Annotated in this window: 190 protein-coding genes, 1 pseudogene and 2 riboswitches (2 of these 193 cut by a window edge); of the genes and pseudogenes, 82 read left to right on the top strand and 109 right to left on the bottom strand. The window is 62.1% G+C overall.

All coding sequences use genetic code 11. From position 1 onward, the window contains the following. Positions 1-1,193, bottom strand: partial view of a methionine synthase gene (metH, locus tag CWC48_RS28095; RefSeq protein WP_099492623.1) — the beginning only. It extends 2,518 nt beyond the left edge of the window; 1,193 of the gene's 3,711 nt are visible here — the first part of the coding sequence; it begins with the start codon at positions 1,191-1,193; its stop codon lies beyond the left edge, outside the window. Between the two features lie 166 nt (positions 1,194-1,359). Between metH and CWC48_RS28090 the strand changes: the two genes are divergently transcribed. From CWC48_RS28090 to nfuA, 3 genes are all read left to right on the top strand, one after another. Then, positions 1,360-3,651 carry a fatty acid cis/trans isomerase gene (locus CWC48_RS28090; protein WP_099492624.1) on the top strand — a complete coding sequence of 764 codons (2,292 nt, stop codon included), beginning with the start codon at positions 1,360-1,362 and terminating at the stop codon, positions 3,649-3,651. 87 nt (positions 3,652-3,738) lie between these two features. After that, positions 3,739-4,761, top strand: coding sequence for an acyltransferase (locus CWC48_RS28085; protein ID WP_100490934.1), 1,023 nt, complete (start codon positions 3,739-3,741; stop codon positions 4,759-4,761). A 59-nt stretch (positions 4,762-4,820) separates the two neighbouring features. Then, positions 4,821-5,405, top strand: a complete 585-nt coding sequence (gene nfuA, locus CWC48_RS28080; RefSeq protein WP_003173594.1) for a Fe-S biogenesis protein NfuA — start codon at positions 4,821-4,823, stop codon at positions 5,403-5,405. 247 nt (positions 5,406-5,652) lie between these two features. Here the strand turns inward: nfuA and cobM are convergent, their stop codons facing one another. From cobM to CWC48_RS28060, 4 genes are all read right to left on the bottom strand, one after another. Further along, on the bottom strand, positions 5,653-6,399 hold the full coding sequence (cobM, locus tag CWC48_RS28075; protein ID WP_100490933.1) for a precorrin-4 C(11)-methyltransferase: 747 nt from the start codon (positions 6,397-6,399) through the stop codon (positions 5,653-5,655). A gap of 69 nt (positions 6,400-6,468) precedes the next feature. Beyond that, positions 6,469-6,861 (bottom strand): cobalamin biosynthesis protein, encoded by a 393-nt coding sequence (locus CWC48_RS28070; protein WP_100490932.1) that lies wholly within the window; start codon positions 6,859-6,861, stop codon positions 6,469-6,471. Next, a complete protein-coding gene (locus tag CWC48_RS28065; protein WP_100490931.1) occupies positions 6,858-7,562 on the bottom strand; it encodes a CbtA family protein in 705 nt (234 codons plus the stop codon). The genes CWC48_RS28070 and CWC48_RS28065 overlap by 4 nt, the downstream gene beginning before the upstream one ends. Positions 7,563-7,573: 11 nt before the next feature. Beyond that, a complete protein-coding gene (locus CWC48_RS28060; protein WP_027606475.1) occupies positions 7,574-7,762 on the bottom strand; it encodes a CbtB-domain containing protein in 189 nt (62 codons plus the stop codon). Positions 7,763-7,857: 95 nt separating this feature from the next. Continuing rightward, positions 7,858-8,063, bottom strand: a riboswitch (cobalamin riboswitch). Between the two features lie 827 nt (positions 8,064-8,890). Then, positions 8,891-9,091: riboswitch (cobalamin riboswitch) on the top strand. Between the two features lie 92 nt (positions 9,092-9,183). Between CWC48_RS28060 and cobW the strand changes: the two genes are divergently transcribed. The 4 genes from cobW (at position 9,184) to CWC48_RS28035 (ending at position 15,848) form a co-directional block, all read left to right on the top strand. Further along, positions 9,184-10,245, top strand: coding sequence for a cobalamin biosynthesis protein CobW (gene cobW, locus CWC48_RS28050; RefSeq protein WP_078048105.1), 1,062 nt, complete (start codon positions 9,184-9,186; stop codon positions 10,243-10,245). A 3-nt stretch (positions 10,246-10,248) separates the two neighbouring features. Then, positions 10,249-14,010, top strand: a complete 3,762-nt coding sequence (cobN, locus tag CWC48_RS28045; RefSeq protein ID WP_100490930.1) for a cobaltochelatase subunit CobN — start codon at positions 10,249-10,251, stop codon at positions 14,008-14,010. A 186-nt stretch (positions 14,011-14,196) separates the two neighbouring features. Beyond that, complete coding sequence (locus CWC48_RS28040; protein ID WP_100490929.1) at positions 14,197-15,195, top strand: ATP-binding protein; 999 nt, start codon at positions 14,197-14,199, stop codon at positions 15,193-15,195. A 53-nt stretch (positions 15,196-15,248) separates the two neighbouring features. After that, positions 15,249-15,848 (top strand): VWA domain-containing protein, encoded by a 600-nt coding sequence (locus CWC48_RS28035; RefSeq protein WP_100492477.1) that lies wholly within the window; start codon positions 15,249-15,251, stop codon positions 15,846-15,848. Here the strand turns inward: CWC48_RS28035 and CWC48_RS28030 are convergent. Beyond that, entirely contained in the window at positions 15,845-16,792 is a 948-nt protein-coding gene (locus CWC48_RS28030) for a DUF1853 family protein (RefSeq protein WP_100490928.1), read from the bottom strand. The two genes, CWC48_RS28035 and CWC48_RS28030, sit on opposite strands and share 4 nt — an antisense overlap. Before the next feature lie 145 nt (positions 16,793-16,937). Here CWC48_RS28030 and CWC48_RS28025 point away from each other — a divergent pair, with 145 nt between their 5' ends. From CWC48_RS28025 to pepN, 6 genes are read left to right on the top strand one after another with little or no spacing between them, the layout of a single operon-like run. Next, positions 16,938-17,828: an NAD(+) kinase gene (locus CWC48_RS28025; RefSeq protein ID WP_003217892.1), complete on the top strand. Its 891-nt coding sequence runs from the start codon at positions 16,938-16,940 to the stop codon at positions 17,826-17,828. Further along, complete coding sequence (locus tag CWC48_RS28020; protein WP_177409511.1) at positions 17,825-18,799, top strand: metallophosphoesterase; 975 nt, start codon at positions 17,825-17,827, stop codon at positions 18,797-18,799. Before CWC48_RS28025 ends, CWC48_RS28020 begins: the two co-directional genes overlap by 4 nt. Beyond that, on the top strand, positions 18,796-19,665 hold the full coding sequence (locus CWC48_RS28015) for a rhomboid family intramembrane serine protease (RefSeq protein WP_100490926.1): 870 nt from the start codon (positions 18,796-18,798) through the stop codon (positions 19,663-19,665). Before CWC48_RS28020 ends, CWC48_RS28015 begins: the two co-directional genes overlap by 4 nt. 14 nt (positions 19,666-19,679) lie before the next feature. Beyond that, positions 19,680-19,940 (top strand): YeaC family protein, encoded by a 261-nt coding sequence (locus CWC48_RS28010; RefSeq protein ID WP_016972751.1) that lies wholly within the window; start codon positions 19,680-19,682, stop codon positions 19,938-19,940. After that, the gene (locus CWC48_RS28005) at positions 19,937-20,767 is read left to right on the top strand and encodes a DUF2797 domain-containing protein (RefSeq protein ID WP_078048111.1); all 831 of its coding nucleotides are present in this window, start codon (positions 19,937-19,939) and stop codon (positions 20,765-20,767) included. Before CWC48_RS28010 ends, CWC48_RS28005 begins: the two co-directional genes overlap by 4 nt. 13 nt (positions 20,768-20,780) lie before the next feature. Next, positions 20,781-23,438 carry an aminopeptidase N gene (gene pepN / locus CWC48_RS28000; RefSeq protein ID WP_100490925.1) on the top strand — a complete coding sequence of 886 codons (2,658 nt, stop codon included), beginning with the start codon at positions 20,781-20,783 and terminating at the stop codon, positions 23,436-23,438. A 53-nt stretch (positions 23,439-23,491) separates the two neighbouring features. Here pepN and CWC48_RS27995 read toward each other — a convergent pair whose 3' ends face one another. Continuing rightward, on the bottom strand, positions 23,492-24,538 hold the full coding sequence (locus tag CWC48_RS27995; protein ID WP_078048113.1) for an aldo/keto reductase: 1,047 nt from the start codon (positions 24,536-24,538) through the stop codon (positions 23,492-23,494). Between the two features lie 160 nt (positions 24,539-24,698). Here CWC48_RS27995 and CWC48_RS27990 point away from each other — a divergent pair, with 160 nt between their 5' ends. From CWC48_RS27990 to CWC48_RS27975, 4 genes are all read left to right on the top strand, one after another. Next, a complete protein-coding gene (locus CWC48_RS27990) occupies positions 24,699-25,415 on the top strand; it encodes a YafY family protein (RefSeq protein ID WP_100490924.1) in 717 nt (238 codons plus the stop codon). 52 nt (positions 25,416-25,467) lie between these two features. Then, positions 25,468-25,803 (top strand): nuclear transport factor 2 family protein, encoded by a 336-nt coding sequence (locus CWC48_RS27985; protein ID WP_078048115.1) that lies wholly within the window; start codon positions 25,468-25,470, stop codon positions 25,801-25,803. A 15-nt stretch (positions 25,804-25,818) separates the two neighbouring features. Further along, entirely contained in the window at positions 25,819-26,922 is a 1,104-nt protein-coding gene (gene zapE / locus CWC48_RS27980) for a cell division protein ZapE (protein ID WP_100490923.1), read from the top strand. 172 nt (positions 26,923-27,094) lie between these two features. Continuing rightward, complete coding sequence (locus CWC48_RS27975; protein WP_078048117.1) at positions 27,095-27,586, top strand: GNAT family N-acetyltransferase; 492 nt, start codon at positions 27,095-27,097, stop codon at positions 27,584-27,586. A 109-nt stretch (positions 27,587-27,695) separates the two neighbouring features. Here CWC48_RS27975 and CWC48_RS27970 read toward each other — a convergent pair whose 3' ends face one another. The 4 genes from CWC48_RS27970 to CWC48_RS30300 all read right to left on the bottom strand — a co-directional run bounded on the left by CWC48_RS27970 (position 27,696) and on the right by CWC48_RS30300 (position 32,501). Continuing rightward, a complete protein-coding gene (locus CWC48_RS27970; protein WP_078048118.1) occupies positions 27,696-27,917 on the bottom strand; it encodes a hypothetical protein in 222 nt (73 codons plus the stop codon). A gap of 144 nt (positions 27,918-28,061) precedes the next feature. Continuing rightward, positions 28,062-30,290 (bottom strand): TonB-dependent siderophore receptor, encoded by a 2,229-nt coding sequence (locus tag CWC48_RS27965; RefSeq protein WP_100490922.1) that lies wholly within the window; start codon positions 30,288-30,290, stop codon positions 28,062-28,064. Positions 30,291-30,404: 114 nt separating this feature from the next. Continuing rightward, on the bottom strand, positions 30,405-32,162 hold the full coding sequence (locus CWC48_RS27960) for a phosphoethanolamine transferase CptA (protein WP_099492638.1): 1,758 nt from the start codon (positions 32,160-32,162) through the stop codon (positions 30,405-30,407). 159 nt (positions 32,163-32,321) lie between these two features. After that, complete coding sequence (locus CWC48_RS30300) at positions 32,322-32,501, bottom strand: DUF6026 family protein (protein ID WP_157806788.1); 180 nt, start codon at positions 32,499-32,501, stop codon at positions 32,322-32,324. A gap of 270 nt (positions 32,502-32,771) precedes the next feature. On the opposite strand from CWC48_RS30300, the gene gnd reads away from it, so the two are divergent. The 3 genes from gnd to CWC48_RS27945 are packed head-to-tail and all read left to right on the top strand — an operon-like array spanning position 32,772 to position 36,096. Further along, complete coding sequence (gene gnd, locus CWC48_RS27955) at positions 32,772-33,755, top strand: phosphogluconate dehydrogenase (NAD(+)-dependent, decarboxylating) (protein WP_034104618.1); 984 nt, start codon at positions 32,772-32,774, stop codon at positions 33,753-33,755. Further along, the gene (zwf, locus tag CWC48_RS27950; RefSeq protein WP_078048121.1) at positions 33,752-35,275 is read left to right on the top strand and encodes a glucose-6-phosphate dehydrogenase; all 1,524 of its coding nucleotides are present in this window, start codon (positions 33,752-33,754) and stop codon (positions 35,273-35,275) included. Before gnd ends, zwf begins: the two co-directional genes overlap by 4 nt. Beyond that, complete coding sequence (locus tag CWC48_RS27945; RefSeq protein WP_100490921.1) at positions 35,272-36,096, top strand: HAD family hydrolase; 825 nt, start codon at positions 35,272-35,274, stop codon at positions 36,094-36,096. Before zwf ends, CWC48_RS27945 begins: the two co-directional genes overlap by 4 nt. A 66-nt stretch (positions 36,097-36,162) precedes the next feature. Here the strand turns inward: CWC48_RS27945 and CWC48_RS27940 are convergent, their stop codons facing one another. After that, complete coding sequence (locus CWC48_RS27940) at positions 36,163-36,423, bottom strand: hypothetical protein (RefSeq protein ID WP_078048123.1); 261 nt, start codon at positions 36,421-36,423, stop codon at positions 36,163-36,165. 342 nt (positions 36,424-36,765) lie between these two features. Between CWC48_RS27940 and CWC48_RS27935 the strand changes: the two genes are divergently transcribed. Further along, positions 36,766-38,091: a sigma-54 dependent transcriptional regulator gene (locus CWC48_RS27935; RefSeq protein ID WP_078048124.1), complete on the top strand. Its 1,326-nt coding sequence runs from the start codon at positions 36,766-36,768 to the stop codon at positions 38,089-38,091. A gap of 100 nt (positions 38,092-38,191) precedes the next feature. Here the strand turns inward: CWC48_RS27935 and CWC48_RS27930 are convergent, their stop codons facing one another. From CWC48_RS27930 to CWC48_RS27900, 7 genes are all read right to left on the bottom strand, one after another. Beyond that, positions 38,192-39,496, bottom strand: coding sequence for a hypothetical protein (locus CWC48_RS27930; protein ID WP_078048125.1), 1,305 nt, complete (start codon positions 39,494-39,496; stop codon positions 38,192-38,194). Positions 39,497-39,545: 49 nt separating this feature from the next. After that, positions 39,546-40,289 (bottom strand): hypothetical protein, encoded by a 744-nt coding sequence (locus CWC48_RS27925; RefSeq protein ID WP_078048126.1) that lies wholly within the window; start codon positions 40,287-40,289, stop codon positions 39,546-39,548. Positions 40,290-40,327: 38 nt separating this feature from the next. Continuing rightward, positions 40,328-41,008: a C39 family peptidase gene (locus CWC48_RS27920; RefSeq protein ID WP_078048127.1), complete on the bottom strand. Its 681-nt coding sequence runs from the start codon at positions 41,006-41,008 to the stop codon at positions 40,328-40,330. Between the two features lie 61 nt (positions 41,009-41,069). Then, on the bottom strand, positions 41,070-41,813 hold the full coding sequence (locus tag CWC48_RS27915; RefSeq protein ID WP_100490920.1) for a hypothetical protein: 744 nt from the start codon (positions 41,811-41,813) through the stop codon (positions 41,070-41,072). A gap of 66 nt (positions 41,814-41,879) precedes the next feature. After that, positions 41,880-42,431: an adhesin gene (locus CWC48_RS27910; protein WP_099492648.1), complete on the bottom strand. Its 552-nt coding sequence runs from the start codon at positions 42,429-42,431 to the stop codon at positions 41,880-41,882. After that, positions 42,431-42,880 (bottom strand): hypothetical protein, encoded by a 450-nt coding sequence (locus CWC48_RS27905; protein WP_078048130.1) that lies wholly within the window; start codon positions 42,878-42,880, stop codon positions 42,431-42,433. The genes CWC48_RS27910 and CWC48_RS27905 overlap by 1 nt, the downstream gene beginning before the upstream one ends. 329 nt (positions 42,881-43,209) lie before the next feature. Further along, positions 43,210-44,208 carry a FecR family protein gene (locus CWC48_RS27900; RefSeq protein WP_100490919.1) on the bottom strand — a complete coding sequence of 333 codons (999 nt, stop codon included), beginning with the start codon at positions 44,206-44,208 and terminating at the stop codon, positions 43,210-43,212. 151 nt (positions 44,209-44,359) lie between these two features. On the opposite strand from CWC48_RS27900, the gene CWC48_RS27895 reads away from it, so the two are divergent. Next, positions 44,360-44,629, top strand: coding sequence for a PepSY domain-containing protein (locus tag CWC48_RS27895; RefSeq protein WP_099492653.1), 270 nt, complete (start codon positions 44,360-44,362; stop codon positions 44,627-44,629). A 458-nt stretch (positions 44,630-45,087) separates the two neighbouring features. Then, positions 45,088-46,125 (top strand): Ldh family oxidoreductase, encoded by a 1,038-nt coding sequence (locus CWC48_RS27890; RefSeq protein WP_100490918.1) that lies wholly within the window; start codon positions 45,088-45,090, stop codon positions 46,123-46,125. Positions 46,126-46,161: 36 nt separating this feature from the next. Here CWC48_RS27890 and CWC48_RS27885 read toward each other — a convergent pair whose 3' ends face one another. After that, positions 46,162-46,482, bottom strand: coding sequence for a YqjD family protein (locus CWC48_RS27885; protein ID WP_016979401.1), 321 nt, complete (start codon positions 46,480-46,482; stop codon positions 46,162-46,164). 163 nt (positions 46,483-46,645) lie between these two features. Between CWC48_RS27885 and CWC48_RS27880 the strand changes: the two genes are divergently transcribed. Continuing rightward, complete coding sequence (locus CWC48_RS27880) at positions 46,646-46,900, top strand: hypothetical protein (protein ID WP_003190904.1); 255 nt, start codon at positions 46,646-46,648, stop codon at positions 46,898-46,900. On the opposite strand, the gene CWC48_RS27875 is transcribed toward CWC48_RS27880, so the two are convergent. Further along, positions 46,893-47,786 carry a LysR family transcriptional regulator gene (locus tag CWC48_RS27875; RefSeq protein ID WP_078048134.1) on the bottom strand — a complete coding sequence of 298 codons (894 nt, stop codon included), beginning with the start codon at positions 47,784-47,786 and terminating at the stop codon, positions 46,893-46,895. The two genes, CWC48_RS27880 and CWC48_RS27875, sit on opposite strands and share 8 nt — an antisense overlap. Positions 47,787-47,868: 82 nt before the next feature. Between CWC48_RS27875 and CWC48_RS27870 the strand changes: the two genes are divergently transcribed. Continuing rightward, positions 47,869-48,795, top strand: a complete 927-nt coding sequence (locus tag CWC48_RS27870; protein ID WP_078048135.1) for a carbon-nitrogen hydrolase family protein — start codon at positions 47,869-47,871, stop codon at positions 48,793-48,795. 46 nt (positions 48,796-48,841) lie between these two features. Here CWC48_RS27870 and CWC48_RS27865 read toward each other — a convergent pair whose 3' ends face one another. Then, on the bottom strand, positions 48,842-49,303 hold the full coding sequence (locus CWC48_RS27865; protein WP_033900377.1) for an LEA type 2 family protein: 462 nt from the start codon (positions 49,301-49,303) through the stop codon (positions 48,842-48,844). A 13-nt stretch (positions 49,304-49,316) separates the two neighbouring features. Then, positions 49,317-50,744: a nucleobase:cation symporter-2 family protein gene (locus tag CWC48_RS27860; RefSeq protein ID WP_100490917.1), complete on the bottom strand. Its 1,428-nt coding sequence runs from the start codon at positions 50,742-50,744 to the stop codon at positions 49,317-49,319. Positions 50,745-50,824: 80 nt separating this feature from the next. Between CWC48_RS27860 and CWC48_RS27855 the strand changes: the two genes are divergently transcribed. Next, a complete protein-coding gene (locus CWC48_RS27855; protein WP_371857055.1) occupies positions 50,825-52,606 on the top strand; it encodes a methyl-accepting chemotaxis protein in 1,782 nt (593 codons plus the stop codon). Between the two features lie 130 nt (positions 52,607-52,736). Here CWC48_RS27855 and CWC48_RS27845 read toward each other — a convergent pair whose 3' ends face one another. From CWC48_RS27845 to CWC48_RS27790, 11 genes are all read right to left on the bottom strand, one after another. Continuing rightward, the gene (locus tag CWC48_RS27845; protein WP_100490916.1) at positions 52,737-53,714 is read right to left on the bottom strand and encodes an NAD(P)-dependent oxidoreductase; all 978 of its coding nucleotides are present in this window, start codon (positions 53,712-53,714) and stop codon (positions 52,737-52,739) included. Continuing rightward, positions 53,711-55,003 carry an MFS transporter gene (locus CWC48_RS27840; protein ID WP_078048139.1) on the bottom strand — a complete coding sequence of 431 codons (1,293 nt, stop codon included), beginning with the start codon at positions 55,001-55,003 and terminating at the stop codon, positions 53,711-53,713. Before CWC48_RS27840 ends, CWC48_RS27845 begins: the two co-directional genes overlap by 4 nt. Before the next feature lie 45 nt (positions 55,004-55,048). Then, a complete protein-coding gene (locus tag CWC48_RS27835) occupies positions 55,049-55,990 on the bottom strand; it encodes a sugar kinase (RefSeq protein ID WP_099492665.1) in 942 nt (313 codons plus the stop codon). Further along, a complete protein-coding gene (locus CWC48_RS27830) occupies positions 55,983-56,765 on the bottom strand; it encodes a sugar phosphate isomerase/epimerase (RefSeq protein WP_100490915.1) in 783 nt (260 codons plus the stop codon). The genes CWC48_RS27835 and CWC48_RS27830 overlap by 8 nt, the downstream gene beginning before the upstream one ends. A gap of 128 nt (positions 56,766-56,893) precedes the next feature. Further along, positions 56,894-57,907: a LacI family DNA-binding transcriptional regulator gene (locus CWC48_RS27820; RefSeq protein ID WP_100492476.1), complete on the bottom strand. Its 1,014-nt coding sequence runs from the start codon at positions 57,905-57,907 to the stop codon at positions 56,894-56,896. A gap of 108 nt (positions 57,908-58,015) precedes the next feature. Continuing rightward, positions 58,016-58,603, bottom strand: a complete 588-nt coding sequence (locus CWC48_RS27815) for a LysE family translocator (RefSeq protein ID WP_100490914.1) — start codon at positions 58,601-58,603, stop codon at positions 58,016-58,018. 54 nt (positions 58,604-58,657) lie between these two features. Beyond that, positions 58,658-59,497, bottom strand: coding sequence for an AraC family transcriptional regulator (locus CWC48_RS27810; RefSeq protein ID WP_078048144.1), 840 nt, complete (start codon positions 59,495-59,497; stop codon positions 58,658-58,660). A gap of 73 nt (positions 59,498-59,570) precedes the next feature. Continuing rightward, on the bottom strand, positions 59,571-60,212 hold the full coding sequence (locus CWC48_RS27805) for a DUF1345 domain-containing protein (RefSeq protein WP_078048145.1): 642 nt from the start codon (positions 60,210-60,212) through the stop codon (positions 59,571-59,573). Positions 60,213-60,339: 127 nt separating this feature from the next. Continuing rightward, entirely contained in the window at positions 60,340-60,735 is a 396-nt protein-coding gene (locus CWC48_RS27800; protein WP_100490913.1) for a hypothetical protein, read from the bottom strand. Positions 60,736-60,865: 130 nt separating this feature from the next. Further along, a complete protein-coding gene (locus tag CWC48_RS27795; protein WP_078048147.1) occupies positions 60,866-63,958 on the bottom strand; it encodes an efflux RND transporter permease subunit in 3,093 nt (1,030 codons plus the stop codon). Positions 63,959-63,976: 18 nt separating this feature from the next. After that, the gene (locus CWC48_RS27790; protein ID WP_078048148.1) at positions 63,977-65,134 is read right to left on the bottom strand and encodes an efflux RND transporter periplasmic adaptor subunit; all 1,158 of its coding nucleotides are present in this window, start codon (positions 65,132-65,134) and stop codon (positions 63,977-63,979) included. Between the two features lie 316 nt (positions 65,135-65,450). Between CWC48_RS27790 and CWC48_RS27780 the strand changes: the two genes are divergently transcribed. Both CWC48_RS27780 and CWC48_RS27775 read left to right on the top strand, forming a co-directional pair. Then, positions 65,451-66,152, top strand: coding sequence for a response regulator transcription factor (locus CWC48_RS27780; RefSeq protein WP_078048149.1), 702 nt, complete (start codon positions 65,451-65,453; stop codon positions 66,150-66,152). A gap of 3 nt (positions 66,153-66,155) precedes the next feature. Further along, entirely contained in the window at positions 66,156-67,457 is a 1,302-nt protein-coding gene (locus CWC48_RS27775) for an ATP-binding protein (RefSeq protein ID WP_078048150.1), read from the top strand. Here the strand turns inward: CWC48_RS27775 and CWC48_RS27770 are convergent, their stop codons facing one another. From CWC48_RS27770 to CWC48_RS27760, 3 genes are read right to left on the bottom strand one after another with little or no spacing between them, the layout of a single operon-like run. After that, positions 67,458-68,126, bottom strand: coding sequence for an anti-sigma factor domain-containing protein (locus tag CWC48_RS27770; protein WP_078048151.1), 669 nt, complete (start codon positions 68,124-68,126; stop codon positions 67,458-67,460). Continuing rightward, positions 68,123-68,638, bottom strand: coding sequence for a sigma-70 family RNA polymerase sigma factor (locus CWC48_RS27765; RefSeq protein WP_078048152.1), 516 nt, complete (start codon positions 68,636-68,638; stop codon positions 68,123-68,125). The genes CWC48_RS27770 and CWC48_RS27765 overlap by 4 nt, the downstream gene beginning before the upstream one ends. Before the next feature lie 51 nt (positions 68,639-68,689). Continuing rightward, positions 68,690-69,211: a DUF3455 domain-containing protein gene (locus CWC48_RS27760; protein WP_078048153.1), complete on the bottom strand. Its 522-nt coding sequence runs from the start codon at positions 69,209-69,211 to the stop codon at positions 68,690-68,692. Between the two features lie 140 nt (positions 69,212-69,351). Here CWC48_RS27760 and CWC48_RS27755 point away from each other — a divergent pair, with 140 nt between their 5' ends. After that, on the top strand, positions 69,352-70,122 hold the full coding sequence (locus CWC48_RS27755; protein ID WP_100490911.1) for a class I SAM-dependent methyltransferase: 771 nt from the start codon (positions 69,352-69,354) through the stop codon (positions 70,120-70,122). A gap of 91 nt (positions 70,123-70,213) precedes the next feature. Then, positions 70,214-70,999 carry a sulfite exporter TauE/SafE family protein gene (locus CWC48_RS27750; RefSeq protein WP_100490910.1) on the top strand — a complete coding sequence of 262 codons (786 nt, stop codon included), beginning with the start codon at positions 70,214-70,216 and terminating at the stop codon, positions 70,997-70,999. A gap of 769 nt (positions 71,000-71,768) precedes the next feature. Here CWC48_RS27750 and CWC48_RS27745 read toward each other — a convergent pair. After that, the gene (locus CWC48_RS27745; RefSeq protein WP_100490909.1) at positions 71,769-73,001 is read right to left on the bottom strand and encodes an acyl-CoA dehydrogenase family protein; all 1,233 of its coding nucleotides are present in this window, start codon (positions 72,999-73,001) and stop codon (positions 71,769-71,771) included. A 254-nt stretch (positions 73,002-73,255) separates the two neighbouring features. Between CWC48_RS27745 and sfnG the strand changes: the two genes are divergently transcribed. Then, a complete protein-coding gene (sfnG, locus tag CWC48_RS27740; protein WP_078048157.1) occupies positions 73,256-74,341 on the top strand; it encodes a dimethylsulfone monooxygenase SfnG in 1,086 nt (361 codons plus the stop codon). Here the strand turns inward: sfnG and CWC48_RS27735 are convergent. Next, positions 74,325-75,425, bottom strand: coding sequence for a GNAT family N-acetyltransferase/peptidase C39 family protein (locus CWC48_RS27735; RefSeq protein WP_099492693.1), 1,101 nt, complete (start codon positions 75,423-75,425; stop codon positions 74,325-74,327). The two genes, sfnG and CWC48_RS27735, sit on opposite strands and share 17 nt — an antisense overlap. Positions 75,426-75,519: 94 nt before the next feature. On the opposite strand from CWC48_RS27735, the gene CWC48_RS27730 reads away from it, so the two are divergent. Continuing rightward, positions 75,520-77,106: a RimK family protein gene (locus CWC48_RS27730; protein ID WP_100490908.1), complete on the top strand. Its 1,587-nt coding sequence runs from the start codon at positions 75,520-75,522 to the stop codon at positions 77,104-77,106. A 7-nt stretch (positions 77,107-77,113) separates the two neighbouring features. Next, positions 77,114-78,052: a magnesium transporter CorA family protein gene (locus CWC48_RS27725; RefSeq protein ID WP_078048160.1), complete on the top strand. Its 939-nt coding sequence runs from the start codon at positions 77,114-77,116 to the stop codon at positions 78,050-78,052. A 52-nt stretch (positions 78,053-78,104) separates the two neighbouring features. Here CWC48_RS27725 and map read toward each other — a convergent pair whose 3' ends face one another. Continuing rightward, positions 78,105-78,860, bottom strand: a complete 756-nt coding sequence (gene map, locus CWC48_RS27720; RefSeq protein ID WP_078048161.1) for a type I methionyl aminopeptidase — start codon at positions 78,858-78,860, stop codon at positions 78,105-78,107. Continuing rightward, positions 78,860-79,060 (bottom strand): ParD-like family protein, encoded by a 201-nt coding sequence (locus CWC48_RS27715; protein WP_100490907.1) that lies wholly within the window; start codon positions 79,058-79,060, stop codon positions 78,860-78,862. The genes map and CWC48_RS27715 overlap by 1 nt, the downstream gene beginning before the upstream one ends. 273 nt (positions 79,061-79,333) lie before the next feature. Between CWC48_RS27715 and ilvA the strand changes: the two genes are divergently transcribed. Continuing rightward, positions 79,334-80,356, top strand: a complete 1,023-nt coding sequence (gene ilvA / locus CWC48_RS27710) for a threonine ammonia-lyase, biosynthetic (RefSeq protein ID WP_078048162.1) — start codon at positions 79,334-79,336, stop codon at positions 80,354-80,356. A gap of 234 nt (positions 80,357-80,590) precedes the next feature. After that, positions 80,591-80,860, top strand: coding sequence for a DUF1652 domain-containing protein (locus CWC48_RS27705; protein WP_100490906.1), 270 nt, complete (start codon positions 80,591-80,593; stop codon positions 80,858-80,860). Here CWC48_RS27705 and CWC48_RS27700 read toward each other — a convergent pair. From CWC48_RS27700 to CWC48_RS27650, 11 genes are all read right to left on the bottom strand, one after another. Then, positions 80,857-81,255: a hypothetical protein gene (locus tag CWC48_RS27700; protein ID WP_078048164.1), complete on the bottom strand. Its 399-nt coding sequence runs from the start codon at positions 81,253-81,255 to the stop codon at positions 80,857-80,859. The two genes, CWC48_RS27705 and CWC48_RS27700, sit on opposite strands and share 4 nt — an antisense overlap. 78 nt (positions 81,256-81,333) lie before the next feature. After that, positions 81,334-81,603, bottom strand: coding sequence for a DUF2790 domain-containing protein (locus tag CWC48_RS27695; protein WP_092249050.1), 270 nt, complete (start codon positions 81,601-81,603; stop codon positions 81,334-81,336). Positions 81,604-81,690: 87 nt separating this feature from the next. After that, on the bottom strand, positions 81,691-82,629 hold the full coding sequence (locus CWC48_RS27690; protein WP_099492699.1) for a carbohydrate kinase: 939 nt from the start codon (positions 82,627-82,629) through the stop codon (positions 81,691-81,693). A gap of 13 nt (positions 82,630-82,642) precedes the next feature. Continuing rightward, complete coding sequence (gene xylB / locus CWC48_RS27685; RefSeq protein ID WP_100490905.1) at positions 82,643-84,124, bottom strand: xylulokinase; 1,482 nt, start codon at positions 84,122-84,124, stop codon at positions 82,643-82,645. A gap of 141 nt (positions 84,125-84,265) precedes the next feature. Continuing rightward, on the bottom strand, positions 84,266-85,747 hold the full coding sequence (locus CWC48_RS27680; protein ID WP_100490904.1) for a mannitol dehydrogenase family protein: 1,482 nt from the start codon (positions 85,745-85,747) through the stop codon (positions 84,266-84,268). Positions 85,748-85,763: 16 nt separating this feature from the next. Continuing rightward, positions 85,764-86,867, bottom strand: a complete 1,104-nt coding sequence (locus tag CWC48_RS27675) for an ABC transporter ATP-binding protein (RefSeq protein WP_078048169.1) — start codon at positions 86,865-86,867, stop codon at positions 85,764-85,766. A 38-nt stretch (positions 86,868-86,905) separates the two neighbouring features. Beyond that, positions 86,906-87,736, bottom strand: coding sequence for a carbohydrate ABC transporter permease (locus CWC48_RS27670; protein WP_003173672.1), 831 nt, complete (start codon positions 87,734-87,736; stop codon positions 86,906-86,908). Between the two features lie 10 nt (positions 87,737-87,746). After that, on the bottom strand, positions 87,747-88,673 hold the full coding sequence (locus CWC48_RS27665; protein ID WP_078048170.1) for a carbohydrate ABC transporter permease: 927 nt from the start codon (positions 88,671-88,673) through the stop codon (positions 87,747-87,749). A gap of 160 nt (positions 88,674-88,833) precedes the next feature. Further along, the gene (locus CWC48_RS27660; protein ID WP_371857080.1) at positions 88,834-90,117 is read right to left on the bottom strand and encodes a sugar ABC transporter substrate-binding protein; all 1,284 of its coding nucleotides are present in this window, start codon (positions 90,115-90,117) and stop codon (positions 88,834-88,836) included. A 355-nt stretch (positions 90,118-90,472) separates the two neighbouring features. Then, a complete protein-coding gene (locus CWC48_RS27655; RefSeq protein ID WP_078048172.1) occupies positions 90,473-91,378 on the bottom strand; it encodes an AraC family transcriptional regulator in 906 nt (301 codons plus the stop codon). A 72-nt stretch (positions 91,379-91,450) separates the two neighbouring features. Beyond that, positions 91,451-92,740, bottom strand: a complete 1,290-nt coding sequence (locus tag CWC48_RS27650; protein ID WP_100490903.1) for a glycosyltransferase — start codon at positions 92,738-92,740, stop codon at positions 91,451-91,453. Between the two features lie 158 nt (positions 92,741-92,898). Here CWC48_RS27650 and tpx point away from each other — a divergent pair, with 158 nt between their 5' ends. The 7 genes from tpx to CWC48_RS27615 all read left to right on the top strand — a co-directional run bounded on the left by tpx (position 92,899) and on the right by CWC48_RS27615 (position 105,887). Next, the gene (tpx, locus tag CWC48_RS27645; RefSeq protein ID WP_078048174.1) at positions 92,899-93,399 is read left to right on the top strand and encodes a thiol peroxidase; all 501 of its coding nucleotides are present in this window, start codon (positions 92,899-92,901) and stop codon (positions 93,397-93,399) included. A 231-nt stretch (positions 93,400-93,630) separates the two neighbouring features. Beyond that, positions 93,631-94,935: an MdtA/MuxA family multidrug efflux RND transporter periplasmic adaptor subunit gene (locus CWC48_RS27640; RefSeq protein WP_078048175.1), complete on the top strand. Its 1,305-nt coding sequence runs from the start codon at positions 93,631-93,633 to the stop codon at positions 94,933-94,935. Then, positions 94,932-98,033 (top strand): MdtB/MuxB family multidrug efflux RND transporter permease subunit, encoded by a 3,102-nt coding sequence (locus CWC48_RS27635; RefSeq protein ID WP_100490902.1) that lies wholly within the window; start codon positions 94,932-94,934, stop codon positions 98,031-98,033. Before CWC48_RS27640 ends, CWC48_RS27635 begins: the two co-directional genes overlap by 4 nt. Continuing rightward, a complete protein-coding gene (locus CWC48_RS27630; RefSeq protein ID WP_100490901.1) occupies positions 98,030-101,137 on the top strand; it encodes an efflux RND transporter permease subunit in 3,108 nt (1,035 codons plus the stop codon). Before CWC48_RS27635 ends, CWC48_RS27630 begins: the two co-directional genes overlap by 4 nt. Further along, a complete protein-coding gene (locus CWC48_RS27625; RefSeq protein ID WP_157806787.1) occupies positions 101,134-102,714 on the top strand; it encodes an efflux transporter outer membrane subunit in 1,581 nt (526 codons plus the stop codon). The genes CWC48_RS27630 and CWC48_RS27625 overlap by 4 nt, the downstream gene beginning before the upstream one ends. Before the next feature lie 275 nt (positions 102,715-102,989). Next, the gene (locus CWC48_RS27620; RefSeq protein WP_100490899.1) at positions 102,990-105,086 is read left to right on the top strand and encodes a bifunctional diguanylate cyclase/phosphodiesterase; all 2,097 of its coding nucleotides are present in this window, start codon (positions 102,990-102,992) and stop codon (positions 105,084-105,086) included. Between the two features lie 54 nt (positions 105,087-105,140). Next, positions 105,141-105,887: an SDR family oxidoreductase gene (locus tag CWC48_RS27615; RefSeq protein ID WP_100490898.1), complete on the top strand. Its 747-nt coding sequence runs from the start codon at positions 105,141-105,143 to the stop codon at positions 105,885-105,887. Positions 105,888-105,988: 101 nt separating this feature from the next. On the opposite strand, the gene mapR is transcribed toward CWC48_RS27615, so the two are convergent. The 3 genes from mapR to CWC48_RS27600 form a co-directional block, all read right to left on the bottom strand. After that, the gene (gene mapR, locus CWC48_RS27610; RefSeq protein WP_078048180.1) at positions 105,989-107,398 is read right to left on the bottom strand and encodes a GntR family transcriptional regulator MpaR; all 1,410 of its coding nucleotides are present in this window, start codon (positions 107,396-107,398) and stop codon (positions 105,989-105,991) included. A gap of 158 nt (positions 107,399-107,556) precedes the next feature. Beyond that, on the bottom strand, positions 107,557-108,966 hold the full coding sequence (gene ccoG / locus CWC48_RS27605; protein WP_100490897.1) for a cytochrome c oxidase accessory protein CcoG: 1,410 nt from the start codon (positions 108,964-108,966) through the stop codon (positions 107,557-107,559). Between the two features lie 184 nt (positions 108,967-109,150). After that, positions 109,151-109,390 (bottom strand): DUF3203 family protein, encoded by a 240-nt coding sequence (locus tag CWC48_RS27600; RefSeq protein WP_078048182.1) that lies wholly within the window; start codon positions 109,388-109,390, stop codon positions 109,151-109,153. Between the two features lie 121 nt (positions 109,391-109,511). Here CWC48_RS27600 and CWC48_RS27595 point away from each other — a divergent pair, with 121 nt between their 5' ends. Next, entirely contained in the window at positions 109,512-110,012 is a 501-nt protein-coding gene (locus tag CWC48_RS27595; protein WP_078048183.1) for an MgtC/SapB family protein, read from the top strand. A gap of 4 nt (positions 110,013-110,016) precedes the next feature. On the opposite strand, the gene CWC48_RS27590 is transcribed toward CWC48_RS27595, so the two are convergent. From CWC48_RS27590 to CWC48_RS30430, 3 genes are all read right to left on the bottom strand, one after another. After that, the gene (locus CWC48_RS27590) at positions 110,017-110,262 is read right to left on the bottom strand and encodes a hypothetical protein (RefSeq protein ID WP_100490896.1); all 246 of its coding nucleotides are present in this window, start codon (positions 110,260-110,262) and stop codon (positions 110,017-110,019) included. Between the two features lie 211 nt (positions 110,263-110,473). After that, on the bottom strand, positions 110,474-110,863 hold the full coding sequence (locus tag CWC48_RS30295; protein WP_157806786.1) for a hypothetical protein: 390 nt from the start codon (positions 110,861-110,863) through the stop codon (positions 110,474-110,476). 171 nt (positions 110,864-111,034) lie between these two features. Further along, complete coding sequence (locus tag CWC48_RS30430; protein ID WP_177409457.1) at positions 111,035-111,202, bottom strand: hypothetical protein; 168 nt, start codon at positions 111,200-111,202, stop codon at positions 111,035-111,037. Between the two features lie 205 nt (positions 111,203-111,407). Here CWC48_RS30430 and CWC48_RS27585 point away from each other — a divergent pair, with 205 nt between their 5' ends. From CWC48_RS27585 to CWC48_RS27570, 4 genes are all read left to right on the top strand, one after another. Beyond that, positions 111,408-113,396 (top strand): alpha-1,4-glucan--maltose-1-phosphate maltosyltransferase, encoded by a 1,989-nt coding sequence (locus tag CWC48_RS27585; RefSeq protein WP_099492719.1) that lies wholly within the window; start codon positions 111,408-111,410, stop codon positions 113,394-113,396. A gap of 134 nt (positions 113,397-113,530) precedes the next feature. Continuing rightward, a complete protein-coding gene (treS, locus tag CWC48_RS27580) occupies positions 113,531-116,878 on the top strand; it encodes a maltose alpha-D-glucosyltransferase (RefSeq protein WP_100490895.1) in 3,348 nt (1,115 codons plus the stop codon). After that, entirely contained in the window at positions 116,875-119,112 is a 2,238-nt protein-coding gene (glgB, locus tag CWC48_RS27575; RefSeq protein WP_078048187.1) for a 1,4-alpha-glucan branching protein GlgB, read from the top strand. Before treS ends, glgB begins: the two co-directional genes overlap by 4 nt. 51 nt (positions 119,113-119,163) lie before the next feature. After that, a complete protein-coding gene (locus CWC48_RS27570) occupies positions 119,164-120,330 on the top strand; it encodes a diguanylate cyclase (RefSeq protein WP_100490894.1) in 1,167 nt (388 codons plus the stop codon). 1 nt (position 120,331) lies between these two features. Here CWC48_RS27570 and CWC48_RS27565 read toward each other — a convergent pair whose 3' ends face one another. From CWC48_RS27565 to CWC48_RS27555, 3 genes are all read right to left on the bottom strand, one after another. Further along, positions 120,332-122,512 carry an ATP-binding protein gene (locus tag CWC48_RS27565; protein ID WP_100490893.1) on the bottom strand — a complete coding sequence of 727 codons (2,181 nt, stop codon included), beginning with the start codon at positions 122,510-122,512 and terminating at the stop codon, positions 120,332-120,334. A gap of 152 nt (positions 122,513-122,664) precedes the next feature. Then, positions 122,665-123,516, bottom strand: coding sequence for a CAP domain-containing protein (locus CWC48_RS27560; RefSeq protein ID WP_078048190.1), 852 nt, complete (start codon positions 123,514-123,516; stop codon positions 122,665-122,667). Between the two features lie 93 nt (positions 123,517-123,609). Further along, positions 123,610-124,812, bottom strand: a complete 1,203-nt coding sequence (locus CWC48_RS27555; protein WP_100490892.1) for an MFS transporter — start codon at positions 124,810-124,812, stop codon at positions 123,610-123,612. Positions 124,813-124,924: 112 nt separating this feature from the next. Here CWC48_RS27555 and CWC48_RS27550 point away from each other — a divergent pair, with 112 nt between their 5' ends. Further along, positions 124,925-125,830: a LysR family transcriptional regulator gene (locus CWC48_RS27550; protein WP_100490891.1), complete on the top strand. Its 906-nt coding sequence runs from the start codon at positions 124,925-124,927 to the stop codon at positions 125,828-125,830. Positions 125,831-125,851: 21 nt separating this feature from the next. Further along, the gene (locus CWC48_RS27545) at positions 125,852-126,517 is read left to right on the top strand and encodes a GNAT family N-acetyltransferase (protein WP_078048193.1); all 666 of its coding nucleotides are present in this window, start codon (positions 125,852-125,854) and stop codon (positions 126,515-126,517) included. Between the two features lie 108 nt (positions 126,518-126,625). Here CWC48_RS27545 and CWC48_RS27540 read toward each other — a convergent pair whose 3' ends face one another. After that, on the bottom strand, positions 126,626-127,222 hold the full coding sequence (locus tag CWC48_RS27540; protein WP_100490890.1) for a TetR/AcrR family transcriptional regulator: 597 nt from the start codon (positions 127,220-127,222) through the stop codon (positions 126,626-126,628). Between the two features lie 69 nt (positions 127,223-127,291). On the opposite strand from CWC48_RS27540, the gene CWC48_RS27535 reads away from it, so the two are divergent. Next, positions 127,292-127,891, top strand: coding sequence for an NAD(P)H-dependent oxidoreductase (locus CWC48_RS27535; RefSeq protein WP_099492732.1), 600 nt, complete (start codon positions 127,292-127,294; stop codon positions 127,889-127,891). Between the two features lies 1 nt (position 127,892). Here CWC48_RS27535 and CWC48_RS27530 read toward each other — a convergent pair whose 3' ends face one another. From CWC48_RS27530 to CWC48_RS27515, 4 genes are all read right to left on the bottom strand, one after another. Continuing rightward, complete coding sequence (locus tag CWC48_RS27530) at positions 127,893-128,282, bottom strand: hypothetical protein (RefSeq protein ID WP_010210708.1); 390 nt, start codon at positions 128,280-128,282, stop codon at positions 127,893-127,895. Positions 128,283-128,314: 32 nt separating this feature from the next. Beyond that, the gene (gene aroA / locus CWC48_RS27525; RefSeq protein WP_100490889.1) at positions 128,315-129,571 is read right to left on the bottom strand and encodes a 3-phosphoshikimate 1-carboxyvinyltransferase; all 1,257 of its coding nucleotides are present in this window, start codon (positions 129,569-129,571) and stop codon (positions 128,315-128,317) included. Positions 129,572-129,865: 294 nt separating this feature from the next. After that, entirely contained in the window at positions 129,866-130,420 is a 555-nt protein-coding gene (locus CWC48_RS27520; RefSeq protein ID WP_100490888.1) for a UPF0149 family protein, read from the bottom strand. Positions 130,421-130,494: 74 nt separating this feature from the next. Further along, positions 130,495-131,751 (bottom strand): chloride channel protein, encoded by a 1,257-nt coding sequence (locus tag CWC48_RS27515; protein WP_100490887.1) that lies wholly within the window; start codon positions 131,749-131,751, stop codon positions 130,495-130,497. Positions 131,752-131,943: 192 nt separating this feature from the next. On the opposite strand from CWC48_RS27515, the gene CWC48_RS27510 reads away from it, so the two are divergent. After that, the gene (locus tag CWC48_RS27510; protein ID WP_100490886.1) at positions 131,944-132,756 is read left to right on the top strand and encodes a crotonase/enoyl-CoA hydratase family protein; all 813 of its coding nucleotides are present in this window, start codon (positions 131,944-131,946) and stop codon (positions 132,754-132,756) included. A 5-nt stretch (positions 132,757-132,761) separates the two neighbouring features. Continuing rightward, a complete protein-coding gene (gene nudC, locus CWC48_RS27505) occupies positions 132,762-133,595 on the top strand; it encodes an NAD(+) diphosphatase (protein ID WP_078048201.1) in 834 nt (277 codons plus the stop codon). On the opposite strand, the gene CWC48_RS27500 is transcribed toward nudC, so the two are convergent. From CWC48_RS27500 to CWC48_RS27490, 3 genes are all read right to left on the bottom strand, one after another. Continuing rightward, positions 133,563-134,342: a TSUP family transporter gene (locus CWC48_RS27500; protein ID WP_099492739.1), complete on the bottom strand. Its 780-nt coding sequence runs from the start codon at positions 134,340-134,342 to the stop codon at positions 133,563-133,565. The genes nudC and CWC48_RS27500 overlap by 33 nt on opposite strands. A 183-nt stretch (positions 134,343-134,525) precedes the next feature. After that, the gene (gene pcsA / locus CWC48_RS27495) at positions 134,526-135,242 is read right to left on the bottom strand and encodes a phosphatidylcholine synthase (protein WP_078048203.1); all 717 of its coding nucleotides are present in this window, start codon (positions 135,240-135,242) and stop codon (positions 134,526-134,528) included. A gap of 149 nt (positions 135,243-135,391) precedes the next feature. Then, a complete protein-coding gene (locus CWC48_RS27490) occupies positions 135,392-136,306 on the bottom strand; it encodes a class I SAM-dependent methyltransferase (protein ID WP_100490885.1) in 915 nt (304 codons plus the stop codon). 191 nt (positions 136,307-136,497) lie between these two features. On the opposite strand from CWC48_RS27490, the gene mdeB reads away from it, so the two are divergent. Next, positions 136,498-139,164 (top strand): alpha-ketoglutarate dehydrogenase, encoded by a 2,667-nt coding sequence (mdeB, locus tag CWC48_RS27485; protein ID WP_100490884.1) that lies wholly within the window; start codon positions 136,498-136,500, stop codon positions 139,162-139,164. Positions 139,165-139,287: 123 nt separating this feature from the next. On the opposite strand, the gene CWC48_RS27480 is transcribed toward mdeB, so the two are convergent. Together CWC48_RS27480 and CWC48_RS27475 are read right to left on the bottom strand one after the other, a co-directional pair. Next, the gene (locus CWC48_RS27480; RefSeq protein ID WP_078048206.1) at positions 139,288-139,776 is read right to left on the bottom strand and encodes a DUF1289 domain-containing protein; all 489 of its coding nucleotides are present in this window, start codon (positions 139,774-139,776) and stop codon (positions 139,288-139,290) included. A gap of 150 nt (positions 139,777-139,926) precedes the next feature. Next, positions 139,927-141,177 (bottom strand): ribonucleotide-diphosphate reductase subunit beta, encoded by a 1,251-nt coding sequence (locus tag CWC48_RS27475; RefSeq protein ID WP_005788524.1) that lies wholly within the window; start codon positions 141,175-141,177, stop codon positions 139,927-139,929. A gap of 321 nt (positions 141,178-141,498) precedes the next feature. On the opposite strand from CWC48_RS27475, the gene fae reads away from it, so the two are divergent. The 4 genes from fae to CWC48_RS27455 all read left to right on the top strand — a co-directional run bounded on the left by fae (position 141,499) and on the right by CWC48_RS27455 (position 146,078). Further along, positions 141,499-142,011, top strand: coding sequence for a formaldehyde-activating enzyme (fae, locus tag CWC48_RS27470; RefSeq protein ID WP_078048207.1), 513 nt, complete (start codon positions 141,499-141,501; stop codon positions 142,009-142,011). 10 nt (positions 142,012-142,021) lie between these two features. Then, complete coding sequence (locus CWC48_RS27465) at positions 142,022-143,056, top strand: aldo/keto reductase (RefSeq protein WP_078048208.1); 1,035 nt, start codon at positions 142,022-142,024, stop codon at positions 143,054-143,056. Further along, on the top strand, positions 143,053-144,486 hold the full coding sequence (locus CWC48_RS27460) for an NAD-dependent succinate-semialdehyde dehydrogenase (RefSeq protein ID WP_100490883.1): 1,434 nt from the start codon (positions 143,053-143,055) through the stop codon (positions 144,484-144,486). Before CWC48_RS27465 ends, CWC48_RS27460 begins: the two co-directional genes overlap by 4 nt. A gap of 215 nt (positions 144,487-144,701) precedes the next feature. Continuing rightward, the gene (locus tag CWC48_RS27455) at positions 144,702-146,078 is read left to right on the top strand and encodes an MFS transporter (protein WP_100490882.1); all 1,377 of its coding nucleotides are present in this window, start codon (positions 144,702-144,704) and stop codon (positions 146,076-146,078) included. Here CWC48_RS27455 and CWC48_RS27450 read toward each other — a convergent pair. From CWC48_RS27450 to CWC48_RS27425, 6 genes are all read right to left on the bottom strand, one after another. Then, on the bottom strand, positions 146,025-146,900 hold the full coding sequence (locus CWC48_RS27450; RefSeq protein ID WP_099493380.1) for a LysR substrate-binding domain-containing protein: 876 nt from the start codon (positions 146,898-146,900) through the stop codon (positions 146,025-146,027). The genes CWC48_RS27455 and CWC48_RS27450 overlap by 54 nt on opposite strands. 133 nt (positions 146,901-147,033) lie before the next feature. Next, positions 147,034-148,203, bottom strand: a complete 1,170-nt coding sequence (locus CWC48_RS27445; RefSeq protein WP_078048212.1) for a hypothetical protein — start codon at positions 148,201-148,203, stop codon at positions 147,034-147,036. An 86-nt stretch (positions 148,204-148,289) separates the two neighbouring features. After that, positions 148,290-149,930: an ABC transporter ATP-binding protein gene (locus tag CWC48_RS27440; protein ID WP_100490881.1), complete on the bottom strand. Its 1,641-nt coding sequence runs from the start codon at positions 149,928-149,930 to the stop codon at positions 148,290-148,292. A gap of 2 nt (positions 149,931-149,932) precedes the next feature. Then, positions 149,933-150,769 carry an ABC transporter permease gene (locus CWC48_RS27435; RefSeq protein WP_078048214.1) on the bottom strand — a complete coding sequence of 279 codons (837 nt, stop codon included), beginning with the start codon at positions 150,767-150,769 and terminating at the stop codon, positions 149,933-149,935. After that, positions 150,766-151,719 carry an ABC transporter permease gene (locus CWC48_RS27430; protein WP_100492475.1) on the bottom strand — a complete coding sequence of 318 codons (954 nt, stop codon included), beginning with the start codon at positions 151,717-151,719 and terminating at the stop codon, positions 150,766-150,768. The genes CWC48_RS27435 and CWC48_RS27430 overlap by 4 nt, the downstream gene beginning before the upstream one ends. Positions 151,720-151,762: 43 nt before the next feature. After that, positions 151,763-153,406, bottom strand: coding sequence for an ABC transporter substrate-binding protein (locus tag CWC48_RS27425; protein ID WP_100490880.1), 1,644 nt, complete (start codon positions 153,404-153,406; stop codon positions 151,763-151,765). Positions 153,407-153,641: 235 nt separating this feature from the next. Here CWC48_RS27425 and CWC48_RS27420 point away from each other — a divergent pair, with 235 nt between their 5' ends. Continuing rightward, a complete protein-coding gene (locus tag CWC48_RS27420; RefSeq protein WP_078048216.1) occupies positions 153,642-154,571 on the top strand; it encodes a LysR substrate-binding domain-containing protein in 930 nt (309 codons plus the stop codon). A 399-nt stretch (positions 154,572-154,970) separates the two neighbouring features. Here CWC48_RS27420 and CWC48_RS27415 read toward each other — a convergent pair whose 3' ends face one another. Further along, the gene (locus CWC48_RS27415; RefSeq protein ID WP_100490879.1) at positions 154,971-156,275 is read right to left on the bottom strand and encodes an ATP-binding protein; all 1,305 of its coding nucleotides are present in this window, start codon (positions 156,273-156,275) and stop codon (positions 154,971-154,973) included. Beyond that, positions 156,272-157,012, bottom strand: coding sequence for a response regulator (locus tag CWC48_RS27410; RefSeq protein ID WP_100490878.1), 741 nt, complete (start codon positions 157,010-157,012; stop codon positions 156,272-156,274). The genes CWC48_RS27415 and CWC48_RS27410 overlap by 4 nt, the downstream gene beginning before the upstream one ends. Before the next feature lie 249 nt (positions 157,013-157,261). Between CWC48_RS27410 and CWC48_RS30720 the strand changes: the two are divergent. Further along, a pseudogene (locus CWC48_RS30720) lies at positions 157,262-157,596 on the top strand (sigma 54-interacting transcriptional regulator); the annotation flags it as partial. A 58-nt stretch (positions 157,597-157,654) separates the two neighbouring features. On the opposite strand, the gene CWC48_RS27400 reads toward CWC48_RS30720, so the two are convergent. Next, positions 157,655-159,067, bottom strand: coding sequence for a PLP-dependent aminotransferase family protein (locus tag CWC48_RS27400; RefSeq protein ID WP_100490877.1), 1,413 nt, complete (start codon positions 159,065-159,067; stop codon positions 157,655-157,657). 123 nt (positions 159,068-159,190) lie between these two features. Here CWC48_RS27400 and CWC48_RS27395 point away from each other — a divergent pair, with 123 nt between their 5' ends. The 3 genes from CWC48_RS27395 to CWC48_RS27385 all read left to right on the top strand — a co-directional run bounded on the left by CWC48_RS27395 (position 159,191) and on the right by CWC48_RS27385 (position 162,241). Next, complete coding sequence (locus CWC48_RS27395; RefSeq protein ID WP_078048220.1) at positions 159,191-159,823, top strand: LysE family translocator; 633 nt, start codon at positions 159,191-159,193, stop codon at positions 159,821-159,823. Between the two features lie 82 nt (positions 159,824-159,905). Further along, a complete protein-coding gene (locus tag CWC48_RS27390; RefSeq protein WP_100490876.1) occupies positions 159,906-160,964 on the top strand; it encodes a diguanylate cyclase in 1,059 nt (352 codons plus the stop codon). 47 nt (positions 160,965-161,011) lie between these two features. Continuing rightward, on the top strand, positions 161,012-162,241 hold the full coding sequence (locus tag CWC48_RS27385; RefSeq protein WP_100490875.1) for a M20/M25/M40 family metallo-hydrolase: 1,230 nt from the start codon (positions 161,012-161,014) through the stop codon (positions 162,239-162,241). A gap of 213 nt (positions 162,242-162,454) precedes the next feature. Here CWC48_RS27385 and CWC48_RS27380 read toward each other — a convergent pair whose 3' ends face one another. From CWC48_RS27380 to CWC48_RS27365, 4 genes are all read right to left on the bottom strand, one after another. Next, complete coding sequence (locus tag CWC48_RS27380) at positions 162,455-162,817, bottom strand: hypothetical protein (RefSeq protein WP_100490874.1); 363 nt, start codon at positions 162,815-162,817, stop codon at positions 162,455-162,457. Beyond that, a complete protein-coding gene (locus tag CWC48_RS27375) occupies positions 162,814-167,616 on the bottom strand; it encodes an RHS repeat-associated core domain-containing protein (protein ID WP_100492474.1) in 4,803 nt (1,600 codons plus the stop codon). Before CWC48_RS27375 ends, CWC48_RS27380 begins: the two co-directional genes overlap by 4 nt. Before the next feature lie 131 nt (positions 167,617-167,747). Then, positions 167,748-170,831, bottom strand: coding sequence for an efflux RND transporter permease subunit (locus CWC48_RS27370; protein ID WP_100490873.1), 3,084 nt, complete (start codon positions 170,829-170,831; stop codon positions 167,748-167,750). Positions 170,832-170,833: 2 nt separating this feature from the next. Then, positions 170,834-171,940 carry an efflux RND transporter periplasmic adaptor subunit gene (locus tag CWC48_RS27365; protein WP_100490872.1) on the bottom strand — a complete coding sequence of 369 codons (1,107 nt, stop codon included), beginning with the start codon at positions 171,938-171,940 and terminating at the stop codon, positions 170,834-170,836. Between the two features lie 103 nt (positions 171,941-172,043). Between CWC48_RS27365 and CWC48_RS27360 the strand changes: the two genes are divergently transcribed. From CWC48_RS27360 to CWC48_RS27325, 7 genes are all read left to right on the top strand, one after another. Then, positions 172,044-173,249 (top strand): multidrug effflux MFS transporter, encoded by a 1,206-nt coding sequence (locus CWC48_RS27360; protein WP_100490871.1) that lies wholly within the window; start codon positions 172,044-172,046, stop codon positions 173,247-173,249. 76 nt (positions 173,250-173,325) lie between these two features. Further along, on the top strand, positions 173,326-174,192 hold the full coding sequence (locus CWC48_RS27355) for a pirin family protein (protein WP_099491270.1): 867 nt from the start codon (positions 173,326-173,328) through the stop codon (positions 174,190-174,192). A 166-nt stretch (positions 174,193-174,358) separates the two neighbouring features. Beyond that, positions 174,359-175,804, top strand: coding sequence for a mechanosensitive ion channel domain-containing protein (locus CWC48_RS27345; RefSeq protein ID WP_078048230.1), 1,446 nt, complete (start codon positions 174,359-174,361; stop codon positions 175,802-175,804). 122 nt (positions 175,805-175,926) lie between these two features. Beyond that, on the top strand, positions 175,927-177,351 hold the full coding sequence (gene aldA, locus CWC48_RS27340) for an aldehyde dehydrogenase (RefSeq protein WP_100490870.1): 1,425 nt from the start codon (positions 175,927-175,929) through the stop codon (positions 177,349-177,351). A gap of 76 nt (positions 177,352-177,427) precedes the next feature. Continuing rightward, complete coding sequence (locus CWC48_RS27335) at positions 177,428-178,738, top strand: nitrate/nitrite transporter (RefSeq protein ID WP_100492473.1); 1,311 nt, start codon at positions 177,428-177,430, stop codon at positions 178,736-178,738. Position 178,739: 1 nt separating this feature from the next. After that, positions 178,740-179,957: a mandelate racemase/muconate lactonizing enzyme family protein gene (locus CWC48_RS27330; RefSeq protein ID WP_100490869.1), complete on the top strand. Its 1,218-nt coding sequence runs from the start codon at positions 178,740-178,742 to the stop codon at positions 179,955-179,957. A gap of 27 nt (positions 179,958-179,984) precedes the next feature. Then, on the top strand, positions 179,985-181,598 hold the full coding sequence (locus CWC48_RS27325; protein ID WP_078048233.1) for a GMC family oxidoreductase: 1,614 nt from the start codon (positions 179,985-179,987) through the stop codon (positions 181,596-181,598). 210 nt (positions 181,599-181,808) lie between these two features. Here the strand turns inward: CWC48_RS27325 and CWC48_RS27320 are convergent, their stop codons facing one another. Next, positions 181,809-182,906, bottom strand: coding sequence for a DSD1 family PLP-dependent enzyme (locus tag CWC48_RS27320; RefSeq protein WP_100490868.1), 1,098 nt, complete (start codon positions 182,904-182,906; stop codon positions 181,809-181,811). Positions 182,907-182,976: 70 nt separating this feature from the next. Here CWC48_RS27320 and CWC48_RS27315 point away from each other — a divergent pair, with 70 nt between their 5' ends. Continuing rightward, entirely contained in the window at positions 182,977-183,603 is a 627-nt protein-coding gene (locus CWC48_RS27315; protein ID WP_099491264.1) for a transcriptional regulator, read from the top strand. Here CWC48_RS27315 and CWC48_RS27310 read toward each other — a convergent pair. The 13 genes from CWC48_RS27310 to CWC48_RS27245 form a co-directional block, all read right to left on the bottom strand. Continuing rightward, positions 183,591-183,971 (bottom strand): RidA family protein, encoded by a 381-nt coding sequence (locus tag CWC48_RS27310; protein WP_100490867.1) that lies wholly within the window; start codon positions 183,969-183,971, stop codon positions 183,591-183,593. The genes CWC48_RS27315 and CWC48_RS27310 overlap by 13 nt on opposite strands. After that, positions 183,968-184,933 (bottom strand): threo-3-hydroxy-L-aspartate ammonia-lyase, encoded by a 966-nt coding sequence (locus tag CWC48_RS27305; RefSeq protein ID WP_100490866.1) that lies wholly within the window; start codon positions 184,931-184,933, stop codon positions 183,968-183,970. The genes CWC48_RS27310 and CWC48_RS27305 overlap by 4 nt, the downstream gene beginning before the upstream one ends. Before the next feature lie 70 nt (positions 184,934-185,003). Beyond that, positions 185,004-185,783, bottom strand: coding sequence for an ABC transporter ATP-binding protein (locus CWC48_RS27300; RefSeq protein ID WP_100490865.1), 780 nt, complete (start codon positions 185,781-185,783; stop codon positions 185,004-185,006). Between the two features lie 11 nt (positions 185,784-185,794). After that, positions 185,795-186,556: an ABC transporter permease gene (locus CWC48_RS27295; protein ID WP_078048239.1), complete on the bottom strand. Its 762-nt coding sequence runs from the start codon at positions 186,554-186,556 to the stop codon at positions 185,795-185,797. Between the two features lie 10 nt (positions 186,557-186,566). Then, a complete protein-coding gene (locus CWC48_RS27290; RefSeq protein WP_078048240.1) occupies positions 186,567-187,319 on the bottom strand; it encodes an ABC transporter permease in 753 nt (250 codons plus the stop codon). A gap of 204 nt (positions 187,320-187,523) precedes the next feature. Further along, entirely contained in the window at positions 187,524-189,989 is a 2,466-nt protein-coding gene (locus CWC48_RS27285) for a TonB-dependent siderophore receptor (RefSeq protein ID WP_078048241.1), read from the bottom strand. Positions 189,990-190,122: 133 nt separating this feature from the next. Next, a complete protein-coding gene (locus CWC48_RS27280) occupies positions 190,123-192,363 on the bottom strand; it encodes a TonB-dependent receptor (RefSeq protein WP_078048242.1) in 2,241 nt (746 codons plus the stop codon). Between the two features lie 322 nt (positions 192,364-192,685). Next, a complete protein-coding gene (locus CWC48_RS27275; RefSeq protein ID WP_078048243.1) occupies positions 192,686-193,744 on the bottom strand; it encodes an ABC transporter substrate-binding protein in 1,059 nt (352 codons plus the stop codon). 107 nt (positions 193,745-193,851) lie between these two features. Next, on the bottom strand, positions 193,852-194,901 hold the full coding sequence (locus CWC48_RS27270) for an ABC transporter substrate-binding protein (RefSeq protein ID WP_100490864.1): 1,050 nt from the start codon (positions 194,899-194,901) through the stop codon (positions 193,852-193,854). Positions 194,902-194,920: 19 nt separating this feature from the next. Beyond that, positions 194,921-196,072, bottom strand: a complete 1,152-nt coding sequence (locus CWC48_RS27265) for an LLM class flavin-dependent oxidoreductase (protein WP_100490863.1) — start codon at positions 196,070-196,072, stop codon at positions 194,921-194,923. Positions 196,073-196,575: 503 nt separating this feature from the next. Next, positions 196,576-198,420, bottom strand: a complete 1,845-nt coding sequence (locus CWC48_RS27255; protein ID WP_078048247.1) for an ABC transporter ATP-binding protein — start codon at positions 198,418-198,420, stop codon at positions 196,576-196,578. Beyond that, positions 198,413-200,179 carry an ABC transporter ATP-binding protein gene (locus tag CWC48_RS27250; protein ID WP_100490862.1) on the bottom strand — a complete coding sequence of 589 codons (1,767 nt, stop codon included), beginning with the start codon at positions 200,177-200,179 and terminating at the stop codon, positions 198,413-198,415. The genes CWC48_RS27255 and CWC48_RS27250 overlap by 8 nt, the downstream gene beginning before the upstream one ends. 76 nt (positions 200,180-200,255) lie before the next feature. Beyond that, entirely contained in the window at positions 200,256-201,488 is a 1,233-nt protein-coding gene (locus CWC48_RS27245) for an acyl-CoA dehydrogenase family protein (protein WP_100490861.1), read from the bottom strand. Positions 201,489-201,848: 360 nt separating this feature from the next. Between CWC48_RS27245 and CWC48_RS27240 the strand changes: the two genes are divergently transcribed. From CWC48_RS27240 to CWC48_RS27210, 7 genes are all read left to right on the top strand, one after another. Next, on the top strand, positions 201,849-202,892 hold the full coding sequence (locus CWC48_RS27240; RefSeq protein ID WP_078048250.1) for an ABC transporter substrate-binding protein: 1,044 nt from the start codon (positions 201,849-201,851) through the stop codon (positions 202,890-202,892). A gap of 15 nt (positions 202,893-202,907) precedes the next feature. After that, the gene (locus CWC48_RS27235) at positions 202,908-203,639 is read left to right on the top strand and encodes a class II aldolase/adducin family protein (RefSeq protein WP_078048251.1); all 732 of its coding nucleotides are present in this window, start codon (positions 202,908-202,910) and stop codon (positions 203,637-203,639) included. A 137-nt stretch (positions 203,640-203,776) separates the two neighbouring features. Further along, complete coding sequence (locus CWC48_RS27230; RefSeq protein WP_100490860.1) at positions 203,777-204,964, top strand: LLM class flavin-dependent oxidoreductase; 1,188 nt, start codon at positions 203,777-203,779, stop codon at positions 204,962-204,964. 3 nt (positions 204,965-204,967) lie between these two features. Then, on the top strand, positions 204,968-206,524 hold the full coding sequence (locus tag CWC48_RS27225) for an ABC transporter substrate-binding protein (protein WP_078048253.1): 1,557 nt from the start codon (positions 204,968-204,970) through the stop codon (positions 206,522-206,524). Beyond that, complete coding sequence (locus tag CWC48_RS27220; protein ID WP_078048254.1) at positions 206,517-207,575, top strand: ABC transporter permease; 1,059 nt, start codon at positions 206,517-206,519, stop codon at positions 207,573-207,575. The genes CWC48_RS27225 and CWC48_RS27220 overlap by 8 nt, the downstream gene beginning before the upstream one ends. Continuing rightward, positions 207,572-208,381 (top strand): ABC transporter permease, encoded by an 810-nt coding sequence (locus tag CWC48_RS27215; protein WP_078048255.1) that lies wholly within the window; start codon positions 207,572-207,574, stop codon positions 208,379-208,381. Before CWC48_RS27220 ends, CWC48_RS27215 begins: the two co-directional genes overlap by 4 nt. After that, a complete protein-coding gene (locus CWC48_RS27210; protein ID WP_100490859.1) occupies positions 208,378-210,156 on the top strand; it encodes an ABC transporter ATP-binding protein in 1,779 nt (592 codons plus the stop codon). Before CWC48_RS27215 ends, CWC48_RS27210 begins: the two co-directional genes overlap by 4 nt. 407 nt (positions 210,157-210,563) lie before the next feature. On the opposite strand, the gene CWC48_RS27200 is transcribed toward CWC48_RS27210, so the two are convergent. The 6 genes from CWC48_RS27200 to CWC48_RS27175 all read right to left on the bottom strand — a co-directional run bounded on the left by CWC48_RS27200 (position 210,564) and on the right by CWC48_RS27175 (position 219,471). After that, positions 210,564-211,649, bottom strand: coding sequence for an LLM class flavin-dependent oxidoreductase (locus tag CWC48_RS27200; RefSeq protein WP_100490858.1), 1,086 nt, complete (start codon positions 211,647-211,649; stop codon positions 210,564-210,566). A 19-nt stretch (positions 211,650-211,668) separates the two neighbouring features. Further along, positions 211,669-214,230: a TonB-dependent receptor plug domain-containing protein gene (locus tag CWC48_RS27195; protein ID WP_100490857.1), complete on the bottom strand. Its 2,562-nt coding sequence runs from the start codon at positions 214,228-214,230 to the stop codon at positions 211,669-211,671. 153 nt (positions 214,231-214,383) lie between these two features. Further along, positions 214,384-215,940: an ABC transporter substrate-binding protein gene (locus tag CWC48_RS27190; protein WP_100490856.1), complete on the bottom strand. Its 1,557-nt coding sequence runs from the start codon at positions 215,938-215,940 to the stop codon at positions 214,384-214,386. Between the two features lie 4 nt (positions 215,941-215,944). Further along, the gene (locus CWC48_RS27185) at positions 215,945-217,150 is read right to left on the bottom strand and encodes an LLM class flavin-dependent oxidoreductase (protein WP_100490855.1); all 1,206 of its coding nucleotides are present in this window, start codon (positions 217,148-217,150) and stop codon (positions 215,945-215,947) included. Between the two features lie 12 nt (positions 217,151-217,162). After that, complete coding sequence (locus CWC48_RS27180) at positions 217,163-218,389, bottom strand: S9 family peptidase (RefSeq protein ID WP_100490854.1); 1,227 nt, start codon at positions 218,387-218,389, stop codon at positions 217,163-217,165. A gap of 14 nt (positions 218,390-218,403) precedes the next feature. Beyond that, entirely contained in the window at positions 218,404-219,471 is a 1,068-nt protein-coding gene (locus CWC48_RS27175) for an ABC transporter substrate-binding protein (protein ID WP_078048262.1), read from the bottom strand. A gap of 403 nt (positions 219,472-219,874) precedes the next feature. Here CWC48_RS27175 and CWC48_RS27165 point away from each other — a divergent pair, with 403 nt between their 5' ends. From CWC48_RS27165 to CWC48_RS27150, 4 genes are all read left to right on the top strand, one after another. Next, entirely contained in the window at positions 219,875-220,951 is a 1,077-nt protein-coding gene (locus CWC48_RS27165) for a sigma-54-dependent Fis family transcriptional regulator (RefSeq protein ID WP_078048263.1), read from the top strand. 42 nt (positions 220,952-220,993) lie between these two features. Next, positions 220,994-221,611 carry an LpxA family transferase gene (locus CWC48_RS27160; RefSeq protein WP_100490853.1) on the top strand — a complete coding sequence of 206 codons (618 nt, stop codon included), beginning with the start codon at positions 220,994-220,996 and terminating at the stop codon, positions 221,609-221,611. 92 nt (positions 221,612-221,703) lie between these two features. Continuing rightward, a complete protein-coding gene (locus CWC48_RS27155) occupies positions 221,704-222,222 on the top strand; it encodes a sigma-70 family RNA polymerase sigma factor (RefSeq protein ID WP_078048265.1) in 519 nt (172 codons plus the stop codon). After that, entirely contained in the window at positions 222,219-223,145 is a 927-nt protein-coding gene (locus CWC48_RS27150; RefSeq protein ID WP_078048266.1) for a FecR domain-containing protein, read from the top strand. The genes CWC48_RS27155 and CWC48_RS27150 overlap by 4 nt, the downstream gene beginning before the upstream one ends. A gap of 83 nt (positions 223,146-223,228) precedes the next feature. On the opposite strand, the gene CWC48_RS27145 is transcribed toward CWC48_RS27150, so the two are convergent. The 3 genes from CWC48_RS27145 to CWC48_RS27135 are packed head-to-tail and all read right to left on the bottom strand — an operon-like array spanning position 223,229 to position 225,730. Next, positions 223,229-223,945 carry an ABC transporter ATP-binding protein gene (locus CWC48_RS27145; protein WP_078048267.1) on the bottom strand — a complete coding sequence of 239 codons (717 nt, stop codon included), beginning with the start codon at positions 223,943-223,945 and terminating at the stop codon, positions 223,229-223,231. Further along, entirely contained in the window at positions 223,942-224,763 is an 822-nt protein-coding gene (locus tag CWC48_RS27140) for an ABC transporter permease (RefSeq protein WP_078048268.1), read from the bottom strand. The genes CWC48_RS27145 and CWC48_RS27140 overlap by 4 nt, the downstream gene beginning before the upstream one ends. Before the next feature lie 10 nt (positions 224,764-224,773). Next, positions 224,774-225,730, bottom strand: coding sequence for an aliphatic sulfonate ABC transporter substrate-binding protein (locus CWC48_RS27135; RefSeq protein ID WP_078048269.1), 957 nt, complete (start codon positions 225,728-225,730; stop codon positions 224,774-224,776). Positions 225,731-226,048: 318 nt separating this feature from the next. Here CWC48_RS27135 and CWC48_RS27130 point away from each other — a divergent pair, with 318 nt between their 5' ends. Beyond that, complete coding sequence (locus CWC48_RS27130; protein WP_003173733.1) at positions 226,049-226,264, top strand: molybdopterin-binding protein; 216 nt, start codon at positions 226,049-226,051, stop codon at positions 226,262-226,264. 118 nt (positions 226,265-226,382) lie between these two features. On the opposite strand, the gene CWC48_RS27125 is transcribed toward CWC48_RS27130, so the two are convergent. Next, a complete protein-coding gene (locus CWC48_RS27125) occupies positions 226,383-229,733 on the bottom strand; it encodes a hypothetical protein (RefSeq protein WP_100490852.1) in 3,351 nt (1,116 codons plus the stop codon). Positions 229,734-229,820: 87 nt separating this feature from the next. Then, on the bottom strand, positions 229,821-230,686 hold the 3' portion of the coding sequence (locus CWC48_RS27120; protein ID WP_100490851.1) for a MalY/PatB family protein. The gene runs 286 nt beyond the window's last position; only the last 866 of its 1,152 coding nucleotides appear in the window; the start codon falls outside the window, past its right edge; the stop codon is at positions 229,821-229,823.

Genomic DNA, 230,686 nt, shown 5'->3' with positions numbered 1-230,686 from the left:
GCGCCGGCTTCCACCTGCTGCAAGGCGACTTCCAGGGCTTCGGTGTAGTTGTCCTCGCGGATCAGGCGGGCGAACTTGGCCGAGCCGGTGATGTTGGTGCGCTCACCGACGTTGACGAACAACGAGCTGCGATCGATGGTGAAGGGTTCCAGGCCCGACAGGCGGCAAGCCTTCGGGATATCCGGGATCTGGCGCGGCGCGTAACCGGCCACGGCCTTGGCGATGGCCTCGATGTGGCCCGGCGTGGTACCGCAGCAACCACCGACAATGTTGAGAAAGCCGCTCTGGGCAAACTCTTCGATGACCTTGGCGGTTTGTGACGGCAGCTCATCGTATTCACCGAATTCGTTGGGCAGGCCGGCGTTCGGGTGCGCAGAAACGTGGGTGTTGGCCTTGTTCGACAACTCTTCCAGGTACGGCCGCAGCTCGCTGGCGCCCAGGGCGCAGTTGAGGCCCACGGAAATCGGCTTGGCGTGGGCCACGGAGTTCCAGAACGCTTCGGTGGTCTGGCCCGACAACGTGCGGCCGGAGGCGTCGGTGATGGTGCCGGAGATCATGATCGGCAGTTCGATGTTCAGCGCTTCGAACACCCCTTGCACGGCGAAGATCGCGGCCTTGGCGTTGAGGGTGTCGAAGATGGTCTCGATCAGGATCAGGTCCGCGCCGCCCTCGATCAAACCTTTGGTGGCTTCGGTGTAGTTTTCCACCAGCTCATCGAAGGTCACGTTGCGGTAGCCGGGGTTGTTCACGTCTGGCGACAGCGAGCAGGTGCGGCTGGTCGGGCCGAGCACGCCGGCGACGAAGCGCGGCTTGGCCGGGTTTTCGGCGGTCTTGGCGTCGGCGATCTTGCGCGCCAGGCGCGCGCCTTCTACGTTTAGTTCATAGGCCAGTTCTTCCATGCCGTAATCGGCCATGGAGATGCGCGTGGCGTTGAAGGTGTTGGTTTCGAGGATGTCGGCGCCAGCATCCAGGTAGGCTTTTTCGATGCCGCCGATCACGTCGGGCCGGGTGAGCACCAGCAGGTCGTTGTTACCCTTGACGTCGCTTGGCCAGTCGGCGAAGCGTTTGCCACGGTAGTCCTGCTCTTCCAGTTTATAGCTCTGGATCATCGTGCCCATACCGCCGTCGAGGATCAGGATACGTTCCTTGAGGGCTTGATGAAGGGCTTGCAGACGAACGCTACGATCGGACATGGGACTACTCTGGTCAGGCATTACGGAGGGCGTGGATCATAGCAAACCTGTGCCGATTTAGAGCATGCGCAGGTTTTGCATGAATATCGTTCATGTTGTTGTGGGGGATGGCCCGGTAGAATCACCGGCAATTTTTCAGCGCACGCATTGAATCGGGACCGGATACATGTCACTTCGCCTCATCACCAGCGCCGTCCTGGCACTGGTCGCCTGCCTCGCACAGGCTGACGGACCCGCCCCGGCGATTTCGTATACCCGCGACATTCAACCGATCTTCACCGAAAAATGCGTGGCCTGCCACGCCTGCTACGACTCCGCCTGCCAGCTCAACCTGGGCAGTGCCGAGGGCGCGGCGCGCGGTGCCAGTAAAATGCCGGTGTACGACGGCGAACGCAGCCAGGCCACGCCGACCACCCGCTTGTTTTATGACGCCTTTGGCAAGCAAGCCTGGCAGCAGAAAGGCTTCTATTCGGTACTGGACGCCCAAGGCAGCCAGGCCGCCCTGATGGCGCGCATGCTGGAACTGGGCCACAACGCACCGCTGCAACCCAATGCCAAGTTGCCCGACGACATTGTGCTGGGCCTGAACCGCGAAAACATGTGCGCCATGCCCGGCGAGTTCAATGCCTACGCGGGTGCCCATCCCAAGGAAGGCATGCCGCTGGCGGTAACGGGACTGACCGACCAGCAGTACCAGACCCTGCAACGCTGGCTCGCGTCGGGTGCGCCAATAGATGAACAAGGCCTGGCCCCCAGCGCCCGGGAAGCCCTGCAAGTGCAGCAGTGGGAGAACCTGTTCAACCAGCCCGGCGCCCGCGAAAGCCTGGTGGCGCGCTGGTTGTTCGAGCATTTGTTCCTTGCCCACATTTACTTCGAGAATGGCGAGCCGGGGCATTTCTTCCAGTGGGTGCGTTCGCGTACGCCGAGCGGTCAACCCATCGACCTGATCGCCACGCGCCGTCCCAATGATGATCCGGGCACCCAGGTGTACTACCGCCTATGGCCGGTGCAGGGCGTGATTGTGCATAAGACCCACATTACGTACCCATTCAGTGCCGACAAGATGGCGCGCATCAAAGCGCTGTTCTACGCCGGTAACTGGCAGGTCAACGCCTTGCCGGGCTACGGCCCTGGCCGGCGCGCCAACCCCTTCGAAACCTTCGAGGCCATCCCGGCCAAGGCGCGTTACCAGTTCATGTTGGATAACGCCGAGTACTTTGTGCGCACCTTTATTCGCGGGCCGGTGTGCCGTGGGCAGATCGCCACGGACGTGATCCGCGATAACTTCTGGACCCTGTTCCAAGACCCGGACCACGACCTGTACATCACCGACGCGCGCTATCGCGGCCAGGCCACGCCCTTGCTGGCCATGCCGGGGCAGAACGATGACGTGGGCAGTGTGCTCAGCCTGTGGCTGGCCTACCGCGACAAACGCAATGAATACGAGGCCCTGCGCCGTGACAGTTACGCCGACCTGCCGCCACCGAGTTGGTCGAGCCTGTGGGCGGGCAATGACAATGCCTTGCTGAGCATTTTCCGCCACTTCGACAGCGCCTCGGTGACCAAAGGGCTGATTGGCGAGGTGCCGCAGACGATGTGGCTGTTTGACTACCCGTTGCTGGAGCGCACGTATTACCAGTTGGCGGTGAATTTTGATGTGTTTGGCAACGTGTCGCACCAGGCCCAGACCCGGTTGTACTTCGACTTGATCCGCAATGGCGCCGAGCAGAACTTTCTACGCTTGATGCCGGCCGATTCGCGCGAAGGTTTTATGGATGACTGGTACCAGAACAGTGGCAAGCTCAAGCTGTGGCTGGATTACGAGGCTATCGATGACGACAAACCTACTGGGCTGCACCTGGACGAAAACGATCCGAAGCGCGATTTTGCCAATCAGCTGCTCAGCCGTTACGGCGATTTGAACGCCAGTCCGGATCCGATCAATCGCTGTAGCGGTGCTTATTGCTCGCGTGACGGTGTTGATCCGGCCTTGCAGGATGCGGAGCAGGCGCTAAGTCGCTTGACCTCACGGCCGGCTGCTGGGCTCAAGGTGATCGATCAATTACCTGAAGCGACCATGCTGCGGGTTGAAACCGCCAACGGCAAACGCGTGGTCTACAGCATGTTGCGCAACCGCGCCCACAGTAATGTGGCGTTTCTCTTGGGTGAGGCTTACCGCTACCAGCCAGGGCTGGATACGGTGACGATTTATCCGGGTGTGCTGAGTAGCTACCCGAACTTCATGTTCAATATTCCGGCCCAGGAAGTGCCTGAGTTCGTGGCTGAAATGGAACAGGCCAAGGATGCCAAGCGTTTCGAGAAGATTGTGGATCGCTGGGGAGTGCGACGCAGTCATCCGTTGTTCTGGCAGTACTTTCACGATTTATCGCAATACATTCGCGAAACCCTGCCGGTGGAAGAAGGGGTATTGGACATGAACCGCTATGAAAACCTATAACTAAGGGCAGTGATCCAGTCATCTCTCTGAGCGGGTGCTGAAGCGGTCGGATATCTATCTTGCGGGAGTGGAACAGGTATTCCGATCATGTTGATTTCAGTACAGGCGCTACGGGCGCTGGCGGCGTGGGTGGTGGTGGGGCATCACTTCATGGGGACGTTTTTCGATTATGAGGCACATAACCCTCTGGAGTTCGTGTTCGCCGATAAGGGCGGTATAGGGGTCGACGTATTCTTTGTCATCAGCGGCCTTGTGATTTTCCTGGCGACCGCTGACAAGTCACTGACGCCCAGGCAATTCATACTGATGCGAGTGGCCAGGATAGTTCCAGCGTACTGGTTCTATACCCTGGTCACGGCTGTAGTCATCGCGGTCGTCCCCTCGATGTTTCCAGATGATCATCTCGAACTGGGTCATGCGCTCATGTCGCTGTTGTTTCTCTGCGCTGAAAACCCAGGGGGCTATGGGGTCTACCCGCTGCTGAATGTCGGCTGGACCCTGAACTTCGAGATGCTGTTCTATGCCCTGTTTGCCATCGCCTTAATGGTTCCCCCGTCATATCGGTTGTGGGTGGTGGCGGTGCTACTGTTTCTCGTGTGCTACATCGGTCCTGGGCTCGACTTGACCAGCGACTTTTATCGTCAGGACATGGTTTTTGAATTCCTGATGGGCGTTGTGATCGGCATGCTGTACCGCCGCGGCCTGTTTCGGCCCAGGGCATGGCTGCCGTTGTTGGGAATCGTGGTGGCTTGTGCGGCGATTTACCAGGGGGCCGATATACCGCGCGTGCTGGAGTGGGGGGTGCCCAGCGCGATGTTGGTGATGAGTTTTGTGATGCTGGAGCCTTTCTTTCAAGGCTCTCGCTTTATTAAGATTCTCGGTGATTGTTCCTATTCGGTGTATTTGCTCCACGACCTGGTGCTGTGTGCTGGACGATGGGTTGTCGGACACACTGGAATAAGCCCCTACTTGATATTGCCTGTTTGCATCGTACTGACGGCATCTGGCGCCTTTTACAGCTATCACTGGCTGGAAAAGGGTACATACCTCAGGCTCAAGCGTTGGTTTGGCGTGGAGGTTCCGATTGTCCTTTCCCGACAAAAATACTAGGACTTTGTACCAACGTAATATTTTGGCGTAAACTGCCGGCAAGCCTGTGAGGAGTTTCCATGACTGCCATAACCATTACCGACGCCGCCCACGATTACCTGGCTGACCTGCTGTCCAAGCAGAACACCCCAGGTATCGGCATCCGCGTCTTTATCACCCAGCCCGGCACCCAATACGCTGAAACGTGCATTGCCTACTGCAAGCCAGGGGAAGAGAAGCCTGAAGACACCGCCCTGGGGCTCAAAAGCTTCACCGCGTACATCGATGCCTTCAGCGAAGCCTTCCTTGACGACGCTGTGGTCGACTACGCCACCGACCGCATGGGCGGCCAGTTGACCATCAAGGCGCCAAACGCCAAGGTGCCGAACGTCAACGCTGACAGCCCGGTCAACGAGCGCATCAACTATTACCTGCAAACCGAGATCAACCCTGGGCTCGCCAGCCACGGTGGTCAGGTCAGTCTGATCGACGTGGTCGAAGACGGCATTGCCGTGCTCAAGTTCGGCGGCGGCTGCCAGGGCTGTGGCCAGGCGGACGTGACTTTGCGTGAAGGCATCGAGCGCACCTTGCTTGAGCGCATTCCGGAGCTCAAGGGTGTACGTGACGTGACCGACCACACGCAGAAAGAAAACGCCTACTACTGAGTAAGGTGTTCACTGCAAACAGAAAAACGGCGCCCCGTGAGCGCCGTTTTTTATGCTTTAAATTCAGCGTCTTACGCCGTCTATCTAACGCTGAAGATTAACTGTAGGAGCCGGCTTGCCGGCGATAGCGGCGTGTCAGTCAACAGAGTCGGCAGCAGATACGCCGCGATCTCTGGCTAGCCAGCTCCTACATTATCAAAATATTCACATATATCAGTGAGTTGCGGCTATTTTATGAGGTTGTTTGTCATGGTCGATAAAGGTGTGCATGCCCGGCCCGATACAACGAAGACTCACTGAAACTATCATTGGCCAGCACCCGACCCACCACAATCAATGCCGTACGTCGAAACCCTTTTGCCGCCACTTTCTCGGCAATGTCATCGAGGGTGCCGACTGCCCAATCCTGATCCGGCCAGGTCGCGCGATGCACCACGGCAATCGGACAATCCGCGCCATAGTGCGGCAGCAGTTCGGCGACGATTTTATCCAGGTGGTTGACCCCCAGGTGGATCGCCATGGTTGTGGCATGCCGGGCCAGGCTGTCGAAGTCTTCACCGGCCGGCATGCTGGTTTTATCCGCGTAGCGGGTCAGGATCACGCTCTGGGCGATGTCGGGCAGGGTCAATTCCGTTTCCAGCAGCGCCGCACAGGCTGCCACGGCAGTGACCCCTGGGATGATCTGGAACGGAATGCCTAGTTCGCGCAAGTGTCGGATCTGTTCACCAATTGCCCCATACAGGCTCGGGTCACCGGAGTGCACGCGGGCCACATCCTGCCCTTTTGCGTGGGCGGCCTTGATCAGGTCGATGATCTGTTCCAGATGCAATTCGGCGCTATTGACCAGGATTTCGGCCTGATGACCTTCCAGCACCGCCGCTGGCACCAGTGAACCGGCGTAGATGATCACCGGGCAACTGCGGATCAGCCGCTGGCCTTTGACGGTGATCAATTCCGGGTCGCCGGGGCCTGCGCCGATGAAGTAGACGGTCATGGTAATTCCTGTCGAAAAACGGGCGAGCATGAATGTTATTCATGATCGGGGCGGGCGATTATCGGGATTTTAGCCGGCGCACGCCAATGCAAAGGTCGCTTGGGAGGTTTTTCTGCGGGTGATCAGCAGGCGGGCAGGGGCGTGACCGAGGTGTTCAGCCAGGGCCAAAGCGGCGCTTTCAGCGATGCCGTAACAGCCGGTATGGGCAAAAACCACCTCGGATTTGTGGCTCAGGCGGTTTTCGAAAACCGCCAGTTGCTCGGCGCTGAAACACTGCAACGGCAGGTCCAGTGCTTTGGCCAGCGCCAGCAGGCCTGGTTCATCCTGTTTGCGATCGATACTGGCCAGCGCGGTGATGCGCTGGCGCTCGATATCGCCCTCGGCGAGGGCCGCATCAAACAGGGCCTGCAAGGCGTGGACATCACAACCGCGCTGGCAGCCCAGGCCGACCACCAGGATCATGCCGCGTATTGATCGTCACGGTTGCGGCGGAACAGCCACGCACTGATCAGGCCAAGGGCCAGCCAGAATGCGACGTTGGTCAACTGCGAAGCGATCTTGAACTGGGCTTCCAGGGCTTCCGGGGCCAGCATCGAGTGTACTTCTGGCTGTGGAGCACCGATCACGTGCGGCACCACCAGGATCGCCACGCCCAGCGCTTTGAGCAGCCAGTTGCGACCGAACACAATCAGCGCGATACCGGCGGCGGTCGACGCGGCAGTGCCGATCCACCAGATCTGCCGTTGCGCCAGGTCAGCCGCGGCGGTGCCTGGCAGCTCTGGCGGCAGGCCCAAGGTTGGCGCCAGCACAAAGGTTGCGTAACCCGCCAGGCCCCAGAGCAGGCCTTGCGCCGTACGGGTCGGCGCACGCAGGGTGTACAGGCCGGCCAGCATCAACGCAAAACCGACCGCGACTACCAAGTTGCCGCCGGTGGTGGACAGCACGCGTTGCCAGCCATCTTCGGGTTCCCAGGCTTCGGCGTCGTGGGTGTGGGCGGCGGCGCCCTCGGTGTGTGCATGGGCCACTTCGGTGGCGGCCGGGGCGTTTTCGTAGGTTTCCGCCTGCAGAATCAGCGGGGCGACCCAGAAGCTTTGCAACAGGGTCAGCAGCAGGGCAGCCAGAAGACCGGTGAAACCTGCGGTTTGCGCGATACGCTTGATCATGTCGGCAGGTCTCAGTGGCACGGGAACGCGGCGCTGTGGCGGGTATCGTGGGCGGCGTTGTGCACGGCCTCGATGTGCGAGAAACCGGCGAAGTACACCAGGCACGCGCCGAGGATCGACGCGCCGATGGCGGCGGTCAGGCGTTGGCTCAGGGTGGCGGAGCTGCTGGCGGTGTGCGAGGTGCTGCTGATGATCGACATGGCGCGTCCCTTCTGGGTGTCAGGGTGAAACGAGCGCATGAAAACCCCGCGAGCCGGGCACGCAGGGTTTAAACAGCGCCCGCCCACCGCGGGTTTGTTATCTGATTTTTTCGGGCCGGTCTCCGGGCTTGCGAGGGGCATTGCGCCTATTAAGCGTCGCCTTCCCATGCCTTGGAGGCACAGTGGATCTGACACTTCGCTCGCTTACCGTTGCGGGGGCAGCACCGGACTGGTCATATCGCTATGACGCACCGGTTTCCCGTTTCACCCTGTGAGGGGCACCCGAAACAAGATGTGTAGGAGAGCATGGGGGTGGGAGGGGAGTCAATTGGGTTGTTGGGGGCATATCCGTTGTTTAGGTAACGGCGGCTTATGGTTCCGCTCTTACAGCGGGTCACTTTTGGAAAGGCCCAAAAGTAACCAAAAGGCCTTCGCCCCAACACTCGGCACCTCGCCTAGGCTCGGTGTGCCCTCACTCCGGCTTGAATCCGTGGGCCGCCGCGATGGGCCATCCTTGGCCCAGCGCGGCTAACCCGGCGTCCTGCCGGGTTACCCACGGATTCAACCCTGCGTTCGGCCAGCGTGTTTGACGGGGCGCCTCAGATCAAGAGCGACTCGCTTCGCATCGTAGATACGCTTTTCGTTTTCTGTAGGAGCCGGCTTGCCGGCGAAAAACGTGAGACCGCCGCGTTTTGTCTGATTCCCCGCGTCATCGTTGAAGACCATCGCCGGCAAGCCGGCTCCTACAAGACCGCGTTTGATTTTGCCTTTGCTTTACACCACTCAAGCCGGCTGTCAGGCCGCTGTGCTTTTGATTTTGATCTTAGGCGCCCCGTCAAACACGCTGGCCGGAATTCGGCAGGGATTTGGGGGGTAAACCGGCAGGGATGCCGGTTTAGCCGCCCCGCGCCATGGATGGCGCGTGGCGGCGGCCCCCCAAATCACTGTCGGATTACGGGCATACCGAGCCTAGGCGAGGTACCGAGTGTTGGGGCAAGAGCGCTTTGGTTACTTTGCCGCTTTTGCAAAGTGACCCGCCGTAAGGGCGGAACCATAAGCGGCCATTACCGCAGCAACGGATATGTACCCCAACCCAAACCCCATCATTGACCATCCCCCAAGCACTGCGTAGCCTTGCACCCTCGAGGTTCTTCAGCCCAGGCCGAAGCTAAGAAGGGAACGCGGTCCAAGCCGCGGCTGCCCCCGCAACTGTAAAGGGTTCATCTGACTGCCACGCCACTGCCATTACAGCGGGAAGGCGCAGCCAGCGCCGGTCGCAAGACCCGCAAGCCCCAAGCCAGGAGACCTGCCTCGCAACCGATTTTCCAATTCAACCGGGCGGGGTGATCCGGTGACGAAATCCGCTGCTGCGCGCCGTCGCAGGGCCTATCGTCCCGTATGCCCGCCCCCAAGGGCATCCGATGAAAACACTGGCCAAACTCCCCGTCACCATCGTTACCGGCTTCCTCGGCTCGGGCAAGACCACCTTGCTGCGCCATATGCTCGACAACGCCCAGGGCCGCCGTATCGCGGTGATCGTCAATGAATTCGGCGAGTTGGGCATCGACGGTGAAATCCTCAAGCAGTGCTCCATCGGTTGCACCGAAGAAGAAGCCAACGGCCGCGTCTATGAGCTGGCCAACGGCTGCCTGTGCTGCACCGTGCAGGAAGAATTCTTCCCGGTGATGCGCGAACTGGTCGCCCGTCGTGGTGACCTCGACCATATCCTCATTGAAACCTCCGGCCTGGCCCTGCCAAAACCGTTGGTACAAGCCTTCCAGTGGCCGGAAATCCGCAGCGCCTGCACCGTTGACGCGGTGATCACCGTGGTCGACAGCCCGGCAGTGGCCGCAGGCACCTTCGCGGCGTTCCCGGACCAGGTTGATGCCCAGCGCAAACTTGACCCGAACCTGGACCACGAATCACCCCTGCACGAGCTGTTCGCCGACCAGTTGGCCAGCGCCGACCTGGTGATCCTCAACAAGAGCGACTTGATCAGCCCCGAAGACCTGGCTCGCGTGCGCCTGGAAGTCGCCGAAGAACTGCCACCCGCGGTGAAGATCATTGAAGCCAGCAGCGGTCGCCTGCCGCTGGACGTGTTGATCGGCCTGGGTGCAGGCTCCGAAGAACACATCGACGGACGCCACAGCCATCACGATCATCATCACGAAGGTGAAGACGATCACGATCACGACGCCTTCGATTCCATCTCCATCGACCTGCCGCAAGCCGACGAAGCGCTGCTGCTCGACGCCCTGACGCAACTGGTGGTGCAGCACGGCATCTTGCGCGTCAAAGGCTTCGCCGCCATCCCGAACAAGCCGATGCGCCTGCTGATCCAGGGCGTGGGCACGCGTTTCGACAAGCACTTCGACCGTGCCTGGAGCGCTGACGAGCCGCGCATCACGCGCCTGGTGCTGATCGGTCAGGACCTCGACGCGGCCGGCCTTGAAGCGCAACTGCGCGCCGCCCTCAGCGTTTAACCCATGCACCTGCTCAGGACCCAGCCCGGTGGTTTCGTCTCGGACGACAATATTGCCGACCTTGGCCAGACCCCCGCTGAACTGGTGATCCTGTGCAGCGGTGATTCCAGCCTGGCGCTGCTGGCCGAAGCGGCCCAGCAGTTACCCGACGACTACCCCAGCTTTCGCTTGGCCAACCCGATGCAGGTGCAGAACCATGCCTCGGTCGACCTGTATGTCGATGAGGTGCTGCGCCATGCCAAGGTCATCCTGATTTCGCTGCATGGTGGCATCGGTTATTGGCGCTACGGCATCGAGCGCCTGGTGGAGTTGGCCGAGCGTGGCGTGCAGCTGATTCTGGTGCCGGGGGATGATCGCCCGGACCCGGAACTCAGCGGGTTGAGCACCGTCGGCGCCGAAGCGCGTGATCGCCTCTGGCACTTCCTGCGCCAGGGCGGCCTAGGCAATGCGCTGGATTTTTATCGCTGCCTGGCCAGTGCCTACCTGGGCCGTGACTACGCCTGGGCGGAGCCGCAGACCCTGCCGCGCACGGCGATTTATCATCCGCGCCACGCTAACGCCCGCCTGAATGATTGGCAGGCCGACTGGAATGCCGACTGGCCGGTGGCGGCGGTGCTGTTCTATCGCTCCCATTTGCAAGCGGCCAATACCGGTTTTATCGACGTGTTCTGCCAGCGCTTGCAGGCCGCGGGGCTTAACCCGTTGCCGATGGCGGTGGCCAGTTTGAAAGAGCCCGGCTGTCTGGCGGTGGTCGAGGACTGGCTGGATGAGGTGGGTGCGGCGGTGATCCTGAACACCACCGGCTTCGCCCAGTCCAGCCCCGAAGCGCCGCACTTGCGGCCGTTTCGCCGCAATATCCCGGTGATCCAGGCCATTTGCGCCCAGGACAACCAACCTGGTTGGGAAGCCAGCGAGCAAGGCCTCGGCCCGCGTGACTTGGCCATGCACATCGCCCTGCCGGAGCTGGATGGACGGATCATCAGCCGGCCAATCAGCTTCAAGGACCTGGCCTGGCGCAGCGAGCGCAGCCAGTCGGATGTGGTGTGCTACCGCGCCGCGCCCGAGCGCATGGATTTTGTCGCGGAACTGGCGCGACGCTGGGTCGAGTTGGCGCGAGTGCCGAATGCGCACAAGCGCATCGCGCTGATCCTTGCCAACTACCCGACCCGCGACGGTCGGATTGGCAATGGCGTGGGCCTCGATACCCCAGCGGCCGCACTGAATATTTTGCGTGCCCTGCAGGCTGAAGGCTATCCGCTGCCGGAGACCTTGCCCGACAGTGGCACGGCGCTGATCCACGAGTTGCTCGGCGGCGTCACCAACGACCTCGACAGCCTCGACCTGCGCCCGTGCCATCAAAGCCTGGGCCTGGACGACTACGCGGCGATGTTCGCTCGCCTGCCCGAAGCCAATCGGCAGGCCGTACTGGAACGCTGGGGCACGCCACAAAACGATCCGATGTTCCGTGATGGCCGCATGATGATCGCTGGCCTGCGCCTGGGCCTGACCTTTGTCGGTATCCAGCCGGCCCGGGGTTATCAAGTGGACGCCAGCGCGGTGTACCACGACCCGGACCTGGTGCCGCCCCACGCGTACCTGGCGTTCTACTTTTGGCTGCGCCACACCTACGGCGCCCATGGCGTGATCCATGTGGGCAAGCACGGCAACCTCGAATGGCTGCCCGGCAAAGGCGTGGGGCTGTCGGAAAACTGCTGGCCCGACGCGCTGCTGGGGCCGCTGCCGAATATCTATCCCTTTATCGTCAACGACCCGGGCGAGGGCGCCCAGGCCAAGCGACGCACCCAGGCGGTGATCATCGACCACCTGATGCCGCCGCTGACCCGTGCCGAGACCTATGGCCCGCTGCGTGACCTGGAGCTGTTGGCGGACGAGTATTACGACGCCCAGTTGCTGGATCCGCGCCGCGCCCTGGAATTGCAGAAAGACATCCTCAAGTTGGTGCGCGAAACCCGTATCGACCAGGAACTGGAGCTGGAAAGCGACGCCGATGCCGCCGTGTGGCTGCCGCGCCTGGACACTTACCTGTGCGACTTGAAGGAGTCGCAAATCCGCGACGGCCTGCATATCTTTGGCGAGTCGCCCGAGGGGCGTTTGCGTATCGACACCTTGCTGGCATTGCTGCGCATCCCGCGGGGCGATGGCCGTGGCCCGCAGTCGAGCTTGCTGCGGGTGCTGGCCAAGGCCTTCGACCTGGGCTTTGACCCCCTCGATTGCGCCCTGGCCGAGCCGTGGACAGGACGGCGCCCGTTGGTGCTGCAGAAGATCGACGGGCAGTTGTGGCGCACCGCCGGCGATACCCGCGAACGCCTGGAGCTGTACGCCGCGCGCTTGATCGAGCAGGCGCTGGAAGGGCCACTTGAACAGTTGGAAGAGCCCGGCTGGGAGGATGTGAAAGCCGTGATCGAAAGCCTGCGTATCGTCGTGGCGCCACGCCTGGACGCGTGTGGTCCGGCGGAAATGCGTGGGCTGCTCGATGCCTTGAGCGGCCGTTTTGTGCCCGCTGGCCCTAGCGGTGCGCCGAGTCGCGGGCGTCTGGATGTGCTGCCGACCGGGCGCAACTTTTTCAGCGTCGACGTGCGCAACCTGCCCACCACCACCGCGTGGCGCATCGGTTTCCAGTCGGCCAACCTGATTCTTGAGCGACACCTGCAAGACCATGGCGACCACCTGCGCCAACTTGGCCTGTCGGTATGGGGCACCGCCACCATGCGCACCGGCGGCGATGATATCGCCCAGGCCATGGCGCTGATGGGCGTGCGCCCGGTGTGGGCGACGGGCAGCCAGCGGGTGGATGACTTTGAAATCCTGCCGATCAGCCTGCTCGACCGGCCGCGCGTAGACGTGACGCTGCGGGTGTCGGGCTTTTTCCGGGATGCCTTCGCCAACCTGATCCGCCTGTTCGATGCCGCCGTGCAAGCGGTGGCCGCGCTCGACGAGCCGGACGACATGAACCCGCTGGCGGCCAAGGTGCGCAGTGAGCGCGAGGCGTTGCTCAAGTCCGGCCTGGACGACGAGGCCGCTGCGAAACAGGCCGGTTGGCGCATCTTCGGCGCCAAGCCCGGTGCCTATGGCGCGGGCGTGCAGGGCGCGGTCGACGGTCGCCTGTGGCAAAGCCGCGAAGACTTGGCCGAGGTCTACCTGAACTGGGGCGGCTACGCCTATGGCGGTTCCGACGAAGGCACCGCCGCCCGCGAGCAATTCGCCCAGCGTCTGAGCCAGGTGCAGGCTGTGTTGCAGAACCAGGACAACCGCGAGCACGACCTGCTCGATTCCAATGATTACTACCAATTCCAGGGCGGCATGCTTGCTGCCGTGGAAACCCTGAGCGGCGATAAGGCTGCCAGCTATCATGGCGACCACAGCCAGCCCGACCTGCCGAAGATCCGCACCTTGAAGGAAGAGCTGAACCGGGTGATCCGTTCCCGCGCCGCCAACCCCAAGTGGATCGAAGGCGTGAAGCGCCATGGTTATAAAGGTGCGTTCGAGATGGCGGCGACCGTGGACAACCTGTTCGCCTTCGACGCCACCACCGCGCTGATAGACGACCACCAATATGCGCTGTTGGCCGACGCCTATCTGCTCGACCCCGATACCCGGGCCTTTGTGCAACAGCACAACCCCGACGCGCTGCGCGACATGACCGAGCGCATGCTCGAAGCCCAGCAGCGTGGCATGTGGCAGGAACCGGGGGCGTACCGCGAGGCGTTGGAAAACTTGTTGCTGGATATCGAAGAGGATGGCTGAAGGCAAGCTTGTTGTGGTGAGCGGGCTTGCCCCGCGCTGGGCTGCGAAGCGGCCCCAAAACCGGACACCGCATTTAGCCAGGAAGAATCCGTTTAGCTTTATTGGGGCTGCTACGCAGCCCAGCGCGGGGCAAGCCCGCTCACGACAGTGTGGTTGCTTGTGTCGCAGAATTTGAAGAGGGATCGTATGACTGATATTCCCCATTTTCCGCTGTCCGCCGTAGTCGGCGCCGATGACCTGAAACTGGCGCTGTGCCTGACCGCCATCGACCCGAAGATCGGCGGTGTGCTGATCGAAGGCCCGCGCGGCATGGCCAAGTCGACTTTGGCGCGTGGTTTGGCGGACCTGCTGGCCAGTGGTCAATTCGTGACTTTGCCCCTGGGCGCGACTGAAGAGCGCCTTGTCGGCACGCTGGACCTGGATGCTGCATTGGGCGAGGGCCGGGCGCAGTTTTCGCCCGGCGTATTGGCCAAGGCGGATGGCGGCGTGCTGTACGTCGATGAGGTCAACCTGCTGCCCGATCATTTGGTGGATTTGCTGCTGGACGTGGCCGCCAGCGGCACCAATCTGATCGAGCGTGACGGGATTTCCCATCGCCATTCGGCGCGGTTCGTGCTGATCGGCACCATGAACCCGGAGGAGGGCGAGTTGCGTCCGCAACTGCTCGACCGTTTCGGTTTCAACGTGGCGTTGAGCGGGCAGACCTTGCCGGCCGAGCGTGGGCAGATTATTCGTCGGCGCTTGGATTTCGACAGCGACCCGGCGGCGTTCTGCGCGCAATGGGAAATGTCACAGGCGGCGTTGCGCGAACGCTGCACTCAAGCGCGGGCACAACTGGACACTATCGCGCTGGACGACGAGGCGCTGGCAAGGATCACCGAACGGTGCTTCGCGGCGGGCGTCGACGGTTTGCGTGCGGACTTGGTCTGGTTGCGCGGCGCTCGGGCCCATGCCGCCTGGCGTGGCGCCAGTGCGATCGCCGAGGAAGATATCGAAGCGGTGGCCGAGTTTGCCCTGCGCCATCGTCGCCAGGAACAAGCCCCATCGTCCAACCCGCCCAGTGAAGGGCAGTCGCCCAAATCTTCCGACGCTTCGCCAGGCCAAGGCCAGTGGGGCGACATGCCCGCTCCGGCCCTGCCCACGGGGGCGCGCCGGGAAGTCCCCACCTGGCCAAAAAAGCCCTAGGCATTCGCCCCCGGCCTGACACGGGGACGGATGCCCGCCCCAAGGCAGGGCGACTGGACAGCGGCAGGCACGGTAAGGCGCGCAGCGCGAAGCAGGGGACGATCAATTGGCCCGGCACCTTGCTCGGTGGCCGGCCGCAAGCCCGTGAGGATCTGCTTTATCACCTGCGCAGTCGTTCGGCCCATGAGCTCTGGTTGGTGATTGTCGATGCGTCGGCATCCACCCGGCGGCATCGTGCGCTCACCGATGCCAAGGGTTTGTTGGCGCAATTGTTCGATGACGCTTACCGCCAGCGGGCGCGGATGGCGTTGTTGACGGCCAGCGGGCACTCGCCCAAATGGCAGGTACAGGGGTTGAAGGCGGCGAAGGGCTTGGCGGACTGGCTGGATCAATTGGGCGCGGGCGGTGGTACGCCGTTGCTCGCGGCGTTGACCGAGGCCGGGGCGTGGTTGACGCTGCGCCGCAAGCGGTATCCGGCTGAACAACAGCGGCTGCTGGTGATCACTGACGGGCGACTCAAGGACATCGCCGGGTTGCCGTTGCTGGAGTGTCCGGGGCTGTTGGTGGATATCGAGCGCGGGCCCATCAGGTTGGGTCGGGCTCGGGAGTTGGCGGTGGGGTTGCAGCTGGACCATCGGCATATTGACGATTAGCTATTGCCCGGCACGTTGGGCCAAAGGTCCGCCACCAGGAACAGCCGCTCGGCTTCCTCCCAATCCTGATCGACTTGAACCATCCGCACCAACAACTGCGCCGGCGCCATGGGATCCAGCTGCGCCAGCCAGCCCCTCATCTGTTCTTCACTCCAGACTTCATCCGTCGGGTAATGCGCCGGCGCCAACCACGCATGCCTGGGCAGGGGCTGCCAGCGGCCGGGCGGACTTTGGCTGACAAACGCTGGCCAATCACGCTGATGCAACCAGCGCCCACGTAAATGCTGTGGATGGGCACCCATGGGGGCTTGGGCCTCGCCAGGCCAGGGGTACAACAGATAGCCGCCCAGCCACAAATGCGCATCGAAATGCTGGATATCCAGTGCCGCCAGGGCCTCCTGGCTTTCCGCCCGCGCCGATATCGGCAACTGATGCTGGGCCAGGTGCGCCAGCTTGCGGTCCAGTCGGTCATGACAACCCGGCCCCAGCCATTGCGCGGTGTCCTCACCGTTACCGTCCTGCGGGCCGAGGTACAGTTTGATTGCCAGCTCCAGATGATGCACGCCGTCACGGTCGCGCAGCAGCATGTCCAGCTCGCCGAGGGTATGCCCGGCGCGGCGGATCGGCAGGTTGGCCGCCAACAGTTCCACGCCCGGCGCATGCTGTACGGCGAACTGCCACAGGCGCTCGTAATACAGGCCCAGGCGCCGGGTGCGTGACTGGTTCAGCCACTGCTGCAAGGCGCTGCTGTCCTGATCGAGCTGGCGCAGCCAGCGCTCCAGCAGGTGCGGCGCCTGCACCCAGTCACTGCCGGCCAGCGGGTGGCGCTGCGGCCACGGTGTTTGCGCGAGCATCGGCGGGGCGAGCATTACCCACGCCAGGTCGCGCACTTCGGGGTGGCGCAGCTGGCGGGGCAGGTTGTGCAGATCCGGGAACACAGTCATGGTCCGAGCATAGCCTTTTCAGTGTCGTGCGGGTGGATGAGAACCCTTGTCATCAAGGCTTCACGGCGACAAAGGATTTTGCCTGGGACGGCCTTTCGCCCATAATCGTTCTTTTTTGCCACACCCCACATCCCGCAGGAGCCCCATGGAGCAATTTCGCAATATCGGCATTATCGGTCGCCTGGGCAGTACCCAGGTGTTGGACACCGTCCGCCGGCTGAAAAAGTTCCTGCTGGAACGCCACCTGCATGTGATCCTCGAAGACACCATCGCTGAAATCCTGCCGGGCCACGGCTTGCAAACCTCGTCGCGCAAGATGCTAGGCGAAGTCTGCGACATGGTCATCGTGGTCGGCGGCGACGGCAGCCTGCTCGGCGCCGCCCGTGCCCTGGCGCGGCACAACGTACCGGTGCTGGGGATCAACCGGGGTAGCCTGGGTTTCCTCACCGATATCCGTCCCGATGAGTTGGAAGTCGAAGTCGCCAAGGTACTCGACGGCCATTACTTGGTGGAAAACCGCTTCCTGCTGCAAGCCGAAGTGCGCCGCCACGGCGAAGCCATCGGCCAGGGCGATGCCTTGAATGATGTGGTGCTGCACCCCGGCAAGTCGACGCGGATGATCGAGTTCGAACTCTATATAGACGGCCAATTCGTGTGCAGCCAGAAGGCCGACGGCCTGATCGTCGCCACGCCCACCGGCTCCACGGCCTACGCGCTGTCGGCAGGTGGGCCGATCATGCATCCCAAGCTGGATGCCATTGTGATCGTGCCGATGTATCCCCATATGTTGTCGAGCAGGCCCATCGTGGTCGACGGCAACAGTGAGCTGAAAATCGTGGTCTCCAAAGACATGCAGATCTACCCGCAGGTGTCCTGCGACGGTCAGAACCATTTCACCTGCGCCCCCGGTGACACCATCACCGTGAGCAAGAAGGCACAGAAGTTGCGGTTGATCCACCCGCTGGACCACAACTACTACGAAGTGTGCCGCACCAAGCTGGGCTGGGGCAGCCGCTTGGGGGGTGGAGGCGACTGATGCTCGATCCCGCGCGTAGCTACGACCTGATTGGTGACGTGCACGGTTGCGCCCACACCCTTGAGCACTTGCTCGACCTGCTGGGCTACCACAAGCAGGGCGGCACCTGGCGTCATCCGTCGCGCATGGCGGTGTTCCTCGGCGATATCATTGACCGCGGCCCACGCATCCGCGAGGCGCTGCATATCGTCCACGACATGACCGAGGCTGGCCAGGCGCTGTGCATCATGGGCAACCACGAGTTCAACGCCCTGGGTTGGACCACACCGGCGCCGCCGGGCAGTGGCAAGCAGTTCGTGCGCGAGCACAACCCACGGCATGCACGGTTGATCCAGGAGACCCTGACCCAGTTCGAACACCACCCGGCGGACTGGCATGACTTCCTCGGCTGGTTCTATGACATGCCGCTGTTCGTCGACGCTGGGCGCTTCCGCGTGGTGCATGCGTGCTGGGACGACGGCTTTATCCAGCCGCTGCGCGCGACCTTCCCGGACGGTTGCATCGACCAGCACTTCCTGCAGGCCGCCGCCGTGCCGGGCAGTTTTGCCTGCAACGCCTTCGACCGCCTGCTGCGCGGTACCGACATGCGCCTGCCGCACGGCCTTACGCTGACCGGTGGCGATGGCCTGACGCGCTCGTTCTTTCGCACCAAGTTCTGGGAAGACGACCCCAAGACCTACGGCGATATCGTGTTCCAGCCCGACGCCTTGCCGGAGCCAGTGGCGCGTACGCCGTTGTCGTCCACCGAAAAGAATTCCCTGCTGCGCTACGGCGTCGACGAACCGTTGTTGTTCGTCGGCCATTACTGGCGCAGCGGCAAACCGGCGCCGATCCGCGAGAACCTGGCGTGCCTGGACTACAGCGCCGTGCTGTACGGCAAGCTGGTGGCTTATCGCCTGGATCAGGAAACCCGCCTGGATCCGAATAAATTCGTATGGGTCGACGTAGAGCGACCCGAGGTTATCAAATGAGTGCTGTGGCGGTATTACGCCTGCCCTTGAGCGTCGACCTGGGCGGCTTTGTCCAGTTGCTGCAACGCATGCAAGTGCCCCATCGTGTCAGCGAAGAGGCGGGTGAGCAGGTGTTGTGGGTGCCCGAGAACATCAGCGACGACGTGCGCGTGCTTTACCAACGCTTTCCTGCGGGTGACCCGGACCAGCAACTGGACATTCCCGAGCAGGCGCCGATCAAGCGCCCTGGGTTTCTCCAGCAACTGCGGCACAGCCCGTTAACCGCGTTGGTGCTGCTGGCAAGCATCATCGTCGGCGCCGTGACCTTGCTCGGTGAAAACCTGCAAGCCATGAGTTGGCTGACGTTCCTGCAGTTCCGCATCGTCGGCGAGTACATCCAGTTCACACCGCTGGCCGACAGCCTGGCGGCGGGGCAGTGGTGGCGGCTGGTCACGCCGATGCTGATCCACTTTGGCATCCTGCACCTCGCCATGAATGGCATGTGGTACTGGGAACTGGGCCGGCGCATCGAAGCGCGCCAGGGCAGCATCAACTTGCTGGGCCTGACGCTGTTGTTCAGCCTGGTGTCCAACTACGCTCAATATGTTTATGGCGGCCCCGGCCTGTTCGGTGGGTTGTCCGGCGTGCTGTATGGCCTGCTCGGGCATTGCTGGATTTTTCAACTGCTGTCGCCTAATCCGGCCTATCGCCTGCCCCGTGCGGTGCTGGTGATGATGCTGGTGTGGTTGCTGCTCTGCCTGTCGGGGCTGGTCTCGATGATCGGTTTCGGCGAAATCGCCAATGCTGCCCATGTCGGCGGCCTGGTTATCGGTTGCCTGACGGGTTTGCTGGGTGGGCTGTACAGCCGCCGCAAAGCCTCTCTTTGATAAGGAAGAGCCTTATGTCCTCTTTTGCTGAAATGATTGAAAACATCACCCCGGACATCTACGAGAGCCTCAAGCTCGCCGTGGAAATCGGCAAGTGGTCCGATGGCCGCAAGCTCACTGCCGAACAGCGCGAGCTGTCCCTGCAAGCGGTGATCGCCTGGGAAATCCAGAACCTGCCGGAAGACCAGCGCACCGGCTACATGGGCCCGCAGGAATGCGCATCCAAGTCCGCGCCAGTACCGAATATCCTGTTCAAGTCGGATGCGATCCATTGATTGAAATTGGTCGTGGTGCAGTCAGCAAAATGTCGGCGCAACTCGGTGAGCCGACCGTTCAATACGCGTTTCGCCTGGGCGATGCCGAGGTGCCGGTCAACCCGTTGATCGGCACTCACGTGCGCCTGGAATACCTCGGTGCCATCCATTGCAGCCATTGCGGCCGCAAGACCAAGACCAGCTTCAGCCAGGGTTACTGCTACCCGTGCATGACCAAGCTGGCCCAGTGTGACCTGTGCATCATGAGCCCCGAGCGTTGCCATTACGACGCCGGCACCTGCCGCGATCCGGGCTGGGGCGAACAATTCTGCATGACCGACCATGTGGTGTACCTGGCGAATTCGTCGGGGATCAAGGTCGGCATCACCCGCGCCACCCAGTTGCCGACGCGCTGGCTCGACCAGGGCGCGAGCCAGGCGCTGCCGATCATGCGCGTGGCGACCCGCCAGCAATCCGGCTTCGTCGAGGACCTGTTCCGCAGCCAGGTGGCCGACAAGACCAACTGGCGCGCGCTGCTCAAGGGCGACGCCCAGTCCGTCGACCTCAAGCAGGTGCGTGACGAGCTGTTCGCCTCCTGCGCCGAAGGCCTGGTGAGTCTGCAGGAACGCTTTGGCCTGCAGGCCATCCAAACGATTGCCGACATTGAGCCGATCGAAATCCGCTATCCGGTCGAGCAGTATCCGACCAAGATCGTCAGCTTCAACCTGGACAAGAACCCGATTGCCGAAGGCACGCTGCTGGGGATCAAGGGCCAATACCTGATCTTCGACACCGGCGTTATCAACATTCGTAAGTACACGGCCTACCAGCTCGCCGTGCATCAGTAGAAGGATGCCACCCATGCGCACCGAACAACCGAAGATGATCTACCTGAAGGACTATCAGGCGCCGGACTACCTGATCGAAGAGACGCACCTGACCTTCGAGTTGTTCGAGGACCATAGCCTGGTTCACGCGCAGCTGGTGATGCGCCGCAACCCTGAGCGCGGCGCCGGTTTGCCGCCGCTGGTGCTGGACGGCCAGCAGTTGGAGCTGTTGAGTGTGAACCTGGCCGATCAGGAACTGACGGCCGATGATTATCAACTGACCGACAGTCACCTGACGGTGCATCCGAAGAGCGAGACTTTTACCCTGGATACCACGGTAAAAATCCACCCGGAAACCAACACCGCCCTGGAAGGCCTGTACAAGTCCGGCACCATGTTCTGCACCCAGTGCGAGGCCGAAGGCTTCCGCAAGATCACCTATTACCTCGACCGCCCGGACGTGATGAGCACCTTCACCACCACGGTGATCGCCGAGCAACACCGCTACCCGATCCTGTTGTCCAACGGCAACCCGATCGCCAGCGGCCCCGGCGAAGATGGCCGTCATTGGGCAACCTGGGAAGACCCGTTCAAAAAGCCGGCGTACCTGTTTGCGCTGGTTGCAGGTGATTTGTGGTGTGTCGAAGACACCTTCACCACCATGACCAACCGCGAGGTCGCGCTGCGCATCTACGTCGAGCCGGAAAACATCGACAAGTGCCAGCACGCCATGACCAGCCTGCAAAAATCCATGCGCTGGGACGAAGAAACCTACGGTCGCGAGTACGACCTCGACATCTTCATGATCGTGGCGGTGAATGATTTCAACATGGGCGCCATGGAAAACAAGGGCCTGAACATCTTCAACTCCAGTGCCGTGCTGGCCCGCGCCGAAACCGCGACAGACGCCGCGCACCAGCGGGTCGAGGCGATTGTTGCCCACGAATACTTCCACAACTGGTCGGGCAACCGCGTGACCTGCCGCGACTGGTTCCAGCTGTCGCTAAAGGAAGGCTTCACCGTATTCCGTGACTCGGGTTTCTCGGCCGACATGAACTCGGCCACGGTCAAGCGCATCCAGGACGTGGCGTACCTGCGTACCCACCAGTTCGCCGAAGACGCCGGCCCGATGGCCCACGCGGTGCGCCCGGACAGCTTTATCGAGATCTCCAACTTCTACACCCTGACGGTGTACGAAAAGGGCTCGGAAGTGGTCGGCATGATCCACACCTTGCTCGGCGCCGAGGGCTTCCGCAAAGGCAGCGACCTGTACTTCGAACGCCACGACGGCCAGGCCGTGACCTGCGACGATTTCATCAAGGCCATGGAAGACGCCAACGGCGCCGACCTGACCCAGTTCAAACGCTGGTACAGCCAGGCCGGCACGCCGCGTCTGGCGGTGAGCGAGTCCTACGATGCCGCGGCCAGGACCTACAGCCTGACCTTCCGTCAAAGCTGCCCGGAAACCCCGGACAAGGTGGAAAAACTGCCGTTCGTGATCCCGGTGGAACTGGGCTTGCTGGACGCCAAGGGCGCTGGTATTGCCTTGCGCCTGGCCGGTGAAGCGGCCGCAGGCGCCACGTCGCGCGTAATCTCGGTGACCGAGGCCGAGCAGACCTTTACCTTCGTTGATATCGCCGAGCAGCCGTTGCCTTCGCTGCTGCGCGGGTTCTCGGCGCCGGTCAAGCTGAGCTTCCCGTACACCCGCGACCAACTGATGTTCCTCATGCAGCATGACAGCGACGGCTTCAACCGCTGGGATGCCGGCCAGCAGTTGTCGGTGCAGGTGTTGCAGGAGTTGATCGCCCAGCATCAACAGGGCCAGGCCTTGCACATGGATCAGCGCTTGATCACTGCGCTGCGCAGTGTGTTGAGCGACGAAAGCCTGGACCAGGCGATGGTGGCAGAAATGCTGTCGTTGCCGGGTGAGGCCTACCTGACCGAAATCAGCGACGTGGCGGATGTGGATGCCATCCATGCCGCCCGTGAATTCGCACGCAAGCAACTGGCGGACAACCTGCATGAAGCCCTGTGGCTGCGCTACCAGGCCAATCGCGAACTGTCCAAGCAAACGCCGTACGTGGCGGCCGCCGAGCACTTTGCCCGTCGCGCGTTGCAGAACATTGCGCTGTCGTACCTGATGCTCAGCGGCAAGCCGCAAGTGTTGGCGGCGACCATCGAACAGTTCGACACCAGCGACAACATGACCGAGCGCCTGACCGCGCTGGCGGTGCTGGTGAATTCGCCATTCGAAGCAGAGAAGGCCAAGGCGCTGGCGGTGTTTGCGGAAAACTTCAAGGACAACCCGCTGGTGATGGACCAGTGGTTCAGCGTGCAGGCTGGCAGCACGTTGCCGGGCGGGTTGGCGCGGGTCAAGGCGTTGATGGAGCACCCAGCGTTCACACTGAAGAACCCGAACAAGGTGCGTGCCTTGATCGGCGCCTTTGCCGGGCAGAACCTGATCAACTTCCATGCGGCGGACGGCTCGGGTTATCGCTTCCTGGCGGACTTGGTGATTCAGCTCAATGGCTTCAACCCACAGATCGCTTCGCGCCAACTGGCGCCGCTGACCCGCTGGCGCAAATACGACAACGCGCGTCAGGCGCTGATGAAGGCGGAGCTGGAGCGCATCCTGGCGTCCGGTGAGTTGTCGAGTGACGTGTTTGAGGTGGTCAGCAAGAGCCTGGCTTAAGCTGCCACGTTGAATAAAAAAACGGCCTGTCTAACAGGCCGTTTTTTTTCGCCTCAGATAACGGGCGGGCGAGGGGTGTCGAGGCCGTTATCAAGGGGGAAACGCTCGGCGATGATCCCGTGCGGCACACCCAGCGGTATGGCGCTGGCGGTGTCGAGGCGGGTGACCTGCTCGGCCGACAGTTGCACCTGGAGGGCGCCGAGGGTGCTGTCCAGTTGCGCGCGTGTGCGCGAACCGAGAATCGGGATCAGCGCCGTGGTCGAGCGCCGTGCCTTTTCCCGCAACCAGGCGATGGCAACGTGGGTGGGGGTGGCGTCGACTTCACCAGCGACCGCCAGCAGCGCGTCGAGCACCGCGGTTTCGCGGGCGCTGTGCTCGGCATGCACCAGGATCCCGAGTTTGTTGGCGCGGTTGTCGTCTTGGGTGTTGCGGTACTTGCCGGTCAGGAAGCCGCCGCCCAGGGGCGACCACAGCGTGGCGGCCAGGCCCAGGGCTTCGGCCATCGGCAGCAGCTCGCGGTCGGCAGTGCGCTCGACCAGGCTGTATTCCACCTGGATGCCGATGATGGGCGCAAAGCTGCGCACTTCGGCCAACAGGTCGGCGCGGGCAATGCGCCAGGCGGGGAAATTGGACAGGCCGGCATAGTGGATCTTGCCGGCGCGGACCAAGTCATCGAGGCCGCGCAGGATCTCTTCCATCGGCGTGACGTTGTCGCTCATGTGCGCCCAGAGCAGGTCGATGCGGTCGGTGTTCAGGCGCTTGAGGCTTTCTTCCACCGAGCGGACCAGGTTCTTGCGGTTGTTGCCGAGCCTGATCGTGCCTTCATCGGACGGTTGGGTGCGCAGGGTGTACTTGGTGGCCACGACCAGGTTGTCGCGCTCGGAGGCGATAAATTCGCCCAGCAGCTTTTCCGCCTGGCCGAACTGATAGCCGTTGGCGGTATCGAGGAAGTTGCCACCGGCCTCAAGGTAGCCGTCGAAGATCTGTTTGGCTTCATCGCGCTCGGCGCCATGGCCCCAGCCCGTACCGAAATTACCGGTGCCCAAGGCCAGTTCAGATACCTGCAGACCGCTGCGGCGGCCAAAGACTTTATTGCGCATACAAGGACTCCTGAGGCAGTGATTTTCTTACATGTTTAATAACATGTATTTAATATGATATCGGTAATGTATTCGGTCAAGGGGCTTTTTTACTGCTGACGTTTTCTGACAGGGGGCTCTGCTAAGCTGCGTCACTTTTTCCTTCTCGGCGGGCATTCTTGTGTCGCGTACCACTCGTCTACTGACTTTGCTGCAGGCCCTACGGGGCAAGAAACGACCGGTGACCGCTGCCGTGCTGGCGGCGCAGTTGGAGGTGTCCGAGCGTACGCTGTACCGCGATATCGCCGAATTGACCGCCCTGGGTGCGCCTATCTTTGGCGAGGCGGGGGTAGGGTATGTGCTGCGCAGTGGCTTGTTTTTGCCGCCCTTGATGCTGAACGCCGAGGAAACCGAAGCCATCGTGCTCGGCTTGCGCTACGTGGACCAGCGCAGCGATGAGGTGCTCAGCCGCGCCGCCGCCAATGCCCTGGCGAAGATCGCCGACGTACTCGACCCGGCCGCCCAGGAAGCCTTGCGCAACCCTACGCTGTTGCCCGGCCCGCCTGGGTTCGGTTACCCGGAAAACCGCGTCCCCCTCAACGTGTTTCGCGAGGCTATTCGCAGCCAGGCCAAGCTGCATATCGACTATGCGGACGCCAGCCAGACCCAGAGCCAGCGCCTGATCTGGCCCCTGGCCCTGGGTTTCTTGAATGAGGTGCGGGTAGTCGTGGCCTGGTGTGAGCTGCGCGGCGCCTACCGCACTTTCCGCACCGACCGCGTGGCGAGTGCCCAAGCGCTCGGCGAGCGTTATCCGGGGCGCCGCAGTGACTGGCTGCGGGCCTGGCGCAAGCTGCTGGAGCAAAATGAATCCGGGCCTTTTACTCCTGACAAAAACTGACACAACACTGGCTTAGCATGGCCTCACAAATCACCAAGAAAGGAGCTGTGCCATGTCTATTCCTGAGTTGGCACCGGCCATCGCGGCCTATATCGCGGCGGCCAACACCCTCGACACCTCGGCTGTGGCCCAGTGCTTTGCCGAGGATGCCAACGTGTTCGATGAGGGCCAGCACCAGGTCGGCACTGCCGCGATTGCGCGCTGGATGGAAGACACCGGGCGTCGTTATCAGCCGCGGGTCGAAGTGCTCAAGGTGCAACACCGTACCGGCAAGGTGCTGGTCAGCAACAGCGTGTCCGGCAATTTCCCGGGCAGCCCCTTGGAGCTGCGCTACACCTTTCGGTTGAACGAACAGGGCAAGATTTCACGGCTGGATATTTCCCTGTAGGTCATAATCGCGGGCATGACTTTCGACTCGCCCCTCGCTGCCTATCAACACGCCATCGCTCAACAGGGTTTCGTCGCCGATGACGCCCAGCGCCGCGCCGTGGACGCCTTGCAAGACTGCCACCAAGCCCTGCATCACGGCCATGCGCCGATCACCGGCGTTTACCTGTGGGGCCCCGTGGGGCGTGGCAAGACTTGGCTGATGGACCAGTTCTACCAGAGCCTGCGGGTGCCTGCGCGGCGCCAGCACTTTCATCACTTTATGGGTTGGGTGCACCAGCGCCTGTTCCAGCTGACGGGCATCCAGGACCCCTTGCAGGCCCTGGCGCGGGAGCTGAGCCAGGAAGTGCGCGTGCTGTGCTTCGATGAGTTGTTCGTCAATGACATCGGCGACGCGATCATCCTTGGGCGCCTGTTCCAGGTGATGTTCGAGGAAGGTGTGGTGATGGTCTGCACGTCCAACCAGCCGCCTGACCAACTGTACGCCGAGGGCTTCAACCGCGAGCGCTTTTTACCGGGGATAGCGGCGATAAAGCAGCATATGCACGTGGTCGCGGTGAATGGCGCAGAGGACCACCGGTTGCACCCGGGGGTAGGCATTCAGCGTTACTGGGTCAACCAGCCCGAGGCACTGGCCGGCGTGTTCGCGCAATTAGCTGAAAGCCAGCCAACCTGCAGCGGGCCGGTGGTGGTGGGGCATCGTTCCATCATCGCCGTGCAGGCCAGCGACACGGTGCTCTGGTGCCGCTACGCCGACTTGTGCGAGCCACCCCTGGCGGCGATGGACTTCATGCTGCTGTGTGATCGCTTCAAGGCGATCCTACTGGGTGAAGTGCCCAACCTCAGCGCGCAAAAACGCCCTGGCCGGATTGCCCGTGGCACCGAAGACGGCGCACAGCGCGTGGTGGCCGGTGATCGTGAATTGCCGCAGTTGTCGGTGCACGATGACAGCGTGCGCCGGTTTATCGCCTTGGTGGACGAATGCTACGACCGAAGAGTGCCGCTGTTCATCGAGGCCAAGGTGGCGCTGGAGTGTCTCTATACTGAAGGCTACCTGGAATTTCCCTTCCGCAGGACGCTGAGCCGGCTGCAGGAAATGCAGTTGCAGCGTTTCGGCTGAGTCTGTGCGAAAAAATCCAGGAATCGCCTGATTGCGCTTTTACACCCGCTGAACCTTCGCGTTTTCAGGCGCATTTTTGTAGTTAATCTCCTTCATCTGACACCTGCTCCATGCTTACAATCGTGCCCCTCACAGGGAGCCGATTCCCTTTTAGTTGTGATCGAGGATGGACATGGACACCCCAGATATCCTGGTGCTGCAAGCCAGCTACACCAACCCCGTGCATGCCGAAGCGATTGGCCGTGTGCTCAACCACTATGCTGAAGACCCTATGGGCGGTGGCCACAGTCTGCCCGCTGACCTGCTGGAGCAACTGCCGGGCGAGCTGGCCAAGCGTCCCCATGCGTTCAGCGTGCTGGCGTTTGTCGGCGGTGAACCGGCGGGCTTGGTGAATTGCTTTGAAGGGTTCTCCACATTTGCCTGTCGTCCGCTGGTCAACGTCCACGATGTGGTGGTGATGGACGCGTTTCGTGGTTTGGGGCTGAGCCAGAAAATGCTGCAGAAGGTCGAGGAAATCGCCCGTCAGCGCGGCTGCTGCAAGATCACCCTGGAGGTGCTGGAGGGAAATGCCGTGGCGCAATCGGCGTATCGCAAGTTTGGGTTTGATGACTCGGTATTTGATCCCGCCCACGGACGCATGTTGTTCTGGAATAAACCGCTTTAATAAATAACAGGCAAAAAAAGGCGCCATGTATTAAATGGCGCCAAGTAGACCCTAGCCAAAGGAGCGGGATGGAAAGGGGTAGTGCGGTTAAATCAGGTATGCCGTTGAATCAAGTATTCGGTTGTTGCTCAGCGGTGGATTGATCGGCCGCCTCTTTTTTGACGTTCTTGCCATCTGCCTGAGCTGTTTGTTCAGCCGTGCCGTGAGTCTTTTGCTGCATGAACGTGAAGTTGTTGTAGAACTCCTTCGAACGCTCGGAACCGCCTTCGGCAAAGGCGGCGGCAGACGTCAGGGTCATCAGGCTGGCAAGCATCAAGGTCGAGAGTTTCATGGCAGTGTTCCCATTAAGAGTGATCGGTATCCGCTCTGTCCTTGATCAGATTCATGGGGCGAGTGTGGGGTGGGTTTATTAAGTAGGAATTAACGCTAAAAAATCCCGAAGTTAACAATTTCGTTAACTTCGGGTTATAAATTCTTACATCTTCCAGTCGAGTGCCAAGGTGATCGAGCGCGGGTCGCCCCAATACACGCCATTATAAAAACCGACGCGTTCGTAATATTTTTTATCAAATAGATTGTTGACGTTGACCGACGCCGAGACATGTTCGTCGAACTGGTAGCGCGACATCAGGTTGACGACGGTATAGGCCTGTTGGGTGATCTTGGTCGGTGTCGTGATGAGGCCGCCGTCTTGATCGCGGCCACCCGTTGGACGCCCGGCAAATGCGTAGAAGTCGCTCTGCCAATTGACAGCACCACCCACCGTCAACCCGCGCCATTCACCGGGCAGGCGATAGGCTGTCGACATCTTCAGCAAGTTCATCGGCTGATCGGTGTTGTTGCGTTGCTTATCGCCGTTGAGCGAGTGGGTATAGGTGTAGCCAGCGGTGAGGTTCCAGTCGGGCATCACTTCGCCTGACACCTCGACTTCAAAGCCCTGCACCTTGTTGCCTTTGCCACCGGATTTGTAGAACTGCTCGCGGGTGACCGGGTCTGGTGGGGCGGCGTTGTCGAGTTCAGCCACGTTATCCTGGGTGCTCCAGAAAAACGCAGTGGCCAGGTTCAACCGCTCGTTCAGCAGGCTGCCCTTGAGGCCGATTTCATAGTTGCTGCCCACCACCGGCTCCAAGTACTTCTTGCTGGCGTCGCGTTCGTCCTGCGGGTTGAAGATATCGGTGTAGCTGGCATACACCGTGTATTCGGGCGTCAGGTCGTAGAGCAGCCCGGCGTAGGGCGTCCACATGTCGTTGTGGGTCTGGCGGGTTTTGGGTTCGGGGACGCGTTGATTATTGGCGTCGTATTCAGCCGGGGTACTTTCGATTTCCCAACTGCCATAGCGGCTGCCCAGTACCGCGTGCAGCCTGTCGGTCAGGCTCAGTCGAGTGGCCAGGTAACCGGCCTTCTGTTGTTTGCGTGAGTGTGGGCCCTTGAGCCCGGTAGTGCGGTCGGGGAACTTGACGATCCCGCCCATGTGTTGCCAATCAGGGATGGTTTCGTAGCCTTCGGGTGTGCTGTAACGCTGGTAGGGTGAAGAATCCCTTTGCTGCGACTCCCCATACCCCACCATCAATTCATGCTCGCGTCCCAGCAGTGAGTAGGCGCCGGCGAGGTTGAAGTCCACGGCATCCATCTTCGAGGTCCCGACCATTTGGTTGGTCCAGGCGGTCATGCCGCTGCCGTCCGGATTCGGGAAACCCGCGCCGCCGTAATACACCTTGCCGTCGGTATCGCTCTGCCGGTGGGTATAGGCGGCTTTCAGGCGCCAGTTCTCGGACAGTTTGTGGTCAAGGGAGGCAAAGGTGGTCTTGTCCTTGAGCGGCCAGGAACTCCAGTCGGTGGCCATATTGGCGGAGCGCGACAGGCGAGCCTTACTGCCATCGCTGTTCCAATAGGGCAGTGTGCCCCATGAGGTGCCCTGCACATGTTTGTTCTGATAATCGAAGCCTACGGCTACCACGGTGTCGTCCGTCAGATCGGCCTCGAGAATGCCGTAGCCGACTTCCCTTTGCAGGGCGTAATTATCGCGAAAGGATTGGCTGTCGCGGTAAGCCATCACGGTACGTCCGCGCAGGCGCCCATCAAAGGCCAGTGGGCCGCCCACATCCAGGTAGCTGTAGTAGTTGTCATGGCTGGCGCCGCTGACGCCCGCTTTGGCTTGCCACTGCGAAGTCGGGCGTTTGCGGATCATGTTGACCGTGGCCGAGGGGTCGCCCGCACCGGTGGTCAGGCCGGTCGCGCCGCGTACCACCTCGATACGGTCGTAGATGATGGTGTCGGAGTCGGACTTCATGCGCCCAAAGGTATTGAGCATGCCATCCACTTGGAAATTGTTGATGGAGTAGCCCCGCGATGAGTAGCCGGCACGGTCCGAATCCAAGTGCTGGACTGTCACCCCAGTGGTCTGGCGCAGCGCATCGGTCAATGTGTTGAGATTGAAATCATCCATCTGCTGGCGAGTGATCACCGAGATCGATTGCGGGGTTTCCTTGACCGACAGGTTCAGGCGGGTGGCGGTGCTCATGGAACCGGTGGTGTAGGCCCCGGTGTGCTCGGTGGTAGCACCCAGGCCTTCGGCGGTGATGCTGGTGGCGCCGAGTTCGAGGGTTTTATTTTCGGGGACGGTTTCAGCCAGCAGCTCCGGGCTGGCGACCACGCTTAACAGGCCGAGGCTGAGGGTCATGGAACGGGTGAAGGGCGCGAACATCGCGGAAGACTCCTTGTCGTCTTTGCGGCCTTCTCAGTAAGAAAAGGCCATGGCTCAAAGACGAAAGGAGAAGGGGAACTTTAGGCTTAAACGAGAATGATTGTTATCTTTCTGTTACAGAGCGGGCGGTTCCTGAAGCACCACATCGGTCGGGTTGACCTTCTTGGGCTTGATCAGGCTGAAGTCGATCAGCGGCTTCTGCTGGCGTAGGTAGGGGTTGCCGATCATCTGCGGGCGCGGCCTGAAGTTGTCGCTTACCAGGCTTTTTGTACGGTCCAGCTCGTTGAAGCTCAAGCCGGCGAGGTCCGCCCAGGTGTGGATCAACTGCGAGCTGCTGTAAGGCCGCTGCAAGTCGCCCGCAAAGCTCCAGTCGTGGGTTTCACGCCATTTCGGCGAGGCGTAGGCCATGAACGGGATGGTGTACATCGGCGCCGTCGGGTTGGCTTCATTGCGACCCAACGTGCTGTGGCCCGCCGAGTCGAACACGTCTTCGCCATGGTCTGACAGGTACAGCAGGAAGCCATTCGGGTCGGTCTTGGCGTAGTCCTTGATCAGGCTCGACACCACGAAGTCGTTGTACAGCACGGCGTTGTCGTAGCTGTTGTAGGTAGGCAGTTGATCGTCGCTCACACCCGCCGGGACGCCCTGACGGTCGGTGAATTTGTCGAAGGTCGGCGGGTAGCGGTACTGGTAGCTCATGTGGGTGCCCAACAGGTGCACCACAATGAATTTGCGTTCCGCCGGGTCGGCCAGGGCCTTGGAAAACGGTGCCAGCACATCACCGTCGTATTGGCGGGCGTTCTGGTTGCGGTTGTTATTCAGGTACACCTGCTCGTCGGCCTGTTCGGAAAAGGTCGTGAGCATGGTGTTGCGCTTGGTCATGGTCTGCTGGTTGGTGATCCAGTAGGTCTTGTAGCCCGCCTGTTTCATCACGCTGACAATCGAAGGGGTCTTGAGGTACAGGTCCGGGTTTTCTTCGTCGGCGAAGGTCAGTACCTGTTGCAGTGCTTCGATGGTGTAGGGGCGCGGGGTGATGACGTTGTCGAACACCGCCAATTGGTCGCGCAGCTTGTCCAGCTCTGGCGTGGTGTTGCGCGGGTAGCCGTAGAGGCTCATGCGCTGGCGGTTGGTGGACTCGCCGATCACCAGCACCAGGGTCGACGGTTGGCCGGCCATGGTGTCCTTGAGGTTGGTCAATGGCGGAATCTGGCTGGCGCTGTCGAGCATGCCTTGCATGTTGTCCAGTTGCTCGGTGTAGCGGCGGTAGGCGACGATCATCTGCCACGGCACGGCGGGCTCGATGCGCGATTCGAAGCGATCCAGGGCATCGTCGAGGGTATCGCTGCGGGCGATCTGCTTGACCAACGGGTAGCCAATGATGCCCACCAGGATCGCGGTCGCCGCCAGCAGTGCCTGGCCACGCGGCAGGTAAACGGGGCGTACGCGGGTCCAGAGGAAAATGGCGACGGCGGTGTGGGCAATGAACGCCAGCACAATCCACCAGGCGAAGTATTGTGTGGCGTACTCACCTGCCTCGGAGATGTTCGACTCGAACATGATGAAGATGACGCTTTGGGAAAATTCCTGCTGGTAGATAAAGAAATATCCCAGGCTGGCCATGGAGCAGGCCCACAAGACCACACCGAGCAAGGCGGCGATCAAACGTGTACGACGGGGAAATATCAGCAGCGGCGCCAGCCAGATCGCGCTCATGAAGAACGCTTGGCGAAAACCACTGAAACCGGCCGTGCCGCTGAGCTGGATCAGCAGTTGGGTAATACCCGAGAAATACCAGAAAAACAGGAATAGCCAGCCAAGGCCAGCCCAATCAAAGCCTTTCGCAGACTTGGTGCTGCGTTCGAACATCGCCATCCAGCGCTCCAACCCGGTAATTTTCAGTCGACACGCAGGGCTGCGCGCAACAGAGGCCACCCTTGCATGGGGTGGCCCTTCGGGCGGGAGTATCGGGAGGGGCGTGTGAAAACTTTGTGAGATTTGTGTAGACGTTATCTTACAAAGTGATGACCAGGCTTAGCAGAGTGCAGGCTGGGCGCCGGTAGGCTGGTCCAGATGGGCTTGGATGATGTGCGAGCGCAGGCGCATGACTTCCTGCTGCAACTGTTCGCGTTCGTCTTTCAACTGGCGCAGCTCGTCACGGCGGATAGTGACGTAGAGGGTCTGTGGCGGACGGTTCATCTGTGCAGTGCTCATTGCTTACCTCGCAAATAGCCGGTGTATCGCGGTGTGCCAGAACGCTTGAGTCGAGGTTCTCGGCAGCAGTCGGAGGTAATTCTGAATTCTTTTTGCGGGCAAGGGAACTTTTTTATTTTTGATGGTCCTGTGACTTTCTGTGCCGTGATGGTGAAACGATGGCAACTTTTTTCCATGAAACTACACGTAACCGCGCTGGACTAACCCTCATTAGCCTCATTGCGCTATAAACTATGTCACACATTTTTTAGTAGTTAGGAGCATCAGCACATGCAACTGGGGATTATCGGACTAGGCCGCATGGGCGGGAATATTGCACGGCGCCTGATGCTCAATGGGCATACCACCGTTGTCTACGACCGTAACGAAGCATTTGTAAAAGGCCTGAGCGAAGAGGGCGCCACCGGCGTCGCCGACCTCAAGGCCCTGGTTGCCGGGCTGCAAAAGCCGCGCACCGTGTGGGTCATGTTGCCAGCGGGCGCGCCCACCGAAGACACCATCAACGAATTGAGCACGCTGCTGGAAGACGGTGATGCAATCATCGACGGCGGCAACACCAACTATAAGGACGACGTTCGCCGGGCCAAGGCCCTGGCTGAAAAAGGCCTGCACTATGTCGACGTCGGCACCTCCGGCGGCGTCTGGGGCCTGGAACGTGGCTACTGCATGATGATCGGTGGCGACGCCGAGACCGTGCAGCGCCTTGATCCGATCTTCAAGAGCCTGGCCCCTGGCCTGGGCAGCATCCCGCGCACCAAGGACCGCTCCGCCAGCGCCGACCCGCGTGCCGAGCAGGGCTACATCCACGCCGGCCCTGCGGGTTCCGGGCACTTCGTCAAGATGATCCATAACGGCATCGAGTACGGCATGATGCAGGCGTTCGCCGAAGGTTTTGACATCCTCAAGACCAAGAACTCGGAAAACCTGCCGGAAGACCAGCGCTTCGACCTCAACGTGGCTGACATCGCCGAAGTCTGGCGCCGTGGTAGCGTGGTCTCGTCCTGGTTGCTGGACCTGACTGCCGACGCCCTGGCCACCGACCCGAAACTCGACGGTTACTCCGGCTCGGTCGCCGACAGTGGCGAAGGCCGCTGGACCATCGAAGCCGCCATGGAACAAGCCGTGCCGGTACCGGTGCTGTCCACTTCGCTGTTCGCCCGCTTCCGCTCGCGCCAGCAAAGCACCTACGGTGACAAAATGCTCTCTGCCATGCGCTTCGGCTTTGGTGGTCACGTGGAGACTTCCAAAAAATGACCGCCAACGGCAAGAAACCCAAGGCCGAACCCGCTCCACCCACCACCCTGTTTCTGTTTGGTGCCCATGGTGATCTTGTAAAGCGCCTGCTCATGCCGGCGCTGTACAACCTCAGCCGTGACGGCTTGCTGGGCGACGGTTTGCGCATTGTCGGCGTTGACCACAACGCCATCAGCGATGCCGACTTCGCCAAGAAGCTCGAGGACTTCATTCGCACCGAGGCCGCGAGCAAGGTCAAGGGCAACGCCGATAATGCCCTGGACCCTGAGCTGTGGGCGCAATTGGCCAAGGGTATCAGCTACGTCGAGGGCGATTTTCTCGACGACAGCACCTATGCCGACATCGGCAAGAAGATCGCCGACAGTGGCACCGGCAACGCGGTGTTCTACCTGGCCACCGCACCGCGCTTCTTCAGCGAAGTGGTGCAGCGCCTGGGCAGTGCCGGCCTGCTGACGGAAACCGACGACAGCTTCCGTCGCGTGGTCATCGAGAAGCCCTTCGGCTCCGACCTGGCCACCGCCGAGGCGCTGAACGCCAGCCTGCTCAAGGTGATGAGCGAGAAGCAGATCTATCGCATCGACCATTACCTGGGCAAGGAAACGGTGCAGAACATCCTGATCAGCCGTTTCTCCAACGTGCTGTTCGAAGCGTTCTGGAACAACCATTACATCGACCACGTGCAAATCACCGCCGCCGAAACCGTCGGCGTTGAAACCCGGGGCAATTTCTTCGAAAAAACCGGCACCCTGCGCGACATGGTGCCCAACCACCTGTTCCAGTTGCTGGCGATGGTGGCCATGGAGCCGCCCGCGGCCTTTGGTGCCGACGCTGTGCGCGGTGAAAAAGCCAAGGTGATTGGTGCGGTACGCCCCTGGTCGCTGGAAGATGCGCGGGCCAACTCGGTGCGCGGGCAGTACACCGCCGGAGAAATCGGCGGCAAGCAACTGCCGGGCTATCGCGAAGAAGCCAATGTGGCGCCTGACAGCAGCACCGAGACCTTTGTCGCCCTCAAGGTGATGATCGACAACTGGCGCTGGGTCGGCGTGCCGTTCTACCTGCGCACCGGCAAACGCATGAGCGTGCGCGACACCGAGATCGTCATCTGCTTCAAGCCGGCGCCCTATGCGCAGTTTCGCGACACCGAGGTGGACGAGCTCAAGCCCACCTACCTGAAAATCCAGATCCAGCCCAACGAGGGCATGTGGTTCGACCTGCTGGCGAAAAAGCCCGGGCCGACCCTGGACATGGCGAATATCCAACTCGGCTTTGCCTACAAGGACTTCTTCGAGATGCAGCCATCGACCGGGTACGAAACCCTGATCTACGACTGCATGACCGGCGACCAGACCTTGTTCCAGCGCGCCGACAACATCGAAAACGGCTGGCGTGCGGTGCAGCCGTTCCTCGATGCCTGGAAGGAAGATGACGGCATCCAGGCCTATAAGGCGGGTGAAGATGGTCCGGCAGCCGCCGATGCCTTGCTGGCCCGTGATGGCCGTACCTGGCATAGCCTCGGATGAGTGACGCAGCGATTCATCCCATCCGATTTATCCTCAGTGACGTGGATGGCACCTTGCTGCATCCGGATCACAGCCTCAGCCAACGCACTGCCGACGCGGTGCGTGCGCTGCGCGACAGCGGGGTGTTTTTCAGCTTGGCCAGCGGGCGACCGCCCAAGGCTATGTTGCAACTGATCGAAGCCTTCGGTATCGATGTGCCAGTGGCGGGCTTTAACGGTGGCACCCTGATCAACCCGGATGGCAGCATCCTGGTTGCCCATCATCTGCCGGCGGAAGCGGCACTGGTGACGCTGGCGTTGTTCTCGGGCGAGCCGGACGTGGAAGTGTGGGTGTTTGCCGATGGCGACTGGCTGCGCCGTGATCCGCCGGGGCCCATGGTGCAGCGCGAGGCTGATGGCCTGGGTTACGGACCGGTCGTGGTGGAGAGTTTCGAACCTTACCTGGACCGGGTCGACAAAATCGTCGCCGCCAGTAACAACACGCAGTTGCTGGTGGAACTGGAGGCGCAATTGCAGCCCAAGGTGCAGGGGCTGGCCCATGTGTCGCGCTCACAGCCAGTGTATCTGGACGTGACGGCGATGCTGGCCAACAAGGGCGAGGCCTTGAAGACCTTGGCCGCGCACCTGGGTGTGCCTATTGAGCAGACGGCAGCGATCGGTGATGGCGGCAATGACCCGGCGATGTTTCACGAGGCGGGGTTTTCGATTGCGATGGGGCAGGCGGAAGAAGCCGTCAAGCGCCAGGCCAGTGTGGTGACCGGCAGCAACATCGAGGATGGCGCGGCGCAAGCCATTGAACGGTTTATCCTCGCCGCCCAATAAGCAACTGACGCTCTAACACTGAACTTGCGCGCCATTAATCCACGGCGCGCAAGTTACAGTGCCGACTTACTTCGGCATTGCCCAGGATTGCAACTGGTGGCCATCTTTGTCGAGTTCGGCGCGGGCTTGCAACAGCAAGTTTTCCAACTGCGCCGGGTCGCTGTAGGTGCTCGACGACAATTGTTTGCTGCCGATACGGGTATTGGTGCGGTCGATGACGCTCAGGCTGAGGGCGCCATTGCCATCGTGCCAGGCCACGCACTGAAAGGGCTGGAAGGCACGGTCTGCGATCAAAAGAGCTTCGTTGATGCGGAGCGGGGCGTTCATGTGGGTTCTCTCTCATTGCCCATTCAAGTGAGTGCCGGCGGTTGGGCTGACCGTGCGGCGGGTTACTTGTACTGATGCACGATGGCGGGGTACGGGTCACATGTTAGAGCAACTATTTTCGATGTTTAGTGATTAACGTCATGTAAGCGGCTGTTTTGAAAGCTGATTGAAAGTTTCGGCAACCCTAAACTTTTTTGCGCTAAGCGTGGCGAGGTGGCTTTTTGCCCAGACTTATCGCGAAACGGTACAAGGGCCGCGTCAAGATCTTGCTAGTGTTACCGCCAGGCGTCACAAACCGTTGTTTCTAAATAACTTTAACAATTTTGACGCCAAGGAATAGTCATGGTTGTTACACCTGTGCAGCGTCGCTTGCTCGTGGTCGACCCCTGTGACGACTGCCACGGGCTATTGCCCGGTTTGCGCACCGCCGGGTGGGAGGTGGACAGCTGTGCCCTGGAGGCGGTGGGCGAGCGCTCCTGCGACGTGGGGTTGCTGCGCTTGCAGCCTTACCATCTGGAGCGCCCCGAGGCGGTCAAGGAACTGATCGGCCGTAGCGGTACCGAGTGGATCGCCGTCCTCAGCCAGGATGTGTTACGCCTGCAAAATGTGGGCGACTTCGTCTGTGAGTGGTTTTTCGACTTCCATACCTTGCCGTTCGATGTGGCCCGCGTGCAGGTCACCCTGGGCCGCGCCTTCGGCATGGCGCGCCTGCGGGGCAAGGGCCACACCCCCGTGGATGAGCCCGAGCATGAGTTGCTGGGAGACAGCCGGCCAATCCGCGAATTACGCAAATTGCTGGCCAAACTGGCGCCCACCGAGTCCCCGGTATTGATCCGCGGTGACAGCGGCACCGGTAAAGAATTGGTCGCCAAGACCCTGCATCGCCAATCCCAACGCCACGCCAAGCCGTTTGTGGCGATCAATTGCGGGGCGATTCCGGAGCATTTGATCCAATCCGAACTGTTCGGCCATGAAAAGGGCGCGTTTACTGGCGCCCATCAGCGCAAGGTCGGGCGTATTGAAGCGGCCAACGGCGGCACGCTGTTTCTCGACGAGATCGGCGATTTGCCGATGGAACTGCAAGCCAACCTGCTGCGGTTCCTGCAGGAGAAACAGATCGAGCGCGTGGGTGGCAGCCAGCCGATTCCGGTGGATGTACGGGTGTTGGCGGCGACTCACGTGGACCTGGAGGCCGCAGTCGAGAAGGGCACCTTTCGCGAAGACTTGTACTACCGCCTCAACGTCTTGCAAGTGGTCACCGCGCCGCTGCGTGAGCGCCATGGCGACGTGGCGATGCTGGCCAACCACTTTTCACGTTTCTACAGCCAGGAAACCGGCCGGCGCCCGCGCAGCTTCAGTGACGAGGCGCTGGTCGCGATGGGCAAACACGCCTGGCCGGGCAATGTCCGCGAGCTGGCCAACCGTGTGCGCCGGGGCCTGGTACTGGCCGAAGGGCGCCAGATAGAAGCCGTTGATCTGGGATTGCCTGGGCAACAGGCAATTTCGCCGCCGATGGCTACACTGGAAGACTATAAACACCGCGCCGAACGCCAGGCGCTGTGCGACGTGCTCAACCGGCACAGCGACAACCTGAGTGTCGCGGCCCGCGTGCTGGGGGTTTCCCGGCCCACGTTCTACCGGTTGCTGCACAAACACCAGATCCGCTAGGGCGGGTAAACCGAAAAGCCCCGCAACGACCCTTATCGTTGCGGGGCTTTTCCTTTTGGCTGTCGGCAATGGTGGTCTTGAGGGGCCCTCAAACACACCACTAGAAGTAGTACGGAAATTTCAGACTAAACGTGAAGTCTGGCGCATCATCCGTCATGCCGATCGCCAGGTTCGGCACGATCGTCAGGTTATCCGACGCGGCAATGGTCATCCCCACGTTGAAGTAGCCGGCGTTCGCATCGCTGGACACCACCGATTGCCAGTCCCCACCGCTGGGCTTGAGCTTGCTCTTGCGCTGCACAAGGTCTGAGACCGAGAACGACATACTCATTTTTTCGTTCAGCGCGAAGGCTACGCCGACGCCAAACTGAAAGCTGTCACCCAGGCTGACTTTGCCGCCGACTTTCTGGTTGACGTCACTGCTGATGTCGTCAAACGACTCTTCGAAGTTGTGGGTGTAGGAGAACGAGCCAAACAACACGGCCGGGTCGAAGGTCTTGACCAGCGAGATGCCCGGAGTGATAGACCAGACGCCGTTACCCGTCGGCAGGTTTTCCGGCACATACAGGTTGTCGTTGGCAGTGGAGCGCACCAGTTTGATGCCAAACGGTTCTTTGCCCGTAGGCGCTTTTACGCGCAACGACACCACGGCATCGGGCAGGGTAGGGGTTTCGTCCAGGAACTTGTAGGCCAAGCCGAAGTTGACATCACCAATGGTGGGGTCGCGGGTTACCGACTCCTCAGACGTGGCGTTGCCATTGTTGCCAGCACCACCGGACTGGTAGGTTGATTCGCGGTACACCACCGGCACGTTCACGTCGAACTGCCAGCGGTTGTCGAGGTTATAGCGGCCGGTCAGGTCCAGGGTCCAGTTATCCGATTTGATTCGGTCCAGGTTGATATTGCCGAGGAAGATCGAGTCGAGCGCCAGGAAGCCGTTGAGCGTGAGTTGGCGCGCGTCATAGCGCGCGTAGGTGATGCCGGTTTCAAAGCTGAACTTGCCGTTGCCAAAAAAGCCACTGGCTTCGTTATAGAGGTTGCTCACGCTTTGCGCAGGCGCCGAATCGTCCTTGAGGGACTGGCCATAGGAACTGCCCCCGCCGCCCGCTCCACCGGATGCGGCCGCAGCGCCAGTGCCTGCCACGGTGGCACCGCTGGCCTTCTGGAAGTCTGCAGGGGACTTCGCCAGGCGCTTGGGCGCTGGTGTCGACGGCGTATCTTCGACCTGGCGCACACGTTGTTCCAACACCGCCAAGGCTTTTTGCTGCACTTCGTACCGCTGCTTGAGTTCCAGAAGTTCTCGTTTGAGGGTTTCGATATCGGCATCTGGCGCGGCATACAACATGGATCCGGGCAAGAGCGTACTTAAACAGACCACCGCACGTAGCGATAACGATCGATGCATGAAATAAGCCGTCCTTTTCTAATGCGTAAGTGTCGAGGGTCAGCGTAGTTCAATAACCGAGAGTGCGTAGGCCTTTGAGTTGATCAAGATTGCAATTGAGTGCCGGGTTGTTCAAACCGTTGTTCATCACCACATTGAGCTGGGTCATGTTGCTGACGAAGTTTCTATCACCCGTCAATACAGTGCCTTGCAGCACTTGGCCGCCGCCAATCTGCTGGAGACTATTGCCTTGGTTATGGTTGCCCTGGATCGCCATCTGCAAGCCGCCATTGTTGGCCGACACACTCACGCGGCCTGCCGCGCTATCGCCGGTCACGGTGCCGCCGGCCACCAGCACATGCCCGGATTGCACGACGTTGGAAGGGGCAAAGCCGTTCTCGGTGACGTTGATGCCGACATTGTTATAGGCGGTGTTGCCGTCGCCGGCGGTGCGCACGCTTTGGGTCACGCCCGAACCGGTGCCCAGGCCGGCCCCTCCGCTGACATTACCCGTGCCCGTGTTGGGGTTTGTTCCGTTACCTGTCGAGCCGGTGGTCTGTACGTAGAACTGCGGGGTGATGGTGGACGAGTCGACTTGCATGCTGGCCTTGCCGGTGATGGTGTCGCCCACGGCATTGGTCCACGTACTGCTCATGACAATACCGAAGCTGATGATTCGCCCCGGCATCACATAGCGGCCGCGCAGTTCGGCCATTTCCGAGTCCTTGAGTTCGATCGGTTTGAACCCCGACGAAGCATAAGCGGGCATTGAGGCTGCCAGACACAAGACCGTCAGCCAACGGGGAGTGTTCATCTTCTGCTCCTGGAGCGTCCTGCCCCTTATTGCGCTTCTTAGAAGAAGTCGCTCTGGATGAAACCGAAATCCATCAGCTCGGCATCGCCAACCGGCCTGAACTCATTCAACTGGTTCTTGGCGGTCAGGGGCAGGGGCGGGTCGAGCAAGGCGTTGGCCTTGTCGTAACCTTCACCCAGCACGGCGAAGACGATGCCATTCCAGCCATTGACGAAGTCATCGTGTGAGTAGCGCTTGTGGCCGAGCACCGGGTCGCCAATGTAGACCCAGTCCTTGTCCGCGCGCTGCAAGACCACGAAGTGCTTGTAGCCACGAATCTCCAGCAGCACCACCACGGGGATTTTCACCGTCGCCAGGGTTTCCGGCCCGATCTTGTAGCCCCGGGCACGCATGCCGATGCTTTCGAGGTAGCGCTTCATGTCCAGCATGGAAAAACCCTGGGTGCGTACCAGGTCTTGGTCTGCATTGACCAGCATGCCTTTGATCACATGGTCTTCGTCGACGTCGAGCCAATAGCCCTGGCGCAGAATGGTGGCGAGTGCCGCAGCACCGCAGCTGAAGTCGGTTTTCTGTTCCACCAGGTTGGCGAACCGGCGTTCACGGATACTCTCGACCTTCTTGTAGATGACTGCACCGCCAGGCATGGCAGAGATCGCCATGGTGCCTGCCCAGGTAGGGCCGGTGAGCAACATCAGGAGGGTGAGGGTCGCGAGGCGCATGATCGTCTGACCTGCTGGACACTGGAATAAAAAAGGGCCTTGTTGCCAAGGCCCCGTTGGATCAGAAGCGCACGCCGCTGGCGCAGACGCTGCAACCCTGGCCGATCGACAGGCTGTTGCTGCCTTGGTTACCGGCACCGGATTGCAGGTTCACACCTACGTTGCCGGAGTTGCGGTTAACCGAGTTGTCGAGGCTGGAGTTGTTCGATACATACTGAGGTTTGCTGCCATAACCATAACCGTGGCTGGTAGTAGCGGTGTTGAGGTAGTTGTTGGCGAGCGAGTTTTGCTCGGTGTTGGCGGCGGCTGCGATGTTTTTGCCATCAGCCGTGGTGATTGCCAGGTTGTTTTTGCCTTGGTTGCCTTGACCAGCCTGGCCGTTGTAGCCCAGGTTGCCGGAGTTACCGTTAGCCGAGTTGTCCAGGGAGGCGTTGTTTTGCGTGCCTTTGTTGACGAAGTTGTTCAGCCCGCTGTTTTGATTTACATCGACCACGGCAAACACGGTTGCGAAGTCGCCTTTGGCGCTGGAGATGGCACCGGAGTTGTCGGCTTGGTTGCCACTGCCGGCTTGAACGTTCACACCGGTGTTACCGCTGTTGCCAGTCACCGAGCCATCGGCAGAGGCATTGTTTTCGGTTTTGGTGTCATCGAACTTGTTGCCCGCGCTGTTTTGAACATCAGTCACTACGGAGGCAACCACGCCGGTAACTTGAGGCGCTGGGTGCCAGCCACCTGCTTGAGCAGCAGCAGCCATGAGTGCGGCGAGAGCGAAAACCATTGGTTTCAGGGCCATTTGAGGTTTCATGGTGTTTCTCCTTGCTTCTAATTAGTTGGTTAAGTGTTGGTACGGTCTACGCGTGCTACCAAGCGGTTACTTGATAGTGATGCCCAGGGTGTTAGCCACTCGGTTCCCCACCCCAGCACTCTGGTTCACCTGAATCACTCCTCGGCTGCCGGTGAAGGCCTGGTCGCTTGTCACGACCTGGCGGCTGCCAGTGGTGGGGGTGAGCCCTGAGTCGGTTGCCAGCGTCGTCGTGTTCTGTTGCAACAGGACGCTGTCGTCGATGCTTTGCGGGCCAGGATTGACGCTGATCCGCACCGCATTGACTGATTGGTTATTGGCCCCGGCCGATTGGTTGATGCCCAACATGCCGTTGCCATTGGTAAAAGAAGTACCTTCGATCGCCGCCTTGGCGTTCAGGGAGGGGTCGACCTTGCCGTCCATCCGCTGGATATTGCTGGTCGTCGCCTGGCCACCGAGCGCAACGGCGCGGTTATTGGCGGTCTGCTGCTGGTTGCCGGCTGCTTGGTTGATCATCAAGTTGCCGTTGTAGGCTTGGCCGCTGTTGTTCATCACGGCGGTGTTGTCAGCCATGACCGAGGCGCTGCCCAGCAGGGCGAGAAGGAGCAGGGAAGGTTTCATTATTTGCCCCCCATCATGCTGCCGATACCGTTCAAGGGCGCCATGCCACGCTGGATCGAGTCACTGATCTGCCCGCCCATGGCGGCACCGGCACCATGGCCGACGGCTGTGCCGGAACCGAGTGTCGACACACTGCCCTGGGTGTTGTTCAGCCCAGGAATAGTGCCGTTTGGAAGGACAGAGCGAGTGATACTCGAGCCACTGCTGATGCCACGGATGTCCATGTCACTGAGTTCTCCCGTGGAACTCAGGATCTCGCGACTCGGATTGGCGTTAGCAGTGGTGGGGTAGGGGTCTTTACCGAATGCAGGTCGACCGTACATGTGACCCTGTACGTCGCGGCCTGTCACGATCACGCCGTCACCCGCCAGGGTCGGAAAACTGATGCTGGCGCTGAGTACACAGCTGGCCAGCAGTACGTTCATCGAACCTTGAGTGAGTGTGATCACGGCGGCATTCCTTATTCTTCACGCTGACCCTAAACAGCGTTGTCAAGGAGAGAGCAGAAGCCGTGCCGCTTTTGATTTTTCGTTGCTATTCAATGGGTTGGAGTTAACACACGGCAAAGTGATGGCAGCCCTGTATCAGCAGTGAGACAACACGCCCTCAAGCCACGCCTGCTGCGCCATTGCACAACCGCTTCACCTCGCTGTATCAACGTTGAAACACCGCGGATGACAAAACGATGAACGCGCTCACCATGGGCGGTACAGGGCAGGCAGGTGTAAAAAATTCGGACACTTCGGGCATGCAAAAGCCCGTGCCTGCTGGCGAGGGCTCAGCCTTTTGGGGTTTTACGCGGAATGGCGTTGAGTACGGGGTTGCCGTCTTGGTTCTGGGTCAGGTAGACCGGCAGGACCTTGGGCAGGGAGGGCACGAGGTTGCTGACCTCGTTGATGTTGTAGATACCGCCGATGCGAATCGTGCCGGTGTTGGCGTCGGCCAGCATCACCGGTTTGCTCAGGTAGCGGTTGATCAGCGGCAGTGCGTCGGCCAGGGCCAGGTTGTCGAGAATCAGCTTGCCCTGGCGCCAGGCAAGCGCGGTGTCGTTGGGGTTGATCGCCTGGACGCGTGGCGTGGCGTCACCCTGTTGGTAGCTGGCTTGCATGCCGGGGGTGAGCGGCACACTGCCATGCACCCTGTCGCTGGCGATCTGCACCGACCCTTCGAGCAGTATCACGCGCACCTGGTCTTCATACTTCCACACGTTGAACTGGGTGCCCGTGACCCGCACCTGACCTTCGCCGGCGTGCACGATAAACGGGTGGGTCGCGTCATGGCTGACTTTGAAGAACGCTTCGCCTTTCTTCAGGGTCACGCGACGCTGGTCTTTGTAATGGCTGTAGACCAACTCAGTGCCCAGGTTGAGTTCCACCTGGCTGCCATCGCCAAGCGTAACCTGGCGCAAACCGCTGGCAGCCTCGAAGCGCTCATAAGAACTGGGCAGCCAGCCCGCTTCCCAGCCAGTGAACGCGGCGATGGGCAGGGCGGCCAGGCAGATCGCTGCCGCGACCGCGTAGGTGCGCAGGCGACTGCGTGGCTTCTTGAAGGGCGCTACCACCGGCATGGGTTGATGGCGCGGCAGGTGGTCGGCGACGTCCCAGATCTCCAGCATCGCGGCGTATTCAAACGCGTGCAGCGGGTGGGAATCATGCCATTGCGCAAAAGCCTGACGTTCACCGGCCGTGCAATCGCCCGCGTGCAGGCGCATGCACCAATGCGCGGCGGCGTCGGTGATGGCGTCATATTCGGCTTCTGAGAGGGACTTTTCGCTCATTAACTCATCCTGATTTCCCACATTCTAACCTCCCAGGGCAGGCGGCGAGAACAGCCATCATGGCGATTGCACATCAATTGGAACTTATTCTCGTTTGGGGCGACCTAAAAAATTCAGGACATATGTCAGTCAATCCCAATGGAGTACGAAAATGCTGAAGAAAACATTAATCGCCCTGTGTGCAACCTCTGCGTTGATGAGTGCGGGCGCCGCCCTGGCCGATAAACCGGGCGCGGGCTGGATCACCATCGAAAAGGCGATTGAGGTGGCCAAGACCAAGGCCGGTTATGTCGAGGTTTACGCCGCCGAGGCGGATGACAACGGTTACTGGGAAGTCAAAGGCCGCAAGTCCGATGGCACCGTTTATGAGGCGCGTATCGATGGCGCATCGGGCAATATCCTGCGTGACCAGAAAGACTGATCACTCGGGTTCCGAGGGCGCCGTTCAGGCGCCCTCATCCAGTTCTCGTCGCAATTGCGTGATCAGGTAGGTCACGGAGTCTGCGTTCGCCAAGATGATGTCCATGCGTTTGTCTTCGTGGCTCATGAAGATCTGCCGTGCATCGTCCAGCGTCTTGGCCCTGACTTTGCCGTTGGGCGGCCAGTATCGTCTTCCAGGGCGCGTCGCGTGGCGATGGCTCGTTCTTGCGCACCGGCAACAAAAACTCATCAAAAAAATACGGTGGTGTAGCCCGAGCCATGGTGTGCGTCCTTAACGTCGAGAAAGGACCCACAGGCTAAGTGCGACAGGCTCGATCCAGGGGGTACATAGCTGATACGCGGCAATCACCGATTGACAGTGGCAGCAGGCTGCGTTGTTTAATCAGCGGGCTGGATTCACGCTGTTTGCCCCTTCCAATCATAAAATCGGAGCTTCAGATGCCTGCCCAGTCTTTTTCTGGTGAAAGCCCTGTCACTGCAATCGGCTTTGCTGAATTGGTGGCGTTGCTGCACTCGATATTTGTCAGTCACGGCACGTCGGCGACGGTTGCCCAGATCCTGTCGCACAACTGCGCCAGCGCTGAGCGCGATGGTGCCCACAGCCATGGCATTTTCCGCATTCCGGGTTACCTCAGCACGCTGGCCAGCGGCTGGGTCGATGGCAAGGCCGAGCCCAGGGTCAGCGATGTGGCGTCGGGTTTCGTGCGGGTGGATGCCGCCAATGGCTTCGCCCAGCCTGCGCTTGAAGCGGCGCGGCCATTGCTGGTGCAGAAGGCGCGCAGTGCCGGCATTGCGTTGCTGGCGATTCATAACTCCCACCACTTCGCGGCCCTGTGGCCGGACGTCGAGCCCTTCGCCGAAGAAGGCTTGGTGGCCCTGAGTGTCGTTAACAGCATGACCTGCGTGGTGCCCCACGGCGCCGACCGCCCGCTGTTCGGCACTAACCCCATCGCCTTCGCGGCACCCCGCGCCGACGGCATGCCCATCGTGTTCGACCTGGCCACCAGCGCCATTGCCCATGGCGACGTGCAAATCGCCGCACGCAAAGGTGAATTGCTGCCGCCGGGCATGGGCGTCGACAGTCTGGGGCAGCCGACCCGCGACCCCAAGGCCATTCTGGAAGGTGGCGCGTTGCTGCCGTTTGGCGGGCACAAAGGTTCGGCGTTGTCGATGATGGTTGAGCTGCTGGCGGCGGCATTGACCGGTGGCAACTTCTCCTTTGAATTCAACTGGGCAGACCACCCCGGCGCGCGCACGCCATGGACCGGCCAGCTGTTGATCGTGATCGACCCGAGCAAAACCGCCGGGCAAAGCTTTGCAGAGCGCAGCCAGGAACTGGTGCGGCAGATGCATGCGGCGGGGTTGCGACGGTTACCGGGGGATCGACGTCATCGCACGCGGGTGCGTTCGGACGAGCAGGGCATCCAAGTGGATGCGCAGGAACTGGCAGGGCTGCGTAAGTTGGTCGAGCAATAAGACAGGCTGCGCCAGTGCTGGCGCAGCCCGGTTCGATCAGTTACGGCGACCCAGCAGCAGGCCAACGACCAGGCCGAAACCTGCGGAGATCGCGACGGTCTGCCATGGGTGGCCACCGATGTAGGTCTCGGTGGCGTCTACCACCGGCTTGCTGCGTTCACGAACGTTGGACACGGAATCCAGCGCTTGCTTGAGTTTGATGGCGACCTGCTCGCGCAGGGTTTCACCTTCTTCGCCGACCAGGGAGGCGCTGCTTTTGAGCAGTTTGTCCGATTCTTCGATCAGCGCGGTGAGTTCGCTGAAGGCTTGGTCCTTGATCTGGTCTTCGACGGCTTGGGCAGCGGTTTTGCGGGCCATTGTGTGACTCCTTGCGAGTGAATGTGACAGTGAACAATGGAGTGTCGGCGTGTGGCAAAAGTTGCAGTTTTTTTGCCGTCGCCGCGCCTGGAGCAAAATCCGAATCAGGAAATTTCGACCTACAGTGTAAGATGTCGTCTATTTGTGCAGCAGGTAATTCAACATGAGCTTCAATCTGGCCAACAAGACCCTCGCCGAACGCGCCGAGCTGGAAGATGAAAAGTCCCGTCTTTATGACCTGTGGCAAACCAACCTCGGCAAGGCCAAGGGCGAAGCGGCACGCTTGTTCGGTGAGCGCGCCAAGCGCAAGGGCAAGTGGGCCGAGTGGGTGCGCGCGGAACTCGACGGCATGTCGCCCCCGGAGTTCTCCAACATGGTGCGCAGTGAAGTCAACAAGTTGATGGCAGCGGCTAAATAAAGCTCGCCACAATCGCCTCACGGACTTTCAGCAACATCGGATCAAGCTGCGCCTGGGTCCTCCAGCCCAGCTCCACCGGGTAGCGTGGCAGGGGCAGCGGGCAAGGCAGTACACGCAGGCCGGTCATGTCAGCGATGGCCTGCGCTGCGTGCCCAGGAATGGTCGCCACCGCCTGGCTGCCCTTGAGCAAAAAGGGCAGTGCGGCGAAGTGGCTGGTCGACGCGCACACGTGGCGGCTCAGCCCTTGCGCGGCCAAGCCTTCGTCGGTAATCCCGATAAACCCGCCTGAAGACACCAAGACATGGTCGCGTGCGACGAACTCATCGAGACTGATGCGTGCCTGGTCTGAATCCACCAAGCAACGATAATCACCTTCCCCCAGCACTTGGCGGCTCAACCGACTGTGTGCGAACCCGCCAGCGGTGATCGCCAGGTCCAGCGTGCGCTCAAGCAAGGCGCCGGCGACAATCTGGCTGTGGGTCTGACGGAAGATCACCCGCAACTTCGGCGCTCGCCGGGCGATTTCAACGATCAGCCGGCGACCATAGGCAATCTCGAAATCATCGGATAAACCCAGCACCACCGACCGACCCTGGTACTGCTGGTTATCCGGGTTGACCAACGCCAGGCTTTGCCGGCAGCGGTCCAGCGCCTCACTGATCACCGGCTTCAACTGATTGGCCCGCAATGTCGGCGCCAGGCCGCGCCCGGTGCGCACGAACAACTGATCGCCATACACCTCGCGCAAGCGCCGCAGACCGGCGCTGATCGCCGATTGCGTCACGCCCAGGCGTAACGCCGCGCGGCTGGCGCTGGACTCATCATGCAGGGCTTCAAAGGTTTTCAGCAGGTTGAGATCGACCTGGGCGATATTCATTTGACTCATATCATTCAGCACTGAAGTGGGCTTTATTCATGATCGAGGCTGGCGGGAGAATGGGCAACCCCCCTTATCTGGAGTGATCGTGATGCCTATTTCTACTGTGGCAGCTCTGCAAATCGGCTCCTTGCCCGGCGGCAAGGGTGAAACCCTGGCGCAAATCCTCAGTTATGAGGACGAGATCCTGCGCAGCGGCGCGCAATTGGTGGTAATGCCCGAAGCGTTGCTGGGTGGCTATCCCAAAGGTGAGGCCTTCGGCACGCAGTTGGGGTATCGCCTGCCGGAAGGCCGCGAAGCCTTCGCCCGTTATTTTGCCAATGCCATCGATGTACCGGGCGCGGAAACCGAGATGTTGGCCGGCCTGTCCGCACGCACCGGTGCCAGCCTGGTGCTCGGTGTGATCGAGCGCAGTGGCAGCACCCTGTACTGCACCGTGCTGTATTTCGAACCAGCGGGCGGTCTGGTGGCCAAGCACCGCAAGCTGATGCCCACCGGTACCGAACGGCTGATCTGGGGCAAGGGCGACGGCTCGACCCTACCGGTGATCGACACCGCGGTGGGCCGTGTCGGCGGCGCAGTGTGCTGGGAAAACATGATGCCGCTGCTGCGCACCGCGATGTATGCCAAGGGTGTGGAGGTGTGGTGCGCGCCGACGGTGGATGAGCGCGAGATGTGGCAGGTGAGCATGCGTCATGTGGCTCACGAAGGGCGTTGCTTTGTGGTGAGTGCCTGCCAGGTGCAGGCCTCGCCTGAGGCGTTGGGCATCGAAGTAGCCAACTGGCCTTCAGATCGCCCGTTGATCGCGGGCGGCAGTGTGATTGTCGGGCCGATGGGCGACATTCTTGCCGGGCCGCTGCTGGGAGATACCGGCTTGCTGACGGCGCAAATCAATACGGATGACTTGGTACGCGCGCGGTATGACTATGACGTGGTGGGGCACTATGCCCGGCCAGATGTGTTCGAGTTGACGGTGGACGAACGGGCCAAGCCCGGCGTGCGCTACCTGACGGATTGAGCACAATCCTGTGGCGAGCGGGCTTGCCACACGTGAGCCGCGTCAATTACCAGGTGGCGGTATTCGGCAAGTCCAGCGTGCCACGGTCCACAAAGCGCATGGTGCCGAACAGCCCGCCCGCCAGTTTGCCCCGCAGCACGTAAGGCAGGTTGTTCAGGCTCTGGGTCTGGCTCAGGCCCAAGGTCTGACGCAACACAGAAAATGCCGAAACACTCACCGGCACCATCAGCACGGTCTCGGAAAAACGGGGGATGGATCCGCTTTGATCACTCACCCCAGAGGCCAACGGCCGGCCATTGACCTCCAGGTCCAGGGCCACGCCGTTGTAGTCGATCGCCGTTTCATTGGGGTTCTGCACCCGCAGCTTCACGGCGAAGCGCACTTCCAGGTCCTGGCTTTGCAAGGGCTCGATGCCCACCACGTTGATGTTCACCGGGTCGCGGTTGGGAAACAGGGCGCAGGCGCTCAAGGTCAGCAGCAACAGCGATAGAACCATGAGCTTGCGCATGTAAACAGTGCTCCTATTGGGTGACGTCCGGGTCCTGCATCACTTTGAGGGTAGAGGACTCCGGATCAAATTCATCTTCTTCCAGTTCTATGAACTCTTCCGGCAGGAAAATGTTCAGCAGGATTGCACAGAACGCGCCCACGGTGATCGGCGATTCAAAGATGTTATGCAGCGCCTTTGGCAGGTCGCGCAGTACTTCCGGCACGGCGGCAACGCCCAGGCCCATGCCGAGGGAGATCGCCACGATCAGCACATTGCGTCGGTGCAGCCCGGCTTCGGCGAGGATCTTGATCCCGGCCACGGCCACAGTGCCGAACATGATCAAGGTCGCGCCGCCCAGTACCGGCTTGGGCATCAGTTGCAGCACCGCGCCGATCATCGGGAACAGCCCCAGCAGCACCAGCAGCCCGGCGATAAAGTACGCCACGTAGCGGCTGGCCACGCCGGTCAACTGGATCACACCGTTGTTCTGGGCGAAGGTCACCATCGGCAGGCTGTTGAACGTCGCGGCCATTGCCGAGTTGAGGCCGTCGGCCAGCAGGCCGGACTTGATGCGCTTGATATACAGCGGGCCCTTGACCGGCTGCTGGGAAATCATCGAGTTGGCCGTCAGGTCACCGGCCGCTTCCAGGGGCGAAATCAGGAAGATCACCGCCACCGGGATAAACCCCACCCAATCGAACGAGAAACCGTACTTGAACGGCACCGGCACGCTGATCAAGGGCACTTGGGGCAACGCCGCCATGTCGACACGGCCCATCAGCCAGGCCACCACGAAGCCCAGGGTCAGGCCGATCACAATCGAGCCCAGGCGCAGGAACGGGTTGTTGAAGCGGTTAAGTACCACGATGGTCAGCAGCACCAGCGCAGCCAGGCCCATATTGCTGGCGGCGCCAAGGTCGCTGGCACCAAAGCCGCCGGCCATGTCGGTGACGGCCACCTTGATCAATGACAAGCCCATCAACGTGATGATGGTGCCGGTGACCACCGGGGTGATCAGCTTGCGCAGCTTGCCGATGAACTGACTGAGCACCACTTCGATAAACGCCGCGAAAAAGCAGATGCCAAAGATCGTCGAGAGGATCTCATCGGTGCCGCCGCCCCGGGCCTTGACCATGAACCCCGCGCTGAGAATCACGCTGATAAAGGAAAAACTGGTGCCCTGCAGGCACAACAGCCCCGAACCGATCGGGCCGAATGTGCGCGCCTGCACAAAGGTGCCGAGCCCCGACACAAACAGCGCCATGCTCACCAGGTACGGCACTTCGCTTTCCAGGCCCAGCACACCGCCGACAATCAACGTGGGGGTGATGATGCCGACGAAACTCGCCAACACGTGCTGCAACGCGGCAAAAATCGCCGCGGTGAAGTGCGGGCGATCTTCCAGGCCGTAGATCAGGTCGGATTTATAGCGCGGGCGGGGGGCTTGAGCGTCAGACAAAATACGGGCTCGGGTCAGAAAATGGAGGCGCAGGATGCCAGAAACGGCCGATCGTCAGAAGTGTAAAAAAATATTTATGAATGCCCTGTGGGAAACCTTTGACCCTGCCGATACCGAGGATAGGCCCACAAATCAATGACAACAGTGGTGGCCAAGGTCCGAGCAGCGCGTTGACGCTGACAGATCGTTTCGCAGCAGGGACGCTCGCAAACACTATTTCTGAGAGCACCCCCCTTATGTCCCTCCGCCAATTGAATATTGCTCCTCGAGCGTTTCTCGGTTTTGCGTTCATTGCGTTATTAGTGGTTGTACTGGGGGTGTTTGCAGTCAATCGCATGACGCAGATCCGCCAGTCTTCGGTGGAGATGAGCCTGACCCAACTGCCCAGCGTGACGTCACTGGCCGTTATCACAGAAAACGTGCTGCGCCTGCGCATCTTGTCTTTCCGGGTGCTGGTCAACCGCGAACCCGCCAGCCTGCAGGAAGCCGAAACCCGCATCGGCGTGCTCGCCGACAAGGTCAAGAGTGCCCAGGCCAGCTACGCGGCGCTGCCTGCGGGCCCAGAGGAAGCGGCGTTGTACAAGACCTTCGTGACCACCCTGGATAACTACTTCAAGGCCCAGGCCGACATGCTGGCGCTGTCCAAACAGGGCAAGGTCGATGAAATGCGTGCCCTGATCAACAGCCGCATCAAGGACGGTACCGACCAGATGGGTGAGCAGTTGAACAAACTGATCGCCATCAACGCGGCCGACGCCAAGCAAGCCGACAATGAAGCCGGGCAAAGCTACCAGGGCGCTATCACCGGTGTGATCGGCGTGTCGGTCGCCGCCGCATTGCTCACCGTATTGCTGGCCTGGCTGCTCACCCGCAGTATCGTCACGCCGCTGCGCAAGGCCGTGGAAGTCGCTGAAACCATTGCCGGTGGCAACCTCAGCAAACTGATCGAAGACGATGGCAAGGACGAACCTGCGCGTTTGCTCAGCGCCTTGTCGACCATGCAGGCTAATCTGCGCCAGACCATCCAGCACATTGCCGGCTCGGCGACGCAGCTTGCCTCAGCAGCGGAAGAGTTGAGCGCGGTGACCGAAGAAGCCTCCAAAGGCTTGCAACAACAGAACAATGAAATCGACCAGGCGGCGACAGCGGTCAATGAAATGACGGCGGCGGTAGAAGAGGTGGCGCGTAACGCGGTGTCGACCTCCGAAGCGTCCGGGCAGTCCAACCAAGCCGCGCGCGAAGGCCGCGACCGCGTGATGGAAACCGTCGGTGCGATCCAGACCATGACCCAGGACGTGCAAAACACCGCCGCAATGATCGAAGGCCTGGCCACGCAGGGGCGCGACATTGGCAAGGTACTGGACGTGATCCGCGCGATTGCCGAACAAACCAACCTGCTGGCGCTCAACGCCGCCATCGAAGCCGCGCGTGCCGGTGAAGCCGGCCGTGGCTTTGCGGTGGTGGCCGACGAAGTGCGAGCGCTGGCCCATCGCACCGCGCAGTCGACTCAGGAAATCGAGAAAATGGTCGCCGGCATCCAGAACGGCACCGGTGAAGCTGTGCAATCGATGCAGCAGAGCAACCAACGCACCCAGACCACCCTGGAAATGGCCCGCGCCGCCGGCGTGGCGCTGGAGCAGATCACGCAGTCCATCGGCCTGATCAATGAACGCAACCTGGTGATTGCCAGCGCTTCGGAAGAACAGGCCCAGGTGTCCCGCGAAGTGGACCGCAACCTGGTCAACATCCGCGACCTGGCGACCCAGTCGGCGGCGGGTGCCAACCAGACCAGCGCAGCCAGCCATGAACTGTCGCGCTTGGCGGTGGACTTGAATGGGATGGTGGCGCGTTTCGTTATCTGACCTGAAATGAGGTCAACATGTGGGAGCGGGCTTGCTCGCGAATGCGGTGTGTCAGTCGATAGACTTCTTGACTGATCCACTGCATTCGCGAGCAAGCCCGCTCCCACATTGGTTTATGGTGTGTCAGGAATCAGCGGTTCCAGGCGTCGGCGTTGACCAGGTTCTTCGGTCGTTCACCGGCCAACGCCTGCAACAGATTGTCCACCGCACACTGGGCCATCGCTTCCCGCGTCTCATGGGTCGCCGAGCCGATATGCGGCGTGGCCACCACGTTGTTCAGGCGCAACAACGGTGAGTGGTGATCCAGCGGCTCCTTCTCGAACACATCCAACCCCGCCGCCCGGATGGTGCGCTGTTGCAGCGCCTCCACCAGCGCAGCTTCGTCCACCACCTTGCCCCGCGAAATATTGATGAAGATCGTTTCCGGGCCCATCCGTGCGAATTGTTCGGCGCCGATCAGCTTCTCGGTTTCGGCGGTGAGTGGCAGGGTCAGGCAGACAAAATCGGCTTGTTGCAGCAAGTCATTCAAGCTGCGGTACTGCGCGCCGAAACGTGCCTCCACCGCCGGCTTGGGCGAATGGCTGTGGTAGATCACCGGCATGCCAAAACCAAAGTGCCCGCGCTGGGCCAGGGCTTCACCGATACGGCCCATGCCGATAATGCCCAGGGTCTTGCCATGCACGTCGGTGCCAAAGTGCGCGGGGCCAATGTTCTTGCTCCATTGACCGGCGCGCACCATGTCGGCCAGCTCGACCACACGCCGGGCGGTGGCGAGGATCAGCGCAAAACCGGTGTCGGCGGTGGTTTCGGTGAGCACGTCGGGGGTGTTGCTGAGCAGGATACCGCGCCCAGTCAGGTAGTCGATGTCGTAGTTGTCGACCCCCACGGACACGCTGGCCACGGCCTCCAGTTTGGGCGCAAGGTCCAGCAATTTGGCGTCCAGGCGCAGGCTGGCACCTAGCAGACCCTGGGCCGTGGGCAGGGCGTCGCGCAGCTTGGCCAGGCCGGTGTCGTCCAGGGCTTCGATCAGCGTGACCTCGGCCTGTTCATGCAGGCGGGCCATCAGCGGCGCGGAGAGTTTCTTGTACAACACGACAGACTTTTTCATGCGGCTTTTACCTTCAATTCTAGATTGGGCGCCGGCGTGCGGTCACTGGCGCCGGGCTTGAGGAAAATCGTCAGTACCACCGACAGCAGCAACGCGCCGCTCATCAGCAGGTACGAAGCGCCGGGCGAACCGGTGCTGCTATTGAGATAGCCCACCAGGTACGATCCGCCGAATGAACCCAGAGCTCCCATGCTGTTGATCAGCGCCATGGCGCCCCCGGCGACATTGGCCGGCAGGATCTCCGGGACAATCGCGAAAAACGGGCCGTAGGGCGCGTACATGCAGGCCCCGGCAATCACCAGCAAGGTGTAGGACCACCAGAAGTGTTCGGCGCCGAGCACGTAGGACGCGTAGAAAGCAATCGAGGCAATCAGCAGCGGCGGCCATACGAAACGCTTGCGCTTTTGCAGCTTGTCCGAGCCCCACGACACCACCAGCATGCCAATCACCGCTGCCAGGTAAGGCAGCGCCGACAACCAGCCGGCCTCGACCATGTCCATCTGCAAGCCTTGCTTGAGGATCGACGGCAGCCACAGCACAAAGCCGTACACGCCAATGCTCCAGCAGAAAAATTGCAGGGCCAGGATGATCACTTTGGGCGAACGGAACGCCTCGGCGTAGTTCTTCACCGCCTTGATCCCGACTTGCTCGGCGGCCAGCGCGGTTTCCAAGTCCTGTTTCTCAGAGTCGCTCAGCCACTTGGCATCCTTTGGACGCTCATCGGCCAGCTTCCACCAGATAAACGCCCACAGCACGGCCGGCAGGCCTTCGATGATAAACATCCAGCGCCAGCTGAAATGCTGCACCAGATAGCCCGACACCACCGACATCCACAGCATGGTCACCGGGTTGCCGAGGATCAGGAAGGTATTGGCGCGCGAGCGTTCGGCACGCGTGAACCAGTGGCACAGGTACACCAGCATCGCCGGCATCACCGCCGCTTCGACCACGCCGAGCATGAAGCGAATCACGATCAGCATGTAGGCGTTGGACACCACGCCGGTGAGGGTGGCGAGGCCGCCCCACAGGATCAGGCTGACGAAGATCAGCTTCTTGACACTGCGTTTCTGCGCGTAGATCGCCCCCGGCACCTGAAAGAAAAAGTAACCAAGGAAAAACAGCGCCCCCAGCAATGACGACATGCCGGGGGTGATCATCAGGTCTTCGGCCATCCCGGAGGCAGCGGCGAAGCCGTAGTTGGCGCGGTCCAGATACGCCAGGCTGTAGGTGATAAAAACGATGGGCATGATGTACCACCAACGGCGGGTGGCGAGTTTCACGGTGTCCATGGGGTTGCTCCTGAGCTTGTTGTAGTTGTGGCAACAGGTAATGGGTTAGGCAACGGATCGACTGGGTAACTCTGAACGGGTGGGCAGGCCTTCCATGTCGCCACGGCTCTGCACGGCGCGGCTGCCGATCCAGTTGCCGCGCTGTACCGCCTCGCGGAAGCTGAGGTTCTCCAGCAGGGCGCTGATCATGCCCACGGCAAAACCGTCACCGGCGCCGACCGTGTCCACCACGTTGTCCACGCGCACCGCGGCGACAAAGCCTTGGTCCATGTGGGTGCGGTAGTAAGCGCCGTCGGGGCCAAGCTTGATCGCCACGGCTTCGGCGCCCTGGTCGAGGTAAAACGCGGCGATGTCGGCCGGGTCATCGAAGCCGGTGAGCAAGCGACCTTCGCCCAGGCCCGGCAGGACCCAATCGGCCAGGCCGGCGAGGGCGTTGATTTCGCGGATCATCGTCTGTGGGTTGGCCCACAGCGAGGGGCGCAGGTTGGGATCGAACGACACGCTGCGCCCGGCCTTGCGCATCTGCGTCATCAGCTCGACGGACAACTCGCGCGTCGCCTCGGACAATGCGGGCGGAATGCCGGTGGCATGCAGATGGCGAGCTTGCAGCAGGGCAGGGCTGATGGCGGCGATAGACAACTGACTGGCCGCCGAACCCTTGCGGAAGTACTCGACCTGGGGATCATCGCCCGCTTCTTCACGAGACTTGAATTGAAAACCGGTGGGGTGTGCCGGATCGACCGCCACATGCCGGCAATCCAGGCCCTCCTGGGTCAAGGTGTCGACCACAAAGCGCCCGAGCGAATCATTGCCCACTCGGCTCAGCCAGGCGACGTTGAAACCCAGGCGCGACAGGCCGATGGCGACATTGCTGTCGGCACCCGCAATCCGTTTATGGAACTGAGCCACCTGGGCCAAGTCGCCGGTCTGTTCGGCGACAAACATCGCCATGGTTTCACCAAACGAGAGGATATCGATCTCAGACATGCGCATGCTCCGCACGAGGTTGGCCCAGCAGGGCGAGGGTGGCGACCTGCTGCGCGGTGACCGCGACCAGGTCATCGCCTTGCAGCGGGAATTCCACGGCCCGGCTAATACCTGGAGTCATGTGCTTGAGCAGTTGTTCCCACAGATGCAGGTCGGTGGCGCCAGGCGGCAGGGCGACCAGCTTGCCGTCGGCACGCCGCGCGACCGCCTTGCAGTGCAGGTAATCCACATGCCGGCCCAGCAGGCGTGCGGCGGTTAGAGCGGATTGGTCTTGCCATTGCCAGTTGCCGATGTCGAAGGTCATCTTCACCGGCAGGCCCAGGCGGTCCACTTCGGTGAAGAAGCGCTGCATGGGTTCGATACGGCCGCCTTGCAGGGTCTGGTCGTTTTCCACCAGCAAGCGGACCGGGTGGCGGTTGAGCAGGGCGTGCAGGCTTTCCAGGTCGTTGGTATCGGTGAAGTAACCGAGGGACACCTTGAGCCAGCGTGCGCCAAACGCCTGCGCCCGATCCAGGGTGGCCGCGAGTTCGGTATTCGCTTGGGCGCGGCCGGCGACCCACAGTTCCAGGGGCGATGAGAACACCGACTCCAGGCCATGCTCGACAGCAGCCTGGGCCAGTTCGTGGGGTTGCTCGGTGGTCAGCAATTCTTCACGCCATTCGATACGTTGGGCGCCGGCGGCCGTCAGCAGCGCGACAAAACTCAACTGGCCCTGTTGGCGGACAAGGTCGGCGCCGTAACTGGAAAGGCTGATGGAGACGGGGTACTTATGCATTGTCGTTTACCTCTGAAACCGGTTTCATTTTTATACGTAAACCAAAACCTGTAGGAGCCGGCTTGCCGGCGATGGCGTCCTTGAAATGGACGCTTGCCTCAAGGGCCTCATCGCCGGCAAGCCGGTTTCTACAAGGGGTTTGTGGAGCCTCGGATGATCAGTTGGGGCAGGAAGTCCAGGGTGCGTGTCGGCTCGGTATCGCCGCGCAGGCGCTTGAGCAGGCAGTCGAATGCGCTGGCGCCGATGGCTTCGGTGGGCTGGGCGAGGGCGGTGATGCCCGTGCCTACCAGCGGATACCACTCCAGGTCATCCAGGGCAATCAGGCCGATGTCATCAAACAGGTGGCAGCCCAGGTTTTTCAGTGCGCGGGTGCAGGCCAATGCCGCGACACCGTTGGCGCAGAACAGCGCCTTGGGGCCAGGTTTTGCGAGAAAGGCTTTCAGGTGTTTTTGCAGCGTTTCATCCAACTCCAACACAGCGCCGGTCAATGCCGGGCGGCTAGCGATTTCAGTCTTGAAACTGCTCAGGCGCTCCAAGCGCGAACTGGTGCCATCGGTGGCTTCGCTTACCAGCAACACATCGCGATAACCCTGCTGTTGCAGATGTTCCACCGCCATACGCACCGCCGCCGGGTTGTCCAGGCCGACCAGGTCGCTGTGCAACGGCTCGACGTTGCGGTCCACCAGCACCAGGGGCATTTCCCGCTGCAGTTCCAGCAGTTGGTCGAGGTGATGGCCGAGGGTGTTCACGATCAACCCTTCGATGTTGTACGAACGCAACGCCGCCAAGTGCTGGCGTTCTTGCTCGTCGTCACGGTCGGTGTTGCATACCACCAGGCTGTAGCCGTGTTGACGGCAAGCGGTTTCGACACCGTGCATCACGGCAATGGAATAGGGGTTGCGGATATCGGCCACCAGCATGCCGATCAGGCGCGTGCGCCCACGTTTCAGGCCACGGGCCATCTGGTTGGGGCGGTAGCCGAGGTGCTCGATGGCTTGCTCGATACGCAGGGCGATGGCATCGGAGAGCAGGGCACGGTCGTCGCCGATAAAGCGCGAGACGCTGGCTTTGGAGACGCCGGCGTGTTGAGCCACGTCGAGCATGGTCACGCGGCTGCGCTGGGCGGCGGAAAAAGTGTTCACGGTCATCGACCTTCTGTTTTTATTGGAATGACTGAAACCGGTTTCAGGAAACCATCAAATGAGGAAAGTCGTCAAGCTGTTGTCGGACAAAGTCGGATGGCCGGTGCGTCAAATCACCACACTCAGCCAAGTCGCCACCAGCAGCAACAGCGCCATGCCCCGGTTGAAACGTTGCATCGCCCTGGCCGAACGAAACAGCCGTGCCGACCCCACGCCCAGCAACGCCCAAGTGCCCAGGCACGGCAGCGATATCAGGAAAAATACTAGGGACAGGTACACCACTTGGCTCTGGCGCTCAGCACCGTTGTCAGCGAATACGCTGACCACCGCCAGGGCCATCATCCAGGTTTTCGGGTTGATCAACTGCAGGCTGGCGGCGCCGATCAGGCCAAGGGGCTTTTCGCTGGCTTGCACGTGGATGGCTTGGGCGGGCGCGCTGAAGATCTGCCAGGCCAGGTAACTCAACCAGGCGATGCCGATCCATTGCATGGCCATTTGCACCTTGGGCACATGCACCAACGACTGGCCAAACCCGCTGCCCACCACCAACACCAGGCCCGCAGCACCTGCGCAGGCACCCAGAATGATCGGCAAGGCCGCCTTGAAGCCATGACGTGCGCTGTTACTCAGCACCAGGATGTTGGTGGGGCCGGGGGTGATCGACGCCACAAAGGCGAACAACATAAACGGCAACATGACGGCAGACTCCAATAAACCAATCGATGGAGTCGATCTTCACAAGCCCGCTTGCTACCTGTCTGGAAGATTTGAGCAGCGCTTGCGGTAGGCCGCAGGTGTGAGGCCGTAGGCGCGTACAAACCAACGCCCCAAGTGGCTCTGGTCGGCAAAGCCCAGGGCAATCGCGACGTCCGCCGGTTGTTCGCCCCTGGTCAGAAAATGACGGGCGCGGGCCAGACGCAGTTGCACCAGATAGGCGTGAGGGGGCAGGCCAAATGCGCTCTTGAACGCACGGGTCAGGCGGAAACGGTCGACGCCACAGGCCAGGGCCAGTTCGTCCATGCCCACATCAATATGCAGATGGGCGTGCAGGTATTCCCGTGCCTTGTGGGCCACCAGAGGCAGACGCGGGTCTTCGCGGTAGCGGGTGCGCCAATAGAGTTGGCCGGTGAGGCGCTCCAGCAATTGGTCCATGGCCCGCTGACGTACGATGCGCAGTTCGCCGCTGTGCAGGGTCTGGAAAGCTTGAGTGGTGGCGATGGCCAGGCGCGGGTCGCTGGTCAAGGTATTGGCGAAACTCAGTTGGCTATCGAGTGGTGCCTCTTCAAACACCGCGCTCACCTCCCGCGCCAACCACTGCGGGTCGAGATAGAGCATGTGGTAAGTGAAGCCGTCGGCAGTGGGCGCATCGCCATCATGCAGTTCCCCGGGCTCCACCAGGAACACCTGGCCGGGCACACTGTGGTGGCGAGTGCGGCGGCAGTTGAATTGCTGCACGCCTTGCTCGGTGACGCCGATCAGGTAGCTGTCGTGCCAATGCGGGTCGTACGCATGGCCTTCGAAATGCGCGCGCAGGGTCTCGATGCCGGTGTCGGCGTCCTGGGACAGGTCGATCCAATTGTGCGCGGCCATAAAACACCGAGGCGGAATAGGTGAGGTAATTAGCGCCCAGCCGCGCATAAGCGTCTAGAAGGTTTGTGCAGCCTCAACCGAACAAGCCAGCGGCGATATTGATCGAGAACCCCAGGATCGCCGTGTTGAACAGAAAACCGATCAATGATTGACCCAGCACTACCTTGCGCATGCCTCGGGTGGCAACCCCGACATCAGAGGTCTGCACCGCCACGCCGATGGTGAAGGAAAAGTACAGGAAGTCCCAATAGTTGGGGGTCTGCAAACCTTCGGCAAAGCGCAGCGCCGGCTCCTTGCCGTCCCAGGTGTAATAAAGGCGCGCGTAATGCACGCTGAAGATCACCCCGATCAGCAACCACGAACCGATCACTGTCAGTCCGGTGAAACCGTAGTGCAGCAGGCGTTCCGAGGTGGCCAGGTCTTTGCTGCCCACCAGTTCGAAGGTGATGGTTGCCAGGCTGGCGAGAGCGGCGATGCACACCGTGAACAGCACCAGCCCGGCATTTTCATCTTCGATTTCGGCGATGCGCTTCACATCCTCGGCCTTGGCCCGCCGGGTCAGCCATAGCATCAGTACCAGGTAGGTCCAGACCCCGGCATTCCAGCCGATGAGGATTTTGCTGACGACGGTGTCTGCCGGCGCCAGGATGCCCACGGCAATACCCAGCACGGCGGCGGCGGAGAGGCGAGGGTGGGTGCGGGCGAGGAACGGCATGGCGGCTCACAATGAAATGTCTCTGCGAGCACCATAGCGCATTCTTTAGTCCCTGACTGACTGCGTCGAACACTCCTTTTTGTCAGTTGCACGTCCTGGCCATCAAACATGGCGGTTACAGCCGTGCTTATTCAAAGTAACGGATAGCGCCGTCCGTGAGTTTGACTGCGGGGTACTGCGCGACAGGAACCAAGACGGCTTCAAACGTCGCATCAAGCGTTTTACGTGTAGGGTCCCACACGAAGGTTATGCTTCCGCTACCGGCATGGCGGGTAGGATAGCCGTACCGTTCGTAGGTGAGCTGCGAAGGGTTGCCAGGACCAACCGGTATGGCTGTTCCACCATTCCCCGGGTTATTGACCGTGATGATGAATTTTCCGGCTGAGTTTCCAGTGCCCGGCGCCTCAATACGCAGCAATTGGCTCGTATGGATTACTGTTAAGTCTTCGCTGACAAAAAAACTGTTTCCAATGCCTACCGCCAGGTACCCGTTGGAAAGCAGTAAGCCTGAGTGTTCGCTCATGGGAAGCTTCTCTTTACTGATCGTTCGGATTGAACAAAGGCACACTAAAACGAAAAAGAACCCTGCGAAACTGTCAACATTGACAGTTTGTAAGGGCTCTTTTCAGTGGGCTTGCGTCGGTTGACGTCGATCAGTCGCGGCGCTTTTTAACCAACTTCATCACCACCACAAAAAACACCGGCACAAACACCACCGCCAGTGTCGCGGTGATCATCCCGCCGATCACGCCGGTACCAATTGCCTGTTGGCTTGCCGAGCTGGCCCCGGTGGCAATCGCCAACGGCACCACGCCGAGGATAAACGCCAGGGACGTCATGATGATCGGCCGCAGGCGCAACCGCGCGGCCTTCAAGGTGGCGGTGATCAGGTCTTCGCCCTGGTCGTACAGGTCCTTGGCGAACTCGATGATCAGGATCGCGTTCTTCGCCGAGAGGCCGATGATGGTGATCAAACCGACCTTGAAGAACACATCGTTGGGCATGCCGCGCAAAGACACAGCCAGTACCGCACCGAGTACGCCCAGCGGCACCACCAGCAGCACCGAGGTCGGGATCGACCAGCTTTCATACAACGCCGCCAGGCACAGGAACACGATCAACAACGACAAGCCCAGCAACAACGGTGCCTGCGAACCGGACAGGCGTTCCTGCAACGACAGGCCGGTCCATTCCTGGCCCAGACCGGCGGGCAATTGGCTGACCAGGCGCTGGATCTCGTCCATGGCCTCGCCGGTACTGTGGCCCGGTGCCGCTTCGCCGGAAATCGCGATGGCCGGGTAGCCGTTATAGCGCGTCAGCTGGGTCGGGCCCTGGGTCCATTTGGCTTCGACAAAGGCCGACAGTGGCACCATCTTGCCGGCGTTGTTGCGCACATTGATCTTCATCAAGTCCGCCACTTGGCTGCGTTGGTCGCCTTCGGCCTGCACCACCACGCGCTGCATGCGTCCCTGGTTGGGGAAGTCGTTGATGTAGGCCGAACCGATGGCCGAGGAGAGCACATTGCCCACATCGGCAAATGACACGCCTAGCGCATTGGCCTGCTTGCGATCGACTTCCAACTGCACTTGCGGCGCTTCGGCCAGCGCGCTTTCACGCACGTTGGCGAGGATCGGGCTTTTCTCGGCGGCAGCCAGCAACTCGGTACGGGCTGCCATCAACGCGGCATGGCCGACGCCACCACGGTCCTGCAGGCGGAACTCGAAGCCGCTGGACGTGCCCAGGCCATCCACGGGCGGTGGCAGGATCGCATAGGCAATCGCGTCCTTGAGTTCGCTGAACGCCATGTTGGCGCGGTCGGCAATCGAGGCGGCGGAATCATCGCTGCCGCGTTCCGACCAATCCTTGAGTGTGGTGAATGCCAGAGCCGCGTTTTGCCCCGAACCGGAGAAACTGAAGCCCATGATCATGGTGGTATCACCCACCCCAGGCTCTTCGGCGTTATGCGCTTCGATCTGCTCGGCCACCTGCACCGTGCGGTTCTTGCTCGCGCCGGGTGGCAGCTGGATATCGGTGATGGTGTAGCCCTGGTCCTCCACCGGCAGGAACGAGGAGGGCAGGCGACTGAACATCCAGCCCAGGCCCACCAGCAGCACCAGGTAAATCAACAGGTAGCGGCCGCTGCGCTTGAGGGCATACGCCACCCAGCCTTCATAACGGTCGGTGAGGCTTTCAAAGCGCTGGTTGAACCAGCCAAAGAAACCGCCCTTGGCATGGTGTTCGCCTTTGGCGATCGGCTTGAGCAGGGTGGCGCACAGGGCCGGGGTCAAGGTCAGGGCGAGGAACGCCGAGAACAGGATCGAGGTGGCCATCGACAACGAAAACTGCTGATAGATAACCCCCACGGAACCGGCCATGAACGCCATCGGCAGGAACACCGCCACCAGCACCAGCGTGATGCCGATGATGGCCCCGGTGATCTGGCCCATGGCTTTTTTCGTCGCTTCCTTGGGCGACAGACCCTCAGTGGCCATGATCCGCTCGACGTTCTCTACCACCACGATTGCATCGTCCACCAGGATGCCGATCGCCAGCACCATGCCGAACATGGTCAACACGTTGATGGAGAATCCCAGCAACAACATGGTGGCGAAAGTGCCCATCAACGCAATCGGCACCACCAGGGTCGGGATCAGGGTGTAGCGCACGTTCTGCAGGAACAGGAACATCACCGCAAACACCAGTGCCATCGCTTCGAGCAGGGTGTAGACCACCTTGGTGATCGAGACTTTGACGAACGGCGAGGTGTCGTACGGAATCTTGTATTCCACATTGGCCGGGAAGTAGCGCGACAGCTCGTCCATCTTTGCCCGCACCAGGGTGGCGGTACTCAGCGCATTGGCGCCGGGCGACAACTGCACGCTGACGGCGGTGGACGGCTTGCCGTTCAGGCGCGTAGAGAACTGGTATTCCTGGCTGCCGACTTCCACCCGCGCCACATCGCCGATGCGCACGGTCGAGCCGTCGGGGTTGGCCTTGAGCACGATGTCGGCAAATTCGGCTGGCGTTGAAAGCTGGCCCTTGACCAGGATCGCGGCGGTGATTTCCTGGGTGTTAGTGCCCGGCAAATCACCGATGCTGCCCGCCGAGACCTGGGCGTTCTGCGCGCTGATCGCGGCGTTCACGTCGGCCGGCGTCAGGTTGAAGCCGATCAATTTCTGCGGGTCGATCCAGATGCGCATGGCGCGCTCGGCACCGTACAGCTGAGCTTTGCCCACACCGTCGAGGCGCTTGAGTTCGTTCATCACGTTGCGCGCCAGGTAATCACTCAGCGCCACGTCATCGAGTTTGCCGTCGTTGGAAGTGAGGGTGACCAGCAGCAGGAAACCGGCGGACACTTTTTCCACCTGCAAGCCTTGTTGGGTCACCGCTTGCGGCAGGCGCGGCTCGACCGCTTTGAGGCGGTTCTGCACGTCCACCTGGGCCATCTCCGGGTTGGTGCCCGGCTGGAAGGTGGCGGTGATGGTGGCAGAACCCAGGCTGCTCTGGGACTCGAAATACAGCAGGTGGTCGGCGCCGTTGAGCTCCTGCTCGATCAGGCTGACCACGCTTTCGTCCAACGTCTGCGCCGAAGCGCCGGGGTAGACGGCATAGATTTCGACTTTCGGCGGCGCGACGTTGGGGTACTGGGCCACCGGCAACTGCGGGATGGCGAGGGCGCCCGCCAGCAGGATAAACAGGGCCACCACCCAGGCGAAGATCGGGCGGTCGATAAAGAACTGCGGCATGGTGTTTGATTCCTTTCCTTAGCGGACAGAGGCCTGGGCATTCGGCGCGGGGCTATCGTCCACTTCGACTTTTTCACCGGGGCGCGCGTGTTGCAGGCCCTCGACGACAATACGGTCGCCGGGCTTGAGGCCACTGCTGACGATCCAGCGGTCTTCGATCACTGCACCCAGTTCCACCGGCTGCTGGCTCACGGTCTGCTCGGCGTCCAGCAACAACACCATCGGGATACCGGCGCTGTCACGGGTGATGGCGCGTTGCGGCACGCTGATGCCTTGCTTGTCGACGGCTTGTTCCAGGCGCACCCGCACAAAACTGCCGGGCAGCAAGTCGAGGTCGGGGTTGGGGAACTCGCTGCGCAGGATGATCTGGCCGGTGCCGGGGTCGACGCTGATCTCGGCGAAGAGCAATTTGCCCGGCAGCGGGTAGAGGCTGCCGTCGTCCTCGATCAACGTGGCCTTGGCCTGGTCCTGGCCGACCTGCTTCAAGCTGCCGGCGCGGAAGGCGCGGCGCAGGTCATTCAGCTCACGGGTGGACTGGGTCAGGTCGGCGTGGATCGGGTCCAGTTGCTGGATGATCGCCAGCGGCGTGGCTTCGTTCTGGCCGACCAGCGCGCCTTCGGTCACCAGCGCACGGCCAATACGCCCGGAAATCGGTGCGGTGACGGTGGCGTAGCCCAGGTTCAGTTTCGCGCGCTCGACGGCGGCCTTGTTGGCGGCGACTTCGGCGTTGGTCTGGCGCACGGCGGCGCGGGCGTTGTCGTAGTCCTGGCCGCTGATGGCATTGCCTTCCACTAATTGGCTGTAGCGCTGTTCTTGCAGGCGCGCCTGGAAGGCATTGGCCTCGGCCTTGCTCAGGTTGGCCTGGGCGCTGTCGAGGTCGGCCTTGAACGGCGCGGGGTCGATGCGAAACAGCACGTCGCCCTGTTTCACGTCGTGGCCTTCCTTGAACACCCGTTGCATGACGACGCCGGCGACCCGTGCACGCACCTCGGCAATGCGCGGCGCGGCGATGCGCCCGCTCAGTTCGCTGGTGATGGACAGGGGTTTGGCGGCCAGGGTTTCGATGCGGACTTTGGCCAGCGGCATTTCCGGTGCCTCGGCGGCGGACTTGTCGCACGCGCTCAGGGCAAGGGTGAGGGCCAGCAGGCAAAACGGCGCAAACAGATTCTTCGACATGCTCTTATCCCAATATTGACTGGCGCATCCTAAAGTCACCTGCGCCGGGGTGCTGTGAAGCTGTGTAGCTTGTCTGTGAAGAAATGTAAGGTGCGACCCATAGTCGGCAGAGGGCGTATATCCTTGCACAATCCTGCAAGCGCCAACGATTCAACATGTGGCAACCGGCTTGTGTGGGAGCTGGCTTGCCTGCGATAGCATCACCTCGGTCTACCTGATAGACCGCAGTGTCTGTATCGCAGGCAAGCCAGCTCCCACACAAGCAGCGCCCACATTGGATTTGTGTACCGCCCATCACTGCTTATTTGGAAACACCATGCCCAACATCCTCCTGGTGGAAGACGACGCCGCACTCTCCGAGCTGATTGCCAGCTACCTGGAGCGCAATGGCTACCACGTCAGCGTGCTCAGCCGTGGCGACCACGTCCGTGAACGCGCGCGTCTGAACCCGCCGGACCTGGTGATCCTCGACCTGATGCTGCCAGGCCTTGACGGCCTGCAAGTCTGCCGCCTGCTGCGTGCCGACTCGGCAGGGCTGCCGATCCTGATGCTCACCGCCCGCGACGACAGTCACGACCAGGTACTGGGCCTAGAGATGGGCGCCGACGACTACGTGACCAAACCCTGCGAGCCGCGCGTGCTGCTCGCCCGTGTGCGTACGCTGTTGCGCCGCAGCAGCCTGTCCGAGCCCCAGGTGGCGAACGACCAGATCATCATGGGCAACCTGTGCATCGACTTGTCGGAACGCACCGTGGCCTGGCGCGAGCAGGCGGTGGAGCTGTCCAGCGGCGAATACAACCTGCTGGTGGTGCTGGCCCGGCATGCTGGCGAAGTGCTCAGCCGCGACCAGATCCTGCAACGCCTGCGGGGTATCGAGTTCAATGGCACCGACCGTTCGGTGGACGTGGCCATCTCCAAGCTGCGCCGCAAGTTCGACGACAACGCCGGTGAAGCGCGCAAGATCAAGACCGTGTGGGGCAAGGGCTACTTGTTTAGCCGTTCCGAGTGGGAATGCTGACCCATGTTTCGTGTCTTGCTGCGCCTCTACCTGATCACCATCGTCACCTACAGTGCGGCGATCTACCTGATCCCCTCGTTGGTGATCCAGCTGTTCGAACACCGCTACATGGACTACAACATCGAGCAGACACGCGGCCAGCAGAAGCTGATCGTCAAGCAATACCTGCGCGCGCCGGTGGAACGCTGGTCACAGGTGACCGAGCAACTGGGCCGTGACTTCGCACCGCTGAAAGTGCAATTGCTGCTGCGCCAGGACGCCAGCTACACCCCCATGGAAGAACAGCTGCTGGAGCAGGGCAAGCCGGTGGTGCGCCTGGGAGAGTGGGGCTGGATGGAGGAAATCAGTTCGCCGATCAACGAGCAATTCGTGGTCAAGCTGACGGTGCCGCCCGATCCGATGGACATGAACGTGCTGTACTGGGCGATCAACGTGCTGATCGTCGCCGCGCTGCTGGCCTGCCTGCTGGTGTGGCTGCGCCCGCACTGGCGTGACCTGGAACGCCTGAAAAGCACCGCCGGGCAACTGGGCCAGGGCAACCTGGCCGAGCGCACACGCATTCCGGCCAGCTCCAGCATCGGCAGCCTGGCCTCGGTGTTCGACACCATGGCCGACGACATCGAACACCTGCTCAATCAGCAGCGCGACCTGCTCAATGCCGTCTCCCACGAACTGCGCACGCCGCTCACTCGCCTGGATTTTGGCCTGGCCCTGGCGCTCTCCGAAGACTTGCCCGAAGCCAGCCGCGAGCGCCTGCAAAGCCTGGTGGCGCATATTCGTGAGCTGGATGAGCTGGTGCTGGAGTTGCTGTCCTATAGCCGCCTGCAAAACCCGGCGCAATTGCCCGAGCGGGTCGAGGTGATGCTCGACGAGTTTATCGACAGCGTGCTCGGCAGTGTCGATGACGAATTGGAAAACCCCGAGATCGTCATCGACGTAGCGCTCGATTGCGCCGTGGAGCGCTTCAGCCTCGACCCGCGCCTCACCGCCCGTGCCTTGCAGAACCTGCTGCGCAATGCCACGCGCTACTGCGACAAGCGCATCCAGGTCGGCGTGAAGGTGTGTGCCAAGGGCTGTGAAATCTGGGTGGACGATGACGGCATTGGCATTCCGCTGGACCAGCGCGAACGTATCTTCGAGCCGTTCTACCGCCTGGACCGCAGCCGCGACCGCGCCACCGGCGGTTTCGGCCTGGGGCTGGCCATCAGCCGGCGCGCCCTGGAAGCCCAGGGCGGCACCTTGACGGCGTTGGCCTCGCCCTTGGGCGGCGCGCGGTTCCGCGTGTGGTTGCCCAGCGTCGCCTGATCAAAGCACCTTGACGGCGCGGCCGATGGCCTGGATCGGCCCGGTGGGCTTGCCGGTCGGCGAGCCACGTGGGTCTTCCAGGGTCAGCTCGAACAGTTGGTTTTGTGTCAGCGGCGGTAGCTTGTCCAGCGGCACCGACAGCGTCTGGCCCGGCTTGACCAGGCCCAGGGACACCGGGCCTTGCCAGCCGTCGCCCTTGGTCCAGAACTGCAGGGTCTTGTCGGATGGCACTTCCATCACGCCCAACGGGATCAGCTGAATCTGCTGATCATTACTGGCCTGGATCACCCAGCCCGGTGCCTGGCTTTGCGGCGCGACCAGCACGACCACGAAGCTTGGGGCGGCAGTGGGCGGGCGGGTCAGTAGCAACCCGGCCAGTACCAGCGTGGTCAAAAGCCCCGCACCTGCCAGGCCGCGCCACACGGCCAGCAGGTCCCACCAGTGCGTGCGAGCACTGGCGATGTTACGTTCGATACGCCGCCACAGCTCAGAGGAGGGCGGTACGGGTTCCGCCAAGGCGGTCAGCGGCAACAGGCGTTGCTCCCAGGCGTCCACCGCAGCGCGTAGTTCGGCATCGTGCTTGAGGCGTTGTTCGACGTCGGCGCGTTGTTCGCCGGGCAAGGTGCCCAGCACGTATTCGCTGGCCAGTTCGTCCAGTGGGTCGTTCATGCCATGCACTCCCGCAGCGCGGCGAGGCTACGTTTGATCCAGGCCTTGACGGTCCCCAACGGGGTGTCGAGTTTCTGGGCGATTTCACTGTGGGAATAACCGTCGACATAGGCATGCAGGATGCACGTGCGACGGGTCGGGTCGAGTTGCTCCAGGCAGGTGTGGACCTGTCCCGAGCGCGCGCTGAATTCAAAGGTTTCGGTTGCGGCGACTTGCTCGTGTTCGTCGCCCAAAGGCACTTCGCGGTAATGGTTACGCACCACGTTGAGCGCCAGGTGGCGGGCCACGCTGAACACCCAGCCACGGGCCGAGCCGCGACTGGGGTCAAAACTGCCGGCGCCTCGCCAGATCTTGATAAACGCATCATGCACGATGTCTTCGGCCAGGGATTTGTCCCTGGCGATGCGCAACACCACGCCGAGCAGATGGCTGCTTTCCTGCTCATACAACTGGCGCAAGGCGCGTTGATCGCCACGGGCGCAAGCCTGCAGACAGGCTTCGTAATCAAACACGGATGGCTACCCCCCAATGATCGGCATGGGGGGCAGCGTAGACGACTTTACTCAGTTGGCCGCCCAGAAAATGTAATCCGCCTGGTACTTCACCACTTCCTGCTTGCCTTTGTTGGCTGCGGTGCACTCGCTGCTCGGCGCCACGCCGCCCTTGAGGGCCACGCGCTGGATGTAACTCACGCCGCTCATCGCGCCGTTGCCTTCAGCGGGGTTGGCCTTGACCAATTGATACGGCAAGTTGCCCGCGCCCGAGGGGGCCACGGCCAACTGGGTGCCGGTGATTTTTGAACCGTCCTTGGCCTGCCACGTAGCCGGTGGGCCGAAGTAGGTGCCCACTTGCTTGCCGCTGCGGTCATTCAATACCGCCTTGGGTCCGACAAAGGTCCACTCGGTCTGGCCGGCGGCGTTGGCCTTGTCACGGCACTCATAGGTGATTTCGCCGACGCCGGTGGTTTCCAGCGCGACCTTGTGGCCGTCCGGCACCTTGATGCTGTCGGGCAAGCCGGTCTGGGCAAAGGCGGCCGGTGCCGCAGCGAGCAGGGCGGTGAGGCAGAACAGTGCTTTAGCGTTCATGGGTACTTCTCCATTTCAGTAAAACAGCGGGGTGACTGAAAGGACTACCCACGGCACGCACGATTGGATGCAGCGATTAGAAAAAAAAGTCGGGAGGGCGCACACTGTGCCCCCCCGCTTTACCCGAGGAGAGATTGGCAATGACTGGTGTACACACGTCTGCTCAACAAGGTTTCTCTACCCAGGCCGTCACCTACGCCCAAGGCCGGCCGGACTATCCTAGGCAACTCACAGGCTGGCTGGCCGAGACATTGCGCATCGATGCCCAGTCAAGCGTGATCGACCTGGGCGCCGGCACCGGCAAGTTCACCCGTTTGCTCAGCACCCTGGCACCGACTTTGACTGCCGTCGAGCCCGTGGCGGCCATGGGCGCGCAGTTGACCAAACTGCTGCCCGATGTGCGCCTGGTCAATGGCACTGCTGAGTCCATCCCATTGCCCTCCGCCAGCGCAGACGCGGTGGTGTGCGCCCAGGCATTCCATTGGTTTTCCACCGAGGCGGCCCTGGCGGAGATCCACCGCGTGCTCAAGCCCCAAGGCCGCCTTGGCCTGGTGTGGAACGTGCGGGATGAATCGGTGGATTGGGTCGCGGCCATCACCGACATCATCACCCCCTACGAGGGCGATACCCCGCGTTTTCATACCGGGCGTTGGCGTGAAGCCTTCACCGGCGAGTACTTTTCCGAGCCCGAAGTGACCTGTTTTCCCTACAGCCATGTGGGCAGCCCTCAGGAGGTGATCATGGATCGCTTTCTCTCCGTGAGCTTTATTGCCGCGCTGCCGGAGGCGTCCAAGTCTGTGGTGACCGCGCAATTGCAGGCGCTGATCGACACGCATCCTTCACTGAAGGGGCGCGACACCGTGGCCTTTCCGTATCAAACCCAAGCGTACGTCTGTCATCGACTGAGCTAAAAGGCATAAAGTCAGATCATATTGATATAAGTCGTTATAAGAAAAATCGCTATCCTGCGGCCAGAAATTTATAAGGCCGCAGGTAGCTGTAATGGATGTGGGTAATGTTGGGTTTGTGGTTGCTGGCCTGATCGTCGGTTTTATCGTGGGCATGACCGGTGTGGGTGGGGGCTCGTTGATGACCCCGATCCTGCTGTGGTTCGGCATCAACCCTGCCACGGCGGTGGGCACCGACTTGTTGTACGCGGCCATCACCAAGTCCGGTGGTGTGCTGGTGCACAGCAAGAACAAGAATATCGACTGGACCATCACTGGCTGGTTGACCTTGGGCAGCGTGCCGGCGGTGTTGCTGACCCTTTGGTTCCTGGCCAGCTTGCATACCGACCCCAGTGCCATGAACGCGGTGATCAAGCAGGCGCTCGGTGTGGTGTTGCTGCTGACGGCCTTGGCGATTCTGTTCAAGAAAAGCCTGTTGGCGTTTGCCCAGCGGCATGCGGGTGATGACTATCACATGAGCCCGCGCAATCTGAATGCGCTGACGGTGGTGACAGGGGCGATCCTCGGAACCATGGTGGCCCTGACGTCCATTGGCGCGGGGGCGTTGGGGACGGTGGCGTTGTTTATTTTGTATCCGTTCCTGGCTACGCGGCGGTTGGTGGGGACTGAGATTGCGCATGCTGTGCCTCTGACCCTGGTGGCGGGGCTGGGGCATGCCAGCATGGGGAACATGGACTGGCATTTGTTGGGGTTTTTGTTGATGGGGTCGTTGCCGGGGATCTACCTTGGCAGTCATATGACTGGCAAGCTGCCAGATGGGGTGTTGCGGCCTTGTTTGGCGGTTATGTTGATGGCCATTGGTTATAAGCTGGCGTTTTGATTTGGGGGCATATCCGTTGTTTGGGTGATGGCTGGTATTGGTTCCGCCCTTACGGCGGGTCACTTTTGAAAAGAGCCCAAAAGTAACCAAAAGGCTCTTGCCCCAACACTCGGCACCTCGCTTAGGCTCGGTGTGCCCTCACTCCGGCTTTGGAGCGTGGGCCGCCGCCATGGGCCATCCTTGGCCCAGCGCGGCTAACCCGGCGTCCTGCCGGGTTACCCACGCTCCAAAGCCTGCGTTCGGCCAGCGTGTTTGACGGGGCGCCTCAGATCAAGATCAAGAGCGACTCGCTTCGCATCGTGGATACGCGGTCTTGTAGGAGCCGGCTTGCCGGCGAAGAACGTGAGACCGCCGCGTTTTGTCTGGTTCCCCCGCGTCATCGTTGAAGGCCATCGCCGGCAAGCCGGCTCCTACAGTGGTCTGCGTTTGCCTTTGCTCTACACCACTCAAGCCGGCTGTCAGGCCGCTGTGCTTTTGCTTTTGATTTTGATCTTAGGCGCCCCGTCAAACACGCTGGCCGGAATTCGGCAGGGATTTGGGGGGTAAACCGGCAGGGATGCCGGTTTAGCCGCCCCGCGCCATGGATGGCGCGTGGCGGCGGCCCCCCAAATACCTGTCGGATTACGGGCACACCGAGCCTAGGCGAGGTGCCGAGTGTTGGGGCAAGAGCCCTTTGGTTACTTTGGGGCTTTTCCAAAGTGACCCGCCGTAAGGGCGGAACCCATAGCAGCCGTTACCGCAGCAACGGATATACCCTCAAAACCCAGGCTCAACCCCGCCCATTCCCAATCTGCCAAACAAACGGTGGCTCCACCCCATTCACCACCCAATCCCCCACAATCCGCGCCTTGTAAATCACCGGATTATGTGACGACACCGTCCGTGCATTACGCCAATGCCGATCCAGCGCCTTACCCTGACGCACATCCGAAGCCCCCAATGCATTAAACAACTCACTGGTCGCACGCTGGATCAACTCCGACACCACCACCTGCGCCTTAGCCGACTCAATCTCAGCCGCCACGTTGGCCTCACGCTCCACCTCCTCATCCCCACCAAACCGCGCCACATAGGCCCGTTGCGCCGGCAGTGTCGCTTTCAGTGCGCTGGCCTCGGCGGCGTACACCAGGGCAGCCACTTCGCCCACCACCTGTTGAATCTGCGAATCCTGGCTGACATGGGCCGCATTGCCATGGCTGTAGATACGCTTGCGGCTGCGCACCTGATGCGCCACGTCACGCAGCGCCGCGCGGCCGATACCGGCCAGGCTGGCCAGCAGCACCAACTGGTAAAACGCGGTCTGGTATTTGAACCGGGTAGAAAAGTCGATGACGTTGTCCGCCTCTACCACCGCATCGGTAAAGCGCGACGTGCCGCTGCCCGTAGTGCGCTGACCAAAGCCGTCCCAGTCGTCGCTGTGCACCACCCCAGGCTGGCGGGCGCGGGTGGCGGCGATCACGTCCGCGCCGGTGTCGCTGCGTTGGGCGTACACGTCGATCCAGTCGGCGAATATACTGCCGGTGCTGTAGAACTTTTCGCCGTTGAGCTTCCAGCGGTCGCCGTCGGGGCTGACCTGGGTGACCACGTCGCCGATGGCCACATTGCCGATTTCGGTCCAGGCGCAGCCGACGATATCGCCGGCCACGAAACGCTTGAACCACAGGTCGCGGCCGGCGCTGGGCGGTGCATTCAGGCGGTCTTCGGCAAAGGCAAAGTGCCCACGCAGGGCCTGGGGCACGTTGGAGTCGGCTTCGGCCAGTTCGATCAGCAGCTCGAACAACTGCGGCAGGGAGGCGCCGCCACCGCCGTATTCCACCGGTACGCGCACCGCGCCAAAGCCAGCCTCTTTCAGCCACTGGATCGGTGCGTCGGGCAGGGTGCGGGTGTGTTCACGCTCTACGGCGCCTTCTGCGATGCGCTGGAAAATCGGCCGGAAGCGTGCGGCCAGGGTCGGGTAGTCGACGCCGGTGGACAGCGGGTTGATAACGTGGTGTTCGGTCATGGGCAAGGTTCCTGGGCAGTGATCAATACAGGGTAGATTGCACAGTCCGTGCCGGGTGTCGGCGCCCGTATTTGCGGGGCAAAGTCGCCAGCTACTGTTGCCCTGGCAACAGCTGATCGACAAACCAGCACAGTCTGCGACATCGGCGTCGGCACCCGGCCTTCCTTCCTGCGCCCCTGGCACGGGCGTTTCTCGGGCCTGGCACGCTTGCTGCTCATGCGCTAGGTACATCCCTTTGTGCGAGGTACTGTTCGATGAGTCAGCAAGCCGTGAAATTTGCCTATTGGGTGCCCAACGTCAGCGGTGGGCTGGTGGTCAGCAAGATCGAGCAACGCACCCACTGGGGCATCGACTACAACCGCAAACTGGCGCAACTGGCCGAAGCCGCGGGCTTTGAATACGGCCTCACCCAGATCCGCTTCACCGCCGGCTACGGCGCCGAAAACCAGCATGAGTCCGTGGCGTTCAGCCATGCGCTGCTGGCGGCGACCACTACCCTCAAGGTGATCGCTGCGATACTGCCTGGCCCGTGGCAACCGGCGCTCGCAGCCAAGCAACTGGCGACCATCGACCAGCTCACCAACGGCCGTATCGCGGTGAACATCGTCAGCGGCTGGTTCAAGGGCGAATTCCAGGCCATCGGCGAACATTGGCTGGAGCATGACGAGCGCTATCGCCGTTCCGAAGAATTCATCCGCGCCCTCAAAGGCATCTGGACCCAGGACGACTTCACCTTCAAGGGCGATTTCTACCGTTTCAACCATTACACCCTCAAGCCCAAGCCTCTGGGCCAGCCGGAAGTGTTCCAGGGCGGCAGTTCACGGGCGGCACGGGACATGGCCGCACGGGTGTCGGACTGGTACTTCACCAACGGCAACACCCCGGAAGGCATCAAGGCCCAGGTCGATGATATTCGCGCCAAGGCGGCGGCCAATAACCATTCGGTCAAGGTCGGCGTCAACGCTTTCGTGATCGCCCGCGACACCGAGGAAGAAGCCCGCGCCGTGTTGGCAGAGATCATCGACAAGGCCGACCCGGAAGCCGTGAATGCCTTTGGTGATGCGGCCAAGCAGGCCGGCAAGGCCTCACCGGAAGGCGAGGGCAACTGGGCCAAGTCCAGCTTTGAAGACCTGGTGCAGTACAACGATGGCTTCAAGACCAACTTGATCGGCACACCGCAGCAGATCGCCGAGCGCATTGTCGCGCTGAAGGCGGTGGGGGTGGACCTGGTGCTCGCGGGTTTCCTGCACTTCCAGGAAGAAGTCGAATACTTCGGCAAACGCGTGTTGCCGCTGGTGCGCGAACTGGAAGCCAAGGCCGCGATCAAGCAGGTGGCTTGAAGACCACCACCGCCGCGCGCAGTTTGTTGTTGCCAAACCGGCACATGCGCTCGAACTCCCCATGGCTGACCGGCAAATGCTGGCAGTCCAGGGGTTGGCGGTGCTGGCTATGGTCCACGTCCGGGTCGTGAAGGTAGACGAAGTCTTCGTCGCAATCGGTGACCATCACCCAGTGCGGTGACTTGGAGCGTGTGAGGCGGTAGCTGCTGATCAATACCAGCGGCTGGCCGCCGTCGCGCAGTACCTGAGGCAAGTCCAACGCGCCGCCGAACACTTGCTCGACACCACTGCCGGCCAATTCCTCTTCGAACGCCTCGTGTACCAGGCGCATGACGTCCTTTTTATGTGCATCACGCACACCGTCCAGAAACAGCGGCCCGCGCACATTCACCTGCATGCGCACCGCGAAGCCCCGGCGCCAGGCCGCGAGCGCCAGCCCTTGGGGGCTGCAGCCGCCATGGCCGGCCGTCATGAACACGGTGGTCGCTTCGCGCCAGATCTGCAGCTCTTCACGCCGTTGCGCCACGCGCGCAGGCACCAGCGCGCCCATGGCCATCAGCAGGCAGGCGGCGCCACAGGTGAAGTCGGTGGTCTGTTGGTAATACGGCACGCTTTGCGGGCGCGCATCCTGATGCTGGACGATGCGTTTCTCCAGGCGCAGGGCGGCGGTGTGGTCTTCGTAGTAGTCGTTGATGAGGGCGAAGCGCCGGTAGCCATTGCGCTCATACAAGGCAAGGGCGCCGGGGTTATCGGTGCGCACTTCCAGGCGCAGGTAGGCGCAGTCGTGGTCCACGGCAATGGCTTCGATGCGGGCGAGCAACTGTTTGCCCAGCCCCAGGCCGCGTGCGTGCGCGGCGATGGCGATGGAGTACAGGCGCGCCAGCGAGGTGCCCCGGTGGAACAGCACCAGTGCGTAGCCAAGCAACTGCCCGTCATTTTCCGCCACCAGCAAGTGGCCGTGGGCGCGGCTGATCATCCACTGGAAACTGCGCGTAGACAGCCGGTCGGTGGTGAAACAGTGTTGTTCCAGTGCCACCAATTCGGGCACATCGCAGGGGGTTGCAACGCGAAAGCAAAGAGCCATATGACCGCCGTAAAAGTTGCGTAACGAAACGGGACTTCTCTAAAAGATCGTGCTTAATAGAAAAGGTCGAGTTCTCTAAAGCGGATCAAATATTATGTCGGCGGTACAAGGTCATTGGCGTGAAGTATCCGAGCAAACACTCGCGGCGACAATAACTAATAAAGGTTATTTTCCCGCCCCCCTCAAAGGAGCCAGTCAAGTAGTGATCATTGTCGAGCGCAAGGAAGATTGGGCCTCCTACTTCCCCAGCGAAGACATCGTCACCGCCCAGGAGTACCTGGAACAGACCCGGGAAAACGAGACCGGCAAGCGTGTCCAGGTGATCAACCTGTGCCGCAGCTACAAGTACCTGGGGCACGGTTATTACTGCTCGCTGCTCGCCGAAGCCCGTGGGCACAAGGTGATTCCGTCGGTGCGCACCATCAGCGAACTGACCAGGAAGTCGCTGTACGGCCTCGCGTTGGACGACCTGGACAAGACCCTTGATAAAGCTCTGAGTCATCATCTGTACAGCAATACCGAAGGCTTTACCCTGACACTTTACTTTGGCCGGACCAATATAGAACCATTGCAGGATCTGGCCCGTCAATTGTTTGAGGCGTTCCCGTGCCCCATCCTGTTAGTTGATTTTAAAAAGAATAACGGCTGGCATATCGAAGGGGTCAAGTCGGGTGTGTTGCACAAGTTGCGCGATGACCAGGAAGATCAATTCGCCCACGCCCTCGACAACTTCAGCCGCAAGATCTGGCGCCAGCCACGTTCACGGCGCCTGGCCCGTTACGACCTGGCCATCCTGCACGATCCCCAGGAACAATTGCCGCCGTCGAATGCCAAGGCGTTGGAGAACTTCATCCGCGTGGGCAAAGGCCTGGGCATCGATGTGGAGTTGATCGAGCGCAAGGACTATTCGCGCCTGGCCGAATACGACGCCTTGCTGATCCGCGAGACCACCAGCGTCGACAACCACACTTATCGCTTCGCCAAGAAAGCCGAAAGCGAAGGCCTGGTGGTGATGGACGACCCGGCGTCGATCCTGCGCTGTACCAATAAGGTGTACCTCACCGACCTGCTCAACAGCCATCAACTGGGCATGCCCGCCACCGAGATCCTGTACAAGGAGCGACCGGAAGACTTCGAGCGGGTCGGCGAGCGCCTGGGGTTCCCGCTGGTGCTGAAGATCCCCGACGGTTGCTTTTCCCGTGGGGTGATCAAGGTGGAAAGCCAGGAAGCCTTGCTCAAGGCGACTGCCGAGTTGTTCGAGCATTCGGTGTTGCTGCTGGCGCAGGAATTCTTCTACACCGAGTACGACTGGCGTATCGGCGTACTCAACCGCAAGCCGATCTTTGCTTGCCAGTACTTTATGTCCAAGGGCCATTGGCAGATCTACAACCACAAGGCCATCGGCCAGGACATCAACGGCGAGTGCCGCACCCTTGCGGTCCACGAAGCACCCAAGGCCGTGGTAGAGCTGGCCGTGAAGACCGCCAACCTGATCGGTGATGGCCTCTACGGCGTCGACCTCAAGCAGTCCGGCGACAAGGTGGTGGTCATCGAGGTCAACGACAACCCCAACCTGGACGCGGGCATCGAGGACGCCTATTTGCAGGACGACCTCTACGGCTTGGTGCTGGAAGAGTTCGTGCGGCGCCTGGAGTTGAAGCGCCAGGGCCAGGTCTGGTGAGCCGGCGATGATCCAGCGCTTTGAACTGGCCGATGGCAAGCTGCGCAGCGGGGAACATGACGAGGCCCCGATCCTGTTGTTCAACAACCCTGACCTGGCCGAGCGCGAGTGGCTGCGTGACCACCACAAGCTGGACGAACACGCCCTGGCTTCGGCGCTGGACCCTGATGAAGTTTCGCGTATCGAGTTTCACCCCGACAATCTGTTCCTGATCTGGAAACGCCCGGAGAACTACTCCGGAGGCGGCAACCTGGTGTTCGAGGTGTCGTCCTGCGGCCTGCTGTTTTCGCCCAGCCGCCTGCTGGTGATCGCCACCGACGAAACCCCGCTGACCGGCCTGGGTCAGCGCCGCCCGCTGCACACGCCGCTGGACGTACTGCTCGACCTGCTGCTCAACAACATCCATCACTACCTGGGCCACCTCAAAGTGATCAAGCTGGTCGCGCGGGAGTTGCAGCAACAGTTCAATGCGTCCATGAGCAACCACCACCTGATGCAGATGTTCAGCCTCAGCGAAAGCCTGATCTATTACATCAACGCGCTGCACAGCAACGGCGCGGTGCTGTCGCGGTTGCGCAACCATGCCGAGAAGGAGCATTTCAGCGCAGAGACGCTTGGCCTGATCGATGACCTGATCATCGAGAACCACCAGTGCTACAAGCAGGCGGAGATCTATTCCAACGTGTTTTCCGGGTTGATCGATGCGCGTGGCAACCTGATGAACAACAGCATGAACAACCTGTTGCGCAAGCTGACGTTGATCAACGTGGTGTTCCTGCCGCTGAACTTGATTGCGAGCATTGGTGGCATGTCGGAGTTCAGCATGATGACGGCGGGGACGCCGTGGTGGGTGTCGTATCCGTTGTTCCTGCTGGCGATGGGGCTTGGGGCGGGGTTGATGGTGGTGGGGCTCAAGCGAATAGCGGGCGGCGCCAATGTGGTGTGAACACCGGTCCTTGTAGCAGCCGGCAAGCCGGCTCCTACAGGGGTTGTGTCGTTCAGGCGCCGGGTTGCAAGGTCAAGACCTCGAACCCATCCGCCGTCACCGCCACGGTATGTTCCCACTGCGCCGACAGGCTGTTGTCCTTGGTCACCACCGTCCAGCCATCCTTGAGGCTGCGTACTTTCGAGCTGCCTTGGTTGAGCATCGGCTCCACGGTAAACACCATGCCTTCACGCAGTTCCAACCCGGTGCCGGGACGGCCAAAGTGCAAGACCTGTGGCTCTTCATGCATCTGTCGGCCAATGCCGTGGCCGCAATACTCGCGCACCACGCTGTAGCCGTTGGCTTGCGCATGGCTCTGGATAGCGTGGCCGATATCACCCAGGCGCGCACCCGGCTTGACCTGGCGGATGCCGGCCCACATCGCTTCGAAAGTCATCTCCACCAGGCGCCGGGCCTTGGGGGCGACGGTGCCGATCATGTACATCTTGCTGGAATCGGCGATGTAGCCGCCTTTTTCCAAGGTGATGTCGATGTTGATGATGTCGCCGTCCTTGAGGATGTCCTTGGCGCTGGGCATGCCGTGGCACACCACCTCGTTGATCGAGGTGTTGATGGAGAAGGGGTAGTCGTATTGGCCCAGGCTGGCGGGGCGGGCCTTGAGGTCGTTGCGGATGAAGGCTTCGACGGCGGCGTCCAGCTCGAGGGTGGAGCGGCCGGCGGCGACAAAACCGTCGAGCAGGGTGAAAACCTGGGCCAGCAGGCGTCCGGATTCACGCATCACCGCCAGTTGTGCGGCAGTCTTGATCATCAACTGCGCCCCCGGATCAGGTCGGGCTTGTCCAGCAACATTTTGTTGATCAGCTCGTTGTAGGGCAGGTGCGGATTGAGTTCGGCGAGCAGCCCGATCTTGATCCAGAATTCGGCCTGGGCGTTGATGGAACGGTCCATCGCGGCGCTGGCCAGGCGCAGTTGTTCGTGCAGTTGGTCGGTGATCTTGACGATGCCCATGGTGTTCACTGTGTGGTAGCAATATACAAAGCGTATATGTTTCGTATATCGATAGTAAACCCCTGGCCGCCAAATGGCGCTTGGCCATTGACTTGCCCGCAGGCCGCCGGTTAGTTTCGTCACATGACGTTTCAAGCCTTTCGCAGCCAGCCAAGCATTATTACCGCCATTCCTCATTTGGCGGGATAGCGCACGGCTGTACCCAAACCCGCCCTAGAGGCGGGTTTCGTTTTTCCGTCTCCAGGGTTTTTGACAAAAAGCCAGGAGACACCCATGAGCACCTGCACCGCGCCTCACACCGCCGACCCGGGACTGCTTGAACATTACGTGAAGAAGATTCTTGCCGCCCCGGTATACGACCTGGCGGTGCGCACGCCGTTGCAGGCGGCCCCGGCCCTGTCGGCACTGCTGGGCAACCAGGTGTTGCTCAAGCGCGAAGACCTGCAACCGACCTTTTCCTTCAAGATTCGCGGCGCCTACAACAAGCTGGTGCAGCTTACGGCTGAGCAAAAAGCCCGTGGCGTGGTGACCGCGTCGGCGGGTAACCACGCCCAGGGTGTGGCCCTGGCGGCACGGGAACTGGGGATCGAGGCGCGCATTGTAATGCCCGCCAGCACCCCGGAACTCAAGGTGCTGGGCGTGCGTTCACGCGGCGCGCACGCGGTGCTGCACGGCGCGAGCTTCCCGTTTGCCCTGGCCCACGCGCTGCAGTTGGCCGAGTCGTCCGGGTGCACCTTCGTTTCGCCCTTTGATGACCCGGACGTGATTGCCGGCCAAGGCACCGTCGCCATGGAGATCCTGCGCCAGCAGCAAGGGCCGCTGGACGCGATCTTCGTGCCGGTGGGCGGTGGTGGCCTGATCGCCGGCGTCGCCGCCTACGTCAAATACCTGCGGCCCGAGGTGCGCATCATTGGCGTCGAGCCCGAAGGTTCCAGCTGCCTGTTGGCGGCACTGCGGGCCGGTGAACGGGTGGTGCTGCCCAGCGTCGATGGGTTTGCCGACGGCACGGCGGTGGCGCAGGTCGGCGCGTATGGCTTCGAGATCTGCCGCGACTGGGTGGATGAAGTCATCACCGTCAGCAACGACGAACTCTGCAGCGCCATCAAGTTGATCTACGACGACACGCGTTCCATCACCGAGCCTTCCGGTGCGTTGGCGGTAGCGGGCATCCGCCACTACGTGGCCCGTCATCAATTCCGCGGGCATACCCTGGTGGCGATCAACTCCGGGGCAAACATCAACTTCGATAGTTTGCGACATGTTGCTGAAAGGGTGGCTGCACAGGGCGCCGTTTAACTTGAAGCCCAGGGTTAAACGATTAATCGCAGCGGTTCGACGATGATTACATCGACACTGTTCAATCTCTATAACAACGCACAGTGCTTATGAGGAAAGGTTACAACGAGGGCCATTTTTGCCGAGTAGGCTTGGGAGTTACAAGCGTCTGCCAGGGTCGGCGAGACGTGGCGGGCACGCGCCTGCCAGGTTCATAACACTCTGTTGGCAGTCTCAGAAAAGGAGAGGTTGACCATGCTTTCGGAACTAGAGCTTCGCAGCATCATTGAAGGAAGTTTCCTGCCTAAACGGTGCGAATGCACCAAAGCCGAAGATGCCTCGCTGACGATCAAGGTCTATGACGACCGCGACCGTGACCGGGTGGATTTGGAAGTCAAAGGTATCAACGCGGACAAACTCGACAGCAGTCGAGCGATTTGCAACCTGATCGCCGCGTTGCGCGAAGACCTCAAGCACACCCATACACCCGCCCTGCAACGAGCGGGAGGGCGCAGCCTCTATTAGCTTGACGCTTGAGTGTGAGGGACAGAAGACCTGTGGGCCTGGATAAACGCCAGGCCCAATACGGTTTCTGTTGCCACCGCCAGCAGGATGCCTGGCCCCGCATTGCCATTGATCCACTCACCAAACCCCAATACCGCCAGCACCAGGCACCCGGTGATAAACCCGGTGGTCAGGGCGCGGCGCGTGTCCGAAGGGGGCGCGTGACGGGCGCGGTAGAACATGATGCCGATACCCAGGAAGAGCGCGGCGTTGCGGCGCGACACCATCCCGGTGGCGTTGGAATACTCCACGCTCCACAACCACAGCAGCAGGTCGGGACGCAGGCCCCAGACCAGTGCGAGGGCGAAGCACAGCAGGGCGGTGAAGGTGGCGAGGGTACGGAAATTCAAGAGCATGGCGAATCCTTTCAGCCTTATGACAAGCCCGCAAGCGTACGCCTATTTGTGCGGGCCTGGCTCTATTGTTTCAACGCCTCAGTTCTGGAAGTCGCAGGCTTCGGACATTTTCCGGTAGCTCACGTCTTCCACCTTGCCTGCTTTATCCAGGAACTTGATATCCGCCTTGATGACCTTGCACTCATCGGTCGGGGTTTCGTTCATGGCCAGCACCTTGTCGATATTCATCGGCAGGCCGTAGTGGTAAGGCACGGGTTTGACGGCGGCTGTTTGATCGTCGGCCTGGGCCAGGCCAGACGCAGCCGCCAGTGCAAGGGTGGCACCGAGCATCAACGTGCGCAGTTTCATGGTGTTTCTCCGCAACAAGTGGGTACAACTTCACTCTCGGCTTGCGGGATTAACCATCGATTAATGTTTGCCTGGCTGACAAAAGCTTCATCCAAGCTGGTGGCGATGCGGCAGGTCCGGCCCGGTCTTGCCGCAGGTCAACGCTGCGGCGCGAATGGCAAAGCCCAGCATGGCGTCGATCTGTGCCCGCGTGAGCTGTTGCAGGCCCTCTACCGAGTCAAGCTGCTGCTCGGTCAGCCAGGCAATCAGCGCGGCCTGGAAGGTGTCGCCGGCCCCCACCGTGTCGGCCATCACCACCTTGACTGCCGGTTGCGACCAGTTGCCGTGCTGACGGCTGAACACACTGGCACCGTCGCCGCCACGGGTCAGGAATACCAGTTGGCAACGGTGTTGCAGCCAGCCCTGCAGCACGCTTTCCGGCGACTGGTCAGGGTAGAGCAGGTGCAGGTCTTCGTCGCTGACCTTGATCAGGTCGGCATGCTTGACCAGTTCCGCCACGCGGTCGCGCCACAGCTGGATATCCGGCTGCGGGTTGAGGCGCACGTTGGGGTCGAGGCTGATCAGGCGTTTGCCGCTTTCGCGCTTCACCAGGTTCAGCAGGGTGTCGCCAATCGGCTGCACCACCAGGGAAAACGAGCCGATATGCAGGCCGCGAATGTCAGCCCCCAGCGCGGGCAGGTGGGCGACTTCCAGCAGGCGGTCGGCGCAGCCTTCGCCTCGGAAGTTGTACTGCGGTGAGCCATCGGCACCCACGGCGACCATCGACAGGGTGGTCGGTGCGGCGAACTCCACCAGGAACTGCTCGCTCACGCCTTCATCCTTGAGCACCTGCAACAAGCGACGGCCAAGGAAGTCGGTGGACACCCCGCCGAACAATCCGGCCTCGATGCCCAGGCGGCGCAAGCCTACGGCGACGTTGAACGGCGAGCCGCCGGCAATCGCCTTGTAATTGACCTTGGACGCCTGCCCGCTGGCATCCTCCTCGCTGAAAAAATCAAACAGCGCTTCACCACACACCAGATACATAGTCGTTCGCTCTTTAAAGGGTTGCCACGTGCTGTTGATAGCGCTCGTAAGCCTGTTGATAGGCGCTGACGCTGGACGCCACCGGCAGCGTACGGCTGGCCGGGTCGACGCTCACGCATTTGTCGCACAGGCTGGCCAGGGGTTCGCCGGACTGGCTCCAGGCCGCCTGGATCGCCGCGCCCAGGGCTGCGGCTTCGCTTTGTTCGGTGCAAATCACTTCGGTGTTCATGATATCGGCCACCATCTGCCGCCAGACCGGGCTTTTCGAACCGCCGCCGATCAGGCGGATGCTTTGGCTTCGCAGGCCGGTCTGGCGCAGCAGGTCGAGGCCGTAGCGCAGGCCAAAGGTGGTGCCTTCGACGACCGCGCGGCACAGGTTGGCGCGAGTCAGGTTGGTCATGGTCAGGCCGTGCAGGCTGCCGGTGGCGTGGGGCAGGGCGGGCACGCGCTCGCCGTTGAGGAACGGCAGCATGCTCACGCCGTCGGCGCCGATGGGCGCTTGCTCGACCAGGGCGTTGAACGCGGCCAGGTCCAGGTCGAACAGCTCGCGGATCACCCCAGTGGCGTTGGTCAGGTTCATGGTGCAGATCAAAGGCAGCCAGCCGCCGCTGGATGAACAGAAGGTGGCCACCGAGGCCTGCGGGCTGACGTTGGGTTGGTCGGCAAACGCATACACGGTGCCCGACGAGCCCAGGCTCATGGTGATCACACCGGGGGCAATATTGCCGGTGCCGATGGCGCCCATCATGTTGTCGCCGCCGCCGCTGGAGACGATGGCGTTGGGGTTGATGCCCAGGCGTTCAGCGATGGCGGGCAGGATCGTGCCGACTGCCTGATCGGCCTCGATCAATGACGGCAAGGCCCGTTCCAGGCGACCGCTCGGGTCGATGTGCTGGAGCAGCGCCACATCCCACTCACGGCTGCGCACGTTGAAGTAGCCGGTGCCCGACGCATCGCCATACTCGGCGACGGCGCGACCGGTGAGCCAATAGTTGAGGTAATCGTGGGGCAGCAGGATATGCGCGATGCGCGCGAAGATGTCCGGGTGCTGCTCGCGGGTCCACAGCAGTTTCGACACGGTGTAGCCCGGTGCAATGGCGACGCCCAGGCGCTCCAGCGAGCCACTCTCGCCGCCCAGGTACGCCAGCAGGCGGTCGTTCTCGGGGGCTGTTTCGGTGTCGCACCACAGTTTGGCCGGACGCAGCACCTGGCCCTGGTCATCGAGCAGCACCAGGCCGTGTTGTTGACCGGACACGCCAATACCGAGGATATCCTGGCCGTCCACGCCGGCCTGTTGCAGGGCGCGGTGGGTGGCTTCGGTAAAGGCGTCCAGCCACTCTTGGGTGTGCTGCTCGCGCCGCCCATTGGCGCCGCTGATCAAGGTGTGCGCAGCCGCGCCGAGGCCAAGTACCTTGCCGCTGGAGGCGTCGAGGACGATAGCCTTGGTACCTTGGGTGCCGCAGTCGATGCCGAGAAACAGGTTTTGCTGGGTCATGATGGGGTGCTCAGCAGTCTTATTTTTTGGAGTGTTAACCCGATCAAAAAGTGGGAGCGGGCTTGCTCGCGAATGCGGTGTTTCAGTCGATACATTTGTCTCTGACAGACCGCATTCGCGAGCAAGCCCGCTCCCACAGTGTTAATTCGGTTTCTTCAGGAGGTTCTGCAGGGTTGCGGTGACTCCATTGTCACGCAGGCTTGCATAGCACCGCTCGAACGCTGCCACAAACTCAGGCGAATTGGGAGTAGCCGTCCCAAAAATCTCTTCCACCCCCAGCAGCCGTTTGCTGATCAACGCCTCATCACTCACCAGCCCCTGGCAAAACTCTGCACGCGGATCGGGAATCTTGTAGCTCACGCCATTCTCGTCCACACCCTTGAGGTACAACGCCCACGCCGCGACTACCAACGCCGCACGCTCGGTCTCGCGGCCATCGGCAATCAGGCGATTGATGGTCGGCACGGTGAACTTGGGAAACTTCGACGAGCCATCCGAGCACACGCGCTCCAACTGATCGGCAATCGCCTGGTTGGAGAAGCGGTCCACCAGGGTCTGCTTGTACTCGGTCAAATCGATGCCCGGCACCGGCGCCAGGTTTGGCGTGACGTCCAGGTCCATGTAGGTGCGCATGTAGGCCACGAACACCGGGTCATTCATGGTTTCGTGCACAAACCGATAACCCTTGAGAAAGCCCAGGTAGGTCAGCGCCAGGTGGCTGCCGTTGAGCAGGCCGATCTTCATTTCTTCATAGGGCGTGACGTCATCGGTGAACTGCACGCCGACCTTTTCCCAGGCTGGGCGACCGTTGACGAACTTGTCTTCCAGCACCCATTGCACAAAGGGTTCACAGACCACCGGCCAGGCGTCGTCGATGCCGTGATCGTCGTGCAGTTGCAGGCGGTGGGCGGTGCTGGTCATCGGTGTGATGCGGTCGACCATGGCATTCGGGAAGCTGACGTTGGCCTTGATCCAGTCATGCAGCTCGGCATTGTGCAGGGCGGCGAAGGCCAGCAGGGCCTTGCGCGTCACGGCGCCGTTATGCGGCAGGTTATCGCAGGACATCACGGTAAATGCCGGGGTGCCGGCAGCACGGCGTTTGGTCAGCGCGGCGCAGATAAAACCGAACACGGTTTTCGGTGCGCTCGGATGCGCCAAGTCGTGCTGGATCTGCGGCAGGTGGGCCATGAACTCGCCGTTGCTGTCATCGATGCAGTAGCCGCCTTCGGTGATGGTCAGCGAGACGATACGGATCGCCGGGTTGGCGAGTTTATCGATCAGCGCCTGTGCGCCGTCTTCGGCCAGCAGCATGTCACTGATCGAGCCGATCACGCGCACTTCGGTGTCGTCGGTATCGCCCAGTTCATACAGGGTGAACAGGTAGTCCTGGCCGGCCAGGTCGTCACGGGCCTTGCGGTCCTCGGCCCGCAGGCCGACGCCGCAGATGCTCCAGTCCAGGCCTTCGCCGGTATTCATCAACGCATCGGTGTAATACGCCTGGTGCGCGCGATGGAAACCGCCGACACCAATATGGGCGATGCCCTGGGTGGTGTTGGCAATGGCGTAGGCCGGCAGTTTCACGTGCGGTGCCAACTGGGTGAGGTTCTGCTTATTCAGTTTCATCACGACTCTCGCGAAATCAAGCGGCGGCGCGCAGTGGGCGGGCCACGGCTACACCGTCGGTGTCGAACAGGTGGCAGTGCGCCGGGTCCAGGTGCAGGTGCAGCGTCTCGCCATACTGGCTGGCCATGTCGCCGCGAATCCGCATGGTCAACGGCTCGCCGTTGGCGGTGATGACGTGGCAGAAAGTGTCGCTGCCCAGGCGCTCGCCGACGTCGGCGGTGACGGTCAGGGTGGTTTGGCCCGGGGAAGCAATTTCCAGATGTTCCGGACGAATGCCCAGGGTCACTGCACTGCCCACGCTCAAGGTGGCGCCACTCAGCGGCAGGTTGATCAACGTGCCAGCGTCCAACTGCACTTCGCAGCCTTGGCTTTCAACACGGGTGACCTTGCCCTTGAGGAAACCCATCTTCGGCGTGCCCAGGAAACCCGCCACAAACAGGTTGGCCGGCTGGTGATACAGCTCCAGCGGCGAGCCGACCTGCTCGATACGGCCACTGTTGAGCACCACGACCTTGTCGGCCAGGGTCATGGCTTCAACCTGGTCGTGGGTTACGTAGATCATGGTCGCTTGCAGCTCTTTATGCAGGCGCGCCAGCTCCAGGCGCATTTGCACGCGCAGGGCGGCGTCGAGGTTGGACAGTGGTTCGTCGAACAGGAAGATCTTCGGGTTGCGCACAATCGCACGGCCGATGGCCACACGCTGACGCTGGCCGCCAGACAGTTGCTTGGGCTTGCGCTCCAGCAGCGGGCCCAGCTCGAGGATGCGCGCCGCTTCGCTGACCTTGCTTTCCACCAGCTTTTTATCGACACCGGCCAGGTCCAGGGCAAACGACATGTTCTTGCGCACGCTCATGTGCGGGTACAGCGCGTAGGTCTGGAACACCATTGCCAGGTCACGCTTGGCCGGGGTCACTTCGGTGATGTCGCGACCGTCCAGTTCGATGGTGCCTTCGGTGACTTCTTCCAGGCCGGCGATCAGGCGTAGCAGCGTGGATTTACCGCAGCCCGACGGCCCGACGAACACCACGAATTCCTTGTCGTTCACTTCCAGGTCGATGCCCTTGATGATCGAGAAGCCTTCGAAGCCTTTTTGCAGATTCTTGATTTTCAGGTTGGCCATGGGATGGGCCTCCGCGTTGAATTTTTATTAAAAGGCCGTTATTTCACGGCGCCGAAGGACAAACCGCGCACCAGCTGTTTCTGGCTGATCCAGCCAAAGATCAGGATCGGCGCGCAGGCCAGGGTCGAGACGGCAGACAATTTGGCCCAGAACAACCCTTCGGGGCTGGAGTAGGAGGCGATCAGCGCCGTCAATGGCGCGGCGGCGGACGAGGTGAGGTTCAGCGACCAGAACGCCTCGTTCCAGCACAGGATCAGCGACAGCAACACGGTAGAGGCCAGGCCACCCTTGGCGATCGGCAGCAGCACGCGGACCATTTCCTGCCACAGCGTGGCACCGTCCAGGCGCGCGGCTTCGAGGATGTCCTTGGGGATGTCCTTGAAGTAGGTGTACACCATCCAGACCACAATCGGCAGGTTGATCAGGGTGTAGATGATGATCAGCGCAATGCGCGTATCCAGCAGGCCAAAGCTCTTGGCCAACAGGTAGATCGGCATCAACACGCCCACCGGCGGCAGCATCTTGGTGGACAGCATCCACAGCAGCGTGCCCTTGGTGCGCTGGGTTTCGTAGAACGCCATGGAGTAGGCGGCTGGCACCGAGATCAGCAGGCACAGGGCGGTGGCGCTGAAGGAGATCAGCACCGAGTTCCACGCATAACTGAAGTAGTTGCTGCGCTCGTTGATGTGCAGGTAGTTCTCCAGCGTCGGCGTGAAGATGAACTGCGGCGGCGTGGCGAACGCGTCGATTTCGGTCTTGAAGCTGGTCAGCACCATCCAGAAGATCGGGAAGAAGATCAGGATCGCGATGGCCCAGGCCAGGGTGCCGAGCAACAGGCTTTGCAGGCGGCGGGATTGTTGAAGCGTCATGGCGCGGCCCTCAAGGCTTGTCAGTCAGGTTTTTGCCGATCATCCGCACCAGGATGATCGCCGCGATATTGGCGATGACCACGGCAATCAAGCCGCCAGCCGAAGCCATGCCCACGTCGAACTGCACCAGCGCCTGGTTGTAGATCAGGTAGGCGAGGTTGGTGGACGCGTAACCGGGGCCACCGTTGGTGGTGGTGAAGATTTCGGCAAACACCGAGAGCAGGAAGATCGTCTCGATCATCACCACCACGGCAATCGGGCGGGCCAGGTGGGGCAGGGTCAGGTGCCAGAAGATCGCGATGGCACCGGCGCCGTCCAGGCGCGCGGCTTCCTTTTGTTCCTGGTCGAGGGACTGCATGGCGGTCATCAGCAGCAGGATCGCGAAGGGCAGCCACTGCCACGACACAATGATGATGATCGACAGCAACGGATAGTGCGCCAGCCAGTCCACCGGCTCGGCGCCGAACAGCTTCCACACCGCGGCGAGGATCCCCGACACCGGGTGGAAAATCAGGTTCTTCCAGATCAGCGCACCGACGGTGGGCATGATGAAGAACGGCGAGATCAACAACACCCGCACCAGCCCGCGACCGAAGAACTCGCTGGCTTCAAGCAGGGCGCTGATCAACACGCCGAACACCACGCTGATCAGCAGCACGCTGCCCACCAGCAACAGGGTATTGGTGGCGCCGGGCAAGAAGCCCGAGTCGGTCACGAAATACGTGAAGTTCTCCAGCCCCACGAACTGGTTTTCACCGGGGTAGAGCAGGTTGTAGCGGATCAGCGAAAAGTACAGGGTCATGCCCAGCGGCACGATCATCCACAGCAGCAGCAAGGCGACCGAGGGGCTGACAAGGAACCAGCCGGGGTTGGCCAGGCGGTTTTTGCCTGGTTTGGCCGACACGGCGGTTTGCACTTGGGCAGTGTTGGTATTCATAGGATCAGAACCAGTCAGGTACATGCAGAACTAGAGTCGAAGCGCGGTCAGTGTGGGAGCGGGCTTGCTCGCGAATGCGGTGCGTCAGTCACGGATACATCAACTGCAAGACTGCATTCGCGAGCAAGCCCGCTCCCACCTTTACAGTGGTGTACCCACTTTATTTGGGATAACCCGCCCGCTTCATTTCACGCTCGGTGGTGGTCTGCGCGGCGGTCAATGCAGCATCCACCGTCTGCTGACCGGTCAGCGCGCCGGAGAAGAACTTGCCGACCTGGGTGCCGATCGCCTGGAATTCAGGGATGGTCACCAACTGGATACCGATATACGGCACCGGTTTGAGCGTCGGTTTGGTCGGGTCCGCGACTTTCAGCGATTCGAGGGTCACCTTGGCAAACGGCGCGGCCTTCATGTACTCGTCGCTGTAGGTCGACTTGCGCGTGCCTGGCGGTACGTTGGCAACGCCGTCGGTCTTGGCAACCAGGGCGCCATATTCCTTGGAAGTGGCCCAACTGGTGAAGACCTTGGCGGCGTCCTTGGCCTTGGAACTGGTCGGGATCGCCAGGCTCCAGGAGTACAGCCACGACGTCCCTTTGTCGGTCTTTTCGTGAGGGGCAAAGGTGAAGCCGACGTGGTCAGCCACTTTGCTCTGGGTCTTGTCGGTGACGAACGAGCCGGCCACGCTGGCATCGACCCAGATGGCGCACTTGCCGCTGTTGAACAGCGCCAGGTTTTCGTTGAAACCGTTGCTGGAAGCACCCGGCGGGCCGGACTTCTTCATGTTGTCGACGTAGAAGTTCAGCGCGTCCTTCCATTCAGGGCCGTTGAATTCAGGTTGCCACTTCTCGTCGAACCAACGCGCACCGTAGCCGTTGGCCAGGGTGGTGATCAGCGCCATGTTCTCGCCCCAGCCGGCCTTGCCGCGCAGGCACAGGCCGTACTGCTCTTTGCTCTTGTCGGTGAGTTTGCTGGCGAACTCGCCGATCTGTGTCCAGGTCGGGTGCTCGGGCATGGTCAGCCCGGCGTCCTTGAACAGGTCGGTGCGGTAATAGGTGATCGAGCTTTCGGCGTAGAACGGCAGGGCGTACAGCGAACCCTTGACGGACAAACCGTCACGCACCGAAGGGAATACATCGTCAAGGTCGTAGGACGCCGGCAGGTCCTTCATCGGCTCCAGCCAACCCTTTGCACCCCAGAGTGCAGCTTCGTACATGCCGATGGTCAACACATCGAACTGCCCGCCCTGTGTGGCGATGTCAGTGGTGAGGCGCTGGCGCAGCACGTTTTCTTCGAGCACCACCCAGTTCAGCTTGATCTCCGGATGCTCGGCCTCGAAGGTTTTCGAGAGCTTTTGCATGCGGATCATGTCGCTGTTGTTGACGGTGGCAATGGTCAGGGTTTGCGCGCCAAAGCTGACGGCGCTGAGGGTCATGCAGGTGGTCATGCAGGTCGAAACAAGCAGTGCTTTTGCTGTGAACTTCATCGCGCACTCCATTTCCGCGCCCAGGGGGCTACAGAAGGACAGTTATTGTTGTTGTGTCTTCCTACAGGTCGTCAGGAAGAGTGTGCGTTGATTACAGCCTTGAAATGGGGTTGTGACAAATCCTTGGGCGCACTGGGACTGATACTTTTTTGCACTCGTGCTGGCGATGGCTGAAACGATTCGCCCGGTGTGCCCCCTGCAGGAGCCGGCTTGCGCGATGGTGGTCAACGATAACGCGCAAAACCGGGATAAGCGCGGCGTCTACAGGGGGGGCGCCGGCAAGCCGGCTCCTACAGTAAAGCGTCGGGCATTGAGTTCAAGCCAGGTTCTGTTCGGTAAGCCGCTGCACCGCCAGGCGCCGGTAGTGGGAAGGGGTCATGCCCTTGAGTTGCTGAAAACGCCGGTTGAAGTTGGAAATATTGTTGAAGCCCGACTCGAAGCACACATCCGTCACGGCTTTATCCCCATCGGCCAACAATTCGCAGGATTTGCTGATACGCAGCCGATTGACGAACTCGATGAAGGTGCGCCCGGTGGCCTGTTTGAACACGCGAGAGAAGTAAGTGGGCTTCATGCCCAAGTATTCTGCCACTTCTTCGAGCGGCAACTCCCGCGCATAGTGGGCAAAGATGTAATCCACCGCGCGGTTGGTACGGTCGATGCTGTGTTCATCGGCCAGTTGCGGTGTGGTCACACCGGACAGCAGTTGGTAGTCCTCACAGGCGCTCAACACGTCCAGCAGGATAAAGAAGTGCCCCAGGCGCGCCATGCCCTGGGCGTCCTCTATGCGTTGCATCAAGGTCATGGCCTGGGCGATGGTTTTTTTGCAGCGGAACTCGATGCCGTACTGCGCGCGCTCCAGCAACGGCGCCAGGCTCCTGAGTTCAGCGAAGATGTGGCTGCCTTGCTCGAACAGTTCATCGGTGAAGTTCACCAGCATGTCGCGTTTGGGCACCACCTCGTCTTCCTCCACCTGGCTGATCCAGTTGTGGGGCAAGTTGGGGCCGGTGAGGAACAGGCTTTCCGGGTAGAAGTTGCCGATATAATCGCCGATGAACACCTTGCCGGAACTGGCGACGATCAGGTGCAACTCGTATTCCTTGTGAAAGTGCCAGCGCACCAGCGGGCAGGGGAAACCGTGCTGGCGATAGATGATGGACAAGCCGTTATGGTCGTCCATCAGTTCGTAGGAAGGGTCGGTGATACGCGTTGCTCGGGTCATGCTGCCGTCGCTTTATTGTGGTTGCTGCGTAGGATAATGCCCCCTCGCGCGCAACCTCGCCAGCGCCGCTGTCTAGACGTTGCGGTTTTTCGCCTCGATCCACTGCGACATGTACTGGGTACTTTTATGCGCGTGGTGGCGCAGCATGCTGCCGGTGAAGTTGTCCCGGCGATGGGCCGTGAGGTGGCTGCGGCACTGCTCCAGGCACGCCACCAACGCCGGGCCGTGGACCTTCTGGTCATAACGCCGGGCCAATAGTTGGCGACCGTCTTCCTGGGCCTGGGTCCAGCGTTCACGGTCCTGATACAAGGCTACCGCCGCCGCCGCGAGGGCAGGGGCGCTGTGTTCTACCACGCCAGGCCATGGCTGCTCGTCACCCATGGCTTCGGCGCCCATCGGCGTGGTGACGTTTGGCGTACCGCAGAGCATTGCATCGGCCAGCTTGCCCTTGATGCCGGCACCCAATCGCAGGGGCGCCAGGCAGATACGCGCGGCGGTCATCACCTGCAAGGCGTCTTCGGCCCAGTTCATCACATGAAAACCCTGCGCCGGGTTATGCAAGGCGGTGGCTTTGGGCGGCGTGTAGGCGCCATAGATGTGCAACTGCGCTCCCGGCAATTGCTGGCGGATCAGCGGCCACAGGCTGTTTTTCATCCAGAGCACCGCGTCCCAGTTGGGCGCGTGGCGAAAGTTGCCGATGCTGAGAAAGTGCGCGCGGTCTTCAAAGGGTGCGAAGGGCTCGTTCGGCGGCTCCAGCATCAGCGGGCACCAGTGGAGCAGGGCGGCTGGCACCTTGAAGTGCTCGGTGAGCAGGCGGATTTCCACGTCGGAAATCATCAGGCTGATATCACAGCGGTAAATCGCCGCGATTTCGCGCTTGGCCAGGTCGGTCTCGGCCATCAGTCGGAACTCTTCCTGCAACGTCGGTGAAAACAGGGCGCTGAAGTCGTCGCTGTCGGGGTGCGCCTTCAGGTGATCCTTTAGACGCTGGTGACGCGCGTCGCGCAGGCTCTGCAGGTCGGAGGTTTCCAGCACGCGCAGGGCGTCGGGGCAGCATTTTTCGACGCGCCAGCCAAACTGTTCCTCCATCATGAAGCGGTCGAACAGCACGATATCCGGGGCGAGTTCGCGAATAAAATCATCGAAACTGCTGTTATTCAGCTCGATGGCGCATTCGGCGATACCCAGCGCAGGCAAATCGGCCTTGTGTTCGCCAATGGTCGCTGGGCTGCTGAAGGTGATGTCCCAACCTTGTGTAAGAAAACTCTCAAGGATTTGCATCATATGCCCGCCTGCGGCCGAGGAACGGGGTTCCGGCCAGACGTATCCAATGACCAGGACTTTGGTGGCAGGGGCATTCATCGACATCGTTTTCCTTGAGGGGCAGGGCGCAAAGCGCGCAATTAAACCATAACCCGCGACATGACAATTTATGTTTGGCGGTAGGTAGCGAACGCACTTTGTGGTTAACTTCGGCCTCTCGAATTCGTTAAACCCAAATCAGCATAAGGATTCCGTTCATGGCTCAAGTCACCCTTCGTGGTAACCCTGTCCAGGTTGAAGGCGAATTGCCGAAAACCGGCACCCAAGCCCCTGATTTCACCCTGACTGCCGGCGATCTGTCGGACGCGACCCTGGCGACCTTCGCAGGCAAGCGCAAAGTGCTGAACATCTTCCCAAGCGTCGACACCCCGACCTGCGCGACCTCTGTCCGCAAGTTCAATGCCCAGGCCAACGAGCTGAACAACGCTGTCGTACTGTGCATCTCCACCGACCTGCCATTCGCCCAAGCCCGTTTCTGTGGCTCCGAAGGTCTGGAAAACGTGAAGAACCTGTCCGACTTCCGTGATTCGGATTTCGCGGTGGACTACGGTGTTTCGATTGCTGATGGCCCACTCAAAGGCCTGACCGCACGCGCCGTTGTCGTGCTGGACGAAAATGACAATGTGCTGCACAGCGAACTGGTTAGCGAGATCGGCCAAGAGCCGAACTACGAAGCAGCCCTGGCTGTTTTGAAGTAACTGTTTCGGTACGTTACTGTCGTTTTGCAGTAACACGCTTGATGCATGATTGCGGCCTGGCCTAGTCCAGGCCGTTTTTATTTGTCGGTCAGCGGCTTAGCGAAATAGCCGATGAACTAAGGTCAGAAGTTAAAAGTTGTAAGCCCAAGGTAAATAGCCGGTAAAGGCGCTTTTCTTAATGCGCCCCAGTGCTTATCTTTCAGCCTCCCAAAGAAGAAGCTCTCGCGCCCAATGGTTGATCAATCCATGCAATCCTCCCCCCGTAAGTCCCGCCGCTGGCTGTTCGGCCTGCTTGTGCTGCTGGTTATCGCCGGCCTGTGCTGGAAATTCTGGCCCGGCAGCCACAAGGATGGCACTGAGCAGAAGCCCGCCGGGCATGCTGGCAAGTCGGGGATGATGCGCCCGGGCTTTGGTGGCTCCACGGGCCCGGTGCCAGTGCGCGTGGCCCCGGCGGTACTGGGGGAATTCCCGGTGTACTACAAGGCGCTGGGGACAGTGACAGCGCTCAACACCATCAATGTGCGCAGCCGGGTGGGCGGTGAGCTGGTAAAGATCGCCTTTGAAGAAGGCCAGATGGTCAAGGCCGGCGACCTGCTCGCCGAGATCGACCCGCGCAGCTACCAGAACGCCTTGCTCCAGGCCCAGGGCACGCTGATGCAGAACCAGGCCCAGCTGAAGAACGCCCAGGTCGATGTCCAGCGTTATCGCGACCTGTATGCCCAGGACAGTATCGCCAAGCAGACCCTGGACACCGCCGAAGCACTGGTCTTGCAGTACCAGGGCACGGTCAAGACCAATCAGGGCGCGGTGGATGACGCCAAGCTCAACCTCGAATTCACCAAGATCCGCGCGCCGATCAGTGGCCGCGTCGGCCTGCGCCAGGTAGACGTGGGCAACCTGGTGGCAGCCAACGACACCACGTTCCTCGCCGTGATCACCCAGACCCAGCCAATCAGCGTGGCCTTCACCTTGCCGGAGAACACCCTGGAAACCGTGCTCGCCCGCTACCACGCCGGCAACAAGCTGCCCGTGGAAGCCTGGGACCGTGGCGACGTGAAGCAACAGGCCGTCGGCGTGCTGCAGAGCCTGGACAACCAGATCGACGTGACCACCGGTACCCTGAAATTCAAGGCGCGTTTTGATAACAAGGACCAGGCGCTGTTCCCCAACCAGTTCGTCAATGTGCACCTGCTGGCCGACACCCTGCACAACGTGGTGCTGGCGCCGTCGGCGGCGATCCAGTTCGGCAACACCGGCACCTTTGTCTACGTGCTGGACGGCGACAAGAAGGTCAAGGTGCAGCCCCTCGTGGTGGGTGACACCGATGGCGACAACACCGTGATCAAAGAAGGCCTCAAGGCCGGCGACCGCGTGGTGCTGGAAGGCACCGACCGCCTCAAGGACGGCAGCGAGATCGAAGTGGTCAACGACAGCAGCGAAGTACCGACCACCCCGACCGAACACCTGCAAGGCAAGCCTGCGGCTAAAGGGGAGACCGGCACCACCGCCGGCAAGGCGCAAAAGGTCGGTTCATGAACCTGTCGCGGCTGTTTATCCTTCGCCCGGTCGCCACCACGCTGAGCATGCTGGCCATTGTGCTGGCCGGCATCATCGCGTACCGCTTGTTGCCGGTGTCGGCCTTGCCCCAGGTGGATTACCCGACCATCCGGGTAATGACGCTGTACCCCGGCGCCAGCCCGGACGTGATGACCAGTGCGGTCACCGCGCCGCTGGAACGCCAGTTCGGGCAAATGCCCGGCCTCACGCAAATGGCGTCCACCAGCTCCGGCGGTGCGTCGGTGCTGACCCTGCGATTCAACCTCGACATCAATATGGATGTCGCCGAGCAACAGGTGCAGGCCGCGATCAACGCCGCCACCAACCTGTTGCCCAAGGATTTGCCGGCACCGCCGGTGTACAACAAGGTCAACCCGGCCGATACCCCGGTGCTGACCCTGGCGATCACCTCCAAGACTATGCTGCTGCCCAAGCTCAACGACCTGGTCGACACGCGCATGGCGCAGAAAATCGCGCAAATCAGCGGCGTCGGCATGGTCAGCATCGCCGGCGGCCAGCGCCAGGCCGTGCGCATCAAGGTCAACCCCGAGGCCCTGGCGGCCAACGGCCTGAACCTGTCGGACGTGCGCACCCTGATCGCCGCCTCCAACGTCAACCAGCCCAAGGGCAACTTCGACGGCCCCACCCGCGTGTCGATGCTCGACGCCAACGACCAGTTAGTGTCGCCCCAGCAATACGCCGAGTTGATCCTGGCCTACAACAATGGCGCGCCGCTGCGCCTCAAGGACGTGGCACAGATCGTCGACGGCGCCGAAAACGAACGCCTTGCCGCCTGGGCCAATGAAAACCAGGCCGTGCTGCTGAACATCCAGCGCCAGCCGGGGGCCAACGTGATCGAGGTGGTGGACCGCATCAAGGCGCTGCTGCCGAGCATCACCGATAACCTGCCGGCCGGCCTCGACGTGACGGTGCTCACCGACCGCACCCAGACTATCCGCGCCTCGGTGAAAGACGTTCAGCACGAATTGCTCATCGCCATTGCCCTGGTGGTGATGGTGACGTTCCTGTTCCTGCGCCGGGTCAACGCCACGATTATCCCGTCCATCGCCGTGCCGCTGTCGCTGGTGGGCACCTTTGGCGTGATGTACCTGGCCGGTTTCTCCATCAACAACCTGACGCTGATGGCCCTGACCATCGCCACTGGCTTCGTAGTGGACGACGCCATCGTAATGCTGGAGAACATCTCCCGTTATATCGAGGAAGGCGAAACCCCGCTGGCCGCCGCGCTCAAGGGCGCCAAGCAGATCGGCTTCACCCTGATTTCCCTGACCTTGTCGCTGATCGCGGTACTGATTCCGCTGCTGTTCATGGCTGACGTGGTCGGGCGCCTGTTCCGCGAATTCGCCATCACCCTGGCGGTGGCGATCCTGATTTCCCTGGTGGTATCCCTGACCCTCACGCCGATGATGTGCGCGCGCTTGCTCAAGCGTGAACCCAAGGAGCAAGAGCAGAGCCGCTTCTACAAGGCCAGTGGCGCCTGGATCGATTGGTTGATCGCACGTTACGGCAGCATGCTGCAGTGGGTGCTCAAGCACCAGCCGCTGACCCTGTTGGTGGCCATCGCTACCCTGGGCCTGACCGTATTCCTCTACCTGGTGGTGCCCAAGGGCTTCTTCCCGGTGCAGGACACCGGCGTGATCCAGGGCATTTCCGAAGCGCCGCAGTCGATTTCCTTCGCGGCCATGAGTCAGCGCCAGCAACAGTTGGCCAAGATCATCCTGGGCGATCCTGCCGTGGAAAGCCTGTCGTCCTATATTGGTGTGGACGGCGACAACGCCACCCTCAACAGCGGCCGCCTGCTGATCAACCTCAAGGCCCACGGCCAGCGCGACCTGAGTGCCGCCCAGGTGATCACCCGCCTGCAACCGGAAATCGACAAGCTGGTGGGCATTCGCCTGTTCATGCAGCCGGTGCAGGACCTGACCATCGAAGACCGCGTCAGCCGCACCCAGTACCAGTTCAGCATGTCGTCGCCGGACGCCGAGCTGTTGGCGCTGTGGAGCGAAAAACTGGTCCACGCGCTGAGCCAGTTGCCCGAACTTACCGACGTCGCCAGCGACCTGCAGGACAAAGGCCTGCAGGTGTACCTGGTGATCGACCGCGATGCCGCCTCGCGCCTGGGTGTCAGCGTATCGACCATCACCGACGCGCTGTATGACGCCTTCGGCCAGCGGCAGATTTCCACCATCTATACCCAGGCCAGCCAGTACCGCGTGGTGTTGCAGGCTCAGTCCGGCGAAACCCTTGGCCCGGAGGCACTGAACCAGATCCACGTGAAGACCACCGACGGCGGCCAGGTGCGCCTGTCCAGCCTGGCCCATGTTGAGCAGCGCCAGGCCCAGTTGGCGATTGCGCATATCGGCCAGTTCCCGGCGGTGATGATGTCGTTCAACCTGGCGCCCGGCGTCGCGCTGGGCAAAGGCGTGGAACTGATCAACCAGACCCAGAAAGACATCGGCATGCCGGTGGGCGTGCAGACCCAGTTCCAGGGCGCGGCCCAGGCGTTCGAAGCGTCGCTGTCGAGCACCTTGCTGCTGATCCTGGCGGCGGTGGTCACCATGTACATCGTGCTCGGCGTGCTCTACGAGAGCTATATCCACCCGATCACCATTCTCTCGACCTTGCCGTCGGCAGCGGTGGGAGCCTTGCTGGCCTTGCTGCTCAGTGGCAATGACCTGGGCATGATCGCGATCATCGGCATCATTCTGCTGATCGGTATCGTCAAGAAGAACGCGATCATGATGATCGACTTCGCCCTCGACGCCGAGCGCAACCAGGGCCTCGACCCGCAGACCGCCATCTACCAGGCGGCGCTGTTGCGGTTCCGGCCGATCCTGATGACCACCCTGGCGGCGTTGTTCGGCGCGGTGCCGTTGATGCTGGCCACCGGTTCCGGCGCGGAATTGCGTCAGCCGCTGGGCCTGGTGATGGTCGGCGGCCTGCTGGTGAGCCAGGTGTTGACGCTGTTCACCACACCGGTGATCTACCTGTATTTCGATCGCCTTGGTCGCCGCTGGCGCAAAGAGCCGCAAAGCCTGGAGCCGGTTGAGTCATGAACCTGTCCGGACCTTTCATTCGCCGGCCGGTCGCGACCATGCTGCTGAGCCTGGCGATCCTCTTGCTGGGCGGTGTCAGCTTCAACCTGCTGCCGGTGTCGCCGCTGCCGCAGATCGACTTCCCGGTGATCGTGGTGTCGGCCAGCTTGCCCGGCGCCAGCCCCGAGGTGATGGCGTCTACCGTGGCCACGCCGCTGGAGCGCTCGTTTGGCGCGATTGCCGGCATCACCACCATGAGCAGTTCGTCGAGCCAGGGCTCGACCCGAGTGATCCTCGCGTTCGATTCCGACCGCGATATCAACGGCGCGGCGCGGGAAGTGCAGGCGGCGATCAATGCCTCGCGCAACCTGCTGCCCAGCGGTATGCGCAGCATGCCCACCTACAAGAAGATCAACCCGTCCCAGGCGCCGATCATGGTGCTGTCGCTGACCTCGGACGTGTTGCAAAAGGGCCAACTGTACGACCTGGCCTCGACCATTCTGTCGCAGAGCCTGTCCCAGGTGCCTGGCGTTGGGGAAGTGCAGATCGGCGGCAGTTCCTTGCCAGCGGTGCGCATCGAGCTCGAACCCAAGGCCCTCGACCAGTACGGCGTGGCCCTCGACGATGTGCGCAACACCATCGCCAACGCCAACCAGCGCCGGCCCAAGGGTTCCCTGGAAGACAACCAGCGCAACTGGCAGATCCAGGCCAATGACCAGTTGGAAAAGGCCAAGGACTACGAGCCGCTACTGATCCGCTACCAGAACGGCGCGGCCCTGCGCCTGGGCGACGTGGCCAAGATCAGTGACGGCGTGGAAGACCGCTACAACAGCGGTTTCTTCAACAACGAACCGGCGGTGCTGCTGGTGATCAACCGCCAGTCCGGCGCCAACATCATCGAGACCGTCCGGCAGATCAAGGCGCAGTTGCCGGCGTTGCAGGCGGTGCTGCCGTCCAGCGTCAAGCTGAGCCTGGCCATGGACCGCTCGCCGGTGATCACCGCCACCTTGCACGAAGCCGAGATGACCCTGCTGATCGCCGTGGGCCTGGTGATCCTGGTGGTGTACCTGTTCCTCGGTAACTTCCGCGCCTCGCTGATCCCGACCCTGGCGGTGCCGGTGTCGCTGGTCGGCACCTTTGCGGTGATGTACCTGTACGGGTTCTCGCTGAACAACTTTTCGCTGATGGCCTTGATCCTGGCCACCGGCCTGGTGGTGGATGATGCCATCGTGGTGCTGGAAAACATCTCCCGGCACATCGACGAAGGCGTGCCCCCGATGAAGGCCGCGTACCTGGGCGCCCAGGAAGTCGGCTTTACCTTGCTGTCGATGAACGTGTCGCTGGTGGCGGTGTTCCTGTCCATCCTGTTCATGGGCGGGATTGTCACCAACCTGTTCCGCGAGTTTTCCATCACCCTGTCGGCCGCGATCATTGTGTCGCTGATTGTCTCGCTGACCCTCACCCCGATGCTCTGCGCGCGTTGGCTCAAGCCCCATGTCAAAACCCAGATGACCGGTCTGCAGCGCTGGAGCCAGAAGATCAACGACCGCATGGTCGCCGGCTACGCCACCAGCCTGGACTGGGTGTTGCGCCATCGTCGGCTGACCCTGCTCAGCCTGTTGCTGACCATCGGCATGAATGTGGCGCTGTACGTGGTGGTGCCAAAGACCTTCATGCCGCAGCAGGACACCGGCCAGTTGATCGGTTTTGTACGCGGTGACGACGGCCTGTCGTTCAGTGTGATGCAGCCGAAAATGGAAACCTTCCGCAAGGCGGTGCTCAAGGACCCGGCGGTGCTCAGCGTGGCCGGTTTTATCGGCGGCAACAACGGCACCAACAACGCGGTGATGCTGGTACGCCTCAAGCCCATCAGTGAGCGCAAGATTTCTGCCCAGGCGGTGATCGAGCGCCTGCGCAAGGACGTGCCGCTCGTACCGGGCGGTCGGCTGTTCCTGATGGCCGACCAGGACCTGCAATTTGGCGGCAGCCGCGACCAGACCAGCGCGCAGTATTCCTACATCCTGCAAAGCGGCGATCTGGCGGCACTGCGCCTGTGGTACCCCAAAGTCGTGGCGGCCTTGCGTGAACTGCCGGAGCTGACCGCCATCGACGCCCGCGAGGGCCGGGGCGCGGCGCAAGTCACGCTGGTGGTCGACCGCGACCAGGCCAAGCGTCTGGGCATCGACATGGACATGGTCACGGCGGTGCTCAACAACGCCTACAGCCAGCGGCAGATTTCGACCATCTACGACAGCCTCAACCAGTACCAGGTGGTGATGGAGGTCAATCCCAAGTACGCCCAGGACCCGATTACCCTCAACCAGATGCAGGTGATCACTGCCGAGGGTGCGCGGGTGCCGTTGTCGACCATCGCTCATTATGAGAACAGCCTGGCCGACGACCGCGTGAGCCACGAAGGCCAGTTCGCTTCGGAAAACATCGCCTTCGACATGGCGCCCGGTGTGACGGTGGAGCAGGGCACGGCCGCCATCGAGCGGGCGATTGCCAAGGTTGGCTTGCCGGAGGACGTGATCGCCAAGATGGCCGGCACCGCCGATGCCTTCGCGGCCACGCAGAAGGGCCAGCCGTTCATGATCCTGGGCGCGCTGGTGGCGGTGTACTTGGTGCTCGGCATCTTGTATGAAAGCTACATTCACCCGCTGACGATCCTCTCGACCCTGCCTTCGGCGGGGGTCGGCGCCATGCTCGCCATCTACCTGACGGGGGGCGAGTTCAGCCTGATCTCCTTGCTGGGCCTGTTCCTGTTGATCGGGGTGGTGAAGAAGAACGCGATTCTGATGATCGACCTGGCGTTGCAGTTGGAGCGCAACGACGGCCTGGGCCCGCTGGAATCGATCCGCAGCGCCTGCCTGTTGCGCTTGCGCCCGATCCTGATGACCACCCTGGCGGCGATCCTCGGCGCCTTGCCGTTGCTGCTGGGCGCGGGCGACGGCGCGGAAATGCGCCGCCCCCTGGGCCTGACGATTATCGGCGGCCTGGTGTTCAGCCAGATCCTGACCCTCTACACCACCCCGGTGGTCTACCTCTATCTCGACCGCGCGCGCCATCGCTTCAACAAATGGCGCGGCGTGCGTACCGATGCTGCCCTGGACACTGCGCTATGACCGATTCAACTCACGCCAATGCACCACGTCCGCGCGATTCAACGACGCCCGGCGTACCGCATTCTCCTGTAGGAGCCGGCTTGCCGGCGATAAACGCCCAGGCACCGCGTACCTCCCGGTTGGGCGCGTTATCGTTGACGGTTTTCGCGAGCAAGCTCGCACCTACAGTGGGGTTGGCGTTGTTGCTCAGCGCCTGCGCCGTTGGCCCGGACTACCACCGGCCAGAAGTCATCGAGCCGGCGCAATTCAAGGAAGCCCAGGGCTGGCGCCAGGCCACCCCCAGCGACTCCCTGGCCCGTGGCGCCTGGTGGGAATTGTACGGCGACCGCCAACTCAACGACCTGGTAACGCGCCTGAACACCTCCAACCAGACCGTGGCCCAGGCCGAAGCGCGTTTTCGCCAGGCCCAGGCCTTGGTGCGCAGTTCACGCGGGGCGTTTTACCCCACCGTCGACCTGAGCGTCGGGAAAACCCGCGCCAGCCAGGGCACCGGCAGCAGTAACGCCAGCCTCAGCAGTTCCAGCAGCGGTATCCGCGACACCCTCAATGCGCAGTTGGGCGTGAGCTGGGAAGCCGACATCTGGGGCAAGTTGCGCCGAGGCCTCGAAGCCAATGAGGCCAGCGCCGAAGCCAGCTCGGCGGACCTGGCGGCGATGCGCCTGAGCCAACAGTCGGAGTTGGTGCAAAGCTACCTGCAACTGCGCGTCATGGACGAACAGACGCGCTTGCTGCAAGCCACGCTGGAGACCTACCAGCGTTCCCTGCAAATGACCGAAAACCAATACCGTGCCGGGGTTTCCGGCAAGGACGCGGTGGCCCAGGCGCAAACCCAGCTGAAGACCACCCAGGCCAGCCTGATCGACCTGATCTGGCAGCGCGCCCAACTGGAAAACGCGATTGCGGTGTTGATCGGCGAGGCACCGGCCAACTTCAACCTGGCGGTGAGCAAGGACATCCCCGCGTTGCCGCAGATCCCGGTGAGCCTGCCCTCGCAGCTGCTGGAGCGCCGTCCGGACATCGCCTCGGCGGAACGCTCGGTGATCGCTGCCAACGCCAATATCGGCGTGGCGAAGGCTGCCTACTACCCGGACCTGAGCCTGAGCCTGGCCGGGGGTTATTCCAGCAGCACCTACGCCGACTGGATCAGCCTGCCGAACCGCTTCTGGTCGGTGGGGCCGAAGCTGGCCATGACCCTGTTCGATGGCGGCCAGCGCTCGGCGGAAGTCGACCGTACCGTGGCCTCCTATGACGAGACGGTGGCCAAGTACCGCCAGACCGTGCTGGACGGTTTCCGTGAAGTGGAAAACTACATGGTGCAGCTCAAGGTGCTGGAGGACGAGGCGGTGGTCAGCAACGAAGCGCTGGAGGCCGCGCGTGAGTCGCTGCGCCTGACCCAGAACCAGTACAAGGCCGGCCTGATTGCCTACCTGGACGTGGTCACCGTGCAAGCCACGGCGCTGAGCAACGAACGCACCGTATTGACCTTGCTGCAGACGCGCCTAGTGGCGAGCGTGCAACTGATCGCCGCATTGGGCGGCGGCTGGGACGGGCAGACCCCAATCGCCGAAAAGGACTGATGCCCAACGGCCAGGCGCCTGGAGCCGGCTTGCCGGCGATGGCGTCAATTCGGTCGTTCTGAGTACCGAGGCGCCTGTATCGCCGGCAAGCCACGCCTACAGAAAAACCGGAATAGCCGCGCAATCCGCGGCGTTCTTTAGTCGGTAGATTGGCGTCAAAATGCCACTAATGGCGCTCTGATAATTAATCAACTGCGCAAGAATTATTCTCGCTACAATCGCCCGCTTTGCCACCTGGCACGGGCGTCTCAGGCCCGTTGCGCACGAGAAGTCCCATGCTCATCGGTAGTTATTCACCCTCACTGGTCGTGATCTCGCTGTTCGTCGCGATCCTGGCTTCCTACACCGCGCTGGACCTGTCCGGCCGCATCGCCACTGCCAAGGGCCGCGCTGTCTATTTATGGATAACCGGCGGCGCCATGGCGATGGGCGTAGGGGTGTGGTCCATGCACTTCATCGGCATGCTGGCGTTGCGCTTGCCGTTTGCCCTGGGGTTCGACCTGGGTATCACCGCGCTGTCGCTGTTGATCGCAGTGCTGTCCAGCGGCTTTGCCTTGTGGCTGGTGAGCCAGCCACGCTTGCCCGCCTGGCAACTGGCCTTGGGCGCGCTGATCATGGGCACTGGCATTGCGTGCATGCACTACACCGGCATGGCCGCGATGCGCATGACACCCGGTATCGACTACGACCCGACCTTGTTTGGCGCGTCATTGCTGATCGCGGTGGGGGCGTGCGGCGCGGCGCTGTGGATCGCTTTCAACCTGCGTCGCAATACCCCGTACGTGCGTCTGGCACGCGGCGGCGCTGCGGTAGTGATGGGCTTTGCCATCGTCGGCATGCACTACACCGGCATGGCGGCAGCGCGTTTTGCCGATGAAAGTTTCTGCGGTGCGGCGTTGAACGGGCTGAGCGGCAAGGGCCTGGATAACCTGGTGCTGGTGACCACCCTCGCCGTGTTGGCCATCGCTCTGCTGACCTCGCTGCTTGATGCGCGCCTGGAAGCGCGCACGGCGGTGCTCGCCGATTCCCTGACCCAAGCCAACCAGGAACTCACCCACCTGGCGCTGCACGACATGCTGACCGGTCTGCCCAATCGCACGCTGCTCGCTGACCGTATTCAGCAAGCCATGCAAGCGGTGAAAGAGCAGGGCGGCTGTTTCGCACTGATGTTTATCGACCTGGACGGTTTCAAGCCCGTCAACGATGCGTTTGGCCACCATATGGGTGACCAGTTGCTGCGCGAAGTCGGCCAGCGCCTGCGCGAAGATTTGCGCAGTCACGACACCCTGGCGCGCATTGGCGGTGATGAGTTTGTATTGCTGGTGCAACTGACCCAGCCGGATGACGCCCTTGGCCTTGCCGAGCGCCAGGTGGTGCTGATCAACCGCGCGTTCCAGGTGGCCGAACATGAGCTGAAGATCTCCGCCAGTGTCGGTATCGCCATGTTCCCGGGCAATGGCAACAACCCCCAGGAACTGCTGATGAACGCCGACGCCGCGATGTACCACGCCAAGGGCGTGGGCAAGAACGGCTACAGCTTTTTCGATGCGTCGATGAACACCAATGCGCGCAAGCAATTGCAACTGTTGCAAGACCTGCGCAACGCGGTAGAGCAGGAGCAATTCCGCCTGTACTACCAGCCCAAGTTTGACGCGGTCAGCGGGATCCCGGTGGGTGCCGAAGCCCTGCTGCGTTGGGAGCACCCACAACAGGGCGTGCTGCTGCCGGGGATGTTTATCGAGTTGGCGGAAAAGACCGGTCTGATCATTCCCATCGGCGAATGGGTCCTCAACGAAGCATGCCGACAGATGAGCCTGTGGTACGCCCAGGGCTACGAAGACTGGCGCATCGCCGTGAACCTGTCCGCGCTGCAGTTCTGCCACGCCGGGCTGGTCAAGAGTGTGGCTGCAGCGCTGGAGCGTCACCAGTTGCCGGCCAACAGCCTGACCCTGGAGATCACCGAAACCACCGCCATGAGCGATGCCGACGCAAGCATGACGGTATTGCAGCAACTGTCGGACATGGGCGTCGACTTGTCCATCGATGACTTCGGCACCGGGTATTCCAGCCTGATGTACCTCAAGCGCTTGCCGGCCAACGAGCTGAAGATCGACCGAGGCTTCGTGCGCGACCTGGAACACGACAGCGACGACGCGGCCATCGTTTCCGCGATCGTCGCCCTCGGCCAGGCCCTGGGGCTGCGCATTGTCGCCGAAGGTGTGGAAACCGATGTGCAGCAGAGTTTCCTCACGCGGCTGGGGTGTAACTCCTTGCAGGGTTATCTGCTCGGCCATCCGCTGCCGGCGGATGGGTTCATGGCGGATATCCAGCGCGCCGAAGACGCGGTAGCGCCTGACAAAAGCCGTGCGTGACGGTTATTCTTGGATCCAACCCTAAACATCAGGTTGAATCAGGAGACCGCGCGCATGGACAAAGTCCTCATCATCACCGGGGGCAGTCGTGGGATTGGCGCCGAGACGGCATTGCTGGCCGCTCGCCAGGGCTATCGCATCTGCATCAACTACCAGTCCGACGAAGAGGCGGCCCATCGCGTACTGGAACAGGTGCGCGCGCTGGGCGCCCAGGCCATTGCCGTGCGTGCGGACGTGAGCATCGAAGATGAAGTGATCACGCTGTTCAACCGTGTGGACGCCGAGTTGGGCCGTGTCACGGCACTGGTCAACAATGCGGGCACGGTAGGGCAAAAGTCCCGCGTTGATGAGATGTCCGAGTTCCGCATCCTTAAAGTCATGAAGACCAATGTGCTCGGGCCGATCCTATGCGCCAAGCACGCGGTGCTGCGCATGTCGCCCAAGCATGGCGGGCAGGGCGGCAGCATCGTCAATGTGTCTTCGGTGGCCGCGCGCCTGGGGTCGCCGGGCGAGTACGTCGACTATGCCGCGTCCAAGGGGGCGCTCGATACGTTCACCCTGGGTTTGTCCAAAGAAGTCGCCGGTGAAGGCATTCGCGTCAATGCGGTGCGGCCTGGCTACATCTTCACCGACTTCCATGCCCTGAGCGGCGACCCGGACCGGGTCAGCAAGCTCGAGTCCGGCATCCCCATGGCCAGGGGCGGGCGTCCGGATGAAGTGGCGGAAGCGATTATCTGGTTGCTCTCGGATAAGGCGTCGTATACCACCGGGACGTTTCTGGACTTGGGGGGCGGTCGTTGACCGATTGACGGCATCGCGGGCAAGCCCGGCTCCCACATGGAATGCGTACCCTGTGGGAGCCGGGCTTGCCTGCGATGGCGCCAGTGCAGGCGACCCTTGGCTCAAAACGAACGCACAATCCGCCCCAACGTCTCCATGGCCTTTTCCGACGCCTCGGTCCACGGGCTGCCGTAGTTCAAGCGAATGCAGTTGCGAAAGCGCTGGGTTGCCGAGAAGATCGGCCCCGGCGCAATGCTGATGCCTTGTGCCAAGGCCATCTGAAACAGCTTCAATGAATCCGTCTGCTCCGGCAGTTCCAGCCACAGGAAGTACCCGCCGGCCGGTTGGCTCACCCGCGTCTGTGCCGGGAAGTAGCGCGCGATGGCGGCCAGCATGGCGCTTTGCTGTTCTTCCAGGGCATAGCGCAATTTGCGCAGGTGCCGGTCATAGCCGCCGTGCTGCAGGTAATCGGCGATCGCTGCCTGGGCCGGCATGGACGGGCACAGCGAGGTCATCAATTTCAGGCGTTCGACCTTCTGCGCAAAACGCCCGGCCGCGACCCAGCCCACGCGGTAGCCGGGAGCGAGGCTCTTGGCGAAGGAGCCGCAATGCATCACCAGACCCTCGGTGTCGAAGGCCTTGGCCGGCTTGGGTGCCTGTTGGCCGTAGTACAGCTCGGCGTACACGTCGTCTTCGATCAGTGGCACCTGATGGCCACGTAGCAGTTCTACCAGCGCCTGTTTCTTGGCTTCCGGCAGGGTCGCGCCCATCGGGTTCTGGAAGCTGGTCATGGTCCAGCAGGCTTTGATCGGGTAGCGCTCCAGGGTTTGCGCCAGGGCATTGAGGTCGATGCCGTCGCGCGGGTGCACGGGGATTTCCACCGCCTTGAGCTTCAGGCGTTCCAGTACTTGCAGGCAGGCATAGAACGCCGGCGCCTCGATGGCCACCAGGTCACCCGGCTCGGTGACGGCTTGCAAGCACAGGTTCAAGGCCTCCAGGGCGCCATTGGTGATTAGCAACTCCTCCATGGGCAACATCAGCCCGCCGACCATGTAGCGCAGGGCGATTTGCCGACGCAGTTGCGGGTTGCCCGGCGACATGTCGGTGACCACCAGGCGCGGGTCCATCTCACGGCTGGCGCTGGCCAGGGAGCGCGCCAGGCGCGGCAGCGGGAACAACATGGGGCTGGGGAATGCCGAACCGAAGGGCACGGTGTTGGGGTCCTTGATCGAGTCGAGCACCGAGAACACCAGTTCGCTGACATCCACCTCGGTGGACTCATGCACCTGTTCGCTCACCACCGGCTCGGAAAACGGGCTGGGCGCATGGGTGTTGACGAAGTAGCCGGAGCGCGGCCGCGCACGGATCAGGCCACGGCGCTCCAGCAGGTAGTAGGCCTGGAATACCGTGGACGGGCTGACGCCGTAAGTCTGGCTGGCATAGCGCACCGAGGGCACCCGCTGGCCGGGGCCGAGGACGCCGGTGCGGATCAGTTCTGCGATGTCATCGGCGAATTTTTCGTAGCGTTTCATGGGGGCCTTAACAGTTTTTCAGACTTGGCAGCGATTAAAATGTGGGAGCGGGCTTGCTCGCGAATGCGGTGTATCAGTCACATAATTTATTAGCTGACCCACCGCATTCGCGAGCAAGCCCGCTCCCACATTTGGATCTCCACATATTCAGACAGATTTCAGCGGTTCAGCGGCGCCACGAAGCGGCTATCGGCGGCGCTGTAGATCCATGGCTCGCGCACACCCGAGACCTTGAAGCGTAGGGTCTGCGAAGTGCTCACCGGTTTATCCGCCAGCAGCGCCACCGACACCGGCACGTCGCTGATTTCTCCCGGCGCCAGGCTGATCTCGGTCTTGCCTTGCAACTGGAAGCCATCGGCGTCGACCAGCTCCAGGCGATAGTCCTGGCGTTGCTGGGTCTTGTTGATCACCTTGAGGCTGTAGATGTTTTCGATCTGGCCCTGGGCGTTCTCGCGGAACATGCCACGGTCCTTGGTCACGTCCAGCGACACCATTGGCCGTTCCACCAAGGCCACCACCAGGGCCGCGATCATCACCAACAGCACTGCACTGTAGCCGATCAGACGCGGCCGTAGCAGGTGAGTCTTGCCGCCTTGCAGTTGATGTTCGCTGGTGTAGCTCACCAACCCACGCGGGTAGCCCATTTTGTCCATGATCGAATCGCAAGCGTCGATGCACGCCGCGCAGCCGATGCACTCCATTTGCAGGCCGTCGCGGATGTCGATACCGGTGGGGCACACCTGTACGCACAACTGGCAGTCAATGCAATCGCCCAGGCCGACGTCGGCGGGGTTGACCTCACGTTTGCGCGGGCCACGGTGTTCGCCGCGAGCCACGTCGTAGGAAATGGTCAGGGTGTCCTTGTCGAACATCACGCTCTGGAACCGCGCATAGGGGCACATGTGCATGCACACCGCTTCGCGCAACCAGCCGGCATTGATGTAGGTGGCGCCGGTGAAGAACAGCATCCAGAACAGGCTGACGCCGCCCATTTGCCAGGTCAGCAACTCGGCGGCCAGGGGGCGGATCGGCGTGAAGTAGCCGACAAAGGTCAGCCCGGTCAGCACGCTGATACCCAACCACAGCGTGTGCTTGGCCGAGCGCCGCGCCACTTTGTTCAGGCTCCAGGGCGCCGCTTGCAGTTTGATGCGCTGGTTGCGCTCGCCCTCGGTGACCTTCTCGCACCACATGAACAGCCAGGTAAACGAGCTTTGCGGGCAGGTGTAGCCGCACCACACGCGACCGGCAAACACCGTGATTGCAAACAGGCCGAACGCGCAAATGATCAGCAGCGCTGACAGCAGGATGAAGTCCTGGGGCCAAAACGTGGCACCAAAGATGTGGAATTTGCTTTCAGCCAGGTCCCACAGCACTGCTTGCCGACCGCCCCAGTTCAGCCACACGGTGCCGAAAAACGCCAGGAACAGAAAGCCTGCACCGCCCACGCGCAAGGTGCGGAACAGGCCGGTGAAACTGCGGGTATGAATCAGGTTGTCGCTGGATTTGGCCTTCACCTTCTTTGGGTGTATGGGCTCAAAGGTGTCCACGGTTGGGATTCTTTCGCTCATGGTCGTTCGCTCATCAGCCTCCATCAGGCGCATGAACTATGCGCGTGGGGCTGTTTGCATAACAGACTCAGGTATGGCGATAAAAAGCGGATCAGATGGCGTGCGGGCGGGGCGCTGCGACAATGTGCTGCACCCCGTGGCTATTGAGGCGCAGCGTTATTCCGGGCGTGCTGATACAGATCAATCAAATCAGCGAACCAGGTTCTTCGGCCTTTACATGCTGGCGCCCATCATGGGCCCCGGCAACGGTCAGGGCGTCGGCCTCGGTTTCAGTGATATAGATGCGCTCGGCCGCCAATTCCACATACGACATGGATTTGTCGGTGTCGGTCACGATATTGACCCGGGTCGCTGGCACGCTCTGTTCCTGCCCGTTGTCGTCGAGCATGAAGTAGCACAGCTGGTTTTCGATACGAATGGGCATGCCGTTCTCCTTATCTGTGAGCTATGTAAGGTTAGGGCGTACCGATGTGTAGGGGTTCCAGGCAACTGACTGGCGGTCGCCGCTGTCAATCCTTTACCAACAATGATAAAGGACGGCATCCATGGACGCCTGGTGGCATGAAGTGTTGCAAACCCTGCAGGCTGAGTTTGCCGATATCGGCGACGCCAGGCAGCTCACCCAGATCACGGTGCGCTTGCTCATCGCCGCGATCCTGGGCGGCATCCTCGGGTTTGAACGCGAGAGCAAGGGCAAGGCAGCAGGGGTGCGCACTCATATGCTGGTGGCGTTGGGCGCCGCGCTGTTTGTGATGGTGCCGCAGATGTCTGGTAACCAGGCGGACGCCATGAGCCGGGTGGTGCAAGGCGTGATTGCCGGGATCGGTTTCCTGGGCGCCGGCACCATCATCAAAGGCAAGGACGACGAAGAAGGCCATGTCAAAGGCCTGACCACCGCCGCCGGCTTGTGGATGACCGCTGCGATTGGGGTCTCGGCCGGGTTGGGCCGGGAATCGACAGCGGTACTGAGTACGTTGCTGGCCTTGGCGGTGTTCAGTGTCATGCCGAGAATTGTGCGACGACTGGACCGCGACGAGACGTCGTGATGTATTAATTGTGTGGCTGCAAACGTTGCAACATAGGAATAGTGGTCTGGTCTTCGTTGTGGTAGGAGAAGATCTGTTGGTCGTTAGCGAGCAAGTCCAGCCTCACTACGGGCAACAAAGAATGTGTGTGTTTGTAATAGTCGTTTTGAAGCTTTATGACTTGATCACGGCCATTACTGTTAGCGACGTTATAGAACAATGCCTGGAATGGCATCTGTTTGATTGCTGTATCCGGCCAGGCAGTGGTCACAACCTCGTTCCATCGTTCGCGTGTGCTAGTGTTTAAGAGTTCTCGCGCTTTTACGCTTACTGCGAATTGCTCAGGCGACGCATCGAAGGAGCAGGTATAGAAATAGGCCGGCTGTACCTTGTTCCAATGGTCTAGCCATGCTTCTGCAGTGTGTATATTTTGGCTAGCGCAGGGACGGCTCCACTCGAACTCGTAACCAGGCAAAGGGTCGTCAGTGACACCGCAGGCGTCGGGGCGTCGATCCGTTGGTGACGTAGGAGCAGCGTGCCGTCAGTGCCGGCAATGCTTCAGGCAGCGCGTTCACGATGACGCCAGATGCTGTTGAAAACAGCCTCTTGATGCCTGTATCTGCGCGAAGATATGAAAATGACGCTGCGTTGCGTTCCCTTTCACGGAGCGAGGTGGTAACGGTATCTGTTACCCGAATGAGGACGCCATTGCAATGATAGGCGGCTGCGCCGTTTTCACAGTGTACTGAAGTGTCGTGGTACCGGCTGTTGAGTTTCTCAGCAACATGGATGTCGAGGGGTTGATCAGTGCCTGCCGCGTTTGCGGTCAAGGACACTATAAATAGCGGTAGCAAGGCGACTGTCTTTTTCATTCTATCGCTCCGAGATAACGTTAGTGATGAGGTCTGCACTGCACGCTCTCACTTTCGCTGTCGCACGCGAACTGTCATTTATGACAGTTTTATAGAACGATTTCTAACTATCCTATCGATAATGGTAATAAGCAGGAGCGGCTATGCAAGCCGCTTCTACGATGGCTGTGATCAGACCTGCTGAACAATCACCGGCGGCATAGTTGTCGGCGGCTCCTCCACGGGAGGCGGCTGGTGTTCCGGCGGTTCCTTTTCCGGAATCGGCTCCGGTTCGGTGGGCGGCAGGGTGGGGTTGTCGATATTCGGGTCCGGTGTTTCAGCCGGGATCGGGATATTCATCAGTGTGGCCTCCTTTGTGCTTTGCTCTATCGGTGGACAGTCGCGCGGGCAAATTGATTCCCCGCCCAATGGCGGCATATCCACCTGAACTTTTGTCGACGGCACAGGCTCGGACCTATTACGGCCATGCTCAGGAAGAATGCGGCTGCCTGAAGAATCCGGATCAAGCAAAGAGCGTCCACAGGGCGTAAGGGGAAGATGCTCGATGACTGCTGAAACACAGGTTCCAGACACCTCCATATTGCCGCTGTCCCAGGCGCTGTTGCTGCCCAGGATCGCGATCGAAAGCACCACCCCCGTGATCGACGGCGGCGAATTCGCCGTCAAGGCCGTGGTTGGCCAACGGGTGAATGTCACCAGCAAAGTGTTCGCCGACGGCCATGACAAGCTCGCCGTGCTGATCCGCTGGCGCCCGCTGCAGGACGAAAGCTGGCACAGCGTGGTGATGACCGATGTGGGCAACAATGGCTGGGAGGGTGCGTTTACCGTTACCCAGCAAGGCCCCCACGAATACTGCATCGAAGCCTGGATCGATACCTTTGCCAGCTTCTGCTACGAACTGCGCAAAAAACATGAGGCCGGCGTGCCGGTCAGCCTGGAACTGCAGGAAGGCCGCAGCCTGGTGCTGCAGGCCGCCGAGCGCAGTGACAATGAACTGCGCGATCGCCTGATGCTGCTGCACCACGAACTGTCCGGCCTGCTGGAAACCGAGCAGGTCGCGCTGTTCATGCACGAAGACAGTGCACACTTGATGACCCAGGCCGATCATCGCGCTTATCTAAGCATCAGCACGGTGTACCCCATCGATGTGGAGCGCGAAGCGGCGCTGTTTGCCAGTTGGTACGAGCTGTTCCCGCGCTCGATCACCGACGATCCCGCGCGCCACGGCACCTTTAATGACGTGCACTCGCGCCTGTCGATGATCCATGACATGGGCTTTGACGTGCTGTACTTCCCACCGATCCATCCGATCGGCCGCAGCCACCGCAAAGGCAAGAACAACTCGCTGACCGCCGGGCCCGATGATCCAGGCAGCCCCTACGCGATTGGCAGCGAAGAGGGCGGGCATGAGGCCATCCACCCGCAGTTGGGCAGCCGCGATGACTTTCGGCGCCTGGTGCAGGCCGCCGCCGAGCATGGCTTGGAAATCGCCCTGGATTTTGCCATCCAGTGTTCCCAAGACCACCCGTGGCTCAAGGAGCATCCGGGCTGGTTCAACTGGCGTCCGGACGGCACGATCAAATACGCGGAAAACCCGCCGAAGAAGTATCAGGACATCGTTAACGTCGACTTTTACGCGGCGGACGCCATTCCGGGCCTGTGGACCGAGCTGCGCGATATCGTGGTGGGCTGGGTGGAAGAGGGCGTGAAAACCTTTCGTGTCGACAACCCCCACACCAAGCCGCTGCCGTTCTGGCAATGGCTGATCAGCGATGTGCGCGCCAAGTACCCCGACGTGATATTCCTCGCCGAGGCATTCACCACGCCGGCGATGATGGCGCGCTTGGGCAAGGTCGGCTATTCCCAGAGCTACACCTATTTCACTTGGCGCAATACCAAGGCCGAGCTGAGCGAATACCTGACGCAACTGAACCAATCGCCGTGGCGCGAATGCTACCGGCCGAACTTTTTCGTCAATACGCCGGATATCAATCCGCCGTTTTTGCATGAATCCGGCCGTCCGGGCTTTCTGATCCGCGCCGCGCTGGCGACCATGGGCTCAGGCCTGTGGGGCATGTATTCAGGGTTCGAGTTGTGCGAAGCGGCGCCGGTGCCGGGCAAAGAGGAATACCTGGACTCGGAGAAGTACGAGATCCGCCCTCGGGACTTCACCGCGCCGGGCAATATCATTGCCGAGATCGCCCAGCTCAACCGCATTCGTCGGCAAAACCCGGCGTTGCAGACGCACCTGGGGCTCACCCTCTATAACGCCTGGAACGACAACATCCTGTATTTCGGCAAGCGCAGCGAGGATGGCAGCAACTTCATCCTGGTTGCAGTGAACCTTGATCCCTTCAATGCCCAAGAAGCCCATTTCGAGCTGCCACTGTGGGAGTTGGGCCTGCCGGACGACGCCGAGACCCAGGGCGAAGACTTGATGAACGGCCATCGCTGGACCTGGTATGGCAAAAGCCAGTGGACGCGGCTGGAGCCGCAGATGCCGTTTGGGATCTGGCGTATCACCACTTCTTGAAACCGGACCTGTAGGAGCCGGCTTGCCGGCGATAAGGCCCCTGGCATCGCTGCATGGCTCAAGTACGCCATTGCCGGCAAGCCAGCTCCTACAGTGACCGCGTTTCTCCCGTTCGAATTTTCCCGGAGTTTCCAATGGCGAAGAAACCCAACGCTGCCACGTTCATCAAAGACCCGCTCTGGTACAAGGACGCGGTGATCTATCAAGTCCACGTCAAATCCTATTTCGACTCCAACAACGACGGCATCGGTGACTTCCCTGGCCTGATCGCCAAGCTCGACTACATCGCCGACCTGGGCGTGAACACCATCTGGCTGCTGCCGTTCTACCCCTCGCCACGTCGCGACGATGGCTATGACATTGCCGAATACCGTGGCGTGCACAGCGACTACGGGACCATGGCCGACGCCAAGCGCTTCATCGCCGAGGCGCACAAGCGCGGGCTGCGGGTGATCACCGAATTGGTGATCAACCACACATCCGACCAGCACCCCTGGTTCCAACGGGCGCGCAAGGCCAAGCCCGGCTCGGCGGCGCGGGACTTCTACGTGTGGTCGGATGACGACCAGAAATACGACGGCACCCGCATCATCTTCCTCGACACCGAGAAGTCCAACTGGACCTGGGACCCGGTCGCCGGCCAATATTTCTGGCACCGTTTCTACGCTCACCAGCCCGATCTCAATTTCGACAACCCGCAGGTGATGAAAGCCGTGCTGTCGGTGATGCGTTACTGGCTGGACATGGGCATCGACGGCCTGCGCCTGGACGCCATCCCGTATCTGATCGAGCGTGATGGCACCAACAACGAAAACCTGCCTGAGACCCACGACGTGCTTAAGCAGATCCGTGCCGAGATCGACGCCCATTACCCCGACCGCATGCTGCTGGCCGAAGCCAACCAGTGGCCGGAAGACACCCAGTTATATTTCGGTGACAAAAAGGGCGACGACGGCGATGAATGCCACATGGCCTTCCACTTTCCGCTGATGCCGCGCATGTACATGGCCCTGGCCCAGGAAGATCGCTTCCCGATCACCGACATCCTGCGCCAGACCCCGGAGATTCCCGCCAATTGCCAATGGGCGATTTTCCTGCGCAACCACGATGAACTGACCCTGGAAATGGTCACCGACAAAGAACGCGACTACCTGTGGAACTACTACGCCGCCGACCGGCGCGCGCGCATCAATCTCGGCATTCGCCGCCGTCTGGCGCCGCTGATGGAGCGTGATCGCCGGCGTGTCGAGTTGCTCAACAGCCTGCTCTTGTCGATGCCTGGCACGCCGACCCTGTATTACGGTGATGAAATCGGCATGGGCGATAACATCTACCTCGGTGACCGCGACGGCGTGCGTACGCCGATGCAGTGGTCCATCGACCGCAACGGCGGCTTCTCCCGCGCCGACCCGGCCAGCCTGGTGTTGCCGCCGATCATGGACCCGCAATACGGCTACCAGTCGGTGAATGTCGAGACCCAGGCCCAGGACCCGCATTCGTTGCTGAACTGGACCCGGCGCATGCTCGCAGTGCGCAAGCAATCCAAGGCGTTTGGGCGCGGCAGCCTGAAAATGCTCTCGCCGAGCAACCGCCGCATCCTGGCCTACACCCGTGAGTTCACCGGTGAAGACGGGCGCAACGAGATCATCCTCTGCGTCGCCAACGTGTCGCGCAGCGCCCAGGCTGCCGAGCTGGACCTGTCGGCGTTTGCCGGCATGGTGCCGGTGGAGATGCTCGGCGGGAATGCCTTCCCGCCCATCGGCCAGCTGAATTTCCTGCTGACCCTTGCGCCTTACGGTTTTTATTGGTTCGTGCTCGCCCCGGAAAACCAGATGCCCAGCTGGCATGTGGAACCGGCCCAGAGCATGCCGGACTTCACCACCCTGGTATTGAAAAAGCGCATGGAAGAATTGCTCGAAGAACCTTGCCGCGCCTCCCTGGAACAGACCGCACTCCCGGCCTGGCTGCCCAAGCGCCGCTGGTTCGCGGGCAAGGACACGGCCATCGACAGTGTGCGCATCGCCTACGGTGTGCGCTTTGGCGACCCGCAGCACCCGGTCTTGCTCAGCGAACTGGAAGTGACAGCCGGTGGCCAGATCAGCCGTTATCAGTTGCCGTTTGGCTTCCTCGGGGAAGACCAGTTCACCAGCGCCTTGCCGCAGCAATTGGCCCTGGCCCGTGTACGCCGAGTGCGTCAGGTGGGGTTGGTAACCGATGCCTTCAGCCTCGAACACTTTATCCGCGCCGTCATCCAGGGTTTGCAGGCGGGTACCGTGCTCAACACCAACGAAGGCGAACTGCGCTTTGCCGCCACGCCGCACCTGGCCAAGCTGCAACTGACGGATGAGTCCGAAGTGCGCTACCTGTCGGCCGAGCAGTCCAACAGCTCGGTGGTGGTGGGCGAGAGCCTGGTGCTCAAGCTGATCCGCAAAGTCGCCTCCGGCGTACACCCGGAACTGGAAATGAGCGCCTACCTGACCGAAGCCGGCTACCCGAATATCTCGCCGTTGCTGGGCTCGATGATTCGCCACGACGCCGGAGGCCAGGACAACCTGCTGATGATTGCCCAAGGCTATTTGAGCAACCAGGGCGACGCTTGGGGCTGGACCCAAAACAACCTGGAACGCGCGATTCGCGACGAACTGGCCGAAGCCATGTCCGAACAGGAGCAGCACTACAACGCCTTGGGCGAGCTGGCAGATTTTGCCGGGTTGCTCGGCCAACGCCTGGGTGAAATGCACCTGGTACTCGGCGCGAAAACCACCAACAAGGACTTCAAGCCCGAAGCCACCACGGCCAAGGACACCCAGGCCTGGGCCAAGGATGTCGGCGCGCAGCTGGACCGCGCGTTGCAACTGCTCAAACTTCATCAAAGCCAGTTGAACCCCTCGGATCAAGCGCTGGTCAGTGAATTGCTGGCGCAGAAAAAAGCCATCGCCAGCCATGTGCAGGCCTTGGCGAAAGCCACGGCCGGCGGGTTGCGTATTCGGGTCCACGGTGATTTGCACCTGGGCCAGGTGCTGGTGGTGAAGGGCGATGCCTACTTGATCGACTTTGAAGGTGAGCCGGCGCGCCCACTGCACGAACGACGCGGCAAGCACAGCCCGTATAAAGATGTGAGCGGCGTGTTGCGCTCCTTCGACTACGCGGCAGCCATGGCTTTGAATGTACAAGGGGTGGACCATTCGCCCGAAGCGGACCAGGCGCGCAAACGCGTGACTGACCGTTACCTCAAAGAAGCACGCCAGGCCTTTATCCAGGCTTATCAGTCCGCTACGTCTACACTGGCGCATGACTGGCAGGATGCCAAAGGCCAGGACGCAGCGCTGACGTTGTTCAGCCTGGAGAAGGCCGCGTATGAAGTGGCCTACGAAGCGGAAAACCGCCCGACCTGGTTGCCGGTGCCCCTGCAAGGGTTGCACGGACTGTTGAGCGGGCTTGCACCTATATCGAAAACTGCACGCGGTGGGGAGACGTCATGAGCTTTACAAATAAAGAACCGCTGCAACCGAAGTTGACTGCATTGCCGGCGTCCAAGGACGTCGAAGCGCTGGTACGCGCCGAGCACCACGACCCGTTCTCGATTCTCGGGCCGCACGATGATGATCACGGCGGCCAGTTTATCCGCGCGTTCCTGCCGGAGGCCTTGAGCGTCCAGGTGCTGGCGCGCGACAGCGGCGAGCCGATCGGCAGCCTGGACGCGAGCCAGGTCCCGGGGTTGTTTGTCGGGCAGTTCAAGACCCGGCAGCCGTACCTGTTGAAAATCCAGTGGGCCGGCGGTGAACAGATCACCGAAGACCCTTACAGCTTCCAGCAACTGTTGCTGGGGGAAATGGACCTGTACCTGTTCGCCGAAGGCAATCACCGCGACCTCAGCAGTTGCCTGGGGGCCCAGGTGACCCGTGTCGATGGCATCGAGGGTGTGCGTTTCGCCGTGTGGGCACCGAATGCGCGGCGCGTGTCGGTGGTGGGCGACTTCAATATCTGGGACGGCCGCCGTCACCCGATGCGCCTGCGCCATCCTTCCGGCGTGTGGGAGATCTTTATCCCACGTCTGCAGCCGGGTGCGGCCTACAAGTACGAGATTCTCGGCGCCAACGGGATCCTGCCGCTCAAGGCCGACCCGATGGCCCTGGCCACCCAGCTGCCGCCAGACACCGCGTCCAAGGTTGCCCAGCCATTGCAGGTGGACTGGCAAGACCAGGCGTGGATGCAATCGCGGGTCGACAAGCAAAAGACCACGGCGCCGCTGTCGATCTACGAGCTGCACGTGGGCTCCTGGCAATGCGAGTTGGACGAGGCGGGCGAGGTGGCCCGCCAGTACAACTGGCGTGAACTGGCCGAGCGCCTGATTCCCTATGTGCAGCAACTGGGTTTCACCCACATCGAGCTGATGCCCATCATGGAACACCCGTTCGGCGGCTCCTGGGGCTATCAGGCACTGTCGCAATTCGCGCCGACCGCGCGGTTTGGTTCGCCGGAAGATTTCGCCTATTTCGTCAATGCCCTGCACCAGGCGGATATCGGCGTGATCCTCGACTGGGTACCGGCGCATTTCCCCACTGATACCCACGGCCTGGCGCAATTCGACGGCACTGCGCTGTACGAATACGCCAACCCGCTGGAAGGGTTCCATCAGGATTGGGACACGCTGATCTACAACCTGGGCCGCACCGAAGTGCACGGCTTCATGCTCGCCTCGGCGCTGCATTGGCTTAAACACTTCCACATCGACGGCCTGCGCGTGGATGCCGTGGCCTCGATGCTCTATCGCGATTATTCGCGCAAGGCCGGCGAATGGGTGCCCAACCGCCATGGCGGCCGCGAGAACCTGGAGGCCATCGACTTTCTGCGCCATTTGAACGACGTGGTGGCTCTGGAGGCCCCCGGCGCGCTGGTGATCGCCGAAGAATCCACGGCCTGGCCAGGCGTGAGCCAGCCGACCCAACAGGGCGGCCTGGGCTTCAACTACAAATGGAACATGGGCTGGATGCACGACTCCCTGCATTACATCCAGCAGGACCCGGTGTACCGCGCGCACCATCACAACGAACTGAGCTTTGGCCTGGTGTATGCCTGGTCCGAACGTTTCATCCTGCCCATCTCCCACGACGAAGTGGTGCACGGCAAGCACTCGCTGATCGACAAGATGCCCGGCGACCGCTGGCAGAAGTTTGCCAACTTACGCGCCTACCTGGCGTTCATGTGGATGCACCCTGGCAAGAAACTGCTGTTCATGGGCTGCGAATTTGGCCAATGGCGCGAGTGGAACCACGACCAGCAACTGGACTGGTACCTGCTGCAGTACGCCGAACACAAAGGCGTGCAGAAGTTGGTGGGCGACTTGAACCGCTTGTACCGCGAAGAGCCGGCCCTGCACGAGCAGGACGATGCGCCCCAGGGCTTCCAGTGGCTGATCGGCGACGATGCGATCAACAGCGTCTATGCCTGGCTGCGCTGGAGCAAGGATGGCAAGCCGGTGCTGGTGGTGGCCAACTTCACCCCGGTGCCGCGTGAGGGTTACGCCGTCGGCGTGCCGTTTGGTGGGCGTTGGAGTGAAGTGATCAACAGCGACGCGGATATGTACGCAGGATCCAATTACGGCAATGGGGGCGAGGTGTTTACCCAGGATGAACCCAAGCATGGACAGCCGGTGTCACTGTCGTTGAATCTGCCGCCACTGGGCGTGCTGATTCTGCGGCCGGAATCGCTTTAAAGGCTCTACCGTGCTGGATTCTGTTGTCCACGCTGGTGGCAGGGTGCCACAATGGCGCCTTTGTCGTGGCAGTCGAATCAGGCGGATTTCATGAATGGCCTTGGGCGTGGGCAGGACCAGGATTGCTTTATAGAAGAGCAGGTGCGCACTGATCGTTTGCACCAGCTGTTCAGGCAATCATTTGCCGCGATTTTCGGCAGTTACCTGGCGGCCTTGATGCTCTGCTGGCTGTGCTGGGACCGGTTTGACCATCAGGTCATCCTGGTCTGGCTGGTGGTGCTGGCGGTGTCGTCGCTGCTGCGCGTCCAGATGTTCATGGAGTGGTTTCGCTGCCCCAACGCCGAGCGCACGCCCGATCGTTGGGAGCGCCGCTACTGGCTCACGCTGGTGCTGTCGGCCGGGATCTGGGGCGCTGGCGCCCTGGCGGTGATGCCTACCGATGATCGCCTTTCCCAAGTACTGGTGATGTTGTTTACCGTGGGCATGTCGGTCAGCGCAGTGTCGTGTTATTCGGCTTACCGCTACATGACCCTGGCCTCCATGGCGTTGGTGCTGCTGCCGTGTACGCTGTGGCTGCTGTTCCAGCCTTCTTCCCTGCAAGTGGGCGTCGCCATTGCGGTGCTGGTGTTTTCCACCTTTGTGGTCAGCGCTACACGCAAACTGTCGGATGCCTTGGAAAAGGCCTTTCGCCTGACCCGGCAAATGGAACGGGCCCACACTATTTCAACCCGCGCCGCACAGACCGACGAACTCACCGGCCTGATGAACCGCCGTGCGTTTTTCGAACGTGCCCAGGTGCTCTACGAACAATGCCGTCACAACCGTCAGCCGCTGTGCGCATTGATGATGGACATGGACCACTTCAAGCAAATCAACGACACCTACGGCCACCAGGCCGGCGATCAGGTGTTGCGCCAGATAGGCGGGGTGATCAGCGCCTCGTTCCGCCAGGCCGATGTCTACGGGCGCCTGGGTGGCGAAGAGTTTGCGGTGTTGCTGCCCAACACCTCACTGGACACGGCACGGGCGATCGCCGAACAGTTGGTCAAGGCGATCTCGGGGCTGGCATCGGAGCCGGTGCAGGGGTTGTCGGCCAGCCTGGGTGTGGCATCCACCCATACCCAGGATCAAGACCTGCATGGCCTGATGAATACCGCCGACAAAGCGCTGTACCGCGCCAAGGCCCAGGGGCGCAATCAGGTGGCGGTGGCGGAGTAACTCAGGCCATCGCCCTGGCCAACGCCCGTGCAACCTGATCGGCGGAGTAGGGCTTGGGCAGGAACTCAAACCCTTCATAACCACTGTCGGCCAATTCTTCGCTGTAGCCCGAGGTGAGCACCACCGGCAAGTCCGGGCGCCGTTGGCGCAGCAACTTGGCCATGGTGACGCCGGTCATGCCGGGCATTACGACGTCCGAGAAAATCCCATCGAACGCCAAGGCGTCCGCGCCGGCCAGGGCGAGTGCCTGTTCGGCGTCGGTGGCCCAAGTGGTCTGGTAGCCCAGGTCCTGGAGGATCTGAGTGGCGAAGCGGCCTACCTCAAGGTTGTCTTCGACGATCAGGATATGACGTTGCGCGGCATCGTGTGTGGGCAGAGCGTCGTCCTGCGGTTGCTCGGAGGGCATCGCCTGGGGGGCCGCTTCTGGCAGATACAGTGTAAATACGGAGCCTTGCCCTGGGTTGCTGGCCACATCTACGTTGCCGCCGGACTGCTTGGCAAAGCCGAATACCTGGGACAGCCCCAGCCCGGTGCCTTTGCCTACGGCCTTGGTGGTAAAGAATGGCTCGAAAATGCGCTCCACAGCATCCCCAGGGATACCGCTGCCGGTATCGGCCAGGGAAATGCTCACAAAAGGCTGGCGGGCCTCACCATCACCCCGGATCCGTGGCATGGCGTCCACCTTGACCACGCGCAGGGTCAGGGTGCCTTGCCCCTCCATTGCATCCCGGGCATTCAGGGCGATATTGATCAGCGCGGTTTCAAACTGGCTGGCATCCACCCGCACATGGCAAGGGTGTTCGGGCAATTGCACCTGCACGTGGATGCGTGCGCCGGTGACGCTTTCGAGCATTTCGCCGATGTTCTTGACCCGCTCGCCCACATCGAAGACTTCCGGGTTGAGCGGTTGGCGCCGGGCGAAGGCGAGCAGTTGGCTGGTGAGTTTGCTGGCGCGCTCGACCGTGTCGGATACAGCGCCCATGTAGCGTTGGCGCCGCTCTTCGGAAAGCCCGGGTTGGCGCAGAAAGTCCACCGAGGAGCGAATGATGGTCAGCAGGTTGTTGAAGTCATGGGCGACGCCGCCGGTCAGTTGGCCGATGGCTTCGAGTTTCTGTGACTGGTGCAGCGCGGCCTCGGCCTGGGTGAGGGCGGTGGTGCGCTCCAGCACGCGCTGTTCGAGGGTGGCGTTCAGCTCGGTGAACGCGGCCAGGCCTTCGCGCACGGCGGCGTCGGCGCGTACCCGCTCGATATGGGCCCAGGAGCGTTCGGTGACTTCGCCCACCAGCGCCAGGTCGTAGGGTGACCAGACGCGCGCGGTCTTGTGATGCACCGCCATCAAGGCGGTCAGGCGGCCGTCCTTGATCAATGGGAAACACACCGTCGCCAGGGCGCCCAGGGCCTGATAGCTGGCGGCATCCTCCGGCGCGAATTCCACCCGGTTGTCCTCCACCACCAGCGGCTCACCGGCGCGCAACTGGCGCACGGCCCGTGCGCCGAACGAGGCGAGGCTGTAGCGCCCCACGATGCTGGGCGAGCCCGGTGCGGCCCAATTGCCGCGAATGGTGAAGCCGTCTTCGTCGGCGTCCATGTCCGCATAGGCGCAATTGGACACCTGCAAATGCTCAGCCAGCAAGCGGGTGGTGGTGGACATGATGGTTTCGGCGTCGGTGGCGTTGGCCACCGCACTGCCGACGGCATCCAGCACGGCCAGGCGGCGGGCGAGGAACACGGTGGCGGTGGTTTCGGTGACGGTGTCGAGCATGCCCACGACCTTGCCGAGAGGGTCGCGGATCGGGCTGTAGCAAAAGGTGAAGTACGCCTGTTCGGGACCGTTGCCGCGCTCGATCAGTAGGGGGAAGTTCTCGATATAGGTGGCATGCCCCTCGTACGCCGCCTTGGCGATGGGGCTGACGTCTGCCCAGACCTCTTGCCACACCTCGCTGAATGGGCGGCCCAGCGCATAGGGCTTGTCGCCCAGGATCGGGATAAAGGCGTCGTTGTACAGCATGGTCAACTGCGGCCCCCACACGATGGCTTGCGGGAAGCTTGAGGCAAAGCACAGCGCCACGGTGGTCTTGAGCACATCCGGCCACTGCTCCAGCGGCCCCAGGGGCGTGCTCGCCCAATCATGCTGGCGAACCCGCTCAGCCATGTCGCTGCTGCTTTGCAGCCAATTCATCATTGCGAGAACACCTTGTTTGCCACGGTCTGTCGAACGCCTGAAAGGGTCAGGTTAACAATCAACAGACCGGAATGACCGCTGCCAAGTTCAGCGGCATTATCCATGAGATGGCGATTTGATGCTGCAACCGTTTGATGAGCCTGCACATTGACTTACTGCGCGCCGAAAACCCCCGTCCAATAGATCCCTGCATCACTCTTCGGGTCCATGGCATACGCTGCACCCAGCTCGCGAAATTGCGGGTTCATCAGGTTGGCGCAATGGCCGGGGCTGGCCAGCCAGCCATCCACGACTTTGCGCGGGGTATCCAAGCCGGCAGCGATGTTTTCGCCGATGTTCTTCGCGATGTACCCGGCCAGTTCGGCACGGTCCCCAGGGGTACGGCCATCATGGTCGAGGTGGTCGAAGAAATTACCGTTGGCCATGTTGCGCGTGTGGCTGTTCGCGGCGCCGGCCAGGTCTTCGTTCCAGGACAAGGGTGTGGTCGCGGTAAAGGCCTGGGTGCCGCATTGGCGCGGTTGCGAGCGCGCGGTGTTGATCAGGTTCAGCACCTGCTTGCCTTCGGTCTGCCAGTCGCCCAGGCCGCTGGTGAGCAGTGGGCGGGCGAGCACGATGCGCCAGTCCTGGCCGCTGTTGCTGACGCCGATATCGACGAATTGCGGGTCCAGCACCACCCGACAGAAGCTTTCGCGCACTGCTTTCATGGCTGCCTGGGCATCCTTGGGCCCGGACAGGCTGATGGCCTGCACGTTGACCATCGGGTACGCGGCACGCGCCAGCGCTTGCTGCAGGTCGCCCACATTGTTGGCCGGCAGCACCAGCCGCGTATCACTGGCCAGCGGCGGCAGTTCCTGGGAACCCTGATCGCCGCAGCGTTGCACCTGGCTGCGGTATTGGTTGATCTGTTGTACCAACTGACTTTCTTCATTCGCCATCGCGCTGGCGCAGAACACCGTAGTGGCGGCCAGCGTCGTAAGACCCATCATCAATGACAGAACGCGCATGGACGTTACCCTTGAGCTTGAAAGTGCCCATGATGCGCGATGTAACCCGGTCTGGCGCAACGCCTTTTTTGTTTTTTTGCCTCAATGGGTGTTCTAAAGCTTGTTACAAGCGCCAAAGCGGCGCCATGCCATCACACTGGCCAGCAGGATCAACCCCAGCGCCACGCTGAAGGTTACATGCAGGCCAAAGGCCACGGATTGCGGCAGGGCGCGGGTCACATCCGGGCTGGCCCAGGCAAAGACCGCACCCAGCACAGACGCGCCGAAGATCAGCCCGAGGTTGCGCGACAGGTTCAGCAACCCCGAGACGGTGCCTCGAAGAGAGCCGTCCACATCGCTCATGACCGCCGTGTTGTTCGCGGCCTGGAACAGGCTGTAGCCCGTCGTCAAGATGACCAGCGAGGTCAGGTAGGCGACCAACCCTGACGCCAGCGACAACAGCAGCGCACCGCAGGCCAGCAGCGCCAGCCCGGCGAGGGTCATGCGCTGGCTGCCGAAGCGGTCGGTGAGGCGACCGGCCGGTACGCCAGCGCACGCCGCGACACAGGGGCCGAGCGCCATCGCCAGGCCCATCCACTCGGGGTCGAGGCCCAGGCCGCGGGACAGATAGAACGTCCCGACCACAAAGGTGGCCATGATCACCGCGGCCACCAAGGCACTCATGGCCAGGCCCGCGCGCAATGCTGGCACCTGCAAGGATGACCAGAAACCCGGCCCTGTGGACGCTGGCGCGCGGGGGCGATCAACCGGCAAATAATGGTAGGCGAGGGCGACGGCCACCGAGCCGAGCGGTACTCCGACCAGGAAAATCGCGCGCCAGCCCCACAGGCTCAGCAACACGCCCCCCAGGCTCGGCCCCATCGCGATGCCTACCGCCGACATCGTACCCAGCAAGCCCATGACCCGGCCGGTACGTTCCTTGGCAACCGTATCACCGACCATACCCAACGCCATGGCCATCATGACGGCCGCGCCCAGGCCTTGCAGGATGCGCGCTGCAATCAGCCATTCAAGCGCCGGCGACACGCCGCACAATCCGCACGCTACGGTGAACAGCAGCAAGCCCGCCAACAGCAACCGTCGGCGGCCCAGGTGGTCGCCCAGGCTTCCGGCACTCACAATCACCGCAGTGATTGCCAGCAAATAGGCCAATACCACCCACTGCACGGCGTGAAACGAGGCCTCGAACGCCTGCGCCAGGCTGGGCAGGCCGACATTGGCGATGCTGGTGCCCAGGGAGGCGAGCAACATGGACAGGGACAGGCCGACAAGGCTGCCGCGTGAGGGAGTGAGCATGGGAAATCCTTGGATGAAGGCAACTGTCACAACTCTACGGCGTCGCCTACTATGGCGGTAGGCGCATGAGTTGCAGTGAATACATGCGTGTAACGCCTGATAAGGAATGCCGATGCCCGATCTCAACTTGCTGACCACCCTGGATGTTTTACTCGCCGAAGGCAGCGTGGCGGGCGCGGCCAAACGCCTGCGCCTGAGCCCTTCGGCGATGAGCCGTGCTTTGGCGCGTTTGCGTGAAACCACCGGCGACCCGCTGCTGGTACGCGCCGGCCGTGGCCTGGTGCCCACGCCCAGGGCAGTGGCGTTGCGTGAACAGGTCAGCCGGCTGGTGCAGGACGCCAACGCCGTGTTGCGGCCGATGCAGTCGCTGGACATGGCCCGGGTCGAGCGCACCTTTACCCTGCGTACCAGCGAAGAATTCGTCGAGCATTTCGCCCCGGCACTGTTGGCGCGGATTGCCCGGGAAGCGCCGGGCGTGCGCCTGCGCTTCATCAACAAGACCGACAAGCACAGCACCCTGCTGCGCGAAGGCAGCGTCGACTTGGAAACCGGCGTCGTCGATCCCACTGCCAGCCCGGAAGTGCTGACCCAGGCGCTGTTTCGTGACCGCTTGGTGGGCGTGGTACGCAGCGGCCATCCCTTGATCCAGGGCGACGTCGACGCGCGACGCTATGCCCAAGGCCAGCATGTTTACGTGTCGCGCCGTGGCCAGGACCGTGGCCAGATCGACGATGTCCTCGAAAAGCAGGGCCTCACGCGACAAATCAGCACCATCGTCGCGGGTTTCGCCACGGCGATCGCCCTGGCGCGCACCACCGACCTGATCGCCAGCGTGCCCGAGCGCTACATCGCCCATGCGCGTGATGGCCTGCACTGCTTTGCGCTGCCGCTGACATTGCCGACCTTTACCGTGGCGATGCTGTGGCACCCGCGGCTGGATGCCGACCTGGCCCATCGTTGGTTGCGCGCGTGTTTGCGCGAGGTGTGCGTCGAGCAGGTACAATCGGCGCTGCCTTGACGCTGAACCCCAGGAATTTGCATGTACAGCCTTACCCGCTACACCACACCGTGCCCGGAGCCTATCAACGGCCAGATCCTGCAACTGGTGGTGGACAACCTCACCGACATCAGCAGTGTGGCGCTGCCGCCGAGCAACCTGCTGTACAACATCTACCAGTACGCCACTGGCTTTGAGGTGCACCTGTACCTGGAAGCGCTGGACGGTTCCAAGGGCATTGCTGTCGAGTTGGTCGTGGCGATGGAAGAGGAAAAACTCATCGGCTTTTGCCTCTACCTGCCCGTGAAGGATGATCCAGAAGCCTGCGGCGTTGCGTTCATGGCCGTGCAAGTCGGCTACCGGCGCCAGGGTGTGGCGCGCGCAATGATGCGCGACGTGCTGGGCCGTTATCCCCATGCGGAATTGGCGTGCTCGGTGGAGAAGGTGCCGGCATTTGAAGGCATGGGCTTCCAGGTGCGCGGCGGGCGGGGCACGCAGGTGTTGATGAATACGCGGGACTACGGCACTGACGGCCTGATGGGCGTGTTGGATGTGGCGTCGATCTACCGCTCACTGGAAGTGCAGCAGATTCATACCTACCTGCTGCAAAAGCACGGCAAGCGCGCCATGATTGATGCAGAGAAACAACGCGATCGACACCTCGATCAACTGACCCGCAAGGTGCAGCTTTTTGTAGCCGGGCGTTAGGCGGCGTTCTTTCTTTAGGGGGGAGTGGGCTCTTGTGGTGAGCGGGCCCATTGCTTGCCGTACTCTGGTAAACCCGGTCGCGCCGGTTTACTCCTCACCTGCCAGTGATTATTTGAACGCGCCGCGGTTGACCATCGCCAGGATGGTCGCGAGCAGCTCCTGCTGCGCCTCCTCACGGCTGATCTCTCCGCTGGCTGCGGCCTGGGACAAGGCTTCCGCCGCCCCCAGCATCGCCCTTAAACCGGCCTGGGTAATGTGGCCAAAAGGCGACAGCGCGTCGCGGCACTTGTCGAGGAAGATCGCCTCGTACTGGCGCTTGAGCGCTTCCAGTTCCGGCGAACTGCTGAGCGCCGCAATCACCCCCGGGATTTCCCGACCCTGCAATAACACGCAATCCACATAGGACTCGGCGATCACCCAGGCACGCTCGTCCAGGGTGTCGCCACTGGCTGCGATGGCGTTGGCGAAGACCTGATCCTGGCGGGCATCGAAGTCCTCATACAACGCTGCCAGCAAACCGGCTCGCGTGACGAAATGGTCGTACACCACCGGCTTGGTCACGCCCGCCAACTCTGCCAGGCGGCCAAGGGTCAGGGCTTCGGTGCCTTCATCACGCACCAGTTGCCAGGCCACCTCCAAGAGTTGGCGCAGGCGATCTTCACGGGACAGGCGACGACGGGGGGCAGGGGATTCGGTGCTTGACATGCTTATATACCAAAAGTAACTTACTAATCGTAACTTAAGCCTAGGCTAACCCCAAAGGGAGTCAATGTCATGCACGCACTTATCGTTGTTGCTCACCACGACCCACAATCCCTCACCCACAGTGTGGCAGCGCAGGTGGCCGCCGGCCTCACTGCATCGGGCCACACCTACGAAATCGCCGACATTGCCGCCGAAGGTTTCGACCCGCGCTACACCGCCGCCGACCACTTGGTGCATCGCACCCGCGCCACGCCACCGGTCGACGTGTTGGCCGAACAGGCCCGCATCGACCGCGCCGATGCGCTGGTGCTGGCGTTCCCGATTTACTGGTGGTCGTTGCCGGGCCTGCTCAAGGGCTGGATCGACCGCGTCTTCGTCAACGGCTGGGCCATCGACTACGGCCCCGACACTCCAGTGGTGAAAAAGCTGCGGCACCTGCAGGTGCATCTGCTGGCCCTGGGCGCAGCGGACGACGATGCGTTTGATCGACACGGCTACGCCAAGGCAATGCGCACGCAAATTGACTACGGGATCTTCGATTACTGTGGCGCGCAGGTAGTGACGTCGGCGTTGTTGCTGGAGTCGGAAAGCGGCGGGGTGCAGGCGCATCTGGACAAGGCCAGGGCCGTGGGCGAGGGGGTGTTCGACACCGAGACCGTCGCCGGTTGATTCAACCTTCGCGAAACAGGTCGTGGGCGTCCAGCAGGCGGTAGGCAATTTCCGGACGTTTCTCCATACCCCGGCGGATGGCGGCCGGGATGGATTGGCGGGTTTTGCGGCACATGCCTGGCAGCTCGTCGATCACGATCTGGATGCCGCGCATGCTCTTGACCTCGGTGTGGCCGGGGGCGACATGCACGCGGATGCCCAGGAGCTCGTACATCCGCTGCTGCATGTGTTCCAGGTCTTGCAGGCTCTTGAGGTCTTCAAGCCGGTCGAGCAGTTTTTTCTCTTCCTGGCGCGTGAGGTTGAGGATACGCAGGTCGGCGCCGGGTGCTTGCAGCAGTTGCTCGCGGTCACAGACACAGGCGCCGGGTGGGCAGGGTTGGCGAATTGTCATGTGCGTTGCCTCCCCATTCCGACGCCGAGCCCTTAGTAGCTCAAGTGAACCCCGAGACTGCCCAGGGCCTTCCAGTACTCAGGATAGGTCTTGGCCACGCAGTCCGGGTCTTGAATGCGGATGCCCGCGACTTTCAGCCCCGCCAGCGCAAAGCACATGGCGATGCGGTGGTCGGCATGGGTGTCGATCAGCGCGTTGCACGACGTACCCGCCAGGGCCGGATCGCTGGCCACCAGCAGGTCGTCGCCTTCGATGGTCGCCAGGCCTGGGCGGATTTCGTTCAGGCCGTCATGCAGGGCCTGTACACGGTCACATTCCTTGACCCGCAGGTTGGCCAACTCGGTGAAGCGCACCGGGGTGTTGTTGAACGCGGCGAGCACTGCCAGGGTCGGGATGGCGTCCTGCATCTGTGAGCCGATGACCGTGGCTTGCATGTTCGGGAACTGCGCGATCACGGCCTGGGCCTTGGCGTCGGGCTGGGTGAAGTCTTGCGCAGCCACGCCGATGTCGATGCGCCCACCGGTCAGCACTTCGGCAGCCCACAGGTAGGTGGCGGCGGAGGCGTCGGGCTCGATCAGGTAATCGTGGGCAGTGTAGCCGGTCGGGGCCACGCGCCAGGTGGTGTCGTTGACGGCTTCCACCTGGGCACCGAAGGCGCGCATGCAGTCCAGGGTCAGGTCCACGTAGCCACGGGCGCCGATGTCCTTGCCGGTCAGCGCCACTTCAATTGGCGCTTCGCCGCAGGCCGCGAGCATCAGCAGGGCCGATACGTATTGGCTGGAAAGGCCTCCGTCGATCTCGAAGCGCTTGGCCTTGATCTTGCCCACGCCGTGCACGGTGACGGGGGGGCAGCCGGTCGGGCTGTCGACCTGGATGCCGTTTTGGCCGAGGGTTGCCAGCAGTGGGCCGATCGGGCGTTTTTGCATGTAGTCGTCGCCGTCGAGCACCACGGTGCCTTCGACGGTGGCCACGGCGGCGGTGAGGAAGCGCATGGCAGTGCCGGCATTGCCGAGGAACAGTGGCTGCGGTGGCAGTTGCAGTTTGCCTTGGCCGGTGACGACGAAGGTGGTGTCGTCGGGTTCGTCGATGGTGACGCCCATTTGGCGCAGGGCCACTGACATGTGGCGGGTGTCATCGCTCTTCAGGGCGCCGCTGAGGCGGCTGGTGCCCTTGGCCAGGGCTGCCAGCAGCAGGGCGCGGTTGGTGATGGATTTGGAGCCTGGGGGTGCGACCTTGCCGTTGAGGGGGGCGTTGGGCGGTGTCACGGTCACGGTTTTCTGCGAACTCAAGGTACAAGGCTCCTGATTCAAGGCAAGGTGGTATGGAGTGGCCGACGGGCGGACTCGAATGATCGGGTATAGATGTGGTGCTTGTCGAGCTTGGGGCCATGGGCGCTGATATTTACTGGGTGTATATCGTTCCAACTGTGGGAGCTGGCTTGCCTGCGATGGCGGTCTTCGGGTCGCTGTCAAATTCCGGCCAGCGTGTTTGTTTGATGGGGCGCCTCAGATCAAGATCTACAGCACTCAGGTCTGACAGCCGGCCTGAGTGGTTCGGGCAAAAGCCGGTACGTCCCGCAGCCTTTATCGCTTTGCCAACCAATAATCATGCAGCGCCCGCGCTGCCGGTTCGAGTTCGCTGACGCGCTGCTGGTGTGCTTGCACGTCCAGGTCGGCGGGCAGTTCGAAGTTGTCCTGTTCGGCGCACCAGGAGATTTTTTCCAGCAGTGCGGCCTGTTCAGGCGGCAGTTCCGGCCAGTTGCCAATGGCGGCGCCGCGGATGTAGCCGAAGCACCATTCTTCGGCGAGGGTCACGGTGTGGCCTTGGTGTTCGGTTTCGTCGAAGCGGGCGTTGAAGCCGGCGGCGTCGGTCGCCAGTTGTGCGGCCAGGGTGTTGAGGTGGCGCACGCACAGTTCGAGGAAACCCTGGGCTTCGTCCATGTTGTCCCACTCGGGGTTCTGGCCGCCCCAGATGGCCGGGAACCACTCTGCCACGTCCACCTGGACCGGGCTGGACACCAGCGCGGTGAAGTAGCCGTCGAGTTCGGCCAGGTTCAGCACCGAATGGTCGTCGCCGTACTTGAGCAGGGTGTTTTCGATAACTTCGAATTCGGCGGGGGTGAGGGGGTGGGCGTGCATGGGCATATCCTTTAAACGTCGAGCGCCGCAGAGGGGGCGGCTTAAAGCGCGAAGGATGGCGCGTGTGCGGGGTTTTATCCAGCGTTTTCCCAGCGCTGGCACAGCTTGCTCATACAGACGGCACCGACCACTGCGAGGATGATCGGCACCAGGAAGTCATGGTCAATGCGGGTGAACTCCGCCACCAGCACAATCGCGGTCAGCGGCATGCTCATGCTGGCGGCAAGGAAGGCCGCCGCGCCGATGATCGCAAAGGCGCCCAGCGGCACGCCGGGCCAGGCCAGGCTCCAGGCGCCGCCGAGGATGATTGCCAGCAGCGCGCCATTGGCCAGGCCGGGGGTGAGTAGCCCGCCTTCGGCGCCGGCGCGCAGGCTGCTGGTGGTGATCAGCACCTTGACCACCAACAGCAGCGCCGCCAGGCCGATGCTCAGTTCGTTGTCGAACCCCAGTTGCGCCGGGCCTTTGCCATTGCCGAGGATCTGCGGCAACAGCATCGCCAGGCCGCCGATCACGCTGAAGTTGATCAACGCCAGCACCGGCAGGCGCCACCCGCGTGCGGCATTGGCCCGCGCGGCGCCGGTCAGGCGGGTAAAACCATAGGCGGCCAACCCAAATACTGGGCCGCACACCACCGCCCAGGTGATCAACGCCGGGCTCAGCACAAAATGCGGCACAACGTATTGCGATTCCGCCCCCAGGCCGATCCACGCCACCGACGCGCCAATCGCCGAGGTGGCCAGTGCAATCAGCGCCGCTGGCCAACTGAACGCGCCCACCAGCACTTCCAGCACAAACACTGCGCCGCCCAACGGCACGTTGTACACCGCCGCGAGGCCCGCGCCGGCACCGCAGGCGACGATCAAGCGGTGCTGTTCCGGAGTCAATCGGGCGCGCCGGGACAGCCAACTGCCCGCCAATGCGCCGACCTCCCGTGGCGCCACTTCGCGGCCCAGGGGCGAGCCAAGGGCCACGGTGATGATCTGCAGCAAGGCGTGGGCGAGGGTGGTCTTGGGCGTCATGATCGGCATCTTTTCCGACACGGCTTGCTTGATGCTTACCAGCGGGCGGCCATAACGGTACACCGCCCACCAGCCCAGGCCGGCCACCAGGCCGCACGCTACCAGCACCGCCAAGCGTCGTTCGGGCGCGGCGGCGGTCACGCCCCACAGGAAGGTTTCATGGCTGACCAGGCTGTCGAGGCTATAGCCGTAGGCCAAGTGCTGGATGCCGTGCAGCAGCAGCGCCAGCAGCATTGCGCCGAGGCCGGCGCCAATGCCGGTGAACACGACCACCAGGGCCAGCATCAAGGATGAACGGAACGTGGACGGCATAAGCGGCTCCAGGCTGTGGCCCAGAGTGTATAACCGATCATCCGTGGCTTCTGGATGAAATGTATCGGCCTACCCTGAACCCCGCGCCTACAACATTTCATTACGTTTGCCCGTCCCGTTTTTGGCTGATGTGCCGTCGCGCACCCTTGTTATAGTCTGGCCTTTATCACTCGCCAGTCAGGGATCACTGCCATGTCCGAATACCAAGCTTTCGTCGTCGAACTCACCGGCAACGTTGCCCATGTGCAGATCAACCGCCCGGAAAAGATCAACGCAATGAACGCGGCGTTCTGGACCGAGATCATCGACATCTTCCAATGGATCGAAGACACCGACGCCGTACGCGCCGTGGTGCTCAGCGGTGCGGGCAAACATTTTTCCTCCGGCATCGACCTGATGATGCTGGCCTCGGTCGCCAATGAGTTCGGCAAGGATGTGGGCCGCAATGCGCGTCTGTTGCGCCGTAAAATCCTCGAGCTGCAAGCCTCGTTCAATGCCGTCGACAACTGCCGCAAGCCGGTGCTGGCGGCAATCCAGGGCTATTGCATCGGCGGCGCCATCGACCTGATCAGCGCCTGTGACATGCGCTACGCCGCCGAGGGCGCGCAATTCTCGATCAAGGAAATCGACATCGGCATGGCGGCCGACGTCGGCACCCTGCAGCGCCTGCCGCGCATCATCGGCGACGGCATGCTGCGCGAGCTGGCCTATACCGGCCGCCAGTTCGGCGCCGAGGAAGCGCGCAGCATCGGCCTGGTCAATCGCGTCTATCCCGATCAGGACAGCCTGTTGGCTGGCGTCATGGAAATCGCCCGTGAAATCGCCGCCAAGTCGCCGATTGCGGTCACCGGCACCAAGGCCATGATCAGCTACATGCGTGACCATACGATCAATGACGGCTTGGAATACGTTGCCACCTGGAACTCGGCTATGTTGCAATCCAACGACCTGCGCGTGGCCATCGCGGCCCATATGAGTAAGCAGAAACCCGAATTCGTGGATTGACTGACATGACCCCAGGCTGGATTACCACAACGCTGCTGGACAACGACACCCCCGGTGGCTGGGCCGTTGCCCGCAGCCGCGACGGCTTTTTGCATGACACCAACGGCCCCTTGTTCCCTCGGGAATGGCTCAAGCGCCAGGACCTGTCGGTGTTTGCCGAACACGGCATCGGCCACCTCGACGGCGAGCCGGTGTACCTGCTGGAACTCGATAGCGCCGGGGACGTGCCAGGCTGCAGTTGGCAGGGCCTGCGGGGCTTCATGCTGCAAGGCGACCACACCCTGTACAAAGTGCTGGGTTATGCCGCGCAGATCGGCACCTGGGCGCGGGAACACAGGTTTTGTGGCAGTTGCGGCCAGGCCATGGTCCAGGTGCCGCGCGAACGCGCGATGCATTGCCAGGCCTGCGACTTGCGCAGCTACCCGCGGATTTCACCGAGCATGATCGTGCTGGTGACCCGCGGCGACGAGATCCTGCTGGCGCGTTCGCCACGCTTTGTCACGGGGGTGTACAGCACGCTGGCGGGGTTTGCCGAGCCGGGAGAGTCGGCCGAGGACTGCCTGATCCGCGAGGTTCGCGAGGAAGTGCAGGTGGAGGTCAAGAATATCCAGTACATGGGCAGCCAGTGCTGGCCATTCCCCCATTCGATGATGCTCGGCTTCCATGCCGAGTACGCCGGTGGCGACATCGTGCCCCAGGCCGATGAGATCGAGGACGCGCAGTGGTTCAACATCCACGACTTGCCGCCGCTGCCGGCGTCACGCTCGATTGCGCGTTACCTGATCGACCTCTACCTGGCCCGTCGCCTAGGCCACGCTGAACCAGTGCTGCCAGGCTAGGCGCACCGTCAGGCCGAGGACCACGGTGATAAACACCGGGCGAATGAATTTGGCGCCGCCGCTGATCGCGCTGCGTGCGCCAAAGAACGCGCCACACATCACCGACACGCCCATGGCCAGGCCGACGATCCAGTCCACCGAACCGTTGAAGATAAACACCGACAGCGCCGCCGCGTTGCTGACGAAGTTCATGCTGCGCGCCACACCGCTGGCCTTCACCAGGTCGATGGGGTGCAACAGCATCGTGCTGACCGTCCAGAACGCCCCGGTGCCCGGGCCCGCCACGCCATCGTAAAAGCCCAGGCCGAAGCCCTGGGTGGACTGCCACTTCTTCTTGATCGGCGCGTCGGCGTCCAGCGGCGCCTTGGGCGTGCCGCCGAACAAGAGGTAAAGGCCGCAGCCGAACACGATCACCGGCAGCATCTTGTTCAGGGTTTCAGCCGGCAGGTAGTGGGCGACCACCGCCCCCGTGAGGGCGCCAATCAGCGTGCCGACGATGGCGTGCACCCACTGGCGTGGGTGGAACAGCTTGCGGCGATAGAAGGTAAAGCTGGCGGTCGCCGAGCCGAACGTGGAACTGAGCTTGTTGGTGCCCAGCACCAGGTGCGGTGGCATGCCGGCGGTGAGCAGGGCAGGCGTGGTGAGCAGGCCACCGCCGCCGGCAATGGCGTCGATAAAACCGGCGATAAAGGCAACAACCGCCAGGATGGCGAGGGTGGTGAGGTCTACGCTGAGTTCGAAGGGCATGGGTTGGGCTTATTATTGGCGGGGCGCTAAGCGAAAGGCCGCCATCTTACTCGCGGGGAGTCTGCAAATCCAAATGTGGGAGGGGGCTTGCCCCCGATGGCAGTGCCCCAGCTGACTCATCTTTAGCTGACCCACCGCTATCGGGGGCAAGCCCCCTCCCACATTTGAAGAGTGTTCACCGAGTCATTTGTGTGTTCCCAGCCACTCCAGCGCCGTGCGCCAGATACAAATCCCCAGGAAGTACGCCGACATCAACGACCACAACCCAAAGGTCCACGGGTTGGTGTTCGGGTAATCAACCACCATCAAGAAGCTGCACAGCAACCAGATAGTGGTCACGGCGATATTGATCGGCATAAAGCGCTTCACCCGGAACGGGTGCAGGAACTTCATCGGCGTCACGGTCAGCAGCGCCAGGCCAATCACGGTGAGCAGGGTTACCCAGGCTTCCGGCTGGATGATGTAGACGCACAGCGCAACCACGTTCCACGCGGCGGGGAAGCCGACGAAGTAGTTGTCCTTGCTCTTCATGTTCACATTGCAGAAGCAGAACAGCGACGACACCAGGATCACCGACACGGTGAACAGGTGGGTGAAGTCCGGCAGGTCGATGTAGCGATAGATGAACAGTGCGGGAATGAACACGTAGGTGAGGTAATCGATCACCAGGTCCAGCACCGAGCCGTCAAAGCTTGGCAATACCGTGCTGACATTCACTCGTCGCGCCAGTGAGCCGTCGACACCGTCCACCACCAGCGCCAGGCCCAGCCACAGCAGGCAGGCCTTGGGTGAGTTTTCCAGCAGCGCCAGGGTGGCCAGGAAGGCCAATACCACACCGGTGGCGGTAAAGCCGTGGGCGCCCCAGGCTTTGAGTCTGGCTACATGCAGGGTCGATATCACGGGCGGTTCTCCAAAAGGTGAAACAGGGCAGCCGACAACGTGACGCCGTCGAGTCTGGCCGGGGAATGCAGGTATCGACCGGGAAGCGGGTAAGAAGGTTCACCACCCCGGTGTATCACTTAGCGTAGCAAGCGTAGGACGTTTCGGCATCAGCCCTGGCGGAACACCAGTGCCTTCAAGCCACTTTGTGGGTCGATATCCGGGAATTCCGGCGGATTTTGCAGGCGCTCCACGAAGCGCAGGCCGGGTGCCTCGCGGGTCACGCCGTCGATCAGGAAGTCTTCGCCGAAGGCTGGGTCGTTCATGCACGCCAGCACGGTGCCCTGTGGCGTGAGCAAGTCCGGGAGGCGGCGCAGCACACGCTGGTAGTCCTTGGTCAGCAGGAAGCTGCCTTTCTGGAACGAGGGCGGGTCGATGATTACCAGGTCATAGGGGCCGCTGTTGGTCACCTTGGCCCAGGACTTGAACAGGTCGTGGCCCAGGAAGCTGACCCTGCCCAGGTCATGACCGTTGAGCCGATGGTTGTCGCGGCCACGGCTCAGGGCACCACGGGCCATGTCCAGGTTCACCACATGCTCGGCGCCGCCTTCGATAGCGGCCACGGAAAAACCGCAGGTGTAGGCAAACAAATTGAGCACGCGCTGGCCCTTGGCCTGCTCGCGCACCCAGTTGCGGCCGTAGCGCATGTCGAGGAACAGCCCGCTATTCTGTTTTTTGCCCAAATCGATCAGGTAGCGCAGGCCGCCTTCGGTGATCGTCAGTTCGTCGACAGGACTGCCCGCCAACCACTCGGTGGTGCTTTGTGGCAGGTAGCGGTGCTGCAGTGCGACGGTATAACCGCCGAAGTGTGTCTGCAGCAGCTGTTTCAAGGCCTCCAGCGCTGCAGCGTCCGGCTCCTTGAACAACGACACCAGCAACACGCCTTGCAACCAGTCCACCGTGAGTTGCTCCAGGCCCGGCCAGCAACGGCCACGGCCGTGGAACAGGCGCCGGGTTTCCGTCGGCGGGGTCGCCAGGGCGGTGAGCAAGTGGGCGTGCAGGGTGGCGAGTGCGTCTGGGGTCATCGTTAAACGTCAGTCATTGAGCGGGCGGCATTTTAAACACAATTGCGAGAGGAACGGGTGCTTGAGCACAACGTGCTGGGAAAAGGCCGAATGGCAGTGATTCATGCTCAAAATTCAGCTTGTGGCGCCGGATAACAGGCAAAAAATCCTCAGGCACCGACATAAACTGGAAAAAAAGCCCGGAGGTGCCCATGAACGGTTTCACACGTGCAGTGACTGATCAGCAAGAACTGGATGAATGGCGCGACGCCCTGGCATCGCTGGTCGCCAATGCCGGCCCGGCGCGGGCGCGACAGATCCTCGACCTGCTGGCCGAAGACGCCAGCGCTGCGCACATCGACTGGAAACCGCGCCACGGCACGCCGTACATCAATAGCATCAGCGTGGAGCAGCAACCGGCGTTCCCCGGCGACCTCGCCACCGAAGAGCGCCTGGCCTCGCTGGTCCGCTGGAATGCGCTGGCCATGGTGGTGCGCGCCAACCAGGCCTACGGTGAACTCGGTGGGCATATCGCCAGTTATGCCAGCGCGGCGGATTTGTTCGAAGTGGGCTTCAACCACTTTTTTCGTGCCCGGCACGATGGGTTTGGCGGCGACCTGGTGTTCTACCAGCCGCATTCCGCCCCCGGCATTTATGCCCGTGCGTTCCTTGAGGGGCGCTTGAGCGAAAACGACCTGGCCCACTACCGCCAGGAGATCGGTGGGCCGGCCGTCGGCGCACGTGGCCTGTCGAGCTACCCGCACCCATGGCTGATGCCGGACTTCTGGCAGTTCCCCACCGGGTCCATGGGCATTGGTCCGATCAGTTCGATTTTCCAGGCGCGCTTCATGCGCTACCTGCAGCATCGCGGCTTGCAGGACACCACCGACCGCCACGTCTGGGGCGTATTCGGCGACGGCGAGATGGACGAACCGGAAAGCATGTCAGCCCTGACCCTGGCCGCCCGCGAAGGCCTGGACAACCTCACTTGGGTGGTCAACTGCAACCTGCAACGCCTTGACGGCCCGGTGCGTGGCAACGGGCGTATCATCGATGAACTGGAAGCCTTGTTTGCCGGCGCGGGCTGGAACGTGATCAAGCTGGTCTGGGGCTCGGACTGGGACGCCTTGCTGGCCAAGGACACGGACGGCGTGCTGGCCGAGACGTTGTCCAACACCGTCGACGGCCAATTCCAGACCTTCGCCGCCAAGGACGGCGCCTACAACCGCCAGCACTTCTTCGGCCAGAGTGAATCGCTGGCCCGGCTGGTCGAGGGCATGAGCGATGAGCAGATCGACCGCCTCAAGCGTGGCGGCCACGACATGGTCAAGATCCACGCGGCCTATAACGCGGCGCGTCGGGTCAAGGGCAAGCCCACGGTGATCCTGGCCCAGACCAAAAAGGGTTTCGGCATGGGCGAAGCCGGGCAGGGCAAGATGACCACCCACCAGCAGAAGAAACTCGACCGCGACGCGTTGATCGCCTTCCGCAATCGCTTCCAGTTGCCGCTGAGCGATGAACAGACCGAATCCCTGAGCTTCTTCAAACCCGCGCCGGACAGCCTGGAATTACGCTACCTGCACCAGCGGCGCCAGGCGTTGGGCGGCTATGTACCCAGCCGCAGCCCGGTCGCCGCGCCCGTGAGTGTGCCGGCGGTGTCGGGCTACGCCGGTTTTGCCACCGCCGCCGACGGCAAGGAAATGTCCACCACCATGGCCTTTGTGCGCATGCTCACCAACTTGCTCAAGGACAAAGCCCTGGGCCCGCGCATCGTGCCCATCGTCGCCGATGAAGCGCGCACCTTTGGCATGGCCAACCTGTTCAAGCAGATCGGCATTTATTCCAGCGTCGGCCAGCGTTACGAGCCGGAAGACATCGGCTCGATCCTCAGCTACCGCGAAGCCACCGACGGGCAGATCCTGGAGGAGGGTATCAGCGAAGCCAACGCCATCAGCTCCTGGGTTGCGGCGGCCACCAGTTACTCGGTGCATGGCCTGCGCATGTTGCCGTTCTACATCTATTACTCGATGTTCGGCTTCCAGCGCGTGGGCGACCTGATCTGGGCCGCCGCCGACCAGCGCGCCCGTGGCTTCCTGCTCGGCGCCACCGCCGGGCGCACCACCCTGGGCGGCGAAGGCTTGCAGCATCAGGACGGCAGCAGCCATCTCACCGCCGCCACCGTGCCCAATTGCCGCGCCTACGACCCGGCGTTCGCCGGGGAATTCGCGGTGATCCTCGACCACGGCATGCGCCAGATGCTGGAGCATGATGTGGACGAGTTTTACTACGTGACGCTGATGAACGAAAACTACCCGCAGCCCAGCCTGCCAGACGGGGTTGAAGCAGCGATCATCAAAGGCATGTACCGCCTGCAAGGCACCGCCGACGCCCAGGTGCGCCTGCTGGGTTCCGGCACGCTGGTGCGTGAGGCCCAGGCAGCTGCGCAGTTGCTGGCGGAGGACTGGCAGGTGGCGAGCGAGGTGTTCAGTGTCACCAGTTTCAGCGAACTGGCACGGGACGCACGGGAGGTGGAGCGGTGGAATCGCTTGCATCCGCAGGCGGTCGCACGGGTTAGTCATGTGAATGAGTGCCTGCCCAGCGGCGCGCCGGTGGTGGCGGTGTCCGACTATGTGCGGGCAGTGCCGCAGATGATCGGCTCGTATCTGGATTCGCGCTACACGGTACTGGGCACCGATGGTTTTGGCCGCAGTGATACGCGGGCGGCGTTGCGGGATTTCTTCGAGGTGGATCGCCATCACCTGGTGCTGGCGGCGCTGACGGCGCTGGTGGAGCAGGGCAGCCTGCCGCCGCAGGTGTGCCAACAGGCGATCGAACGCTATGGCCTGCAAGCAGAACGCGAAGCCTCCTGGACGCGCTGACTGGCGCACATCCAAGTGTGGGAGCGGGCTTGCTCGCGAATGCAGTGGCTCAGGCAACAGATGTATTGACGGGCTCACTGATTTCGCGAGCAAGCCCGCTCCCACATGGAGCTTGTGGTGTTTTTAGACAGTGGCGATCAGGGCGGGCCCGAACGCTTCCTTCAGGAAGCCGGGGGCGATGTACCGTTCGTAATGCGCTTCGGACAAGAGGAAGAACTCCCGGTCAATCGCATCACGCAAATCCGCCAGGCTGCGCTCACGAAACTCCGGCAGCAATGCCAGCCCATACGCATCCAGCTTGGAGATCACCCGCGCGCCCCGTGCGATTAACTGGTAGGCCCAGCAATACGGGGACTGGTGCGGCATAAAGCGGATCTTGCGATTTTCCAGTTGCTGGCGCAGCAGGTGCGCGTCAAACACCTCCAGCTTGCTGGCCATCACCTGCACCAGCAAGTGCTCCAGGCGCAGCCACACTGCCTGTTTTTCCTCGGCGTTGTAGCCGTTCCACTGGATCACTTCGTGGTGGTAACGCTTGCAACCCCGACAGACCAGGTCCCCGTAAACGGTGGAGCACAGGCCGACGCAGGGGGTTTTGATGGTTTGATTGGGCATAAGTGGCAATTTGCAAAGTCTGTAAAACACCGCAGACCCAATGTGGGAGCGGGCTTGCTCGCGAATGCAGAGTGTCAGTTGATAAATCTGGTAACTGATACACCGCTTTCGCGAGCAAGCCCGCTCCCACAGTCAGGTCTGTGTCGTTGATTAATCCCAGCTCAGCGCGCCGCCAGTCTGGTATTCGATTACACGGGTTTCGAAGAAGTTTTTCTCTTTCTTCAAGTCCATGATCTCGCTCATCCACGGGAACGGGTTAGTCGTCCCCGGATACTCTTCCTTCAAGCCAATCTGCGACAGACGACGGTTGGCGATGAACTTGAGGTAATCCTCCATCATCGCCGCGTTCATCCCCAGCACGCCGCGCGGCATGGTGTCGCGCGCGTATTCGATCTCCAGTTGAGTCCCTTGCAGGATCATCTGGGTCGCTTCTTCCTTCATCTCGGCATCCCACAGGTGTGGGTTTTCGATTTTGATCTGGTTGATCACGTCGATACCGAAGTTCAAGTGCATCGACTCGTCACGCAGGATGTACTGGAACTGCTCGGCCACGCCGGTCATTTTGTTGCGACGGCCCATGGACAGGATCTGGGTGAAGCCGCAGTAGAAGAAGATGCCTTCCAGCACGCAGTAGTAGGCGACCAGGTTGCGCAGCAGCTCTTTGTCGGTCTCGACGGTGCCGGTTTCGAACTTCGGATCGGAGATCGAACGGGTGTACTTGAGGCCCCAGGCGGCCTTTTTGGCGACCGATGGAATCTCGTGGTACATGTTGAAGATCTCGCCTTCATCCATGGCCAGGGATTCGATGCAGTACTGGTAGGCGTGGGTGTGGATCGCTTCTTCGAAGGCCTGGCGCAGGATGTACTGGCGGCACTCCGGGTTGGTGATCAACCGGTACACGGCCAGCACCAAGTTGTTTGCAACCAGGGAGTCGGCGGTGGAGAAGAAGCCGAGGTTGCGCATGACGATGCGACGCTCGTCGTCGGTCAGGCCTTCGGGGTTTTTCCACAGCGCGATGTCGGCGGTCATGTTGACCTCTTGCGGCATCCAGTGGTTGGCGCAGCCGTCGAGGTACTTCTGCCAGGCCCAGTCGTACTTGAAGGGTACGAGCTGGTTGAGGTCGGCGCGGCAGTTGATCATGCGCTTTTCGTCAACGGCGACACGGGCGGCGGAACCTTCCAGCTCGGCGAGGCCTTCGGCGACGTCGAGTTTGTCGAGGGCGGCCTTGGCGCGGATGATCGCGGCGGAGTCGTTGGCGGTCACGTTACGGGCTTCCAGCGCAGCGGCGGCGCCGGCACCGTCGAGACGGTCCATGTTGGCTTCACTGGCGTGGCCGGCGTTGGCGCCCTTGATCACCGCTGCACCGGTGTCTTCGTTGTCGACTTCATCCCAACTCAGCATTGAAATACTCCTTCCTGGTCTGTTCTGACGGCGTGTGAACCCGTCCAAAAATATGCAATTTGCAGGCTACTAGGCATTGAAATACTGCGCGTAGTGTGGTCGGTAAATATCGATTCTGCACACTATGTAGTGGTCTGTTCTGTTTGTGGGCACACTATATGGTGTGTAACCACGATGGTCAACGCACAAGACCGCCGCCGATGTCGCAGGGGTATGAGCAAAACTCACAGCCCCATGACTTTTAATGGTTACGCCCGCCCCCAGCGCCAGTGCTAAAAATTTGCCAACCAGCTCCCCATAACAACAAAGAGCGTTTGCGCAATGAAAACACTGGATCTCTACATCGGCGAAGGTTTCGAAGGCCCGGGCGTCAACGCGGCCCATATCAACATCCTGATCGGTCCACGCAACGGCCCGGCCGGCCAGGCGTTCGCCAACAGCCTCGCTTCCCCCAGCCAGGGACATTGCCCGTTCATGGTGATTGCCCAGCCGAATATCCCGGTCAAGCCCATGACCCTGTACGTCAACAAGGCCGCAATCAGCAGCGACCTGCACGGCAACGCCACCTGGGGCGCGTCCCAGGCCGGCATCGCCAAGGCGGTGCTTGAAGCCTTGCTCGACGGCACCTTGCCGGCCGAGGCCGAAGACGAGTGGGCCATTGTCACCGCCAACTGGGTCAACCCCGCCTGCGATGACCTCGACGCCGTCTACCAGAACAACTACAACGCCTGCCGCACCGCGATCCGTGCCGCTCTGACCGGCACGCCGTTCACCGCGCAACTGGCGGATGTGGTCAACCACATCAGCAACCCTTTCTACACGCCCAAGGCCTGAGGAGATTCCCATGCAATACGTTCGTTTGGGCAATTCCGGCCTGCAAGTCTCGCGCCTGTGCCTGGGCACCATGAACATGGGCACCCCGGACTGGAAACCGTGGATCTTCGACGAAAAGCAAAGTGAGCCCATCGTCGCCCACGCGCTGGACAACGGTGTCAACTTCATCGACCTGGCCGACTTCTATTCCGCCGGCGTCGGCGAGGAAGTGGTAGGGCGCATCCTCAAGCGCGTGGCGCGGCGTGACGACATCGTGGTCACCACCAAGGTCGGCTACGGCACCCGCAGCGGTATCAACGCCAGCGGGCATTCGCGCAAGCACATCATGGACAGCATCGACGCGTCCCTGAGCCGCCTGGGCATGGATTACGTCGACGTGTTCATGTTGCATTACTTCGACGTGAACACCCCCGTGGAAGAAACCATGAGCGCATTGAACGACATCGTGCGTTCCGGCAAGGCGCGCTACATCGGCGTGTCGACCATGCTCACCGGCCAGTTGGCGAAAATCCTCATGGCCTGCGAGCGCAATGGCTGGGTCAAGCCGATCAATATGCAGCTGCAACTGAACTGCGCCTACCGCGAAGAAGAACGCGAGATGATCCCGTTCTGCCGCGACCAGGGCCTGGGCGTCTCGGTGTTCAGCCCGCTGGCCCGTGGCTTGCTCACCGGCGAGGTGCAATCGACCCGCAACCAGACCGACTTCTTCACCCAGCAGATGTACAGCGACCAGGCCTCGTTCGACATCGCCCACTCGGTGCAACGCGTGGCCCGCGCCCGTGGCGTCTCCAACGCACAGATCGCCCAGGCCTGGGTCGCCAACCACCCAGGCGTCGATGTGATGCTGGTCGGCGCCGACACCACCGAACAATTCGACAGCGCCCTGGCAGCTCTCGACACCCAACTGGATGCCGAGGAGCTGCACGAACTGGAACGCAACTACACCCCGTGCGATGTGATCAACGACTACACCGCCGGCAAGCGCATCCTGCGTGCGGCCCGCCCGGGCCTGGACCGTTTCAACCTGATCGAGGCCGTGGCATGAACCCGCTGATCCGCAATGGCAACTACATCGATGGCCAATGGTCGAGCGGTGGGCCGACCTACCCGGTGCTTAACCCGGCCAATGGCGCGCTGATTGCTGAGGTACAGCGCGCCACCGCCGAAGAAACCAACCTGGCTATCGACGCCGCCAACCGCGCGTTGCCGGCCTGGCGCAAGCTCACCGCCAAGGAACGCAGCCAGCGCCTCAAGCGCTGGAGCGAGCTGATGCTGCGCAACCAGAAGGACCTGGCGCACCTGCTCAGCCTGGAACAGGGCAAGCCGCTGGCCGAGGCCATGGGCGAAGTGGTCTACGCCGCGAGCTTCCTGGAGTGGTTCGGCGAAGAAGCCAAGCGCGCCTATGGTGACGTGATCCCGAGCCACAAGGCGGATGCACGCATCATCGTGGTCAAGGAAGCCATCGGTGTGGTCGCCGCGATCACACCGTGGAACTTTCCCCTGGCCATGGTCACCCGCAAGGTCGGCCCGGCGCTGGCGGCGGGGTGCACCATGATTCTCAAGCCATCGGAAGAGACGCCCTTGTCGGCGTTTGCCCTGGCGGTGCTGGCCGAACAGGCGGGAATTCCGGCCGGCGTCTTCAACATCGTCTCCGGCGACGCCGTGGCAATTGGCGGTGCGCTGCAAGCCTCCAGCGTGGTGCGCAAGCTGTCGTTCACCGGTTCCACCCGCACCGGCAAGCTGCTGATGCGCCAGGCGGCCGACACGCTGAAAAAAGTCTCCCTGGAGCTGGGCGGCAACGCGCCGTTTATCGTGTTTGACGACGCCGACCTCGACGCCGCCGTCAAAGGCGCCATGGCCTCCAAATTCCGCAATACCGGGCAGACTTGTGTGTGCGTCAACCGTTTCTTTATCCAGGACGACGTGTACGAGGCCTTCACCCGCAAACTGGCAGAGGCAGTGGGCGCCATGCGGGTCGGCAGCGCCCTGGACGGCGACACCGAGCAAGGCCCTCTGATCAACTCCGCCGCCCTGGCCAAGGTCGAAGCCCATGTCGGTGATGCCCTGGAGAAGGGCGCGAAGCTGCTGTGCGGCGGCCGTCGCCATGCCTTGGGCGGCACCTTCTTCGAACCGACCATCCTCACCGAGGCCCACGGCGACATGCTCATCGCCCAGGAAGAAACCTTTGGCCCGGTGGCCGCGTGCTTCCGGTTCAAGGATGAAGCCGACGTGTTGCAACGCGCCAATGACACGCCGTTCGGTTTGTCCGCCTACTTCTACAGCCGCGACATCGGCCGCGTGTGGCGCATGGCCGAAGGCCTGGAAGCCGGCATGGTCGGTATCAACGAAGGGATCATCTCCACCGAAGTCGCGCCGTTTGGCGGCATCAAGGAATCCGGCCTGGGCCGTGAGGGTTCCAAGTACGGGTTGGATGACTACCTGGAGATCAAGTACCTGCTGATGGGCGGCCTCTAATCCGCTGTGATTTTGCTGTGGTGAGCGGGCTTGCCCCGCGCTGGGGCGCGAAGCGGCCCTCATTCAGACAACTCAGTCATCCAGCCAGGCTTCATTGGCAGGTTTTGGGGCTGCTGCGCGGCCCAGCGCGGGGCAAGGCCGCTCACCACAACATCCCGCTCGCTACAAAAGTTCGCTTTTCGTTACTCCGTCAAGAACAACAATAGGAGAACACCATGACTGCTCAATCGATCAAAATCGACGACCTGCCGATCGGCCGTTTTCACCTGAAAATCGCTGGCCTGACCTTCGGCGCGCATTTCACCGACGGCTATATCCTCGGCCTGATCGGTATCGCCTTCACCCTGCTGAGCCCACAGATGCAACTCGATGCCTTCTGGCAAGGCCTGATCGGCGCCTCGGCCCTGATCGGCCTGTTCCTGGGCAGTCTGTTTTTTGGCTGGATCTCCGACACCCTCGGTCGGCAAAAAATCTTCCTGGTCAGCTTTGTGCTGATCACCGTGGCCTCGGTCATGCAGTTCTACGCCGAAACGGCCATGGGCCTGCTGCTGTGCCGCATCCTCATCGGCATTGGCCTGGGTGGCGACTTCAGCGTCGGCCACGCCATGCTGGCCGAGTTTTCACCGAAGAAACACCGCGGCGTGCTGCTCGGTTCGTTCAGCGTGATCTGGACCTTCGGCTATGTGGCCGCGACCTTTGTCGGCACCGCCATGCTCAGCCTGGGCGACGATGCCTGGCGCTGGATGCTGGCGTCGTCGGCAATACCCGCCGGCTTGATCCTGATCGCGCGCATCGGCACCCCGGAATCGCCGCGCTGGCTGGTCAACCGTGGGCGCATCGCCGAGGCCCGCGCCATCGTCAAGAAACACCTTGGCGAGCACGTGGTGCTGGATGAAGAACCGTCGACCCAGGCCCGTTCTGGCTACGGCGTGCTGTTCAGCCGTGAATACCGCAAGCGTACCGCGTTCAATTGTTTGTTCTTCGTGTGCATCGTCATGCCGTATTTCGCGATCTATACCTTCCTGCCGTCGATCCTGCAGAAGATGGGGCTGTCCCAGGGCTTTGGCACCGAGTTGCTGCTTAACCTGCTGCTGATTGTCGGTGCGCTGATTGGTATCTGGTGCACGGTGAAGTTCTCGCGCCGGGGCTTCTTGATCAACGCGTTCATCATCCTTGCGGCGGCATTGTTTCTGTTGGCGGTGTTGCCGGGGAGCCTGGCGTGGTTGATGGTGCTGAGCTTCGGCATCTTTACCTTGGTGCTGTCGGCGGTGAGCAATCTGGTGGGGGTATTCCCGGCAGAAAGCTTCCCAACCGAAGTGCGCGCCAGTGGCATCGGCCTGGCCACGGCGGTCAGTCGCCTGGGCTCGGCGATCAGCACCTTCCTGTTGCCGGTGAGTGTGGCCGGGATCGGCTTGAGCCCGACCATGGGCATTCTCGCGGCGATCCTGGTATTTGGCGCGATCATTTCCTGGGCCTGGGCGCCGGAAACCAAGGCGTTGACCTTGAGCCAGGCGTGCAAGGCCGAGGCGCCCCCGGTGTCAGGGGTTGCTGACCTGGCCCAGCCACTGCGTAAACAACCGCACCTTGGATAAACCCTGTTTGTCCGTCGCCACATCCAGCCAATAGCCATAGGGGCCGATCACCTCCACGGGGGTGATCGGCAACAGGCTGCCGTTGGCCAATTCCCGTTCGATCATCTGCCGGTCGATCACCGCCAAGCCTCCGCCTGCCAGGGCGGTATGGATCACTTGGTCAAGGGTGCTGAATTCCAGGCCCTGGTCGGCATCGACATCCTCCCGGCCCATGGCCGCCAACCAGTTCTCCCAGACCTTCAAGCGTTTGCCGTCGTGCAGGATGTGCAGCAACGGGGAGCGCCGCAGGTCCGGCGGCTGGCCGTCGGTGAACAACTCCGGGCTGGCCACGGCGATGTGGCGTTCCATCACCAGCAGTTCGCTGCGGCACTGGGCCGCCGGTGCCAGGCCGAAGCGGATCTGGCAGTCGATTTCCGCGAGGCTGTCGTGGGCCGCCTGGTGGGTGACGCTGAGGTTGATGTCTGGGTAACGCTCGCAGAAACGCCGCAAGTGCGCGGATAACCAGCGCGTGGCCCAGGTCGGCGGCGCGACCACGCGCAGGCGCTGGCGCAGGTTGGGCACGCGCACGGCTTGCAGGGCGCGCTCGATGTGGTCGAAGGCGTCGCTCAAGTGCGGGGAGAGGGCGAAGCCGGCTTCGGTGAGGGACAGCCCTTGAGGGGTGCGGATGAAGAGCGCAACGCCGAGGTAGTCTTCCAGTTGCTTGATCTGCCGGCTGACCGCACCCTGGGTCACGTTGAGGCCCACGGCAGCCTGGCTGAAGCTGCGGTGGCGGGCGACCTCTTCGAAGACGCGCAGCATGGTGAGGGCAGGGAGGTGGCGCATGGTTTGGGTTCCACACTGTATTTTTAGGGGGTTGGTGCTGGCTTCTTCGCGGGCAAGCCCGCTCCCACAGGGGAATGCATCCAAACTGTGGGAGCGGGCTTGCCCGCGAAAGCGTCAGAACTAAAGACGCCTGTTAGAAGTAATACCCAATGTTCATGTACAGCTGATTCTCCCACTGGTTGCTACCCCCAGCCCCCAGGCTCTGGGTATAGCTGCTGCCACCAATGTACGGGTCGTTCTTGCCGATCAACCACTCGGTGGCGATCCACAACTTGCTGAACGAGAACGACGTGCCGAGGATCACCCGCTGCGACGTCTTGAACTCATCGGCAGATTTATCAAAGGCGCTGTAGTTGGCATACAGCTTCACACCGCTGACCTGATCCCACAGGTATTTGCCGCCCACGTCGTAGCTCAAGTCGGCCACATAGAGGTTGCCGCGACTGGCGACGTTGAAGGTGCCGTCATAGCCGCCCAGGGTCACCACTTCGTCAGTGCCGGCATTGCGCGGCGACATCTGTTGGCGTGCCGCCTGCAATTGCAGGCCCCACGGACCGTTTTTGCCCAGGTAGTGGATGGCCACAGCGTTGCGGCGGCCGTCGTTGCCGGTGTCTTTGTTTTCCAGGGTCGAGGTCAGGCCCGACAGGCCCACTTCGGACTTCCAGTCGCCCAGGTCCAGGGCCTTGGCCACGCGCAGCACCACCGTGTTGCGTTCCTGGTTGTCGCTGCCGTCGGCCACGTAGCTGTCGGCGCCGGAGACCACGCTGGAATAGGTCACGCCCTTGCTGGTGCCCTTGCCTTGCCAGGCCGGGCGCAGGTAATAGCCGGCCTGGATATTCCAGTCGCCGGTCTGCTGCACGTACTTGGCGCCGACCTGCTGCACGTCTTCCAGGCCGATCACGTTGCCCAGGGTTTCGTAGAAGGTGCTGCCGAAGTAGGGCTGCAAGCCGAATGGCACTGTGTTCAAACCCACCTGCACTTGCTGCTCGGGGTTGAACTTGTAGCCGACCCAGGCGAACTTGGCGAACTGGATATCGCCGTAGTTCTTGGTGTACTGGTAAGGGTACGAACGCCCGTAGAAACGGTACTGCGCCTCGCCGATCCAGCTGTCGGAGTTGTACTTGGCGCTGAGGAATACGGTGTCCAGGCCGAACTTCTGGATATCGCGGTCCGGGTCGTAGTCCCAGCGCGCACGGATGGCGCCGCCGAGGTCGAGGTTGTCGGTGACCTGCACGGCCATGGCCGGGCTCGCCAGGGCGCCGAGCACGGGGATGAGGGTGAAGTAGCGCATCGTTGGTCGCATGGTTTTACTCTCGTTTTTAGTTTTTTTTGGGGCAACAGCAGCCCGTTGCCGCAGCGAACGCTGCGACGCGGGGAAAAGGGTTGGGCTCAGTGCGCGGCGGGGCGGATCAGCCGCAAGGGCGGCCCGGCAGCGGGCAGGTCGGACGCACCCGGCGCCGCCGCCAGCAGTGCCTGGGTGTAGGCATTGTGCGGACGCAGCAGTACCTGCTCGGCGGTGCCGTACTCCACCACTTCGCCTTGGCGCATGACCGCGATGTGGTCGCTGATCTGCGCGGCCACCCGCAGGTCATGGGTGATGAACAGGATGCTCAGGTTCAGTTGCTGCTGCAGCTCGGCGAGCAATTCCAGTACCTGTTTTTGCACTGACACATCCAGCGCCGAGACGCTCTCATCGGCAATCAGCACTTGCGGGCGCATCGCCAGGGCGCGGGCAATACCGATGCGTTGGCGCTGGCCACCGGAAAACTGCCGGGGCTTGCGCTGCAGAGCGTCGCGCTTGAGCCCGACTTGTTCGAGCAAGTCGCCGGCCTCAGCCCAGGCGTCCTTGGCCGACAACCCACGCAATTGCGCCGCGCGGGCAATGATGTCGCCGACGCGGTGGCGTGGATTCAACGAGCCATACGGGTCTTGGAAAATCATCTGGATCCGCCGCCGATTGGCCGCCAGCGCGGCGCCGCTGAGGGCCAGGAAGTCGGTATCGCCAACCCACACATGGCCGCTGTCGCTGTCCACCAGGCGGATCGCCGCCTTGACCAGCGTGCTCTTGCCCGAGCCGGACTCACCGACAATTGCCAGGGTCTTGCCCCGTGGCAGGTTCAGCGACACATTGCGCAGCGCCGCCACCGAGCGGCCGCCGACGGTGTAGGTCTTGGTCAGGTGCTCGATGCGCAAGGCCATTTCGCCATCGACGCTCGGCACATGCAGTTCGGGGTGCAGCGCCGGCACTGCTGCAATGAGTTTGCGGGTGTAGGCATGGCCCGGCGCGTTCAGCACCTGGTCACGCTCGCCGATTTCCACCAGGCGGCCGCCTTCCATCACCGCGATACGGTCGGCAATCTGCGCCACCACGCCAAAGTCATGGGTGATAAACAGAATGCCGTGCTGGCCGCGTCCACGCAGGTCACGCACCAGTTTCAGCACCTGGGCCTGGGTGGTGACGTCGAGGGCCGTGGTGGGCTCGTCGGCGATCAGCAAGTCCGGGTTCATCGCCAACGCCATGGCGATCACCACCCGCTGGCATTGGCCGCCGGACAACTGATGGGGAAAGCTGTTGGCAATGCGTGGCGGGTCCGGCAGCTGGGTGGATTCCAGCAGCGCGAGCATGCGTTCACGGCGCTCGGCGGCGGGCATCTGCGGGGCATGGATGTCGAAGATTTCTTCGACCTGCTTGCCAATGCGAATCGCCGGGTTCAGCGCCGCCATGGGTTCCTGGAAGATCATCGCGATGCGGTTGCCACGCAGGGCGTGCAGGCGGGCGTCGTCCAGGGTGCAGATATCCTCGCCGAGAAAGTCGATCACGCCCCCGGCATGCCGCAGGCCTTTGGCGTAATCGCCCATGATCGCCGCCGACAGCACGGATTTGCCCGAGCCGGACTCGCCGATCACACACAGGATTTCACCCTTGCGCACCTCCAGGCTGATGCCCTGCACGGCGTGGCTGCGGTCGGCGCCGATTGGCAGTTCGACCGAGAGGTTATCGACCCGCAACACGGTTTGATGGCGGCTCATGTTCAACTCCTTGCGCCTTGCTGCGCGTGTTCATCCAGCCCGTCGGCGAGCAGGCTCAGGCCGAGCATCAGGGTGGAGATGGCGATGCACGGGAAGATCACCAAATGCGGAAAGGAAATGGCCATGGCGCGGCCGTCGTTGATCATGCCGCCCCAGTCCGGGGTGGGCGGCGGCAGGCCGAGGCCGAGGAAACCCAGGGCGCCGATCATGATCGCGGTGTAGCCGATACGCAGGCAGAAATCGACGATCAGCGGGCCGCCACAGTTGGGCAGGATCTCCACCAGCATGATGCGCAGCGAGCCTTCACCCTGGGTGATGGCGCTGAGCACGTAGTCGCGCGAGCGTAGGTCGATGGTCAATGCACGCATGATGCGGAAGATCGCCGGGGCGCTGGTGAAGGTCACCGCAATCAGGATATTCAGCGCCGACGCACCGAGGGCGATGATAATCACGATGTACAGCACCAGCACCGGGAACGACAGCACGGTGTCGGCCACGTAGGACAGCACTGCGTCGACCCAGCCATTGAAGTAACCGGCGCACAGGCCCATGGCGATGCCGACGGCAAAGGCGGTGAGGGTGGCGAGGATCGACCAGAACAGCACCGTGCGCGTGCCCCAGATCAGGCGCGAGAGGATATCGCGGCCGATCATGTCGGTGCCGAGCAGGAAGCGGGCGCCGTCTTCCCCCGCGGTCATCGGCGAGAGCAGCGGGGTGAAGCTTTCCAGTGGGTCATGGGGCGCCAGCCATGGCGCGCAGAGGGCGACCAGCACCCAACCGCCGACCAGCAGCAAGCCGAGCAGGGCCAGGGGATGCTTAAAAGCGTTGAGCAGGTTCATTGGCGGCCTCCGCCGAGACTGCGCAGGGTGATGCGCGGGTTGAGCCAGGTGTAGGCCAGGTCCGAGAAGATCTTGCTGATACCGACCACCACGCCACTGATCATCGCGCAGGCTTCGATCAGGTAGACATCGTGGTTCAGCGACGCGGTGTAGAGCAGCGAGCCGAAGCCCTTGTAGGCGAAAAACACCTCCACCACGATCACGTTCGACAACAACCACGGGATGTACAGCATGATCACCGTGACCGGCGCGATCAGCACGTTGCGCAGCGCATGGCGCAACACGATGCGCGGGGTGGACGCGCCCTTGAGTCGCGCGGTACGGATGTACGGCGCCTGCATCACCTCGACCATCGAGGCGCGAGTGATACGCGCCAGATAGCCGATGCCGAACAGGCACAGCACCATCAGCGGCAGCACCAGTTCCACCGCGCTGAAACCGTCGCTCATGCTGCTGACACCGGGCAGCCAGTTGAGCCAGAACACAAAGATCGCCGAGACGAACACCGCGATGGCGAAGTCCGGGATCGAGGTGGTGACAATCGACAGGAACGACACCAGCCGGTCGACCGGCGAGCCCTGGCGAATCCCCGCGAGGACGCCCAGGGTCAGCGCTACCGGAACCATCACCAGCAGGGCCAGGCCGGCCAGGGTCAAGGTTTGCCACAGGTTGGGCAGCAACAGCTTGAGCACCGGTTCACGGAAGTACACCGAGGTGCCCCAGTCGCCGCTCACGAAGGCCTTGAGCCACACCAGGTAGCGCCACACGAAAGGTTGGTTGTAGCCGTGTTCCAGCAGCCACGCCGCGCGTTGGTCGGCGGCGGAGTAGGGGCCGAGGACGTTGATTGCTACGTCCTCGATATTCAGCTCCAGCGCCAGGAACACAATCAGCGACACCGACAGCAGGGTCGCCAGCAGCATCAGCAGTTTGCGCAATAGAAAATGAGCCATCAGGTGCATGCTCCGACAGGGAAGGGGTTACAGCGCTTATGAATCAGGCGCTCAGCCAGACATTGCCCATGGGATAGAAGTCGGAAGGGTGCACCTGGAAGCCCTGCACCTTTTTGCTCACGGCGGTGAACTTGTCGCCCCAGAACGGCTGCACGATCACGCACGCGTCCTGCAGGATCTGCTCGACGCTTTGCATGGCCTGCGCACGTTGTTTCGGGTCGATGATGCCCATGGCCTTGTCCAGGGCCGCGTCGAAGGCCGGGTCGCTGTAATGGCTTTCGTTCCAGGCACCGCCGCCGCGATAGGCCAGTTCGAGGGACATCACCCCGAGCGGGCGATGGGCCCAGTAGGTGAGGCTGAACGCGGCCTTGTCCCAGATTGGCCAGTACTGCGCGGCGGGAACGACCTTGAGGTTGATGCGGATGCCGGCTTCCAGGCAGTTCTGTTGCAGGATCTGCGCGCAGTCCTGCTCATAACGGCCCTGGGTGTTGCCGACGATCAGGTCGAAGTCCAGGCCATTGGCAAAGCCGGCCTCGACCAGCAGTTTTTTCGCCGCCGCCACATCGCGCTCGCGCTTGGGCAGGGGGAAGTATTCGGGGTGGGACGGCGCCACGTGATGGTCTTCACCCAGGGTGCCCATGCCGCGATAGGCGACCTTGAGCATCTGGGCGTTGTCGGCGCACAGCACCACGGCTTTGCGCACCCGCACATCGGTAAACGGCTTTTGGTCGCAGGCCATGCGCATCACCACGGTCTGCGCCGATTTACAGCTCAGCAGTTGCGCGCCGGGCAGGCGCTTGGCCAGGTCGAGTTCGGCCACGGTCACGCGGTACAGCACGTCGACCTGCCCGGCTTGCAGGGCGGCGAGGTGAGTGGACACGTCGGTGCCCATGTCGATGTAGCGCAGTTCGTCGAGGTTGGCGGGCTTGCCCCAGTAATCGGCGCGCTTGGCGAAGGTGGCCTGCTTGTTCACCGCAAACGACACCAGCGTGAACGGCCCGGTGGCCAGCGGGTTCTTGGCCCAGTCATCGCCGGCCTTGAAGCTGCGGTGCACGAGGGCGCAGGTGAAGGCGTTGAGCATCTCCGGGATCGCCAGGATCGGCCGCTTGAGGTGCAGGCGGAACTGGTAGTCGCTGACTTTCTCGAAGGCCTTGATGTCCTGGAACGCGGTGCGGTTGACCGACTTGGAATCGGCGGCGATCCAGCGTTGGATATTGTGCTGCACGTCGTCGACGTTGAAGCTGTCGCCGTTGCTCCACTTCACGTCCTGGCGCAGGTTGAAGGTCCAGGTGGTGAGGTCCTCGGAAGGGCTCCAGCTTTCGGCGAGGTAAGGGTGGGTGATGTTATCGGCATCGACCCAGGTCAGGTACTCCAGCGAGTTGCGCAGCAGGTTCGAGGCTTCAATCCAGGTGATCAGCATCGGGTCCTGGATTTCCTGGATGGCGCAGGCAAACCGCAGGCTGCCACCTTGTCGGGCCGGCGTGCCATCGGCAGCCTGGGCGTCGTTGCCCAGCAGGGCCGAGCCGATGAAGCTGGAGGCACTGGCCACGGTGATGCCGAGCAGGGCGGCGGTGCGCAGGAATTGGCGACGGTTGATCTCGCCGCGTTGCACCTGGGTGCACAAGGCGTCGACGGCGGGGTGCGGCGCGTTACCGTCCAGGGTCGCAAGAACGTTGGAGTCGGACATGGGGCTGCTCTCATGTTGTTTTTATTAGAGATGGCCGCAGTTTTGTCATCCGCGCAAAGATCGACAAACGATAAATTCAGGGGTTAAACGTTCGTTAAACGCATGTTAGTCCGCGCCATGGGTGCAAGGCGTCGAGATAGACGCGCCGGTTGATACAAAAAATCATGTTGGCTAGGAAATTCCCTCTGGCTCATGGGATGCTTGGCACCTCGTCAGCCGTCTTCGAGTGCCCTTCATGAAACGCAAAATGCCCGGTCTCAATGCCCTCAAGGCCTTCGAAGTGGCCGGCAGTACCGGCAGTTTTACCCGGGCTGCCGAGCTGTTGAACGTGACCCAGAGTGCGGTCAGCCGCCAAGTGCGGCAGCTGGAAGAACAGCTGGGCGAGCACCTGCTGGAGCGGCGCCACCACCACCTGGAACTGACCAGCGCCGGTCGCGTATTGCTGCGCGCACTGCACCAATCGTTCGACAAGATCGAGCTGACGGTGCGCAGTATCCAGCAGAAAACCCACTCCAACCGCCTGCACATCAACGCACCACCGACCTTCACCAGCCGCTGGTTGATGCCGCGCCTGGGGCGTCTGCGCGAGGCTCATCCCGAGCTGGAGTTGAGCATCACCACGTGCCTGCAGGACAGCTTGGCGCAGACCAGCACCCTCGATTGCGCGATTCGTTTTGGCAATGGTGAGTGGGATGGGTTGGACAGTTCGCTGTTGATTCAGGAGCGGCACATTGCGGTGTGTGCGCCGTCGCTGTATGCCCGTGAGTGCAGTGATGGGGTGGACCTCAATCGCATGACGTTGCTGCATGTGTTGGCCAGTGAGGACCAGCGGTACCTCACTTGGAAGCACTGGCTGGACGCGGCGCGTATTCAGGGCGTGGACACGCAGGGGGGGTATGAATTCGATTTGTTGGACCTGGCGATACGCGCGGCTACCGATGGGTTGGGGATTACGATTGCCGACTGGCATATGGTGGCGGCGGAGTTGGCGGCTGGGCAGTTGACTCAGGTGCTGAATGTGCATGTGGAGGGGCATCAGTCGTATTGGTTGGTGACCCGGCCGGAGCAGACGGATATGCCGCAGTTGCAGGTGTTTGGGCAGTGGTTGCAGGAGGAGATTTGGTTGGCGCAGCGGCAGTTGGAGCCTTCTACGGCGGTTAGCTGATGGGGGTTGGGGGGGTGGGGTGTTGGTAGTGATTGAGTACATATCCGTTATTTGGGTAACGGCTGCTTATGGTTCCGCCCTTACGGCGGCTCACTTTGGAAAAGCCCCAAAGTAAGCAAAGGGCTCTTGCCCCAACACTCGGCACCTCGCTTAGGCTCGGTGTGCCCGTAATCCGACAGTGATTTGGGGGGCCGCCGCCACGCGCCATCCATGGCGCGGGGCGGCTAAACCGGCATCCCTGCCGGTTTACCCCCCAAATCCCTGTCGAATTCCGGCCAGCGTGTTTGACGGGGCGCCTAAGATCAAAAGCCAGATCAAGATCAAGATCAAGATCAAGAGCGGCTCGCTTCGCATCGTGGGTACGCGGCTCCTACATGCGGAGTTTTAACCGGTGCAACGTCACAACTTGATTTTGATCTGTGCGCACAATCCGCCTTCTGCGCGGTTGCTCAAGGTTAGGGAGCCTCCGATGGCCACGGCCAGTTGTTGCGCAATTGCCAGGCCCAGGCCGGTGCCGCCGGTGCCGCGATTACGTGAGCTTTCCACGCGGTAGAACGGTTGCATGACCTGCACCAGTTCGTCCTCGGCAATGCCGGGGCCGTTGTCCAGGACCTTGATTGACAGTTCGCCCTCGGCCGTCGAGCCGACTTCCAATTGTGCGGCACCGGCGAATTTGAGGGCGTTGTCCACCAGGTTGACCAGCACCCGCCGCAGGGCGTGGGGGCGGGTGTCGATTACCACGGCGCTTTTGCCGCTGAGGCTGACCTGTTTGTGCATGTCCTGGTAGTCGAATACCAGGCTGTCGAGGAAGGCGTCGAGGTTGAGGCGGTGGCTGGCTTCGGTGGCGCCGTGGACGCTGCGCGCGTAGGCCACGCCTTCGCGCACCAGGTGTTCCATCTCGCCCAGGTCGCTCCAGAGTTTGTCGCGTTCGGCGCAGTCGTCCATGAGTTCGGCGCGCAGTTTCATGCGGGTGATCGGGGTTTGCAGGTCATGGGAAATCGCCGCCAGGATCTGCATGCGTTCCTTGAGGTATTCGGCGATGCGCTGTTGCATGGCGTTGAACGCGACGGCGGCGTGGGCCACTTCGGTGGGGCCTTTTTCGTCCAGCGGCGTGGGGTGGGCATTTGGGTCGAGGGTTTCCACGGCGCGGGCCAGGCGGGTCAGTGGGCGGATGGCCAGGCGCACGGCGAACCAGGTGCAGCCCAGCAGCAGCGCCAGTTGCAGCACCAGCACCACCGGCAGCCAGTACGCGACGGGCAGGGCGGCGGGACGTACGTCGAGGGTGACCGGGCTGCCATCGGCCAGGGTCAGGTGTGCCTGGAAGTGCTTCTGCATACCGGGAATGTCGCGAAAGGTCAGCGCGTAGTGCTCGCCCAGCGCATCCGCGATCGAGGTGGCGGCCATGGGCATGTCGTCGCTGCGCATCGGCTCGCCGGTTTCGCCGGCATTGAGCAGGTAGCGGTAGTTCTGCCGGTCGAGGCGCGGCAGCCAGCTGGCGCGTTCGTTGGCGGGCAGTCGGTCGAGGATCGCCACCGAGGTGGCTACGTCGTTTTCCAGGTTGCCGAGCATGGCGGTACGCGCGCTGATGTAGCGCTCGTAGAACTGCGCACTGAACGACAGCCCATGGGCGCACACCAGGCTGATCAGGAAGATCAGCGTCAACTGCGATGCAAGGGTGCGCGGCCAACCTAATCTGAAGCTCATTGCTCGGCCCCGAGGATTTCCACCGGCAGGGAGAACACATAGCCCTCGCTGCGCACGGTCTTGATATACGCGGGTTCGCGGGCGTCATCCAGCAGGCGTTGGCGCAGACGGCTCACCAACAGGTCGATGGAGCGGTCGAACAAATCGGCATCGCGGCCTTGGGTCAGGTTGAGCAATTGGTCGCGGTTGAGCACGCGCTGGGGGTGGTCGAGGAACACCCGCAGCAGGCGGTATTCGGCGCCGCTCAGGGCCACCAGGGTGTCGTCTGCATCGAGCAGGTGGCGGGCGGTGGTGTCCAGGCGCCAGCGGCCGAAGCGGATCAGCCGGCCGGTCTCGCTCACCACCAGGTTCGGCGGCAGCATCCGCGTGCGGCGCAGCACCGCGTTGATACGTGCCAACAGTTCGCGGGCGGCGAAGGGTTTGACCAGGTAATCGTCGGCGCCCATTTCCAGGCCGATGATGCGGTCGGTTTCATCATTGCGTGCGGTGAGCATCAATACCGGCGTGGCTTTGTGCTTGCCCACCCGCAGCTCGCGACACAGCTGCAGACCGTCATCGCCGGGCATCATGATATCCAGCACGATCAGGTCCACCGGGGTGGTGTCGAGGAAGCTGCGCATCTGGCGGCCGTCGGCAACCACCGTGGTGCGCATGCCATTCTTCTTCAGGTAGTTGCCTACCAGCTCGCGGATATCCCGGTCGTCATCGACGATCAGGATGTGATCGACATGATCCATGCTGCCTTCCTCGTTAAATACGGATTGGGCCGCAGTCTAGCCACTGGCGACGGCCTTGCCTTGTGCCCTTTGTATTGCAGTGTATCTGGTGATAAGGAGATACACGACGAAGCAAAATTGCCGGCACGACAGGCTCTATTCCGCAGGGTTGCCGATAAACGGTTATGTACTAATGAATTTTTAATATTTCTAGTTATATGTGTCGCTGGGTAACGTCGCCGCTACTTTGTCTATCTCGCCGCCGGGAAATTGTTCACGAACCATCCCCACGGGCAGCCCACGCCGATCCTGACCTTGCCCCAGGGTGAAAAAGACCCGCTGTCGATCCGCGCCAAGGCCCTGGTATTTTCCGACCCGCGCTCGCTGCAACGTTCTCGGGAGCGTCGGGGCGGCGTATCGGCTGGTTTGAAGAAGCCGATGGTGGCACGTTGTTCCTGGATGAAATCGGCGACCTGCCATTGCCCCTGCAGGTGAAGTTGCTGCGAGTGTTGCAGGAACAGGAGGTGGTGGGCGTAGGCTCGCGCAAGCCGATCAAGATCAATATCCGCCTGGTGACCGCCACCAACATCGACCTGCGCACGGCGGATCTGCTGGGGATCACCCGCAACGCCATGCGCACGTTGCTGGTCAATCACGGCATGCTCAAGGGGCGTGCGAAGCCCTGAGCAGCAGCGACTCAAACACCTGTTGCACCTGCGGCTCATCGCTGTGGGCCACATTGAAACGCATCGAATCACGATGCCCCGGGTCGTTGCCGAACAGCACGCCCGGCGCCAGCACCATGCCCTGTTTCAACGCCGCCTGGGCGAGCAATTCACCGCTCACTCCCGGCGGCAAGCGCGCCCAGATGAACATCCCGCCCTCATAGCCCAGCGGCAGTTCGCAGCCGCACCGCTTGAGCCATTGCTCGACGCGCCCACCGGCCTCCATCAAACGTTGCACCGTACGCTTGCGGTGCTTGGCGTAGCTGCCTTCGCTGAGCATGCGGTAGACGATCTGTTCGAACAATTCCGAGGTCAAGCCGCCGCTCATCAGCTTCATGTTGGTGAGGTTGGCCGCCAGTTGCGGCGCGGCCACCACATAGCTGACGCGCGCATTGGCGCTGAGAATCTTGGAAAACCCCGACAGGTAGGTGACCTGGTCAAGGCCGGCGAGGGCGGCCAGCCGTGGTGCTGGGTTGGGGTGCAGGTCGCCGTAGAGGTCGTCCTCGACGATGTGGCACGCGTAGCGCTGGGTCAGTTGCAACAGTCGAAACGCCTGGCCCGGGCTGAAGGAATGGCCAGTCGGGTTCTGCAGGACGCTGGTGGTGAGGTACAGGCTGGGCCGGTGTTCGGCCAATAGCTGTTCGAGGGCCGTGAAGTCAAACCCGTCGGGACGGCGCTGGATCGTCACCACCTTGACCCCGTGCAGGGCCAGGTTGGCGTGGAAGTTGAAATAACACGGCGCATCCAGCAGCACCGTGTCGCCAGGCCGTGCCAGCAGGCGCATGAGCATGTCCAGGCCTTGCACGGTGTTGGGGGTGGTGATGATCTGCTCCACCGGCACCGACAGGCCTTCGCCGTGCAGCTTTTGTTGCAGGGTCTGGCGCAGCGGCAGCAGCCCGGCCGGTGTACCGAGCCCGGCGATGCGCAATGACGGCGCGCGCACCACGCTGCGCATGGCTTGGCGAATGGCGTCACTGTCCAGCCAGGCCTCGGGCAAGTGGCCGCCGCCGGGGCGCAGGTCGCCGGAGATCGTCGCGAGCGGGCGCCGCAGTACGCTGAGCAAGTCCTGGGGCAGTAAATTCACCCAGTTCGTGGTGGCCGTATGGGTGCGATCGATAGCCACGAAGTAGCCACGGCCCTGGCTGGAGGTGAGCAGGTGGCGCCCGCGCAGGCGGTCGAGGGCTTCATTCAGGGTGAACTTGCTTACGCCCAGCACCTGGGTCAGTTCGCGCACCGACGGCAACTTGCTGCCCGCAGCCCATTCGCCGTTTTCGATGGCCTGGCTGAACGCCTCGACAATCTGTTGCACCTTGGGGGTGCCCGCCACAAAGGCGATGGCCGATACGAACATGGGACTTCCTTATCTTTACAGGTGATTTTACCGGTGAAGTTCGGGCGGATTAGGCCTCACTTTACCTGCCTCGTGCAATGCCAAGTGCCTAGACTGCCCGCTCTCTTCCCCAGGTCTTCGGCCATGACAAGTGCGTTAACCCTCTCTTCGTTCCTCTACTTTCTGTTGTTTTGCGCCACCATGACGTTCAGCCCCGGCCCCATGACCCTGCTGCTGTTGAGCCTGGGCCTGCGCGACGGCCTGCGCAGCTCGATTCCCGCGCAGATCGGCGCCAGTGTGTCGTACCTGATTTCGATCCTGATCTTTGCCGTGGGCTTTTCCGAGCTGATCAAGGGCCACCCTGGTATCACCCAGGCCATCCAGGTGATCGGCGTCGCGTACATCCTCCACCTTGCCTACAAACAGTGGACCAGCAGCGGCGTAGTGATCGAACGGATCGGCCATGTGGAAGCGGCGCGCAGCTTGTTTGGCAAGGGCTTGCTGACGGGGTTTTCCAACCCCAAGACCCTCATCATGTTCAGCGCGGTATTCCCCCAGTTTGCCGGGACCGGTGAGCACGGTTCGAGGCTGGACGTCGCCATCCTCGGGCTGACCTTCCTGGTGCTGCAGTTCGCCAGCGGCTGCCTGTATTGCTATTTCGGCCAGCGCATCAAGCACGTGCTGGAAGACCCCAAGCGCCGTGTGCTGTTGCAGCGCATCACCGCCGTGATGCTGCTGGGCGTGGCGTTGATGCTGGCGCGGGGCTTTGCACACTGAGCGTTTTGAAGGCATGAGCGGTAGTGGCGAATTACTGGCCCCCTGATAGACTCCAGGCATTCACTCAGGATCTCACTCCGCCATGTCAGCTGCAGAAGGAAACGGACTTCCGCTCGCTTCACGGCTGTACAAATCCCGCACCCTCGGGTTGACGCTTGGATGTGTCTGCGTGGTGTTCGGGATGTATCCCCTAGACCCCGCCTGGTGGGTGTGGGCGTGGATGCTGATCAACGCGTTTGCCTGGCCGCACCTGGCTTATCAACTGTCCCTGCGCAGCGCCAACGCCCTGCGCAGCGAACGGCGCAACCTGCTGTTCGACTCGTTTTGCGGCGGGTTCTGGGTCGGCGCCATGCACTTCAACCCGCTGCCGAGCGTGACCACCTTGTCGATGATGACCATGAACAACGTGGCCATCGGCGGCCCGCGCTTCATGCTGGCGGGGTGGGTGGCGCAGGCGCTGGGCATCGGCGCGGCATTGTTGGTGTTCGCCCCGGCATTCATTGCCGTGACTACCCAGGCGCAGCTCTACGCCTGCTTGCCGATCCTGATGCTGTATCCGCTGGCCCTGGGCTGGATCTGCTACCGCCAGGCGGTGACCCTGGCGCGACACAAGCGCGAGCTGTTGGCGCTGAGCCGCACCGACAGCCTGTCCGGCCTGCTCAATCACGGTGCCTGGAAGGACCACCTGGAAATCGAGTTCCAGCGCTGCCGCCGTGGCTCGGCCGGCGCCGCCATCGCGTTGATCGACATCGATCACTTCAAGGTCATCAACGACACTTACGGCCATGTCACCGGCGATATTGTCCTGCGCCAACTGAGCAAAGTGCTGCGCCAGAACCTGCGCGCCACCGACCTGGCCGGGCGTTACGGTGGCGACGAGTTCTGCGTGATCCTGCCGGACATGGCCCTCAACCGAGCCACCGAAGTGATGGATGCGTTGCGCGACCGCTTCAACGCCCTGGCCTACGCCCAGGACCCGACCTTACGCGTCAGCCTGAGCATCGGCCTGGCGCCGTATCAACCGAACCATGCAGATTCGACAAGCTGGTTGAACGACGCCGACCAGGCCTTGTACGAGGCCAAGAGCAGCGGGCGAAACCGTGTGAGTTCCGTGCAGGGGAGTTGGTTGCGATCGATCTAGTGGGGTAGGGTGTGGCAGCCCCTCCAACAACAATCAAGGATCGGTTCATGCTCTTCACCTTCTCCCGCACCCTCCTGGCCGCCACCCTGGCCGTGTCCTTCGCCGTGCCGGCCTACAGCGCCGAACCCCATAAACAGATCCAGGCACAATCCGAACAGTACAAGGCCGACGCCCTGAAACTGCTGGAGCGCCTGGTGAATATCGACTCGGGTTCTGGCTATGAGCCGGGCCTGACGCAAGTGCGCGACATTGCCGTCGATGAGCTGAAACAGCTGGGCTTCTCCATCGAGCTGGTGCCGGACAAAGCGGCCAACAACAGTCACGTGGTGGCCACCCTCAAAGGCACCGGCAAGGCCAGGATCCTGCTGATGGCGCACATGGACACGGTGTTCAAGGAAGGCTCGGCCGCCGAGCGCCCGTTCCATATCAAGGACGGTCGCGCCTATGGCCCGGGCGTGATGGATGACAAGGGCGGCATCGTCGCCGGCATCTACGCGCTCAAAGTCCTCAAGGACCAAGGCTTCAAGGACTACGCGCAGATCACCTTCCTGCTCGACGCCAGCGAAGAAACCGGCTCCGACGCCGCCTCCGAACTGATCCGCAAAACTGCCAAGGCCCACGACGTCACCCTCAACCTCGAACCCGGCCGGCCCGCCGACGGCCTGGTGGTATGGCGCAAAGGCAGCGCCACCGCCGTGGTCGAGGTCAAAGGCAAAGCCGCCCACGCGGGCGTCGCCCCGGAACTCGGCCGCAACGCCGCCATGGAAGCGGCGCACCAGATCCTGCAACTGGGCAAACTGGGCGACGAAGAGAAGAAAACCACCATCAACTTCACCGTCATCAAGGCCGGCGACCGCACCAACGTCATCCCCGACCAAGCCACCGCCAAGGCCGACGTACGCGCGGCCTTGCCAGAAGAATTTGACCGCATCGAGAAAGACCTGGCCCGCGTATCGGCCAATAAACTGATCCCCGAGACAGAAGTGAAGACCACCCTGCAGCGCGGTCTGCCACCGATGCCACAGACGCCGGAGTCGGACAAATTGGTCGCGATTGCCCAGGACATTTATGGTGAATTGGGTAAGACGTTGACGATTGAAGGCAGTGGTGGCGCGGCGGATGCGAGTTTGTCAGCCGGGGTAGGGACGCCGACGTTGGATGGGTTCGGGATTGTTGGCGGGAATATCCATACCCCGGAGGAGTATGCGGAGGTGGAGAGCGTCGCGCCGCGGGTTTATTTGCTGAGTCGGATGATTATGGAGCTTTCGAAGCGGTGATTTTTCGCTGAATGACACCCTTTTGTAGTGAGCAGGCTTGCCCTGCGTTGGGCTGCGCAGCAGCCCCAAAATCAGACAATGCCGGTTCACCTGAGAACACCCATCGCCTGGATTGGGGCCGCTTCGCGGCCCAACGCGAGCAAGCGAGGGGTGGTACTAAGTTGAATGGTCTTCAATGCTTGCTATTTGTGGTAATACTATTCAGTTCCTACGTTATTTTTTATGTAATTCTGTCTCGTTTCGGTAACTCTTGAGACGTTCAAGCAGTACTGCCATGAATGCTCTTTTGTTAGTTATCTCGTCTTCAAAGTATGTGTCAAATAGATAAAAGATAGATTCAAAATCTTCCTCTTTCGATAGGTAATACTCAATGGTTTCTATAAACCAAACCTGCTCATCCTCCTTGTATGAGAGGAATTCCGGTTTGGTTAAAATGTCGAATAACTCTGAAAGTTCAGCTTTGCTATTTACATTTTTTGAAGTTATGACTTCTTCTCTTTCTAGATCTTTGGTGTTTTCTGTGCTGTAAGTAAATAATAAGCCTTGCAATATCGCAAGGTCTGGTTTTCTTTTCATCTGTCGAATTCCGTATAGGCTGTGATTGGTTTTCCATCTGTGTTTAAATGCACAACTGCTTTAGTTTGCTTTCCATATTCTAGTCCTTCTCTTTTATATCCTTCGCCGATAATTTTCCCCATATCCATAGGTCTTGAGGTTTCTGCTCGGCCATTGAGTTTAAATATCAGAATAGCTCGCTCAATTGCATTAAATTGATCTCTGTGACTAAGAAAGTGCGTGGCAGCACTTGGTGGTCTTGGTGTGCCTGCTCTTCTTCCTCTGTCAAAGATCTCGATCTCGCCAGTAGTCGGATTTCTAGCCGTTGTTACCCGCTCAAGTTGGGACGCCAATGAGGTTTGAGCCCCATGTTTTTCCAAGAAGTGTGCTCCTGGAATTGATGTCTCAAGCTCCGCTAATCGTCGATGAATGTTTGACTCAGCCAACTCATCAATTCTTGTTTGACGCTCAGCGCGCGTTAGTTGTGGTAAAGCAGGCTCTCCGTCATTGACGTTTAGCGCAGAGCTTTGAGAAATGGCGCCTTGCTTGCAACCATCTCCGCCTGGGCATGTACTCAAGCCTAGCGGATCTATCCACCCCGTAGGGTTGGGCGCGTACTGGTAGGCGTTGATCCCACCCGCCAATTTCACCGGGTCTGGCGTGAGGTAACGACCAACATCCGGATTGTAGTAGCGATGGCGGTTGTAATGCAGCCCGCTCTCTTGATCGAAATACTGGCCCTGGAAGCGCAGCGGATTGTCGACTTTTCCTATGTCGAGACGGCTGATTTCGCCATACGCGCGGTAATGCGCGGACCAGACGATTTCGCCATCTGGAGCGGTGAGTTCCTGTGGGGTGCCGAGGTGGTCGAGTTGGTAGTGGTAGGCCTTGGTTTCCTTTGGGCCGAAGCCTTCCAGCAGGGCCAGCGGGCGGAAGCTGTCCGGTTCGTAGAGGTAGCTGCGGTGGCGGTTCGCGTGGTGCTCGGCGATGAGTTTGTCGCCCTGCCAGAAGAACTCGGTCGTTATGTCATCAACGGTTTTGCTGATGCGGCGGCCAAATGGGTCGTAGCGGTAGCTGGCGGTTTGGCCGTTGGGCGTCTTAACGCCGATCAGCCGATGCTGGCAGTCGTAGCGGTATTCAGTAACGAGTTGATGGCCTTTGCCGCGTCGTTCGCGGATGAGGTTGCCGAAGGCGTCGTAGTCGTAGTGGTGGTCGCCCTGGATCATCAGGCGGTTGCCGGCGATGATGTCGGGGCCGGGGCGGTTTTGCATGAGCAGGTTGCCAGCGGGGTCGTGGCCGAAGCGTTCTTGCTCGTCTTGGGAGTGGTCGGCGCGGGTGAGGCGGCTTAGGGGGTCGTAGTGGTAGCGGTGATCGCCTTTGCGGGTGTCGAGCAGGCGGGTGAGGTTGCCGGATTTGTCGTAGTCGTAATGACGGCGGTATAGCGGGCCTTCGGCGTCGTTGATGCTCTGGGTGAACAGGCGTCCCTGGTGGTCGTGTTGGTAGTGGCTGAGCAGTTGGCCTTGTTGGCGTTGCTGTTCGCGACCCGCAGTAAAGAGGTGCGAGGTGAGTACTGCGCCGTTCAGTTCGACGGTGGCGAGGTGACCGCCTTTGTCGTGATTAAAGGTGAGGCGGTTGTTGTCCGGCAGGCGCAGGTTTTGCAGGTGGCCGCAGGCGTCGTAGCCGTAGCGCAGGGTGCCCCAGCCTTGGTGTTCGGCGGTGAGGCGGTTTTGAGCGTCGTATTCGTAGGCCAGGGCCCAGTGGCCGTCTTCGACGCTTAGGAGATTGCCCTGGCGGTCGTAGGCGTAATCAACCTTGTTGCCATCAGGCAGGGTTTTTCTTACGAGCCGACCGGCATGGTCGCGCTCGTAGCGGGTAACGAGCTGACTGCCGTCATCGCCGTGTTCGGTCTTTTCCTGCAGGTTGCCGTTGAGGTCGTAGACGTAAGCCGTGCGCTGACCGTCAAACCCGGTTTCCTGTTGGATCAGGCCATTGGCGTGATACTGGAGTCGGTAGGTTTCGCCAACCTCGTTTTCGATCTCGGTCAGCAACAAACGCGCGTTGTCGTAACGGTATTTGACCTGGCTGCCATCGGCATTGATGCGGCGGCTGATCAGGTGCAGGCCGTCGGCGTATTCGTAGCGGGTGACGTGGCCGAGTTCATCGCGCTCGGCGGTTATTTTTCCGTAGGGGTTGTAGCTGTATTCCCGTGTGGCACCGCCGGGCTGAGTCAGTTTAAGCAAGCGGCCTGCTGCGTCCCATTGATACTGGGTCAGCGCTCCATGCTCGTCCTCACGCGCTACTCGCCGTCCAAGATCGTCATAGCGATAGCGCTTGAATCCCCCATTCGGCAACTGCTCCTCAAGCAACTGCCCACGCTCATTCCAAACCAGCCGATGACAGCTGTGATCGGGCAGCAAAACCTGCGTCAGTTGTCCTCGTTTGTTGTAGCTGTACTCAGTCGAATTGCCGTCAGGATCGACCTTGCGAACAACATCGCCCCGGTCATTGCGCTCATACTTCCAAACCGCTTCACCCCGGCGCACAACCCGTACGAACCCGTTGTCATGCTCGTAGGTCGTTGGCTCATCGTCCCCCGGAAACAACGCCACCAAACGTCCGGCTTCGTCGTACTGGTACGCCGTGATTGCGCCCAGCGGATCCTGCTCAACCGTCAGCCGCCCGTTGTCATCGTAGGACTTGAAGTGCTCGGCCCCGTCCGGATCCACCCGCTGCACCAGCCGTGCGCGCTGGTCATGCACGTAGACTTCCTGGCTGCCATCGGCGTTAAACACCGTGACCTGCCCGTTGTCGTCCCAGGCATAGCGCGTGTCCATCTGCGAAAAGCTCGCCCAATGCCGAACACACCGCGCCGCCTTGCCAGCCCGTTCCCACTCCCAGTAGAAACTCGCCCCACCGGCCAGGCCGCGCTCAAGAATGACGTGCTGATCGTCGTACCGATAAACCTCGCTTTCGCCGACAGCGTTAGTCGCTGAAATCAGTCGGCCAAGGTCGTCATAGGCGTAGGAAACAACCGTCTGTTCCGTCACCCAAACATACGGACCCTCGTCCACGATGCGTTGAATTTGGTAGTCCACCGCCGCAATGCGGCCTGACGCGTAGCGCAACAACAGCGAGCGCCCCACACCGTTATCGAGCCGCTCAATACGCCCCAGAAAATCCCGGGCAATACGCAGCCGGTTGTCATACGCGTCGCTGATCGCTGTCAGCACACCGTCGCGGAAGTGGTAGAAGCGTGACGCCTGAGCCAGCACCAGTTCATCGGGCAACGACCCCAAATAGATCGCCGCTTCAGCCAGGCTATTGGTGATTGCGGGACGAGAAACGGAAGGCAAGGGCAGGGTGGTCGAGCGATTTTCATGATCGGTCCACACCACCGAATCACCGGAAACACTCAGCCGATGGGCCAGCGAGTGGCTCCAGCCAAACCCCAGCCCGCAATCCATTTCTACCGCGCTGGTGCGGTACAACCGGGTCCACTCAAACGGCAAAATGCCGTCCAACGCCCCATCGGTGAGGGTCAGCAGTTCTTCGCCCGTGACCATCGACACCGGGCAGCCGTTGGTGGCGGTCTTGTCCGAAGGCGCGGCCGCATCCCCAGCCGGATTCTTCGCAACAGCCGGCACGTCATCCACAGGCTCTTGCCGCACCAACACCGTCCGTTGCGTGGTCTTGTCCCGGACCACCGACACCGGGTTGGAAACCAACTGATCCCCAGCCTTCAACGGCGCATCTGGAATCACCTTGATCGGTGTCCCCGCGCTCCCCAGCAACAACGGTTTGGCCGCTTCGACATGCGCTTCCAACCGAGGTCCGACCAGGTGATCGGCCAGCCTCTCCAACCACTGGCGTGCCCGGCCAGACTTGATATGACTCATCACCTGGGCACCCAGGCGCACCGTCACACCCATTGCCCCCATGGCCCTTATCAGCAACAGGCCGATCAACACCTCGCCGGTGATTTCCCCCATCACCTCGTTCATTTCTTGCGGCGGCAACATCCGTATCCAGCTGGATATCGCCGACACATAAATAAACATCAGCGGCTCATCGCTGAGTACCAGCAGGCCGCGGGCAATCGAGTCTTTGCCGAGTTTCAGCAGTTCATCCAATTCGGTTTGGGAGATGTACCGCAGCAACGTCTCACTGTGGGTCTGGATATCCGCCAGCAGGTCGAACAATTGCGTGAAATTGTCCCAAACGCTGTAAAGCGCCTTACCCATTCCGTAAAGAAACGCCTTCTCCAGCATCCTGCGCTGATCAAGTGGGTTGGCGTCTGTGTAGTCCTTCCACTGGGCCTTGAAGGTGCTCTCCCACTCTTCGCGCAGGCGCACTTCCAATGCATCAATCACCGATTGATAAGAGGCATACAGCGCCTTGATGTGGTCCTTGGAAACATTGGGGTAGAAGTTGACCCGGTAGCGCTGGTCGCGCTCACACTCGTCGATGTCGAGAATGCCGCTCGGGCCGATGGTCTTGTGGATCGGCTCGCCCAGTGGGCCGCCGTTGAGGTCGACGCGCTGCAACACCACCGGCGTGTTGCCGATGGGTACAAATCGCGTGCTTTGGAACATGTGCACCAGGGTCAGCTTGCCGTTGGCCTGGCAAGTCGCGACGGTGCTGCTCGGGAACAGGGAGCGGTTGATCGGCGCTACCAGCGCCACTTCATCCCCCACCTTGAAGACCTGTTCGATATCCAGCGCGGAAAAGCTCCAGAAGCTTTCCGCCCAGTCATCAAAGGTGTTCAGGCATTCCCGGAAATCGCGAAAGACGCTCTCGACATCGACCGTCTTCACATCCATTGGGGTCAGGGCCAGCCTGCCAATGGCCGGGTTCAAGAACCCGCTCCAATCAGAAAATCCATCTGCAATCCCTCGCGCTGTGTAGTCAGGCGAGGGACTTTGCGGACCTTTTCAGGGGAGGGGAGTAGAGCTTATCCGGCCGTTACGTGGGAAGTTTCGACAACTTTTGTCTTCTCCCGCCCCAGCACCAGGCTGCACAGCGCGGGCAGGAACAACAGCGTCAACACCGTGCCCACCAGCACGCCGCCAATCAGCACATAGGCCAGGGACGACCAGAACACCGACAGCGTCAACGGAATGAACGCCAGTGCCGCCGCCAACGCGGTCAGGATCACCGGCCGCGCACGCCGCACCGTGGCTTCAATGATCGCCTCGCGGATCGCCATGCCGTGGTCCTGGTTCTGTCGGATCTGGTCGGTGAAGATCAGCGTGTTGCGCATCAGTATTCCGCCAATGCCGATCAAGCCCAGGATCGCGTTGAACCCGAATGGCTGGTTGAACAGCAACAAGGTCGGCACCGCACCGATCAACCCCAGCGGTGCAGTGGCAAAGACCATGAACATCACGCCGAACGAGCGCACCTGGAACATGATCACCGTAAGGGTCAGCAGGATCATGATCGGGAACAGTGCCGCCAGGGCGACGTTGGCCTTGGCGCTTTCTTCCACCGGGCCGCCGATGTCGATCTGGTACCCGGCGGGCAGCTTGGCGATCAGCGGCTGCAGGTCCTTGAACACGGCCATCTCCACGTCGGGCGGTTGCACGCCGTCGATGATGTCGGCGCGCACTTCCACGGTGGTCGCACGATTGCGGCGCTTGAGGATCGGTTCTTCCATCACCGCCTGGAAATGCCCGACCTGGGCCAGCGGTACCGAGGTGCCGGCACTGTTGGTGAGGGTCATGTTATTGAGGTTGCCGAGGTCCTCGCGCTGGCTACCCTGGGCGCGGGCGACCACAGAGACGGTACGGTTGCCCTCGCGCACTTCGGTGATCGGGTTGCCGCTGAGCAGGGCATTAAGCTGCGACTTCACCTCATTGGGGGTGAAGCCCAGCAAGCGCAGGCGATCTTGATCCAGCACCAGGCGATAAGCGCTGGTGCGCTCGCCCCAATCGAGGAAGGCATCCTTGGTCAGCGTGTTGGCGGCGACGACTTTGCGCACGTCTTCGGACACGCTGCGCAGCACATCCACATTCGGGCCAGAAACGCGGAACACCACCGGGAACGGCACGGGCGGACCGAACAGCAGTTGCGTCACGCGCACCCGCGCCGAAGGAAACTCACCGGCGGCGATGCGTTCACGCATGCGCAGTTTCAACGCGTCGCGAGCGTGGGAGTCCGGGGTTTGCACGATCAGTTTGGCGAACGCCGGGTCGGGCAGTTCGGGGTTCAGCGACAGGAAAAAGCGCGGCGCACCGCCGCCCACATAGGTGTCGACCAGGGTGGTTTGCGGCTCCTGCAGCAGCGCTTTTTCCAGTTGCGCGGCCACCGCCTCAGTGCTTTTGAAGGCGCTGCCGGGCGGCATGTACACCTCAAGAATCAGCTCGGAACGGTCGGAGTTGGGGAAGAACTGCTTCTTCACCACGCCCATGCCCAACCCACACAGTACAAACGCGGCCACCACCAACCCGGTCACCAGCCAACGCTTGCGCACGCAAGCTTCGACCAGCGTGCGCAGTTTCTGGTAGTAGCGCCCGGCGTAGATCGCATCATGGCCGCCGGGGACCGGCTTGATCTGTGGCAGCAGTTTCACACCCAGGTACGGCGTGAAGACCACGGCCACCAGCCACGATGAAATCAGCGCAAAACCGACGATCCAGAAGATATTGCCGGCATATTCACCCGCTCCGGACCGTGCAAAACCCACCGGCAGAAAGCCGATGATGGTGACCAGCGTGCCGGTGAGCATCGGCGCCGCCGTGGAGCTCCAGGCGAAGGTGGCCGCGTGGATGCGGTCGAAGCCTTCCTCCAGCTTCACCACCATCATCTCGATGGCGATAATCGCGTCATCCACCAGCAAGCCCAGGGATATGATCAGCGCGCCCAAGGTAATGCGGTCGAATTCACGCCCGGTGAGCAGCATGATTACAAACACCACCGACAAGGTCAGCGGCACCGCAGCAGCCACCACCAGCCCAACGCGAAAACCCAGGGCCAACAGGCTGATCACCATCACCACCGCCAGGGCGACGAAGAACTTAAGCATGAACTCGTTCACCGCCAGGCTGATGTTTTTCGCCTGGTCGGAGACCTTGGCGAAGTTCACGCCCAGCGGCAGGTCCGCCTGGATCCTGGCTTCCTGGGCCTTGAGGCTCTTGTCCAGGTCGAGGCCGTTCCAGTGTTTCTCCATGATCACGCCGAGCATCAACGCCGGGTCGCCCTGGTGACGGATGCGGTAGCTCGGCGGGTCTTCATAACCCCGGCTGACGGTGGCCACATCGGCGATGCGCAACACGCGGCCATTGACTTCCAGCGGCACGTTCTCAATCAGCGACAGGCTGTCGAACGCGCCGTCGATACGGATGTAGGCGCGAGCTCCGCCGGTCTCGACAAAGCCCGACGGCGCCACGGCATTCTGTGCGGCGAGGGCGGCAAAGATCTGGTCCGGCTTGATGCCCAGGGTCGCCAGGCGCTCATAGGAAAACTCGACAAACACGCGCTGGGCTTGCTCGCCAAGGATATTGACCTTCTTCACCCCCGGCAGGTTGAGGAAGTCCTGGCGCAGCGCTTCGGCCATCTGCACTTGTTGCCGATGCGGCAAGTGTTCGGCCTCCAGGGCGTACAGGGCGAAATACACATCGGAATATTCATCGTTGAAGAACGGCCCGACCACCCCCTTGGGCAGTTTGGCGGCTTCGTCGCTCAGCTTTTTGCGGGTCTGGTAGAACAGGTCCTGGATTTCGCTGGGGCGCGTGGACTCCTTGTAGGTCATGCGCATCGACACGAAGCCCGGCTGGGCGATGGTCTCGACGCGGTCGTAGTAGTCCAGCTCCTGCAGGCGTTTTTCCAGGCGGTCGGCCACCTGTTCCTGCATTTCCTGGGCGGTGGCGCCGGGCCAGGCGGCGGTGATGGTCATCACCTTGACGGTAAAGGACGGGTCTTCGGCGCGCCCGAGTTTGCCGAACGAGAAGATCCCGGCGGCAAGGATCGCAATGATCAGGAACAACGTGACCGCGCGATGCTTGACCGCCAGTTCAGAGAGGTTGATACCGCGCATGCTCAATTGTCCTGTTTGCGGTTGAGGGCCAGTGCTTGCGCGGGCAGCAGGCGCACCGCATCACCGCTGTGCAACAGGTGTGCGCCGAGGGCCACGATCACCTGGCCGGGGCTTACGCCGCTGTCGAGCAAGGCGTCTTCCTGGCCGAGGCTGGCAACTTTCACCGGGGCGAAACTGACCTTGTCGTCCGCGCCGATCAGCCAGACGCCGGTACCTTGTCCCGCATCCTGCAAGGCGCCGATGGGCACTCGGGTCTGCTGCGCCTGGCCGTTGCCTTGCAGGCGCACGGTGATGGTCGAGCCGAGGGCGAAACGGTCGACCGCGCCATGCAACACGTAGCGGGCGCGGTAGGTGCGGGTGGTCGGGTCGGCGCTGGCGGACAGCTCGCGCAGGGTGGCGGGCACCGCCTGGTCCGGGGCGCCGAAGGGGAAGGCCAGGGCTTTTTGCGACGCCAGGTCGCGTTGGTTTTCCGGCAGGTTGACGATGGCTTCGCGGGCGCCGTCATGGGCCAGGCGCGCGACGATCTGCCCTTCGGCAACCACCTGGCCACGGTCTGCGCGTACGTCCGTGATGATGCCGTCGCCATCGGCCTTGAGGATCGAATAGGTGCGGCGGTTTTCGATCTGGCTGGCGTCGGATTGCGCCGAGGCCAGTTCGGCTTCGGCGACGCGCAGGTTGGTGGCCGACTGGTCGAAGATCTGCCGCGACACGGCGCCGGTGTTGGCCAGGCGCTGGTAGCGATTTTCGTCGTCACGGCGCTGGCGCAGTTGCGCCTGGGCGGCGTTGACGCGGTTCTTGGCTGAGCGCAGTGCCAGTTCGAAGTCGCCGATGTCGAGCACCAGCAAGGTGTCGCCACGGGACACGTGCTGGCCGGGGTCGACTTTACGTTCGATGACCTTGCCGCTGACCCGAAAGCCCAGGTCGCTTTCGGTACGCGCAGCGACCACGCCGGTATAGGCACTTTGCTGGGTGCCGGCGGCTTCGACTTTGGCGGCAAGGACCGGGCGCGGCAGGGGCACATCGGCGGCGGTGTCGGCCTTACTGTTGCAACCATTGAGGATGATCAACAAAGCCAGGGGCGTGAGAAGACGCAAGGGAAAAGGGTGCATGGCGGGCTCCGGGGGGTAACCATTGGGCAAAAAATTATGGACATAATTTTTTACGCATATTATGGTCGAAATATAAATTAATCCAGCCCCCCGGATGCTTCCCATGACAAACGCCCCGGTCCCATCGCGAAGCCTGTTGTGTTTACTGGTGGCCCTGACGGCACTGGGTGAGGTCTCGACCCAATTGATCATCCCCGGTCTCGGCGCCATCGAGCAGGCACTGGCCGCGCCGGCGGGATCGGCCCTTATGGCGCTATCGGCGTTTGTGGCGGCGTTCGGCCTCGGGCAGTTGCTGTTCGGCCCGCTGTCGGATCGCGTTGGCCGACGCCCGGTGCTCATCGGCGGCCTCGCGCTGTATGTGCTGGCGACGTTGTCGATGCTGCTGGTGCAGGACATCCACCAGTTCATTGCAGCGCGCGTGTTGCAAGGCCTGGGCGCCTGCGCCGCGCTGGTATTGGCGCGCACGGTGGTACGGGACGTGTGGAAGGCCGAAGCGGGGCCGGCGCTGGCGCTGACCATGATCGGCATGCTCTACGCCATCGTGGTGGCGCCGATGGTCGGCGGCTTGCTGATCAAACTGCTGGGCTGGCGTGCGCCGATCCTCCTGGCGCTGGCGATTGGCAGTGTGGTGCTGCTGCTGGCGTTGCTGTTCTTTCGCGAGAGCAACCATTACCTCGATCCCAAGGCCGGTCACTGGCGCACCCTTGGCGGCCAATACCTGGACCTGCTCAAGGGCCGCCAATACCGCGCGTTCGCCGTGGCCCTGGCGTGCACCTATGGCGCCATGTTTGCAGTGATCGCCGGTTCGTCGGCGGTGTTCATCAACCTGCTGGGCTTCACCAGCCTTGAGTACGGCATCAATTTCGGCCTGATTGTGTCGATGCTGATCGTCGGTTCCACCTACACCCGGCGCACTATCCTGCGCCTGGGCCCGCAGCGGATTGTGGCGATGGGCGTGACGATGGTGGCCATGGGCGGGGTGTCAGCCGTGGTCATCTTTGAGCTGTTCGGCCTGTCGGTACTCGGCCTGGATATCCCGATCGCCCTGGTCACCCTCGGCGGCGGGCTGGTCCTGCCCGGCTCGGTCACCGGAGGGGTCATGCCCAACGCGCACCGCGCCGGTCTGGCGGCTGGGTTGATGGGCTTTGCGCAGATGTTCGGTGCGACTTGCAGCGGTGTGTTGCTGAGCCAATTGCGCGATGGCAGCGCCGCGCCGATGATTATTATCCAGGCCTGCTTTGCGGTGACGGCGTTTGTGGCTTTTCACCTGTTGCGTCAGCGTCAGGTCAAGGGATTGTCCTATACGTAGGACGATCCAGGCTGCTTTTGCCGGCTAGTGCTCACCGGTCGGCCGCCTTATGGTGTACGCACTTTGGAGGTACACCATGAAAAAGCTTATCGGCATCTACACCAGCCCCCGCGCCCACTGGGTCGGCGATGGCTTCCCGGTGCGCACGCTGTTTTCCTACGACGCCATGGGCAAGCACATCAGTCCATTCCTGTTGCTGGACCACGCAGGCCCGGCGGATTTCACCCCGACCGAACAACGTCGCGGCGTTGGCCAACACCCTCATCGCGGCTTTGAAACCGTGACCATCGTCTACGACGGTGAAGTCGAACACCGCGACTCCACCGGCGCCGGCGGCACCATCGGTCCTGGCGACGTGCAATGGATGACCGCCGCCAAGGGCATCCTCCACGAGGAGTTCCATTCCGCAGCCTTCGCCCGCAGCGGTGGGGCGCTGGAGATGGTGCAACTGTGGGTCAACCTGCCGGCCAAGGACAAAATGGCCGACGCCGGCTACCAGACGATCGTCGACGGCGACATCCCGGTATTGCCCTTGGCCAACGACGCCGGGCAACTGCGGCTGATTGCCGGCGAGTTCGCCGGTACCCGGGGCCCGGCCCGAACGTTTACGCCCATCGACGTGTGGGACCTGCGCCTCAACGCCGGCAAGCCCGTCACCCTGGACCTGCACGAGGGGCGCAACACCGCCCTGGTGATCCTGCGCGGCACGGTGCTGGTCAATGGCGAGGAAGTCGCGCGCCAAGGCCAATTGGCGTTGTTCGAGCGTGATGGCCGCCAGCTCACACTGCAAGCCAATGATGACGCCAAGGTGTTGCTGCTCAGTGGTGAGCCGATCGACGAGCCTATCGTTGGGCATGGGCCGTTCGTGATGAACACCGAGCAGGAGATTCATCAGGCGTTTGCCGATTTCCACTCGGGCAAGTTCGGGCAGATGCACGCCTGACGACCCGCTGCAAAACCCTGTGGGAGCTGGCTTGCCGGCGATAGCATCAGCGCGGTGTAACGCATACACCGAGGCGCCTGCATCGCAGGCAAGCCAGCTCCCACATTTTGTTTCCAGCGTTCTCATTTCATGCGATCTTCCCGTCATTGCCCCTGGAGTCGCCTGGATGCCCTCACTTATCGCTGATCACCCGATGTTGTGCGCCCTGGCGCTGATTTTTATCGACATCGCCGTGTGGCGTCTTATTTCCGTCAACCTCGCCAATTGGAAGCTGGCCGCGCGGTTGGTGATCTTTGCCGTGTTCAGTGCCGTGCTGTTCAACGACGGCATGAACCCCATGCAACTCGCGCCCTATGCGGACAACACCGCCTTGCACCTGGCGGCGACGGCGTTGCAGATCGGCTGGTGGCTGTTCGCGGCGCGAACGCTGACGGTATTGCTGGGTGCGGTAATGATGCAGCGGGTCGGGCACACCGGGCGGTTATTGCAGGACCTGATGGGGGCGGTGATCTTCCTGATCGCGATCATTGCCGCCATGGCCTATGTGCTCGACTTGCCGGTCAAAGGCGTGCTCGCCACCTCCGGTGCGGTGGCGATCATCGTCGGCCTGGCGCTGCAAAGCACCCTGAGCGACGTATTTTCCGGGATCGTGCTCAACACCACCAAGCCCTATCAGCTCGATGACTGGATCTCCATCGATGGCACCGAAGGCCGGGTGACGGACATCGACTGGCGCGCCACGCGCCTGCAAACCTCCCAGGGCAGCATGGCGGTGATCCCCAATTCCCTGGCGGCCAAGGCCAAGATCGTCAACTTCTCGCGCCCGGCAGATATGTTCGGCCTGACGGTCAGCCTGCAGGTCAGCCCCCACGCGCGGCCACAGACAGTTATCGAGGCCTTGGAGCGGGCGATGCAGGGGTGTCGACCGCTGCTGGCCAAGCCGGCACCCAGCGTGGCGTTCAAGACCTCGGCCAGTGGCGGCGTCGAGTATGAAATCAGCGGATTCGTGCCAGCCATGACCCTCAAGCGTGAGGTGCGCAACCAACTGTACGACCTGGCCTTCCGTCACCTGCAAGCGGCGGGCGTCGGCTTGCTGTCAGCGACTGAAAGCAGTGCGCCACCGAGCATGTCTGCCGCGCGCGCGTTGCTGGAGCGGTCGTCGATTTTCTCCACCCTGCGCCAGGAAGAAAAAGACACCTTCAGCCAGAACATGACCCTGCACACCTACCGCGCGGGCGAGATGATCCTGCCGGCGGGGGAGGTCAGCGATCATTTGTTCATTGTTGAGTCCGGTGTGGTCTCGGTGATGCTGACCAAGGGCGGGCACACGTTCGAGGCCGGGCGCATGGGGCCGGGAGAGGTGATCGGCGAGGCGGGCATTCTGTCGGACCAGGCGGCGCTGGCGGATTTCACCGCGAAGACGTTCTGTTCCCTGTACCGCATCGAGAAGGAATACTTGAAGCCGTGCCTGGATGCGCGGCACGACATCAGCGAAGCCATGAAGAGTTTGCTGGATTTCCGCCTGCACGCCGCGCAGGCGTTGACCCAGGAAGCACCGGTGGTGCCGGTGAAGAAGGGCTTCCTGCAGTGGCTGCGCCAGCGCGGTCGTTGAGGGCTGAAGCCGACTAACCTGCGTTTTTCGCACGTTACCCCACGCAATAAATCGTTTGTCCAACGGCTGGCCGATGACAAAACTGCAGGTCACTCGGATAACAACAACGTTGGGCAAACCACATGCAACTCGAGCGCAATTTTTTCAACGGTCAATTTGTCGAACCTGCCAGCGATGCACTGATCGCGGTCTACAACCCCGCCACCGAAGCCTTGGTGGGCCACGTCAGCGCCGCCACGCCGGATGAAGCGGTTGCTGCCGTCGACGCCGCCGCCATTGCCCAGAAAACCTGGGGCAAACTCACCAGCATCGAACGCGCCGAGCACCTGCGTGCATTCGCCGATGCGCTGGATGCCTGCGCCGAAGCCATTGGCACCGCGTTGGCCAACGAATCCGGCAAGAGTGTCAGCGATGGCAGCAACGAGGCGCGCTACGCCGCACAGATCACCCGCTACCACGCCGAATGGGCGCGCCGGATCGAAGGCGAGATCATCCCCAGCGATACCCCGGACGAAAACCTGTTCCTGCAACGCGAGCCGATTGGCGTCGTGGCCTGCCTGATCCCGTTCAATTACCCGGTCTACACCCTGCTGCGCAAGATCGCCCCGGCGCTGATCGCAGGTAACACCGTGGTGGTGCGGCCGAGCAACAACACGCCGCTGTCGGCGTTTGAAATTGCCAAGGCCGTGGTCCAGGCCGGGGTGCCAGCCGGCGTGATCAACATCCTGACCATGGACCACGCCACCGCCGCCAGCGTCTGCACCCACAAGGCCGTCGGCCTGATTACCCTCACCGGTAGCGTGAATGCCGGGCGCATCGTGCTGGACTACTGCAAGGCCAATATCGCCAAGCCGTCGCTTGAATTAGGCGGCAAGACCCCGGCGATCATCGAGGCGGATGCCAACCTGGAACAGGCCGCCAGCGCCATCGTCGCCTCCAAGACCACCCACTGCGGCCAACTGTGCACGGCGGTGGAGCGGGTGTATGTGCATGAAAGCGTCTACGCGCCGTTCCTGGCGCTGCTGAAAAGCAAGATCAGCGCGGTGAAGTTCGGCGATCGCGCCAGCGACGAAAACCTGATGGGCCCCCTGGTCAATGCCAGCGCGCAACAGCATATCCATGCCATGGTCGAGCGCGCCGTGGCCGCCGGTGCTGTACTGGAAGCAGGTGGCGTGCTGCCCGAAGGCCCGGGCCATTTCTACCCGCCGACCCTGCTGAGCGGTTGCCGCCAGGACATGGAAATCATCCAGGAAGAAATCTTCGGCCCGGTGCTGCCGGTGCTCAAGTACCGCGACATCGACGAAGCACTGGCCATGGCCAACGACCACCAGTTCGGGCTGTCGTCGGTGCTCTACACCGAGAACTACCGCACGGCGATGAAAGTGGCGAATGCCATCGAAGCTGGCGAGTTGTACGTCAACCGCACCCCGGCGGACCCTTACCAGGGCTTCCATGCCGGTTGGAAACGCTCAGGGCTGGGCGGCGATGACGGTAAGCACGGGATGCTTGAGTTCACCCAGACCCGCCTGGTGGTCATGAAGTACTGATCCACGAATACCCGCAACATCCTTAATAAAAACAATTATCGGGGCACCCGTGCATCGGGTGCCTGAGGTCCGAATGATGTCCAAGCCTGCACCTGTTGCCCAGGTTCCCGCTGCCGTGCCTGCGGCAAACAGCGACACAGCCAGTCGCTATTTCCAATTGATGTTGCTGGTGCTGGCCGCCGGGGCGATCTACCCGATCCTCTATCTGCGCCAGGTCTACCAGACCACCATGCTCGACGTGTTCCACATCAACCACAGCGAGCTGGGCTACCTGTACTCCATGCTCGGCACGATCTTCCTGCTCAGTTACCTGCCCAGCGGTTGGCTGGCGGACCGCTTGCCGCCGCGCTTCCTGATCTTCTTCTCGCTGGTCGCCACCGGCGCCTTGGGCCTGTGGTATTCCACCGTGCCGTCGATGACCGGCCTGATGATTATCTTCGGCTGCTGGGGCCTGACCACCGGCCTGACGTTCTGGGCCTCGGTGCTCAAGCGCGTGAAGATGATCGCCCACCACAGCGAGCAAGGCCGTTTCTTTGGCATCCTCGATGGCGGTCGCGGGCTGGTCGAGGCGCTGTTGGCCACCGTGGCCCTGGGGCTGTTCGCCTACGCCACCGAGACCCGCAGCCAGACGGCTGCCGAAGGCTTCAAGCACGTGGTCTACCTGTACTCCTTCGTGTGCATCGCCATCGGCTGCGCGCTGGTGCTGCTCAAGGACCCCAAGTCCATGGCCGAGACGGCGGTGGTGGAGAAGGGCAAGTTCAACCTGGTCGCTGACCTGACCACCCTGGTGAAAATCCCCGAGCTGTGGCTGGTGACCGCCATCGTGTTCTGCGGTTACCACATGTTCTGGGCCACCTACAGCTTCTCCGATTACCTGCAGGGTAGCGGCATGACCGCCGTGATGGCCGGCACCATCACCACCATCAAGCTGTGGATGCGCCCCATCGGCGGCATCGGCGGCGGCTGGCTGGGGGATAAGTTCTCGAACATCTCGGTGTTGATCGTCGCACTGGTGCTGGTGACCCTGGCCATGGTCGGGCTGATCGTGTTCCCGGCACTCAACAGCCTGGGCCTGCTGATCGGCACGGTGATCTTCATCGGCCTGATGACCTACGCGATCCGTGGCCTGTACTGGGCGATCCTCGACAGCTGCGACATCCCGCTGCGTATCACCGGCCTGGCCATCGGCATTGTCTCGGTGGTGGGTTACCTGCCCGACACCTTTATCCCGCTGATCAACGGCTACCTGACCGACACCTACCCAGGCAAGGCCGGCTACAACCTGTATTTCGGCTACATCGCCTTTATCGGCGTGCTCGGCACCCTTGCGGCCTTGACCCTGCGCGCCCGAATCAATCGTAAAAAGTTCAACCAGACAGGTGCCTGAGATGAAAGTCGTCGCCCTTGAAACCCATATCGTCGCTGTTCCGCCACCCCATATCGGTGGCATGTACTGGCTGTTCGTCAAACTCAAGACCGACTGCGGCATCGAAGGCGTTGGCGAGATCTACGCTGCCACCTTCGGCCCCAAGGCCATGCTGCCGATCATCGAGGACGTGTTCGAGCGTTACCTGCTCAACCACGACCCGCACCATATCGAGCGTTTCTTTCGCCAGGCGTATTCGAGCGGCTTCACCCAACGCCCGGACCTGACCATGATGGGCGTGGTCAGCGGCCTGGAAATGGCCTGCTGGGACATTATCGGCAAGGCCGCCAACAAGCCCGTCTACGAGCTGCTCGGCGGCAAGGTCAACGAGCGCCTGCGTTCCTACACCTACCTGTACCCGGTCAACAGCAAGGGCGAGTACGACTACGACGACCCGGACCTGGCCGCCGAGTGCGCCATCGAGAACATGAACAAAGGCTTCACCGCCGTGAAGTTCGACCCGGCAGGCCCGTACACCGCGTATTCCGGCCACCAGATCTCGCTGGAAGTGCTGGAGCGCTGCGAGACGTTCTGCCGCAAGATCCGCGAAGCGGTGGGCGACAAGTGCGACCTGCTGTTCGGCACCCATGGGCAGATGGTGCCGTCGTCGGCGATCCGCCTGGCCAAGCGCTTGGAGAAGTACGACCCGCTGTGGTTCGAAGAGCCCGTGCCGCCCGGCCAGGAAGACGCCATGGCCCAGGTCGCGGCCAAGACCAGCATCCCGATTGCCACCGGCGAACGCCTGACCACCAAGTATGAATTCTTCAAGCTGCTGCAGGCGGGCGGTGCGTCGATCCTGCAGATGAACGTGGCGCGCTGTGGCGGGCTGCTGGAGGCCAAGAAGATCGCGAGCATGGCCGAGGCCTACTACGCGCAAATCGCGCCGCACTTGTACAACGGGCCGATTGGCGCGGCGGCGAGTTTCCAACTGGCCACCTGCACGCCGAACTTCCTGATCCAGGAAAGCATCATGACCTGGGGCGGTTTCCATGCCGAAGTCCTGACCAAGCCGCTGCACTGGGAGGACGGCTACATCATCCCGTCCACCGAGCCAGGCCTGGGCGTGGAACTGAACATGGACGTGGTGCGCAAGCACACGCCGTACACCGGTGAGCGCCTGCACCTGCAAATGGCGCCGACCCCGGCTGACGTGAAAGACACTTCGCCCGCCAAGGGCTAAAAAAAACGACTGATGCGGTAACCGTGAATGACATATGACTACATCATCGCCGGCGCTGGCGCCGCAGGCTGCATCCTCGCCAACCGGTTGTCCGCCTCGGGCGAACACTCCGTGTTGTTGCTGGAAGCCGGTGGCAAGGACAGTTCCTGGTGGTTCAAGATCCCGGTCGGTTTCGCCAAGATGTATTACAACCCGACCTTCAACTGGATGTACTACAGCCAGCCGCAAAAACAGTTGGCTGGCCGCAAGATCTACGCGCCACGCGGCAAAGTGCAGGGCGGCTCGGGCTCGATCAACGCGATGATCTACGTACGCGGCCAGGCCCATGACTTCAATGACTGGGCCGCCAATGGCAACGACGGCTGGGGTTTCAAGGACGTGCTGCCGTACTTCCGCAAGCTGGAGAACCACCCGCTGGGCGACACCGAGTACCACGGCGGCAGCGGCCCCATCAGCATTACGCCGATGAAGGGCCAGACCCACCCGATCTGCGACGTGTTCCTCAAGGGCTGCGAGCAACTGGGCTATGCCCACAGCGATGACTTCAACGGCCCGAACTTCGAAGGCGCGGGCCTGTATGACGTCAACACCCGTAATGGCGAACGCTGCTCCAGCAGCTTTGCGCACCTGCACCCGGCGCTGGGGCGCCCGAACCTGACGGTGGCGCTGCACGCCTTGGTGGACCGCGTGCTGTTCGACGACCAGCAGCGTGCCACCGGCATTGCCGTCACCCAACACGGCGTGGCCCGTACCTTCACCGCGCGCAAGGAAGTGATCCTGTGTGCAGGCGCGGTCGACACGCCGAAGATCCTGCAACTGTCCGGTGTGGCCGACCAGAAGCTGTTGGCCGAGCACAACATCCCGCTGGTCAAGCACTTGCCGGCCGTGGGTGAAAACCTGCAGGACCACCTGTGCGCCAGTTACTACTACAAGGCCAATATCCCGACGTTGAATGACGAGCTCAGTTCGTTGTTCGGCCAACTGAAACTCGGCCTCAAGTACCTGCTGACCCGCAAGGGCGCGCTGGCGATGAGCGTCAACCAGGCCGGTGGGTTCTTTCGCGGCAACGATGAGCAGAAGGACCCGAACCTGCAGCTGTACTTCAACCCGCTGTCGTACCAGATCCCGAAAAACAACAAGGCCAGCCTCAAGCCCGAGCCGTATTCCGGCTTCCTGCTGTGCTTCAACCCATGCCGGCCGACCAGCCGCGGCACCATCCGTATTGCCTCGAAGAACCCACGGGACGCGGCCTTGATCGACCCCAACTACCTCAGCACCCAGAAGGACATCGACGAGGTGATCCAGGGCAGCCGGTTGATGCGCAAGATCATGCAGGCTCCGGCGCTCAAGAGCATCACGGTCGATGAGGTATTGCCCGGCAAAGCGGTGCAGACCGATGAGCAGATGCTGCAATACTTCCGCGAGAACAGCGGCTCGATCTACCACCTGTGCGGCTCCTGCGCCATGGGCTCGGACCCGCAGGTATCGGTGGTGGACAAGCGCCTGAAGGTGCACGGGCTGGCGGGGCTGCGCATCGTCGATGCATCGATCTTCCCCAACGTAACCTCGGGCAATACCCATGCGGCAGTATTGATGGTGGCAGAGAAGGGCGCCGACCTGATCCTGGAGGATGCCCACTGACCCTTGTAGAAGCCTGGCTTGCCGGCGATGGCGCCTTCGATTCCTGCGCTGACCTTGCGCACGCCATCGCCGGCAAGCCGGGCGCCTACAGAAATTGCCGGGCCTGATCCCGCGCATTCAGACCTGAAACCCGCACCCTGTAGGAGTCGGCTTGCCGGCGAAAAACCCCAACACCGCCGCGCTCGCCCTGATACCCCACGTCAAAGTGGGTCACCAGCCGCGCAGGCGTTCCCATACCTGTAGATCGCCATTGTCTAAACACGCGTGGTAATGCCCAAACTGGGTTCCGGTGGCGCACGCATGGTTGGGCAGGATGCGCAGCCGTGTACCCAAGGGATATTGCGCGACCACATCCTGGTCCTGGACGTGCGCCACGCCATGCTCCTGATTGGCGCTGTTCAACAGCAACCCCTGGATCGGCGTTCCGCGCTCATCACAGAGCTGGCCGTAGCCGAAGTCCTTTTTCTGCGCTTGCGTACCGCGATCCCGGCTCATGGCCATCCAGCCGGCATCCGTGATGATCCAGCCTTTTCCCGGCTGATGGCCGATTACGGTAGTCAGCACGCTCAAGGCCAGTTCGTCGAGGCGGCATACCCCGATGTTGTGCATCACCAAATCGAAGAACGCATACACGCCGGCACGCAACTCGGTCACGCCTTCCAGGCTCACCGCCGACAGCGCGGTAGGCGTGGAGCCGACGCTGACCTGGGCGCACGCCATCCCGGCTGCGCGAATACACTCGGCGGCTTCAACGCAGCGTGTGCGCTCCAGTTCGGCGATGGCTTGCAGCGCTTCTGGCGTATCCAGCCCGTAGCTCTCACCGGCATGGGTGAGCACGCCGACCAGGCTGTCGCCCAGCAGTCGGGCAATTTCCAGCAGGCGTGGATCCTGTGGCTTGACCCCGGACCGATGGCCGTCGCAATCAATCTCGATCATCACCGCAAAGCTTTCGCCATGCGCCCGACCGAAATCGACAATGGCCTGGGCGCCGGCGAGGCTGTCGGTGATCAGCGTCAGGGCGCAACCCCGGCGACGCAGCGCGATGGCCTGGGGCAGTTTGTGCGGGGCCATGGCCACGGCATAGAGGATGTCAGTGATACCCAGGTCAAAAAAATACTCGGCTTCTTTCAGCGTCGACACCGTGATGCCGCTGGCGCCCGCGGCGATTTGGGCGGCCACCACTTCGGCGCACTTGTGGGTTTTGACATGGGGGCGCAACTGCACGCCCAGGGCATTGGCACGCTGTTGCATGCGCTGGATATTACGCTGCATTTTCACGGTATCAATCAGTGCGGCAGGCGTGTCCAAGGTTGCGGCACCACAAGAGGGGACAGTGCTGAAATTGACGCCCTGTCCAGGACTGGATATGTTGTCTTGCATGAAAAACACCTCTCCCAACGATACTCATTTGATCAGCCAGCTCGAACAGATCGCCGAGGGCCTGAGCAAGACCTTCAGCCCCTTCTGCGAAGTGGTGCTGCACGACTTGCGCGACCCCCAGCACTCGATCCTGGCCATCCATAACAACCTGTCCGGACGCACCGCGGGTGACCCGACCACCGAACTGGGCCTGGCGCGGATTGCCGACCCGGATTACCCGCAAGTCATCGCCAATTACCAGAACCAGTTCAGTGACGGTCGCCAGGTCAAGAGCACGTCGATCGGCATCAAGGGCGCCGGCGGCGAGTACGTCGCGGCGTTGTGCATGAACGTCGATCTTTCATTGTTCCGGGGCTTGCAGGGCCTGCTGGAGCAGTTCGGCTCGGTCAGCGGCGACAAGCTCATCGAGTCCCTGGACCCCTCGGGCGCCGACGTGATCCGCGCCCGTATCGACCAGTTCGCCGCACGCCTGGCGACCACGCCGCGCGCTCTGAAAACGGCGGATCGGCGTGTGCTCATGCAGGAATTGAAAGACTCCGGCTGCCTGGATATTCGCCGGGCCATGGAAACCGTGGCCTCGCACCTGGGCGTATCGCGTGCGGCGGTCTACACCTACGCCAAGTAGCGCGCCACCGCCTCAATCTCCACCCGATAGCCGTGGTGCAACTCGGGCACCGGCACCACCGCACGGGCAGGGCGGTGGCTGCCCAGTGCGGCGGCGTACACCGCATCGAATGCGGGCCAGTGCTCGACACCTGCGACGTACACCGTGACCTTCACCAAGTCCTCCGGCCTGCCGCCTGCGGCCCGCAGGATTTCCAACAGATTATTCAGCGCGACCTGCGCCTGTTCGGCAAACGGCGCCGCCAGGTTATGCCGCCCATCCGGGCTCACCGGCAATTGTCCGGAGATATACAGCGTGCCGTTGTGGCCGATCGCCTGGGAATAGTGCCCTGCAGGTGGTGCGGCAGCCGCAGTCTGGATGATGTTCATGAGGCCTCGCTGAGCAGGGCGGCGTACTTGGCGATATCGACGTTGCCGCCGGTGACGATAATCCCCACCCGCTGGCCCTTGAACCGTTCTCCTTCGTTGAGCAGCGCCGCCAGGCCCAGGCAGCCGGTGGGTTCCACCACCATTTTCATGCGCTGCATGAAGAACTTCATCGCCGCCACCAACTCGGCGTCTGACACGGTGAGGATGTCGTTCACCTTGTCGCGGATGATGGGGAAGGTGTAATTGCCCAAGTGTTGGGTCTGGGCACCGTCGGCGATGGTGGCGGGGGTGTCGATGTGCACGATGCTGCCGCTGCGAAAGGAGCGCTGGCCGTCATTGCCGGCTTGCGGCTCCACGCCGTAGAGCAGGCAGTCGGGTGCCAGCGCACGGGTGCTCAGCGCAGTGCCCGAGAGCATGCCGCCACCGCCCAGGCCGACGAACAAGGCATCCAGCGGACCGGTGAATTCCAGCAGCTCCTTGGCGGCCGTGCCTTGCCCGGTGAGGATGTGCGGATGGTCGTAGGGTGGGATCAGAGTCAGGCCGTGTTCAGTGGCCAGGTCGCGGCCGATTTGCTCGCGGTCTTCGGTAAAGCGGTCATACAGCACCACGCGGGCGCCATAGTCACGGGTGGCGGCGACCTTGGCAGCCGGCGCATCGGTGGGCATCACGATGGTCGCCGGTATGCCCAGCAATTGCGCCGCCAGCGCAATACCCTGGGCATGGTTGCCGGACGAAAACGCTACCACCCCGGCCTTGCGCTGCTGCTCGTCGAAACGCGACAACGCGTTGAAGGCACCGCGGAATTTGAATGAACCGGTGCGTTGCAGGTTTTCACATTTGATGAATACCTGGGCGCCGGTCAGCGCGTCGAGGATGCGCGACGTGAACACCGGCGTCGGGTGGGCAATGCCTTCCAGGCGTTGCGCGGCGTCGATGACGTCTGGGTAAACGGGCGATGGCATGGGCGGACCTCGTTGTCTTGTTCTGGATAAAATATCCATAACAAGACAAGTTGTAAAGGTCTGCCTGGGTTCAGTGACCCACCAGTTCTTCAAGCAATTGCTCTTTGTAGCCCTGCAATACCGGCGAGGCGCGGTCCCGAGGGTGGGGCAGGTCGACGCGGATTTCATGCTTGATCCGCCCGGGGTGCGCGTCCATCACAATCACCCGGTCACCGAGGTACAGCGCCTCTTCGATATCGTGAGTGACCATGATCACCGTGCACCGCTGCTGCACCCAGATGCGCTGCAGCTCGCGTTGTAGGTGCACGCGGGTCAAGGCGTCCAGGGCGCCCAGCGGCTCATCCAGTAACAGCACCTTGGGTTTGTTGATCAGCGCCCTGGCAATGGCTGCGCGTTGTGCCATGCCGCCGGAGAGCTGGTGCGGGTAGGCATGCTCAAAGCCGCTGAGGTTGACCAATGCGATATGTTCGACCACCTGGCGATCCTTCTCGGCCTGGGGCAGCGTGTGGTTTTTAAGCGCCAGGGCGATGTTCTCGCTGACGGTCATCCACGGGAACAGGCGATGGTCCTGGAATACGATGCCACGTTCCAGGCTGGTGGCCGCGATGCGTTTGCCGTCCAGCAGAATGTCGCCCTCGTACTCGGCCTCCAGCCCGACAATCAGGCGCAGCAAGGTGGATTTTCCGCAGCCGCTGGCGCCCACGATGCTGACAAACTCGCCAGGGCGCACATCCAGGTGAATATTCTGCAATACCGGCAGGTCGCGGCCTTCGATCCGGTAAGCCTTGCTCAGGCCCCTGATCTGCAGGGCGCCGGTGTGCACATGAGTGGGGTAAGCGATTGCATTCATAGCGGGGCCTTTCAACGGAGGTTGCGCCAGCGCAGCAAGTGGCGGCTCAAACGGGTGAACAACAGGGTCATCAGGTAACCGAGCAAACCGATGCACAGCACGCTGAGCACGATCACCTCCATACGCGAGCCGGCTTCGGCGTTCATCATCAGGTTGCCCAGTCCCGCCCCGGAAGACAGGAACAGTTCACTGCCGATGGCCGTGACCCATGCAAATGCCAGCGCGTGCAACACCCCGGTGGCGATACTCGGCAGCGCTGCCGGCAGCAGTACCTGGGTGAACTGCTGCAGGGGCGTCAGCGCCAGCACCTGGCCGACTTCACGGTAGCGCCGCTCCACATGGCTGAAGCCCTGGTAGGTGTTGAGCACCATCGGGTAAAACGCCGCAAGGGTGACGATCAACACCTTGGAAAACTCGCCGTTGCCGAACCACATGGCAATCAACGGGATCCAGCCGAGCATCGGCACCTGGCGAATCGAGTGGAACAGTGGGCCGATCAGGCGGTTCGCCACGCTGGACAGCGCCATCAGCACCCCCAGCGTCACGCCGAACAGAATGCCCAGCACCAGGCCGCTGCTGGTGCGCGCCAGGCTGGCGAGCAGGTTGACCAGCAGTTCGCCGTTGCCGAGCATTTCCAGCAACGCGGTGCCAATCGCCGACAATGGTACAAAGGCGTAAGCGCCGGCGGCGTCCTGGCGCGAGGCGTATTCCCAGGCAAGCACCAGCAGCAACGGCAGCAACAGCCCCCGGGCGTTCTTCAATAGAGACAACATCGCAAGGCTCCTAGCGGGTCTGCCAGCGGAAGAGGTGTTGTTCGAGGCGACGAAACCCGTAGTCGAGGGCAAAGCCGATCACGCCCGTGACCACCACGCCAACCATCACCACATCGATACGCAGCATCTGCCGGGCCATCTCGATCATCTGGCCCAGGCCGCTGTCGGCCGCCAGCAACTCGGTGGCGACCAGCACCACCCAGGCGCGGGTCAGGCTGATGCGAAAACCGGTGATGATCGGTGGCGCGGCGGCGGGTAGCGCCACCAGGCGCACAAAGGCCGGCCAGCGCAGGCGGTAAACGTCGGCCACTTCGAAATAACTGCGCGGGATGCCACGCACACCTTCACCCGCCGCCAGGGCCACCGGGAAGAACGCGGTCTTGGCGACGATGATGATCTTGAAGGTTTCATCGATGCCGAACAGCAGCACGAACATCGGGATCAGCGCGATGCTGGGGATCTGCCGCAAGGTATGGAACAGCGGCCCGCAATACACCTCGACGCTCTTTGACGTGGCCATCAGCACGCCGAACGCCAGGCCACACAACGAGCCGATGCCAAACCCCAGCCCGAGGCGCGACAGGCTATTGCCCAGGTGGTCGAGCAGTTCGCCGCTGGCGAGCAGCTCTTCAAAGGTTTGCAACACCTGGGCCGGAGGCACCAGCAGGTTGCGCGGGAAGATGCCGAGATGGGCCACCAGCGCCCAGGTGGCGAGCAGGGCGAGGGGCGAGATAAGCCAGGAGAGTAGTCGAAGGAGGCGCATGGCAGGTCTTAATTGGGCTGAGTACCTGGCAGCTATCGCAAGACATGTGCCACAAACCGTAGGAGCCCGGCTTGCCGGCGATGAGGCCCTTGAGACGGGTGCATAAACAGAGTCCGCCATCGCCGGCAAGCCGGGCTCCTACAGGGGGGAATCGCAGAAATGGTGAATGGGTGCTGCTACAGCAGCACCCATTCAGCAATCCCCTCAGAAGTCGTAGCTCACACTGGTGTAGTAGAACGCCCCCTGCGCACCCTCCGGGCTGGTGATCGAGTACTTCGGCACGCCGTACAACTGCGCGCCATCGGCCTTGTCCGGATGCGTGTCGAACAGGTTGATCGCGCCCACCGACACCTTCACGCCCTTGTAGAAGGTGTATGACACATCCAGGTCGGTGACCCATTGCGGGCTGTAGGTCTGGTCCAGGCTGGGGTTGGTGGCGTTGAGGCTTTTCCATTCGCCATACCGGCGCTGGGCCACGGTGACGCCCCAGTTTTCATACAGCCAGTTGGCGCTCAGGGTCAGCTTGGAGTCCGGCGTGCCATCCTCGATCAGCCCCTGGGTGTTGCGCCCGACAATTTGCGAGCCCTTGATGTTGCCCACATCCCGCAGGCCGGTGATGGTGGTGTTGTTCTTGGCAAAGCCACTGCTCAGGTTCAGGCGGCCCCAGCGCTGCAGGTCCCACTGGTAGTTGCCGGTCAACTCGATGCCATCGGTGCGGGTGTCGGCGACGTTGGTGTAGAACGCCGCGCTTTGGATGTTGGCGTAGGGCGTGCCGGCGAAGATCGGCGTGACCACGCTGGCAGGCAACTGGTCAGAGAGGGTGATGCGGTTGTCGATGTTGATGCGATAGGCGTCCACCGTCACCGAGGCGTTTTCCAGCGGGCGCCACACCAGTCCCAGGGAATAGTTGGTCGATTCCTCCGGCTTGAGCGCCTTGCCACCGAGTGCCTGGGCTTCCGGGCTGTTGGCGCGCAGCGTGCGTTGCTGCACCTCGACGTAGTTGCCGCTGCCTGGCGGCTGCTCCACTACCTGCACACTGAACGACGACATGCCGCTCTGCACCAGCGATGGCGCGCGATAGCCGGTGCTGGCCGTGGCCCGCGCGGCGATCTGCGGGGTGAAGTCATAACGCAGCGACAGCTTGCCGTTGGTGGTGTCGCCGAAGTCCGAATAGTGCTCGGTGCGCACGGCCACGCCGGCCTGGAATTTCTCGGTGATCTGGCCTTCCACATCGATGTAGGCGCCCAGCACCTTGCGGTCCAGGGACGCCGCGTCCACCTGGGTGATGCCCGAGTAGTAGCCGGGCACACGTCGTCCGGTGATCGGGTCAACCGTGTTGAACAGCGGCCCGTTCTGCCAACCGGCGGCTTCGCCCGCGCTCAACTGGTAGTTCTCCTTGCGCCAGGCCAGGCCGGCTGACAGGGTCAGCGGCTTGAACAGCAGGTCGGTGGGGAAGTCGCGCACCCAGTCGAGGGTCAGGTTGGTCTGGTCATTTTCGCGTTTGCCGGTGTAGATGCTCGACGGGCTGTTGGCGCCGTAGCTGGGGTTGATCGCGTTGCGGTCGTTGGACTTGAGCGTGTTGTTGCCATGGTTCAACGCCAGGTCGAATTTGCCCAGTTGCTCGTTCTCGAAGCGCAAGCCGCCGGTGACGGCATAGTCTTCCAGCCCGTAGCGGGTGATCGGCAAGCGGCCGTCCGGGTAGCGCGCCAACGCATTGCTGCCGTAGTTGTTGCGCAGGGTCGTGGGCGGGTCGAAGAAACCTTCGGCGTCGGTATTCTTGTGGGCGTAGGTGGCAAACCCGTAGGCGGTCAGCCCCTCGCCAATGCCAATTTCGCTGTTGGCCACGACGTTGTATTGGTCCGAGACATTGCCCGCGCCCCAGCGCCAGGTGCGGTAGCGGTTGTTCTGCTCGCGCGGCGTGTTCACGCTGGTGTCGCCGGGGTAAAAGATCCGGTTGTCGGGGTTGGTGTCGCTGGCCGGGTCCTGGCTGCCGGCATCGAAACTGAGGGTGAGGAAACCGTCGTTGGGCAGCGCGAAACCTTTCCAGCCGCTGAGTTTGCGCTGGATGCCATCGCCTTTGTCATAGCCGCCGAAGCGGTAGCCGAGGTTACCGCCGTCGTCGTTTTCCTTGAGCACAATGTTGATCACCCCGGCGATGGCGTCGGAGCCATATTGCGCGGCGGCGCCGTCGCGCAGGATCTCGACGCGCTGGATGGCGCTGAGTGGGATCAAGCTTAAATCCACCGCCGCGGCACCACGCCCGTTCACCAGGCTTTGGCGGGTGATGTTGGCGCTGCTGTGGCGGCGCTTGCCGTTGACCAGCACCAGCACCTGGTCAGAGGCCAGGCCGCGCAACGAGGCGCCCTGGGCGATGGAGCCAGCAAACGCTCCCTGGGGCGACTGCGGGAAGTTGAACGACGGTGACAGCGCGGTGAGGGCGCCGGACAGGTCGGTGGCGCCGGTCTGCTGCAATTGCTCGCCGGAGAGCACGTCCACCGGTGCCGCGCTTTGCAAGGCGGTCAGGTCGCTGCGACGGGTGCCGAGGACCACCACGGTGTCGAGGTGATCGTTTTTGGCGGTGGGCTGGTTGTCGTCTGCGCCAAAGGCAGGCACGGCAAGGCTGCCCAAGACCAGCGCGATAGCGCCGGCCAACGGAGTGCGTTGGAACATAACTAGGTCCTTTCAGAAACCACCAAACGTGCAGGCGCCCGGTTTGCCGGCGATGGCGTCCGGATGGGCGATGTATGAATTCAGTGCCTCATCGCCGGCAAGCCGGACGCCTACAGTGGGTGGGGATTAGAGGTTAGAAGCGGCTGGTCACGCTCAGGCCCACGGTGCGTGGGTCGCCGTAGGTGATCACGTATTGGCCCAGGCCACCGTTTGGCCGGCCATGCACCTGGTAGCGGCGGTCGGTGAGGTTATTGACGAAACCGGTGACGCTGAGTTTTTCATCCGGGCTGTACCAGGTCAGGCGACTGTTGGCCAAGGTGTAGTGCGGTTGGCTCAGGTCCTTGTCGGCGCTGCTCTGGCGGTCGGCAAGGAAGTATTCCTTGTCGCGAAAGCTAACGTCCGCACCGGCCACCAGCTTGCCGCCGATTTCCAATGGGATGGTGTAGTCGCCACCCAGGGACACCACGTTGCGCGGCGAACGCACGAAGCTGTTGCCGCTGTAGTCACCGGTAACCGCACCGGTGCTGGGGTTGGTGTTCTTGAAATCGGTGTATTCGGTGTCGAGGAACGAGATCGCTGCGCGCAGGTGCAGGTAGTCGGTCGGCTGGCCTTCAAGCTCCAGTTCGGCGCCCTTGACCTTGCCCTTGGCGCCATTGGTCAACGCGGTGGTCAGCACACCGTTGTTGACCGTCAGCAGGTTCACCTGAATGTCGGAATAATCGTAGTAGAAGATGTTCGCGTTGGCGGTCAGGCGATGGTTGAACCACTCGGATTTCACCCCGAACTCATAGGCATCGAGTTGCTCCGGGTCCACCGTGGTCAACTGCGACAGGCTGGTGGACAGCCCGGTGTTGAACCCGCCCGAACGGAAGCCATGGGCGTAGCGGAAGAACACACGCACGTTGTCGTTGATACGGTATTCCGGGGTCAGGTCGTAGGTCCAGGCTTCCCAAGTCTTGTCTTCCTGACGGTTGCCGTTGGTACCGACGCCGCCCAGCGGGATCAACGGGCCGTTGGCGGTGGCGCGGGTCAGCTGGGTGAGGCTGAGGTCGATGTCTTTCTTTTCCTGGGTCCAGCGCAGGCCACCGGTGACGCTGAAATTGTCAGTGAAGTCGTAGGTCAGGTTGCCGAACAACGCGTAGCTGTCGGTCTTATGGTCGTAGCTCAGGTCACGGAAATCCGTGGCGCCGTTGATCTGGTTGGAGCCGGTGCCATTGGGTGTCGGGCCTGGCTGGATGAAGCGCCCGGCAGTGCTGTCCAGGTCTTCGTGGAAATAGTGAGCACCCGCCAGCCAGCGCAGGGTTTCCTGCTGGGGCGAGGCCAGGCGGATTTCCTGGGAGTACTGGGTGTATTTGTTGTCGGCGGTGGAGGTGCCGTTGACCTCGTACGGCGTGTAGTCGGCATCGCTGCTGGACTGGCCGCGAATGTAGTCATAGGCACTGATGGACGTCAGCGTGTAGTCGCCCAGGTGCCAATTGAGGGTCAGCGACGTGCCGTCGTGGTCGAGCTTGGAATCGTCCTTGACGTTCAACGCGATATTACGGCCCAGCGGGCGCTGGTAGCCCACGTTGTAATAGCGTCCCAGGGTCAGCGCGCCATTGGCGCCATCACCTTTGAACTCGCGGCTGTGGATCTTCCACAGCGCATCCAGGTCGTCGTTGAGCTGGGCAAAAAACTGCAGGCGCACGGCCTTCTTGTTCACATCGCCGTAGGTGTGATCGTCCACCAGGTTTTTCTGGAAACCATCGCGTTCCTCGGAATACAGCGAGATTCGCGCCGCGAGTTTTTCATCCACCAGCGCGCCACCCAAGGCGCCGCTGAGGATGCGTTCGTTCTTGCTGCCAAAGCCAATCGTGCCGAAGCCGTCGGTGTCGAAAGTCGGCTTCTTCGAGATGATATTCACCGCGCCAGCCGTGGTGTTCTTGCCATACAGCGTGCCTTGCGGGCCGCGCAGGATTTCGATGCGCTCCAGGTCCCAGAGCGGACCGCCACCGGCAATCGGCGCGTTCAGGTACACGTCATCGGCATAGATGCCCACTGGGTAAACCGTGGCGGCGCCGGTATCGCCGGTGCCCAGGCCACGGATGTACCAGCGCGGGCGGCCGTCGCCGTCAGGGTTCTTGGCCGAGGCGTTGGGAATGAAGGTGGTGATATCGCCCATGTTGCGCACGCCATCGGCGACGATATTTGTGCCCTGGACCGCCGAAACCGCCACCGGAACCTCTTGAAGGGTTTGCTCGCGGTGTTGTGCGGTGACGGTCACGGTCTTGAGTGACGGCTCGGTTTTGCTGGTGTCTTCGTCAGCGGCTTGGGCGCCACCGGCAACCAGCAAAGCGAGCCACAAGCCCTTGGTGATTGGATTGATGTTATGCATTGCAGTCTCCCCCGGAAAATGTGTCCTTGAAGGCGGTAGAGCAGAGATCGTGCCAACGGGATTTCAGGGTTGATACAAGCTTGCAAGCCATTGAAACTAAATGATTTTAAAATACGCTGTGGCGAAAATAACCCGCCGACAAAAGGCCTTTGAACAGGCCTGTGGAGCAATCAGCAAAAAGTGCTTGGAGGGTGCTGCTGGAGCAGCAGGGGAGGTGTTGCCTGGCCAACATGGCAGGCACCCGGCTGGCCGGCGTTGGCGGTCTCGAAAACGCCATCGCCGGCCAGCCGGGCTCCTACAAGGGGGGGGTGTGATGCCAGAGTTAAACGGCAACGCGGGAGGTGGAGCCGATGACTTTTTCCAGCACGCTGAAGTCGATCCAGTCGCGTACATCGAAGCGTCGGGGGATGAAGTGCCAGCGGAACAGGAAGTCGGTGAAATCCTGCAGTGCATCAATCGAGCGTGAGTCGAGGGTGGTGCGCAGACGCCTGTGGGCATCTTCGCCATACGCCGCCGTGACCCAGTACTCGCTGGTATTGAGTTCCTTGGCGAGGAAGCGCCGGGTCTCGTCCGGGTTGGCCCAGGCCCATTGCTCGGTGCGCAGCACGGTGTCGACGATCTTCACGCTGGCGTCGAAATGCTCCGTCAGCAGGTGGGTGTCCACCGTGAGGGTGCGCGGCGTGCCATTGTTGGAGCGGATCAGCGGGTCCGGGTGGGAGCCGGTGTCGACCACCACATGCAGGCCGAACTCGTTGGCCAGGTGCACGGCATGCGCACCCTTGAGGAAGATCGCGTCGATGTCGCCGCGCAACAGGCCGATCAGTTCGTTGTTGCGCCGGCTGAAACGGCTCACGCCCAGGCTGACCTCCGGGCCATACACGTAGGAGGTCTGGTTGTCGCTGTAGGTGCCGCCGTAGGGGTAGTCCACCAGTTCCACATCGGCGACTTCCAGGCCTTCGAGCTTGAGCGCGTTTTCCAGCCCGCGCAGGGCCTGGGCGCGGGTGAAGTCGATCTGCACGTTGGCCCATTTCGGCAGGCCGAAGCGCCGGTTTTTCAGGTCGCGCACGCTCTTCACACCGCTTTCGGCGGTGGTCAGGATCAGTTGCACTTCATCGCTCCACGACAGCCCCAGCACGCGGGTTTCGACACCGCTGGCATAGGCCCAGATTGCCGGGATATTGCCGCCGTGGCGCACCGAATTCTGCAGGTGATGGTCATAGTGGGCTTCGCGTACTTCCCGCTCGGTGGATTCGCGCAGCGATTGGATATTGGTGCCGTAAGGCAGGAAGGCTTCGGCCAGTCGCCCGGATTGCACCGCGATGCCAAGCCCGGTGGGGACCGGGCTGTGGGTGTACCAGAGAGTATCGAGTGGTTTGCTCATAAAATTCTTCGTTCAAATCCATGAAGCCGTCTGTAGGCGCCCGGCGTGCCGGCGATGGCGGTCTTGAACACGCTATCGCCGGCACGCCGGCTCCGACAGGGGGCGGGTTAGCCGGCGAGTGCGGTCTTGTTGTCGAGCAGCGCATTCAGCGGCCGTGCATCGATCCATTCGCGCACATCGAAGGTTTGCGGGATAAAGCGCCAGCGGTGCAGGAAGTCGGTGAAGTCCTGCAATGCCACGATCGCCTGTTCATCCAGTTCGGTACGCAGGCGCAGGTGTGCATCGTCGCCATAGGCGGCGGTCACCCAGTATTCGCTGCTGTTGGTTTCCCGGGCCAGGTAGCGGCGGGTGTCTTCCGGGTGGGTGTGGGCCCATTGCTCGGCGCGCAGCACTGAATCGAGGATGCCGGTGGCCACGTCGAAATGCTTGTCCAGCAGGTTCAGGTCCACTGCCAGTGTGCGCGGCGTGCCATTGTTGCTGCGGATCAGCGGGTCGGGGTGAGCGCCGGTGTCGATCACCGTGTGCAGGCCGAAATCATGGGCGTGCTGCGCCGCGCTGGCGCCCTTGAGGAAGATCGCATCGACTTCGCCGCGCAGCAGGCCGATCAGCTCCAGGTTGCGTTCAGTCACCTGTGCATTGACCGGTGTGCCGGCCACATTGCGCACCGCGCTGTCGCTGAAGGTGCCGCCATAGCTGAAGTTCTTGAGTTTCACATCGCCCACTTTCAAGCCTTCCAGCGACAGCGCATTCTCCAGGCCGCGCAAAGCCTGGGCGCGGGTGAAATCGATCTGCGCGCCGGCCCAGTCCGGCAGGCCGAAGGTACGGCCCTTCAGGTCCTTGACGGTCCTGATGCCGCTGTCCTGGCGGGTCAGGATCAGTTGCACTTCATCCGCCCAGGACAGGCCGATCACGCGGGTTTCACGGGCTTGGGCGCGGGCCCAGATCGCCGGGATATTGCCGCCATGGCGCACGGAGTTCTGCAGGGTGTGGTCGAAGTGCGACTCGCGCACCGCCTTGTCATTCGATTCGCGCAGCGACTGCACCTCGGTACCCAGGGCACCGACGGTGTCTTGCAGCCAGCCTTTCTGCACGGCAATGCCCAGGCCAGTGGGAACGGGGCAGCGGGTGTACCAGAGCGTGTCGAGAGGTTGTGTCATCAAGGAGTCTCCCCAGCAGTCAGGCGCTGGCTTTCAAGGGTTGGATCGCCGGGCGTTGGTGCACCAGCGGCAAGACTTCCTGGCCAATGCGCAGGGCTTCTTCCAGGTGCGGGTTACCGGCGAGGATAAAGGTCGAGAAACCAGCGTCGCGGTATTCCACCAGGCGCTCGGCGATGTTTTCGTGGCTGCCCACCAGGCCGACGGTCGGACCCGGCTTGGCCTTGGCAAAACCGGCCCACAGGTTGGGGCCGATGATCAGGTCATCAAAGCGGTCGACGTTCTGGTGATAAGCGGTTTGCCGCGCAGCCCCCACTGAATCCGAGCCATTGGTAAAACCCTTGGCGACCGCGCTGGTCTTGCCGTCGAGTTTGTCGAACTGGCGACGCAGGTCTTTCCAGGCCAGCTCTTCGGTCTCGCGGGCGAACAGGTCGACGCGCAGGCCGAAGCGCACGGTGCGGCCTTGCTTGTCAGCCAGTTCGCGTACCCGGTCGATATGCGGCTTGAGCTTGTCGATGGGTTCGGCCCAATTCAGGTACACATCGGCATGCCGGGCGGCCACGCCCAGGGCGGCCTCGGAGAAACCGGAGAAATACACGCCGGGCTTGCGCTCATTGTGCAGGCCGACGGGCAGGGCACCGTTTTCCAGTTGGTAGATATCGCCGTCGTAGGAGAATTTTTCGTTTTCCCAGAGGCCCTGGATGATGTCGAGGAACTCGCCGGTGCGCTTGTAGCGCAGGTCATGTTCGAGAAAGTCGCCATTGGCGCGTTGGCTGGCGGGGTTGCCGCCGGTGATGATGTTCCACTCCAGGCGGCCACGGCTGAGGTTCTGCAGGATCGCGGCCTGTTGTGCGGCGTAGGCGGGCAGGGTCCAGGTGGCCTGGAAGGCGATCAGGAACTTGATGCGCCGGGTTTCCCGGGCGAGCGCGGCGGCGGCGATCCACGGCTCGGGGCCGGTGGGCAGCAGGGCGCCTTCGAAACCGGCGAGTTCGGCGGCCTTGGCGACTTGGGCGATGTAATCGATGTAGGTGAAGTCGTCGGGTTCACCGTTGGGCAGGCGACCTGGGGCGATGTGGCCGGGGCGGTAGTTGGGGTTGCCGCGGTTGTGTTTGTCGGTGGTCAGCTGCGGGCCGTCGGTGCCCAGGGGTAGGCGCCAGAAGAATTCAGTGCTCATGGGTGCTCCTGATTTGAGTCGTGCAGGGGGCTTGGACCTGATTGAAGGGATGCGTGCAACGGGCATGCCATTGGGGTTGGGGGCAATGGTTGCAGGGGGTTGGTGGTGGTTCTGGAGGGAGGGTGCTGCTGTAGCAGCACCTTTGCAGCAGTGGGTGTTTGGGGGGCAGCAGGGGGTGGGGCACATATCCGTTATCTGGGTAACGGCGGGTATGGGTTCCGCCCAGCGTGTTTAACGGGGCGCCTACGATCAAAAGTGAGTGGTTGGATCAAAGGCAGATACGTGTAGGAGCTGGCTTGCCGGCGATGCAGGCGACTCGGTACAGCAGGCTCACCCAGGTGATGCCATCGCCGGCAAGCCGGCTCCTACAGGTTGACCGAGATCGGCTTTCAATATCGGTCGGCTACTAGGCCGCCCCGTTAAACACGCTGGCCGGGGTGAGAGCGGAACCATAAGACGCCATCACCAAAAAAACGGATATGTACTCCAATCCACCCCATCACCTAAAGAACCACCACATCCCCCTCACGTACATGGGCACTGCGCAAATACGTCTGATACAACGCCGCATACGCACCCCCCTGAGCAATAAGCCCCGCATGCGGCCCAAGCTCCACCACCTGACCATGCCTGACCACCGCAATCCGATCCGCATCGCGAATCGTCGCCAATCGATGCGCGATGATGATCGCCGTCCGCCCCTCGCACAGCCGTCGCAGCGCCCGCTGAATCCGGCGCTCGGTATGAATATCCACCGCCGATGTCGCCTCATCCAGCACCAGCACCGCCGGGTCCGCCAGGTACGCCCGCACCAGGCACACCAGTTGCCGCTGGCCGTGGCTCAAATGCGCCCCCAAAGGACCGACTTCGGTGCAGTACTGATGGGGCAAACGCTCCAGCACTTCATCCGCACCCAACTCACGGGCAGCGGCGATCAAGGTCGCGTCGTCGGCCAACGGCGCGGCCAGGCGCAGGTTGTCGAGGATGCTGCCGCTGAACAGCACGTTGTCCTGCAACACCACGCCAACATGGCGGCGCAGGGTGTGCTGGGCCAGGTCGCGCACGTCGATGCCGTCAAGTCGCACCGCGCCGGACTGGGCTTCGTAGAAGCGCGTGAGCAACTGCACCAGGGTGCTTTTGCCATGTCCAGAGGGCCCGACAATCGCCAGCACTTCTCCCGCCGGAATATGCAGATTGAGGCCGTTGATAACCGGCGCTTGCCCGTAGCTGAAGCCCACGTGGTCAAAATGCACCTCGCCCCGTGCACGTTCCAAGAGACGTGGCTGGGGACGGTCGATAATCTGCGGGGTGGTATCGAGCAGCAGGAAAATCCGCTGCGCCGACGCCGAGCCGGTGGCGTAGCGCTCGAACAGGTCCGACAGTTCCTGCAACGGCCCCAGGAACAGAAACACATAGAACAGGCTTTCCGCGACCTGGCCGACACTCACTTCGCCCGCTGCCAGCCCGTACGCGCCCACCAGTAGCAACACTGCAATCCCCGCCGAGCTGAGCAGTGCCGTGAACGGGGCAAACCACGACGAGCGCAGGCTGCCGCGAATCAGCGCCTGGTTGAAGTCATCCAGCAGCACGCGATAACGCCGCAGGTTCGGTGCTTCCTGGGCGCACTGTTGCAGCAGGCGCGCGCCGCTGACGCTTTCCACCAGGTGGGCGGTAAAGCGACTGCGGTTTTCCGCGACCTTGGCCCAGTTGCGCTGGGAGATACGCTTGAAGCTCCAGGTGGCGAGCACCAGCAGCGGCACTGTTGCTACCAGGCTCAAGAAGAACCGTGGATCGATGCGCCACAGCATCACGGCGGCCAGGCCGCAGCGCAGCAGGGCGCCGAGCAGTTCCGGTGGGCCCTGGATCACCAGCGGTTCCAGTGCGTCAACGTCGCGGTCGACCCGGGAAATGATGCGCCCGGCGCGGGTCTGGTCGAAGTAGCCCACGCTCAGGCTTTGCACATGGGCGAACACCTGCACGCGCAGGGCGTTCAGCACGCGGATCGCCGCGCCGCCTGCCACGAATTGCGAAACGCCGGCCAGCAGGAAGCGCACCAGCCAACTCGCTGCGAGGCCGAGGCCCAGCCACAGCACCAGGCGCTCGTCCAGCAGCCAGTGGTCGGCCTGTTGAATCAGCCCCCGATCCAGCAGCTCACGCACGAACCACGGCCGCAGGAACACGGTAAAGACCAGCAGGATTTCGATGCCGATCACCGCCACAATCTGCCGACGGATTGGCCGTAGCAAGGGCAGCAGCCGCTTGAACATGCTGCGGTCCAGGGCTTTCTTGGCCAGCATTTCTTCGATTTCGATATCGCTCAAGGCTTTGCCTGGCAGTGGGTTAGCCATGGTCGATCCCCAGCAGGTCGCGGTAATGCGCATGGGTGGATTGCAGGTCGGTGTGACGGCCGTGAGCGTTGATCCTGCCGTCGTCCAGCACTAGCACGCGGTCGGCCAACAGAATGGTCGAGAGCTTGCTGGAGATCACCAACACTGTGGTGCCGTGCAGTTGCCGCAAGTTATTCAGCACCTGGCGTTCGCTGATCGCGTCAAGGGCGCTGGTGGCGTCATCCAGGCACAGGATGTCCGGGGTGCCCAGCAGCGCGCGGGCCAGGCACAGGCGTTGGCGCTGGCCGCCGGACAAGGTCACGCCACGGTCGCCCAACGGGGTTTCCAGGCCCTGGGGCAGGCGCTGCAGCACGTCTTCGGCAGCGGCCAGGTGCAAGGCTGCACGCAACTGTTCGTCTGTAGCTGCGGGGGCGGTCAGGCGCAGGTTGGCGGCGAGGGTGCCGGCGAACAGGAAACTTTCCTGGGGTACCACGTGCACGCGTTGGCGTAGCGGGCCGAGCTGCAGGTCGCGGATGTCCTGCCAGCCGTTGGCATCCGAACCCAGCAACAAGCGCCCGGCGGTCACATCGCTGAGGCGCGGCAACAGGCTGGCCAACAGGCTTTTGCCAGTGCCGGTGGCGCCGACCAGTGCGACGATTTCACCGGGCTGCAAGGTCAGCGAGCAGTCATGCAGAATGTCGCGGCCACCCCCCGGAGCCGTCACGCTGACATGCTCCAGCTTGAGCCCCAGCGGGCCAGCGGGCAGGGCGCCATTGCCGCTGAGGATCGCCGAGGGCGCATCGAGCAGTTGCCAGATACGTTCGGCACTCGCCCGCGCATCGGCAAAAGTCTGCATGACCCGGCCGATACCTTCGATCCGAAACACCAGCGTGGTGGCGATCAGCAGCGAGGTGACCAGTTCGCCAATCCCCAGTTGCCCGGCGGCGACCAGGTGCGCGCCGTACACCAGGATCCACACATGGCCCAGGGCAACTACGGCCTGAGGCAGCGGAATGCGCGAGCTGGAATACGCCAGGGCCTGGCGGGCCAACGAAGCGAATACCGTGACCTGATCAGCAAAGCCCTGGATCCGCTGCTGTTCCAGGCCAAAAGACTTGATCACACGCACGCCGCCGATGCCTTCGCTGAGGTCTTGGTTGACGCGGTCATAGGCGCTGCCGACCGCACGGTCCAGGCTGACCAGGCGCTCGGTCTGGCGCACGAAAATCCACAGCCCGGTGACTGTCAGCAGCAAGGGCACCAGCCCCAGCAGTGGGTCATACCAGCCCAACAGGCCGACGGTGGCGAGCACCACCAGCGGGGTTTCCACCAGTTGCCGCCAGAAGGTGATCAAGGCGTCGCGAACCTTGTCGGCGTCGCGGGTGGTGCGCGTGATCATCTCGCCCATGCCGTGCTGCCAGTGATACCCCAGGTGCAGGCTTTGCACCTGGGCCAGAATGCGTTCGCGCAGGCGCGTCAGCAGCGCCTGGCTGATCACCAGCGACAGCACACTGGCGATGTATTGCAGTACGCCGCGTCCCACCGCCACGGCGAGCATCAGCGCCAGCCAGTACCAGCCGAGGCTGGCATCCAGGCTGCCGTCAGGCGCATGGACGACTGCGCGGCCGGCACTCACGTCATTCACGGCGTGGCCGATCAGCCATTGCTGCCAGACCAGCCCCAGGTTGATCGCCACGTACAGCGCCGCCACCAGCGCGAACCGCCAGGGCATTTCCCGGTAGATCGCCAGGCTGCGTAAAAGAGGGTGTTGTTCAATCATGAAAAGCTCGTAGGCATAAACGGGAGGATGCCGAACCGGTAGGAGCCCGGCACGCCGGGCTCCTACCGTTAGGGTTTTATGTGCGGGTGGCGCCTTGGGTTTCCTTGGCATTCAGGATCGCGGTGTATTCGCCTGGGTCCACCCCGTTGAGGTAGTAGTTGCCCACGTGGTGCAAACGCCAGCGGATCGGGTCATGGGTGGTGTGCACCCGCGCATTGCGCCAGAAGCGGTCCAGGTTCCATTTGCTCAGCGACGAACTGGCCCCCAGCAACGAGAAGATATCGCTGGAAATCTTCAGCGAAGCGCTGTCGGAATGCGCACGCGCGGTGGCGACCGAGAGGATCAACGCGTCCTGCAGTTCTTTGTTCTCCGGGTCCAACTCATGGGCATCAAACACCCGCGCGGCGTCGCGCAGCAGCGATTCGGCAGCACGCAGGGCCACTGCGTATTCGCCGATCTGCTTGATGATGTGCGGCTCTTCGTTGGCATGGTCGACGCCACTTTCCACCCACGGCCGTGCGTTGTGCTTGAGGTAGTCGACGGCGGCGGCCAAGGCGCCGGCGGCGATGCCGGTGTCGATGGCGGCGTGGAGGATCTGCGGGAACGTCAGCCCGGTACGTTTCATTGGGCCTTTGCGACGCGATACGTAGTCTTCATCCAGCACGATATTGTCAAAATTCACCGTGCCGCTGACCGAGTTCTTCTGGCCGAAAGCGGCCCAGTCATCCACCAGCGTGAGGCCTGGGGTATCGCGGTTGAGCAATACACCCGCACCGCCGTCGTCCGAGGCGGCGGTGAGCGAGATCCATTCGGCCAGGTAAGAACCGGTGGAGTAGAACTTGCTGCCGTTGAGCACCAGCGCGCCGTCCTCGCGGCGTTCGACGCGGGTCTTGAGCGCGAACTTATTCTTGCCGCCGACTTCGGCCAGGGCGTTGCCGAAGCGCTTGCCGGCCAGCACATCACTGACCAGTCGATCACGCACCGCGTCTGGGTAGCCGTTGAAAATCCCGCGCAGCATCACGTTGTGGATCTGCAGCAGTTGGCCGACGCCACCATCGGCCACCGAGATAATCCGTACGGTCTCGACGATGGTCTGCACTGAAGCTCCCAGCCCGCCAAAGGCTTTCGGCACGCCGATAGCGGTGATGCCGCTTTCGGATAACAGCTGTGCCTGGCGCCACGGCAGCTGGCCGTTTTGCTCGGGGTCGGCGGCGATGGCGGCGATCTCCACCGCGATCTCCTTGGCCGCGGCGATGGCATCGGCTTCACTGTGCAGTTGGCGTATAGGCGCCTGTTCAAACGTAGTCATGCATTCATCCTTCTGTTTTGGTTCGCATCCTGTAGGAGCCCGGCTTGCCGGCGATGGCGTTTTCAAGAACGCCATCGCCGGCAAGCCGGGCTCCTACAAGGGGTTGCGGTGTTGGAATGGGCTTGAGCAAGTTCCAAGCCAATGTGAAAAGCCATGCTGTACAGGGGCTGCGCAGGCTGGGGTGCTGCTGGAGAAGCAGCTCGAGCAAGTGGCTGCTGGCGCAGCAACAGTGCTGTTGGCAGGTCAGCAGTCGCCTGCTCCAGCAAGCACCAATACCCTTGTAAACCGGGGGGCGCGCCGATTGGCACGGCCTCTGCAATACCTCCCTCCACTGACTTGCCCAATTCAATGGAGCTCCCCATGACCCTATCCGCTGTCCTGCCCACGCCTGAGCTTGAGCAGATCTGGTTTACCCGCTGCCCGGTGCCGACGGCATCCGGCATCGCCTACAAGCTGGGGTGGTTGACCGAAGAGTTCGCGCCGGACGGCTTGCCCGTGTCGACGTTGCAGGAGGCCCGCCAGCTGGGCCGTCATCACTACGATCACGACCTGCCTGGGCTGTTTCGCGAAGGCGGCAACGTCCCCGCCCTGGCCGCACGTGCTGCCGGTGCGCCAAGCCGGCTGATCGGCCTGACCTGGATCGAAGAATGGCAAACCATCCTTGTGCGCCCGGACTCCGGCATCACCCGCCCCGAAGACTTGAAAGGCAAGCGCCTGGCCCTGCCGGCCTGGGGTGACAGCCGCCCCGGCAGCATCGCTCGCGCCATGAGTTTGCACGGCTACAAGGGCGCGCTGAGCCTGGCGGGTCTTGGGTTCGACGATGTCGAGCTGGTGGAAGTGGCCTTGCAGGACCAGTCCCAAGCCCCGGACCCGCAACAGGGCCTGCAACGCCTGTGGTCGGGCCTGGATTACCTGGTGCGCGACGAGGTGGACGCGGTGTACGTCAAGGGCGCGTCGGCAGCGGACGCCGCGCGGCGCCTAGGGCTGGTGGTGGGCATCGACCTGGACCTGATCGCCGAGCCGCGCTATCGCATCAACAACGGCACGCCACGGCCGATCACCGTGCACCAGAGCCTGCTGGACAACCACTTTGACCTGGTGGTGCGCTTTCTCGCGCAAACCCTCAGTGCTGCCGAGTGGGCGGCGAACAATCGCGACGGCCTCAACGCCATCCTCGAAGAAGAAACCCGCGCCGGCAGCGCCGGGGTGGCCGAAGCCTATCGCGGGGATTTCCACACCACCCTGGCGCCGGACCTGTCGGCCCAGCGCCTGGATTTCCTCGGCACCCAAAAAGAATTTCTTTACCTGCACGGCTTCCTGGAGCGCGATTTTTCCATCGCCGACTGGGTCGATCCGCGCCCTCTGCAAGCCGCCCATGAACTGTTGGCCAAACGCCGCGCCTGAACCTGGAGAACTCCCATGACTGCCATTGTCCACGCTCAACCCATCAGCCTCGAACTGCAGGCCTTTGTCGACAAAGTGCTGCTGGAGGCCGAAGAGGCTTTCACCGTATTCCGTGAAACCAACACCATTACCGCCAACGGCACCGTTGGCTTTATCGAGCGCGTCCCCGGCCAGGAGTTGCTGGTGTCGGTGAACTACGGCGGCCCGTGGAACTACCGCAAACCGCTGCAAGCCACGGTGACCGACTTTGCCGGCAACGTCATCCTCGGCAAGGGCAAGGGGGGCCTGGGCCGCTACACCAAGCTGTTCCAGCAGCACGCCGACGTGACCACCGTGTCCCATGTGCACTCGCCGTACCTGGGCGCCTGGGCCCAGACCCATCGCACCTTGCCGTTCCACTACGTACCGGTGCAGCGCTACCAGTTGGCGCGGGAACTGCCGGTGTACATCGACCGCCGCCAGCAGGAAGTGGACTTCATCCTCGACAAGATCGCCGAGAACCCCTTCAACCTGGCAATCCTTGAAGCCAACGGCGGCTCCACTGTATGGGGCAAGCAAGGGCTGCGCGCCACCGCGGAATTCATCCTGTTGCTGGAGGAGGGCGCACAGCTGCAATTGCTCGCGGATGCGCTGGGTGGCTCCCGCGCTTATGGACCGGGCGTACTGACCCAGCAGTGGAAGATGAGCGGATTGTTCGAGCAGGCCACCGCGCTGGGCCTTGTACCCGCTATCGACCGCAAAAACTAAACACACCGCGAACCCCTTGTAGGAGCCGGCTTGCCGGCGATGGCGGCGGTACATCCAACATTGATGTTGCCTGATGCACCGCTATCGCCGGCAAGCCGGCTCCTACAGGGATGGCGATATATTCAAGGATGTTTGTCATGGCTGTAAAAATTCTCTGGTACCTCACCACGCCTGACGGACCTTATCCATGGGAACCCGAAGGCCGCTGGACAACCGACTTTCAACACCTCAAGCAACTCGCGGTCGCCAGCGATCGCCTCGGCTACTACGGCTCGTTGCTCGGCTCCAGCCCGAATGAAAGCCTGGCCGTAGCCGCTTCGCTGATCGACGCCACCGAGCGCCTGCGCTTCCTGGTGGCGCAACACCCGGGCGAGTTGTCGCCGGCGGTATTGGCCAAGTGGGCACTCACGGTTGACCAGTTCTCCAACGGCCGCCTGCTGTTCAACGTGGTCAACGGCAACGACGCCGGCCTGGCCACCCTGGGGGTGCATTACCCCCACGACGAGCGTTATGCGTTCAGCCTCGAATACTGGCGCGCATTCCAGGGCTTCTACGCCGGCGACACGCGCGGTTATGACGGCCAGTACGTCAAGCTTGCCCCGCGTTCGCCCGGCGCGGCCAGCCATCCCCTTGGCGGTTGGCATCCGCCTTACCAGAAACCCGGGATTCCCTTGTGGGGCGCCGGCACATCGGGGCCTGGCGTCGAGCACTCGGTGCAGTTGCTGGACGTGTACCTGAGCTTCGCCAATACCCCGCCGAAACTTGGCGACAAGTTCCGCAAGGTTGCCGCCGAAGCTGCCAAGATTGGCCGCGAACTGACCTTCGGCACCCGCCTGCAGATCATCGTGCGCGAGACCGAGGAGGAAGCCTGGGCCCACGCCGAGAAACTGCTGCAACGCACTTCGCTGCAGACCGCGCGCAACGCCATTGAGCGCCAGTTGCCAGCGGGCGTGAGCTTCGAGGATTTCCACAGCGACGACCCGCAAACCCAGCGCAATGTCGAGACCCTTCGAGCCGGGCGCCTGCCCACAGCGCGCGAACTGGAGATCTACCCCAACGTGTGGCTCGGCCCGAGCCTGTTCGGCTTCAACATCCTCGGCCCGGCCGCTGGCACCTACCTGGTGGGCAGTGCCGAGCAGGTCGCCGAGCGCATCCGCGAATATGAAGCCCAGGGCACCTCGGCGTTCATCCTCTCCGGCTTCCCGCTGATCGATGAAGCCCACCGCGTGGCCGACCTGCTGTTCCCACTGCTGGACCTGGACCACGGTTTCGACGTACCGCGCCTGGGCGTGACCCACAAGGCTGCACAGCGCGAAGAGGCTTGAGTGATGAGTGACGGATTTTCCCGCCGAGTGTTCCTCGGCAACAGCCTGGTGGTCGGCGGCGGTTTGCTGCTGGGCGGCTGCGACAGCGGTGCGGCCACCCAAGGCGCGACGGCCTTGCCGGGTAAACCCGTGAGGGGCGGGCGCCTGCGCATCGGCATTATCGACGGCGACCAGTCTGGCAACCTCGACGCGCACAAACCGGTGGGCGGCGGGATCATCCGTGGCTGGGCGCTGTACAGCAAGTTCTGGGAATGGAACACCGACGTCAGCACGCGCCTGGCGCTGGCCGAGTTTGCCGAGCCGAACGCCGACGCCAGCGCCTGGACCATTCGCATCAAGCCGGGCCTGGAGTTTCATCATGGCAAGACCATCGGCGCCGACGACATGCTGTTCTCACTCTTGCGCCTCACCGATCCCAAGCTGGCTTCACCCTTTGCCGGGCTGGTCGGCGCCATCGACCGCAATGCCTTGCGCAAGCTGGACGAACGCACCATCGAGATCCGTTTCAAGCAAGGCCAGAGCTTCTTCCCGCTGGATGAAACCCTGATCAGCTTCGGCGGCATCGTGCCCACCGACTACGACCCGATCACCAATCCGGTGGGCGCCGGCCCCTACAAGCTCAAGCGCTTTGTACCCGGCCAGCGCTCGCTGTACACGCGGTTCGAGAACTACTACAAACCCGGCCAGCCGTATGCCGATGAGCTGGAAATCATCGAGTTCAAGGACCAGGTCTCCCGCGTGGCGGCCTTGCGCGCCGGGCAGATCGACGTGGCAAGTGGCGTGCAGGCCGAGCACAGCGCGTTGCTCAAGGCCGATTCACGCCTGTCGTTGTGCGTCTCGCCGAGCACCTCGTTTACCGGTTTCAACCTCAACCTGGCCAAGCCGCCGTTCGATGACGTGCGCGTGCGCCAGGCCTTCCGCCTGCTGGCCGACCGGCAGGAACTGGTGGACCGTGGCCTGAATGGCTTTGGCCGCGTCGCCAACGACCTGTATTCGCCCCATGACCCCACCTACAACCACGCCATCGCCCAGCGCCCGTACGACCTGGACCAGGCGCGCGTGTTGTTGCGCCAGGCCGGGCACACCGATTTGCGCGTGGAGCTGACCACCACCCCAGGGCCAGGTGTGAATGCCGCGCTGGTATTGGCGCAGCAGGCGAAAAAGGCCGGTGTGGAGGTGCGTGTGACCCAGGTCGACGGCGCCGTGTTCAATGGCCCGCAGCGAGAGCAATGGCAACTGTCGCCAGGCTCGACACCTGCCCGAGGCTTCCTGGCTTCGGCGCTGCACAACGACGCGCCGCTGGCGATCTACAACCGCAGCAATTTCCACGATGAGCGCTTCGACAGCCTGTATCGCCAGGCCCTGGCCCAACCCGATCTTGAGCGGCGCAAAAGCCTGGTGCATGAGGCCCAGCAGATCCAGCACGAACGCGGCGGCCTGTTGATCTGGGGTTTCAGCGATGTCCTGGACGCGGCTTCCGTGAAGGTCGGCGGCCTGAATCCTGAACAAACCACCTTCGCCTCCTGGCGTTTTGACGAGTTGTGGTTGAACCATGTCTGAGCCGCAATGCAAAACCCCACGCACGCCGGCGTGGCTGTCGTGGTTTATCGGGCGCCTGGGCTACGGTCTGCTGACCGCCTGGGTCATCAGCCTGGTGGTATTCATCGCCACCCAGGCACTGCCTTCGGACCCGGCGCGAGTGATCCTCGGCCCGGATGCGCCGCTGGACAGCATCCTTACCCTGCAGCATCAATTGGGGCTGGACCAGCCGATCCTGTGGCAATACCTGCGCTGGGGGGGCGCCGTCTTGCGTGGCGACCTCGGTGTGTCGCTGGATTCGAATGCGCCCGTCAGTCATATCCTGTGGGACCGCTTCGGCTACACCCTGGCATTGCTGGCCGGCGTGATCGCGGTGGTGGTGCCGGTGGCGCTGGCGCTGGGTGTCGCGCTGGCGTTGCGCCGGGACAGTCGCCTGGATCGCTGGAGCCTGTCGCTGTTGATCTTTCTCAAGGCCACGCCGGGCTTTCTGTTGGCGATAGGCCTGGTGCTGCTGTTTTCCATGCCGCACATGGACTTCTTGCCGGCGGTGTCGATCCTCGACCCGGACCAGTCGCTGCTGCGCCAGCTCAAGTTTCTGATCCTGCCGGTGTTGGCCCTGAGCCTCACCGCATTGCCTTATCTAACGCGGATGGTGCGGGCGGCGATGATCGAGGCGTTGGAATCCGATTACGTGATCGCCGCTCGCCTGCGCGGCATTCCGCACCGGCGCATTGTGTGGCTGCACACCTTGCCCAACGCGCTGGTGCCGGCGATCCAGGGTGTGGCGCTGACCCTGCGCACGCTAATTGGCGGCGCGGTCTTGGCCGAGGTGATCTTCAGTTACCCCGGCATTGGCACGGCGCTGAACGCGGCGATCCAGATGCGCGACCTGCCGATGATCCAGGCGATTGTGCTGGTGATCACCCTGGCGGTGGTGCTGGTCAACCTGCTCGCCGACCTGCTCACTGTATTGCTCACACCCAAGCTGCGCACCGCGCGCCGGGTCACGCTGATTCAACGCAACCGCCGGGGCATCACGCCGTGGTGGCGCCGTTCCCGAGGTGATGCATGAACGAGCCGCAAATCCGTAAAGGCGCACTGACCACATTGCTGGTGGTTGCCTTCGCGTTGTTCGGCCCTTGGCTTGCGCCCCATGGTTCAACGGACATGGTCGGCCCGGTGTATGGCGCGCCTGCCGGGGCTGCCTGGCTGGGGTTTGATTTTCTTGGGCATGATGTGCTGTCGCGGTTGCTCAATGGCGGCTTGTCGGTGTTGTGGATGTCGGTGGCCGCCGCGGGTATCGCGCTGGCGGTCGGCAGCACGTTGGGCCTGCTGGCGGGCTTGTCGCGGCGGCGCCTGGACCAGTTGATTACCTGGTCGGCGGACGTGTCCCTGGCGTTTCCCGACCTGATCCTGGTGCTGCTGATCGTGTCGATGCTGGGCCGCGCGCCATGGCTGATTGTGTTGACCGTGTCCATCGCGTTCATTCCCGGGGTGATCCGCCTGGCGCGTGCCAGTGCGGTGGCGGTGGCGGGACAGGAGTTCGTCGAGGCGGCGCAGATGATGGGTTACCCGCGCTGGCGCATCCTGTTCAAGGAGATCCTGCCGAATATCCTCACGCCGTTGCTGGTGCACTTCGGCAACATGCTGACCTGGGGCGTGGGCATGCTGTCGGGCTTGAGTTTTCTCGGTTATGGCGTGGCGCCACCCACGGCGGACTGGGGCCTGATGATCAATGAAAACCAGGCCGGCCTGCTGGTGCAGCCCTGGGCGGTGCTGGCCCCGGCGGTGCTGATCGGGGTATTTGCCTACGGCACCAATATCCTTGCCGAAGGCATCGGCCGGCGCAGCGCACGGATGGGAGAAAAGCAGCCATGAACGCAATCACCGAAATCGACACCGGGGTCCTGCAGGTGCATGACCTGCGCGTGGAGTTGCCGGGGCAGGTGGATGTGGTGTCGGGCATCTCGTTCAGCCTGCAGGCCGGGGAGATCCTCGGTTTGGTCGGCGAATCGGGGTCGGGCAAGACCACGCTGGCCACCGCCTTGCTCGCCCATGCGCGGCGCGGCGCGCGGATTGTTGGCGGCCAGGTGCAGGTCGACGGCCAGGCGCTGTTGAGCCTGGAGGGCGAAGCCTTGCGCCGGGCGCGTGGCAGCCTGATCGGCTATGTCGCCCAGGACCCGGCCACCGCGCTGAATCCGGCGCTGCGCATCGGTCACCTGTTGCGCGAGACCCTGGCGGTGCATCCGTCGGGCCTGGATCGTGCGGCTCAGCAGCAACGTATCAATGAAACGCTGCGAGACGTCGGTCTGCCGGACGATCCGGAGTTCCTGCGGCGCTTTCCCCATCAACTCTCCGGGGGCCAGCAACAGCGGGTGATGCTGGCGCTGGCCTTCGTGCTGCGCCCGCGCCTGATTGTGCTGGATGAGCCGACCACCGCGCTGGATGTCAGCACCCAGGCGCATATCCTCGCCACGCTGCGGCGCCTGTGTAAAAGCCAGGGTGTGGCGGCGGTGTATGTGTCCCACGACCTGGCGGTGATCAAGGACCTGGTGGACCGGGTGATGGTGATGTATGCCGGGCGCATTGTGGAAACTGCCAGCCGCGATGCGCTGTTCAGCCGGCCGTCCCATCCCTATACCCGAGGGTTGCTGGCGGCGATCCCGGATGTGGCGGGACGTCGTGCGTTGAAAGCGATTGCCGGGCACGCGCCGGCACCGGGGCAACGGCCACAGGGGTGCAGTTTCGGGCCACGCTGCGAGCGGTTTGCCTCAGTGTGCGCGCTGCGGGAGCCGGCGTTGCAGGCCCGGGGGGCCGGCCATCCGGTGGCGTGTCTCGTCCCCCATGACCAGCCGTTGCAGGCAATCGCGTTGACACCGATTGCGGCTGTTACCGCGCAGGCCGAAGCACCGTTGCTGTCCATCCGCGGCTTGAACGTAGCCTACGACCGGCAGGTGCTGTTCGACATTGCATTGCAGGTGCAGCCGGGGGAGTGCCTGGCGTTGGTGGGCGAGTCCGGCTCCGGCAAGACCAGCCTTGCACGGGCCGTCGCCGGCCTGGGGGAAAATGCCCTGGGTGAATTGCACTACGCTGGCCGCCCACTGCCGTTGCAGGCACGCCAGCGCGATGCGGGGTTGCGTCACCAGATCCAATACATCTTCCAGAATCCGTATCGCGCGTTGAACCCGCGTCAAACCGTGTACCAGACGCTGAGCTCGCCCTTGGAACACTTCTTCGCGGTCAAAGGCGTTGCGGCGCGGCAGCGGGTCGAGGCGGTGCTCAAGCGCGTGTCGCTGCCGGCCTCGGTGGCCGATCTTTACCCCCACAGCCTATCGGGTGGCGAACGCCAGCGCGTGGCCATCGCCCGTGCGCTGCTGTGCGAACCCAGGCTGCTGATCTGCGATGAAATCACCTCGGCACTGGACGTGTCGGTGCAGGCATCGATCCTCGACCTGCTGCGCCAATTGCAGCGCGAAGGGCTGACCTTGTTGTTCGTAACCCACGACCTCGGCGTCGTCCGCGCCATTGCGGACCGAGTGCTGGTGTTGAAGGTGGGCAGGGTAGTGGAGCAGGGCGCGGTGGATGAGGTATTGGACCAGCCGCAGGCGGCGTATACCCGCACGTTGCTGGAGCATTCGCCGTCGTTGGGGTGACGGGCACCGCTGCGCGGTGATCGCCGGCATGCCGGCTCCTACAGGCGTGTGTCGTACACATGTACGCGCGATCCACTGTAGGAGCCGGCTTGCCAGTCTGCAAAGACAGGCTCGCGGTGTTGGGTGACAGCGGTGAGCATGTAGATCTGACCACTTTCGGAGTAACGGCCAGTGCGAAGGTGTTTAGCCTGGGGGCGTGTGGACAATCCTTGTCCTCCTGATATGAATACAGGCAGGTAAGGCTAGTGCGGCGGCAGGGGATTTGAGGTGAGACTTTGGCGCTGGATGTGTCTGGATGGACGCTATCGCCGGCAAGCCGGCTCCTACAGGTGTGTGTCGTACGCATAAACATCCGTACACAGGACCCATTGTAGGAGCCGGCTTGCCGGCGATGGCGTCATGCGCCGCTACGCAACGCGTGCCTGCCTGCGCCGCGCTTCTTCACGCACCGTCGGGATGATCCAGCGTCCGTAATCCACGGTGTCGTACAACGGGTCATACCCCCGGTTCAAGAACGTGGTCACGCCCAGGTCCACATAATCCAACAACGCCTGCGCGACGGTTTCCGGGGTGCCGACCAGGGCGGTGGTGTCGCCGTAGGCGCCTACGGCGGTGGCGGTGGGCATCCATAGCGCGCGGTCGTGCCGGTCGCCCAAGGCTGCGGCGGCCAGCAGGCGTTCCGAGCCGGTGCCCTTGATGCGTTTCTGCCAGGGGCTGCCGGCGGCAAACTGTGGGTTGGCCTTGATCTGTTCCAGGATCTGTTCGGCACGTTGCCAGGCCAGTTCCTCAGTGGCGCCCAGGATCAAACGCACCGACAAACTCACCCGTGGCGCTTCAACGCCCGCTGCCGCAGCGGCGGCCTTGAGCTTGGCAATCTGCTCCGCCACGCCACTCAACGGCTCGCCCCACAGCGCATACAAATCCGCGTGCTTGACCGCGATCTGGTAGGCGATGTCCGAAGACCCGCCAAACGAAATCGGGATGTGCGGCTGTTGCAACGGCTTGACCGGTGAAAATGCGCCTTTGATGTTGAAGTACTTGCCCTCGAAATCGAACGGCTCGTCGGCGGTCCAGGTGCGCCGCACGATCTCCAGGTACTCATCGGTGCGTTGGTAGCGCTCGGTCTTGTCCAGCAGGAAGTCGCCTTCCTGCGGCTCGGCGGTAATCCCGGTGATTGCGTGCAGGCGGATGCGCCCGCCACCGGTGGTGTGGTCCAGCGTGGCGAAGGCTCGGGCGGCAACGGTGGGCGCGGTGAGGCCAGGGCGGTGGGCAATCATGAACCCCAGGCGCTCGGTATGCGCCGCCGCGTAGGCCGCGATCTGCAGGCTGTCGGCGCTGCCCGGGCCGCTGGCGATCAGTACGCGGTCGAAGCCGGCATGCTCATGGGCGCGGGCATGATGGCAGATAAAGTCGAGGTCAAAATCCGGGCTGCGCATGCCACGGGTTTCAGACCACTGGCGGGGGAAAATCATGCCGACAAATTCAATGGACATGGGACGCTCCTGGGGTGGATCAGAATTGATAGTCGACCTGGGCCAGCAAGGTGCGGCCAGGCATGGGTTGCAAAAAGGTGTTGGTGGACCCGGCCAGGCCGCTGACGAAGTTGAGTTCGTTGGTCAGGTTGAGCACACGCAAGGTGGTGCTCCACTGCGGCTGGCGGTAGTACAGGGCGAGGTCGAGGTTGTACTCGTTGGGGATCTTTACCGTCTTGCTCAGGTTCAGGTACCAGCTGCTGGTCCACCAGCCGGAGAGTTCGGCGCCAAAGCCGGAATCAAAGCGGTAGTCGACATAGCCGCTGGCGGTGTACTCGGGAATCTGCACCGCGTCATAGCGTCCGGAAGGCCGCTGGTTGAGGCTGTTGTTATCGCCAAACACCGTGCCGTTGTCGGGGATGAACCCGGCGGACGCAAACCCGGCCTGGGAGGTGAACTCGTTGTAGGCGCTGAGCTTGGACAGGTTGAGGCCGCTGCGCAGGTGGTCATCCGGTTGATAGCGCACGGTGGCTTCCACGCCCTTGATCTGCAGCCGCGCAATATTGTTATTGCTGTCGGGCGCCTGGTCCCGGGCTTGCTTGAACGCCGCCAAGGTCATGAACAGCTGGTTGGGCACCGCTTCGACCTTAACCCCGACCTCATGCAACACGCTCAGGCTCTGGAACGCCAGCGGGTTGAGCTGGTTGGCGCCGGCGCCACTGCCCCAGCCCAGGCCGTTGGAGAAGAACCCGGTATTGACCGCCAGCGAGCGATCGAAGGTGTAGTACAGCGTGGTGTTTTCAGTGGGTTTTACGTAGGGGCTGACCTGGAAGGCAAACAACCGATAGTTGTCGCTGTCCTGGCGCCGATTGCCGCCTGCGAGGGTGAAAGGGTTATGGATCTCGGCGTCGATCCAGCTGCGACTGGCGCCGATGTTCAGGCCGACATAGTCGCCGTACTTGAGGTTGTGCTGGCTGAACAGGGTCTTGGTGGTCCAGGTGCTTTCAGCGGTGTAGGGCGCCAGGGATTCGGCATACAGCCCATGCCCGGCCGCGTACATCGGCGGCAGGTTCAGCCAGCCGTAGTAGTTGGAGTATTGCGGCACGCCGGGCTGGCCGATCCACGCGCCGTTGCCACCGGCCGGGTTGCTGCCGTCGAGGCCCAACAGGTCGCCGGGGTTTTTGCCGGAAGGATTCTGGGTCAGGTCGTAGGCGTTGATGGTGGAACCGAAGCTATTGTTGGCGGCAATCGACTGGTTGAATTCGCGGCGGTAGATCAGGCCGGTGTTGCTGTCATCGCGCAGGGTCCAGCCTCCCAGCCGGGTTTCGTTGCGCGAGCGGAACTCGAAACGGTTATCGAAAATCGTGTCCTTCGATTGCACCTGGAAGGCACCCACGGCATCGGTAATGTCCTTGGAACGTTCATAGAACGTGCTGTTGGCCACGGTGATGGTGGGCGACAGGTCGGCTTCAATGCGCAGTTGCGTGGTAAAGCGCCGCGAGCTGCTTTCATCTTCCTTGCGCTGCCCGGCCTGGGAGGACAAGGACTGCTCGCCATCGCCTGCCAGCGTCGGGTCATACACCCAACCGCGCAGGCTGCCGGGGTTGGCCTGGGTATTGGGGGAAGCGGTCTGGAAGCTGCCGTCGACCACGCTGTACTGGCCCTGGGCATTGCGCTGGCGTTGCACCCAGCCAAGGGTGGGGGCATCGGCGGCGCCGGAGGCCAGTACCGGCGACCACAGGGTGTTGCCATTCTGGATGATCGGCGTGGCACGGCCGGCGTAGTACTTGCCGTGGTCTACCAGGTCCTGGGTGGCGCGGTTCCAGCCGTGGGTGATGTTGTAGTCGTAGTAGTTGTCGTAGCTGGCGTTCCAGTCCACGCGCACATTGTCGTTGCGCCAGGCCAGGGCGCCGTAGAACGCGTCGAAGTTGTTGTCGACGTTGTCGTAGAAGTCTTGCTGGCGCTGCTTGGTGATGCTCAGGCGATAGGCCAGGTTGTCAGTCAAGGGGCCGGTGTTGTCGATACTGAACTTGTTGGAGTTGCGCGATGTGCCGTCCGGTACCCATGAGCCCAGTTCGCCGCTGAGCTTGGTCTTGAACTCATTGAAGTTGGGCTTTTTGCTCAGGTAGTTGACGTAGCCGCCGCTGCCGGACACCGAGCCGTAGGTCACCGAGGACGGCCCGGCAACGATATCGGCGCCTTCATAGGCATTGAAGTTGGCGGGGTGACGTACGGCATAACCGCGCTGGCCGTCCTGGAAAATTTCCGACCCCTGGGCACGGAACTGCGGGGCGATCCCGGCATTCTGGCCGCCGCCACGGGTGATCCCCGGTGCATACTTGACCAGGTCGTCGGCACTGTGGATCGAGCCGTTGGCCAACTGTTCGGCGTTGATCTGTACCACTGAGCGCGGGGTGTCGAGCACCTTGGTCTCGGTGCCGCCATACACCGAGGTCGGTGGACGGGTGGGCAGGGCGTCGTCATCCGACTCGCTGCTGCTGGCCTGCACGGTAACGGTCTGCAGTTGGGTGTCGGCGGCAAAAGCCTGCAGCGGCAGGGTTGCGGCCAGCAGCAGGGGTAAACGCAAGGCGATAGCGTGCATGGCAGAAATGCCCCATAAAAAATGAGTGAAGGGCGCACGATCTTTTGTAGGAGCCGGCTTGCCGGCGATGGCGTCCGTTTGATCGGCGCAGGGCTTGAGGGCCCCATCGCCGGCAAGCCGGGCTCCTACAGAGGGGGGTGCGGTTTCATTGGGTCAGGCGGTGTCTTTGAGCCAGAGCTTCTCGAAGCGCCAGGTGCTGAACAATGACGCTTCCGACTGCGCACCGCCGACGCGGGTGGACACGCTGTCGAGCAGGTCGGCGTAGCCCCAGATCAACATGCCGCCGCGTTCGTACTGGATCTGCTGCACCTGGTGCACCAGGACCTTGCGTTTTTCCAGGTCGGGCTGGGCCATGGCCGCCAGGAACAGCTCGCTGAACTGCGGGTCGTTGAAGTGGGTCTTGTTCGATACCGCAAAGGGCGCATCGGTGTGGATCGCACTGGCCAGGAACGGCGCGCCGATGCTGCCGCCGGTGCTCAGGGTCCAGTCGTTTTTCAGTGGCCCCTGGAACGTCGCCAGGTCCACTTGCTTGACCTTCAGGGTCACACCAATGCGCTTGGCTTGCTCGGCCAGCACCAGCGCGGAACTCAGGCCGGGGCCGGGGGTGGTGATCAGTTCCACCTCAAGGTTTTCCTGGCCGGCTTCCTTCAACAGTTGCGCCGCGCGTTGCGGGTCGTAGGGGCGTGGGCCGAGGCTGTGGTTGAACGTCGGGTCGCTTGGCGCATACAAGTCGTTGGCGACCCGGCCCTGGCCGTTCAGTGCACGACGCACCAGTTCCTCACGGTCGGCCAGCAGGCGAAACGCTTCGCGCACCCGTGGGTCGTTGAAGGGTGGCTTGTCCAGGTTCATGTCGAAGGACAGCCAGTTGCCCGTCACGGACTTGATCACCTGCAGGCGCGGGTCTTTTTGCAGGATCGGCAGTTGCTCGGTGGGCAGCACATTGGCCATGTCGATCTGCCCGGCACGCAGGGCGGCGAGGCGCGAGACCTGGTCCTTGAAGTCGATGATTTCCAGCTCATCGGCGTAGGGCTTGCCGTCCTTGTAGTAGTTTTCGAAGCGGGTGAACAGCGAACGCTGGCCGGGGGTGAAGCTTTTCAGCTTATAGGGACCGGCGCCCACCGGGTTGGTGACCGGGTGGTAGTCCACCGGCACGATGCCGCCGAAGTTGACCCAGGTTTCCGCCAGCGGCATGTAGCTGCGACCTTCTCGGAAGCTCAGGCGCACGGTGCGGTTGTCGAGCTTGACCAGGTTGTCGCGGTCGACCCAGTGCAACAGCGCGGCATAGGGCGAGGCCAGTTGCGGGTCGGTGAGGCGACGGATCGAGAAGATCAAATCGTCGGCGTCGATGGTCTTGCCATTGTGGAACTCCAGGCCCGGACGCAAGCGCAAGGTCCAGGCACTCGCATCGGCGTTCGGCTCGGCCAGTTCAGCCAGGGCCAGGCGCGGTTGCATCTGCTCGTCCCACTCCCATAATTTGCTGTACAGCGCAAAGCCGCGAACGATGCCGCTGCCCACCGGTTTGTGCGCGTCCAGGTTGCCGCTCTGGTTGCCATCGAGAATGCCCAGGCGTAGCCGCCCGCCATAACGTGGTCGGTCGTCGCCGGCCACCACGGCAGGCGCGTCGCTGGGGCCGCAACCGGCCAGCAGCAGGCCGCCGCCGACCGTTGCGCTGTAGCCGAGAAAGTCCCGGCGGCTCAAGAGTAGGGTCATCGCATCAGGCTCCACCGTTGGCCGAGTGCAGTTCACGCAGCGGTTCCTGTGCGCGGCTCAATTCGGCGCGCTCGCTGCGAAAGTGCGGCAGGATGTGCTCGCCGAGGCGATAGGCTTCTTCCAGGTGCGGGTAGCCGGCGAGGAAGAACAGATCGATGCCGATGCTGTTGTACTCGCGAATCCGCGCCACCACGTTTTCGTAGCTGCCCACCAGTGCACAGCCCGGAGGGATGCCGATGTAACCGAAGCCGGTCCACACATTCGGGTGAATGAAGAAGTCATCAAACCCCTGGGCCTCGTTCTTGTCGGCAAAGCCATGCTCGTAGCTCAGCTTGCGCGCAGTGCGCAGCCCGGCATGGGCGGCCACGGCCTTGACCGCGCCACGGGCGATGCCTTCGTCGAAGAAACGCTTGGCCTCGGTGCGCGCCAGTTCTTCGGTTTCGCGGGTGATCACGTCGATCGACAGGCCGAAGCGGATGTCGGTCCGCCCCCATTTGAGTGCGCGTTGGCGCAGGTCGGCGATCAGCGCGGCGATTTCATCCGGGTGCTCGGCGCGCATCAGGTAGAAGTCCGCGTGCTTGGCGGCAAACTCCCGCGCGGCAATCGAGGAACCGGCGGTGCAGATCAGCGGCAACTGGGCCTTTTTCAACGGGCCACGCAGGCCACCGCCGTCAGCTTTGTAGAAGGTGCCGTCGTAGTGGAAGGTCTCGTTGTGCCAATAGCCCTTGACCACGTCCATGAACTCGGTGGCGCGTGCATAGCGCTCGTCATGGTCGCTGTAGTCGCCGACCTGGCGCTGGATCGCATCCGAACCGCCGTTGATGATGTTCCACACCAGGCGATTACCAGTGGCGCGCTGGTAGGTGGCCGCTTGTTGCACCGACACCCACGGGGTGTAGTGGTAGGGCTGGAACGCGGTGACGAACTGCAGGGTGCGTGTCTCGCGGGCCAGCAGCGAGCAGACCGTCCACGGCTCTTCGCCGGTGGGCGCGTTGACCATCAACGCACCGCCAAACCCGTTGATCTCAGCCGCCTTGGCAATCTGGCCCAGGTAGTCGATGTAGGTGAAGTGGTCGCCCACACTGAACCCGGAGACCGCGCCGGTGCTGTTGGCGCCGCCGCGATGCCAGTCGCCGCGGTTGCGTGGGTCGCCGGGCAGGAACTGGGTTTCACCGTGCAATGGCAGGCGAGTGAAGAATTCAATGCTCATGAAGCCTCCTGCTTACTGGGCGGTCGGGGCGCAGACCGGGGTGATCGGCTGGTCGTTGATGACCTTGTGGGCGAACGGTATCGAGTCCTTGAGCGACGCATTGACCGTGGCACTGTGGCCCAGGCCCTTGTACAGGTGGCCTTCGACCACGGAACCTGCGTTGCACGCGTCCTGCATCAACTTGACCTGGGTGGCGGCGGCGGGGGTGGTGTCATCGGCGCCGGTGCCGATGAAGATCGGCTTGGAGGTCTTCAGGGTCGGGTACGAAACCTGCGCCAACCAGGGTGCGAGCTGCTTGCCCTTATAGTCTTTCTTGGTGTTGGCGATGCTCAGGCCCAGGCCTTCGACGTCGCCTTCGAGGGCAAACAGGCAACTGGTGCGAGCCTGTTCGAAGATCGGCAGAGCCTTGTCGGTGTAGAAGTCCGCCGGGTTGATGCTCGGGTCGTATTGCTGGGCCGCGAGCAGGGTGTAGAAACCGTAGGCCAGGGTCGGGTCGACCTTGTTGCGCACCTCTTCGCTGGGGTTTTTCGCGTAGTCGAGGGTGTAGATCACGCCCGTGCCGATGCTGCCCTTGACGCCGAGGTCGGGGGCGTAGGTAGCGGCATAGGCAGCTGCCGCAAAGGCACCGGCACCGCCCTGGGACTGGCCGACGATCAGCACTTTGTCGGCCAGGCCGGGGACACCCGCGACCACGGCCTTGGCGGCATCGAGAATGCCGTAGGCGGCCATGCGGCTGTTCAGCAATGGGTGGCCGCCGGGGACACCAAGGCCTTGATAGTCGGTGGCAACCACCGCAAAGCCTTCTTCCAGCCAGCGATTGAGGTAAGCCACATCGCGGTAGGAACGGCCTTGCCAGGACGGCGCGCACACGTCCGCCACGCCGACGGTGCCATGGCCCCAGCTCGCCACCGGCCAACCCCCCGCAGGCGCCTTGCCCTTGGGCAGGAACAGCGCGCCGGAGACCACGATCGGCGTCTTGTTATCGATGCCATCGGTGGAGGTGTAGAGGATGCGTTGGGCGCTGGCGGCATTTGCCAGGCTCAGGGTCTTGTCCAGCGGCTCGCTGCGCAGCAGTTTGCCGGGTGTGGCCGGGATGGCTTTTTCCCAGGTGTAGAACGCCGAGACGCGGCCGTCACCTTGCAGCGGGTCGGGTTTCGGTGCATGCACATCGGCGGCAAAGACGCTCATGGACAAGGCCAGTACGCTGAGACCGAACGCGAAGGAGTGTGGCAGTTTCATCAATCATTTCCCTATCAAGGATTAGTGCTGACCTGGCCGCGCAGGGCCGGCCAGTAGTCGGTGAGTTTCAGGTCGATCAGGGCCTGGTTAGTGAAGCCGGTGGCCAGAGACGGGCCGATGTCGTAGGTATCGCGAATCAGGTGGTTGGCCAGGGCGTAGGCGGTCAGCGCCTGGTAGTGGGCCTTGAGTTGCGCATCGCTTTTTGGCGCCCAGCGTTCTTTCCAGGCCACTGGGTCGTTCTGGTCGTCGCGGCGCAGCACGCTTTCGGCGGTACCGGCGCGGGAGGACAGCTGGTAATAGGCATCCTGGTTCTGTGCTTGGGAAATCCACCAGGCGGCCTTGACCCAAGCGGTTGCGAGTAATTGAGTGATGTCCGGGTGCTGCTGGACGAAGGTGTCGGTGCCCCATAAATCGGAGACCAGGCGCCAGTCATTGCTGCCTTGCTTGGTCGACCAGATGATCTTGCCCACGCCTTTGTCTTCCAGGGCATAGGCTTCGCTGAGCAGCACGGCCGCATCGACCTTGCCGGCCGACACCGCCGCCGCGCCGACCTGCGGGTTGAGGTTGGCGATCTTGAAGTCGTCGAGCTTCAAGCCCTTGCTGGCCAGGAAGTTACTGAACGCAAACTCCCATGGTCGCCCCCGGTGCAGCGCCAGGCGCTTACCCTTGAGGTCTTCGATGGTCTTGGCGCTGGAACTTTCGGGCACCACCAGGTAGATGTTGTTGCCGCTGCCGCCGGGCACGATCAGCTTGCCCGGCACGCCACCGGCCCCGGCGATCACCGAGGGCAAGTCGCCGCGTACGGCGAAGTCCAGGCTGTTGTTGCTGAAACCTTCGTTGATCTGCGGACCGGCGCCGGCGTGGGGCAGGGCGATCCACTCAAGCTTTACGCCGCGCTCGCGCAATTGCGCTTCCAGCCATCCCTCTTCGATCACCCGCCCGGCGATGCCGCCGAATACCGGCTTGCCGCCTTGGGTAAAGGCGACGATGGCGATTTTTACCGAGGCCGGCTCAGCGTGGACCGTGCTGAATGCCAGCACCCCGAACAGCGCCGCGACGGTCTTGCGCCAAAGGTTTTTCATGGGCGTTCTCCCTACCTGAATGGACAACCCCCCTGTAGGAGCCGGCTTGCCGGCGATGAGACCGTTAAGCCTTGCAGCGCCTGAAAAAACGCTCTCGCCGGCAAGCCGGCTCCTACACGGGAATTGTGTTGGCAGGAAGAGAGCAGATTGCATGCCAGTCGCTGGGAAAATCGCTCTAGGCCGCATGCTGCAAGGGTTTCAGCGGTAGCTGCGCGGATGCCGCGTCACCCCGGCTGCTGATGTGCAAACACGCAAGTGCTGGCCGATTGCTGCTCCAGCAGCAGTCCATGGACGGGGTGTTGGTATATTCGATCAGGGAATATATAAATATTAATTAATAATTAAATGGTATAGAAAACTTCATGCACTATTGAGCACGCGCTTTTACTGCCAGGAATGCACCATGTCGCTGATCACCCATCCCAACGCCCGCGAATTGACCAAGTCGGTGCGTGCCACCGTGCTGGTCTTCAAGGACCCGCGCTCACAGGAATTACTCGCGCGCATCGAGCGCCTGGCGCCCAGTGAAGCCAACACCTTGATCATCGGCGAGACGGGCACCGGCAAGGAATTGGTCGCGCGGCATATCCACAATCTGAGCCGTCGTGGCCGTGAACCCTTTGTCGCAGTCAACTGCGGTGCGTTTGCCGAAACCCTGGTGGAAAGCGAACTGTTCGGCCATGAAAAGGGCGCGTTTACCGGCGCCACCACCCACAAGGCTGGTTGGTTCGAAGCGGCCAATGGCGGCACGTTGTTCCTTGATGAGATCGGTGATTTGCCGCTGAACATGCAGGTCAAATTGCTGCGCGTGCTGCAGGAACGTGAAGTGGTGCGCCTGGGTTCGCGCACGCCGATTCCGATCAACGTGCGGCTGGTGGCGGCCACCAACGTCAACCTGGCCGACGCGGTGGTGGCCGGGCATTTTCGTGAGGACTTGTTCTACCGTTTGCACGTCGCCACCATCCGCCTGCCACCGCTGCGTGAACGTCCGGGGGATATCCTGCCGCTGGCCGAGTTCTTCCTCGAAGAACACTGCCAACGCCTGGGCTACAACCGTGCGAGCCTGAGTCTGGAAGCCGAGCGCAAGATGCTCGAACACAGTTGGCCGGGCAACATCCGTGAGCTGGAAAACGCGATTCACCACGCCTTGCTGGTGTGCCGCAACCAGCGCGTGCAGCCGGCGGATTTGCACCTGGTGGACATGCGTTCCTCGGGCATTCGCCAGGACGAAGCCAACCACGCGCCGCCGGCCCTGAGCGGGCCCGTGGACCTGGAAAGCGCGCTCAATGCTCTGTTCGAGCAGAACATTCCCGACCTCTACGAACACATCGAAGAGACGATTTTTCGCGCGGCTTATCGCTACTGCCACGGCAATCAGCTGCAGACCGGCCGCTTGCTGAATATCAGCCGCAATATCGTGCGCGCGCGCCTGGAAAAAATCGGCGAACTGGGCAAGCCGGTGTTACTCGACGGCCAGTAATGCTAGGTTTTCGAACTTCCCTGACCGCTGGAGGGTTCGACGTTGATCCGACTTGCTGACTACATCGCCTATTTTTCCGATTCGGTGCTGGCGCCCTGGGCTGCGCTGACGCCCTGGGCACTGGCCACCCAGGCGCCTGCGGTCGTTCGCCAGTTGTTGGCTGAACTGCCCGCCGACGAGTACGTCATCCAGGATGAAATCGCCATACACCGTACTGCCACCGTGGAAGCAGGTGCGTTGCTCAAGCCGCCCCTGATCATCGGCGCGCATTGCTTTATCGCCAGCGGTTCGCTGTTGCGGGGCGGATGCTGGCTGGATGAGCATTGCATCATCGGCCCCGGTGGCGAATTGAAAACCTCCTTCATGTTCAGCGGCAGCAAGCTGGCGCACTTCAATTTTGTCGGTGATTCCGTGCTGGGGCACGGGATCAACCTGGAGGCGGGGAGCATCGTCGCCAACTACCGCAATGAGCGCGATGACAAGGAAGTGCGAGTGCGGGTCGACGGCACCTTGCAGCGCACCGGTTGCGACAAATTTGGCGCGTTGCTCGGTGACCAGTGCCGTATCGGCGCCAATGCGGTACTGGCGCCGGGGGCGGTGCTCAAGCCGGGGAGTGTGGTGGGACGCGGGCAGGTGTTTGATGGAGAAGCCTGCGTATAAACGCAATGTTGAAAAGGGCATGGTGTGTCGGCACGATATTAAATAGAATGAATCTCATTTGAGACTCACTCGCGCCGCGCAGGTCGCTAGCCATGAATGATGCTGTTGTTCCGACCCACGCCCCCGAACTCACGCTGTCGAGCCTGTATCGCGACCACCGTAGCTGGCTGGAGAGCTGGCTGCGTCGGCGCCTGGGCAATGCCTGGGATGCTGCGGACCTGAGCCAGGATACATTCTTGCGGGTGCTCGCCAGCGCCCAGCCGATCGCGCAGATGCAGGAGCCGCGCGCTTATCTGGTGACCGTCGGCAAGCGCCTGCTGGTGAATTTCCATCAGCGCCGTAGCCTTGAGCAGGCCTACCTGAATGCCTTGGCCAACCTGCCGGAAGCCTGCGTGCCGTCGCCCGAGCAGCGCTGGCTGGTGCTGGAAACCCTGCAAGCCCTGGACGAGTTGCTCGATGGCCTGCCGGTGCTGGTGCGCCGCGCGTTCCTGTGGAGCCAACTGGAAGGCCTGGGCTATCGGCAGATCGCCGAACGCCTGGACGTGTCCGAGCGCACGGTCAAACGCTACATGGCCCAGGCCTACGAGCATTGCCTGCTGGTGGACCTGTGAGTCGCGACGTTGCCCGTGCCGCCGCGCAGTGGCTGGCGCTGCTGGAGTCCGGCGCAGCCACCGAGCGCGATCACGCCGCGTTGCAGCACTGGCGCGACAGCCATCCCCAGCATGAACAGACCTGGCAAAAAGCCCAGACCTTGCGCCAGCGTTTCAGCGACTTGCCCCAGGCCCTGGCGATGGCCAGCCTCGACCGTCCGCAACCTGGGCGCCGCGCCGTGCTCAAGCGTGCCTTGGGTATCGCGGCACTGGTGCCGACCGCCTGGCTGGTCAGCCGTCAATTGCCCATCGAGGCATGGCGCGCCGACCTGCACACCGCCACCGGCGAGCGCAAACGCATGCCATTGGCCGACGGCGGTAGCCTGCAACTCAACACGGCGACAGCGGTGGATATGGACCTGGCGCAGCGGCGCATCACCCTGGTGGACGGTGAGTTGGCGCTGAATCTACCCGGTGGCACGGCCATGACCGTACAGACCCGCTATGGCGAGTTGAGCGTCAGCCAAGCCGAAGTGTGCGTACGCCAACAGGCCAGCGGCTGCCTGGTGTCGGTGCTCAAGGGCGCGGTCCAGGTGCGCGACCTGAACGGACACAGGGCAACGCTGCAGGGTGGGCAGCAAGCGCCGCTGAAAGCCGATGGCCTGGGTGCCTGGGCGCCGTTTGATGTATTGCAACTGGGCTGGCGCGACGGGGTGCTGACCGCGCAGAACCAGGCGCTGGGTGACTTCCTGCGGGAGCTGGAGCGTTATCGGCCGGGTGTGTTGCGTTGGGAGCCGAGCCTGGAAAGCCTGCGGGTTACCGGCAGTTTTCGCCTGGACGACACTGACCGCATCCTCAACCTGCTGGCCTCGACCCTAGGGCTGGAATTGCACGCACGCACGCGCTATTGGGTCACCCTCACACCGCGTAAATCCCTGACCTGATCCCCCCGCAGGAGCCCGGCTCGCCGGCGATGGCGTCCTCAAGATCGCCATCGCCGGCAAGCCGGGCTCCTACAAGGAGTGGGTCAGATAACGTGGGCGCGTTGCAGCTCGGTCAAGGACAGTGCCTTGAGCTGCGCCAGCAGCGGATCACGCCGGTCCCTGGGGTGGGGCAAATCCACCGCAAGCGCCTGGCGAATACTGCTCGGCCGGTTGTCCATCACCAGCACCCGGTCACTCAGGTACAGCGCCTCGTCCACATCATGGGTCACCAACAGCAGGGCGATGGCATGGTGTTCGGCCAATTGCAGCAGCAGGTCCTGCAGCTTCATGCGGGTAAAGGCATCCACCGCGCTGAAGGGTTCATCCAGCAGCAACACCTGCGGGCGTGAATACAGGCCCCGTGCGATGGCCACCCGTTGCGCCATGCCGCCGGACAACGCCTTGGGCAACGCCTGGGCAAACCCCTTGAGGCCGACTTCGTCGATCAGTTGCGTAACCCAGGCCTTGTCGTAGTGCTTGTCATCGCTGAAACCGATGTTCTGTTCCACCGTGAGCCAGGGCATCAGCCGGGGCTCCTGGAACACAAAGGCGACTTCGCCATCGGGGCTGCGCAGTTCGCCCTGGAAGTCTTTTTCCAGGCCGGCGACGATGCGCAGCAAGGTGCTTTTGCCACAACCACTGGGGCCCAGCAGGCTCACGGCTTCCCGAGGTTGCAGGGCCAGGCGCACGTCTTTCAGCACGGTGGTGCTGGCGAAGCTTTTGCGCGCGACGTGAATGTCCAACAGCGGTCGTGTGCTCATTGTGCTGCTCCCTGGAACGTGTCTCGCCAGGCCAGGCAGCGTTTCTCCAGCGCGGCGAGCAGGCCATCACTGACTTTGCCCAGCAGCGCCAACACGATGATCGCCGCCAGCACGATGTCCGGCCGTGAAGTTTCACGCCCATCGCTGAGCAAGTAACCCAGGCCCTTGGTGGCCGCGATCAACTCCGCCGCCACCAGAAACATCCACGCCAGGCTCAAGCCGCTGCGCAACCCGGTAAACAGGCCGGGCAGGGCGGCCGGCAACAGGATGCGCCGCACCAGGCGCCAGCGACTGAAGCCGTACATTTGCCCGACTTCCACCAGCTTGCGGTCGATATCACGAATGGCGGCGACACCATTGAGGTACACCGGGAAAAACGCGCCGATGGCAATCAGCACGATCTTCGACGTCTCGTCGATGCCCAGCCACAGCAGCAACAGCGGCACCCAGGCCAGGCTCGGAATCGAGCGCAGCCCGGCGAAGGTCGGTTCCAGATAGGCTTCGGCCTCACGGCTCAAGCCGACCCAGGCAGCAAATACCAACGCCAGGCTGGCGCCGATGGCGAAGCCCAGCAGCACGCGGCCGAGACTGGCACTGATGTGTTTCCACAACGCCCCTTCAGCGAGATCCGTGAGGGTCACGGCGATCTCACTGGGCGCCGGCATCTGGTACGACGGCAGCCAGCCCACCCGAACCACCACCTCCAGCACCAGCAGGATCAGCACCGGCAACACCAGGCCTTTGAGCCGCCTCGGCCAGGCACTGCGGTTGATCGTCACGGGTGTTGCCAGGGGCAATGCTTGGGTTTTGCTGGTCATCACGCGCTCCTTAGTGGCCGAACGAGGTGTCGATCAACTGGTCGATCACCTGGTCCACATTCACGCCTTTGCGCACTAACTCTTCGGACACCAGGATCGGTGCCGCCGCTTTGGACGACACTACATCCTTGCTGCTCAAGAACGGTGTGCTCAGGTCGGTACGCGAGAGTTGCAGCTTGGCCACTTCCAGCGGCAGGCCAGACTCGTCGGCCAGCAGCTTGGCGAATTCATCCGGGTGTTTCACCGCCCAGTCCCGGGCTTTTTCATACGCGCCCAGCACTTTGGTGATGGTCTGCGGGTGCGCTTTGGCGAACTTCTCGGTGACGCTGACCACGCCGTAGCTGTTGAAATCCTTGTTGCGGTACAGCAGGCGCGAACCGGCCTGGATTTCGCTGGCGGCCATGTGCGGGTCGAGGCCGGCCCAGGCGTCTACGTCACCTTTCTCCAGGGCAGTGCGGCCATCCGGGTGTTGCAGGTGCACCAGTTCCACATCGTCCTTTTTCAGCCCGGCCTTTTGCAGGCTGCGCAGGGTGAACAGGTAAGGGTCGGTGCCTTTGGTGGCGGCGATCTTCTTGCCTTTCAGGTCGGTGACGCTCTTGAATGGCGAATCCTTGCGCACCACCAGGGCGGTCCATTCGGCGCGGCTGTAGACATACACCGACTTGATCGGGCTGCCATTGGCGCGGCTCAGTACGGCGGAGAGGCTGGCGGACGAGGCAAAATCCACACCGCCACTGTTGAGGTATTCCAGGGAACGGTTGCTGCCCTGGCTCAATACCCAGCCCACCTTGGATTGCGGCAAGGCTTGTTCCAGCCAGCCGAAATGCTTGAGCACCAAGCTGACGGGCGAGTAGTAGGCATAGTCCAGATTGACTTCGGCGGGATCGGTTTCGGCGGCATGGGCCAAGGGTTGCAGGCACAGGGCGAGCGCGCAGGCGCCGAGTAAGCGTTGGGTGAAGGGTTTCATGGAACAGCTCCGGCAAGGCGTTGAGAGAAGGTTTTTCTTATATTCAGAAAAATGAATCGGCATGTTCCATCATGCTTTTCAGGAATATGCAGTCTCTGTGCCATCTCTATCGGACGCGTGTTTGCTGGGCTTGCGGAGGATAAGGCTGTAGCGGGAACGGGCAAACTGTTGATCAACTGTCGGTGGTGCAACAGCTTGCATATATCTGTATCGAATAAATAAAGAGTTATATATTCCTTTTAATGTCTTCGTCGATGGCGCATTTTGAGGGCCTGCGCATTCGTGCGGATTGACCCAACAGCCAAAAGGAAAGCCGACATGACCATTAAAGCGATCAACGTGCGCAACCAGTTCAAGGGCGTGATCAAGGAGATCCTTCTGGGGGAAGTGGTGTCGGAAATCGACGTACAGACCGCGTCCGGCATCGTTACTTCGGTGATCACCACCCGCTCGGTGCGTGACCTGGAATTGAAAGTGGGCAGTGAAGTGATTGCCTTTGTGAAGTCCACCGAAGTGTCCATCGCCAAGCTGTGAACCCAATCCCAATGTGGGAGCGGGCTTGCTCGCGAATGCGGAGTGTCAGTCGATACATTCATCACTGATATGGCGCTTTCGCGAGCAAGCCCGCTCCCACATTTTGCTTTGCGTACACTCAGGCGATTTTCGGGCCTGAACCTCCGGGTGGATGGGGCTGCGGTCTTTCCGGCGGGGCATCGCTGGGCAGGTTCTTGGGTTTCTCGTTCGGATCCTTGTAGTCCTTGTGCAAGCCCCCATCCAGGCGATTGCTCGACGAGCCGCCTTTTTGCGGCGTTTCGTCAAAGTGTTCCCACTCCGATTGCTGGAAGCGGAAGATGCTGTCATCGGTCGGCGCGTCACGGCCACCGTAATGGTGGATCTCGTAGTGGGCGTATTCGACCTTGTCGGCCCAGTTGTCCTGCAACAGACCGTCGCCCGCCAGGTCGCGGTACCAGTCGTTTTCCTTCTCGGTGGCCTTCTGCTTTTTGTTGTGGTCGACAAAGTAGCCGATGATCCCGCCCACCACCGCCAGCACCACGCCCACCAGGAACAACGGCCCGGTGAGTGCCGCCGCCGTGCCCGCGCCAAACAGCGCTGCCGCCCCCAGCACCCCGGCAGAGGCGCCGAACGCGCCGCCGGCCACTTGCAGGCCACCGGCCGCCTGAGCCAAGGGGTCCTTGTCTTTCACGCCGCTCTTGATCGCCAGCGCACCCAACACGATGTCGGCAAAACCCCCGGCAATGTCCGTGGCCGGGCCGAGCACCTTGATCACGGAACCGGCGATCTTCGCCGATTTGGACGCGCCCAGCTTGGCCGCACCCGCAGCAGCGAGGCCGTCATCCAGGTGCGTGGCCAAGCCTTCGGTGGCCTCAGTGACGGCCTTGTCGCCGTCGCCGAACAGCGTTGAGATGCCGTCATATTGGCTGTCCGGCACGGCGTCGAGCGCGGTGGCGATCTTGGATTTGACTTCAGACGGCAATTCACTGACGCGGAACTCGAAATTCGGCTCCTGCATGCCGGTCTTGCCCCAGATTTCCGGCAGGGTCTTGTCCAGCCCAAGGAAGTCCACCAGGCCGCCTTTGCCCAGGCTCTCGCCAATTTTGTCGCCCAGGCGCACGAAGTGGCTGGAGCCGCCGGCAAAACTCAGGAAGTCCTTGGCAATGGTCATGCGCTGGGCTGGCGTTTCACCGAGCTTGCCGCCTTTGCCGACCAACTGGTAAATCCCGGAAAACAGGCTTACACCGGCCCCCAGCGAGCCGAGGATGCCCTTGCTGTTGAGGGTGTTGAACACCTCGCCGAGCATGCCGCGATCCGCCACGGGAATGTAGGGTTTGCTCAACGCGGTTTTCAGGTCGGTTTCACTGATCACGCCGTTTTTCTTGTACACGTCGCCCAGCTCTTCAAGGGCCTTGGTGACGGCGGCGGATTTTTCCTTGCCTTGCAGGCCTTCGTTGAGGAATTTTTCCAGGGTTTCCTGAGTGCGACGCGGCAAGTCCAGGACGTTGCCCTTGAGCACGCCTTTGAGCAGGCCGAACAAGTCCTTGGTGGCCAACTCCTTGTTCTCGTCGGAGATCTTGCTCGGGTCCGCCAGGATCGCATTGAGGTCAGTGGTCAGGCCGTCGGCCTGGATATTCTGCGCCGCCTTGCTCGCCGCCTCCGGGTCGAACAGCTGCAAGGAGGTGAGGGTGTCGCTCAGGTCTTTCTGCGCCTCGTAGGTCTTGCCCTGGCTCTGCAGGTCCTTGAGGTACAGCACGTATTCCGGGTTGGAGGTGAGGTCCAGCAGCTTCTGCTTGATCTCGTCCTTGTTCGGCAGTTTGTTGATCGCCTCGTCCATCTTCGACTTGTAGTCGGCCTGCACGGTAGGGTCGTTGAACAGTTCACCGATCTGCTTTTGCACGGCCTTGCCGTCGATGATGTCGTGCATGTCGGCCGAGGTCAGCTCGGTCTGCTTGTCATCGAACTCACGCCAGGTGGTGTTGAACGGGCGCTTGGCTTCCTCGTAGCCGGTGATGCCATGGCCGTTCTGGTAGGCGGCTTGGGCTTCGAGGGCACGTACCAGCTTGGCTCGTGGGTCGTCCTTGGGAATCGAGCCGTCCTTCACGCCCGCACGGTAGGTGTCGATCAATTGGGTGGTGGCCAGTTCGCTGACGCTGAGGGTCGGCGACTTGTCATCCTTTTCATCGGCGTGCACGCCGGTGTCCATGTTCAGCACATCCAGCTCATCGGCCTTGGGCAGGTTGTGCTTGGCGCGGGTGTCGTCCACCGAACTGGCGCTGGAAGCTTCCCACTTGGCGGCCACATCGTCGTAGAGCTGCGGGCTGAGTTCCTTGGAGACGATCACCTTGCCTTCGCTGGTTTCGTAGCGAATCAGGCCATCGCCCAGCTCATCCGGGGAGCCGAAGGTGATGTCGGTGTTCTTCAGGAAGTCGTTCGGCCCGGCCAGCTTGTAGCCTTCGCCCTCGCTGGTGTGGATTTTTGCCCAGGTTTCGTTGGCGGTGGCGACGCGTTTGAACAGCTCGGGGCTGACGTCGGACGACACCACCACCTTGGTGCCGTCATGCAGTTCGTAGGTGAGGATGTGGTCTTTCTGGTCGTTGTTCCAACTGAAGTTCTTGTAGTCGTTCAGGCCCGGCACCGGCGTGTTGGCATCCGCCAGCACCGCGCCGTTATTGAGTTCGCCTTCCACCACGGCTTTCTTGCCGGGGTCGGTATAGACTGCATGCAGGCCCGCCAGGTAGTCGAATAGCTTGGGGTTGTCATCGCGGGCCACGACCATCTTCTGGCCGTTGCTTTCAAAGCGGATCAAGCCTGGGCCGACTTCATCGACAGGGCCAACGGCGGTGCCGCCGTAGGGTGGCCACACCTCATTGTCACTGGCGCGCTTGTAGCCGGCGTCTTCACTGGTCGCCAGGCCGGTGAAGCTTTCATAGGCTTCCTTGGCCTTCTGGAACGCCTCGGGGTTGTCGCGCTGGCTGATAACGACCTTGGTGCCGTCCTGGGTTTCGTAGCGGATCACGCCCGGGCCGGTTTCATCCGGTGGGCCGAGGGATTTGTAATCGGCGAGTTTCGCCGGCGCGCTGCCGTCGGCACCGAGGCTCTGGTAGCCAGCGTTCTGGCTGGCGACCACGCCGGAGAGCGACTTGAAGTCCTGGCTGACCTGCTTGAACAGCTCGGGGCTGTCCTGCTCGCTGACGATGACTTTCTTGCCGTCCTGGGTCTCATAGCGAATCAACCCGGGGCCGACCTCATCGGGTGGGCCGATGGCCTTGTAGTCAGCCAGGGCAGGGGGTGCGGCGGCATCCTTGGCGGCCAGTTCATAGCCGTCCTTTTTGCTCGCATCCAGCCCGGACGGCGTCTTGTCGTGGGCCTCGACCTTTTTGTTATTGGCGCTGTTCTTGAGCAGCACGTGAAACGGCGCGCCGGACTTGGGTGGCGTGCGGGGAAGGGCTTTGGGGTCGGACGAGCGATCGAGGGGCTGGGTCGTCATGCCATGGAACTCCTGCTGTTGCCGATTGCGGCGGTCGGCAAAAACAGTAACAGCAGGGGTTCGGCGCTCGTTGCGAAAAGTTGTGAATTAGGCCTGGCGGTGGCGCAGGGCGCGCTCCATGCGCTGCAGACCTTCTTCCAGCATCGCCCGTGGGCAGCCGAAGTTCAGGCGCACGAACTGTTGGCTGTCGTCGCCGAATTCGATACCCGCGCTCAAGCCGACCTTGGCCTGTTCGAGGAAAAACTGCTGCGGGTCATCCAGGCCCAGGGCGCTGCAGTCGAGCCAAGCCAGGTAGGTGCCTTGCGGCGCTTGCATGACCACGCCGGGCAGGCGGGTTTGCACGGCGTCGAGCAGGTAGTCGCGGTTGGCTTGCAGGTACTGCACCAGTGCATCGAGCCAGTCAGTGCATTCGCTGTAGGCGGCGCGGGTGGCTTCCAGGCCCAGGGGGCTGACGCTGTCGACCATGCCGCACCGGGCCTGGTTGAAGCGCTCGCGGATCTCGGCGTTCTGCACCACGGCGAAGCAGGTCTTCAGGCCGGCGACGTTATAGGCCTTGCTCGCCGACATCAGCGTGATGGTGCGCTGGGCGATCTCGGGGCTGAGACTGGCGGTGGGGATATGGCGGCGGCCGTCGAAGCACAGTTCGGCGTGGATTTCATCGGAGATGATCAACGCACCGTGTTCCAGGCAGGCATTGGCCACGGCCAGCAGTTCTTCGCGGGGGAAGACTTTGCCCACGGGGTTGTGCGGGTTGCTCAGCAGCAGCGCGCCGGCGCCGTTCAGTGCCTGGCGCAGGGCCGGCATCGGCGTGACGTACTCACCGTTGAGCGGCTCGAAGGGCACCTCGATGCGCGGCAGGTTCCAGTGTGCCGGCGCCAGGCGGATTGGCCGGTAGTTAGGGGTTTGCAACACCACCGCCTGGCCCGGCTGCACAAATGCGTGCAGCGCCATGT

It is taken from the genome of Pseudomonas sp. S10E 269 (genome assembly GCF_002798465.1).
GTDB classification, from domain to species: Bacteria; Pseudomonadota; Gammaproteobacteria; order Pseudomonadales; family Pseudomonadaceae; genus Aquipseudomonas; species Aquipseudomonas pergaminensis.
This window is presented reverse-complemented; position numbering and strand designations above follow the sequence as displayed.

Bases quoted from the DNA above. Each gene is read 5' to 3' on its own strand.
- xylB (WP_100490905.1), bottom strand. From the start codon at position 84,124: ATGACCCAGCAAAACCTGTTTCTCGGCATCGACTGCGGCACCCAAGGT.
- CWC48_RS27420 (WP_078048216.1), top strand. From the start codon at position 153,642: ATGAAACGCAAAATGCCCGGTCTCAATGCCCTCAAGGCCTTCGAAGTG.
- CWC48_RS28010 (WP_016972751.1), top strand. From the start codon at position 19,680: ATGTCCTCTTTTGCTGAAATGATTGAAAACATCACCCCGGACATCTAC.
- CWC48_RS27490 (WP_100490885.1), bottom strand. From the start codon at position 136,306: ATGACCCCAGACGCACTCGCCACCCTGCACGCCCACTTGCTCACCGCC.
- CWC48_RS27445 (WP_078048212.1), bottom strand. From the start codon at position 148,203: ATGCGACCAACGATGCGCTACTTCACCCTCATCCCCGTGCTCGGCGCC.
- CWC48_RS27750 (WP_100490910.1), top strand. From the start codon at position 70,214: ATGGATGTGGGTAATGTTGGGTTTGTGGTTGCTGGCCTGATCGTCGGT.
- CWC48_RS27690 (WP_099492699.1), bottom strand. From the start codon at position 82,629: ATGTATCTGGTGTGTGGTGAAGCGCTGTTTGATTTTTTCAGCGAGGAG.
- CWC48_RS27930 (WP_078048125.1), bottom strand. From the start codon at position 39,496: ATGCATCGATCGTTATCGCTACGTGCGGTGGTCTGTTTAAGTACGCTC.
- CWC48_RS27380 (WP_100490874.1), bottom strand. From the start codon at position 162,817: ATGAAAAGAAAACCAGACCTTGCGATATTGCAAGGCTTATTATTTACT.
- CWC48_RS27165 (WP_078048263.1), top strand. From the start codon at position 219,875: ATGTCGCTGATCACCCATCCCAACGCCCGCGAATTGACCAAGTCGGTG.
- CWC48_RS27425 (WP_100490880.1), bottom strand. From the start codon at position 153,406: ATGTCCGACTCCAACGTTCTTGCGACCCTGGACGGTAACGCGCCGCAC.
- CWC48_RS30430 (WP_177409457.1), bottom strand. From the start codon at position 111,202: ATGAATATCCCGATCCCGGCTGAAACACCGGACCCGAATATCGACAAC.
- CWC48_RS27210 (WP_100490859.1), top strand. From the start codon at position 208,378: ATGAACGCAATCACCGAAATCGACACCGGGGTCCTGCAGGTGCATGAC.
- CWC48_RS27910 (WP_099492648.1), bottom strand. From the start codon at position 42,431: ATGAAACCTTCCCTGCTCCTTCTCGCCCTGCTGGGCAGCGCCTCGGTC.
- CWC48_RS27600 (WP_078048182.1), bottom strand. From the start codon at position 109,390: ATGCCCATTCGTATCGAAAACCAGCTGTGCTACTTCATGCTCGACGAC.
- CWC48_RS27670 (WP_003173672.1), bottom strand. From the start codon at position 87,736: ATGACGCTTCAACAATCCCGCCGCCTGCAAAGCCTGTTGCTCGGCACC.
- CWC48_RS27815 (WP_100490914.1), bottom strand. From the start codon at position 58,603: ATGTTGCCGTTTATGTTGTTCGCCTTTGTGGCGTCGATCACCCCCGGC.
- CWC48_RS27145 (WP_078048267.1), bottom strand. From the start codon at position 223,945: ATGAGCACACGACCGCTGTTGGACATTCACGTCGCGCGCAAAAGCTTC.
- CWC48_RS27530 (WP_010210708.1), bottom strand. From the start codon at position 128,282: ATGACAATTCGCCAACCCTGCCCACCCGGCGCCTGTGTCTGTGACCGC.
- CWC48_RS27375 (WP_100492474.1), bottom strand. From the start codon at position 167,616: ATGGATGTGAAGACGGTCGATGTCGAGAGCGTCTTTCGCGATTTCCGG.
- CWC48_RS27790 (WP_078048148.1), bottom strand. From the start codon at position 65,134: ATGTCGAAGAATCTGTTTGCGCCGTTTTGCCTGCTGGCCCTCACCCTT.
- CWC48_RS27665 (WP_078048170.1), bottom strand. From the start codon at position 88,673: ATGAATACCAACACTGCCCAAGTGCAAACCGCCGTGTCGGCCAAACCA.
- CWC48_RS27355 (WP_099491270.1), top strand. From the start codon at position 173,326: ATGAAAAAGCTTATCGGCATCTACACCAGCCCCCGCGCCCACTGGGTC.
- CWC48_RS30300 (WP_157806788.1), bottom strand. From the start codon at position 32,501: ATGAGCACTGCACAGATGAACCGTCCGCCACAGACCCTCTACGTCACT.
- CWC48_RS27545 (WP_078048193.1), top strand. From the start codon at position 125,852: ATGTACAGCCTTACCCGCTACACCACACCGTGCCCGGAGCCTATCAAC.
- CWC48_RS27915 (WP_100490920.1), bottom strand. From the start codon at position 41,813: ATGAAACCTCAAATGGCCCTGAAACCAATGGTTTTCGCTCTCGCCGCA.
- CWC48_RS27760 (WP_078048153.1), bottom strand. From the start codon at position 69,211: ATGAACGCTAAAGCACTGTTCTGCCTCACCGCCCTGCTCGCTGCGGCA.
- CWC48_RS27155 (WP_078048265.1), top strand. From the start codon at position 221,704: ATGAATGATGCTGTTGTTCCGACCCACGCCCCCGAACTCACGCTGTCG.
- CWC48_RS27810 (WP_078048144.1), bottom strand. From the start codon at position 59,497: ATGGCCGCGCACAATTGGATCGACCTGTCCCAGGACGCCGACACCGGC.
- zwf (WP_078048121.1), top strand. From the start codon at position 33,752: ATGACCGCCAACGGCAAGAAACCCAAGGCCGAACCCGCTCCACCCACC.
- CWC48_RS27560 (WP_078048190.1), bottom strand. From the start codon at position 123,516: ATGCGCGTTCTGTCATTGATGATGGGTCTTACGACGCTGGCCGCCACT.
- CWC48_RS27795 (WP_078048147.1), bottom strand. From the start codon at position 63,958: ATGCCGCAGTTCTTTATCGACCGCCCGATCTTCGCCTGGGTGGTGGCC.
- CWC48_RS27960 (WP_099492638.1), bottom strand. From the start codon at position 32,162: ATGGCGATGTTCGAACGCAGCACCAAGTCTGCGAAAGGCTTTGATTGG.
- CWC48_RS28085 (WP_100490934.1), top strand. From the start codon at position 3,739: ATGTTGATTTCAGTACAGGCGCTACGGGCGCTGGCGGCGTGGGTGGTG.
- CWC48_RS28065 (WP_100490931.1), bottom strand. From the start codon at position 7,562: ATGATCAAGCGTATCGCGCAAACCGCAGGTTTCACCGGTCTTCTGGCT.
- CWC48_RS27390 (WP_100490876.1), top strand. From the start codon at position 159,906: ATGTCAGCTGCAGAAGGAAACGGACTTCCGCTCGCTTCACGGCTGTAC.
- CWC48_RS27660 (WP_371857080.1), bottom strand. From the start codon at position 90,117: ATGACCACCTGCATGACCCTCAGCGCCGTCAGCTTTGGCGCGCAAACC.
- CWC48_RS27970 (WP_078048118.1), bottom strand. From the start codon at position 27,917: ATGAAACTCTCGACCTTGATGCTTGCCAGCCTGATGACCCTGACGTCT.
- CWC48_RS27870 (WP_078048135.1), top strand. From the start codon at position 47,869: ATGCCTATTTCTACTGTGGCAGCTCTGCAAATCGGCTCCTTGCCCGGC.
- CWC48_RS27735 (WP_099492693.1), bottom strand. From the start codon at position 75,425: ATGGCTCTTTGCTTTCGCGTTGCAACCCCCTGCGATGTGCCCGAATTG.
- CWC48_RS27695 (WP_092249050.1), bottom strand. From the start codon at position 81,603: ATGAAACTGCGCACGTTGATGCTCGGTGCCACCCTTGCACTGGCGGCT.
- sfnG (WP_078048157.1), top strand. From the start codon at position 73,256: ATGAGTCAGCAAGCCGTGAAATTTGCCTATTGGGTGCCCAACGTCAGC.
- aldA (WP_100490870.1), top strand. From the start codon at position 175,927: ATGCAACTCGAGCGCAATTTTTTCAACGGTCAATTTGTCGAACCTGCC.
- CWC48_RS27775 (WP_078048150.1), top strand. From the start codon at position 66,156: ATGTTTCGTGTCTTGCTGCGCCTCTACCTGATCACCATCGTCACCTAC.
- CWC48_RS27895 (WP_099492653.1), top strand. From the start codon at position 44,360: ATGCTGAAGAAAACATTAATCGCCCTGTGTGCAACCTCTGCGTTGATG.
- CWC48_RS27400 (WP_100490877.1), bottom strand. From the start codon at position 159,067: ATGTTCGTATCGGCCATCGCCTTTGTGGCGGGCACCCCCAAGGTGCAA.
- CWC48_RS27395 (WP_078048220.1), top strand. From the start codon at position 159,191: ATGACAAGTGCGTTAACCCTCTCTTCGTTCCTCTACTTTCTGTTGTTT.
- CWC48_RS27230 (WP_100490860.1), top strand. From the start codon at position 203,777: ATGGCTGTAAAAATTCTCTGGTACCTCACCACGCCTGACGGACCTTAT.
- CWC48_RS27515 (WP_100490887.1), bottom strand. From the start codon at position 131,751: ATGCCGTCCACGTTCCGTTCATCCTTGATGCTGGCCCTGGTGGTCGTG.
- cobM (WP_100490933.1), bottom strand. From the start codon at position 6,399: ATGACCGTCTACTTCATCGGCGCAGGCCCCGGCGACCCGGAATTGATC.
- CWC48_RS27835 (WP_099492665.1), bottom strand. From the start codon at position 55,990: ATGTCTGAGATCGATATCCTCTCGTTTGGTGAAACCATGGCGATGTTT.
- CWC48_RS27945 (WP_100490921.1), top strand. From the start codon at position 35,272: ATGAGTGACGCAGCGATTCATCCCATCCGATTTATCCTCAGTGACGTG.
- CWC48_RS27730 (WP_100490908.1), top strand. From the start codon at position 75,520: ATGTCGGCGGTACAAGGTCATTGGCGTGAAGTATCCGAGCAAACACTC.
- CWC48_RS27305 (WP_100490866.1), bottom strand. From the start codon at position 184,933: ATGCCATCGCCCGTTTACCCAGACGTCATCGACGCCGCGCAACGCCTG.
- CWC48_RS27755 (WP_100490911.1), top strand. From the start codon at position 69,352: ATGACTGGTGTACACACGTCTGCTCAACAAGGTTTCTCTACCCAGGCC.
- CWC48_RS27805 (WP_078048145.1), bottom strand. From the start codon at position 60,212: ATGCCGTTCCTCGCCCGCACCCACCCTCGCCTCTCCGCCGCCGCCGTG.
- CWC48_RS30295 (WP_157806786.1), bottom strand. From the start codon at position 110,863: ATGAAAAAGACAGTCGCCTTGCTACCGCTATTTATAGTGTCCTTGACC.
- CWC48_RS27430 (WP_100492475.1), bottom strand. From the start codon at position 151,719: ATGGCTCATTTTCTATTGCGCAAACTGCTGATGCTGCTGGCGACCCTG.
- CWC48_RS27310 (WP_100490867.1), bottom strand. From the start codon at position 183,971: ATGAACATCATCCAGACTGCGGCTGCCGCACCACCTGCAGGGCACTAT.
- CWC48_RS27440 (WP_100490881.1), bottom strand. From the start codon at position 149,930: ATGAGCCGCCATCAAACCGTGTTGCGGGTCGATAACCTCTCGGTCGAA.
- CWC48_RS27510 (WP_100490886.1), top strand. From the start codon at position 131,944: ATGTCCGAATACCAAGCTTTCGTCGTCGAACTCACCGGCAACGTTGCC.
- CWC48_RS27200 (WP_100490858.1), bottom strand. From the start codon at position 211,649: ATGTCCATTGAATTTGTCGGCATGATTTTCCCCCGCCAGTGGTCTGAA.
- CWC48_RS28030 (WP_100490928.1), bottom strand. From the start codon at position 16,792: ATGACTGTGTTCCCGGATCTGCACAACCTGCCCCGCCAGCTGCGCCAC.
- CWC48_RS27555 (WP_100490892.1), bottom strand. From the start codon at position 124,812: ATGCTCACTCCCTCACGCGGCAGCCTTGTCGGCCTGTCCCTGTCCATG.
- CWC48_RS27465 (WP_078048208.1), top strand. From the start codon at position 142,022: ATGCAATACGTTCGTTTGGGCAATTCCGGCCTGCAAGTCTCGCGCCTG.
- CWC48_RS28090 (WP_099492624.1), top strand. From the start codon at position 1,360: ATGTCACTTCGCCTCATCACCAGCGCCGTCCTGGCACTGGTCGCCTGC.
- CWC48_RS27570 (WP_100490894.1), top strand. From the start codon at position 119,164: ATGGCGCCTTTGTCGTGGCAGTCGAATCAGGCGGATTTCATGAATGGC.
- CWC48_RS27745 (WP_100490909.1), bottom strand. From the start codon at position 73,001: ATGACCGAACACCACGTTATCAACCCGCTGTCCACCGGCGTCGACTAC.
- CWC48_RS27875 (WP_078048134.1), bottom strand. From the start codon at position 47,786: ATGAGTCAAATGAATATCGCCCAGGTCGATCTCAACCTGCTGAAAACC.
- pepN (WP_100490925.1), top strand. From the start codon at position 20,781: ATGCGCACCGAACAACCGAAGATGATCTACCTGAAGGACTATCAGGCG.
- CWC48_RS27840 (WP_078048139.1), bottom strand. From the start codon at position 55,003: ATGGACACCGTGAAACTCGCCACCCGCCGTTGGTGGTACATCATGCCC.
- CWC48_RS27410 (WP_100490878.1), bottom strand. From the start codon at position 157,012: ATGGATCATGTCGATCACATCCTGATCGTCGATGACGACCGGGATATC.
- CWC48_RS27365 (WP_100490872.1), bottom strand. From the start codon at position 171,940: ATGCACCCTTTTCCCTTGCGTCTTCTCACGCCCCTGGCTTTGTTGATC.
- treS (WP_100490895.1), top strand. From the start codon at position 113,531: ATGGCGAAGAAACCCAACGCTGCCACGTTCATCAAAGACCCGCTCTGG.
- CWC48_RS27615 (WP_100490898.1), top strand. From the start codon at position 105,141: ATGGACAAAGTCCTCATCATCACCGGGGGCAGTCGTGGGATTGGCGCC.
- CWC48_RS27655 (WP_078048172.1), bottom strand. From the start codon at position 91,378: ATGACCCGAGCAACGCGTATCACCGACCCTTCCTACGAACTGATGGAC.
- ilvA (WP_078048162.1), top strand. From the start codon at position 79,334: ATGAGCACCTGCACCGCGCCTCACACCGCCGACCCGGGACTGCTTGAA.
- CWC48_RS28015 (WP_100490926.1), top strand. From the start codon at position 18,796: ATGAGTGCTGTGGCGGTATTACGCCTGCCCTTGAGCGTCGACCTGGGC.
- CWC48_RS27315 (WP_099491264.1), top strand. From the start codon at position 182,977: ATGAAAAACACCTCTCCCAACGATACTCATTTGATCAGCCAGCTCGAA.
- CWC48_RS27630 (WP_100490901.1), top strand. From the start codon at position 98,030: ATGAACCTGTCCGGACCTTTCATTCGCCGGCCGGTCGCGACCATGCTG.
- CWC48_RS27245 (WP_100490861.1), bottom strand. From the start codon at position 201,488: ATGACTACGTTTGAACAGGCGCCTATACGCCAACTGCACAGTGAAGCC.
- CWC48_RS27250 (WP_100490862.1), bottom strand. From the start codon at position 200,179: ATGATTGAACAACACCCTCTTTTACGCAGCCTGGCGATCTACCGGGAA.
- CWC48_RS28060 (WP_027606475.1), bottom strand. From the start codon at position 7,762: ATGTCGATCATCAGCAGCACCTCGCACACCGCCAGCAGCTCCGCCACC.
- CWC48_RS27855 (WP_371857055.1), top strand. From the start codon at position 50,825: ATGCCCTGTGGGAAACCTTTGACCCTGCCGATACCGAGGATAGGCCCA.
- CWC48_RS27455 (WP_100490882.1), top strand. From the start codon at position 144,702: ATGACTGCTCAATCGATCAAAATCGACGACCTGCCGATCGGCCGTTTT.
- CWC48_RS27725 (WP_078048160.1), top strand. From the start codon at position 77,114: ATGATCCAGCGCTTTGAACTGGCCGATGGCAAGCTGCGCAGCGGGGAA.
- CWC48_RS27675 (WP_078048169.1), bottom strand. From the start codon at position 86,867: ATGGCCAACCTGAAAATCAAGAATCTGCAAAAAGGCTTCGAAGGCTTC.
- mdeB (WP_100490884.1), top strand. From the start codon at position 136,498: ATGAACGGTTTCACACGTGCAGTGACTGATCAGCAAGAACTGGATGAA.
- CWC48_RS27900 (WP_100490919.1), bottom strand. From the start codon at position 44,208: ATGAGCGAAAAGTCCCTCTCAGAAGCCGAATATGACGCCATCACCGAC.
- CWC48_RS27180 (WP_100490854.1), bottom strand. From the start codon at position 218,389: ATGAAACTGCCACACTCCTTCGCGTTCGGTCTCAGCGTACTGGCCTTG.
- nfuA (WP_003173594.1), top strand. From the start codon at position 4,821: ATGACTGCCATAACCATTACCGACGCCGCCCACGATTACCTGGCTGAC.
- CWC48_RS27920 (WP_078048127.1), bottom strand. From the start codon at position 41,008: ATGCGCCTCGCGACCCTCACCCTCCTGATGTTGCTCACCGGCCCTACC.
- CWC48_RS27235 (WP_078048251.1), top strand. From the start codon at position 202,908: ATGACTGCCATTGTCCACGCTCAACCCATCAGCCTCGAACTGCAGGCC.
- ccoG (WP_100490897.1), bottom strand. From the start codon at position 108,966: ATGAGCGAAAGAATCCCAACCGTGGACACCTTTGAGCCCATACACCCA.
- CWC48_RS27475 (WP_005788524.1), bottom strand. From the start codon at position 141,177: ATGCTGAGTTGGGATGAAGTCGACAACGAAGACACCGGTGCAGCGGTG.
- CWC48_RS27975 (WP_078048117.1), top strand. From the start codon at position 27,095: ATGGACACCCCAGATATCCTGGTGCTGCAAGCCAGCTACACCAACCCC.
- glgB (WP_078048187.1), top strand. From the start codon at position 116,875: ATGAGCTTTACAAATAAAGAACCGCTGCAACCGAAGTTGACTGCATTG.
- CWC48_RS27140 (WP_078048268.1), bottom strand. From the start codon at position 224,763: ATGACCAGCAAAACCCAAGCATTGCCCCTGGCAACACCCGTGACGATC.
- CWC48_RS27265 (WP_100490863.1), bottom strand. From the start codon at position 196,072: ATGAGCACTGAATTCTTCTGGCGCCTACCCCTGGGCACCGACGGCCCG.
- CWC48_RS27500 (WP_099492739.1), bottom strand. From the start codon at position 134,342: ATGCCCTTCGAACTCAGCGTAGACCTCACCACCCTCGCCATCCTGGCG.
- CWC48_RS27175 (WP_078048262.1), bottom strand. From the start codon at position 219,471: ATGAAAAACCTTTGGCGCAAGACCGTCGCGGCGCTGTTCGGGGTGCTG.
- CWC48_RS27195 (WP_100490857.1), bottom strand. From the start codon at position 214,230: ATGCACGCTATCGCCTTGCGTTTACCCCTGCTGCTGGCCGCAACCCTG.
- CWC48_RS27270 (WP_100490864.1), bottom strand. From the start codon at position 194,901: ATGACACAACCTCTCGACACGCTCTGGTACACCCGCTGCCCCGTTCCC.
- CWC48_RS27885 (WP_016979401.1), bottom strand. From the start codon at position 46,482: ATGGCCCGCAAAACCGCTGCCCAAGCCGTCGAAGACCAGATCAAGGAC.
- CWC48_RS27550 (WP_100490891.1), top strand. From the start codon at position 124,925: ATGCCCGATCTCAACTTGCTGACCACCCTGGATGTTTTACTCGCCGAA.
- CWC48_RS27255 (WP_078048247.1), bottom strand. From the start codon at position 198,420: ATGGCTAACCCACTGCCAGGCAAAGCCTTGAGCGATATCGAAATCGAA.
- CWC48_RS27890 (WP_100490918.1), top strand. From the start codon at position 45,088: ATGCCTGCCCAGTCTTTTTCTGGTGAAAGCCCTGTCACTGCAATCGGC.
- CWC48_RS27290 (WP_078048240.1), bottom strand. From the start codon at position 187,319: ATGCGCCTCCTTCGACTACTCTCCTGGCTTATCTCGCCCCTCGCCCTG.
- CWC48_RS27770 (WP_078048151.1), bottom strand. From the start codon at position 68,126: ATGAACGACCCACTGGACGAACTGGCCAGCGAATACGTGCTGGGCACC.
- CWC48_RS27715 (WP_100490907.1), bottom strand. From the start codon at position 79,060: ATGGGCATCGTCAAGATCACCGACCAACTGCACGAACAACTGCGCCTG.
- CWC48_RS27925 (WP_078048126.1), bottom strand. From the start codon at position 40,289: ATGAACACTCCCCGTTGGCTGACGGTCTTGTGTCTGGCAGCCTCAATG.
- fae (WP_078048207.1), top strand. From the start codon at position 141,499: ATGAAAACACTGGATCTCTACATCGGCGAAGGTTTCGAAGGCCCGGGC.
- CWC48_RS27520 (WP_100490888.1), bottom strand. From the start codon at position 130,420: ATGCACGCCCACCCCCTCACCCCCGCCGAATTCGAAGTTATCGAAAAC.
- CWC48_RS27595 (WP_078048183.1), top strand. From the start codon at position 109,512: ATGGACGCCTGGTGGCATGAAGTGTTGCAAACCCTGCAGGCTGAGTTT.
- CWC48_RS27940 (WP_078048123.1), bottom strand. From the start codon at position 36,423: ATGAACGCCCCGCTCCGCATCAACGAAGCTCTTTTGATCGCAGACCGT.
- CWC48_RS27330 (WP_100490869.1), top strand. From the start codon at position 178,740: ATGAAAGTCGTCGCCCTTGAAACCCATATCGTCGCTGTTCCGCCACCC.
- CWC48_RS27370 (WP_100490873.1), bottom strand. From the start codon at position 170,831: ATGCGCGGTATCAACCTCTCTGAACTGGCGGTCAAGCATCGCGCGGTC.
- CWC48_RS27295 (WP_078048239.1), bottom strand. From the start codon at position 186,556: ATGTTGTCTCTATTGAAGAACGCCCGGGGGCTGTTGCTGCCGTTGCTG.
- CWC48_RS27190 (WP_100490856.1), bottom strand. From the start codon at position 215,940: ATGACCCTACTCTTGAGCCGCCGGGACTTTCTCGGCTACAGCGCAACG.
- CWC48_RS27360 (WP_100490871.1), top strand. From the start codon at position 172,044: ATGACAAACGCCCCGGTCCCATCGCGAAGCCTGTTGTGTTTACTGGTG.
- CWC48_RS27225 (WP_078048253.1), top strand. From the start codon at position 204,968: ATGAGTGACGGATTTTCCCGCCGAGTGTTCCTCGGCAACAGCCTGGTG.
- CWC48_RS27275 (WP_078048243.1), bottom strand. From the start codon at position 193,744: ATGAGCAAACCACTCGATACTCTCTGGTACACCCACAGCCCGGTCCCC.
- CWC48_RS27935 (WP_078048124.1), top strand. From the start codon at position 36,766: ATGGTTGTTACACCTGTGCAGCGTCGCTTGCTCGTGGTCGACCCCTGT.
- CWC48_RS27620 (WP_100490899.1), top strand. From the start codon at position 102,990: ATGCTCATCGGTAGTTATTCACCCTCACTGGTCGTGATCTCGCTGTTC.
- CWC48_RS27385 (WP_100490875.1), top strand. From the start codon at position 161,012: ATGCTCTTCACCTTCTCCCGCACCCTCCTGGCCGCCACCCTGGCCGTG.
- CWC48_RS27240 (WP_078048250.1), top strand. From the start codon at position 201,849: ATGACCCTATCCGCTGTCCTGCCCACGCCTGAGCTTGAGCAGATCTGG.
- map (WP_078048161.1), bottom strand. From the start codon at position 78,860: ATGATCAAGACTGCCGCACAACTGGCGGTGATGCGTGAATCCGGACGC.
- CWC48_RS27705 (WP_100490906.1), top strand. From the start codon at position 80,591: ATGCTTTCGGAACTAGAGCTTCGCAGCATCATTGAAGGAAGTTTCCTG.
- cobW (WP_078048105.1), top strand. From the start codon at position 9,184: ATGAAAACACTGGCCAAACTCCCCGTCACCATCGTTACCGGCTTCCTC.
- CWC48_RS27830 (WP_100490915.1), bottom strand. From the start codon at position 56,765: ATGCATAAGTACCCCGTCTCCATCAGCCTTTCCAGTTACGGCGCCGAC.
- CWC48_RS27585 (WP_099492719.1), top strand. From the start codon at position 111,408: ATGACTGCTGAAACACAGGTTCCAGACACCTCCATATTGCCGCTGTCC.
- CWC48_RS27415 (WP_100490879.1), bottom strand. From the start codon at position 156,275: ATGAGCTTCAGATTAGGTTGGCCGCGCACCCTTGCATCGCAGTTGACG.
- CWC48_RS27965 (WP_100490922.1), bottom strand. From the start codon at position 30,290: ATGTTCGCGCCCTTCACCCGTTCCATGACCCTCAGCCTCGGCCTGTTA.
- CWC48_RS27325 (WP_078048233.1), top strand. From the start codon at position 179,985: ATGACATATGACTACATCATCGCCGGCGCTGGCGCCGCAGGCTGCATC.
- CWC48_RS27480 (WP_078048206.1), bottom strand. From the start codon at position 139,776: ATGCCCAATCAAACCATCAAAACCCCCTGCGTCGGCCTGTGCTCCACC.
- CWC48_RS28040 (WP_100490929.1), top strand. From the start codon at position 14,197: ATGACTGATATTCCCCATTTTCCGCTGTCCGCCGTAGTCGGCGCCGAT.
- CWC48_RS27995 (WP_078048113.1), bottom strand. From the start codon at position 24,538: ATGCGCAATAAAGTCTTTGGCCGCCGCAGCGGTCTGCAGGTATCTGAA.
- CWC48_RS27450 (WP_099493380.1), bottom strand. From the start codon at position 146,900: ATGCGCCACCTCCCTGCCCTCACCATGCTGCGCGTCTTCGAAGAGGTC.
- CWC48_RS27535 (WP_099492732.1), top strand. From the start codon at position 127,292: ATGCACGCACTTATCGTTGTTGCTCACCACGACCCACAATCCCTCACC.
- CWC48_RS27700 (WP_078048164.1), bottom strand. From the start codon at position 81,255: ATGCTCTTGAATTTCCGTACCCTCGCCACCTTCACCGCCCTGCTGTGC.
- CWC48_RS28070 (WP_100490932.1), bottom strand. From the start codon at position 6,861: ATGATCCTGGTGGTCGGCCTGGGCTGCCAGCGCGGTTGTGATGTCCAC.
- nudC (WP_078048201.1), top strand. From the start codon at position 132,762: ATGACCCCAGGCTGGATTACCACAACGCTGCTGGACAACGACACCCCC.
- CWC48_RS27215 (WP_078048255.1), top strand. From the start codon at position 207,572: ATGAACGAGCCGCAAATCCGTAAAGGCGCACTGACCACATTGCTGGTG.
- CWC48_RS27780 (WP_078048149.1), top strand. From the start codon at position 65,451: ATGCCCAACATCCTCCTGGTGGAAGACGACGCCGCACTCTCCGAGCTG.
- cobN (WP_100490930.1), top strand. From the start codon at position 10,249: ATGCACCTGCTCAGGACCCAGCCCGGTGGTTTCGTCTCGGACGACAAT.
- CWC48_RS27185 (WP_100490855.1), bottom strand. From the start codon at position 217,150: ATGAGCATTGAATTCTTCACTCGCCTGCCATTGCACGGTGAAACCCAG.
- CWC48_RS27540 (WP_100490890.1), bottom strand. From the start codon at position 127,222: ATGTCAAGCACCGAATCCCCTGCCCCCCGTCGTCGCCTGTCCCGTGAA.
- CWC48_RS27625 (WP_157806787.1), top strand. From the start codon at position 101,134: ATGACCGATTCAACTCACGCCAATGCACCACGTCCGCGCGATTCAACG.
- CWC48_RS27635 (WP_100490902.1), top strand. From the start codon at position 94,932: ATGAACCTGTCGCGGCTGTTTATCCTTCGCCCGGTCGCCACCACGCTG.
- CWC48_RS27130 (WP_003173733.1), top strand. From the start codon at position 226,049: ATGACCATTAAAGCGATCAACGTGCGCAACCAGTTCAAGGGCGTGATC.
- CWC48_RS27845 (WP_100490916.1), bottom strand. From the start codon at position 53,714: ATGAAAAAGTCTGTCGTGTTGTACAAGAAACTCTCCGCGCCGCTGATG.
- CWC48_RS27335 (WP_100492473.1), top strand. From the start codon at position 177,428: ATGTCCAAGCCTGCACCTGTTGCCCAGGTTCCCGCTGCCGTGCCTGCG.
- CWC48_RS27985 (WP_078048115.1), top strand. From the start codon at position 25,468: ATGTCTATTCCTGAGTTGGCACCGGCCATCGCGGCCTATATCGCGGCG.
- tpx (WP_078048174.1), top strand. From the start codon at position 92,899: ATGGCTCAAGTCACCCTTCGTGGTAACCCTGTCCAGGTTGAAGGCGAA.
- zapE (WP_100490923.1), top strand. From the start codon at position 25,819: ATGACTTTCGACTCGCCCCTCGCTGCCTATCAACACGCCATCGCTCAA.
- CWC48_RS27220 (WP_078048254.1), top strand. From the start codon at position 206,517: ATGTCTGAGCCGCAATGCAAAACCCCACGCACGCCGGCGTGGCTGTCG.
- CWC48_RS27800 (WP_100490913.1), bottom strand. From the start codon at position 60,735: ATGAGCGAACACTCAGGCTTACTGCTTTCCAACGGGTACCTGGCGGTA.
- CWC48_RS27280 (WP_078048242.1), bottom strand. From the start codon at position 192,363: ATGCATAACATCAATCCAATCACCAAGGGCTTGTGGCTCGCTTTGCTG.
- CWC48_RS27435 (WP_078048214.1), bottom strand. From the start codon at position 150,769: ATGAACCTGCTCAACGCTTTTAAGCATCCCCTGGCCCTGCTCGGCTTG.
- CWC48_RS27345 (WP_078048230.1), top strand. From the start codon at position 174,359: ATGCCCTCACTTATCGCTGATCACCCGATGTTGTGCGCCCTGGCGCTG.
- CWC48_RS27285 (WP_078048241.1), bottom strand. From the start codon at position 189,989: ATGTTCCAACGCACTCCGTTGGCCGGCGCTATCGCGCTGGTCTTGGGC.
- mapR (WP_078048180.1), bottom strand. From the start codon at position 107,398: ATGAAACGCTACGAAAAATTCGCCGATGACATCGCAGAACTGATCCGC.
- CWC48_RS27460 (WP_100490883.1), top strand. From the start codon at position 143,053: ATGAACCCGCTGATCCGCAATGGCAACTACATCGATGGCCAATGGTCG.
- CWC48_RS27650 (WP_100490903.1), bottom strand. From the start codon at position 92,740: ATGAATGCCCCTGCCACCAAAGTCCTGGTCATTGGATACGTCTGGCCG.
- CWC48_RS27300 (WP_100490865.1), bottom strand. From the start codon at position 185,783: ATGAATGCAATCGCTTACCCCACTCATGTGCACACCGGCGCCCTGCAG.
- CWC48_RS27565 (WP_100490893.1), bottom strand. From the start codon at position 122,512: ATGATGAATTGGCTGCAAAGCAGCAGCGACATGGCTGAGCGGGTTCGC.
- CWC48_RS27680 (WP_100490904.1), bottom strand. From the start codon at position 85,747: ATGAAACTGAATAAGCAGAACCTCACCCAGTTGGCACCGCACGTGAAA.
- CWC48_RS27880 (WP_003190904.1), top strand. From the start codon at position 46,646: ATGAGCTTCAATCTGGCCAACAAGACCCTCGCCGAACGCGCCGAGCTG.
- gnd (WP_034104618.1), top strand. From the start codon at position 32,772: ATGCAACTGGGGATTATCGGACTAGGCCGCATGGGCGGGAATATTGCA.
- CWC48_RS27865 (WP_033900377.1), bottom strand. From the start codon at position 49,303: ATGCGCAAGCTCATGGTTCTATCGCTGTTGCTGCTGACCTTGAGCGCC.
- CWC48_RS27125 (WP_100490852.1), bottom strand. From the start codon at position 229,733: ATGACGACCCAGCCCCTCGATCGCTCGTCCGACCCCAAAGCCCTTCCC.
- CWC48_RS27135 (WP_078048269.1), bottom strand. From the start codon at position 225,730: ATGAAACCCTTCACCCAACGCTTACTCGGCGCCTGCGCGCTCGCCCTG.
- CWC48_RS27640 (WP_078048175.1), top strand. From the start codon at position 93,631: ATGGTTGATCAATCCATGCAATCCTCCCCCCGTAAGTCCCGCCGCTGG.
- CWC48_RS28025 (WP_003217892.1), top strand. From the start codon at position 16,938: ATGGAGCAATTTCGCAATATCGGCATTATCGGTCGCCTGGGCAGTACC.